This window comes from Desulforhopalus sp., assembly GCA_030247675.1.
In the GTDB taxonomy this organism is placed as follows: Bacteria; Desulfobacterota; Desulfobulbia; order Desulfobulbales; family Desulfocapsaceae; genus Desulforhopalus_A.
In genome coordinates this window covers 1153430-1384115 of the sequence record JAOTRX010000002.1, presented here as the reverse complement: position 1 = coordinate 1384115, position 230686 = coordinate 1153430, and the positions used below count along the sequence as shown (strand labels likewise).

Sequence of the window (230686 nt, the reverse complement as noted above, 5' to 3'; positions counted from 1 at the left end):
TCGCTACCGTGCAGTATTAATACAATCAATTCAACAGGAGGGGAAACGATGGCAACAAAGAAGATTTTAATGTTGGTAGGTGATTTTGTTGAAGATTACGAGGCAATGGTACCGTTCCAGATGCTCCTTATGGTCGGCCACAAAGTCGATAGCGTCTGCCCGGATAAAAAACCGGGTGATACGGTGAAAACTGCTATTCACGATTTTGAAGGTGATCAGACCTATTCCGAGAAGCCTGGTCACAATTTCATGATAACCGCCGATTTCGCTGCTGTTTCCGCTGCCGACTTTGACGCCCTGGTGATCCCCGGCGGCCGCGCCCCCGAATATCTGCGCCTCAATCCGAAGGTTATTGAACTGGTCCAGGGTTTCCACAAGGCCAAAAAACCGATTGCGGCCATCTGCCACGGCCCGCAGATCCTGGTGGCAGCGGGAGTGCTTGCCGGCAAGCAATGTGCTGCCTATCCCGCCTGCGGCCCGGATGTGGCGGTCGCCGGCGGCACCTGGGTCGCCAATAACGACACCTTCTCCAATGCCCATGTGGACGGCAACCTGGTCACCGCCCCCGCCTGGCCTGCCCATCCGGAATGGATCGCCAAATTCCTCAAGGTGCTGGGCACTGAGATAAAGCCTTAAGGCCTATTCTCTAAAACCCGTCTCACCTGCGCATTCACCAAACAGGATTGCAGTTCGGATCTGTCCGGTGAATGCGCAGGATAATGAGGGTCAGAACAAAGTCATTCTACCAATATAAAGGCTCCGCCGACTTACTCGTAGGTCGCTACCGGTTGTCCTTTTTCAAAGGCAAGGGTTACGGTTGAGATCTCGGTAAGCTTCAAACGCGGCCATTCGAGCGAGTCGCCGGCTTGATCAACCACCTTGATGTCCCAATAGGCAGCTTTTTCCTTGCGGCCAAACTGGATCTCCACCTCTTCACCATCAGGCAGGGTATCCACCGTCAGCACATCCTCCCCCCAATCGTCCATCTTCGCAGGACTGACATACAACTCATGGATTTCCACGCCGGTATGATTGACCAGGGTGAAATCCTGATCACCGGCAAAGGCCGAACCTGCCAGCAGTACGGTGAACAACAGGGCCAAAAGAATCTTCTTCATGGATACAAACTCTCCTTGTAAATGGGGAAAAAGATATATGTTCTCAAGGGCTTCAACCAAGAAGTCGCCGGAACTTTTCTGTCTGGGCACTGCATATCAAGGCTCGGGGATTTTTACAAGGCATCAATTTGTAAAGGTTAGCTGAGATAGTTGCCGTGCACAACGCAGAAAGCATTGCCATCCGCCTGTTCGGCGGGCGCCTGACCGCTCTCAGGCATATTTGACAAATTTCTTTTTACGCTTATACGATCTCTTAGCAGAATCTGAAATACGGCCCTTGACAAGCAGTTATTAACGGATAATTATTCTCCATAGAGAAACAATCTTGGTGGTGCGATGGATAGAAAGCGGGAAGAATGGGCGGAACAGCGGATGGCAGCCATGGTGCAGCGTCTCAAGGAAACTGAGTGTCGCATTACTCCACAGCGGCTGGCCATTCTTGAGGTGCTGGTACAAAGCGATGGCCATCCTTCGGCGGAGGATATCTACCGGCAGCTGGTAAAAAGCTATCCGACCATGAGCCCGGCAACAGTCTACAAGACCCTGTCCCTCCTGAAAATTAAAGGGGAGGTGCTAGAGCTTGAGTTCAGCGATCTGGCCAATCGCTATGACGGCAAAAAGCCCTATCCGCATCCGCATGTCATCTGCACCGCGTGCGGACTTATCGTCGACCAGACCCATGACGGCCTCGAAGAGATCATTGGCCGGGTCATGGCCGAGACCGGTTTTACCATATCCACGCATCGGTTGGATTTTTTCGGCATCTGCCCAAACTGCCGGGGCAAATGACCCACAGCAACATCCGGTGCCCACTGTACATCAGGCAGTTGTTCGTAGGATGCATTCCATGCACCTTCATCTCTATGTGCTCATTGGAAATCAACAACCATTAACTTACAGAGGAGACCGACGATGAGTGAAGTCAGTAAATGCCCGGTAACCGGCAAGACCGGCAAAACCACCTCCAGTAAAGGCACCTCCAACCGCGACTGGTGGCCGAACCAGTTGAACCTGAACATCCTCCATCAACACGCCCCGGCCTCAAATCCGCTGGGCGAGGATTTTGATTATGCCAAGGAATTTCAAACCCTTGATCTGGCTGCTGTAAAAAAAGACCTCTACGCCCTGATGACCGACTCGCAGGAGTGGTGGCCGGCCGACTGGGGCCACTACGGCGGCCTGTTCATCCGCATGGCCTGGCACAGCGCCGGCACCTACCGCACCTCCGATGGACGGGGCGGTGGCGGTACCGGCAACCAGCGCTTCGCCCCGGTCAACAGCTGGCCAGACAACGTCAACCTCGACAAGGCGCGGCGCCTGCTCTGGCCGATCAAGAAAAAATACGGCAACAAGATCTCCTGGGCCGACCTCTTTATCCTCACCGGCAACTGCGCCCTGGAGTCGATGGGCTTTAAGACCTTTGGTTTTGGCGGCGGACGAGTCGACATCTGGCAGCCGGAGGAGGATATCTACTGGGGAGCCGAGGCTGAATGGCTCGGCGACAAACGCTATAGCGGCGACCGTGATCTGGAAAACCCCCTGGCCGCCGTGCAGATGGGGCTGATCTATGTCAACCCGGAGGGCCCGAACGGCATGCCCGACGTCCTCGCCTCAGGCCGCGATATCCGCGAAACCTTTGGCCGCATGGGCATGAATGACGAGGAAACCGTGGCGCTTGTAGCCGGCGGCCATACCTTCGGCAAGTGCCATGGCGCCGGTGACCCGAAACTGGTTGGTCCGGAACCTGAGGCCGCCCCCATTGAGGCCATGGGCTTCGGCTGGAAGAATGCTCTCGGCAGCGGCAAGGGCGACGACACGACCAGCAGCGGCATCGAAGGTGCCTGGACGGCGAACCCGACCAAATGGGATAATGGCTATTTCGACCTGCTCTTTGGCTACGACTGGAACCTGGTGAAGAGTCCGGCCGGCGCCTTCCAATGGGTACCGGTAAACCCGGATGCAAAAGACCTTGCCCCGGCAGCCCACGATGCATCGAAGAAAGTGACCACCATCATGACCACCGCCGATCTGGCGATGCGCATGGATCCTGTCTACGGGCCGATCTCCCGCCGATTTCACAAGGACCCCCAGGCCTTCGCCGACGCCTTTGCCCGCGCCTGGTTCAAGCTGACCCACCGCGACATGGGCCCGAAGGCCTGCTATCTCGGTCCCGAGGTTCCGGCTGAGGACCTTATCTGGCAGGACCCGGTTCCCGCCGTCGATCATCCCCTGGTCGACGACGGAGATATCAAGGGTCTGAAAGCCAAGATCCTCGCATCCGGCCTGTCAGTAGCTCAGCTCGTTACCACCGCCTGGGCCTCGGCCGCAACCTTCCGCGGCTCGGACAAACGCGGCGGCGCCAACGGTGCCCGTCTGCGCCTTGCACCGCAAAAGGACTGGCAGGTCAACCAGCCGGAACAGTTGGCCAAGGTGCTCGGCGTACTGACCGGCATCCAACAGGCCTTTAACACGGCGGCAAGCGGCGGCAAGAAGATATCCCTTGCCGACCTTATTGTCCTTGCCGGTTCGGCGGCGGTCGAGGCGGCGGCAAAAGCGGCCGGGCAGACCATCACCGTCCCCTTCACGCCCGGCCGCACCGATGCCAGCCAGGAGCAGACCGATGTCAGGTCCTTTGCCGTGATTGAGCCCGAGGCCGATGGCTTCCGCAATTTCCGGAAGAAGGCCTACTCCGTTTCCCCCGAGGAAATGCTCATTGACCGTGCCCAGCTCTTGACGCTGAGTGCCCCGGAGATGACGGTGCTGCTCGGCGGCCTGCGCGTCCTTGGCGCGGGTTTTGGCGGATCACCCCATGGGGTATTTACCAAGAAGGTGGGAGCGCTCACCAATGACTTTTTCGTCAACCTGCTCGATATGGGCACCGTCTGGCAGGCCGCTGACGAGAAAGGGGATGTCTTTGAGGGGCGGGACCGCAAAAGCGGCGAAGTGAAATGGACGGGAACCCGGGTCGACCTGATCTTCGGCTCCAACTCCCAGCTGCGGGCTCTCGCCGAGGCCTATGCCCAGGATGATGCCAAGGAAAAATTCGCAGGGGAATTCGCCTGCGCCTGGACGAAGGTCATGAATCTTGATCGCTTTGACCTGAAGTAAGCAGTTGAAGGTGCACGGAGTGCACCCTACGTTTAACCCAGAATATCGGTGGCACGTAGGGTGCATTGATAGGTGCTCTGCTGCAGGTGTTTGGACAGCTTTACGGGGTTTGTCTTGCAGGTCCCGTGCACTGTCCCTTCCACTCATCAGCGGAAGATGCTTGTTGGTAATTTTTGGTGCTTCTTGACAATAACGTATATCATGATAATATACAAAGATGATTGATTGGTCACAAATTCTCGGCTTTAACTGGGATGAAGGTAATTCTCGGAAGAATGTCGAAAAACATAGTGTCGGGCAATCTGAGGCCGAGCAAGTTTTCTTTAATCAGCCACTCTTGGTGTTGATGGACGAAAAACACAGCCAACAGGAGCTGCGTTACCACGTCCTTGGTGTAACTGACGATGCCCGGTTGTTGCACATTACCTTTACCTTGCGAGCAGCAGGGACATTGATCCGAGTGATTTCCGCTCGTGATATGCACCGTAAGGAGAAAACATTTTATGAGCAAAGTCAAAAAGGTACCTGACTTTAAAACAGAAGACGAAGAACGTGTTTTTTGGGAAAGTCACGATTCGAGTGACTATGTGGATTGGAATCAGGCACAGCCGGCCTCTTTCTCGAATTTGAAGCCGTCCACCCAAACCATATCGCTTCGCCTGCCAAAAACCTTGCTTGATCGCATCAAGATTGAGGCGAACAAGCGCGATATGCCGTATCAGTCACTCATAAAGGTCTGGCTCGCTGAAGATGTGAAAGGCAGCCGGATGCCTTGATGATCATGCCGGGCATCCCAAGGCTGCCCGGCGGCACTTCTCAATGCTTCTTGTCAACCGACCAGTCGTTGTCCATAAACTGGCTGTGATCGGGCTTTGGCGGCTTCGCCTCGGCAAGGCGCTGGTTCAGCCATTTTTCCACCTTATCGATCTCTGCCTTCATTTCGGCCAAGGCCTTGCCGCGGTGACTGACCCGGTGCTTCTCTTCTGACGACAATTCGGCAAAGGTCTTGCCGAGCTCGGGGAAATAAAACAGCGGGTCGTAGCCGAAGCCGTTATTGCCGCGCTTCTCGTCGATGATCACCCCGTCGCAGCGCCCCTCGTAGGTCAGCGCCGGACCGGAGGGCACGGCAATCGACAAAACGCACTGGAAATGTGCCCGCCGGTCGGTCTTACCGGCCAGTTCCTGTAGTAATTTGGCGCAGTTCTTGTCATCGGTGGCATCCTCGCCAGCGTAGCGGGCGGAATAAACGCCCGGCGCCCCGCCGAGGGCATCGACGACCAGGCCGGAGTCGTCGGCAATCGCCGGCAATCCCAGGATCTTCGCGGTATGCAGGGCCTTCTTGTAGGCGTTGTCGTCAAAGGTCGCACCGTCTTCGATAGCCTCGGGGATCGGGCCGAAGTCATCGAGCGAGCGAACCTCAAGCGTCGTGCCTGCGAGGATCTCCCGGAACTCCCGCAATTTGTTCTTATTTCTCGTCGCCACTACCAGCATTGAAAACATATCATTCATCCTTCTTGTTGTGCTTGCGTAAATATTTGTCGTAACGTTCCTGTTCGTGAGAGATGCAGACGCAGGAGGCCACCGCAATAAGTCGATCCCCACCGCCCCATGCCCCCGTTGTCCAAGTCAATCCTCAATGATTATCAATATTTATACTACAAGGGCATACGTTTCGTTTGAGTAGGCAAGCTACTCAACTCAGCTTTACCTGAAAATTCCCCCAAAAATCCCCCCAAAGATTCCAGCTGTAATGGCACCCGCGATTCCGAGTATGATCATCGCAGGTATGGAAGCTATTGCCCATTTAATCATGAACACAACCATTGACATGAAAGGCATGTTTATATCCGTCACTCTGACACTTGTATCGTCGTCCATAATCTCCCCTTAATCCCAAATTGTTATCGTCTAATCATCAGCCAAAAAACATGCCAGCCCATATCTCGGGTCAGGGCTGTGACTCGCGGCTGAATATTTCACAGGCCATTTCCCAACCAGCCATCACTGATTTCTGATACGTATTTAGTATTTCGTAAAATTGTACTTAGTTGCAATTACAGCCTTTTCTTCTGTTGCAAGTGATGTGAAATACTTCTTCCAACCCGGACAAAAGTTGATATGCCAACGCCAAAATCTCCCCAAAATAGATTTCGGATTATTGTCATATTTTTTCCGGAAACTGCAGTTAAAACAATGAGTTCCAGCCATAACGTTACTCCGCAGCCTGAAGTTTACCCAAATTTAATTAATTCCTGGCCGAAGGGCTTCAATCCCCAAGTGGTGAATCACCAGCGTGGCCAGTGTAATTTTTTTGAAATTACAAAGGTTTCCCAGATATTTCAAGTGCCCCATTAGCCTTATCGAAGTGCATCTCATAAAAAACTGCCCGACGCGCGCTATAAGGTCACGAAGATCGCAGTGCCCGGTTTGATCAATCGGAGAGATCAAGTATCGAGGGCAAGAGCAGGTCGTCCGGTTCCTCGGCAATGGAGCACAACAGGGTAATTGTCAGGTTTTTGCCGCTGAGCGGCTCTCCTCTAAGTGATGGGGGTGACCCGGTAGGTCAGTGTGTAACTGGCATCCCCGACAATACCTGCATCAGCATCAAAGCGATGTTCGAGATCACGCCCAAGATCATCATCGCCCAACGCGTTGGGATGAAGCCAAAAGACTCCCAGATGATCAGAGTTATAGCGATCAGCCTCCCATAGGTCGATCTTCACTGGTTCGCCGACTTCGATGGTTCTGCCCACAAGGACGATGAAAACTGTATCTCCTGTACCCATCCGCATCGACGAAGTAACCACCCGATCATCGACGGTGATATAGACCCCGTCGGTTCGTTCCTGGGCGTCGTTACAGTGAATACGGACAAGATTCAGAGTCCAGCGACGCGGCGCCACATGGTCATCCTGCACATCATAGGTAATACTGTAGCATGTAGCATCACGTCCACCAATCTCCGAAGGGAGATAGGCCGTGAAGGTGCCCCTCGGACTTGCGGCATCTACGCCAAAGCCCCCCAAGTCGTCATCGCGACCGATTCGATCTGCCTCTCGAAGGCGAATATCAACACGGCCACTTGAATAAACAAACGAACGATTGATGGCGGCCGTATCACCGTCACGCATGTGGCCGGCGCTCCATCGACCCAAGGGAGTGCTGCCTTGGGAAAAAAGCAGGTACGGCTCGTCAGTGAGTTCAGCTGTCGTGTTGATACAGGTCATCGCTTTAACTATAAGTCTCATACGCAGTAGCCTCCTTAACCATGGATGTTGTCCTGAGAACATAGGACTTGATTATTCTGGATTTGCATAAAGCTGCAATGCAGACTCTCTTCAACATCAGAAGGAAAAAGATAAAACTCCGTCGTTCCAAATGTTTCGGAAATAAGGAGCAGACTAACAATGAGCCACGAAAAAACCACAATATGCAATTTCCTGTGATCTTCATCACCGATCCATAAATATATATATTTTGGCATATGTCTCAGCATGTGCCCAGCTGACCGATTTGTCAAGACACAGCACCAGCAAACCTATTTCCCGTTCTGCTTCGCCCAGGGGTTAATCGTTTCGAGAAGCTTAAAGGGTGAGGTAATGGTCCGTTTGGCCAGATCGTAGAGACTTGAACCGACCGCGGAGACAGACATAATCGTCACCTGAGGATCATCAAGCGTTCCGGTGATGCTGATCGGGATGGCGATCAGGCTGCCACCCAGGAGATAGTTGACTCCTGGGAGGTATTTAATGATGGTATCGACGGTCTTGAACGGCGCAGCTAACAGTTGAATCTCAAGGGTCTTTTCCGCCAGATCGATTTCGCCCTTGCCTATCAGGTTAAGGGTCTCACCGTCCATAAAATATTTCTGGACCTGAAGTTTGCCGTTTTTGAACTCGCCCTGCAAGGTCATGGTTCTGTAAGCAAAACCAGTGGTACTGAGGTCCGGCAGTCTGCCCTTGACGATCTCGGTGACATTGAGCACCTCGAGTATTCTCGCCACAAATTTATCCTGCTCAATCACGCCATTACGGAGAGTTATCTGCAATGGACCCTTCAGGTTCTTGACCAGCTCAGCCCTTTTCCCCTTGGCGGTGACCCGGCTGGAAAAATCAAGGCGGCCGGTTGCCTTGACCCGGCCCTCGGTCAGGCAGGCGTAACTGGTGGCAACGTCGAGGTCTTTACCGGTCAGGGTCTGGTCGAGTGAGTACTCATCTCCGGCAAAGGAGAACTGGCCCAGTGAATTGATGCCGCACATCTTGGCTTCGTTTATCCCGATATCAACTCTATCGTGCTGGAAGGAGACCGTACCGTTCACGGGCTCCCAGATCAGGTTCTTCCAGGTCAGTCTGCTGATGTCGACCTTGACCTGTGATCCGTCGGCGTTCAGGCTCATCTCTTCAAGGTACGCGAAATCACGCGATGGCAGAATGATCGGCAGCCTTTCGCCGATCAGTTGTCCCTTGGTGGTGGCCTTGGAATCTCCACTCTGCGGGACAGTGACGGCAAAATCCCCCGCCAGTCGGCCACTGCCAGACTGTGGATCGACGAACAGGGTTTGCAGGGTTTCGTGCTGCAGATTGCCGATAAACCGGTAGTCGTGTTGCGCCTCATTGACGGCAAAGACCAGCGTGGCATCCGAATACTGGTCTTTGATATGCAGCCGGTTAACCTGCAGTTGTCCCGGCTGATACTCAACATCGGCATCGATCGCTGGGCCTTTATCTATGGAGATCAGACCTCTAAAGGAGGTCGTGGCATTCGCTTGCCAAGCAAGCTGGGCCTTGTTGATGCTCAGTGGGGCATGGATCGCGTAGGCTTTCGGCACTTTGAGTGTATCCGAAAGCCATTCGACCGACTGCGGCCCCATGCTGCCGTCGAGCGAAAGGTCGATGCGGCCGAGCCGTTGCGGAAAACCATGGATGCTGCCGGAGAGGGTGAGGGCCGCATCTCCGCTCAAAGTTTTGATCTTTTCGAGTGTCAACTTCTGCCTATCGATTGCAAAACCGCCGCTTGCCAAGGTGGTGCTGTTCGGCAGGAGGGTCGTGTCGACCAGGAGGTCTTTGACCATACCGGTCGCGGCGTACTGCCAGCCGGAGGGCCTGGCGACCTCGCCTTGAAAATCTATGGCTGATATTGCCACCAGGCCGGTCACCTGGGTGACTTTCTGCAGTTTATCACGCAGTCCTTCCTGGGAGGCCAGCCAGGGAAAGAACTCCGCCATGGCCAGATCGAAGCGTCCGGAATCGATATTGAGGAAAAGGTCCTTTTCCCAGAGGAACCGACAGGAGAGATCGGCAAACTGCGACTGTCCCAGGGAGCCGCTGAGATTATCAAGACCAAGCATCTGTTTCTCAAAAGTAATCCGCCCCCCGGCAATGGTGATCGGCAACGGCACCCTCTGGTAGTCGGCGGACAGGGTAACCTCGCTGACCTCAACTTTCGCGCCGATGGCGTGCAGGCTGTCGCCGAGGGTCAGTTTTCCGTGGGCGGTGCCCTGCAGCTTGGTAATCTTTACCAATTCGGCGGTGAAGGCCGGGGCACGGACCAGTCGTTGCAGGATCCCTTGAGTCTGCGCCAGATCGGCGCGGACCATCAACTGCAATTGGAACAGATCGTTGTCCCTGGTCAGACCTATCTGCAGTGAACCATCCCGGCCGGTCGATTGATCGAGACGGGCTGAGAGTCCTGTGCCTTGCAGTATGCCCTGACTGATGACTACCTCGCCAAAGACCTCGGTCAGATGAAGATCGATCCGTGGGATCGAAATCTTGCCCTCCTGCAATTGCCCCTTGATCACGATATTGTTCAGCTTGCCCAGATCAGACGGGCTCTTGCCGTGGGAGGTGAAGCTGATTCGTGATACCTTGCCGCCGCGCAGGTAGTCGAAGATCTGTTTGATGGGGGTGGTGTCGCCGGCCAGGGCCAGAGCGGTTTTGCGGATCGCATCGACATCCAGATTGCTGCCGGAGAGATTCAGGGTGATTGCCGGGGTGGCCGGTGGCGCCATGGCCAGATCTCCGGTCAATTCCAGGGCCGGTTCGGTCAGGGCCAGTCGGTCAAGTTGAACCTTGGCCCTGGTGTCGCCGGCAATTTCGACGCTGCCGTTCACAGTGAGGCCTTTTACCGTTTCCTGGCGGTCGTTGACAAAGATGCTCAGTTCGTCAAGGTTCAGCTGCAGGCTGGCCCTGGCAGAGTCGAGAGCGGTCATCGACAGACCGGATCGCAGGTTGAGACCCTTGATGTCGATGAGCTTTTGCTCGCTCCGGGCAATCCCCAGCTGGGCGTTATTGACCTGCAGCTCCAGGCCGGCGATGGCCCGGACCAGGGGGGCAATCGCCAATGACAAGGACTTTCCCGGCTTGGCGGAAGCGTCAGGTTGAGCAGGGGTATCTTCTGGTTTTTTCCCAGGAAGTTGAAGGTTTATCTGCGGCGAATCCAGCTCAAGCCTGGCCAGCTGCAAATCGCCTGTCAGCAAGGAGGCAAGTTTCGGTGCGATACGCAGGGCGGCAACCATGCCCTCCGCCATGCCTGGAATGCTCAGGCTGGCCTGACGCAGTTCGATGGCCGGCCGCGGAAAAAAGGCAAAACCAAGCCCCTGATAGTCCACCTGGCCGCCGGTCTGTTCGGTCACCGCCGCTTGAATTTTCCGTTTGACCGAACCGGAATCAATGAACCGCGGCACGATCAGCGTTGCCACCGCCGGCAGGAGCACGAGTGTTACGATGCCGCCCACCAGCCAACGGCGGATACGGGTGGGCGCAGGTCGCTGCTTTTTCTGTTGATCTGCTTCTGTCATTGGCTGTTTGGGTACGAGGGAGTGGCGAAGGTCGTAGTCAGTTACAGCCGGGGCAAAGCCATTTATGATTCTGCCCCGGCAAAAAAAGGTTCTGGAGGGGGCAGAGGTATCTGCCGCCTGCCCCATTCCAAGCGGTCGATGGCCTTCTACTCTTCGGATATCATGGCAAGTTCCATATCGATCATCTCTTGGGCCCTTTCTTTGGCGCGTTGTTCGTTATCGCCACCCATAGCGATATGTTGCGAGCGACCGGTGGGGTCGGTGATGTCAAAGCTGAAATTTGCACACATATTCTTTTCTGCTTTTACTGAGAGGGTCCAGCCTTTGTAGGTATCGGTGTTTTCGTGTCTCATGATGATATCTCCATTACAGCTCCAATATGTATCTATAAAATCAGCCACATCCCTGCTGGATCGCCTTTTCCATCTCCTCTGGACTGACGTCGCGAATGTGACTGGCAACGGACCAGCGATGGCCAAAGGGATCTTCAAGGATGCCATAACGATCGCCCCAGAACATGTCGGCAACCGGCATGGTAATCGTTGCTCCCGCCTCAACGGCTCTATTGACGAAGCTGTCGACATCTTCGACATACAGATGGAGGGTGACCGGCGTCCCCTTGAGGGTTTTTGGCCCGAATGATCCCCATTCGGGGAATTCGTCGACCAGCATGACTACCGAATCGCCGATGCGGATCATCGCATGCATAAGTTTACCCTGCGGGCCGGCAAGCCGCCCCATATCCACTGCGTTAAAGGCTTTTTTATAAAACTCGATCGCTTCGGTCGCACCGGCACAGACCAAATGCGGTGTTACCGTGTACATCCCATCCGGGATAGGTTTGATTGGTTGGGAGTCCATTTTCATTACTCCTTTTATTGATATTTTTTGAGAAAATTCTTTGCTTGACTACTTTTCTGTACCGGCCCCGATCTTTCTGAAGCGTTCTACCCCTTCGCTTTCGCCGAAATCCTCCAGTTCGAACAACTGTCGGACCTCTATCTCACCGGCTTTGCCATCCCCGGCGGGGTTGGGAAAACGCCTGGTCCATTCGATTGCTTCATCCCGGGACTGCACCTCAATGATCGTATAGCCGGCGATGAGTTCCTTGGCTTCGATGAAGGGGCCATCGACAAAGGTTCGTTCTTTCCCGGAGTATTTGATACGCCAGCCTTTGCCGCTTGACTGCAGTCCTGAAGCGTCGCGCAGTATGCCGGCCTTGGCCAGTTCCTCGTGGTAGGCGGCCATTTCAACAAACAACGCTTCTTCCGGCATGACCCCTGCTTCCGAATCCTTGGTAGCTTTAACGATAATCATAAATCGCATGGTGTGACTCCTTTTGGTATTTATTTCAAGCAGGCTGATGTCTGCTTTGTATTTCAGTCGATCGCGGAAGGGCAATTTCGACATTATAAGTGCTTTTTTTGGCAATGCCGGACCCAGAAGGCCGGCAGGCTGAAGAGGAGGGCAATCCCGGCAAAGAAATCCTCCGTCGCATTCCATCTCCCCGGGATGATGTTTATGTTTCTTTGATGGAAAATAACACCAAAGAAATATTGGCATCGCCAACGGTTGAAGGTCCCACCAACCACCTGCGTGGCCGGGTGGATGAGATCTACCGGGGCCAATCGCGCCGTGTCTTTGCCACCCTCGTCCGCCGTCTCGGAGACTTCGACCTGGCCGAGGAGGCCTTGCATGAGGCCTTCAAGGCTGCCCTTGAGCAGTGGCCACGCGACGGCGAGCCGGCCAATCCCAGGGCCTGGCTGATATCGGTCGGCCGTTTCAAGGCCATCGACCGCATCCGCCGCCGCGCCCGCTTCGAACCGCTGGACGATGATGCCGGGCCGGTTGGCGGTGCTTCCGAGAAGGACTGCGAGGACCTCGAAGACGACCTCCTGCGGCTGATCTTCACCTGCTGCCATCCGGCCTTAGCCCCGGATGCCCGAGTGGCCCTCACCCTGCGCGAAGTGTGCGGCCTTACTACCGAGGAGATCGCCCGGGCGTTTCTCATTCCCCTGCCAACGCTGGCCCAGCGCATTGTCCGCGCCAAGGCGAAAATCCGCGATGCCGGCATTCCCTATCAGGTCCCCGCCCTCTCCGACCTGCCGGAACGCCTCGACGCCGTGCTGCGGGTCATCTATCTTGTCTTCAACGAGGGCTATGCCGCCTCATCGGGCGCAACGCTTACACGACCGGACCTGTCGGGCGAGGCGATTCGTCTCGGGCGGCAGGTCGCCCAGTTGCTGCCCGAACCCGAGACGATCGGATTGCTGGCACTGATGCTGCTGCAGGAGTCGCGGCGTGCCGCCCGCACCTCGCCCACCGGCGATCTAATTTTACTGGAAGACCAGGACCGCTCGCTGTGGAACCGGGAACAGATTGCCGAAGGCCTGGCGCTGGTTGACCAGGCGCTGGCATCGCGGCGGTTCGGCTCCTACACCCTCCAGGCGGCGATTGCCGCGGTGCATGCCGAGGTATCGAGCGTCGCTGTGACCGACTGGGCGAGGATCGTCGGATTATTCGACCTGCTGCTGCAGATCGAACCGTCCCCCGTGGTCGAATTGAACCGGGCGGTGGCGGTGGCCATGCGGGATGGGCCGGAAGCCGGCCTGCTCCTGATCGATGCCATCCTGGCCGGTGGCGAGCTGGCGGACTACCATCTGGCGCACGCGGCGCGGGCCGATCTCTGCCGACGGCTCGGGCGATCATCGCAGGCCCGGGATGCCTATCAGCGCGCCCTCAGCCTGACGCAACAGCCGTCGGAGCGCCGCTTTCTTCTGCGGCGGTTTGAGGAAGTGTCGTCCTGAAGATTTTTTTAAAAACCTCTTGTCGAATTCGGTGGTTTCCGAACGACTACTGAGCAAGTCGACAGGATTTTGGTGGCATCTAAGGCATCGGGCCTTAGCATGAAAGTCACCGAGTGGAGACGCCACCACCTGCAGCTCATTACGAGCGCCTGAAGCACATAATGGGAGGTTTGCCATGGCAAGATATGTAGACGGTTTCGTTATTCCGTTACCAAAAGATAAAGTGGACGAATACCAACGCATCGCAGAAAAAGCAGGGGCCCTCTGGAAAGAGCACGGAGCCTTGGATTTCTGGGAGTGCATAGGCGACGATCTCGATATTAAGGATATGGTTTCGTTCAGAAAAGCGGCCGATGCCGGCGAAGATGATACCGTGGTCTTTTCCTGGATCGTCTTCGAATCGCGCGAACATCGCGACAAAGTCAATGCCGCGGTAATGGCCGATCCGCGAACCAACGAAATATGCACGCTGGATTCCATGCCCTTTGATTGCCGGCGCATGGTTTACGGGGGCTTTAGAAATATCGTCCACAAATGAGGAGGAAGCCATGAAATACATATGTCTCGGTTACATTGAGGAAGGCTGGTGGGAAGGACTGTCGGAAAGCGAACGGGAAGCCCTCATGGACGAGTGCTTTACCTACGATGATGTCCTGCGCCAGGGCGGTCACTTTGCGGGCGGAGAAGCGCTGCAGAGTGCCGGAAACGCCGTTACCCTGCGCTGGCAAAATGGCAAGGTATCGACGACCGATGGCCCCTATGCCGAAGCCAAGGAACAGTTGGGGGGAATCCTCATTCTCGAAGCGAGAGATCTCAATCACGCCATTCAGTTGATGTCGAAACACCCGGGAGTGAAGGCAGGGCCCTTCGAGATCCGGCCGGCCGAGGATTTGTCGGCCATGATAGCGCAGAGTGCGAGGCGACGATCGGCAATCTTAAAGTAAGCAGCTACTTAGCCGTCTCGACAGCCTTCAAATCATCAAGATTGACGGAGGGAAACACCGCCATATAATACCTTTTGTTGTGCTGTTTTGATGAAAAACTGTGTTTTTTCCTTGAATGGGGGCGTTTGTTCTTTGACAAGGGGCCTTTTAATGGGTGACACCGATTGCCGATTGCGTCGACTGTGCCATCGACAAACGCTAGCTCCATCTTATAGTTCTGTCATCAAACTGCCCCTGCGATACAATATTGCCCCCCAACTGACTCATAAAGCTGAGTTGAGTTGTTGTCTGCTCAAACGAAACATATGCCCTTGTGGTATAAACGGGATGGAGGCACGATTGGCAAGCCAACCACAACCCAGAATTGAGGGAGAACGCAATGACAAAATCACTCTTTGAAACAGTACATATAGGCGATCTGGAACTAAAGAACCGCATAGCCATGGCCCCGATGACCCGCGGCCGGGCTGGAGACACACGGGTACCGAACGATATTATGGCCGAGCACTATTTTCAACGGGCCTCAGCCGGCCTCCTCATCACCGAAGCAACCGTCATCAACCAGCAAGGCATTGGCTGGATCGGATCGCCCGGCATCTACACAAGCGAGATGGTTGCCGGCTGGCGCAAGGTAACCGACAAAGTAAGACCCACCGGCACCCAGATTTTCCTGCAGCTTTGGCATTGCGGCCGGGCGTCGCACAGCGATTTCCATGGCGGTGAGCTGCCTGTTTCGGCCTCGGATGTAAAGATTGAAGGAGACGGTATCCATACTCCGTTTGGAAAAAAAGATTATGAAGCACCACGACCTATGACCGTCGCCGAAATCAAGGCCACGGTGGAGGATTATCGTCAGGCAGCTGCCAATGCCAGGGAAGCAGGATTTTCTGGCATTGAAGTGCACGGCGCCAATGGCTATTTACTCAACCAGTTCCTCGATTCTAAGACCAATTTGCGCAGTGACGCTTACGGTGGCAGCCTTCCAAACAAATACCGCTTTCTTGGCGAAGTGCTGGCAGCGGTACTCACGGTCTGGCCAGCCAGTCGTGTCGGGGTTCGCCTCTCACCAAATGGCGTCTTCAACGACATGGGCAGCGCCGATTTCCGCGAGACCTATCTTTATACCATCAAAGAGCTGAGCAAATTGCAGCTGGCTTATGTGCACATCATGGACGGGTTGGCCTTTGGTTTTCACAGCAAAGGAGAACCAATGACCTTAGAAGAGTTCCGAGCCCATTACAGCGGAATTATCATCGGCAACTGTGGCTATAGCAAAGAAGACGCCGAGAAACGGCTTGCCGCCGGAGTCCTTGACATTGCCGCCTTTGGTCGACCCTTCATCACCAACCCCGACCTTGTGGCAAGGCTGCGACACGGCTGGCCGCTGGCACCCAGCAACGACATGTCGAAATGGTATACCCCAGGTCCGGATGGATATATAGATTACCCGGTATATGGTGGCTGACAGGATACCAAGCGGCAGTCTGGCAACAATAAATCATACTGCATTGCCCCTGGGGTATATGGCAATAATCAAAGAGAAGATATGGATTTCTCAGATATTGCCGAAACAAGACGGGGCAATCAGTTTTTTTGATGCGGAGAAAAATTACTCAGAAGAGCTCCTAGGGTAAAGCTGAGTTAAGCAGCTTGTCTGCTCAAACGAAACGTATGCCCTTGCGTTATAAATAATCGAAACCACCTCACATGGTGGATGGTTTTCTTAACTACCGTCCACTGGAACTGTTTCTTCTGAACCTATTGTAAGTCTGGTTTATTGGACAGCCTGTAAGATGGCTAATATTGTAGAGTTGCTCCATCTGCCTCGCCATCATTCGGATTTTTCAGACTGATATCCCCCCAACACCTGGACAGTTGTCTGGTATTTCGTACACACCCCCTGATACCCCTTAGAAAATTGAAGACAGGTCATGTATCCACCTGATCATGCAACGGAAATTATTATCTCTGCGAATGGCATATCATTTGCTTTTCTTCCCGCGAAAAGGCCTGCAGGGCATAGTCCTTGGGCCAAAGAGGCCGTTCATGCCGGAAGATTCAGCCGGAAGGACAAAACTAATTTTCATCAACTCCGTTGAGATGGGTATGCATATGATTGTCAACTTCTGGAATAACCTCTCTTTTTCAGTCAAGACCATTGGATTAGTTGTGGTGCTGGCTTCTTTCACGGCAATAACCGGAGTCAGATACCATCTCCTGGTGCAGAAAATCACTGATTCCAGCGTTGATCAAAGCACGGATATCATGCTCACCGGATACAAAAGCGAACTCAAAGATGTAGTGGATATGATGGCGGTGACACTTGCTTCGGCGGTTAAAGGCATCGACGATGAAAAACAGATATACCAGAAATTCAAGACGCTCGTGCAAGACGCCCGCTTTTTCCCGGACAAATCCGGCTATATTTTTATTTATAAAAAAGGGGGCACGGTTTTCGTACTTCCCCCACAACCTGAAAAGGAAGGGAAAAATCTCATCGATTTTAAAGACCCGAACGGCAAACTGTTGATCAAGGAGCTTGATACGGTGGCGCAGGCTGGCGGAGGTTTTGTCGATTATATGTGGGAAAAACCAAAGAAGGGGCTGCAACCAAAACTTTCCTACGCCCGTATGATGCCTGGCAATCAATTCTGGATAGGCACTGGAGTCTACATCGATGACATTCAGGAGCAGAAGGAAAAAATCTTGACCACAACCAAGCAGTTAACTTCAGACTTTCTTGAGACACTCTACCTTGTACTTGGCACTGCGGTGCTTTTTCTTCTCATGCCCATGACCTGGTTGCTGATCCGAAGCATTGTCAAACCGGTCCGCGACCTGACCGACTTTGCCGATCAATTCAGCAGGGGCAAAATTGACATAGTCATTCCCTACACCACCCGGAAGGACGAGATCGGCAAACTTGCCAATGCCCTGAATCGTCTTGGCATGAGCATCAAAGTCGCCATTACACGCTTAAAAAAATAGCATTATACCACAAGGGCATACGTTTCGTTTGAGCAGACAAGCTGCTCAACTCAGCTTTATCCGTCAGCAGATAGGAACATTTTTTCTGTCGGGCCCAGCCATAGACGAGGACATATTGCGCGAGCGGAAAAACGCTCGCGCAAAAGTCTTTTCAGCCCCCCGCAATCCAGGTGCACTGGATCGATACTGATATCCTCTGAAAGAGAAACTAATTGGGGTCGAACTAATTGGGGTCGGAGTGAATTTAGATTTCACCCCTTTTTGCCAGGACAACGCGTCATTCACCTTACTCTATTTGGAATTTACAACTACCTGTTGTAGGTCAGGTGAAACAGCCTCCAACATGATTCCGTAACCATCTTTTAGACCGGTATTGTATCTAAGCCACTTTGGCTTACTATTCGGGTAAACTGCAAAGGCAATACCACCTGTGGCGGACCTACCTTGATGAATATTTCCTCGCATGTAGTCGCGGGTCTGCTCATTTGAAAATATTTCCCCTTTGTCTGACTCTAAATTAAATTGATATTGGTTTAGTGATAGTTCTCCATTGAACTTGTTATTAGTAATTCTGACTTCAAAGTAAATTAATTCTTTGCCTTGTTCGTGAAATCCAGATAGCTGATGTGCATGCATCTTGGCTTTGGCAACAATTTGGTTTCCAGTAAGTATTTTTAGAATCTCGACTGTTATAGCTCCACGCTGGTCGGAATAAGCCACACCTGTTGGTGTTGAGGAACTCCCCGCTTCTCTTTGTCGCTCTCTTTCTTTGTATTGCTTAAGTTCTGCAGCTTGTTCAGAAACCGTTGCCTTTAACTCTGAAAGTTTTGCAGCTTGTGCTGAAACCGTAGACTCTAACTCTGTTATGCGGGTTTTTAATGGTGCACTATTGTCACATCCTTGGCAATTAATGAGGACAATCAGGAACTAAATGGGGTCGGAGTGAATTTAGATTTCGAAAGTAAATAGATTTTAATTTGACTCTGAACCTTTTTGGGCTTCTGACCCTTTTTGGGCTCCAAATTTTAATTCGTCTCTTACCCCATTAAATTCACGGTGGCTGGCCCTCCTTCCGGGACGGGTTTCCCGCCCGCTTGACTACACGACCTTGCCCGGCCGCACTTTGACTCTGACCCTCTTTTGCCGGTATATACAGTTCCACCCCCAATCTGCATCCAGGTTACAATCAAGCGTCGGCTCAGATTTTAAACATCTTGACCAACTTATCCAGTTGTTCAGATAGTGCCGAGAGGTTCTTGGCGCTTTTTTGTACCTGTCCGGAGCCTTCACCGACATGTTGCGATTGGTTGCTGATGTCGTTCACATTTCTAGCTATATCTGCGACAACAGCAGTACTCTGTGCCACATTCTCATTGACCTCGGCGACCCCCTGTGAAGCCTGGGAAATGTTGCCGGCAATCTCTTTGGTTGCCGCCGACTGTTCTTCCACCGAGCTGGCAATAGTGTTAATAACGGCGCTTATTTCATTGATAACCGAAGATATTTCTTTAATTTCATCGACAGTACTGGATGTCGTCGCCTGGATATCCCCGATTTGATTTTTTATATTGATGGTGGCGGCAGCCGTCTGTCTGGCAAGTTCCTTGATCTCGTTGGCAACAACTGCAAATCCTTTGCCTGCCTCACCGGCGCGCGCCGCTTCGATGGTGGCGTTCAGTGCCAGGAGATTGGTTTGTTCGGAGATTTCGGTAATAGTCTCGGTAACTTTCCCTATTTTATTGGCCGACTCTCCCAGTTCAGTCATCTTCGTCGAGGTGGCCTGAGATTGTCTAACCGCTTTTTCGGCAATCACTCTTGCCTTCTCCGCACCTTCGGCGATTTCCCCGACTGTTGCGGTCATCTCTTCGGTGGAAGAAGCGATGGTGTTGATATTGCTGCTCGATTGCTCCATGGCTGCGGAAACCGATTGGAAGTTTGCGTCCATTTCCTCGGCCGCAGCCGCGACCGACGTCGATTTATCGGCCGTATCCCTGGCGGCCGAGGAGAGTTTCTCGGAAACGCTTACAAGCTCGGCCGAAGATGCAGTGAGGGTATCGACATTTCCGGCAATGCTTTTCATCATCTCTTGGATTTTTCCGACAAATTGATTGAAATAGCCCGACATCTCACCCACTTCATCGGAGCTTGCAACGGTAAGACGGGTGGTGAGATCACCTTCACCTTGCGCGATATCTTTAATCATAACGATCATTTTATGAAGGGGCTGGGTGATGCCGCGAATGATAAAAAACGAAACGCCGATCACTATCAAAGCAAGACCTACCGTGACGGTGAGGATGGCTATGGCGACCTTTTGTTTGGCCGATTCGATCACCTCAAGTGGTTTACCAATGAAGTACATGCCGGAAATTTTGCCATTGGGATCCTTTATCGGCCAATAGGCGGTCTGAAAAGATTTGCCGAGAATGACATTGGTGGATAAAAATATCTCGCCCTTATTCAAAACCTTCTCAATAACTTTTGGATTGTCCATTTTGGTGCCTATTGCCCGTTTGCCTTCCTTGACAATAGTTGTTGAAATTCGCGTCTCTTTTTCAAAAATTGTGTTTTCAAGGTCGGTGAACGCTTTGATTTTATCGACAAAATCCATGTCGGACAAAGAAATCCCCAAGGTGACGACGCCGACAATCTTGCCGTCGACACGGACCGGGCACCCGGCGCGAAGGGAAAATTTCACCACAGTCCCCGGTTCCACACCGACGTTGGTTTCGCCGGCGAGAGCTTTTACGACATTTGCCTGATCAGTCACGCTGTCGCCAACCTTGTCAGAATGCGAACGGGCAATAACCACTCCTTTTTCATCAGACACGGTAATGAAATGCGAGCCGCTGATCTTCATGGCATCGACAATAATAGGTTTCAGTGAAGAGCTATTTTTTGCGGCAACAGCATCAACCACATTTTTATTGGCTGCTACCAGGGCGGCCTCCTGCAGATATTTGTCTTTCAGTCCCTCGATATAGTTGCTGACTACTTTTTGCGCTGAAAAAATGGCAAGATTTGCTTCATTGTCAAATGCCGCATTCGTGTAGTGTCGGGCGGTCAGATAGATGCCGACACTCGTTAAAATCACGGAAAACACAGACATGGCTAAAATCTTTCCAGTTATTTTTAGTTTCATAGCAGCTCCACAGAAAATATATTAAGGGACAAAAAAGTGTCGTTTAGAAAGAGCAAAACAATATGCCACAATCGTTACGCCGGATAGCCTTGGCAAAACACCACTCGGTTTTTACGCGATTTTTGGCACGCATGGCTTTCGGCTGTGATCTCCTCGCTTTCAATATTTGCACGTTCACTAATTTTTATAGTATCAACGGGACCTTGCAGATGTCAAATTGCTGACGCGAAAAAAATGAGGCAATGGAGGATGTATCTGTATTGCAGGAAGGTATAATAACGGAGATTTTTGCAAAAGGATGTTGATTTCTATACTGATCCAATACGCAAAGCACGACTCAGTGTACATATGTGGGGTCAGGCTCACTTTGTGGGCATCTCCCTCCTCTTACCTGGCCCCACATATAAGTCCCAATTCCAAAACTTGCCAATCTCATAATTTCTTAAGGTTTGTCGTAAGTTTCCACATAGGTATCGATAAGCCTGCGGATCATGCGCTGATATTGAGTATGGTGTTTGGTTGCCTCAGCTTTAAAGAACTCAACACTCCTTTTGCTGAGAGCAATGGTAACTTTCACCCCTTCTTCTTTGAAAGCAAGTTCTTCAGGCCGAGGGAGAAAGTCTCGAATGACCTTGGCATCAACAGGTTCATTAGTGTATTTGATTTTCGCGCTCATAAATTGCCTTGCCCTTTCGCCAGTAACCGGCGCCAATGATTCGAATAACACTGCCGCGATAGGTAAACCGGACAGTGAGAACGCCACCCTCGACCTCGCCGAAACAAAAGTAGCGGTTTTCAGTTTCACTATGAGCGAGGTCTTCGGCTATGACACGGCTGGGATCGGCGAAGGCATACTGTGCCAAAGAAAACCGTATTCCATGTTTCTTCTGGTTTTCAGCATCCTTATTTTCGTCCCACTCAAACCGTATTTTCTTCATAAATTGAATTTAGCACAATAAGGTGTATTTTACCATATAATTGTATGGCTTTTTATACACTTTCAGACCAATCACCTGCCTCTTTGTTTGTCCAATTCCCACAGACGGATAACCGCCAGCTCCTTGGCCTTCGCCTCGATATCAACGGGTGAATTCAGATTCAAACCTTATATCTCTAGGACAATGCGTCATTCACCTTACTCTATTTGGAATTTACAACTATTTGTTGTAGGTCAGGTGAAACAGCCTCCAACATGATTCCGTAACCATCTTTTAGACCGGTATTGTATCTAAGCCACTTTGGCTTACTATTCGGGTAAACTGCAAAGGCAATACCACCTGTGGCGGACCTACCTTGATGAATATTTCCTCGCATGTAGTCGCGGGTCTGCTCATTTGAAAATATTTCCCCTTTGTCTGACTCTAAATTAAATTGATATTGGTTTAGTGATAGTTCTCCATTGAACTTGTTATTAGTAATTCTGACTTCAAAGTAAATTAATTCTTTGCCTTGTTCGTGAAATCCAGATAGCTGATGTGCATGCATCTTGGCTTTGGCAACAATTTGGTTTCCAGTAAGTATTTTTAGAATCTCGACTGTTATAGCTCCACGCTGGTCGGAATAAGCCACACCTGTTGGTGTTGAGGAACTCCCCGCTTCTCTTTGTCGCTCTCTTTCTTTGTATTGCTTAAGTTCTGCAGCTTGTTCAGAAACCGTTGCCTTTAACTCTGAAAGTTTTGCAGCTTGTGCTGAAACCGTAGACTCTAACTCTGTTATGCGGGTTTTTAATGGTGCACTATTGTCACATCCTTGGCAATTAATGAGGACAATCAGTGCCATAGTCATAATCACTCTTCTCATGTTTCTTCCTCGATGGTGCAAAAGTGGAGTCTTCCTGCTCAATCTCAATCTTCATGTCATTCTAATTAGATAAGCTCATAAATACCCCCTTTGGTAGTACCCTTGTTGGCATCGTGATACCCGCCAGGGCTAACAAGTGAATATTCAAACCGCCTATCCACACTGCCAACCAAGGCAGTCGGCGTTGTCCAGTCAGTTTTCTTCCCTCCCAATGTTCTTCCAGCTCCAGTGTTTCCTGTCAAGATTTATTTCTCAACACATTAGATTTCCACAAAATTATCACTTCAAGTGATTATCTCATCCCTACACCAATAGATGCCGTATAGAGTTTCAATTGTAAGGACATCCGCCCTAAGGAAGCATCATGATTACACTTCTTGACCGCTCTATTGGTTGAGCTTGCAAGATACCATTAAAGCCTTTGGGATTGTCGGCCTGCTACATTCCACATACCTTAATGGATTTCTTTCTATCGGAATTTTTGCATAAAGTACCAGGAATATCCTTAGTAAGGATATGGCTTTACGGGATTCTATGCCAGGTTCAAAGGGAAACCACAGAACGTAGTACAGACTGAGGCAAAATTAGCGAGGGCTGGGCCTGTTGACCCACCAAGCTCTTCAACTAAGATACAATTCGCGCCCTGCCCGCCTCAGTCAGCCCCTATCTGGCGGCGGACTCGGCAAACTGGCGACGAACTTCCTCCATCCGGCTGCGGTTTTTGCCCAGGTCGGAATAGCCGAGACGAGAGGCGGAGCGGACATGAATCTGCCGCTGCTCCGGATCCACGAAGAATTCACCATCATCGACAAAAAGAGTGGTGCGGAACTCAACGCGCAGATAGCCCGGGTCTTCGGCAATTATGGTGGTATCGGGCCGCCCGGCAAGGGTTTTGCGCAGGCGAGCAAGGGCCTGTTCTGCCGTATCAGTGAAGAGGAGGGGCGTGATGCGGTGCGCCTCGTCCGCCGCCTGGCTCGACACACAGTTTGGCGAGCCGGGACATTCCTTGAATTGGCCGTTTCGTACCCCCAGATCGCCGGGCCTTTCTCCGGCACAGGCCGTTAGGATGCTGCTTAATATGCCCATAACAATGATCCTCCGCAGGTTTTGTCGCATCAATGACTCCCTTGCCCGGCCATTTGCAGCAGACGGATAACCGCCAGCTCCTTGGCCTTCGCCTCGATATCAACAGTCATTTGCCGCCCCTCCCAGCATGACGGGATATCCACCGGATCGATATAATCGGCGTGCGGCTTGGGGTCGCCGCCGCCCCAACCGGCACGCGGCGATGACAGATGGCAATATTGCTCCCGCCCCAACACCTGCCAGGTCGCCCCGGCCAGCCTGGTTGCCTCCTCGATCGTCAATCCGTCAGGATTGCAGCGGTGGTGGTGAACGTCGTACACCAGGGGAATGGCCAGCTGCTGACATACCGGCAGCAGGTCGGCCGGGGTATAGCTGCCGTCGTCGTTTTCGAGAGTCAGTCGGCTGCGGACGCTTTCCGGCAACTCAGCAAATATTCGGCAAAACCGGACAAGGGCTGCCGGTTTGTCGCCGTAGACACCACCGGCATGGAGGTTGATGACATCGGCCCCCACCGCCTCCGCCAGCCAACCCTGATACTCCAGTTCGCGGACGGAATTGCCAACCACCGCCGGATGTGGTGATGACAGGACGACAAACTGATCGGGATGAAAACTCAGGCGAATGTCATGGGTACGGGCAAAATCACGGGTTTCCCGGAGCAGACCACCAATGACCTCGCCACCTGGGAGATCGCCCAGCCCATAGCCGACCTCGGGATGGGTCATCCGCGGAAAGAGCGGTGACATAATGCGAAAGGCGCCGATTCCCAGGCGATGGACAGTCTGCACCGCCAGCAACAGGCTCCGGGCATTGTCGCAGCAGATGGCTGACAGCTTGTCCAGCTGGGCGTCGCGCGGCATCGCCGAAAGAACCTTGGCGGTGGTGGTCCGAAAGGCTATCTTTTCCTCTTTAAACAGGCAGCACAAACCAAAACGCATGGAACCTCTCCTCTTTCTCTCTTTGCACAAGGTACAGCCTTTTTCACAGCGGATTGTGCCTTGACCCTGCTCCAACTTCCCCGCCCAGCCAACGAGCGACAATCTGTGTCCATCTAAAATCTAATCAATTAACACTGTGCCCTAATTCTGTTCATGGTATTGTGTCTGTTGTTTTCTCGGGAAACGGCTACAATCCCATCAATACTTTAACAATAGGCCAAAGCCATGGAAAAAACACCCCTCTACCGCGAAGTTGCCAACAGGATAACCACCCTCGTCGCCGGTGGAACCTTTAAAATCGGTGACCGCCTGCCGTCGATCCGCGAGATGAGCAGGCAGGCCCAGGTCAGTATCAACACGGTCAAGGTGGCCTACAGCTACCTGGAAGACCGGTGCCTGATCGAGGCCCGGCCACAATCGGGCTACTATATTTGCCCAAGGCCCCTGGAGCTGCCCAGGGAACCGACCATCACCCCCGAAGGCATCGAGCCCCAGGAGATCAACTCCGGCACCCTGGTGGCGCGGCTGCTGCAGGATATGGTCGACAGCCGGAAGGTGCAATTCGGCGCGGCGATACCCGATCCGCAGCTCATTCCGGCGCAGAAGCTCGGGCGGATTTTGTCGGTGGCCTGCCGCAATCATCCGGGGGAAAGCGCCGGGTACGCCACCTCACCCGGCCACAAACGGTTGCGCAACCAGATCGCGCGCTGGATGCTCAAGGCGGGTTGCACCCTCAATCCCGACGAGCTGATTATCACCAACGGCGCGGCCGAGGCGGTTTTTTTAGCCCTGCAGGTTCTGTGCAAACCGGGCGATACCGTGGCCATCGGTTCGCCGATCTATTTCAATTTTGTCCAGATGCTCCAGCTCCTGGGTCTCCGGGTCATTGAGATCCCCAACTCGCCCACCGAGGGCCTGCATCTCGAATCCCTGCGCCAGGCCCTGCGCACCAATACCATTGCCTGCTGCATGGTCATCTCCAATTTCGACAACCCCTTGGGAAGCAGCCTGAGCGACGACAAAAAACGGCAGCTGGCGATGATGCTGGCCGAGGCGAGGGTGCCACTGATCGAAGACGATATCAACGGCGATCTCTCTTTCAACGATGAGCGGCCAAGCGTCGCCAAGGCCTGGGACCGGGACGGCAATATCCTCCTCTGCTCATCCTTTTCCAAGACCCTGGCCCCCGGCTACCGGGTTGGCTGGATTGCCCCGGGCAGGTATCTGGAGGCGATCCATCGGCTGAAACTTGTTATCAATATCGCCTGTGTCAGCCCTACCCAACTGGCCATCGCCGACTTTCTGGCCGATGGCGGCTATGCCCACCATCTGCGCCGCATCCGCAAGGCCTATGCCACCAAGCTGGCGCGGATGGCCGACGCCATCGGCAGGTATTTCCCCGCCGGCACCAGAGTCACCAGGCCGGCCGGGGGCTTTGTGCTGTGGCTCGAACTGCCGGGGGAGGTCGATACCGTCGCCCTCTACAGCCGGGCCGAGGCCGAAAAGATCGTTATCGCCCCTGGCCGGATCTTTTCGACAAGGGATAAATACCGCAACTGCCTGCGCCTCAATGGCGCCTTCTGGTCGGAGGAAAACCGCTGGGCGGTCGAGTCGCTGGGGCGGATTGCCGGAGATCTCTGCCGGGAATCGTCCTGAAACAATGCTGTCACATGTATAACCAACCTCATTTAAAAGGAAATATCATGTCTCTTATCGCCTCACAACGTCATCTCTTTGATATCCCCGAGGATATCGCCTATTTCAACAGCGCCTATAACTCGCCGCAACTGAACGAATCCAGGGACCGGCTGATTCTTGGCGTTCGCGGCAAGGGCCATCCCTGGCAACGGACGGTCGCCAGCTTTTTCGAAGATGCCGAGACCATCCGCCGCCTGTCGGCAAGTCTCTTCGGCGGCGATGCCGCAGGCTATGCGATGGTGCCGGCGGCAAGCTATGGCCTCAGCACCGCGGCGCGGGCCATTGAGCCGCATCTCCGGGCGGGTGAGGCGATTCTGGTGGTCGCCGAGGAATTTCCCAGCAACGTCCTGCCCTGGCAAAGGACCGCCGCCGAGACCGGGGCGACGGTTCAGACCGTTCCGACACCCCAACAGGGCGGCTGGACCCAGGCGATCCTCGACCGGATGGTGAAAGGGATACGGGTCGTGGCGGTATCCCCCTGCCACTGGACCAACGGCGCCTTCATTGACCTTTCGGCTATTGGCAGGGCCTGCCGCGAGATAGGGGCAATTTTGGTGGTCGATGCCACCCAGAGTCTCGGGGCGATGCCGCTATCGATGGACGAGGTACGGCCCGACTTCCTGGTGGCAGCGGGCTACAAATGGCTGCTTGGCCCTTACAGTTTCGGCATCCTCTATGTTGACGAAAAGTGGCGGAATGCCCGGCCCCTGGAAGAGTGCTGGCTGGCCCGGGATAATGCCGAGGATTTCACCGCCCTGGTGAACTATTCATCAACCTATATGGCGGGGGCACGCCGCTTTGATATGGGAGAAAAGTGCAACCCGGCCCTGCTGCCGGGGGCCATTGCCGCCCTGGAGCAGATCGGGACATGGGGCGTCGGCAATATTGCCCAGTCCCTTGCCGCAATCAACGCCCGCATTGCCGGGCACCTCGTCGAACTGGGCTTTATCCTGCCGGAGGAATCGGAGCGGTGCCCGCATATGTTCGGCGCCCAGCTTCCCCCTGGCTATAGCGGCAATCTGGTGGGCGAATTGAAACAACGCAATATCTTTATCAGCCAGAGGGGCAGTGCCCTGCGCTTTGCCCCGCATCTCCATATCACCGAGCACGACGAGCAGCGCCTGTACCAGGCCTTGGCTGAGATTATAGGGTGACGGTTGACGGGAATGCAGGCAAGGCATACCGTCTTGGACAGCAGTCCCTCCCTTTTCACCATCGTCCGGCCAATATAGCTGAGTTGAGCAGCTTGTCTGCTCGTACGAAACTTATGCCCTTGCGGTATATAGCTGAGTTGAGCAGCTTGTCTGCTCGCATGAAACTTATGCCCTTGGGGTATAAAAAGCCTTGCGATGGCCGCCGGGGGCAAGGTAGGATTCTACTTCCGGAAAAAACTATGAAGGGACCGCACAACTTGGGGTTTCCTTCGCTTTGCTAACAGCGGTATGCTCTGCAACACGCCAGGCGGTAGAGTTTTACGGTGAATTTGGCCCAGGCACTTCCAACCAATGACCAACCAGAAAACACGCGTTCAGGGCCTGTACGATTCCATCCTTTTCAAGGATGTCGAAACTGCCGAGGTGGAACGGATTATCGCCCTCGGTACAATGCAAACCGTCGAACAAGGTCAATTCGTTTACCGGCAGTGGGACAACCATGGGCATTTCCACCTCATCGCCGATGGCACCTTGGAACTGACGATGAACGTCGTCGGCGGCGGCCGGCATATTATCAGCCACATCGGGCCGGGCGGCCATTTCGGCGAGACCTCGCTGCTTACCGGCAGCCCCAACAGCCTTAACGCCCGTGCCCTGACTCGCCTCAGCCTCCTGAGTTTTGATGCCGAAACCTTCAACTCGGTGCTACTGGCCAACCCGGTCATCCACAAGCTGCTGAGCATCGCCCTTGCCAAGCGGCTGCGGGTTTCCTTCCAGGATCACGCCGATTCCCTGACCAAACTGAGCGCCAGCCCCCCCGGCCTCAGCCGAAACCTCGACTCCGGATTCATCTCGGAAGTGCAGTCCCTGGCGGAGACCGGCAAGCGTCCCGAGTCCGACCGGGAAATCCGCTTTGCCGAATCAACCATCGCCCGGCAGATCAACAAGGCCGTCCGGCGCTTCAGCGACAACCTGGAACCGGTGCTCCTGTCCGGCGAGTCCGGTACCGGGCGGCGGATGATCGCCTCGGAGATCCACCGGGCCAGCGCCAATAAAAACGGCCCCTATGTCGAAATCGACGTTCGCAATATCGATCCGGTACAGCTGGAGGTCGAGCTGTTCGGCTACGAACGGGACACTTCGACAGCATTTTCGCAGATTGCCGAGACCGGTGTCCTTGACCGGATGCAGGGCGGCACGGTCGTCCTTTATAAGGCCGAATATATGGAGCCGGACTGCCAGCGCCAGCTTGCCAGGAAGTTGAAACGGGCCGCCGCCGCTAGGATGGCCGAAGGCGGCGATCCCTCGGTGCGGGCCAGAGTCATCCTAATCTGCAGCGACGAAGCGCAGCTGAAGGATGGCCATAACCGGCTGCTGCCTGAGCTCTTTATCCACTTTGCCAAGCAACATTTCCGGGCGGCACCTCTCAGGGAACACCGGCGGGATATTCCCCGCCTCCTGCAATATTACCTGAAGCGCTACAGCCTGCAATACGGCAAGACCATTTCCGATGTCGACGACCAGACCCTCGGCCGGTTCATGAATTATGACTGGCCGGGCAATCTGACCGAGATGGCCAGCGTCCTGCAACGGGCTGTGCTCGTTGGCAAAAACAACGAGCCGCTCAGCAACCAGATCATCCTCGGGGTGCCGAAATCGGAAGGCAAGTGGGAGTTCAACCTGCTGCGCCTGCAGGGAGTCCGGGCCTTTGTTGCCAGCCGGATCTTCCCGGTACTGCCGAGGATCCTGGTCGGCGCCTTTTTTATCCTGGTCATGATCGCCCTGTTCTTCGGGCCGACGACCGCCGAACATAATATCGGCAACACCCTCAGCTGGGTGGTCGGCTGGCCGCTGCTGCTGTTCTCGTTCTTTTTTCTCGCCCGGACCTGGTGCAGCATCTGCGGCCTGTCGGTGCCCGGCTGGCTCGCCCAATTGGTCCTCAAACCTGAGCGGCCGACGCCACAATTCATCAGGCGCTATTCCGGCTGGCTCATGTCGTTTTTCTGCATCCTCCTGTTTTGGATCGAGACCGCCTGGAATGCCTATCAGTCGCCGCGGATCACCGCTTGGATCGTCTTCTCCATCACCTGCTGCGCATTGTTTTTCAGCATGTTTTTCAAGCGCCGGGTGTGGTGTCGATATCTTTGCCCGCTGGGGGCGATCAACGCCATTTTTTCCATGCCGGCGCTTCTCGAACTGCGCGCCAATACCCATATGTGCATGAACCGCTGCCTCGACCATGTCTGCTTCAACGGCGACGGCAAGGAGGCCGGTTGTCCGATGTTTCGTCATCCCTTTCTGGTGGACAACAACCGCGACTGCATCCTCTGCGGCCAATGCGTCAAGAACTGCAAACTCAACTCGGTGCACCTCAATCTGCGCCTGGCGCCCCAGGAACTGTGGAGCCTCCAGTCGCCGCGCCTGGAAGACAGCTTTTTGGTGGTCAGCCTCGCAGCGATATTTTTTCCGTTTGCCATCAACCAGAAGGACCCCACCGCAATCCCGGGCTGGACGGCACTGGTCCACGCCATCGGCCTGCCCGACAGCCAGCCGCTGGCGACGGCGATACTCTTTTGTATCTGTATCCTCGCCTGTCTGACCGGCTATGCCCTGTATTCCCTGCTCACCGCCCGGCTTACCGGCACAACCATCAAGGAAACGTCGGCGACCCTCGGGTACGGCATGATTCCCCTGGTACTCGGTGCATTCATGTCGGTCCATCTGGAGATCCTGGTGAGCGGTCTGTGGCTGCTGCCGGCCAATATCATGGAAATGGCCGGTATGGAGGTGACCTACAACGCCCAACGGGCCATGAGCCATGACACCACCTTTGTCCTGCAATTCATCACCATTTTCGGTGGGCTGGCGGCGGCACTTTATGCCACCAACCGCATCGTTAAACGGCTGATGAACGGCCGTCGCTACTCGCCCAGGATGATACTGCCCGCAACGATGCTGCTCTGTCTTTCCGCCATCGCCTATCTCGCCCTACTGTGACCATATGATCACGACAATTACCACCGAGAAAAAGCCGATCAAGCTGTGGCTGCCGGCGCTTGACCCCGACACCCTGGAGCAGGCGAAAAACCTCGCCAACCTGCCCTTTACCTTCCATCACGTGGCAATCATGGCCGACGCCCATGTCGGCTATGGCATGCCCATCGGCGGGGTTGCCGCCACCGAAAGTGTTATTATCCCCAACGCCGTTGGCGTCGATATCGGCTGCGGCGTCTGTGCCCTGCAGACCTCCCTGCCCGCCCTGGAAACATCCAGGTTGAAGAAGGTTCTGCAGGCGATACGGCAATCCATTCCGCTGGGCTTTGCCCATCACAAAAGGCCGCAGCCCGGCGGCAAGATGCCGGATTTCTGCAGGGGCAGGACCACTGGGGACCTGCCGGTGGTCGCCCGGGAATACGACAGCGGCGTGCTGCAGCTCGGCACCCTGGGCGGCGGCAACCACTTCATCGAACTGCAGGCAGGCGATGATGGCCGGCTGTGGGTGATGATCCACTCCGGCAGCCGCAATATCGGCTACCAGGTGGCCAAGCACTACAACCAGCTGGCCGCGGCACATAACCAGAAGCACGGAGGGCTCATCCCCGGCAAATGGCAGCTCGATTGCCTGCCGCTTGATTCGGAACAGGGCCAGAGGTATCTGGCGGAGATGGGGTACTGTGTGGCCTTCGCCGCGGCCAACCGGCGGGCGATGATGGACCGGCTGCGGGAGATCTTAGGGGAGATGGAACCGGCGGTGACCTTTGCGACGGCAATCGACGTGGCCCACAACTACGCTGCCCGGGAGACTCATTTCGGCCGCGAGGTCTTCGTCCACCGCAAGGGGGCGACCAGAGCAGGAATTGGCGAGCTTGGCATCATCCCCGGCTCGCAGGGCAGCACCAGCTATCTGGTGCGCGGCCTCGGCAACCCGGAGAGTTTTTCTTCCTGCTCACACGGCGCTGGGAGAAAACTCGGCAGAAAGCAGGCCCAGCGGGAGCTTGACCTGCACACCGAGGTGAAAAACCTCGAACGCCTGGGCATCCTCCACTCCCTCCGTCATAAAAGGGATCTGGAGGAAGCAGCCGGGGCCTATAAGGATATCACCCAGGTTATTGGTAACCAACGCGATCTGGTTGAGGTGGTCACCACCCTGCGGCCGCTGGCGGTGGTCAAAGGGTGACCGGGGACGCCAAGGTCAGGGAGCGAGACGACTGATATTCCACGCGCCGGGGGCTTCGGCCTTGGTATAGAGAAAACGGTCGTGCAGGCGATTCTTGCCCCCCTGCCAAAACTCGATTTCCACCGGTTCGACCCGATAGCCACCCCAAAACGACGGCAGCGGCACCTTGCCCTCGCCGATCTTCGCCTTCATCTCCTGAAATTTTTGCATGAGAATCTGCTTGGAGGTCAGAGGATGACTCTGGCTCGACACCCATGCGGCCATCTGGCTTTCCTTCGGCCGGCTCATGAAATACTTGGCCGATTCGGCCACGGAGATCTTTCTTGCCGTCCCGTTGATCATCACCTGCCGCTCCAGCTCAAGCCAGACGAAGAGGAGGCTGACCTGGGCATTCCCGGCTATTTCCACGGCCTTGCGGCTCTCGAAGTTGGTAAAGAAGACGAAACCCTTTTCATCAAAGTACTTGAGGAGGACGGTGCGCTGGCTCGGCCTGCCGCCACTGCCGACAGTTGCCAGAACCATCGCCGTCGGGTCGGCTATCTCCGTTTCCCTGGCCTGTTCGAACCAGGTTGAAAACTGCAGTACCGGATCGGCATTGAGCTCTTTCCGTGACAGCCCGGCCTTCAAATACTCCCGGCGAAATTGACTTAAATCCACGATGCACTCCTCAGAGCCTTTTGTTACAAAGGCTCCTTATAAAAAAATACCGCCGGCATAAGGAAGGCATACCCTTACGCCGGCGGTAACAGGTAAATAATTAGCTTACTTTAATGCCTTCGAGCTTCCAGTTCTGGGTACCGGTCGGTCTCGCCCAGGTCCATTCCTCTTGGAATTTTACCGGATTGGTCATGCTGCCAGAGATAAGCTCGCCATTCTTGTCATCGACCGTATAGTCGAGAAGATTGGCGGTGAACTGGACGGTGACGAAGTCTTCGCGGCCGTCGCTGCCGGCCTGAACAATCTCTACCCCGCGAACGGCGATGGACTCCAGCTTATTGATATGGCCCTTGCTGCGCATCTCGGCAAACTGCACCTCGTATTCCTGTGCCAATTGATCGCCCAGAAGATGGCGGTAGGAATCGAGATCACGGCGCATCCACCCGGCCTGCACCTGGAAGAAGACATCGGAGGCAACTTCGGTGAAATAGGCGGGATCAAAACCCTTATCGGTTTGACGAATCTGCTCCAGCCCATCTTCCAGGAGATTGCCGCCGATCACCGGCGGTGGTGGCGGTGGCGGCTGGACGGCCGAACCTGCCCCACCGCCAAAAAAATTCGTCGCCTGCCGGGCATAATCAGTGGGTGCCGAAACAGCTCCTCCCTGTCGGTTAGCGGCAAACTTGCGGTACAGGAAATAGGCAATGCCGCCAAGAATCAGAATGGGCAGAATCCCCATGCCGGAGCCGCCGGCCCCGAACATCGAGCCGAACAGCATGCCGCCGATGGCGCCGCCGAGAAGACCGCCCATCAGGCCACGGCTAAAGGAGCTGCCGGTCTTTGGGGCCGGAGCCGCCGAGGGGGCGCTTGCCGGGGCCTTGCTCGGGCTTGAGCTGAAGGATTTCCCCCCCGCCTTGGAACGGGCGTCGGCGTAATCGGTCAACAGCCCCCCTTCAACAAGAGAGAAGGCGATAAGCATCAAAAAAACCGGTGCAAATCTTTTCCATAACGTGTTCATAGTCTTTTCCATTTCCTTATTTGTATATTGATCTTCCCTCGACGAGGACGACATTCAGTTACCCTGCTAAATATAGTACACCTTCATGAAGATGCCAGAAGTAAAAACCATATCCCGGGACAAATTAACCGCATGCTGATCATCCATCCACCGCTCACCAAGGGCTGCGAACCACCGGCCGCCCTCGCTTACCTGTCCGCCGCCCTGACTGCGCATGGCGAACCGTGCACACTCTGCGACATGAATATCGAGGGCCTGGAGTATCTGCTGCACAGCGCCCAGCCGGCCGCCGACACCTGGTCGGCGCGCGCCTTCAATCACCTGGATAGCAACCTTGCCACCCTGCGGAGCCTGCAAGGCTACAGCAACGTTGACCGGTACCGGCGGGCGATTGCCGATATCAACCGGGTCATGGCGATTGCCGGCAACTCTCAAAACCTCCAGCTGTCTCTTGGCAATTATCAGGACAACGGCAGGTCGCCGCTTAGTAGCGCCGACCTTCGCCTGGCGGCGGCGGAATACCGGAAAAACATCTTCTTCCCCTATTTCAGCACAAGAATCGACGAGCTGTGCGACCAGGAAAACCCTAGCCACATCGGTTTTTCCCTCAGCTATCTCAGCCAGGCCCTGTGCACCTTCGCGATGATCGGCTATCTTCGGGCAAGACACCCGCACCGCCGGATCGTCGTCGGTGGCGGCCTGGTCACCACCTGGCTCAGCAATCCCGACTGGTGCAACCCCTTCGCCGATCTGGTTGATTCGTTTTTTGCAGGCCCTGGAGAAGCGCCACTGCTGCAGCTGCTCGGCCTTGCGCAGAAAGCGGAGCACGTCCGGCCGGACTACCGGCAGCTGCACCGCTATCCCTATCTTGCCCCCGGCTTCATCCTGCCCTACACCACCTCTTCCGGCTGCTTCTGGAAAAAATGCAATTTCTGCCCGGAAACCAGCGAAAACAATCGCTATCATCAGGTGCCGGCGGAGTCGGTAGTGGCCGATCTGCAGGGTCTTGTCCGGGAGACCTCGCCGGTGCTCATCCACCTCCTCGACAACGCCATCAGCCCGGGCACCCTCCGCGCCCTCACTGAGCATCCGCCGGGGGCGCCGTGGTACGGTTTTGTCCGCATCGAGGACGTCCTTGCCGACCGCGATTTTTGCCACCGTCTGCGAGCGGCGGGCTGCGTCATGCTGAAACTGGGCCTTGAGTCGGGCGACCAGGATGTCCTTGACAGCATGAACAAAGGCATAGATCTCAACCGGGCGGCAATTGTCCTGGAAAACCTTCGGGCAGCAGGCATCGCCAGCTATGTCTATCTGCTCTTTGGCACCCCGACGGAGACCCTCCCGGCAGCGGAACGGACCCGGCAATTCATTGAGGAGCATCACCAGGCGATAGGCTACCTCAATCTGGCGATCTTCAACCTGCCGATAGGCAGCGAGGCCACGACAAGGCTTGCGATCACCGATTTTTACAGCGGCGATCTGTCCATCTACCGCAGTTTCACACACCCCTTGGGCTGGAACAGGGCGGAGGTGCGGCGCTATCTCGACGCGGTGTTCAAGAGGTCGCCGACGATTGCCGAAATTCTCCGCCGCGATCCGCCATTTTTCACCTCCAACCACGCGCCGTTTATGCAATTAGTGTCGAAGGACGAAGGACAATTCTGAAAAGAAGTGCAAAGACTGCAGGGGAACGTTACTCTGCCTGCTTACCGGTCCGCCACGCTGGATGGGAAAGCTAAGTTGACCAGGCAGGCTGGTCAACTGATTTATATACCACAAGGGCATACGTTTCGTATGAGCAGGCAAGCTGCTCAACTCAGCTGTATCACTGGAAGAAACAATGAATATTGCTGCAATACTGTCCGCCATTCTCGCCGCCCTATTTATGGGGACGATCGGCGTTTTTTCGCGCAAGACCGGACTGGACGCCGAGGTCATCACCTTTTTCCGGCTGTTGTTCGGCGCCGGCTTTTTAGTCATCCTGCTGCTGGTTACCCGGCGGCTGCGCCTGCTGCTGGTCTGGCCGACCTGGCCGGTGCTCATCAACGGCCTGATGCTCGCCGGATTTATCATCTTTTACATCCAGGCAATGAACCTGACGACCATGGCCAACTCGATCATGGTCCTCTACCTCGCCCCGCTCGTGGCGACGATCTTTGCCCATTTCTTCCTCGGCGAAAGGCTGAACGGCACGAGTATTCTGCTCATTTCTACGGCCCTGTTCGGTTTTGCGATGATGATGGAGTTCCGGATAGATTTCTCATCCGGCACTAACCACCTCCTCGGCCTCGGCTTCGCCGGCCTCGGCATGGCCTGCTACGCCACCTTTATCCTCATCAACCGCACCATCGACAGCGCCATCCACAGCTACACCCGGACCTTTTACCAGCTGCTGGTTGGCGCCCTGTGCATGGTGCCGCTACTCATGCGCGGCCTGCCGGTCATCACCGAGAGCCATTGGCTGTGGCTGGCCGGAGTCGGCTTCTTTCCCGGCTTTCTCGGCATCCTCCTGGCCGTCGTCGCCCTGGAACGGCTGCCGGCTGCGACCTACGGCACCCTCTCCTACCTCGAGCCGATCTTCGTGGTCTTCCTCGGCTGGATACTCTTCGCCGAACATCTCAACCCCCTGCAGCTGGCCGGCTGTGCGCTCATCCTCGCAAGCGGCGCGGTCATGGGCTACCTCACCGCCCGCGGGAGCGGTGCAGGAAGCCGCGTTCATACAGTGCCGCTGGATGCTGAGCACTGATCGAAGACCCGCAATTTTTACTCTAGCACTACCTCTCCCTGCCGTGTCTGAAACCTTTTAATACCGGCAGTTATTTTCTATCCGCCGAGATTGCCCTTTGGCCGATGACCCGTCTCGAGCCGTTTTCAATTTCCGGCCAGGGATAAAGACATCTGCCGTAAAAAATTCCTACCACATTCGTCCGCATTTGACCTATACTTGAAACAATAATTTTTCTTACTTGTTTCCGTCCAGCCATCCACCAACAGAAAGCCTTCGGTTCAGTCCTTTCTGTTGGCAGTATCGTGAGAACGCCTTACAGATTATTTTCACTCTTGAAAACAGGGCCAATAATCTGCAAAAGGTACATATCCCCTTGTGCGGGGATAGCACATCAACCCATTTTCAAGGAGGTATTCCAATGAAGTATGCGTTGCGAATGGTGCCATTGTTTCTCATTGCCATGGGCCTGCCGCTCCTGACAGGCGGACAAGCGGCTGCAGCCGGCGGGACTGTCAGCGGCATTGTCAAGGATGTCTCCAAGCAGGCGGTGGCCAAGGCCGAGGTGTACCTGATACCCGCCGCCGATGTGGCCAAGATGGGGAAGACCGCGTTGGAGATCAAGAAAAACGCCACCACCGACGAACCCCTTGAAGACAATCTGGCCGCAAATAAAGACAAATACCCAAAGGCTACCTCCGACGCCCAGGGGAATTTCAGTATTGCCGGTGTCACCGACGGTAGTTATTTCGTCTACGCCGTCCCCGCCGACACAACCTATCTGCCTGGCGGCAACAAGGCCAACAAGGCCCTTTCCGTCAAAGAACTTACCGAAAAAAAGGTTGAGGTTCTCCTTTCCGGCAATGTCCCGGCCGATGCCACCTTCGTCGGCACCTCCAAATGCCTGGAGTGCCATAAAGATTACGCAACAGAGAAGATGACCCTGCACAAACTGGGCATCAGGGTGGCGGGAAAAGACAGCAAACTCCAGGATTCTTCACGCTTTGTCGAAATCGACAACGGCCTGAACATCCTCAAGGCCGGGACCACCTTCTATTTTACCGACTTCGATAAGGAGCGGGGCTTCGACAAATACAAGATTACCAGGCAGATGCCGAAAGATCCGGCAACGGCCAGCCTCAGCGCCACCTTCTCCGCGGACGACAAAGGCAATGTCAAGGTGAAGATGCAAAACCTGAAAGACCCGTCCGATCCGCCGCGGGAATACTCGGTGGAGATGACCTACGGCGGCGGCCTATACAAACAGCGCTATCTCCTGCGCATCGGCAAGAACCTGTTCCCCTTCCTGCAGTACAACGAACACGGCAATGACAGCTATGCCAACAGGACCAGGAAACAGTTCAGGGATTACCATGCCGACTGGTTTTATGACGAGGCCACTAGCAAGCTGAAAAACCCGCCGATTGCCAAATCCTTTGAAAAGGAATGCGCCTCCTGCCATTACACCGGTTATACGCTTACCAAGCTCGAATCCGGGGAATACATCGCCGGTGCGGTCAACGATCCAAACGGTGAATTCGACATTGATGGCGACGGCGTCCCCAATGAGTTAAATATCGGCTGCGAGGCCTGCCATGGTGCCGGCTCGGCCCATGCCAAGGCCACCGACGCCAAAAAGGCCGCGACCATCGTCAGCCCCGGCAAGCTTGCATCGGAGAGGGCCTCGGTGATCTGCGGCCAATGCCATTCCAGGCCGCAGGGCTTCTTGAACAACGACCAGCCGGTCAACAAGGACAACAAGATGTTGACCCCGGGCATCAGCCGCAACGACTACCTGGTCAATCATACCACCCGTGAAGATGCGGCCCCCGGCGACGTCTGGGAATCCCATTCCAAATCGCACCATCAGCAGTATCTGGACTTCATCCGTTCGACCAAGTACCGCAACGGCAGCCAGATTCTCAGCTGTACCACCTGCCATGATCCGCATGGTACCGGAACCTTCAAACATCAGATGCGCCAAGACGCGGTGACACCGGGCAGTACCTTCTGTCAATCCTGCCACGCCGATCAGAAGGATATCGCCAAGCACACCGAAGCAGTCGTCGGCCAGGCGCATGGCCCCGACACCAAGATCACCTGCGTGAACTGCCACCAGTTCAAAACAGCGCAAACCGGCGCCGGTTTCGGCAAAGGTCTGGCGACGGAAGACGGGAAGAATTACTGGGAGAACGATATTACCTCCCATCTGCTCATCGTCCCCCGCAAGGACAGTAAGCATGTCAAAGGGGTGGATCCCGACAAGGCCATGCCAATCCCGTACACCAATTCCTGCGGGATCTCCTGTCACGATCCGAAAAGCCTGAAATAGTATTGCCGCAAAATGATGGAGGGACTCGAAAGAGCCCCTCCATCATTCCCCGCTTCCTGCCGTATCCAACGCCGCTACACCCCGCACCGGCCCTCGCATCACGAGGTCTTTTTCGTTGCCTGGTTGCTCTGCTCCTCCGGCCGGGTGGCGATAAGGACAATAATCTTCTCCGCTGCCACCTTGTTTTGTCTGGCGATCTCCTCAAGGGAAGCATCGACGCTTGCAACGGTGAGACCATTGTCCTCCAGCTTTTTCACCAGCCTATCGGTCCTCTGCCCGTAGAGACCGGCAAGGGTTGAAAGAGGCGCCTTCTTTACCTGGGTAATAACCGATTTTATCGGACTGCCACCTGTATCCGAGGGCGTGGCCACCAAGGAATAGGTCACGGCGGACACCAGCATGAAAGCTATTACCGCTGCCTTCATGCCACCGAGGTATCGCTTCATAAGCCTCCAGTTGGCAACGGCATGCAATATGCCGCAGACAACGAAGATGATCCCCAGCCATTCATGAAGCATCTTGACGTTACCCCCTCCGACATGAAACAGGAGGAGAATTCCGGTCACGGAAATAATCAGAAAAAGGCCAATTGTCGGGGTTGTGGAGAAATTTTTGACAGTCATGGTATCCTCGTTGCGTAATAGTTCTAAGAAAAAATAGCCAATCGCTTATGAGGACCTTCGCAAATACCTTGCCAACCCATGGTGGCCGACTGCATTATTAAAAATTATCTAGTAAATTCTGAATCATATAAATAAAGCATCGGATTTTCTTCAGATGAAGAGAATGGCCCGGCTGGATACTTTCTACCCAGCCCTTGCTCCGGGGATGCGAACAATCGACCCAGTGGGACAGAAGGAAGGAAATGCCGGGATTCGGCCCGAGGAGGGCTTGTGGAGGGCAGCCCCGGAATGCCCTCAGATCTTGGTATTGACGAGGGAATCCGCCCCCGCCATGCTTCTTTTCAGCACCGCGGTCAGGGGATCTTCGCTACTTTGGCTGAAACTGACGCCACGCACGGTGGTGCCGGTCAGAGCGGCCTCCAATTCCTCTTTAAAACCGGCGAGGAAATCGGATACCTCCTTTGACTGGCAGTAAAAACGGATATAGGTATTTTCGCCGCTGGAGAGAAAATCGATCTTCAGGTTGCCGAGAGGCGCCAGTTTCAGGAGCAGAGAAAAGTGCGACGGCATCTCCCTTGCCTGGCCGTCCCCAGCCGATTGATCTTTGTAGTCCTCAACGACCAGATAGCCCTGGTCAAGAAAAGGCAGCGGGATCGGCACCACCAGAGCGTCCTGGCGAATCGTCTGCAGTTGTGCCAACTGGAAAAATTCCAGGCTGCTCAAGGCCTGCTTGCCGCTCTCGGCCAACTCGCCGCGCCCGGTAAAGTTTTGCACCAGCTCCATCAGGGCAAACTTGACGGTCTTCACCGCCTCCTCCTTATTTCCCGCGGCCAGCAGAGTCTCCAGATTCAAGCCGAGCTTGCCCACCAGCTGCTGCAGCTTCTCGCCGCCGCTGGTGGGCAGACCAACCCCTCCACCCTGTGGGAAAAGAATCGCCTCCGCCTGGGCCCGGGTCAGCAGACCACTCTGCAGATCATTGGTAGAAAAAAGCTGCAGCAGGCCTTCCGGCGCCTTGAAAAATGCAGAAAGTTCAGCCAAGCCTGTCTTGAGCGTGGTCAAGGCATTGGCCGCGTCATCGGCAGTGAGCAGACTGCCGGACTGCAGCTGAAATTGCTGAAACAGCTGGTTCAATGCGGCGTCCTTTGCTCCCTGTCCTGCTGTGCTGTTTTGCTGCAGGAAGGAGAAGATCTCAAACAGCTGCCTGGCCGGGGCGCTGAGCTGGTCGAGCTGCGCCGAGGCCGTTGGCGAAAGCTGTCCCTGCCCTTGAAAAAGGAGAGAGAGATCCTGCAGGGCGGTCTTTATCGAGGTAAGAGACGACTGGCCCTGGCCGGCGGCGAACAGGCCCTCCAGCTCAACCCCCAGCTGGGCAAAAATCTGTTGCAGCAGCTTTGGCCCGGAATCGGCTGCCGGTGCTCGGCCGGTCATGGCCGGCTGCCCAGCGGCCGCTTCCGCCCCCGGGACGTTTTGCTGCTGCAAAAGGGCAAATTGCTGCAGGGCATTCAGACTTGAGCTGCTGAGATTCGGCAACTGCGCGGATCCAGTCTGCTGCAACAGGTTGAAGAACTGCGAAAGATCCTGGCTGCCGCCGGTTGACGCCAAAGAACGGCTTAAAAACCGGCCGGTGGCATCGGCGGTTATCTGCAGTTCTATTGTCGGCTCGGTGGACAGCACCTGCAGATTGAGGGATTGTCCGGGGGACAGAGGATTTTTCGATTGCACGACAAAACGGCTGCCTCCGGCCTCCAGGGTAAACTGATTTGCGGCATTCTCGGCAACGACCATGGCCCGAAGCATCTGCCCCGGCGAAAAGGATGGCAACTCGGAACCAGCGGTCACCGGGCTTGGAGCAGGCCCACCTTGTGCTCCACTTACCGGGACAGGGCGGTTAATAATGGTCAATGGCGAAATTGTTTTCATCGTTTGCGGCCCTTACTGGTTGTGCCCCTGCAGTTCACCCTTGACGATATCGACCGCCTGACGCGGCAGGTAGACCTTGTCCAGCTTTTCCGCAAGGGCCACAATCCCCTCCAGTTCAATGGTCTTGCCGTTCACCTGCACTATATTCTTGGAGAGCGGCAGCCGCGCTCGTGCCTGGCCCTCACATACCACCAGCAACGGATTGGCGGGATCGGTTTTGTCGATGGTGGCCGAGAAACCGGCGTCCCGGAAGGCAGCGGAGGCCTCAACAAAGAGGCGCGTATTGATCTCTGGAAAGGTAAAGCCTAAGCTTTCGGCCATAAATCTGCCGATATCGACATTTTCCCAAAGGCCGCTGATCCGCCCGGGGCCGTACGAAAACAAGAAGGGGTCGCCGCCGGTGTGGCCGCCGGTGGTCCAGCCGATCCTGGCCCGTTTCGAGAGCATGCCTGCCAGAACTTTCTGTACGGCCCGGCCCGCTGGCGCAGCGCTCAGGGCGGCGATTTCCTTCTCATCCGCATCGGATATCCCCCAACGGGTGGCAAGGGCCTCCCGGATACTGGCCTCCGACTTGTCCTGGTCAATGACTTTACCCAGAGCCTCGCTGGTGAAACCGGCCCTGCGCATCGGCACCACGACAAAATCATCATCGGTGGTGGAGTACTTGGCATCCTCCCGGACACCGATGGACAGTCCGCCGGTGGCATGATCGGCAACGCTGATAACCAGGGTATTGCCGTCGGCCTTGGCAAAATCAAGGGCAACCTTGACCGCCCTGTCGTAGGCGAGCAGGTCGCTCACCACACCGGCCGGGTCGTTGGCATGGGCGGCCCAGTCGACCTTGGAGCCTTCGACGAAGAGGAAGAAGCCGCGGTCCTTGCCCTTGCTGCCGGAGGATAACACCTCCAGGGCCTTGCCAGTCATCTCGGCAAGGGTCGGTTCGCTTGGCGCAAAGGTCTGGCGGTCGATATCGTAGGCCATGGCCTCCTGGGCGAAGGATCCGAAGATCTTCTGCCCAGTAGCGGCCAGCATCTGTTCGCGGCTGGTCACATAGCTATAGCCCTTCGACTTGAGCACCTCCACCAGGTTTTCCCCGTCGGTGCGGGCCCCGGCGCCGATACCCTTGGGCAGCAGATACTTCTCGCCGCCGCCAAAAACCACGTCGATATTCTGGTAGACCTGTTGTTCACCGATTTCATTGTAATTTTCGCGGTCATGGGTATGAGCGGTAAAATCGGCGGGGGTGGCATGCTGGACATTGGAGCTGGCCACGATGCCGGTGGCGCGGCCCGTCAACCGGGCCCCTTCCAGCACCGTCGCCAGGGGCACAAATTGCTTGGAGGGATCAAAATCGACACCGGCAATGGTCACATTCCAGGGATACACCGAGATGCCCTTGTCGGTCCCCTTCTGGCCGGTGGCATAGCTGGTGGCGCCGGGCGCCGAGTCGGTGATGATCGAGTCGGCGCCGTAGGTTCGTATGGCGCCGCTGAGGATATCGTCGGAGGCAAGGCGTTGGCCTTTGACCCAGCGGGCCAGCGGCCAGGCCTCGTTGGCAGTTCCGTCGCTCAGCATGAAAATGATGTTTTTCACCCGGCCGGCCCTTGCTTCATCAGCCATATTGGCAGGCGGGGAGGATGCGCAGCCATTCAGTGCGGCAGCTGCCAAAATCAAAAGAACTATGCGTTTTTTCATGGATATCACGTTGTCGTCGATGGTCAGTGTTACCCGAAAGAACCACTCTCTCAGGGTTAATCCTTGCCGCGACGGCGAAAACCACCCGGACGGCGGAGGTTGCACCGTGCATCGATGGCCTGCCTGACGGCATTTGCCAGTTCAAATGTCGAAACCGGCTTCATGAGTATGGCATCAATCCCCAGGGAGGACATCTTTTGCGATACTATCCCCGTGGCAAAGCCGGTGCATAGAATTATCGGGATATTTGGGCGAATCTTTCTGATCTCGGTTACCAGTTGCTCGCCATCCATCTGCGGCATGGCGAAGTCGGTAATGATCAAATCGTATTCGCCCGAATGGTAACGAAATACCTCAAGCGCGTCACGGGCATTCTTTTTTGTAGTCACCCTGTAGCCGAGGCTTGTCAGGACTTCCTTGCCGATATCGACGATGAATTGTTCGTCATCGATCAAGAGTATCCGCTCGCTTCCCTCCGGCAACACATGGATCCTTTCTCCGACCGGTGACAAAACATCAGCCGCGACTGGAAACAGGACCTGAAAGGTTGTGCCGGTTCCCAATTCGCTATAGACTTTTATCGAGCCCCCATGGTCTTTGACGATGCCATGGACCGTTGCCAAGCCCATCCCGGTCCCTTCACCAAGGTCCTTGGTTGTGAAATAGGGTTCGAAAATCCGCGGCAGGACCTCAGGGGCGATACCGTGGCCGTTATCAGCTACAACCAACTTCAGGTATTTGCCTGGAGCGATGTCTTGATACTCCGAAGCATTGCCGAAATCGACCACGAAAGGATACAGCTCAACAACAATCTTCCCCCCACCGGACCGCAGAGAATGGGCCGAATTGGTACACAAATTCATAACAACCTGATGAATTTGCGTCTGATTGGCGGCAACCGGCCCGCCGCCAAGGGTGACGGAGTCCTGTATTGCAATGGTGGCAGGAATGGAGGCCCTGAGCAGCTTCAGGGCTTCTTTCACAATAGCGCCGATATCTATTGGATATTTCTCGGAATTACCATGGCGGCTGAAGGCCAGGATCTGCATGACCAACGCCTTTGCCCGTTCGCTGGCGACACACACATTACCAATACATTCCTGAACCTTGGCGATGTCGTCCATCTTCAGCTGGGCAAGCTGGGCATAGCCGTAAATTGCCGACAGAATATTATTGAAATCGTGGGCAATGCCGCCGGCCAGGTTGCCAATCGCCTCCATTTTTTGCGCCTGAAACAAGGCCTGTTCCATGCGTTTGGTTTGACTGATATCCTGAACAAAGGCGATAGAGAATTGCTGGCCTTTATATTCCAGCAGACTTGAGGTGATAAGAACGGGGATTTTTGTTCCATTTTTATGGCGGTGGACCGTCTCAAACCTGTCCCCGCCGCCGTCGAGGAGCCTCTGCCAGATCACGCCCCAATTGTCTTCACGGTTCATGGGGTCGATGTCGAAGATCCGCAAGGAAGTCAGCTCCTCCCTGCTGTAGCCAAGGCTCTTTGCCGCCGCATCGTTTACCCCTATGATCCGGGCATCGGAGCCAACCCGGAAAATCCCAATTGAGGCCTTTTCATATATGAATTGGGTGAGACGCAGGGACTCTTCCAGGCGTCGGCGCTCGGTAATGTCGACATGGGTGCCAATCATCCGGGAAATTTTGCCATCCTGGTCCCTGGCGATCGACTTGCCGCGGGAATGAATCCACCGCCAGTCGCCATCCTTGGTGCGCATGCGAAACTCGATGGAAAAAAGGGTATCCGGATTGGTCAGGAAACGTTGCACGGCCCTTTCCGCATCCACTCTATCCTCGGGATGCAAGAGGTTGGCCCAGGTCTCATAGGCACCAGGAAGCTCTCCCGGCTGATAGCCGAGCATAGTCAGCCAGCGAGGACTGAAGTAGGTCTGCCCGGTGCGCGGATCCAAATCCCAGACCCCATCCTCGGCGGCGTCGATGGCTAACTCCAGGCGTTCGGTTTTTTCCTTGAGAAGCCTTTCGGTATCTTCCAATTGCCGAATCTTCTCAAGCAGCTCCTGATAGGTTGGATCATCAGCCATCATCTCTCCACGGTATCATTCCCGGTCTCCGCTCGTTGACTACTCCTGAACTCTATGCAAAAACCAAAGATTTTACAAGGAAAGGCGGGGCCTTTAGCGTTCATCAAGGGCCTTGCGAATCAGCAAGGCGATTTCCTGCTTGGCCAAGGGTTTCATGGCGAAGCCTTTGATGCCAAACGAACCGGCCTTCTCTTCGGAAATCTGATTGCTGTACCCGGTACACAAAATAATCGGCATGCCGGGTTTGATCTGCAGAATCTTCCGGGCCAGAGTACTGCCGATCATGCCGGGCATGGTCTGGTCGGTAATGACAAGATCAAAAGAATCCGGGTCGCCGGCGAAGGTTGCCAGTGCCTCAATACTGCTCGTTCGCATGGTCACCCGATAGCCGAGCCTTTCAAACATAATTTTGCCCATTTTCGCCAGCGCTTCCTCATCGTCAACAAAGAGTATATGCTCGCTGCCGGGTTTGGCCGGTTCAGGCAATGCCGAACCCTGCAGTTCAGCCTCGGCGGTGACCGGCAGAAACACCCGAAAAATCGAACCCTCTCCAGGTTGACTCTGGCACGTTACAAAACCGCCATAGCCTGTGACAATGCCATGGATGATGGCAAGCCCCATACCGGTACCTTTGCCGACCTCCTTGGTGGTAAAATATGGCTCAAATATCTTTTCTTTAAGCTCCGCTGAAATCCCTGCCCCGGTGTCTTCCACCGACATCTCCAGGAAATCTCCCGGTGGAATATGCGACTCGCCGGGCAAATCACCCTCCTCAAGGGATCTCTTTCGCAAAGATATGGTCAGGGTACCACCCGTTTCTTCCATGGCGTGGAAGGCATTAGTACAGAGATTCATCAAGATCTGGTGAATCTGGGTCGGGTCGGCCTTAATAAACCCCACCTCGCGATCAATATCATGGTGAATGGCAATAGTCGCCGGCAGTGACGAGCGCAGCATCTTAATCGCTTCAAGTATGATGACGGCTGGCTGCACGGGAATCCGTCCGGTATTCGAGTGGCGGCTAAAATCAAGGATCTGTTTGACCAGATCCTTGGCCCTGGTGCTGGCCTTGATAACTTGATCGATGTCGCTGGCAACCATCGATCCTTCCGGGCTGCCATCTTTAGCCATCTCGGCATAACCGAGAATAGCACCGAGAATATTATTAAAATCGTGGGCAATACCTCCCGCCAGGGTACCGATGGCCTCCATCTTCTGGGCCTGCTGGAGCTGTTTCTGGAGCTGTTCGTTCTCATTTTCGACCCGTCTGAGTTCAGTGACATCCTGATTGGCTCCATAGGACTTTACGGTACGGCCATTCTGGTCTTTTACAATGCGAATATGGACGATGATCGTCCGTATCTCGCCGTCGGCGCAAATAATGCGATGCTCCAACTGGCGCGAGTAGTTTGCATCGGTTGTAGTTAGTGCCTTCTCCGTCTCAACACCGACCATATACATCTCATCGGGGTGCAGAAAGGTCTGCGCATAGTGCTTGGAAGACATGGTGTATCCGCCTGCGGCCTCGGCGGTGGTGTGTAGGAGTGCGTAAAATTGATCAGTAAAGGTAAAGAGATCGGAATCGACGTCATATTCCCAATCCCCCAGCCTGGCAATCTCCATGGCCCTTTTCAGATTGTTCTCACTTTTTTGCAAGGCCTCCCGCTGCAGCTGTGTTTGCTCAATGCTTGCCTTCAGCTGTGCGGCAAGCCGGCGATGGTACAAAAAAGAGACGGTAAGAATCGCCAGAAGGGTGAGCAGGCCGGCAATCCCCAGCAAGAGCATGTTCTTTTGGTTTTTTTCCTCAGTATAGCGTTGAATAAGCTCGTCTTCGCGGCTGTCATAATAGGTAATCAACCTATTAACATCGATCCCAGCGAGATAGCGGTCAATAATTGCCGCCAATCGGTCAAAGCCTTCAGTTTTACTCAGATAATAGCTATAGTTCCGCGGCGACTCGACAAGGGTGTGAAATACCTGGAGATCAATAAATCCCAAATTAAAGCGGTCTTCCCGGAAGACATTTTCATTCTGTAAGGCAACATCGATGTCGCCTTTTCTCACCGCCTGGTACATGGCTTCCTGGCTGTCGAATGTTACAATATTGGCCGCAGGCACAAATGGCTGGATGAAGGATAAGATGGCGCTCGCCCTCGTCACCCCAAGCCTGTAGCTGGCGAGGTCATACGAGTTTTTGATGTGTATCGGCTGCGAATTCCTGGCGATTGCGCCGTAATAACTGTCATAAAAACCGGCAGTAAAGATACCGGCCAAAGCCCGAGGAGGCGTGAAACTGACCGGCATCAGCAGGTCGATCTTGCCGCTCTTTAACAACTCCTCCTTATCCGCCCAGGTGAGCTTCGGATCTCGCAAAAACTTATATTGGAGTCCCATTCTCCCGGCGATGTGCTGGAAGAGGTCGACACTTATGCCACGGTAGGCGTTTTGCTTTTCGTCGTAGGTGGAGAGCGGAACGAAATTATCATCAACCATTACCCTGAGTGGCTGCAGGGAGTTGATGAAGAGAACCTCTTCTTCGGTTAGTTCAAAGGCTTGGTTGGGTTCGACCAGCTCCGCCGGACTGGCTGCAGCGCCCTGGCATGGCAACAAGGCAACAGATACAGCCGCCGCCAGCAACCACCGCAGAGCAAACGACCGGGCCGTCTTTTCCCGAATTCTTCTGCTGATGAATACCATGTGTTTACGTAGCCTTACCATGGTTCCCTCACAACCTTGAGAAGCTTTAACCTCGGCCGGCAACCGGCCCCTGGCAGAGGTACTTGCCCTCATCAAGTCTAAAATCCTATCAGATCAGATCAAACAATGTCAAACTCGCCGGGCATTTCAATCCCACCTTGATTTTTCTTGTACCGATCTCAACAATAGCACCAAGAATCAATCCTGCTTTTGTGATAGAATATTTTGAAGAGTATCTGATAAACCCAAATTACTGAAAGAAAACCACTGCCAATGATCACCCCGAGGTGAACCGCCGATGAAAATCAGAACAGGTATAGGCTGCAGCAAGGATCTCAAAGACGCATTTGCGGCCGGCCGTGACGCCGCAACGACAGCGCTAGCCGGTCTTGCCGGGGAAACTGCCGCACTCATCATGGTCTTCACCACTCCCCGCTACGATATGGAGGCGCTGATCAAGGGGATTCGTTCCGTCACCGGGGCAACCCCTCTCGTCGGGGCAACCGGTTCCGGTCAGATTATGCACGGACAGCATATGGGATTCGGCGGTGGTGTCAGCGTCCTTGCCATGACCGCCGGACCATACCGCTTTGGCCTGGCCTCAGCCGAGGGCATCAAGGGCAACCTTGACCAAATCGGCCAGGCCATCGCCCGGGCGAGCAGGGCGGAAGCGGGTCCCAGCCCGCATGCCGCAATTCTTTTACTCGTTGATTGTCTTGCCGGGGATCTTCAGGAACTGGTGCAGGGAGTGTACCGCATCACCGGACCCAAGGTCTCACTTACCGGCGGGGCTGCCGGCGATGAATTGAAATTCAAGGAAACCTTCGTGTTCCACAATGATCAGGTCATTTCCGGAGGAGCAGTAGCCCTGTGGATTGCCAGCGATCGCCCCTTGCCGGTGGTGACCCGGCACGGCTGGCAACCGGTTGGCATCCCCATGCTTGTCACCCGCGCCGAAGGCACAGAGATCATCGAGCTGGGCGGACGTCCGGCCGCCATTGCCTACGAGGAACAACTTGGCATTCCTCCGGGGCAGCTCAGTTATGAAAATTTTTGGGCAACATCCATCAACCATCCCTTCGGCCTTCTCCAGCCGGATGGAAGAACGATCATCCGCGTCGCCCGCTCAAAGAATGAGCAGGGCGCTCTGAGAATCCAGGGTTGTATCCCGCCAGTCGGCAGCGCCGTGCAAGTCATGAGCAGTACCACTGACGACCTGCTTGATGTTGCCAGAGAGGTGGCTGTTGAGGCACTTGCCGGCTACCGGGAAGCGGGTGTCTTACTTATTTTCAGTTGTGCCGCAAGGGCGGTCATCTTTGGTCCCCGGACTGTCGAAGAATGCCGGCGGCTGCAGGCGGCTGCAGGCGAAACACCGACCTTTGGCTTCTATTGCTGCGGTGAATTTGCCCGAACCGCAGGCGTACTGGGGACACACAATGCCACGCTGACCGCTCTTGCCCTCTAATTCCAATGCTATCCCTTTGTGCCTGAGGGTAGAGTCGCCATAATGGACGAAAGATGCAACAAGCCTTTAACGATAATCAGAAAAAGATTCCACCCCCGAGCGATACCGACGGTCTTTGCCAATTGCGCGCCTCCCGGGAAACGGCCCTGCAGGCTGCCCGAGAAGCAGTCCGTGACACTACCCGTCTCACCCGCCTCATCACCATTCTCAATGATTCCGGACCATTACACCTTCTACTTGATCGGTGTCTGTCGACGCTTTCCGAGTTGTTTTTAGCAGATGTCGTTGTTCTTCTCGATCCGGTTGGTACGGGAAGATTTTCCCCCCTGGCGGCGATCGGTTTGCCGGAAGATATCGCCGGCCTGCCTTTTTCCGACGAAGACAGCAGCTTGATCCGGCTCCTGCTGCAAACCGGTTTACCGATCCGAATGGAAATTTTCGACTCAGCCAGGAAAGTGGATAGCCAGCTTCTTGATGTAGGTGCTGAGTCAATTATCGGCCTGCCTGTTCATGGCACCCATTCGGTCCACGGGGCACTGATTCTTGCCCGTTGCCGTCCCGAGCCCTTTTCCGATGCCGATCTTGGGTTATTAAAGACCATGGCCTACCGCATCGGTCGAACCCTTACCGAGGCGCAACGAAGTCTCCAATTCGAGAAACTCGTCCGAAGCAGTCGCGAGATCAACAGGCATCTTGACTTACAGGCAGTTGCCGCCGAGGCGGTAAAAACGTTTCCTGTTATCGTCAGTGCTGATGCCGCCGCAATAATTCTTCGCGATCCCCTTGGTCAATTTTCCTGCGCGGCACAAACCGGCCTCAGCCCATCCTGCGCTACGACAATTGGCCTGCTTGCACGGCAGATGGCCGAATCTTCGCTGTTTTCCGAGAGCGAGATGTACAGCACCGCTGACATGGCTACAACCTTTCGGCAGCTTTCCATGGATCCTCTGAATTTCTCACCATTCAAGGCATTTCAAGCAATTCTGGTGCATTGCAAAGATCGTATTCTGGGAATCCTCTTTGCCTTTCGCTATTCGGCCATTGCCGACAATTCCGACATCTCGCAAATCACCGTGCTCTTTGCCGAGCAGGTTTCTTTGGCCCTTGAGAATGCCGAACTCTACCAGGCCATGCAGAACGAATTGGCAGAGCGGAAGAGACTTGAGGAGGAAAAACGAAAATGGCAATGGCAGCAGCAACAACTACAAAAAGCCAACAGCCTGCACCGCATGGCCGGGGCGATTGCCCATCACTTCAACAACCAGCTCGGCGTCGTCATCGGCAACCTGGAGTTGGCCACTCAGGATGAGCCCCGAGATGAAAACCAGGCTCACTTTATGAGTGCAGCCATGCAGGGCGCCCGTAAGGCGGCTGAAGTAAGCGGCTTGATGCTCACCTATCTCGGCAAGGCCACCGGCAAACTTGTCGCCTTGAACCTCTCTGAAGTCTGCCGGCAAAACTTGCCGCTGCTTGAGGCTGCGGCTACTAAAACTTTCAAGCTGACAGCCGACTTACCGGAAATTGGCCCAATTATTAATGCCGATCACAATCAGATCCAGCAGATTCTCACCAATCTCGTCACCAATGCCAGGGAGGCGGTCGCTGGCAATCATGGGGCTATCGGGATCTCGGTGAAAACCATTTCTCCTGGAGAGATCCCCGTTGTGCAGCGCCTCCCGATAGATTGGCAACCGCAGGATGGCAGTTATGCCTGTTTAGAAGTCTGGGACAGCGGCTGTGGGATTGCTGAAGAGGATATCGAGAAACTTTTTGATCCTTTTTTCTCCCACAAATTCACGGGCCGGGGCCTCGGCCTGGCAGTGGTTCTGGGGATAGTTAAAGCCTATGACGGCGCCGTGGCAGTCGAGAGCAAGATCGGTCAGGGGAGCCGCTTTCGTGTGTTCTTGCCACTTTCAAAGGAAATGATAGCCCAGAAGGAAACACCAACGATTCCGGCTGTTACCCCGCCAGAGGAAACGCAGACAAAAGAGATCAAGGAAGGCGGGGCAGTGCTGCTGGTCGATGACGAGGAGATGATGCGCGACGTAGCCTCGGCCATGCTCAGACGGCTCGGCTTCGAGGTTTATCAGGCAAAGGACGGTGTCGAGGCGGTGGAGATATTCCTCAAGCAAGGGTCGGAAATCAAAATTGTTTTGTCTGACTTGACCATGCCGCGGATGAACGGCTGGGAAACCCTGACCGCCTTGCGGCAAATCCGCCCCAACATCCCGGTGATACTGACCAGCGGTTACGATGAGGCACAGGCGATTGCCGGCGATCACCCTGAGATGCCCCAGGTTTTTCTGCACAAACCCTACAAGGTCGCAACACTCAAGGAGGCCCTGGCAAAAGCGATGGGGGCGTGAGTTGTGCCCTTGACAAGCAGCTGACCAATAGAAGTGCCAGTCAGCTGCAAATGGCTAGCGTCTTTTTATAAGCATCCGTATTTTCTTTATAATCCCAAGAGACGACCAGGCATCAACCAGGGCGCCAAGCGACATCTGCGCCCCCGGAAATCGGGATTTGAGGGCAATCATCACTCCGGAGGCAGCTACCACGCACATCCCCAGAATACTGAGAGAATCGGGCACATGGTCGAAGACCATCCAGCTCAGGAACACCGCAAAGAGCAGTTGCAGATAGGTAATGGGGGCCAACAGGGAGGCCGAGGCATGGCGATAGGCCGCCGTGAACAGAAAGTGGCCGAGTCCTCCGTTTATCCCCGTACTAACGAATAAAATTACCTGCCAGACCGTTGGCGCCTGCCCTTCCCAATACCAGGGCAAGACGACGCCAAAGCAGACCACACCGGCCAGGGCAGAATAAAACAGCAGGGCAACCGTTCGTTCGGTCCTGGCAAGAACCCGCGACAGCAGTTGATAAACGGCCAGGGCGGTCACCATACCCAGGGCACAGACGACACCGAGGGCATCAAGACCACTGCCCGGCCGGACGATCAGCAACACCCCGGCAAAACCACCGATGGCCGCCACCCACCCGAGAACGCCGATCTGTTCGCCGAGTACCCGCCCGGCCACGAGCACCACCAGCATCGGCGCGAGAAAGACGATGGCCGTAGTCTCGGCGAGCGGCATACGCTGCAGGGCCAAGCCGAGAAACAGCGAGGCAAACACCAGACACAAGGCGCGCACCAGCACCAGCCCGGTCCGCTTCGTCTCGATGAGCTGCCTGCTCCGGCTGGGCGCCAGCACCACGATCATCAGCAGACAATGGACAATATAGCGTATCGCCACGACCAGCGGCACATTGTAGCGCATTGCCAAGTACTTGATGGTGCAATCCATGCAGGCGAACAGGACCAGCGCCAGGATACAAAGAAGTACGCCTTTTTGCGGGTGTTGGCTGGAAGCCGTATTCATTTCGTGAACTCTTTCCCGCCTGGCGGAAGGACCTGGAAGGTTATTGCATTGCGGAAGGGGCGATGCTCTTATACGTCTGCCGGGGAGCCCCCCTCACTGGAGATACGAGGTTATGATTGCATCGATCTGCCCGCTGGTAAACATGTCGAGCAGAACCGCCTCGAACTCGGCCTTACGCTGGATGAAGGCCGACTTGTGCGAAAGCACGAACTGCCCGCCGGCGCCCATGTCGACCCGGTAATCGGCGACCTGAATCTTGTCGGCATAGCCGCTTGCCTTGGCGGCATAAAGCAACTGGATATTGCCGCCGATGGCGACATCGTAGCGGCCAAAGAGCAGCATTTTAAAAAGTTCATCGACCGAGTCCGCCTCCACCTTGACGATAGCTGGATCTGAGTCGAAGGGCTCGAAGTGCTTGGTGCCACTGCGCAGGCCGACCTTGAGACCATATAGATCGGCGTATTTTTCCAGGAGCAGGGTGGAACCTTTTTTCATCAGAAAAACTTTCCTGGTTTGTTGATACGCCGGCAGGAGAAAATCGGCAAATGCTTCCCGTTCCGGTTTTTTCTCAAGTCCGCCGGCCATATCGATGTCGCCGGTCCTCAACAGGGCGAGGATACGTTTGAATGGATAGGACGCAAAGCGAACCTCCATGCCGAGTTTCCCGGCAACAATCCTCATGATATCGATATTGATTCCAGTCGCCGCCCCTGCCGTGTTTTTTTCCCAGGGCGGGTAGTCTTCGTCATAACCGTACACAATGGTCTCGCCTGCCGGCACTGATCCAGGCGCGACAAGGGCAGTGAGCAAGAACAGCAACAGAACTTTTTTCATGGCGTCGGTATCATCGATGAGGTGGCATTTTTTCGTTGTCGCCCCTGGATGGGTGGAGCCTTGGGCAGGGGCTTTAACCCCTGCCGATCAAAGCCTAACTTTTCAGGATCAATTTTGCAATTCTTTCTCCACGGAAATTCACCCGCCATGCAACCTGGCACAACCGATACCTTCCCCGCCTATTCCGAGCGGCCCCCTCCTACATCTTCACCAGTTGGTACTCCTGGTTGCCGAAATGCAGCTCTCTGGCATACTCCAGCTGAAACCGGTAGGGGATGTCGTGGGCCATCTGCGACAGGAGCTTGCCGGATCGCCCCTCGACCAGATCCAGAGAAGCGGCATCGAGGGCCACCGGGTCCCGGGAAACCAGGATGCCGATGTCGGGAACAATCTGTTCGAAGGTGTGCCCCATACAGTCGCAATCCTTGGAAATCCTCGTCAAAACATTGATAAAGAGGCTTTTACCTTCAAACAGGGAGCACACCCCCATGGCGTGCTCGACCACCTTTTTCTGCAGATCTTCATAGGTCGCCCCCCAGTTGAATTTCACCGCGTCAAACCGGCACATGGCCAGGCACTCACCGCAACCGATACACTTACGGGCGTTAATGACCGCCGAGGTTTCCTTTACCGTGATCGCCGATGCCGGGCACCAGGTGACGCATGTGCCGCAGGCGGTGCATGCCTTTTTGATGATCTTCGGTTTGGCGGTGGAATGCTGGGCCATCTTGCCTTTTCGGCTGGCACAGCCCATGCCGAGGTTTTTCAGGGTGGCGCCAAAACCTGCCGCCAGATGGCCGGTGAAGTGCGACACCATCACCAGGGCATTGCATTTGGCAAAAAGAGCGGCGAGATGCACCGACGAATAGATCCTGCCTTGCACACCAACAACACACTCCTCGTCGCCAAACAACCCGTCAGCCATGATGATCGGCATGCCGGTGGCGGCATAATCAAAGCCCTGGCTATGGGCGTGGGCAATGTGACTGATCGCCCCGCTGCGGTTGCCCTTGTACAGAGTCGAGGTCTCCGTCAAAAAAGGCACTCCGCCCCGGTCCTTGATCGCCTCGCCGAGCATCTTCAGGTACAGCGGCCGGGCATAGCCAAGTTTTGCCGATTCGCCGAAATGGGTTTTTACCGCCGTGACATCCTGCTCGGCAATGCATTCCAGGAGATTTTCCGCCTGGAGGAGATCTTTCAGCCGTGCACACAGGGACTGATCAGTTTCATTCTCCGCCGCTTCGATACAATATACTTTCTCGCCCATAGCATTTCTCCCTTCAGCTAGCTGTTATCATGCCGCAAGAACATACGTTTCGTTTGAGCAGACCAGCTGCTCAACTCAGCTTCATCCCTTTACCCACTCCAACATCGGCTCGATCCACTGCCGATACGGCTGGTAAATGAGCCCATGGCCGTTATCAAGACCCAAGACTATCGCCTTGAACTGTCCCTTGCCCTCCGACCGCTGGAAATATTTTTCGGGAGTGATGGACAGTTTGTCGGCCCGGTCATGGATCGACAAGACCTTGCCATAGAGTTTGAGGTCCTCATCCACCAGCCATTTTTCAAAGAGCCCGGCCAGCATGACATAGTATATCTCTTTTCCCTGGAGGATTGACGACACATACGAAGCTATGGCGCCACCCTTGGATGCGCCGACGACAATGATATTGCCGGGCGCAACCCCTTTACCAAGAAGCGATTTGATTTGCCCGGCAACAACCTCGGCATAGGCCTGTATCTGCGTGCCTTTTTCCCGTGCCTCACTGATCACGACAAAGCCTTCCCCGGCAAGCTCTTCGAGAATACGCCGGTACTCGTAGTAGCCGTGCTCCTCACTTTTGGGACGAATCCCCGCCTCTTCGACAATCAGGCCGTGGAGATAAAAGAGATAGCGGCTGTTGCTGCCTGGATTCTCCGGCGGATGGGTAAGAATCGTCTTGGTATGGGTGGACATTTTTTCCTCATTCAATGGTTATGCCGATTTCCAAGGGAGGATGGCCGTTCCAGGGACCGGCCGGCCTGTCCCACCTCGGTGTGAAATGGCGGACTATATCTGGTAATCGATCATTCTCCGCTCGCAGGTTCTCGGCCGGACGGTCTTGCCGACCTCCACATGGGCCGGGTGGTGCTGGTAGGCGTGGAGGGCCTCCTTCGACTCGAATTCTGTATAGAGGACGATGTCGCCGGCCGAATCCTTGCCACTGAAATCAAAGCCCAATTCGAGGTGGAGAAGACCGGGGATCCTACCGCGAAGGCCTTCGAGTGCCGCCTTTATCGCCAGCGCATCGGTATTGTCTTCCAAGGGCCTCGTCCTGTTCAGTAATTTCCAGCAGACTATGTGTTTAATCATTTTCGTTTCATCCTTTGTCGTGAGTACGGTCATCAGCAGGCCCGGGCAAACACCGAACCACTCAACGTAACATACTGTTATTTAATATTTTTGACAATATCGACAATATCCCGTTCAACACACTGCAACCACTTCTGCCGCTCCTCCAGGGTACTGTCGGCGACTATTCTAAAAACCCTTCTATGACTTTTTTCAATCCCACAAAAGCCGAAAACACATCTTTGCCAAATTTTCGCCAGCGGATCGGTGAAATAGTCGTTTTCGCGGTTTTCCTCGGTATTAGAGGTATTGAACACCACCCCCACCTTTCCTAGCAATTTGCCGACAGGCAGGCCGCCACCGGAGTCATTCTCCGGAAAATCATAAGCATGCGGCGGACGAATAACCCGATCGATATATCCTTTTAAGATTGCCGGAGGCATTCCCCACCAATTAGGATGGATGAAGATCACCAGGTCCGACTCCATGAGTTCATCGATATATTGATTGACCAGCGAGTCGGTACTCCTTTGTTTGCCGAGTTCCTCAACCGTCAACACCGGATCAAAGCGTTCCCGATACAGATCATGGGCGTAATTTACCACCTGTAATTCCTGCAATGTATGGTGTACCGCAGCAAAGATTGCGTGGTTGAAACTCTTGCTATATGGGTGTGCTAAAATTGTGGTTGCCTTCATCATATCCCCGGCGCCATGCCATATTTCTGAATAAAAATGCCTCTTGCAGCTTGTCTGCGGAACCGAAACCTCCGTTCCTTGCGGTATTGTCTCTCCCTTATCCGCCTCAGCCGGCAAGCCTGATGCCATCATTGTCGATGACGATACGCCGCTTCTTATAGAGGGCGCCAATGGCCTTTTTAAAGACCTTCTTGCTCACCCCGAAAAGGTCGTAGATCTCTTCCGGAGGGCTTTTGTCGGTCAGGGCAAGCGTGCCGCCATGGTCCCTGATTGCCTGGAGGATGGTAGCCGAAATATCGTCAACCTCCCGAAAGCCGGTCTGCTGCAGGCGCAGGTCGATTTTGCGGTCGTCTCGGACTTTCTTGACATAACCCTTCAGCCGCTGGCCGATGGCGAGCCGTTGAAAGACCTCGTTTTCATAGATCATGCCTATATGGGCGCCGTTGACGACGGCACTGTAGCCGAGATTGGTAGCAGCATAAACGAGGAGATCGACCTCCTCACCTTCCCTATATTGCGGCGGCTGCCGGTTGAGAAATTTCTGCAGCTTTGTCGAGGCGGTAATACGCCTGGTTTTATCGCTGACGAAGATATAGACCACGTAGGACCGGCCTTCACGCATGACGCCCTGCTGCTCGCTTTTCGGCACCAGCAGGTCACTTTCCAGGCCCCAGTCGACAAAGGCCCCGGCCTCGCTCGTGGCTACCACTTTAAGGAGGGTAAATTCGCCGACCGTGGCAAGGGGCTTTTTGGCGCTTGCTAGCAGGCGGCCTTCCCGGTCGACATAGACAAAGACATCGATCTCATCGCCCGGCCGGTACATCCCGGAAATATCTGCCCCTCTGAGGAGAATGTCCCCCGACTCGCCGCCATCGAGGTGAATACCGTAGACCTGCCGCCCCTTTACCTTCAGCCTGTTGATTTTGCCGATCTCAACCACCATGTCCTCCCTCAACCCTGTATAAAAGATTTACCCTGGCGCTTCCTGTGCACCAGAACAGGTCCAGGCATGCCCAAAAGGCTCTGCGCCAACAATAGCCGTTTTTTGCCGATGTCGCCGCTACTATAAAAACGCCGCCGCTATCGACTGTTGGCTTATACTTAAAACTATACCTTGATTTTCAGTCCAGCTTCATTTAACAGAAGGTGTTCACGGCCATTTCGGAAGAGCTGCCGAGAGTCACCGCCACAGGTTTTTATCTCAGACATCACTCGAGCCCCATCCCCACTCAACAAGGAGCATATATGCCCAGACGTGACGACATTCACAAGATCCTGATCATTGGTTCCGGTCCCATCGTTATCGGTCAAGCCTGTGAATTTGACTATTCCGGAACCCAGGCTTGCAAGGCACTGCGTTCTCTCGGCTACCAGGTCGTGCTGGTCAATTCCAATCCAGCGACGATCATGACCGATCCGGGCATGGCCGACGCGACCTATATCGAGCCGCTGAATGTCAAGACCCTCGAAAAGATTATCGCTTATGAGCGGCCCGATGCAATTCTGCCGAATCTGGGCGGTCAGTCAGGCCTCAACCTCTCCTCCGAGCTGAATCGTGCGGGAATCCTGGAAAAATACGGCGTCAAGGTCATTGGTGTCAACATCGATGCCATCGAACGCGGCGAAGACCGAATCGCCTTCAAAGAAACCATGAATCGCCTGGGCATCGAAATGCCGCGCAGCACAGCGGTGACCACCCTTGAGGAGGCGGAAAAGGTTGCCGGAGAACTGGGCTATCCGGTGGTCATCCGCCCCGCCTACACCATGGGCGGCACCGGCGGCGGACTGGTGTACAACCTGGAAGAACTGCGCACCATCGTCCCGCGCGGCCTTGCCGCCAGCCTGATTCACCAGGTGCTAGTGGAGGAGTCGGTGCTCGGCTGGGAAGAGCTGGAACTGGAGGTGGTGCGCGATGCCAAAAACCAGATGATCACCGTCTGCTTCATTGAAAACGTCGATGCCATGGGCGTGCACACCGGCGACAGTTATTGCACTGCCCCGATGCTCACCATCGCTGCGCCTCTGCAAAAGAAACTGCAGGACTACTCCTATGCCATCGTCGAGGCCATCGAGGTCATCGGCGGCACCAATGTCCAGTTTGCCCACGACCCGAAAAACGGCCGGGTGGTGGTCATCGAGATCAACCCGCGCACCTCCCGTTCGTCGGCCCTGGCTTCCAAGGCGACCGGCTTTCCCATCGCCCGGGTCTCCTCACTCCTCGCCGGTGGCATGACCATGGATGAGATCCCCTACTGGCGCGACGGCAGCCTGGAAAGATACACCCCCTCCGGCGACTATGTGGTGGTGAAATTTGCCCGCTGGGCCTTTGAGAAATTCTCCGGCATCGAAGACCGCCTCGGTACCCAGATGCGCGCCGTCGGCGAGGCGATGAGTATCGGCAAGAACTATAAGGAGGCCCTGCAAAAGGCCATCCGCAGCCTGGAGATAGGCCGCTACGGTCTGGGCTTTGCCAAGGATTTCAACAAACTGCCTTTAGACACCTTGCTGCAGCGGCTGGTGTATGCCACCAGCGAGCGACAGTTTCTGATGTACGAGGCCCTGCGCAAAGGAGCGACCATCGACCAACTGCACACCATGACCCACATCAAGCACTGGTTCATCCAGCAGATGAAGGAACTGGTGCTTCTTGAAGAAGAGATCCTCAGTCATAAAGGACGGCCCCTGCCGGACGACCTGCTGCGCCGCGCCAAGCAGGACGGCTTTGCCGACCTGTATCTCGCCAGGTTGCTGGGGGTCCCCGAACGCGCCATCCGCGAACAGCGCACCGCCATGGGCGTGGTTGAAGGCTGGCAGCCGGTACCGGTGAGCGGCGTGAAGGATGCCGCCTATTACTACTCAACTTACAATGGCCCCGATCAGGTAGCGGTGAGCAACCGCCGAAAGATCATGGTCCTCGGCGGCGGACCGAACCGCATCGGCCAGGGCATCGAGTTTGACTACTGCTGCGTCCATGCCGCCATGGCCATCCGCGAGGCGGGGCTGGAATCGATTATGGTCAACTGCAATCCGGAAACTGTGTCGACCGATTACGATACCTCCGACAAATTATATTTCGAGCCCCTGACCGTCGAAGATGTCCTGAGCATTTACCGGAAAGAGAAGCCGGAGGGGGTCATCGTCCAATTCGGTGGTCAGACCCCCTTGAACCTCGCCAAACAGCTGGCCGAAGCCGGGGTGACCATTCTCGGGACCTCGCCGGAGGCCATCGATCTGGCGGAAGACCGCGATCGTTTCAATACTATCATGCGCCGTCTGGGCATCCCCCAGCCGGTTTCGGGCATGGCTGCCAGCACCGGCGAGGCCCTGAAGATCGCCGCCGAAATCGGCTATCCGCTGATGGTTCGCCCCTCCTATGTCCTTGGCGGGCGTGGCATGGAGGTCGTTCATGACGGACAGATGCTGCAGCGCTATCTGAGTGTCGCCGTCGCCGAGATCACCCCGGAGCGGCCGGTGCTCATCGACAAGTTTCTCGACAACGCCATCGAGGCCGAGGCCGATGCGATCTCCGACGGCACCAACGCCTTCGTCCCGGCGGTGATGGAACATATCGAGCTTGCCGGCATCCACTCCGGCGATTCGGCCTGCGTCATCCCGCCGATCAGCCTCGCCCCCAAACACATCGATACCATCCGCGAATACACCCGGCGCATCGCCATCGAACTGCAGGTCATCGGCCTGATGAATATCCAGTACGCCATCCAGGACGACACGGTGTACGTGCTGGAGGCCAACCCGCGGGCCTCGCGCACCGTGCCGATCGTCTCCAAGGTCTGTGGCCTTTCCATGGCGCGGATGGCAACCCAGGTCATCCTCGGCAAAACCGTCGCCGAACTGGATCTGCGTGAAATCAACATCCCCTATTTTGCCGTGAAAGAGGCTGTCTTCCCTTTCAATATGTTCCCGGAGGTTGACCCAGTGCTCGGCCCGGAGATGCGCTCGACCGGCGAGGTGCTTGGCATGGCCAGGTCTTTTGGCCGCGCCTTCTTTAAGGCCCAGGAGGCCACCCAGTCGATTTTGCCGCTGCAGGGCACGGTCCTTTTCACCATTGCCGATCGCGACAAATTGGCGGCGGTGGAGCCGGCCCGCCGCTTCCGCGAGCTGGGCTTCACCATCATGGCCACCGAGGGTACACACCGCTTCCTGAAGGAAAAAGGTATCGACACCCAGCCGGTCTTCAAGCTCGGCCTGGGCCGGCCGAACCTGATGGACGCCGTTAAAAGCGGCCAGATCCATCTGCTGGTCAATACCCCGAGCGGCAGAAAAGGCTCGGCGGACAGCTCGGACATCCGCAAGGCGGCCATCAAGTATAAAATCCCCTACATCACCACCACTGCTGCCGCCATTGCCGCCGCCAAAGGCATTGCGGCAGTCGGCGAAGAGGCGACCAATGTCCATTCGCTGCAGGATTATCACGGGGAAATCCGCTGATGCGACAGAAGCAGCATGCTGATCAATGGCTGAATGAACTGAAAACAATCACTTTACAATAGGGGTTACAATGGGCGGTCTCTTTGGAATTGTCTCGCAAACGGATTGTGTGTCGGAACTGTATTACGGCACCGACTACCACTCTCACCTGGGTACCAAGCGAGGAGGCATGGCCGTGCGCAATGAGCACGGCTTCCATCGCGCCATCCATAATATTGAAAATTCGTACTTCCGCTCCAAGTTCGAGGCCGAACTCACCCAATTTCAAGGCCGGCAGGGTATCGGCGTCATCAGCGACACCGATCCGCAGCCCCTTATCATCGACTCGCACCTTGGCACCTTCGGCATCGTCACCGTCGGCCGGATCAAGAATATGGCCGATTTGATCAAGAAGGCCTTTGCCAGAAAGCGCTATTTTTCCAGTACCAGCGACGGCATCACCAACCCGACAGAGGTGGTGGCGATGCTGATCTGCCAGGAGGACAGTTTCGAGGCGGGCATCCGCTATGCCCAGGAAACCGTTCAAGGCTCGTGCTCGCTGCTCCTTCTCACCGACAAAGGTATTTATGCGGCCCGCGATAAACTCGGGCGGACGCCTCTCGTTATCGGGCGGCGGGACGGGGCGACGGCGGTCAGCTTTGAGACCTGCGCCTTCCCCAATCTGGGGTTTGAACCGGCATACTTCCCAGGGCCCGGCGAGGTACTTTTCCTGACGGCCGACGGCTGGGAGCAGCGGCTGCCACCGGGCAAGAAGATGCAGATCTGCTCGTTCTTATGGGTATATTACGGTTATCCCGCCTCAGAATATGAAAGCATCAATGTTGAGGCGGTCCGCTATAAATGCGGTGCCGCACTTGCCCGCCACGACGATGTCGAGGTCGACCTGGTCGCCGGTATCCCCGACTCGGGCATCGGTCACGCCCTCGGGTACGCCAATGAAAAGAAAATCCCCTACGGCCGGCCATTCGTCAAATACACCCCGACCTGGCCGCGCAGCTTCATGCCCCAGAATCAAGCGATGCGCGATCTGGTGGCGAGGATGAAACTGATTCCGGTGCGCAAGCTGATCGAAGGACAGCGGCTGATGTTCTGCGACGACTCAATTGTCCGGGGCACCCAGCTGAAGGATAACGTGCAGGTCCTTTTTGATTGCGGTGCCTGCCAGGTGCACATGCGGCCGGCCTGCCCCACCTTGATCTACCCCTGCGAGTTCCTTAACTTCTCCTCGTCCAGATCGACCCTCGATCTGGCGGGGCGAAAAAGCATCAAGGAGTTGGAAGGGGTGGAAGACAGGGACCTTGACCAGTACGCCCAGGCCGGTTCGGCAAAAAACCTGGCGATGATCGAGAAAATCCGGAGCCAGCTGCGCCTGACCTCCCTCAAATATCAGAGCCTTGACGATCTGGTGGCGGCCATAGGTCTGCCGAAAGAAAAGCTCTGCACCCATTGCTGGGATGGCAGCAGCTATTATTAGACACGGCGGAGCGGGTGCTTGGCTCTCTTTCCCGGCCAAGCCGACGGAATGGCGCCACTTGCCTGGACACAATCCGTATCCAGAACAATAGTGTGAACAATACCGAGATAGCGGAATATGGCTTTACGAGAAAATACTATTCACCCCACCAGACCTTGATGCACAAGCATATTGAAAAAACCTGCCCAAAGTGCGGCCAACAATTGCGCTTTCCAAAAGATATCGGAGGGATGCTTATGGCCTGCCCATCCTGCGGACAGAAGTTTTATTCCGACTTCAAGCTGGATACAGCCGGGCCCAAGGGCCGGCAAGGACTCTTCACCCAGATATTTACCCTGCCCGACACCCTTTTCCAGCGCCTTCTCCGCTATTTCTCCGCTGGAAGATAAGCGTCATCGCCCACCAGCTTGGCCCGAATTTTCCTGGTTCTCACGTCCCTTTCACGGTATTATGGCGGCAATCGTCAAACCCCGGCCGCAGGGCCGTAACCCATCGGAAAAGAAGCCAAAGACTCAATGCGCATCCTCCACGTAGCCAATTTCAACCTCCGCAAATACGGTGCCGACCTCTACGCCACCGACCGGAAGATTTCCGCCGGGCTGATCGGTAACGGCCATTTTGTCTACGATTTCAGCTACCGCGACGTCTGCCGCAATGAATCGATCTTTCGCACGACCAGGCTTGGCAAAGGCCAGGTGAACCGCAAGCTGCTCAAGGCCTGCGCCACTATCGCCCCCCATCTCCTGCTCCTCGGCCACTCGGAACTTATCGAGGCGGCGACCCTTGCCGAGATTAAAAGGCGCCATCCGTCGATGAAAATCGGCTTGTGGTATGTCGATGCCCTCTTCCACCGCGACAAAACCACCCACCTCTTTGAGCGGCTGGCCCATATCGACGTGGTCTTCGCCACCACCGGTGGCGAATATCTCCGGGAATACGCCACGGCAACCACTACCGCCGCCTTTATCCCCAACATCATCGACCCGGCGGTGGAAGTGCACAAGGCCTTTCTGGTCACCGATTATGACTATGATTTCATCTTCTGCGGCCGGGACGAAAACGATCAGGAACGGCAGGACTTCATGACCACCTTAAACCGCGAGGCAAGCAAAACCCTGCGCTGCGCCTTTCGCGGCTGTCTCGGCAATCCGCCGGTTACCGGCGCCGCCTATCTGGATTTTATTGGCCGGTCGAAAATGGCCCTCAACATCAGCCGCCGCAATGACGTGGCCATGTATTCTTCTGACCGCCTCGCGCAGTTGACCGGCAACGGCCTGCTCACCTTCTGCCCGCGGGTACCGGGTATGGAACGTCTGTTCCGGGATGACCAGATCGTCTACTTTGACACTCTTGACGACCTGCTGGAAAAAATTGTTTATTATCACAACCATGATGGGGAATGCCGGACGATTGCCGAGCGGGGCTGGCAACGAGCGCATCGCAGTTTCAACGGGGCACGGGTTTGCCGCTACATGCTGGAACTGCTCTTTGATACCCCTTTTTCGGCAAACTACGAATGGCTGGACGAGGTGTATCCGCGTTCCTGAGCCGCCTTGATACCCCGAAAAGCAACAACCTAAAGAGGTCGTATCCGTGAAAATCCCTCTCAGACTCCTCGATTGGCAAAAGGTAAAGAAAACCGGCCGGGGATATACCAGGCGTGAGCTGACCGTCGTCAACCTCCTGAGGCAACTGGCGGCACAAAAACCCATCACTAGTTTTCTCAATGTCGGTTTTCACGATTACCAGGATATCCGCAATCGCTGGTGGATCGATATCTGCCGGGCCAACAACATCGACTGGCATATCCTGGAGGTTTTCGAACCAAATGTGCGGAACTTTCTCCAGCACGCCCCAGCCGCCGACCGGCAACGGATTAGCCTCGGCAACCTGACGGATATCGACACCCTTTTTACCCGAAAGTTTGACGTGCTGCTGCACTGGCACGGCCCCGAACACCTGGAACGGGGGGTGTTTCTCGACCTCCTGCCGAAGGTCCTCGACAGCACGCGGCGCATGGTCATCCTCGGCTGCCCGAACGGCCCGGAAGAGCAGGGTCAGGCCTACGGCAACCCCTTCGAAGAGCACATTTCCTTTTGGAGTACAAAGGACTTTGCCGAACTCGGCTTTCAGGCCATTACCGTAGCCGACAAAAAACCCGGCCACATCACCGCCTACCGCAACCTCGACAACAAATGAATATTCTTTTGATATCAATCGATTACCCGCCAGTCCCCGGCGGTATATCGGCCCATGTTCACGAACTCGCCCAGGCCTTTACCAAGGCCGGCCACCAGGTGGCGGTGGTGACCCGGCGGCGCGGTGGCGAACCGGCCGAGATCAGCGAAAACGGCTGGCAAGTATATAAAGTGGAGTTGCGATACCTGGCCCTCTTTTACGGGCTGCAAATCAGGAGTTTTGTCCGAAGGCTCCTTCCGGAATTGCAGCCGGACATCATCCATATCCACGGAATGGGACCGCTGGAATGGTACAACATCGACCACATCCCCCTGGCCTACACCAACCACACCTCGGGCTACCTGAAGCGGATTAAAAAGGGCGGATGGCGGCGGATGGCGATGCTAAAAAGGCATTTCTCCAAGGTCGATCTCTTTCTCGCCCCAAGCCGGGAACTCCTCCATGTGCCCTTCCCCATCCGGGCGCCGCAGCGCTTTATCGCCAACGGGGTGGATGCCGCGAAATTCGTCCGCAATCCTGAAAAAGGGGCGGCTATTCGCCGGCAGCTGGGTATCGGCGGAGAAGATATCGTCGCCATCGTCACCAGGCGGCTGGTGGATAAAAACGGCGTTATCCACTTGGCCAGGGCGACGGAATTTCTCGGCAACCCGCGGCTGCGCTTTATCGTTATCGGCGATGGACCGGAGCGGTCGGCGGTGGAAGCGGAATTTTCCAGCCATTGCGGCAACCGCGCCGTTTTTCTCGGCAATAAGAGGCATGAAGAAATCGTCGATTATTATAGCGCCGCCGACTTTTCCATCCTGCCGTCGCTGATGGAGGCCACCAGCATCAGCGGCCTGGAGGCGATGGCCGCCGGCCTGCCGCTGGTCGGCACCAGGGTCGGCGGCATTCCCGAGCTGATCAAAGACGGGGTGAACGGCTACCTGTGCCGACCGGCCGATCCAGAGGATCTCGCCGCCAAGATAACCGCCCTCCTGGCCACGGATTACCGGGAAATGGGTGAAAACTCACGGAAGATGGTCGAAGAACAGTTTGATTGGCAACAGATCGCCGGCAAAACCCTGGAGGCCTACCGGCTGATTCTACCGGGAGGCAGCTGAGCTCGCCGCTTTGTGACAGACTCAAGTGCATGCGATACGGCTTGTTTAGCGAACACCATCAGGGCGAGGCGCAGTCAATCAGCTCAAGTTCGAAGGTAAGTTCTTTGCCGGCGAGCGGCGGGTTGGCATCGAGGGTGATATGGGTTTTGGATATCTCAGTCACCACCACCCGGACGATCTCGCCGTTCATGCCGCCCATCTCCAACCGCAGACCGATTTCCGGCTGCAGATCCGGCGGGACCTGCTCGATCGGCACCTGCATAACCAGTTCCTCCTTCCGTTCCCCGTAGGCCTTGTCGATAGGGATATGGACAACCTTTGACTCACCGATCGTCATTCCCAGCACCGCCTCATCAAAACCGGCGATGACCTGGCCGCTACCCAGGGAAAAACTCAGCGGCTCGCGGCCGCTGGAAGTATCAAAGACGGTACCGTCACTCAGCTTTCCGGTATAATGGACCTTAACGTTATCGCCTCTTCTTGCCTGTGTCATAACTCTCCTTTAAGCCGTAAAGCTTTTGTGCTATTGATTCAGAATCATACATTCCCTTGCCGCTTGTGCGTGGCAACCCCGTAACCGAGGGCTCGGCTTGCAAGAGCCGCTCATACCTCTCCGCGGCCGGTGAAGCCCAAGCATATCTTCGGGAAGGTACTATTAAACATGATCAGCCATTATTCAACGGAAAAACCTTCCTCCTGTCCACAGTACTGGACGGCTTTGGTCTTTTTCTTTTTTTGATAGTCGGGTAGTTTGCATCTGCCCCACCACAAATCCCCGGCGGGAAAAGGCAGGCAGGGCCGGCACGACGTAACCGCTATCTTCCCTTCATCACACAACGCACATATGCAAGCACCTACAACCATTGTCATCGGCGGCGGCGCCGCTGGCCTGCTGGCGGCTGGACGCGCCGCCGAACGGGGCGGGAAAGTCATCCTTCTGGAGAAGATGGAACGGACCGGCCGCAAGATCGGCATCAGCGGCAAGGGCCGGTGCAACCTTGGCAACACAGCGCCTCTCCTGGAATTTCTCGGCCATTTCGGCAAAAACGGCGCCTTCCTCCGCCAGTGCTTTCAGCAATTTTTCACTGCCGAATTGACCGCCTTTTTCGAAAGCAGGAATCTGCCTCTGGTTGTCGAACGTGGCGGCCGGATCTTTCCGGTGAGCGGCCGGGCACTCGACGTGGTCAGGGTTTGCAACCAATGGCTGCAAGAGGTGGGAGTGACCGTGCGCGCCGGAGCAGCGGCAACGGCCATCCTCGTCAAGGACGGCAGGGTCTCCGGAGTACAGTGCAATGGTGAGCTCCTGCCCTGCGACAACGTCATTCTCGCCACCGGCGGCAAATCGTATCCGCGAACCGGTTCAAGCGGTGACGGCTACCGGCTGGCGGAAGAACTCGGCCACCGCATAGTGCCGGTACGCCCAGCCCTTGTGCCGCTGGTCTGTGCCGATCCACGCCTCCACAAGATGGCCGGGCTTGAACTGCGCAACGTCGCGGTACGGCTCACCATTGACGGCAAGCGCAAAGGTCAGGATTTCGGCGAGCTGTCCTTTACCGGCTTTGGCCTCAGCGGCCCGGTGGTTCTCAGCCTGAGTGGTTTGGCCGTCGATGCCCTCGACCGGGGCGAAAAGGTCACCCTGGGCCTTGACCTGAAGCCCGCCCTCGACATCACCAAGCTTGATGCCCGGTTACAGCGCGATTTTGCCTCCCGTGGCGGTGAACCGATTGCCGACATCCTCCGCGGTCTCTTACCCCGGGAGATGATTCCCCTGTGTATGGAACTCTGCAATCTGCCGACGGGTCAGGACACTGCCCATTTCCCCGGCAAAATGCGCAACAGACTAGTGCAGTGGCTGAAGGATTTTCGCATTGACATCAGCGGCTACCGCTCTTTTGATGAGGCGATCATTAGCGCCGGCGGGGTGAGCCTGAAAGAGATCGATCCCCGCACCATGGCCTCAAGGCTGGTGGGGGGTCTGTATATCGTCGGTGAGCTCCTTGACCTCCAGGCCGATACCGGCGGCTACAATCTCCAGGCCGCCTTTTCCACCGGCTGGCTGGCAGGGTCTTCAGTATCCTGAGGCACGGGATATAGAGGCGAGCTAATTCAGCGTGGTCCGAAACTCATCAAAGACCTTGTCGATGGGGATGGCAAAACCTATCCCTTCCGCCCCCTTGAGGACTAAAGTGGTCACGCCGCGCACGAAGCCGTCCTCATCGACAATCGGGCCGCCACTGTTGCCAGGGTTGATGGCCGCATCGGTCTGTAAATAAACCTGGCCCTTTTCCCCGTGCTTGCGCATGCCGGAAAATACCCCGGCGGTGACGGTGTGCCTGAGGCCGACAGGGCTGCCGATGGCGAATACCTTATCACCCTGCTTGAGTCGTGAACCCGCCGGAGGCTTCTCTATGTACGTGCTAGCACCGGAATAGATTGACAACAGAGCGAGGTCATAGGTAGGGCTTACCAGGAGGTAATTAGAGCCATGGGTGCTGCCGTCGGGGAGGATGATCTTGATGTCCGAGGGCAGAAGCTTCCGGCCGATTTTTGCAAGTTTCTTCTCATGCTCCTGCAGCGTCGGCAAATTCTTCCTCAGATCCTCTTCGTGTTGTTCAATGATCATTGCCAGCTGGTTGCGGGCAGGGCCAGTCCGCATCTTCTGATAATCTTGCTTCCAGACATTTATCTTCTGCTGTTCCAGATCAAAAAACCGCCGGTCCTTTTCTATCCTGTCGCGTAGCTCGGCAAGCTTCTTTTCGTCAACTTGCACGACATGACGGTTGGTGACGATATAGTTTTTGTTGATAAAAAAGCCCGATCCCACCCCCATGGGAGTCTCGATCGATACCGTCGCCCTGGCCGCCTGGGAAACACCTCCGCCTGATGGTGTCTGCGTTACCTCAACAATCTGTGGTTCAGACATCGCGACAGGCCTTGGTGTCACCGGAGGTGGTGGAACCACTGCCACGGGAGCCGCTTCCCGCACCGGCTGGGCTGGTGGTGGCGGAGGAGCATTATTACTGCTGGTGAAATAATAGGTGGTGGCGGCAACTACGACCACCAGGAGAAGGACTTGCAGAATTTTCAGGCCGCTCCCCGATTTTTCAGCCGCCAAGGCCTTTAGCGCCTCTTCTTCCTGTCGCCGTTCCTGTATCTTTTTATACTTCGCAAAAATCACGCCACAGGCATCGCATTCCACCATATTTCTTTGTTCGGTATTGCACTTTGGGCAACGCATATCAGGCACCATCTTGTTGTTAAAGCTGAGTTGAGCAGCTTGTCTGCTCGTACGAAACTTATGCCCTTGTGGTATAATCAGGGCTATTTCTCGACATGACCAGTTTATGCGGGTATCATAGCAGGATATCAATCAATATTCAATCACGCGAAAATACGTTCGAATTTTTATACAACTATCGGGAACAGTACCATCATGCCGCTGATCATCAATCGAAAAATCACCATCCCCGACCACGAAATCACCCTTATTGCTATCCGGGCACAGGGCGCCGGAGGGCAAAATGTCAATAAGGTTGCCAGTGCCATCCACCTGCGTTTTGATATACGCGCCTCGTCACTGCCGGACGAATATAAAGAGCGGCTGCTGGCCATGAACGATCAGCGCCTAACCGACGATGGGGTCCTGGTTATTAAAGCCCAACAATACCGGACCCAGGAAAAAAACCGGACGGACGCCCTGGAACGATTAGCGATGATTGTCCGCCGTGCCACCGTCGTCGAGAAAAAGCGGACCCCCACCCGTCCCTCCCTTGCGGCCCGGATAAAACGAGTCGATGGCAAGACCAGACGAGGCAGGATCAAGTGCATGCGCAAGAAAATCGACGAATCCTGAGCCAAATCACCCCCCCAGACCAGTCATCCTCCATTTGCAACGAATAACGCAAAATCGCCCGCATAAAAAGATTGCATATTCTCCTTTAGCCTGGTATTAAAGCGGCTCTTCATTGTGAGTGTCAGACCAGTACATGGAATTCGTACCCAGCTGAAGAAGTCGCGGCCCTTGCCGCGGTCTATCGCTTCTGGGTCGTGTCCCCCAAAAATGTGGGGGATGGGGTTAATTGCGCAAAACTGGACGGACACATGTTAATCGGCCGCGTTGAATCCTTAGGGAATTCTCGCTGGATGTTCGCCGGTTTTTCTTTCCCGGGCAGGCTTTGCACAACAAGTTCTTTCTTGGAATTAACCCTTTTGTACAGGAATTTCTATGTCTTCTCTTTGTGAAACCGAAACACCCTCGCTGTCTTTTACCGATCTGGGTATTACCGGCCTCCTTCTCCAGGCGGTAGGCGACGCCGGCTACGAGATCCCCACTCCGATCCAACGGGAAATGATCCCGCATATGTTGAAAGGAAAGGATGTCGTCGGCCAGGCCCAGACCGGCACCGGTAAAACTGCGGCCTTCGCCCTGCCTTTACTCACCCGCCTCCTGGCCGATAAAGCCAGAAACCCGCAAATCCTCGTCCTTGCCCCAACCCGCGAACTGGCCATCCAGGTGGCAGAGGCCTTCGAGGCCTACGGCAAGCACATGAAGGACCTGCGGGTTTTACCGATCTTCGGCGGCCAGGATTACACCATTCAATTAAAAGCCCTGGCCCGCGGCGTGCAGGTAGTCGTCGGCACCCCCGGCAGGGTTATGGACCATATCCGCCGGGGCACCCTCAAGACCGAGACCATTCATAGCCTGATCCTCGACGAGGCCGATGAGATGCTGAAGATGGGCTTTCTCGAAGATGTCAAATGGATCCTTGAGCAACTACCCGGCAGACAGCAGACTGCGCTGTTTTCCGCCACCATGCCGAAAACCATTCGCGAAATCGCCCAGAAATACCTGAAGGACCCGGTGGAGATCACCATCCGAACCAAGACCGTCACCGCCCAGACCGTCAATCAGCGCTGCCTCATCACCAATGGCCTTGCGGCCAAGCTGCACGCCCTCACCAGGCTTCTTGAGGCGGAGACCTTCGACGGCATACTGGTCTTCGTCCGCACCAAAATCCAGACCATGGAAATCGCCGAACAGCTGGCCGCCCTCGGTTATGCGGCGGCCCCCCTCAACGGCGACATTCAGCAAAGTCAGCGATTGCGCACCATTGATCAGCTGAAGGCGAAAAAGATCGACATCCTCGTCGCTACCGACGTTGCCGCCCGCGGCCTTGACGTCGAACGGATCAGCCATGTCATCAATTACGATATCCCCTTCGATACCGAGGCCTATATTCACCGTATCGGGAGGACAGGCCGGGCCGGGCGGAGCGGCGAAGCCATTCTCTTTATCAATGGCCGGGAGCGCTCGATGCTCAAGTCGATCGAGCAGGCAACGCGGCAGAAAATTCAAATGGTCGACCTGCCCTCAACCGCGGTTATCAACAAAAAGCGGATCGAGATCTTCAAGAACAAGATCACTGCTGCCCTACAGGGCGATATCGCCGTATACCAAAGTCTGGTAAACGAGTACCTGAGCGACAATCAGGTCACCCCCGAGCAACTGGCGGCCGGGCTCGCCTTCCTCGCCCAGGGTGGACGGCCACTGCTTCTTGAGGAAGAAAAATTCGTTGCAACACCTACCCCGGAGCAGCGCTACTCGGCAAATCCCAGACAAAGCCCCCGGACAAATAGCCGCCCCGCGCCCCGAGGCCGTGCCACCAACGTCCAGTTGCCACCGGATGAAGGCATGGAGCGGTTTCGTATTGAGCTAGGCAACGACCATGGCATAAAGCCGGCCAACATAGTCGGCGCCATCGCCAACGAGGCGGATCTCAACAGCCGTCACATCGGGCGGATCTCCATCTACGACACCTATAGCACCGTCGACCTGCCCGTTGGAATGCCGGACGATGTCTTGAGACTCCTGCAAAAGAGCCGGGTCGGCAGCAAGACCCTGAGGATCCAGAGGGTGGGCGAAGCAACCGAAACCCTCCAGTCAGAGACAAGACGCCAAAAACCTGAGCGATTTAAGGGTGGAGCTACGGGTAAGGGCCGAAAAAAATCGCCGCAGACCGGTACTACCGTCTAAAGCGCGGCGATCATGCTGCAACACACCTTCTGCCATATTCCCGGTGTTGGCCGAAAGATCGAAAAACAGCTCTGGGAGGCGGGAATCACCACCTGGGACAGATGGTGCAATCCGCTTCCCGTCCGCCTCTCCGCTCTGGTCCATGCCGAGGCCAACCGCACCCTGAGCGTTTCGGAGACCGCGATTACAGGCGACCCCGGGTTCTTCACAAGCCGCCTCGCCAGTAATGATGTCTGGCGAATCTTCCCCCACTTCCGCGAAAAGACAGCCTACCTGGACATTGAGACCACTGGCCTCGAAGACTCAGCCGAGATCACCACTATTGCCCTGTATGACGGCAGAGAGGTGCTGACCTTTATCAATGGCCGCAATCTCGACGACTTCGTCCATGCCGTCGGCCGCTATCAGGTGCTCGTCACCTACAACGGCAAAGGCTTCGACATCCCCTTTCTTGAGAGATTCTTTCGGATAAAGCTGAACCAGGCACAGATCGATTTGCGCTTTGTTCTTGCGCGTCTTGGCTTTAAAGGTGGGCTAAAAGGATGCGAGAAGATGTTGGGCATAAACCGCGGCGGCTTGGATGGCGTTGATGGCTATTTCGCCGTCCTTCTCTGGCAACGCTACCAAAGATGTAACGATGAACGGGCCCTGCACACCCTCCTTGCCTACAATATCGAGGACACGGTCAACCTCGAACGTCTAGCGGTCGAGGCCTACAACAGGAATGTGGCCAACAGCCCCTTTGCCGCAGAACTGTATCTGCCCTTTCCGGAGCCGCCGCGCATCCCCTATCACGCCGATCTCGAGTGTGTGAATCGAATAAAACGAGCCCTTGCGCCCCGGTAAACTGGCTCTCACAAGCACTCATTTTGCCGACAATGCACTGCTAACACGCCGTAAATATAGAGATAACGGGAAAGAGTAGTTACTGCCTGTCCCGAGACAGCAAGCAGCTACAGATGTATCAACATCCCTTCTTTGGCAAAAAACACCTCGGTTTCTCCGAATTTTCCAGGCTGACAGTAGGTTTTGGCCATCTCGTCGAGGGTGGCATCGGCACGGTCGGGGTCATGATGAAATAGTGCCAGTTTCTTCACCCCGGCCCGATTGGCGGCGGCGATGGCATACTCCACGGCGGTATGCCCCCAATTGACGCGCGCCCCGAACTCGGCGGTGGTGTATTGGGCATCATGGATAAGCAGATCGGCACCAGCGAAAAACCGTTCGACGGCGAGATTTTGTTCAACCGCCACCTCCTCCCCTTCAATGGCCATGGCCTCGTCGTAATCAGGGTGGTTCGGGTCGGTGATAAAGAGGTTACGGAACGGCTCGGTGTCGTAACAGGTACAGACGACCTTGCCGTGGTAATTGAAGCGGTAGCCGAGGGCGGTGATGGGGTGGTTAAGCAGCTTGGTAGTAAGAACAAGGCCCTTGCCAAGATCGATGGCAGGGGTCTCCTTGAGGCGGATATATTCGATCTCTGAGGCCAGCTCACCAAGATTGACTGGGAAGTAGCGGTACTTCATCTGCCCGCCCACCACTTCCTCCAGGGGATCCTCTTCAAAGGACACCGGTCCGTACACCCTGAGTTTTGTCCCGGGGATATAAATCGGGGTAAAAAACGGGTAGCCCATAATGTGGTCCCAATGGGTATGGGAAAGGAAGATATCCGCCTCGATCGGCCCTTTGCGAAGATCGTTGGCCATCAGATAATTCCCCAAAGGGCGAATTCCCGAGCCGGCGTCAACGATAACAAGCCGTTCCTCCTTCCCCACTCGAATCTCTATGCAGGCGGTGTTGCCGCCATACAGCTGAGTCTTCGGGCCAGGACTTGGAATTGACCCCCGCACACCCCAGAAACGTACCTTCATATCGGCTCCCATTTCTTTGCAGCGTAATTTTTACTGAACCCGTGCTTGCTTGAAATCAGAGGTTGAGAAAGACCTCAGCCTTACGGATTTCCTCAACCACCCTGTCGCCGATCATGCAGAATTCATCAGCGGGAAGGCCGACATGCTCTCGGAGATACTCAATACTTTCTTCCCGAGGAAAAGGATCGCCGGCATAGCCGTGATCAAAAATATTGGTGTACATGTTACTCAGGGCAACCAAGGCGACCTTGTTGCCGATCTCCCCTTTCAGCTTGCCGGTTTCGTGGTGTGTGCCTATGCAGGTTGTGATGAACTCGTTGAGCTTCCATTTTTCAGCGATCATCAAGCCGACTTCCTGATGGTTAATACCCATGACATCAAGCTCCACCTCATGAAGGGGCAGCTGTTCGAATTTGGCGATATTCAAGGCCTCAATATAGTCATCACCGAAGGGTACCTTGCCAAGATCGTGCAGCAGCCCGGCTATAAACAATTCCTCCCTTTCCATAACCGGCAGGCCCTTGGCCTCGCCGAGCAGTTTTGCACTGACCCCGGCACCGATCGAATGGGCCCAGAATTTTGTGGTGGGTAAGGCCCTGGATTTTTTAGTGCCGGCAACCGTGCGAATAATCGCCGTACTGAGGGCCATGTTTTTGACGGTATTCATTCCCAACATGGTGATGGCCCGGGTCAATGAGGTAACTTTATTGATGAGGGAATAATATGCTGAATTAATGAGCTTCAAGACCTGGCCGGCGAGAACCGGGTCGAGAGAAATAACTTTATTGAGTTCGTTGGGAGATGCGTCAGTACGGCTGCAGATTTCCATAACCTTGCCAACGGTTGTTGACAGGCTCGGCATCTTGTCAATGAACTTTTCAATATCCCGTCGCTGCTTTTCCTTGTATGACGACATGCATTCCTTGAATATTCGGATGGTTATTAACAGACGCCGGTTCGACTGCTGGTGTGCTATTGTATAGGAAGATCGGTCCGAGGTCAAGGCTCGAACGCGGCGCTGGCACAGTCAATACCTGACTGACATTCCACCCACCCTTTTCCCAACAAATAAACTCGACACAAAAGAAGGTGTTGTGTTCAAAGAGAGGTGGAGTGACAACAATGAGTAGCCATGATCATCAGACCGGCCCCTCTTCCGTGCTCCGGCAAAAAAGCACAGCTTCTTGGTAGCTCAGCGTCGTACCTCCGAAAATATCAAGGGCGCTGCCCGCCGTGCAATCCAACCTGCCCTTGCCCGCTTCCCATATCAGTTGCAAATCCTCAAGATCACGAATCCCGCCGGCATAGGTCGTAGGAATTGGGGTCGAGGCCGCCAATTTTTCAACCAGCGGCTTCTCGATACCTGAACACATGCCCTCAACATCCGCTGCATGGATGAGAAACTCACAGCAACTGCGGGCCAGGTCTTCGAGTACCTCGGGGCAGATAACAACACTGGTGAACTTTTGCCACCTATCGGTAACTATATAATATTGATTTTCTCTCTTCCGACAACTCAGGTCAAGAACCAACCTGTTCCTGCCCACTGCCGCCACCAGCTTACGCAACCGGCCGGTATCAATCATGCCATCGCGAAAGACGTAGGAGGTGACAATAACCTCCGAGGCGCCTTTATCAAGCCAATGCCCGGCATTGTCAGCGGTTATCCCACCGCCCAGCTGCATACCGCCGGGCCATGCGCTGAGAGCCTCCTCGGCCGCTTTATCATTTCCCGGGCCGAGTTTGATGATATGGCCGCCGGTCAGATTGTCTGACCGGTACAATGCGGCATACCAGGCCGGACTGTTATCGGCAACAAAGTTGGTTTTTACCGCCCCCGGATCATTATCGGTGAGGGTCGATCCAACGATCTGTTTAACCACTCCATCATGGAGATCGATGCATGGCCGCAATTTCATATTTCACCTTGCACTATAAACAAAAAGCGGGGTGCCGATGAGGCATCCCGCTTTTTTCAACTCTTCAATATGCCTGAAAAGGCAGCCCGGCGATTACGCTTTTTTAATCAGCATGGTCGAGGGATCAAGCATCAGGGTGGAGCCGGGATCGAGTTTGCAGGAGTCACATTTCAAGATATCGAGTTTCATGAGATCACCAACTGGCTTGATCAGCAGGACGGTCTCAAACAGGCTGTCAACTTCATGACAGGGAGCAGGAACACCATCAAGGCTGACACGCTTATCATCACGATGACTCACCGCTGAGAACCAGATCATTTTCAGGCCGCGCTCGTTCATAAAATTGCGCAACTCTTCCAAGGATTCCTTGTCATTGTTGGCGAAGTCGTAGCCATCGATGATCAGACACTCGGGTTTGTAGATATTCTGCTTCACCAGGTCGTCAAGCCGCTCCTCAAGAAGCGCCTTGCTGAATGAGCTCTCCTTAAAGGTCATGATCATCCGGTTTTTCATGATCTCCGGAATATTGCTGATTTTTTCGCCGTCGGTCAACAGAGACAAAATATCATCGTACCAGGTACGGGTCTTATCCACCCCTTCGCCAATCGCTACATGCAATACGCGATTGCCGAGCAGCATGCAGTCGAGGGCAAATTGTACAAGAATTGCCGTCTTGCCGAGTCCGGCTCTGGCCATAACCAAGCCCATCATGGCTTGCACACCACCTCCCGACTTGTCCTCGAGTCCGAGTGCCCGGAGAGGATTATTCACTATCAACTCGTTATTTTCCATGGCAGTTCACCTTTTTTCGATTCTTTATCCACCCGCAAGATTCACGCAGGCATCAATCCCAAACACTTTGCGCGTCCGGGAATTCTCTTTGTTGTAGTCAAAAACCCACTCAATTTCAAGCGTTCTTTCGCTCTTCCTGATAGGCTTTGACCAACTGCTCGCTCACGCCTTTTGGTACCGGCTTGAAGCTCGCGAACTCCATGGTAAACTCGGCCTTTCCTTGGGTGAGAGAACGAAGAGCAGTTGAATAACCAAACATCTCGGAAAGCGGCACCTCCGCTTCGACAACCGAGTAGGTACCTTCCTCAGTCGTTCCAATGATCATACCGCGGCGTTGATTGATGGAACCCATAACCGTCCCTTGAAACTCAGTCGGTCCTTCCACGGCAACCTTCATGATCGGCTCAAGAATTATCGGCTTGGCCTTCAGATATCCTTCCTTGAAGGCGCCGATAGAGGCGAGCTGGAAGGCTATATCTGAGGAGTCGACCGCATGATACGCACCGTCATTGATAACACAGCGGACCCCGGTAATGGCGGCACCACACAGTGAGCCTTTTTCGAGGCTCTTTTTAAAGCCCTTGTCGCAGGAACCGATGAACTCACGGGGGATAACACCACCGACAATACTGTCGACAAACTCGTAATCACTCTCGGTTATCGGTTCCATATACCCGGCAACCCGGCCATATTGTCCGGAACCACCGGTCTGTTTCTTGTGGGTGTAGTTGAATTCGGCGCGCTGGGAGATGGTCTCACGGTAAGCTACCTGGGGAGCACCTACCTCTACCAGCGCATTGTACTCGCGCTTCATACGCTCAACATAGACTTCAAGATGCAACTCACCCATACCGGAGATGATTGTCTCGCCAGTCTCATGATCAACGTAGGTTTTAAAAGTAGGATCTTCCTTGGTAAAACGATTAAGCGCCTTGGACATATTTATCTGCGCCTTGTTGTCTTTCGGAATAACCGCAAGAGAGATAACCGGCTCGGGAATATGCATGGAGGTCATCGAGCAGCTGATGTCCTCTGAGGTGAAGGTATCGCCTGATGCGCAATCTACACCGAAAAGGGCGACGATGTCACCGGAGCCACATTCTTCAATCTCCTCCATCTCGTTGGAATGCATCCGGCAAAGCCTGCCGATTTTGGTCTTCTTGCCGGTTCTGCTGTTATAAACGGTATCACCTTTGGCCAACTTGCCCTGGTAGGTGCGGGTATAGGTCAACTGCCCATAACGGCCGTCTTCGAGCTTGAATGCCAGCATAATGAGAGGATCGTCGGGATTGTTGGTGACCTCAAATTCCTTCTCGTCGTTTTTCAAATCAAGGGCCATGTTGGTAACATCGGTCGGACACGGGAGAAAGTTCCGTACCGCATCCAGGAGCAGTTGCACACCTTTATTCTTGTAGGCAGAACCCATGAGTACCGGAGTAAACTCTAAAGCCAGGGTGCCTTTGCGGATGGCATCGTAAACGATCTGGGTATCAACCTCTCCACCGTCCAGCAATGCCTCCATAAGCTCTTCTGAAAACATGGAAATCTCTTCGAGAAGTGCGTCCCTCTTTTCCTTTGCCGCCGCTTGATACTCGGCGGGAATTTCCTTCTCGATAATGGTTTCGCCATTCGGTCCTTCGAAATAGACAGCCTTCATGATGATCAAATCAATCATCCCCTGAAGGTCGCTTTCCAGACCAATGGGCATCTGCAGCATGTGGGCGTTGAGATCCAGTTTTTCCCGAAGCTGGCGGGTCACCTTCTCCGGATTGGCACCGGTGCGGTCGCATTTATTGATAAAGGCAACACGGGGAACATTGTACCTGGTCATTTGTCTGTTAACGGTGATAGATTGCGACTGCACCCCACCCACCGAACAGAGAACCAGAATTGCCCCGTCAAGAACGCGCAGTGCCCGCTCAACCTCAACAGTGAAATCAACGTGACCGGGTGTGTCGATGATATTAATATCAACGTCCTTCCATGAGCAATAGGTGGCAGCGGACTGAATGGTGATACCGCGCTCCTTCTCGAGTTCCATGGAGTCCATTTTCGCACCGACACCGTCCTTGCCGCGAACCTCATGAATTGCATGAATTCGTTTGGTGTAAAACAGGATACGTTCGGTCAAGGTGGTTTTTCCCGAATCGATATGGGCGCTGATACCTATATTTCGTACTTTCGATAGATCCTTATTCATGGCTGCTGTCCTCTACAACGTTGCCAACCGGCTGACACCGGCTTCGCTTCTAACAAGCTGTGGGAATAAATAAAAAAGTAAGGAGTCGCAATGATATGCAAGTCCTTACTCAACTAACTCCGAAAAAACGGCACATATTCCTGCGCGGAATTCCTGACTATCAAAAATAAATTCCCCAGGTACTCATTCGGTCGGTGAGATCGATGGAAGTATCCACCAGAAGAGAGTTACAACACGTCTGAGTAACCATTCTTTTTACTCTATGTAAAACATAAATACCACAAAAATTATTCATTATCACCTTTTTCCCCGAAGACTCGTTGTTTTTTTGTCATTTTTCAGAGAAAGCGACTGTCGAATTTGGGAAATGTTTAAACGGCCTGTACTATTTAGAATAGGATCATGTGGATGCCTTGCCCAACAGGAATGTCTAGATCCGAACCCGCTAAATCTTTCATCAAAACCAGTTACTGATGCGAAAATCTCATTGACAGGAAATCTCCATACAATATAATGGGAATCATTATCCTTTAATAACTCTTGTTATATAATCCAATCCCTACCCCAAATCAATCATACTTATCAGGAGGAATTCATGAGCAAAACTGTTGAAAACTTGAAGGCTGCTTTTGCAGGGGAATCTATGGCTCGCAATAAATATACCTTTTTTGCCAAAGTAGCGCGCAAGGAAGGTTACCATTATATTGCCAGGATCTTTGAAGAAACTGCCCTCAACGAGATGCGTCATGCCAATGACCATTTCAAACTTCTGAACGGCATCGGCGACACAGCGGCCAATCTCAAAGAAGCGATGGAAGGTGAAGATTACGAGACCATGAGCATGTATCCGACATTTGCCAAAGAAGCCGAAGCGGAAGGGAATATGGAGGCAGCAATGCTTTTCACCCAGATCGGCAAAATCGAAGCAGCCCACCGCGAAAGATACAAAAAATTGCTCGAAATGGTAAAGAATGGCACAGTTTTCAAACGTGAGAAACCGGTAAAATGGAAGTGTTCCCTATGCGGTTATACATACACCGGCAACGAGCCGCCACCGAAATGCCCATCCTGCAAGCACCCCAAAGAGTATTATGAGCCGTCCGATGTAGAGTTCTTGGAGTAGGCATTCTCGCCGCACCGGCGTACTGCCCAATCGACGAAGCGGTTTCTTCCGCCCCCCTTCACCAGCAGCTCAAAGAGCATTCTGGAACTGCTGGTGAAGGAACAATGGCAAGGAGTGGAGCATGCTCAACCGGTACTTTCGAGTTACAAAGCGCGCGAATCAACCCTTGCCGCTCCTCGTCGTCGTCCTGTGGGCAATCTTTTTAAGTAGTTGCTCACACCAAAGGCCAACATCCCTAAATACTGGCTCAGCTCTCTATCTTCCGCCTACTCTCTTGACGATAAACGATTCTCTTACGCCAGCATTTATCGTCAAAGCCCACGAGGAGCATTTTAATCGAATAGGCTCGCCAGGCGTCCGAACCATCGCCGAGGATACTATCGATATCTTTGTTGATCCCGAGAATCCAGTTCTGTTTTTTGAGTCACAGGAATTCACTACGGCCAAAGATCGCTACACCAATCTCATTTATCGTGTCCACTTTCCCGAGGTTCCTCTTGGCTGGTCGTCAATCAACCTTACTGGGGGGAAAAATCCTGGAATCCTCATTATTTATACCCTGAACAGTGCAGGTAATCTGCTCCTTGTCACCACTGTCCACACCTGTGGTTGCTACCTTGCCTTTTTCCCTACCACCGCCACACCGCATGACGCCCTGCCCAAAGATTGGCCGACAACTTCCCAATTGGTCTACGGCTATACCCTGCCGAGTCGACTGGATTTTCGAAATCAAGATGCCGCAAACCGCATCGCCTTTACCCTGGAGAGTGAAACGCATCGAATAGGGGATGTCGCCGTTATTACCCCAAAAGACCAACACGCCATTCAGCATCAAGTGACCATGCGCCTCAAAGCTATGCTGGATCTTCACGCCCTTCCATACCAAAACAAGACCCTGTCATTTTTCGAATCGGACGGTCCGCGTCGCGGATACGTGAGGAACAACACGAAAATATTAGAAAGACTCTTAATCAGCTGGTGGGCTTTTGATCTCTACGTCGGTGAGGATAAGGCATTTAGCAGCCACGATACAAGCGACACTGTCTTCTATACCAGTCTCAAATTTTGGGCGCGACAGGCATCGAACCTTAAAGATTTCCCCAAATTCCTTGAATACTGGGGCTGGAATCTCTAGCCTCTTGTTCTCCTCAAATCTGAACAAAAAACCATACTATTAAGCCTCTGGCGTCGGGGTGCATTACAGCCGCAATTTTTTTCGGTAACAGTTCAGTGGAATATTTTCCTATACCCCTCTTCCGCTGCCTGAAAACCAAGAGCCGCCTGGAGAGTTATGACAATGCCAGGATTCGCATCCCTATCGTGATCCTCGGGAAAAGATAAACGGGGCGATACTTCCAAAACCAACCAATCGCGAAAAAATCGTTGTCGATACCTTACAACAAACTGTGTGTCAACCAGTTGGTACAGGGGTTCGGTTTCAAAATACACTCCGAAATCGTAGGACACTGCTTGAATGGCACTTAAAACATTATACAGCTTGAACTGCTGAGCATGAGAAACCCCCCGCACCCCTTCCAACAGATTGGCACTGGTTGTAGCACGAAACAGCCAATTACTGCTCGACTGCTTATCCAAGTCGTAGGATGCCCTGTTTTCCAAGCCATCATCGGTATAATAACGCAAGCGATTAGTAAAGCTGCTCCACCAATCTCCTATTCCCCGGCTAACCCGGTAGCGGATTCCGGTGAAGAGATACTGCGAGGAAACTCCAGAATCGATTGAGAGATGATGTTCCTCATCTTCCTTCAAATAATATTGGAGACCAGCGGCAACTTTGTGCTTACCAGATTCATATTGAACGTTTTTCCCGGGAATGGGTTCACTGTCCGAGAAAAACTCTTCATCTTCACTCTCTCCGACCAGCAAATTTACCCGACTGGAAAGCCCAGGCAGCTTGAGACGCAGATCGACACGTGGCTTGACATCAAAACTGTCATTTTTACTGTGCCCAATCGAAAATTTAAGAGTTGCCCGACTCTGGTTTTCCTCGGTGGCAAACCTCCTGTCATCGAAAAACGAGTCAATCCAAAGTGCTGTCGCGGCAAGCATGGCCGACGCCTCGATCTGTGCTGCATCGATTGCTTCCTCCTGTTGATTATCCAGGAGGGGAAAATCATCTCCTTGAGAGACATTCCATTTCTGCGGGTTTTCCAGAAGCGCATCACACCTGCCCTGCTCGCCTAAAACCAGGAGCAATACGAGAACAGCAACACAGGTGAACCCATATTGACTTTTCATATCAATCTTTTTTGTGGAGACACACATACTTTGCAAGCCTTGCCATAAAGCAGGCATCTTCACAAGCCTCATTCTTACACCGCAAGGGCATAAGTTTCGCATGAGCAGACAAGCCACTCAACTCAACTTTAAACCTCGTTTTTTGAATAAGAAGGTACTTTCCAAAGCATTTGAATGGTATTGCCAAACCATATTTTTTGCAAGCTATCCCAACCCGACGAATGAATCGCCAAAACACTACGAGCCGAGAGAAAATTCACTCAATTTTGCCACAATTGTGACGTCCATGAATGTGCTAACCCAAACAACAGATCAGGCACGCAGGCGGCATATCCTATCTATCATCTTGTATTATTGGTAATTTCTAACGTTCAGACCGTCCCATTTCTCTAGAGGGAGCAAATACTAAGCCAACTCCCTAATTATAAAATAATCAGGTGATTGTCCTGTAACATATGTGATTTTACAGCCTTTTGAAGCTAGGAAAAGAGTATATCTTCACCCAACCATGTCACATTTGTGCCACATATTTGTCTCAGGATTCCGGGGAGGGCGTTCCGTGACATATCCAAAACAACCTCATCCAGCAAGGAAAAAGCTTGATGACCGTAGAGATATTTTTCTTTGAATTGAAGGACAACTTTCTTGCTGCCATTTCAATCAAAAGTTGGAAATGGAGGAAAGCTTGTGGAGAAACGACCTATTTTGATGTGGAACAGCAGGGAGCAGAGCAATACAGATGGCATTCAAAATATGTACTGTTGAATTGGGAGACCAAACACAAACAAAAATCACCGCAGGGAAGACCTTTTAAAGCCTCTGCAAAATCCTGCCTTCTCAACCTCTAGCAAGGTAAAATTTTCTAACAGAATACACACTCCACTCACGAATTACCCCAAACGTCATCAGGCTCCGGCTCAAAATTCATTACAAAATCCGTCCAAGCAATAGGACATTGCTCGATTCGCCCACCGACAAGCTTCTGACGACCGGCAACATTTTCCCATTTCGGTTGCACCTTCAATTTAAAATGGCCACCATGACCATTCACAATGACAGTCAACGCCTCTACATGCGAACTCATTTTTGCTGGGATATCGTCAAGTGAGAGACCAAATCTTGAAATGTCGTGAACGGTACCGGTAAAAAAACCTCGCCCGTCAGAAATGTCAGCCACCATACCAGTCAGTGCAATACGTGGATATCTTCGTCTATTCATAGCGGTAACCTCTTTTCAATCTATTGGTCAACCACACCGTGCTCCTGCTTTTTTACAGGAACGCTTTCGACGATCAAAACATGAGAAAAATTCTCATCTATTGCCTTAATGGTAGGAACGATCAGCTAGTCGTCAAGAGAAATTGCAGCCGGTTGGTTATCGATTATTTTCGCGTATACAAAGCGAGAATATTAATCCATGAGGTTTTTCCTCTTACCGGTTGATATTCAGCCATTCAAGGTATGCCTAGCACAATTGACAGCCTGGCATACGATGTTACCCCCCAACCCCATTTCATACGCTCTGCAAAGGGAATAGCCTTGACTTTTTCCATTGATTCTGCGGAAATATTACATTGAAACAGGGACACCAAGCTCGCCAAAGTCCCGCTAACGGCCCGATATACCAAGGCCGATAATAACCACAATGTAATGCCCCAATTTTCCTTATGAAAAACTGGAAAATAACCCGTCTTTCCTGGAGAAGCATGCTGATCACCTTTATGCTGATCGCAGTCGCTGTTCTGGTTCGAATATGGCCGCTCCAATCCCTCCAATCAAATTTGGCATGGCTCACCTTTTATCCAGCAGTGATGATAGCTTCCATATATGGAGGTTTCTGGACCGGCCTTCTCGCCACTCTTTTGGCCTGCCTTACAGTCACAAAATTCTGGTATTTGCTTGTTGCCACGCCATTTATCGAAACCTCCGCCGACTGGCTAGGACTGGTGGTCTTCGTCTTTACCGGGACGATGATATCCTGTGTATCTGAAGCAATGCTCATGGCGAATCGAAAAGCGCATCAGGCACAATTACAGGCGCAAAAGGCAAATGAGGCAAAAAGTGTCTTTCTGGCAAATATGAGTCACGAACTCCGCACGCCCCTCAATGCAATTCTTGGTTTCTCACAATTACTGCAAAGAGATAAGCGTTTGTCATTCGAACATCTCGAATATCTGAATACGATAAATCAAAGTGGCGAACATCTTCTCACTTTAATCAATGAAATCTTGGAAATATCAAAAATTGAGGCAAAAAGAACCTCTATAGAGCTCAGCAAGGTAAGTGTTCGTGGTCTCATTTCAGACCTTACAAAGATGTTTGAACTAAAGACAAAGACCAAGGGTATATTCTTTGAGTTACGAGGCATGGCCGACTTGCCACAGTTCATCGTCACAGACGAAACAAAACTGCGTGTTATTCTGATTAATTTAATCGGTAATGCCATAAAATTTACTAAAAAGGGAGGCGTCCTTGCAGACTTTTCACTTCTCGGCGATTCTTTAGATAATCAGCAATTACAGGTGTCGATCCAAGACACCGGGCCTGGCATTGCCGAACAAGAAAAAAACAATTTATTTAAATATTTTGTTCAGACTGAAAGCGGCAAAAAGGAAAAAACCGGAACGGGACTAGGGCTTGCAATAAGTCAGGACTATGCGAAAATGCTCGGTGGAGAGATTACCGCGAAAAGCACCCTTGGCGAAGGGAGCACATTCCGGGTTACCATAAAGATCGATAAGTGCAGCGATGATCTACAGGTTGAGTCGTGCAATCAACGACAACGGGTCATTGGTTTACAACCAGGGCAGATCCCCCGTATTCTCGTAGCGGAGGATACCACTGCCAACCGGCTGCTCCTTACGACCCTTTTAAAAAGTGTTGGCTTTGATGTCCGCGAGGCAGTCAATGGAGCCGAAGCGGTTGCATTATTTGAAAGCTGGAAACCACACCTCGTCTGGATGGATATCCGTATGCCGGTGATGGACGGCCTTGAAGCAACACGACGAATCAAAGACACCAAAGAAGGCAAGAGAACTGTAATTATTGGCCTCTCCGCTCATGTTCTTTCGGAAGAGCGGCAAGCCATCTTTGCAGCGGGATGCGATGATTTTCTCGGTAAACCATTTCGAGAAGATGACTTGTTCGAAATAATGGCGAGGCATCTTCATCTGCGATACAGGTTCGACGAAGACCTCGCCGACAACAAGCAAGGCCATGCTCGCTTGCCACTTGTCCTCGATTTATCCCATCTATCCGACGAGTTACGAGAACACCTGAGTAAGGCCGCAACCACTACCGACGCTATTCAACTAAGGGAGATTGCAGAAAACATTACAAACGACAACCCTATTTTAGCAAAAGAACTGCGAATTTGTGCTGACAACTTTGATTATGACACCATACTCTCGGCCCTCAGCACCAACATGACAGGACAAGCATGACGACGATGGCAGAGAAAACAGCTGGCACGATCTTAATTGTAGACGATGAAATAGCCGGTTTACAGCTTTTGTCACAGATACTTTCGGCAGGAGGGTATAAAGTTCGCGCCGTAAAAACAGGAAAAGAAGCCCTCACCTCAATTCAGATTGAGCTACCCGATCTGATCTTGTTAGACATCAAACTACCTGATATTAGCGGATATACAGTTTGCGAAACCCTTAAATCGCAAGTGTTTTCAAAAAATGTTCCGGTAATTTTCCTCAGCGCTCTAAACGAAACGTCAGAAAAACTCCATGCATTTTCCTCAGGTGGTGTCGATTACGTCACCAAACCTTTCATCCCAGAAGAGGTGCTGGCAAGGGTTAAGACTCATATAGAAATGTTCTTTTTGCGATCGCAATTAGAAACACAGGCCCGAGAGTTGCTGGAGAAAAACTCCCAACTCCTTTGGGTCGCTGAGCAACACAAACTCAGTGACCAGGCACTCGCAAGGAGTGAGGAAAAATTCCGCAACCTGTTTGAGCTCAGCTCTGCAGTAAAACTCCTCATAGATCCGATTAACGGAGATATCCTTGATGCTAACAACGCCGCCATCGATTTTTATGGTTGGTCAAAAGAACAGCTTAAACAGATGCATATTCAAGACATTAACCGCCTACCGGATTACAAACTGCAAGACTTTTCTGAAAATATCCTCTCAACCGGAAGAGGCAGATACGAATTCCAGCATGGCCGAGCCGATGGTTCAACTCGGGATGTAGAAGTATTTGTTAATACGATTCAATCTGTGGAAAAGGACCTGATCTATTCAATAATACACGATATCACCGATCGGAAAAAAGCCGAAGAAGCGCTGCGGGAAATCGAAGCCAGCAAACGAGAGCAAGCGGCTAAACGGCGAATCGAGGCCCATTATGCCACGACCTTTTCCGCGTTAAACGATGGATTGTGGGAGTGGCACGTCCCGAGCGGGGAGGCGGTCTTCAGTGACGTTTATTATAAGATGCTCGGATACGAGGTTAACGAATTCCCCGCCACATACTCATCCTGGCGGGAGCTTGTCCATCTTGACGATATAAAAAGGTGTGAAGAAGAACTGCAAACCAACAGAGAATCAGGACAAGGTTTCTCCGTCGATCTGAGAATGAGGATGAAATCCGGTGAATGGAAATGGATTTCATTGCGGGGGAAGACCGTTGAATCGGACATCAAACGCAAACCGCTACGCATGGTCGGGACCATCAGCGACATAAGCTCCCGGAAACATGCTGAAAGACAACTAACAGAAAGCCACGACCTTCTCAACAATTTGGCCCGGCTGGTTCCCGGCGTTATCTACCAATACCGCTTATTCCCTGATGGACGCTCCGCTTTTCCCTACGCCAGCCCAGGAATCAATGATATCTACGAAATGCAGCCGGAAGAGGTTCGAGAAGACGCAAGCCCTGTTTTTTCAAGGTTACATCCAGAAGACAGGGCGCGTGTTTCTGAAGCCATTTTCCAATCAGCACGAACACTCGAGACCTTCTTTTGCGAATTCAGGGTCCTTCTGCCACGCCAAGGTTTGCGCTGGCGCTGGTCTCAGGCCCAACCGCAACCAATGGAAGATGGTGGAACCCTCTGGCATGGCATCATTTCAGACATCACCGACCGCAAACGAGCCGAAGAAAAACTTCGGGAATCCAATGAATACCTGGAAAATCTGATCAATTATGCCAATGTACCTATCATCGTCTGGGACATGCACTTCAGAATCACACGGTTCAACCACGCCTTTGAGAAGCTAACCGGAAGATCAGCCTCAGATGTATTAGGGAAATCACTTGAAATCCTCTTTCCCCGCGCGCAAGTCGTCAAATCTATGGCCCTCATCGAGGAAACACTGGCGGGTGAACGCTGGAAGGACATTGAAATAGCTATACAGAAGATAGACGGATCGGTTCGAACTGTTCTGTGGAACTCCGCGACTATTCTCGGGTCAGACAACGAAGCCCCCATTGCGATAATCGCCCAAGGCACCGACATCACAGAACGAAATCTTGCCGAACTGGAAAAGAAACGACTATCCGCCCAACTGCAGCAAGCGCAAAAGATGGAGGCCATCGGCACACTTGCCGGTGGTATTGCTCATGATTTCAACAATATCCTCGGAGCAATTCTGGGATATGCAGAAATGGCAGCAGATGATTGCCCGCCCGGATCTCAGCTTGCCAAGGATATTGAGCAAATTCTCAAGGCCGGAACCAGAGCGAAAGAACTGGTGAAGCAAATTCTTGCCTTCAGCCGGCAGGCAGAAACCGAAAGAGTCCCCTTGCAACCAGCTGTCATCATTAATGAAGCGATCAAGCTCCTGCGTGCCTCACTGCCCACAACCATCGAAATTAAAAAAGATATTTGCCCGGATGCCGGGGTTATTCTGGCAGATCCGACGCAGATCCATCGAATCGTCATGAACCTCTGCACCAATGCATTCCACGCCATGGAAATTGATGGTGGTACGCTGACCATCTCCCTGCAGAGGAAGGAAATTTCTCACGGCAACGCGAGCATATCTCAACTGAGGCCAGGGAGTTACCTCGAGTTGTCCATAGAAGATACCGGAATGGGAATTGCACCAGAGGTTCAAGACAAGATATTCGATCCGTATTTCACTACCAAGGAAGTCGGGAAAGGGACCGGAATGGGACTTGCCACGGTTCATGGCATAGTACAAAGCTACGGTGGATCGATCAGCTATGAAAGCCAGCCAGGAAGGGGCTCTGTTTTCCGGGTTACCTTGCCCACCGTAGATACTTCGAGCCAACAGGAAAATGAATCTGCTGAGTTAATCGCAGTTGGTGGCAGGGAGCACATTCTTCTCATCGACGACGAAATTATACTCGTCGAGATGGGTAAGGCGATGCTTGAGCGCCTTGGGTATAGGGTCACTACCAAAACCAACAGTATTGAAGCCCTGACCACCTTTCAGAATCAGCCGGACACATTCGATCTCATAATCACCGACCAGACCATGCCTGGCATGACCGGTACTGATCTCTCTCGGCGCATGTTACAGATCCGCCCTAATTTGCCAATTATTCTCTGCACCGGCTACAGCAATATTGTTACCGAAGAGCAAACATATTCATTTGGAATAAAGGGTTTTGCCATGAAACCACTCACCAAAAAGAGCATTGCCCAGCTTGCCAGGAAGGTGCTGGACAGCAACAATTAGAGCTTTGTTGAACAGCTTGTTTGAAGTTGTAAATCACCGCGCGCCCCACGGCAAAAACGCCTACCGGTTGGTTTTTCGCTCAATGAATATCGTTTTCACCAATCTAGCTTCGGGATTACGACTGCCTACACGCACGATTGGATCAAATATCCCAACACCATCAGCAATAATCCGAACAATTTCTCCTTTTTCTTCAAGCTTCAGCTTCTCGGTTTCATGGATGGTCTGTAAAAACTCCGGTATATTATAAAGAACATCAATTTTCCGCATCGATTCATGTTTGAGATTATCAACAACGATAAAGAGCACAATGCAACACGCTGCTGCTGAAACCGAAATCTGAGTGAATTTTTCAGGAATGACCTTAACCAATCTGTCAACGATTATAAGCACCGATAAAATCCAGAAAAATTTCCCCAGCAAAAGGTGACAAGGGTATATTGAACCGTACATAATAATCTTTTTGCTAAGCAGCACTGGTGCCATGGAACTGATTATAACCACCATAAACAGTGCCAATATTCGCAAATGGAAGGTCTCACGACGGATGGCATATATTGCTGGGACAAGAATGGCAAGGAGGAGTATCACCTTTTCGATATTCACATGCTCCCGCAAACCCAGCAGAAATATATCGCGTATTACGGCCTCACCCCAAAGCACTTGAATTTGTTTTTCGAAAATATTTCCGAGCATAATTGTTGATCCTGTGGTGGATAGGGCATACGCTATCGTCACAACAAGTGTCCAAAGCATAATCCATGTTTTCCCGCGGAATAACACGATAAACGTTATCGCAAAGGGAACGGCAAGGACAGAATAAGGGCCGGACCATACGAGCAAAGGGATGATGAGGAACAGCATTAAATTTTTTATGGGAGAGTCTGTCTCATCCAACAGCAGGACTGCGAAAAGAGTCAGAACCAGCACATACATCTGAAAGGTAATTGTCAGGTAATAGACAATATGATTGAACCCGGAAAGACCCAGGATAAAAGGTGTCAAAAATATCAAGATCTTATTCTTAATCAACCCACTGCGGGCAAACATTAAGGTGGTAAGCACCGTTGTCATAAAGGCGACTGACTGGTATGCCGCCGCTTGCCAACGAATGTCGATATCCCCCAGTAATTGCGCAACAAAATTATTTAATATATTGTAATAGCCGTTGGGGTTCCGAAAAATATTCTCCCACAGAAAATCGGCGTTATAATTAAGCTTAAAATAGTATGTTGCATCTTCGGCATAGAAGCCCGGATGGGAAAAATTTTCCCAGGAACGGATGAGCAAAACAACAATGAGGCTAGCCAACGCCAACAACAGCACTCCTCTATTTTCCCTTAAAAAGCTCTGACGATCCAAGAAATACAAGGGCCTTTCGCGCAATATCTTCACCAGAATGTTACCTCCAAACTGCATTTCTTCTTCTCCCTTCACTACAGTCAGCAAAAACGTTCTTTGTCGGTCTTTATCAATAAAATCTATGGTAGTACCAAAGCAGGAGCCGTTGTTCAACCCTTGTTCCTTTGTAATCAAAAACAAAAAGGGGTTGCAGTCTTAATGAAGACCACAACCCCTTGAATGTACTGGTGCCGGGACCAGGAATTGAACCAGGGACACACGGATTTTCAGTCCGTTGCTCTACCGACTGAGCTATCCCGGCATTTGTTTTGGAGAGGCATATTTACCCGACTTCGATTTTGGTGTCAACACCTTTTCTCCCTCCTCCAGGCATTTCTCAATACCCATTTTGATAATGGCAGCTATGACATCTTTATCAATAACTTCGCAATGAAAAGGCCTTTTCATCAATGCAGTTAACCGTCTTTGTGAATCGACAAGCCGCCAAGATCAAGATCGAAATTCAAATCCTCATCCATATCCGTTCCACCTTGTTTGGCGGTTGGCTTAGCACTACTTTTCTTCGGCGCTGGTGTCTCGGAAAAATCGATATCATCAAGAGACAGGACCATTTCTTCTTCGGTCTCCATGGCAGCAGGTTCAATCCCAAGATCTCCTAGTCCCAGATCAAAATCCAAATCGTTAGCCCCAGAACTCACCGCCTCTTTCTTCGCCGGTGTCTTCACCTCCGCCTTCTTGTCGCCCCCCGTCTCCCGGGCCGGAGGAGCCAGATCAGAAATATCGGCAAGTTCAGCTGGTAACTCCAGTGAAAAGGTCTGCTCCTCTGGTTTATCTCCAGACTTTACAGCGGCAGCAGCCGGCATTTCAGGTTCCTCGGCATCCTCGAACTGGCTGAGATCCATCTCAATCTCCCGGTTCTCCAAGTCATCGCTTTCAGAAAAATCGCTATCCCCAGTCCCGATCTCCTCATTGCCTTGATCGTCAATCATCACCTCATCTTCAACTAAAACCTCGAGATCCTCATCGACAAAATCATCATCTTCAGTTGTCCTGCCGGAAAATGCATCATTAACCTCCGGCTCAGCTTCTCGCTTATTTATTTGCAGGAAGGAAGGGGCTGCAACATTAAAAACGGTGCCATGCAGGTTATCCGATACCGCCTTGATATCTTTCTTGCATTTCAGGCATATTTCCATGTGATCAAAGGATATGTATCCGCATTTTGGGCAACGCATGGGCTGGTACCTCTTTATAAGAACTACTTGTTAGGATTTGCCAAAGATATTCCAATACACCACGAGTATCGCATATTTCAATCTAACAAATCAAGGAATATTCGCTAAAATCTAGACTTAACTCCGTGTATCAACATCAAGTTTCCAGCCACCAAAGAAACAACATGAGTGCCTTGGAAAAATCTCATTGAACACGGACAATGAATTTCATGGGTTCTGCCGCCTAACGAAGTGGCCCAAGTGCCTTTCGCAGAGTATTGTTCTTGTTTTTATTTACGAAACGTCTTTGCAAGTCACTAAAAAGACCAATCCATCCCTATGTCACAGGATGGTGCCGAGTGGGTTAAGGCACCAATCGAAATGATATCCACACCGCTCCCGGCAATCGCCTCAACGGTCTCAAGACTCACTCCCCCGGAAGCCTCCACCAGGGCGCGGCCACCTATGGTCCGAACAGCCTGTGCCATCGTTTCCGGGCTCATATTGTCAAGCATAATGATATCCACACCGCATTCCAGGCACTCTTCCACCTGCTGCAAGGTATCGGTTTCCACCTCGATTCGGATGGTATGCGGGATCTGCACTCGCACCCTGGATACCGCATCCTTGATCGATCCACAGGCGGCAATATGATTGTCCTTGATCAGTACGCCGTCGGCCAGATTGAAACGGTGATTGGCGCCTCCGCCGACGCGAACTGCATATTTTTCCAGAACACGGAGGCCTGGTGTAGTCTTTCGAGTATCGGTTATCCGTACCGGGTAGTCTTTAACCTTGGCGACAAAAGAAGCGGTGAGGGTGGCGATCCCGGAAAGACGCTGCAGAAGATTGAGCGCCACCCGCTCGGCTTTGAGCAGATCAACCACCGGACCGCTCACCGTCAACAGCACCATATTCCGGTCGGTCCGAGTGCCGTCGGCCAGAGGCGCGATGGTAGTAATCGCCGGATTCTGGACCTTGAACACCTCCGCCGCTACCTGCTCGGCGCCACAGACAACAAATTTCTCCCGGGCGACCAGACAGGCGCTGCCGGTCTGATTGCCCGGAAAAATGGACTCGCTGGTGAGATCACCGCGCCCGACATCCTCACGGAGAAAAGCAGCAATCATGTCATGCAGGAGATTTTTATCCATAGTCAGTCCTGCCTATGCCAATTTTCGCAGACGCTCTTCCGCTTCGACCATTTTGGCGATCGTCGCATCCAGCTGAGCCTTCTTTTCCTGTTCTTTGGCGACCACCTCAGCCTTGGCATTGGCGAGAAATTTCTCGTTGGTCAGCTTGCCGTTGACCTGGGCCAGTTTCACCTCGACTTTTTCTCGCTCCCGCTTTAATTTGGCCAGTTCTCCGGCGACATCAACCAGTCCCTTCAGCGGTACGAATATCTCAAGATCATTACAGATATAGGTTGCAGCGTCGTCAGGTTTGTCGATCTTCGCACCTACCGTAAAGGCACTCAACCTGGTCATATCACGTATAGCTGCGGTGGAGGCGGTAAGAAATGCCGCCTTCTTCACGTCGCTACAGACGACATACGCCTCGATCTTTGCTGACGGATGAACCTCTGCCTCGGAACGGATATTCCTGATACCGGTAATGACCGCCATCAGCAGTTCCATCTTCTCGACCGCTTCCGGATTTTTCCAGTCGTCACGTTTTTTCGGGAAGTCGGATGTCGCCAGCAAAGGCCGGTCGCCAGGGAGAACAGACCAGATTTCCTCCGACACAAAGGGGGTAAGGGGATGGATCAGCTTGAGAATGGTTTCGAGGACAACGAGCAAAACCCCATGCGCCTGGCCTTTGGCGCGGATATCGTCGCTAAACAGATCGGCTTTGATCCATTCCAGGTACCAGTCGCAGAATTCCCGCCAGATAAACTGGTATATTGCCGAGGCAACATCATTAAAGCGGTACTCATCGAGCCCCTGCCTGACTTCATCGATCACCGCCGCGGTACGGCTGAGAATCCACTGATGGACCAAAGGCAACTCCTGCGGGGCTTCGGCCACTTCTTTTACCGATGCCGGGCAGTCGGCCACGTGCATCAGGGCAAAGCGGGCGGCATTCCAAATCTTATTGATAAAATGCCGGTAGCCTTCGATACGTTCTTCATCAAGCCTGATCTCCCTGCCCTGGGCGGCAAAGGCGGTAAGGGTGAAACGCATGGCGTCGGTTCCGTATTCCTTCATAACCACCAGAGGATCGATAACATTGCCGGTCGACTTGGACATCTTCTTGCCGTGTTTATCCCGCACCAGGGCATGCAGATAGACATCCTTAAACGGCACCTCATCCATGAAATGCAGCCCCATCATCATCATCCTGGCGACCCAGAAGAAGAGGATGTCAAAACTGGTAATGAGTACTGAGGTGGGATAAAACAATTCCAGTTCCCTGGTTTTATCGGGCCAGCCCATGGTCGAGAACGGCCACAGCGCCGAGGAAAACCAGGTGTCGAGGACATCCGTTTCCCGGACGATGGCAAGCGACCCGCATTTCGGGCAGGCGGCCGGATCTTCCGAGGCGACAATCAATTCGCCGCAGTCGCTGCAGGTCCAGGCCGGTATGCGATGTCCCCACCAGATCTGCCGGGAGATGCACCAGTCGCGGATGTTATCCATCCAGCTATAGAAGGTATTGTACCAGGTCTTTGGATAGATATTGATGCGGCCGTCGCGAACCGCGGCCACCGCCTTGTCGGCAAGCGGCCGAACCGCCACGAACCACTGCACCGAGGTGGTCGGCTCGCTGACCGTTTTACAGCGGTAGCAATGGCCGACGGCGTGGCTGTACTCTTCGATTTTCTCAAGAAAGCCCTGATTCTCTAGATCCTCGACAATTTTTTTGCGGCAGGCGAAACGATCAAGACCGGCATACTCCCCGGCGGCGGCATTCATCACGCCCTTATCATCCATGACCTTCAAGCGCGGCAGGGAATGGCGCAGGCCAATTTCATAGTCGTTGCGGTCATGGGACGGCGTGACCTTCAAAGCACCGGTGCCGAATTCCCGGTCGACATGGGCATCGAGCACCACCGGAATAATCCGGCCGGTGAGTGGCAAGCGGATACCGATATCAGCCAGATGGGTATACCGCGTATCTTCTGGATGCACCGCCACACCGGTATCACCAAGCATCGTCTCCGGCCTGGTGGTGGCGACGACGACATGGCCGGAGCCATCGGCATAGGGATAGCGTATATGATACAGTTTGCCATCGGTATCTTCGTGATCGACCTCGTCGTCGGCCAGGGCGGTGAGGCAACGGGGGCACCAATTGACGATATAGTCGCCCTTATAAATCAAACCTTCCTTATACAGCCTGACAAAAACCTCACGAACGGCCTTCGACAGCCCCTCGTCCATGGTAAAACGTTCCCGCCGCCAGTCACAAGAGGCACCCAGTTTCTGCAGTTGGTTGATTATCGTCCCACCCTTTTCGCCGCGCCAGGCCCAAACCCTGTCGATAAAAGCGTCTCGGCCGAGGTCATCGCGGGTCTTGCCTTCGGCGGCAAGCTGCCGTTCAACGACGTTTTGGGTGGCAATCCCGGCATGGTCCGTCCCCGGCACCCACAGGGTGTTATAGCCGGCCATGCGGTGATAGCGGGTAAGAATATCCTGTAGGGTATTGTTCAGGGCATGGCCGACGTGCAGGACACCGGTAACGTTAGGCGGTGGAATTACTATTGAAAACGAGGGCTTCTGAGAGTCCATGCCGGCAGTAAAACAACCGGACTGTCGCCAGCGATCAAGCCATTTTTCTTCAACTTCAGCAAACTCGTAGCCCTTACTCAACAGTTTTTCTTCTTTCATATTCATAGGTTGGAAAAAATTAATAAAAGACTAGACCAGCGAATCCCGCGGACGCACAGTTTTCGAAGGTAACTGTGCCGTTGTCATAATTCAACTGTTTTCGACGCTGCATTTTAAAAATGCCTGGAAAATCCAGGGAAAATGGTAGATAGGATAAAGGCGCATTGAGCAATGTATGTGTTCAAACGAAATTTATGTCCTTGCAGTATTAACCTTTTTCAACAATTCGCAAGCGAAGTGTTTCGGTATATTTGCATACCTGCCTGCTACAAGGTATATTCACACCCCAAAAACTGAAATACGTTACCCAAGTATTACCCATTCGCAGATGGCATCCCCCAAACAATCTCCACCCGAGGATATCTTCCCGTGAGAAACCCCATGACCAGAAACTGCCGAACCTTCCTATCTCTCCCCATCTTCGTCGCTCTCTTATCTCTACCCATCGTAAGCCTTGCAGCAGAGCAAACCCCTACCGCCCAAGGTACTGGAGCTGAAGGCAAGGCGGTTTGGGCCTGGGCCGGCCAATCGGGTGGCGAGGATGCAATTTTTATCAGCCGCAAGGTCGGCTCGGCCTGGGAAGAACCACAAAAGGTATCCACCGGCGAGGGTGTCAATATCGTCCCGGCCGTCACCAATCCATCCGCCGACGATCTCATCGTTGTCTGGTCTAATTTTACCGGCAGCCAGGCTCAACTTCGGTATCGCTATCAGCAGGACGGTCAGTGGTCCGAGGAAAAGGAATACTACACCGGACTTTCCTCGAACATGGCCCCCTCCGTCGCTGTTGACCGAACTGGCAAGATCTGGCTGGTGTGGGCAGGGTTTAATGGCGTAAGCGACGAGATCTACTTTGCCACATGGAATGAAACCTCCTTTACCACTGCCCAGGCCCTGACAGCCAATGATATTCCCGACATCCAGCCCATCCTTGGTATTGACGGTACAACCGGGACCCCTTGGGTACAGTGGCAGCAATTTTCGGCAAACGGCTATGTGGACCTCGAATCGACATGGAACGGCTCGGCTTGGAGCGAACCGGTATTGGTGGCTGCCGAGGCCTCCTCCACCGCTGATGAAACCGCAGAAAACCAGCAACCGGCCAGCAAGAAGGCCCAAACCGACGACCAGCTGGAGATCGAGATTCCCTCGTTTATCGTTACCCCGGAATCGGCATCAATACACGTCCCGGGCTATGCGGTTCAATCACTGCCGATCCGCCGTGTCACCCCCATCGAGTAACAACTAAACCACTGGCTTCGGTTCCATACCTGCAAATACCAATAACGAGAAAGATCATGACAACCCGAATAAACGCCCCGGCACAAAGATTTACCACCCTTGTTTTGATTTGCTGCACCACAGCCCTCTGCCTCACCACAGCTGCCCACGCCGCCAACATAACCGCCTTCGGTGATAGCATTACCGCAGGACATTCGAGCCGTTCTGGAGGGTATCCACCAAAACTGTCCAGCCAGCTCAACAGCAATAGCAAGCCCTCCATTGTCGTTAACTATGGTAGATCCGGCGAAAAAACCTCGGAGGGTGTCGGCAGGATTGATTCAGTGCTCAGAGCCTTTCCCGCCAATCTCATCCTGATCATGGAAGGCACCAACGACGTCCGGTCCGGCATCTCGGTGGAAACCACCAAATTCAACCTGCAGACCATGATCAATAAGGCGAAATCAGCGGGTGCCACCCCGGTGCTATCGAACTTGACCCCAAGCGACAGAGGCGGATCGGCGACCCTCATTCCCCAGACCTGGAATCCGATGATCAATGCCCTGGCAAGCAGCAACGGTATTAGATTGGCTGATAATTACGCGGCGGTAGCGGCTAATTGGGCCAGCCTTAACGCCGATGGAATTCACCCGAACGACAGCGGCTATCAGGTTATTGCCAACACCTGGTTTGCAACGATTTCTTCAATGATTTCCTCTTCGGGTGCCGTTGATGAAGGTGGTGGCGGAGGGGGTGACGACAGCTCATGCTTCATTGCAACAGCCGCCTTTGGATCGCCGGTTGAGAAACAGGTTATGATCCTGCGGGAATTTCGCAATGCCTGCTTACTCAGCAACGCGCCCGGCCGGTGGTTGGTCAAGACCTATTACCACTACTCGCCGGCCGCCGCTGATTTCATCCGTCAGCACGATACCGCAAGGCTCATCGCCAGGGTGCTGCTCTATCCCCTGGTTGCCCTCGCCTATCTTCTTGTCAAATTGTCTGCGCCGGTGCAGCTTGCCATTGCCGTTCTAGGCACGGTCGGCTGCCTTGCCCTGGCGGCTTTTGCTGTCCGCAGGCGTCGTCAGTTGACCATTCCTGCTGCTAACTAAGGCGGTGAACAACAACCTGCCCTGGAGCGTCTCATTTCACGCTCCAGGGTTCAGGAAGAAAGATGTGCTTGTAAATGGATAAGGCATACCGGTCGGTCATTCCGGCGATGTAATCACACACCCGGCGGTGCGCCTCTTTTTCATCTGCCCAGTTTTCCTTATCGACACATTCCTCCCAGTGGTCACCTTTCAGGCGAACAATGCCTTTTTCGAGAAAATAAGTATACAGATCGGAGATTATCCTCTGGGCTTTGACGAATTCGTTATGCACCTTGTAATAGGTGTAGACGTTGTCGTACAAAAAGCCGCGAAGCTCGGTGATCGCCTCAAGCATCTTCGGGCTGATATGCAGATTACCGTCTCCCGCGGCCAGAGTCTCGACAATCAAATCCCGCACCATTGAGCCAATCCGCCGGGAATGACGCTCGCCCACCGCCTTTTTTATCTTTGCAGGCAGGTCTGCCTCTTTCAAAATTCCGGCGCGCAATGCATCATCAAGGTCATGATTGACGTAGGCGATGATATCCGCCAACCTGACAACCTGGCCCTCCAGGGTCACGGCAATTTCCGACTTGTCGTTTGGCAAGATATCCGCCCGCCCTTTGGAGTGGCGAACGATGCCGTTGCGCACCTCGAAGGTCAGATTCAGGCCCTTGCCGTCATTTTCGAGAAAATCGACCACCCGCAGGCTATGCACATAATGGCGAAAACCGCCGGGATGGAGCTCATTCAGGGTCGCCTCTCCGGCATGACCGAAGGGGGTATGGCCGAGATCATGGCCCAGGGCGATGGCCTCGGTCAGTGGTTCATTGAGACAGAGGGCCGAGGCGATAGTCCTGGCAATCTGTGAGACCTCAAGAACATGGGTTAAACGGGTACGGTAATGGTCGCCGGTCGGCGAAAGGAAGACCTGGGTTTTATGCTTAAGACGGCGGAAGGTTTTGGAGTGGGTAATGCGATCACGATCCCGCTGAAACGGCAGGCGGATATCGGACATGACCTCCTCTTCCTCAAGGTGGCGGCCGGAGGAGTTCTTATTCAGTGCCGCAAAAGGTGACAGGATTTGCTCTTCCCGATCCTCCAGTTGCTTTTTGATCGATTTGCCGACAACAGGTATAAACGACATAGTAGCTCTCTTTGCCTGCTCCCTGATAAACGAGATCCCCCGTGCCCCTTGCAAGGTGCTATTCTTCCCATAAGCCTGCAAAGGCAATGAGAAGTAAAGAACTGTGTTCAAGGGATTCCCGTGTCAACATGAACCGGACGGCCCATGCCTCCTTTTCCATGACCGCTTCCCGATAAAGATGGCAGGTCACCTCCCTTTAAACCATGCCCTGTACATGATTTCAATACCTTGCCGAATAATTTCCCCGGAGACCAAGGCATTTAGGCCAAAAGATCTGGCGGCAAATGGCAGGAGTTATTTCTTGACGGCCTCTTATTTCGGCGGCAAACTTGACAAATCAGCAAAGAGTAGGAACTGTTATCAGGTAATTACCAACCGCCTGAAGGCCAGTAATTGTCAAAGGTGGAAACTTGCAACAGCAGGATACTTTTCACAGTAAAAGGAGAACGATATGGCAAAGATCACCCTGAAGGGCAATGAAATAGCAACTATCGGCAATCTTCCCCCGGTCGGTTCACAGGCCCCCGAATTCAGTCTGGTAAAGACCGATCTCGGAACCGCCACACTCAAGGAGTATCAAGGCAAGACGATCATTTTGAACATCTTTCCTTCCATAGATACCGGAGTTTGCGCCGCCTCTACCCGCCGTTTCAACAGCGAGGCGGGGAACCGGAAGAATACCGTGGTTTTGTGCGTGTCCGCCGATCTGCCCTTCGCCCATAAACGCTTCTGCGAGACCGAAGGATTACAAAATGTCGTACCCGTGTCGGTATTCCGGTCTGCCGATTTCGGCAAGAACTACGGGCAGACCATCACTACCGGGGTACTGGCCGGGCTGCTCGCCAGGGCGGTTGTGGTCATTGGCTCGGATGGCAAGGTAAAGTACACCGAGCAGGTTCCGGAAATCGGCCAGGAGCCGAATTACCAGGCCGCCCTCGATAGCATCTAGGCCTTGGCCAAAGGTGCAGTGTGGGGCAAAACCGCACTGCACGGCAAATGCGTTTAGCCTCGAAGCGGCAAAACCCGGTAATCATCTTCACGGAGAACTTTAATGAGAATCTGCTGTCACTACGAGAGCCCCATCGGCACAATGTTGCTGGTCGGCAGCAAAGATGGGGTTTTGCAGGAACTGCACCTGCCGGGCGAAATGAGGACCTTTGCCATCCCTAAGGAATGGCAGGAAGACCCAAGGAGTCTCAGCCAGGCACTTCTCCAGCTGAAACAGTATTTTGCCGGGACACGGCAGGACTTTGCCTTAGAACTTGCCCCGCAGGGGACCCCCTTCCAACAGCGGGTATGGCAGGAACTGCGCCGTATCCCCTTCGGCTCAACCACAAGCTACGGGGCAATTGCTGAGCGCATCGGCAAGCCCAAGGCCTGTCGGGCGGTGGGCATGGCCAACAGCCGCAACCCGATCCCGATCATTATCCCCTGTCACCGGGTTATCGGCAAGGACGGTTCCCTCACCGGTTTCTCCGGTGGCCTGGATGTCAAACAGCAGCTTCTTGACCTGGAACGTCGGCTGATCGGCTGATCGTCGCTTAGGGTGCCACCGGGATCTTCTTCCAGCCGCCGCTGCCGGTGAATTCTCGGGCGGCAAAGCACCAGATCACCACCTTTTTGCCGCTGAGATAGTCGGCATCCTGCTTTGCCCTCTGAAAAAACTTGATACGCGCCGGGGTGACCCCTGAACCGCGCACACCGAGGAGATCGACGGCAAAGCCCAGCTCGGCGGACAAATGATCGAAAAGGCCGGCACCCTTTGCATGGAGATCACCGCCGGCCTGGAAGACCAGGGTGTGGCTGTCGCCAAGCAGGACAACCGGGCTGTTCATCGCACCCTCTATCTGCTTGCCGTCATCCTTGCCGCTCACCACCGCCAGTTCGACGGCTTCCTCCGGCCCGGTCCCCCCGGCCATCTGGTTAAGATCACCGTGAATTGTCACCGTTCGTGTGGCTTTCGTGAAAGGCATTTTTTCAACAGCACCATACCAGCTTTCCTTCTTTATTGCCTCGGCGGCAGCACCGGCAAAAAGGGCCAGGCCGGCGCCGGAGAAATGGCTGTCGGTGCGGCAATAAAGAGGCGTCTTGTCGCGGTTTTCAAGAAGTTTCGGCAGCAGGTCGATAACCTTCACCCCACGCGCCGCAAGCTCACCATAAAAGTCCCGGTATAAAGCGAGCTCCTTCACTGAAGCATTGGGTTCGATGGTCACCGCCAGTTTATGGGGATAGATCATGGCCTTCGGCGGCACCGGCATAAGGTAGAGTGTTATCCCCCGCTCGGCGAGAAGCTTGCTGTATTCCTCTATGGCTGGCAGGGGATCGGCGGCATTCTTGTCCTTTGCGCTGGAGGCGGTTGCCGCCTCCTCTCCCCAAAATTTTCCGGCCCCAAGATGCTCCAGCTCTTCCCGTAAAAACATCCAGCCATCAGCACCGGTGACAACGCCGCCCGCGCCGTTCTTTTCAGCATATTCCCGGCAAATCTCCCGAAAAGTCGGGCTTGCCGCAGCGGCTATGGAGGCCACCGCCAAGACCAGTAGAATCAAAATGGTAAAGCGCCTTTTCATCAATAGTATCCCCAGTTTGGTATTTCCAGTTCAAGTGTTTGATCGTCCAGCGGCGTTCGACGATAACTGCCATAATCACCCTCAACCGTTTCCCAGTTCACCAGGGTGAGAGAAACGGTATCGCCGGGCCGGAGGGCGGCAAATGCCGTAAGCTGGTTATCGCGCATCCCCCAGCCGTAGACCAGGGCCTGCCCTGCCGGCAACTCCCGGTCCTCACCGCGCATGTCAATAAGATGCAGGGAGAGGATGTTATCCCGGTACGGTCCCGATCCTGGCCGCGGCGACCTGGCGATCGCCCCGACGGTCCCGGTTACCTTGATCTTTTCGCCGGCGGCTGCCACAAAGAACCTACTCTCCTTTGGCGCCCCGAGGTGCAGAGGTATCTGTCGCCAATCGCCGAAGGCCAATTCCCTCTCGGCAAATTGCCAGATCACCAGCTTCTTGCCAGCCAGGCGGTCACGGCCGCGGGCCAATTCCCCGGCGAGCATTTCCCTGGTAACATAGGCACCGCTGTCGTTTCTGGCAAGCAGATCGATGGGTGATTGGAGAAAATGGCTGAGTTGCTCGGCGAGCCCGGCACTGGCGCCCCAGCCGAGGCCCGCCGTTGAGTAGATATTGGTGAAGGAATCGCCTAAAAGGAGAATCTGTCCGTCCCGGTCGGGCTGCCAGAACTCCTGCTGGCTGGTGAGGATCTGGCGGATTTGCACCTCCTCTTCGGGGTATAACGAGACATTTTCCGGCAAGGTCAGCATCCGGGCTATGTCGCCCTGCCCCCGCACCTGCTGCGACTCGGCCACAAAGGCACCGCTGTCGGAGAGTTCCGGAAAATTTTTACCGATCACCCCGGCAAGTTCGGCGGCAACCGCCTGCATTGCTCCGGGCAGCCAGTGGGTGTCGGTTGCCAGATAAGCATTGCCGTGCTGCAGGGCATACCCGGCAAGAACCGGCCGGGGATCAAAGACCTGTACACCGCTCTTTTCCAGCGCCTGGACAAAGGGCTGATACGACCGGTTGGCAAGGGGCGAAGGCACCGGTCGGCCGGAGATCTTGTCGGGCTGGACCGCCGCCTTTACCGGTACCGGGACGACGAGGAGTTTGATTCCCCTGGCCGCCAGCTCATCTTTAAAGGCGATGATCGCCGTGGGTGGATCCGGTTGCACCGGAGCCTCCCAGAGTTTATGGGAGGTCGCTCGCACCAGCAATTGCTTCGGATGAAGAAAGGGCGGGCCGCTGAGATAGTCAAGGGCCGGGGCGAAATGCAGCCAGCCATCCCGACCGGGAATGGCCTTATCATTGCCTTTGCCGAGAAAGCGCAGCAGGACATATTGCAATGGCGGCAGGAAGACCTTGCGCAGCAGGCTTTCCTCTTCTAGGGTGGTTTCCAGCTTGTTGATAGCCTCTAAGACCCCCTTATTCCGGGCATTGATCAGGGCAAAGGCGGATTGATCCTTTCCTTCAGTCCTAAGGTCTTTAGGGGAAAAGGTAACAGCGGTGCCATGCCGCTTGCTGTACCCATACTGACCGAGCGGCACAGCAAAAATCGCCGCCAGAAAAAAGGCGGAAAGGATTATCGCCATCGACCGGCTGATGGCCGTCGTGCCGATTTCCTGCCAGGCAATTTCTTCTCTATTTGGTCTCTTCATCTCATGCCCTTAAAAATTGAAATAGATGAAGGGATTATAGGACTGCATACTGAGCACGGCAACCGTCCCGGCAAAGACAACAATCACCACGATGGCCTTGCCCGCCCCCAACTGCCGCGTCCAGTCCCAGGTCTGCGGCGCCCGCCAGACTATTAGCGCGGCAAGGGCCATGGCGAGGAGGGAATAGGGGGTATAGAGGAGGCCGTCAAGAAGGAGTGAGGCGTTGGGAACCGCCACCAGACCGAACATCGAACCGAGATAGGCGATTGCCCCGGCAAGGGTTTCCGCCCGGAAAAACACCCAGGCGATCATCACCAGCACAAAGGTTACGGCAACGCGCAGTCCCTTTGGCAGTATGGCATAAAACGGTTTCTTGCCAAACAACCGCTCACTGCCGAGAAGGAGGCCGTGTATCGCTCCCCAGAAGACAAAGTTCCACGAGGCGCCATGCCACAGACCACCAAGGAGCATGACGATGGCCAGGTTTATTGCCGTCCTCCCTGCGCCCTTGCGGTTGCCACCCAAGGGAATATACAGGTACTCGCGCAGCCAGGTGGAAAGTGAGATATGCCAGCGTTGCCAAAATTCGGTGATCGACGCCGAGCGATACGGCGAATCAAAGTTTTTGGCAAAGACAAAGCCGAACATCAGGCCAAGACCAATGGCCATATCGGAATAGCCGCTGAAGTCGAAATAGATCTGAAAACTGTAGGCGACGATACCGAACCAGCTGTCGAGCCAGTGCAAAGACCCGGCGGCAAAGGCGGTATCGGCGATCTTGCCGCAGGAATTGGCGAGCAACACCTTCTTGGCCATGCCGAGGCTGAAAAAGGCTACCCCCCGGGCGAATTTTTCAAAGGTATGCGTCCGGCTCGCCAACTGGTCGGCGACCTCCTGAAAACGGATGATCGGTCCGGCGACGAGTTGCGGAAACATCGACACAAAACAGGCGAAATCGAGAAAGTTGCGAATACAGACGGCGTCACCGCGGTAGACATCGATGCTGTAGCTCATCGACTGAAAGGTATAAAAGCTGATGCCAAGCGGCAGGAGAAAATGCAGTACCGGCACCGGATCAAAGCCATCGATGCCAAGGAGCAGAAAGAGCTGATTGTAGCTCTCCATGGCAAAGCCGGTATATTTGAAAAAAGCCAGCAAAGACAAGTTGCTGCAAATCGCCACCGCAACCCCTGCCTTCTTTCGCCGGATGTTGTCCGCCGGGGCCAAACCGATGATCAGACCACAGCAATAGTCGATCAGGGTGGAGACAAACATTAAAAGGGTAAACAGCGGGTTGGACCAGCCGTAAAAGATATAGCTGATGGCGGTCATCAGGACATTCTTTCCCCTCCTCGGCATGCAATAATAGGCAAGCAAGCTGAGCGGCAGGAAATAAAAGAGAAAAATATGGGAAGAAAAAACCATTCAGGAATGACCGGGCACGTGAAAGGGGTGGAGCACAATGATACTGCGCTGGGGCCGCTAAGATGGCCCTATGGCGCCATCCTCCAGGAGGCGGCAAACGGCCCCTTAGCCTAAACTTTTTCTTTCGGTCCTTCAAGAAAATTTCGCCTCGCCCAAACCTTCACCATCAGTAGCAGGCGCCGTTCGCTGTTTAGCGGTGGGCCTTCCGGGAGGCCAGCTTCAATATCCTGCCCAGTACATCGTGAGATACCTGCTAGAAAATCCTCAACACCCCAAAGACATTGGAAAAATCATCCGTCCACGGCGAGAAATCCGGGTCATGGCCGAGCCTGCGCCACCTCGGTGCGTCGGTAATCTCCGCGGGCAGGGCACTTTCTCTTGCTATCAATGCCACCTGGCTATGGCTGAAGATGCCTGGAATGCGCCCACTTAGTCCAGCGGGCCTGTCGACATCGGTCTGCGAGGCGTAGCATAGCACATAACCGTCTGGCAACACCAAACCCTGCAGCACTCGGACCAAATCAAGGTATCTATTGCTGAGGTGAAAGAGCAACATCCCATCGTCCTTTATTTTCCGCAGATACATCGCCACAGCCTCGGCGGTGAGCAGATGGACGGGTATGGCATCGCTGGCAAAGGCATCGATCAGCAGCAGGTCATAGGAGGCGTCAGCCGATTGCTGCAGCCGCAGCCGGGCATCACCGACGGTAATTCCAATTTTGCCTCGGGCATCGCCCACATAGGTGAAATAGCGTCTATCGCCGGCCATCGCCGCCACCTTTGGGTCAATCTCGTAGAAGGTGGCGGTGTCGCCGTAATCTACGTAGGCAGCCATTGCACCAGCGCCCAGGCCGACAAAGCCCAAGTGCATAGGTCTGGCTAAATGGCTCTTCAGCGCGGTCAGCGCATGGCCGATATTTGCCTGCCGATGAAAATACATCAAAGGCTCCTGATTTACCAAAGGATCGTCGCCAAACCGCTGCAGGTTATGCCTGGTGCTGCCATGAATAAAAAGGTGATACGGCGTTCCATCGCGATCCTTTTTCAACCTCACCTTAAAGGCCCCGTAAAACGTCCGGTCTAACAAGAGATTGCCATGGCCCACGGTAAGAACAAGATAATTACCGATGAGTCCAAAGGTAAATACCAAGAGGGCAAGGCCAATCGTGCTTCCCTTCGGCCTGCGAAAGGCCAGGCCCCCGGCAACGATTATCAAGACGACCGACCCGGCCGCAAAGCCCCGCTGTGTTTCCGGGGTGATAGGGCGCCGCAGCACAACATCGGCCACGACAAAGACGCAGAGCAGCACCAGAAAGACCATTACCATTCCGGCAGGCTGCGGCCCACTCGACGCGGCTGCTTGTCGCGGCCTGCCCACCAATACCTGCGAGGCAATACTGAAAACCGCCAGAACTACAACGAAATACTCATATATCTGACTAAAGATCACCGGTGCCAGCAAGGCGTTAAAAAGCCCGCCCAGCATGCCGCCGAATGCCAGCCACAGATAGTATTCGGTAAGCTGTGCAGGAGGAGGCCGGTTGCTGCTCAAGTAGCCATGCAGCAACCAGGCGGAGGAGAAAAACAAGGTGAGGTGCAGCAGAACGGCAAGTTCGGCTGTACTCAGGGTACGATCGTTACCGGTAAACTTCATACCCAGAAGCACAACAGTGCAAAGGACTATGATTGCCGCCAGCAACCTGTTGGGAACAAAAGTCTTGAATCGCGAGAAGACGAGGACAAAGGAAAGAAGATAGATGGCCAGGGGGAGGACCCAGAACATCGACACCGGGGCAATGTCCACCGTCACATGGCTGGTAAGACCAAGCATCATGCTGGAAGGCAGGAAGGCCAGAAAAATCCAGGAAAGGCGCTGCGTTGCAGATATCTTTCCGGCAGGCAAGACAAGTGCCGCGGCAGATTGATACATCCCCGCGCCGGAGCCCAGCGCCTGGCCGCGCAGGGTGACAAGGCCAGTCACCAGCAGCAGCCAAAACAGGACAAAATAGCCAAATGCCCAGATCATGGTTTGCCGCTCTACCCCAAGGAGCGGTTCAAGGGCGACCGGAAACACGATCAGGGCGGCCATGCTGCCGAGGTTGCTGGCGGCATACAAGAAATAGGGATTCTCACGGTGCCGGTGGCTGGTCCTGGAAAACCAGCGCTGCAGCATCGGTGCCGTCGCCGACACGGCAAAAAAGGGCGGGCCGACGGTGAGCGCCGCCAAAGAGAGGACCCCAAAGGCCGGAAAATCCACGGGAATCAGTGTCCCCGCGCGGTTGCCGTTGATATAAAAAGGCAGAGTACCGCCAGCCGCGAGAAGAAGAACAAGGTGGAGCAGAATCTGCTGACGTACCGCCAGATATCTGCTGCTGCAGTGGGCGTACAGGTACCCGGCAAGCAGACTTAGCTGGAAGAACAGCATGCTGGTTGTCCACACCGCAGCCGCGCCGCCAAGAATCGGTAAAATCATTCTGGCAAAGAGCGGTTGGGACCAAAACAGTAGGAAGGCCGAGAGCAGGATAGCGCAGGTAAATACAGCGGTTTGTAAAAAACCGGGCGGCGGTGGCATCCTGTCATGCTTCATCGTCTTTGTTTCCCTAATCTGTTGACCGGCTGCCATGGTGGCCATTTTTTGTGCAAGGATACCGGGGACTGCAGAAAATCGGCCGCATGTGTTAGCCGCTTAATGCACTGCTGATCAAATCCCTCGCCCCCAAAGAGTTCAAACAGACAGAAGGACGGTTTTGTCGCCGCTGAAAACTCATGGCGATGAAGCTAGCTTTTCCACGGGACTTTGGCAACACCAATCGGCTGCATCAGGCCTTGGGCGATGGGGCTTTGACCTTGTCCTTGTATATCCTTTCTGGTAAAGAGGGACTTTCTCTGCAACCCCAACCGGATCCCTTTCATGAATCTTCTCACAATCCTCGGGATAGCCGTGGCCCTGGCCATGGACGCCTTTGCCGTGGCCATCTCCACCGGCGTCAGTCTCAAGCAGGTAAGCCTGCGGCAGACCTTCCGGTTATCCTGGCATTTCGGTCTTTTCCAGGCCCTTATGCCGATTATCGGTTGGGGCCTTGGCAGCTCGGTGCATGGCTATATGGAGGCCTACGCCCATTGGGTAGCCTTCGTGCTGCTCGCCCTGGTCGGCAGCAATATGTTGAAGGAGGCCATCGAGACCGACGAGGATGAAGAGGAACCAAAGGTGCGGAAGGATTCCACGAAAGGCGTCACCTTGGTCATGTTGTCCGTTGCCACAAGTATCGATGCCCTGGCGGTCGGCCTGTCGATGTCGATGCTCCAGGTGTCGATCATCACCCCGGCAATCCTTATCGGCATCGTTGCCGGCCTCTTCACCATTACCGGACTCCACCTCGGTAAGCAAGTCGCCCGCCTGACCTGGCTGAGCACCTGGGCGGAAATAGCCGGCGGCCTGGTGCTCTGGCTGATTGGCCTGAATATCCTCCGTGAAAACGGGGCATTCGAATTGCTTTTTTAGGAAATTACCGTGCCACCGCCGGACCATGCTCCGCTGAACCGGGGCGAGAAATATATCGCACCGCTCGTTTGCCGAGTATTTGCTGCCGGAGGCTATATGCTTTACACTTGAAAAGATGACATACCAAGAAAAGGTGTCGACAATATCTATCCAGGGTGTTTTTAACGGGAAAATTAACTGTATTGCATATTTTCTATGTTAATATTATATGAGGGTCTATGGAAATGACAAAGAAAACCATGACGGTGGGACGTCCCCCGAAATACGATGAACCGAGCAGCCCAATAACGGTGACGCTGCCTTTTCGCATCCTCTGCGAGCTTGAGAAAGTGGATGGTGACCGGGGCAAGGCGATAGTCAAGTGTGTCGAGGGAATGACCGAGACCAGCCTGCACCACCAGAAACGGGTTGAAATCATAAAAATTTCCAATGATGCCGGGATGATTGTTATTGGTCCCTGTCGATGCCTAGAGAGCGTCCCCTGGTTGCGCCTGGTCGAGATTGCGCCTGCCCGTTTTTTGCTCTCTATTCCGACCGGCACCAGCGTGACATCTCTGGAAGTGGCAATAATGGATTTGATTGAAAATCAGGCCGCAGAAAATGACTACGAAAAAGGTTTACTGGAAGACCTTCGCCAGTGCATTTCCCATCACCGGCGGCAGGAGATCGTAACCAAGGGAGAGGTCCTTTTTGTTGATCTTGACAGTCTTAAAAGAAAACTCCGGAGCTGGTCATTTTTCATTCCCTTGCCGGCTGGGATCGAGTGTTTAAAATTCCTCAATGATTCCACGTGCGAAGGAATGCTTCTCCACTGCTTCTGCTAGCTTTTCCACAACACCCCCCGCAGCCGTTTGCAGTGGTGGAAGCACCATAGCCCCGGAAAACTGGTCGCCAAAGACTGGAGATACCAAAGAAAGCCCAACTATGCGCCAGTTTTGCGAGCGGCTGTCTTTTGACCGTGCGCCCTCCCTTTCAGAGGGAGGGGCAACAGCTGACATCGTCAACAAGAAAGTGTAGCTGACTCCCCTCTCCCAGCAAATCTCAGAAACATATTTTCAGCGGAACCGCCGCACGGTTCTGCCCGGCCTTACACGAGAAAACAACCTTTTAAGGAAGTTGGCGCAATGAAATGCCTCTTTGTGTACAAGACAGCATCCCTGGATATCACCGACCCGATGGGTATCATGTGTCTCATTGCCAATGTCAAGAAACATGGCCATGACGCCGACCTCTTCCTCACCAACCTGGAAAAGAACCTGTTCCGGGCAATTCGTGAATACCAGCCTGATATCATAGGCTTCTCAATTACCAGTGGTTCAGAGAAATACTATCTGGAGCTCATCAAACGGCTTCGCCGCCATTGCCGGTTCATCGCCATCCTCGGCGGACCGCACCCCACCTTTTTCCCGGAAATTATCGAGCAGGAGGACGTCGATATCATTTGCCGAGGAGAGGGCGACGAGGCCTTGGTTGAACTCCTGGACAGATTGCGGGACGGCGGTGATTATACCGGTATCCGGAACCTGTGGGTGAAAAAAGGCGGACAGATTTACCGCAATCCAATGCGGCCGCTGATTCAGGACCTCGACAGCCTGCCCTTCCCCAACCGCTCGGCATTTCTCAAATACTATGCCTACAAACACAGCAGCGTCAAACATTTCCTGGCAAGCCGAGGCTGCCCCTATGATTGCACCTACTGCTTCAACCACATGCTCAAAAGACTGTATCGTGAAGAGGCCGGAGGCGGGCAATACTGCCGCATCCGCAGTGTTGACAACGTGATCCGGGAACTGGAGGAAGTGCGCGCTGAATATCCGTTGAACATCGTGTACTTCCATGACGATCTGTTCATCATGAACAGGGCCTGGCTGAAGGAGTTCTCGGTAGAATACAAAAAGCGCGTCGGCCTGCCGATGATTTGCTACGTCCGGGCCAATCTGATCGATGAAGAGATAGTGCAATGCCTGAAAGAGGCCAATTGCATCACAATCGCCATGGGGGTGGAAAGTGGCAACGAACACCTGCGCAAGACTCTCTTAAAACGCAATATGTCCAACGAACAGATTGTCGGGGCAGCGCGGCTGTTCCACAAATACGACATCTCGATCATGACCCAAAATATGGTCGGCCTCCCCGAGGAGACCATCGACGACGCCTACCAGACCATCGAGGTCAACACCCAAGTCAAGCCTGCTTATGCCTGGGTGTCCATTTTCCAACCCTATCCGCGTACCGAAATGCATACCCTGTGCATTGAAAGGGGCTATCTTGATCCGGCGCATGAGCAGCACGCCTCCTACCAGGTCGAGTCGCCCATCAATACCGGCATGACCAAGCGCGAATTCGAAAACCTGCACAAATTCTTTGCCCTTGCCATTGAATTTCCGTGGATTCGCAAGCTTTCCCGGCATCTGATCAGATGGCCGAACAACTTTCTGTTCAGTGTAATCTACCGGGTGTTCAAAGGCTACACCCACATTTTCCGCCTGCACATGAGCAGCGGGGAGATCGGCTTTCTCCGTTATCTTTGGGACTTATTGGGATATAAAATCCGCCGCCGCCTGGGAACTACCTATTGATGCGGGAGGGGTGCGCGGCCAGGGCGCAAATACTGGAGATCGCACTCCGTAAAGAGCCTGAAAGCTAGGGGCCTTTACTGTTATAAGGCCTCCGGCAACCGGTAGTACATCTCAAGGTCCGGCTCAAAAACGTCCATCATCTGCCGTTCGCCTTCCAGCTGCGGATTATCGGCAAATTTCTCCAGGACGAGCTGTTCCGGCAGGGCGGGAGTTTGGTAGGATTTAATGATTTTACGGTCAAGAATCGCCCATTCAGCGACCAGTATCCGGCTGTCGCTGTATGTCCCCTTGACCACCTTGCTGACCGTGTAGGTATTGACGACCAAGGCCCGCTGGTAGGCACCGATTGCCTCCGGCGAGGGGATTTCCGTCGTGTCCTGCAGGGTGGCTTCGACCACCAGCCTTGCCACCGCCGGGGTCTTGCCCTGCTGCTGGTGGGCCAGGCGGCTGTTGACGGCAATCTCCGCCGGGGTCAGCAGGCGATTATACACGGCAAAATTCGAAAGACGTGCCTGGAGAGCCCCTTTCTCATCGCCAAGGATCACATTGTCGCAAGCGTTGCCGGAAAAATCGAACGGCAAGGCCTTCTTACCCAGGCTCACCCCATCGGCGAACACCTCCAGGTCTTGGCCGCTGATGTTTGCCGTTAGATGCAACGGTTTACCGGCAGCGGGAAATCCCGGCCAGGAGGCCGTGGCGCCGCTGGTGGCCGAACGGGCCTGCAGGGCCGCCCCGTCCTGGTAAAGCTCAAACCGGGATTTCCCGCTGCCGGTAAACGCCAGGATGCTCCCCCGCTGGCCACCTGCGGTATGCAGCATCACTTCGATGCTCGCCTGCCCGCTCCGGGATAAAGCCGTAAAGATCTTCTTTGCCGCCTCCCCGGTTTCTCCAAAACCACCGGCGGTGTTAAGCTGCAGATCTCTGCTAAAAAGCGCCCGGCCACGCAGCTGAATATTACATTGAAAAAAGCCCACGGGACTTTTCTCGTCAAGCTGGTTGGCGGCCTTCATGTTTTCCCAGACGAAGACCAGGTTTTCCCGGCCGGCAGGCCAGCTGGTCGTTAGGCCTGCGCCATCTCCGCTATTCTGGGACGACAGGGCCTCGACCAGCTGCGCCGTTTCTCCGCCCTCGATCCACAGATCCGGATAAAAATCGGCGCGATCATTATCGGTAACCTTCAGCCAATCCTCGACTTTTTTGGCCCCTTCGTCAAAACGGCCGATATGAATCTCCACCTTTTCGCCGCCGCCGCCGATCCTGTTGCCGCCTTCGCCCTTCTCGTAGGGACCGGTGATAACGAAATAGCGGGGATGGTTGCTCCAGCGCGGATGATACACCTCAAACCCGCCAATGCCGGGAGCACCATTGATATTGACCTGCCAATCCTTACCGGCGGCAACATCATAGACCTGGACATTGCGGTGCAGGCCGTCAAAGATCCAGAGCAGTTTCGAGTTATCGGGACTGAGGCTGGTCCAGCAGCCCTTACCAAGGCGCTGCCAGCGCTTGTCCCTGGTCCATAGCACCCCTCCGTCCGGCCAGGGAAAAAGCCCGCCCAGCACCTGACCATCGCGGGAAAGCTGGATGTTATCCCAGGCAAGATTGGACTTGTTCCAGATCAATTCCTTTTTCTTTGGATTATCCAGGGGAAATCGGTACAGAGATTGGGAGGTGCCGTACTTATTCTCCGGCTCCAATCCGACAAAACAATACACCCAGGTGGTGATGCGGCCGAGGAAGCGACTGGGCTTCGGATCGTTCCACACCGCCACGGCAACGCCGTCACCAAGCGCCACGACCTTGCCGGTATCCCAATCAACGAGCTGCATTTGTCGGGTCAGACGATTGCTGACGATGACCTGCTTGCCGTCAGGAGTGAGAATGGGTCGGAAATAATTCGACTTTTCAGGAAGAAGCGGCCGCTCGCCCCGGCCATCACGGGAATCGAGACCGTAGAGCATGAGATTCTTGCCGGTCGCCAGGGTGTCGGAACCGTTGCCGTGGTCCTGCAGCCACACTACGCGGGTATGGCCACCGGTCCAAGCGCCGATCCGGTCCGCCCCCGCTGCAAAGGCAGGCTGCAAACCGGCAATCAATAAAAATATCGCCACCAGGCCATTGGGTATGCGCATCAGCTTTTTAGCCATCACTGTCTTTTTTGCCATCGCGAATCCGAAGAGTCCGTGCCGGTGATCCGACCAGCACCGCATAATCGGGTGCATCCTTGGTCACCACCGCCCCGGCACCGACTATCACTCCTTTGCCGAGCTTGACCCCGTCGAGGATAATGGCTCCAGCACCAATCCAACTGTTTTCACCGACGACAATCTCGCCCCGCGAATACGCCCCCTGATCCATGATCGGCAGATGAAGGCGGTCATGGTGATACCGGCCACCGCCGATATAACAGTTCCCGGCGACAATGGTCGAGGCGCCGATGGTAATGCCACTCACCGAGGCAAAGACACAATTGAAACCGACATCAACCCGTTCGCCAAGTACGATATAACCATTTTTCCCCAAGACAATGCAATTACGCGATAGAACTACCCCATCCCGCAACTGTACCCCGGTTTCACCGCTGCCGCATGCCTCTATAAATACAGCATCATCAACGGCGACATTGGTACCAAAAGACACTCTGCCGGGGTGCCTGACAACCAAACCTCGGCCTAGTATGAGCCCAGGGCCAACCGACTTAAAGAGATATTTTGCCGCCTTCTTGCGCAAGACGTAGCCGAGGGCACCGCCGAGATTGGCCAGAAACATACAGAAACACTCATACAGGCAAAACCGCAGCAAGGACATATCGCCCACGGTCTTGTTTTTATATTTGGTAAATACCGAACCTCCTCCCGTGTGAAGTTGCTCAGCTAAAGGAACCTTATCGACTTTTAAAAATTCTTCCGCCATTTCTCTACTCAAGTATTGATCAAATTACTCCGGTCTCGTTTCCAAAGACCCGGTCTTCGTCGCGTCATATCACCCTTGCCGGCCACGCATCCGCCGCCATACCCCTTACAGGAAAACGATTTTGGGGATGCGCATCAAGGCCTCGAAGATAAATCCGTACACCCCGAGAAGAAACATCGGAGTCAGACAAAGGATTAAAAGCCCACGGTGCACAGCGGCATAATTCAGTCCATACAGGGCACCGAGGATCGGAATGATCGGGAAAAGGTACCTTCCCTGGGGCTGGAAATCCACCGTCCAGGATTGATACAGGGCAGCCAGTATCAAGGCCACCGAAATCCCCAGTCCGGAAACCGCCAGGCCGCTGCCGACCAATCCTCCGCCACGAAAGATCGCCGCAAAGAAAAACAATAGTAAAATCACTCCCGACCAGCGTACCATATCGTAATAGAGCGGCGTCCCGGAGACGGTAAAGTACCCGAACACACCAAAGGTGCTGCGAAATGTCTTTTCAAACCAGCGATCAACAATGATCGCCCGTTCAAAGGTCACCCCGCGCGCCTTGCGGTACAGTGACAGCTGTTTCTTGTGCAATTCGGTGCTCGGTTTAAACAGGTGGTCGGCCATCTCTTCCCGGAGACGCTCTATTTTCTCCTGGCGATCAAAGCCATTGACATAGTAATCAAGACCAACCCGGCTCCCGTAGACGCAAAGCCCAAGACAGGTGATCACCAATAAACGCACAACCACCGTCCGCTTCTCCCAGAAAAATTCGTCGGTGAAAAAAATCTTGATCAAAATGACCATATAGAAAAAGGCCACAAAGGGCAGATAGTTCTTCTTCAGAAGAAAGACTATGCCAAGAAGCAGGCCCAGGCCCAGTGCACCGAAAATCTTGATGCCCCAGCTGTCAGCCTTGAGATAGCGGTGCAGCAGGCTGTCGGGATCGACCAGCTCACAGGCGGCAAGAAAGGCAAAAAACAGGGCAAAACAATCCGAGGCGCAATAGCTGAAAATATACCAGATCTGCGCCGAAATGAGAAAGGGCAGTGCCACCATCCGGGCATAACGGTTACGTATCGTGTATAGGACAATAAGCCCGAAGAGAAGGACGTTGAACATCCGGAAAGACAGATAATTCGGGAAGTTGAACGCCTGAAAAAATTGATGGGCCTTGCCGGAAAAGAGATAATAGATCTCGCCGAAGTTCAACCGCGACACCCCGTAGGCACTGAAGGTATTGCGGATCGCCGGATCTTCAATCACCGGCGGCATCCAATGATCCTGATAGTAGGCGGTTGCCGTGGTATGCACGTACTCGTCGGGGTGAACATTTTCCTTGCTGATGCCGGCCATGACAATAATCAGCATCCAGACGCCAAAGAGCAGCACCGGGACAAAGCGCAGATTGGTGGCGAGCGGCGCGGCGCAGTAGAGGACACAGAGGACGATGGCACTTATCACCGCCAGCCGGACAAGAACCCAGAGAATATTCAAGCCCTGGCGCTCGGCGGCCAGCACCAACTCGAACTGGCCGTCTTTTCCGCTTGTCTGAACGAGGAAGCCGTTATCAGCAAAACGGAAATCGCCAATCTCATGCATGGGCACTAATTTGCCGAACTGTTCGGCAGTTTCGAAAACCAGCGGCGCAAAACCCTCCTGGCGAATAACGAGTCTTTTGAGCGTCGCCTCCCCTTCGTAGGCGTGGGTATCGATGCGCAACCGTTCAATTTTCCCGAGATCGGTAAGGAAAGCGCTATACTGCTTACGTTCCGGATTGACGATAAGCCAGGACATTAGTTTTTCCGAGTAGGGTTTACCGGGTTCTGCGTAATAAATCTTGAAATCGGTCTTTTTCTCAACCGTCAGTTCCACCTCGACATAGGCGGTATTGATATAGAAGTGAAAATACAAGCCACAGGCAAGTAAACAGACGAAAACGGCAAACAGCGCTTTCAGTATGAGAATCTTCCTTTTGCCCGGCTCTGCCGGTGTAAGCTGGTTGTCGACACTCACGAGAGACTCCTGAGGTGTAATGGATGGACTGGGATGCGGAAGGATGTCCCTTCCTGCGAGCTGCGGTCAAAATCCCGGAGAGCGACTGATATGGGGGCGGCAGAAACCCTTCCGCACACCACGCCGAACACTGCGCCTAGTATTTGTCATGAAATATCGACGAAGCCACCGACAATAGTCATCCGGGCAAAACTCGTTTACTACACTTTCCCCCCGGCCAATGCAACTGTTTTATAGTCCCGGAGTCAGGATCCCCATGCCTTCATACTCTACAACCGCCATTGTCAGATGCCGCACCTGGCCTTATATTGGCTGATAAACATCAACCGCCGGCCTGGAATCAGCGGCAGAGATAGTCAACCTTTGCAAAAACTGGGGGTACGCACCATGAAAGACACAATTGCAGCTGTTCGTGGCATGGAGATCCTTGATTCCCGTGGCAATCCGACCGTTCGGGTGTTTGTCGAACTGGAAGACGGCACCTCCAGTTCCGCATCCGTTCCCTCCGGCGCCAGCACCGGTGAAAACGAGGCCATTGAACTGCGCGATGGCGATAAAGACCGCTACCTCGGCAAGGGTGTCCTCAAGGCGGTGGACAACGTCAACACCATCATCGGTCCGGCCCTGCTGGGCATGTCGGCGATCCAGCAGGTGGCAATCGACCAGGCAATGCTCGAACTCGACGGCACCGTCAACAAGTCGAACCTCGGCGCCAATGCCATCCTCGGCGTGTCCATGGCGGTTGCCAGGGCGGCCGCGGCCTCATGCAGACTGCCGCTGTACCGCTATCTCGGCGGCGCCGGGGCCAGAAGGATCCCGGTGCCGGCGATGAATATCATCAACGGCGGTGCCCACGCCGACAACAGCGTCGATATCCAGGAGTTCATGGCAGTGCCGGTCGGTGCCCCGACCTTCCGGGAAGGCCTGCGCTACATCGCCGAAACCTTTCATATCCTGAAAAAGATACTAAAGAGCCGGGGTATGGCGACAAGTGTCGGCGACGAGGGCGGTTTTGCCCCCAATCTCGCCAGCAACGAAGAGGTCATGGATGTCATCATGGAGGCGATCGACAAGGCCGGTTACGTACCCGGCCAGGACATCGCCATCTCCCTCGATAGTGCCGCCAGTTCTTTTTCTACCAATCTCACCAGCGAATACGACCTGAAATGGTCGGGCGGCGGCAAGATGAGCTCCGCCGATCTCATCGAGATGGCGGTAAGGTGGGTGGACAAATACCCCATCGTCTCCTGGGAAGACCCGCTGGCCGAAAACGACTGGGACGGTTTTAAAAAGCTCACCGCCCGGGTCGGCGATGAGATCGACATCGTCGGCGACGATATCTTTGTCACCAATACCCAGTACATCGCCCGGGGCATTGAAGAGGCTACCGCTAATTCAGTGCTGATCAAGCTCAACCAGATCGGCACGGTTTCCGAAAGCATTGACGCGGTGCGGATGTGCCGCGACGCCGGCTGGCGATACTTCATCTCCCACCGCTCGGGAGAAACCGAGGACACCTTCCTTGCCGACTTTGCCGTGGCCATGGATGGCGGGCAACTGAAAACCGGCTCCGCCTCACGCAGCGAACGGATCGCCAAATACAACCGCCTGCTGGAGATCGAGCAGGAATTGGGTGAATCGGCAAGCTATTACTGGTAACCCACGAATGGCCTTACCCTTCCCAGCTTTTGCCACGATCAAGGAGACTAGAAAAGAGCCGGAAGATCATTCCGCGAAAATCCTGTTAAAAGTTACCGGTAGGAGGTAAATTGATTGCCGGCCATTGACAGAATGCGCAATCAAGTCAATTTTTATTTGAACCTTACGGATTAACGGCAAACATTCTCCTGCCGATGGCTGGCTTTTACAGATACATCGCAACAGATCCTGGGGCAAAATCGTTAACGGTTTTATTGAAGCAACACCCTTTCTTAGGAGGACTACATGACTGACAAAAACCCCAAAAATAACCCTACTCCCTGTCCAACCTGCCAAGGAAAAAAGATGATCGAAGGCGTCTGCGAGGTGAATTCGGAATGGCGCGGCAGTGGCGGTGAGCTTTCCAACGACACCCAATGCACCCCCGACCAGGTCTGCCCGACCTGTAAAGGCAAGGGTTACGAGTAAGACTTCCCCGTTCAACCCGCGACATTGCGAATACTGGAGAGGGTCGTTGCCCTCACACCCCTCTCCATCGCACAATTTTTCGTGGAAAGAAATAATTGTCAGCAAGAGTGACAGGCAATGAAGATATGGGTTGACGCCGATGCCTGCCCGGTGGCGATGAAGGAAATTTTATTCAGAGCTGCCGAGCGCACCCGGATACAGTTGACCCTGATCGCCAATCAACCTCTTAAGGTGCCGCCCTCGCCGTGGATAGGTTTTCTTCGAGTAGCGCCCGGATTTGATGTTGCCGACAACGAGATCGTTAAACGACTCACCGCCGGCGACCTTGTTATCACCGGTGACATCCCCCTGGCGGCAGCGGTTCTTGAGAAAGGCGGGCATGCCCTCAATCCCCGGGGTGAGCTTTATCTGCCGGATACTATCAGGGCGCGCCTGCAAATGCGCGACTTCATGGACGCCCTGCGCGCAAGTGGCGTAGATACCGGTGGCCCGGCGGCACAAAGTAAAAGTGACCGGCAAAATTTTGCCAATCAGCTCGATGCCTTTTTATCTCGGCATGGCAGGAAGAGCTGCTGAGGAGTCCCTTTATGGCCTTTGAAATGTGGCTGGCCTTTGTTACCGCCTCGACGATTCTTCTGGTGATACCGGGGCCAACCATCCTGACCGTCATCAGTTATTCGGTGGCTCATGGGCCCAAAGCCAAGCTCCCGCTTGTTGCCGCTGTCGCCTTGGGCGACTCCACCGCCCTGCTGTTTTCCCTGCTCGGACTGGGCGCCCTGCTCGCCGCCTCGGCCCTCTGGTTTACCATTATCAAGCTCGTCGGCGGTCTGTATCTGCTGTATCTCGGTGGCAAGCTGCTACGAGCCGGTACTGTCTCCGCCGCAGGCCGTATCACCCCGGCCCCTCCTTCCTCACCATGGAGGCTCTTTGCCAATACCTACCTGATTACCGCCTTGAATCCCAAAGGCATCATCTTCTTTGTCGCCTTTCTGCCGCAGTTCATTAATCATACCGACAGGGTTGCCACCCAGATCTGGCTCCTTGCGGCAACCTTTGTCATCCTCGCCACAATCAACGCCGCGAGTTATGCAATCTTTGCTGCTGCGGCCCGCCGCCTGCTCGAATCGCCGCGTACCAGGCGACGGTTTAACCTCCTCGGCGGAACGCTCCTTGCCATTGCCGGTGTCTGGTCGCTGCTCGCTAAACGGGTAGCAGTGTAGGAGACTGCCGAACAGGACCGACATTGCCGCCATTGCCCCCCTGCCGGCAAGAAATAATAACAAAATATTCTTCCAACTGCCTTGCCTATCCCATTGTTTTTATGGTATTAGTTAATGTTTCGCTTGAACAGGCGCCGCTCAACTCAACTTTATTCTCACCGTAAGCGCTCAGTCCATCTTCCTCCATGATATTTGGTGCACTATGCGAGCCCATTCATTACAACACGTCCCTTTTGAAGGCCTTGGCAGCATCGCCCCTTGGCTTGATGCCGCCGGCTACAGCCAAACAGCCACAAAGTTTTATCAATCCATCAGCTTGCCGGATCCGCACGATGTGGATCTGCTCATCGTCATGGGCGGTCCGATGAGTGTCAACGACGAGCACGAACTGCCCTGGCTGCGAGACGAAAAGCAGTTTATCAGGCAATGTATCGATGCCAACAAGGCGGTGCTCGGTATCTGCCTCGGCGCCCAGCTTATCGCCAGCGCCATGGGCAGCCCTATTTATAAAAACCGGCACAAAGAGATAGGCTGGCTTACTGTCGAAGGGGTCACAGGGCCTGGCAAAGGCTGTTTTGCCTTTCCACCAGCGATAAAGGTTTTTCACTGGCACGGTGAAACCTTTGACCTGCCGCCCGGCGGGCAGCTTTTAGCGAGAAGTGCCGCCTGCACCAACCAGGCATTTCAGCTTGGCCAATCGGTGATCGGCCTGCAGTTTCACCTGGAGACCACTCCGGAATCGGCCAAAGAATTGGTGTCCCATTGCCGTGAAGAGTTGGTGGAGGCAGAATATATCCAGACAGAGGCAACCATCCTCGGGGCTTCCTCCTCACAGTACCAAGCAGTCAATACTTTGATGGCGACGGTTCTTGCGTACCTGACGGCCCGGTAAAACGCCTAACCGGCAAGGCGTTGTTCTGTTGCTGGGCCGGCCGACGACAGCGGCGATCACTGTCTTGATTTTAACAGGAAGAATCATTACGGTTGTGCACATTGCTGTTGCGGCAAGAAGGTGTCTTTCTCCCTTCAATCCAAGCCGCCAGCTCTTTTCATGCAATGCGGAGGGACCTGCTTATGGAATTAGAAATTTTTTCCGATTATATCTGACCTTGGTGCTATTTCATTACCGGGCGTATTGAAAGACTGCAGCAGGAATTTGCTATTACTGTCCGTTGGCGGGCTTTTCCCCTCCACCCCGAGGTTCCGGAAGAGGGCCAATCCCTTGTCGATCTTTTCCGGACAAGCCCGGAGAAAATTGCCGGGATACTTCAAAACTTACAGGCCAAAGCCACTGAACTCGGCCTGCCCTTCGGGCCGCGAGAAAAAACCTTCAACAGCAGGCTGGCCCAGGAACTGGGGATGTGGGCTGCCGCCAAGGGCCGGGGTGAGACCTTCCATCTGGCCACCTTTAAGGCCTATTTCGCCCATGGTCTGAATATCGGCGACAGCAAGGTGTTGGTGAAAATTGCCAGGGACGTAGGTTTGCCGGAATCGGAAGCGGCACGCGTCCTTGCTGAGCGCCCTTACAAGGAACAGGTTGACAGAGATTGGCAGGAATCCCGGTTAAGAGGCATTACCGCCGTACCGACCTTTGTCATGGGACAGCACCGTCTGGTGGGCGCCCAGAGCTACCAGGACCTCGCTGCAATGGTCCGTCTGAGTGGCGCCGGTAAAAAGACCCCATAGTTCTCAGGAAATAGACCTCGACGCAACAGAGAGAAACGCTATGAAGACAGTAGAAGGAGACCTTATTAGCCTGGCCCTTGATGGGCATTTTGACGTCATTGTCCATGGATGCAACTGTTTCTGCACGATGGGCGGCGGCATAGCCCGGGTAATCCAGGAAGAGTTCCCCGAGGCCTACGCCGCCGATCTGGTCACCGCAAAAGGAGACCGCAACAAACTCGGCAGCTTCAGCTCGGCCACGGTTACCCGCAACAACTGGGAAATCACTATTGTCAACGGCTACAGCCAGTTTCATTTCCACGGCGCCGATGTCCTGGTTGATTACGATGCCGTTCGCCAACTTTTCGCTGGCATAAAAAAAACCTTTGCCGGCAAACGCATCGGCTACCCAAAACTCGGAGCGGGGCTTGCAGGTGGCGACTGGCACATTATCTCGGCTATTATTGATGAGGAACTGGCGGGAGAAGACCATTGCCTGGTGGTCTATGCCCGATGATCTTCTCGGGAAAGACAACTTTTCAAGACAGACGTCGGCAAAGGGATAGCAGATAGTTACCAACGATAAAATACAAACAACCAAAACATACCACCAGGATAAGGGATTGCCGTACGGTCAGGCCACCTTGCAATAGCGCATAGTTTTAAAAAATATTATGGAGAACCAATGGTTACATCGATAATTCTGATGAATGTGGAACGGACAAAGATAAATGAAGTCGCTGAACAGCTGCAGGCTATCCCCGGTATCTCCGAGGTGTACTCGGTGAGCGGCAACTTCGACCTGGTGGCCATAGTCCGAGTTGCCAATAACGATGAGCTGGCCAACCTCGTCACCAAAAAGATGCAGGCCGTTCAAGCGATCAAAAAGACCGAGACGATGCTGGCCTTCAAGGCCTATTCCCAACACGACCTGGAAGCGATGTTCGCGGTGGGAATGTAAAAAACCGCACCTGCCTCCCCGCGTCTGCTGCCTCCCCGGGTGGGGAGGCAGCAGATGGAAGCACTATTTCTGGGCGCAGGCCGGGCAGGTAGTGACAATGAACCGGGGATCGGCGCCATTTTCCAGAACATCGCGAAAACCATGCCAATCCCCATCGTAGGGGCTGAGGATCTTGTGGCAATCACCACAGATCTCGACGCCATTCTCAAGCATCTCCACCTGATTCAGGGCCTCTTTCAGCTCAGCCACCGACTCCGCCAGGGAAGACTGGGTACGCACCAATCGCTCGGCGACTCGTACCCTCGCCCGCAGTTCATTGTCGTTGAAGGGCTTGGTCATGTAGTCGTCGGCACCGGCATCAAAGCCCCTGACAATGTCAATCTTGCTGTCCCGGGAGGTTAACAGGATGATATACGGGGGACTGATCACATCCATTTCCTTCACCCGCCGGCATACTTCAACACCATCAAGCTCGGGCATTTCCCAATCGAGAATGGCGATATGAGGTGCATCCGGTTTTTGCAGTGCGGCCCAAGCATCATTGCCATTAGTCACACTTTCAACCCGGTAGCCCCAGTTTTCAAGGCAGACCTGCACCATCATCCGGGTGGTAAATTCATCTTCGGCAATCAGTATTTTCACGTCCTTCCCCCATAGAAATCAGCCCTCGTCAGAGCTCCCAAGACCATTTCCTTCCCTGCAACTCGCGGGAATCCAAACAAGTTTGTCCACCAAAAAAACAGCCAGGGAACTAACTGCGGCAAATCACAGATATTTTCACCTGCACTCCTTGACTTTTTACCATCGGAATGGCAATACATCAACAAGTAATCAACTTGGCATAAAAAATGCGGAATTCCTGTTCCATACCACACCAACAGCCCCAGGGGTTCATGAAAAATCTATCCCCTTTCGCCCTGAAACATGCCTTTATCGCCGGTGCCGTTCCCCACCTCGGAGCGTCCGCCTGCTGGTTCATCTTCGCCAGAAATAAGCTCCTTGTAGAGCTGACCGACCGGCGACCGCCGGCAATCTCTCCCAGGGGGCCGGAAGAATTTGGTCTAAAACCGGTATTTTCCCGGTATCTTGGCAGCTACGCCGGTGCCGACTGTTTTGTCGCGACCCTCGACAACGAAGCAATCGCCCCGCCGAACATGGAATTCCGCGACCTCCGGAGTCTCTTCGGCGAGCTCGATGAGGATATCTTCTGTCTCGCTGGCCGGGCAATCCAGATCATCCATTGGCACCGGGAGCACCAATTCTGCGGAAAATGCGGTACGCCCATGGTCGACAAGCAAACCGAGCTTGCGCGGCACTGCCCGAACTGCATTTTTGTCAGCTACCCAAGACTTTCCCCCGCCGTGATTATGTCGGTGATCCGTGGCGATCGCATCCTTCTCGCCCGTTCGCCGCGTTTTTCGGCAGGAATGTACAGCACCCTGGCCGGTTTCGTCGAACCTGGAGAGACCCTTGAAGAGGCGGTCTACAGGGAAGTATTTGAGGAGGTCGGTGTCTTTGTCGACAATATTCGCTATGTCGCTAGTCAGCCCTGGCCCTTTCCCCACTCGCTGATGATTGGGTTTGCCACTACCTATAAAAGCGGCGATATCCATGTCGACAACAAAGAAATTGAGGATGCCGGATGGTTCTCAGCGGCCGATTTACCGGTTCTGCCCTCGAAGATCTCCATTTCCCGCCTGCTCATTGACAATTTCCTCAAAGACCAGGGTATCAACTCCATGAGGGAGTGAACCGAGACCTTTCCGGCCGGCAACCGGCAGGGTCTCTCGTTGAACAGACTGTCCTTTTTCTCTCCCAGGTGCACCATGGCAACACATCCCAAAGCCCTCAAAGCCCCGACCGGCCAGACTACCCTCCTCAGTGCCGCCCTGATCGACCAGGTGGTCCAGGCTTCGCGGCTCAGCCCCCGCAAACGCATTCTACTCCCCCTGCATAAGGGCCCGGAGGCTCCCCTGCACCGGATGCTCAACGCCATTCAGCCGCAGAGCTATATTCGCCCCCATCGTCACCTGTATCCGCCAAAGCCGGAAACAATCATTGTTTTGCGGGGTGCGATTTTATGTATTGTTTTCACCCCATCCGGAGAGGTACAAGAGGAACTGACGATCGCCGCAGGCACCGATAATTTTGGATTTGACTGTGAGCCCGGGGTGTATCACACCTTTCTCGCCCTGAGCATCGACACAGTTATTTTCGAGGTAAAACCAGGCCCTTATGAAGTAAGCACCGACAAGGACTTTGCGACCTGGGCACCTCCTGAAGAGAGCCCGGAGGCAGCCAACTATCTAGCCTTCCTCTACAAGCTTCGGGAAGGAGACGAAAGACCAAACCCGCCAGGTCGACCAAAGAGATAACATGACAAACACCCCTCTTGACTTGAAGGACATTGAGCACGCCCTGCAAGAAAGCGCCGAGCGGTACCGCAGCGTCTTCGAAAATACCGGTACCGCCACTATCATCATCGAAAACGACACCACCGTCTCCTTGGCCAATGAACGTTTCGTCGCCCTCACCGGGTACAGCAAGGAGGAGATTGAAGGGAAGATGCAATGGCCGGCCTTTATCGCCAAGGCCGAAGATCTGGACAAGATGCTTCGGTATCACGTAGCTCGTCGGCAAGGAAACTCCAAGGCCCCCATTGAATATGAATTCACCCTGAAAGATAAAGGCGGCGCATTTAAGGATGTGTTTTTACGGGTGAACATGATCTCCGGCTCGGAGGCGAGCGTCGCTTCCCTCCTGGATATCACCTCGCTCAAAAGCACCCGCCGTTTTCTCCTTGAAAGCACCTCCCGCCTCAGCGGCATTCTTGAGGCCTTTGAAGGTTTTCTGTATATCTCCTCCAGCGATCACCGATTGCTGTTCATGAACCGCAAACAAAAGGATTCCGAGGCCTTTCAATCCGAGGAGATGCCTTGCTACAAACGGCTTTACGCCCTCGACAGCCCTTGCACCTGGTGTGACAATACCAAGGTCTTCGACGGACAAACCGTCAAGTATGAATTCCGCAATCCCCGCAATGGACGCTGGTACTACGCGGTCAGCTCACCCGTTTACCAGGAAGAAAATCAAATAGCCCAGAAACAAACGGTCATCATCGATATTCATGAACGAAAGACCGCCGAAGAAGCCCTCAAGGAACGGGAAAGTTATCTGGTGAAAGAGAACCTCCGCCTCCGGGAAACCATTGGCGACCGGTACAGGTTTGGCGCAATCATCGGCAAGAGCCAGGCAATGCAGAAGGTGTACGAACTCATCCTCCGCGCTGCGGCCACCCATGCCAATGTTATTCTCTACGGTGAGTCCGGCACTGGTAAGGAATTGGTAGCCAAAGCCATCCATGAGATGAGCGACCGCGCCAAACAGGCCTTCGTGCCCGTCAATTGCGCAGCCATTCCGGCCGGCCTGATGGAAAGCGAGTTCTTTGGTTACCGGAAAGGCGCGTTTACCGGGGCGGAAAAGGACAAGCCCGGGTTTTTTGATCGTGCCGACCGGGGAACGCTCTTTCTCGATGAGCTCGGTGAGCTGGATGAGGCGATGCAAGTCAAGCTCTTGCGTGTATTGGAGAGCAATGGCTACACCCCTCTTGGTGGCCTGCAGACCCTCCAGGCAGACGTCCGGATCATCGCCGCAACCCATCAGAATCTCAGGGCTTTACTGGAAAGCGGGCGGATGCGGGAAGATTTTTTTTACCGGATCCACATCATCCCGATCACCATCCCGCCTTTACGCAAGCGCCGGGAAGACATCCCCTTGCTTGTCGAACATTTTCTACAAAAGTATTCCCAGGACAGCAGCCCACCTCTCCTGCATGGCCATGCCATTGAAATGCTGGTCAACCATGATTGGCCCGGAAATGTTCGGGAACTTGAAAACACCATCCAGCGCTATGTCAATATGCATATCCTTGAATTTCCAGGCAGGAAGAGCAGTTCCGAAACATCTGACCAAGTTCGGCCATCGCCGGCAAGCGGTGATGGTTCTTTGTCGCTTCGCGAAGAGACCAAACGCTTTGAGCGGGAGCTTCTCCTCCGTCACCTCCAGGCCTGTCGATGGAATCGCACCCGTGTCGCCCAGATCCTTGGTATCGAACGGAAAACTTTATACTTGAAAATGCGCTCTCTCAATCTTCTCAACCAACCAAACGAGTAATATTTTACCCATCTTGAGTATTTTTCAAGATTCTCCTCATTTGTATCGTAATACCAGGACAATAGGACAAACAACCCAATCCTTTTCGAGTCATTTTCGCCCCACCCACCCCCGCCGCCTCACCTAACGTATACCGCCAACCTGCCGACATCGCACCATCTCTTCCATCTGCGCGATTTGGCCCCATTTTTGCTCTACAGTATAGTATTCGGCCCTTGTCGTTGTTTATCAAGCAAACCGAGGAACGCCGGAGAAACCAAGAGTTACCTGTTGCCCGCCCCCTACAATTTTCTCAACCCAAGGAGCATGTCATGAACACCAAGATCCTTCCATCCGCACCAGATGCGTATTCGTACCCACTGCTCATCAAGACCTTGCTCACCACCCCACTGATATACGCACCCGAGCAAAAGATTATCTACCGGGACCAGCGGGAATACACCTACAAACAATTTGGTAAACGGATCTGCCAGCTTGCCCATGCTCTTACCAAGCTCGGAGTACAGGCCGGCGACACGGTTGCGGTTATGGATTGGGATTCAAATCGGTATCTTGAATGCTATTTTGCCGTGCCGATGCTCGGAGCCATTCTCCATACGGTCAACGTCCGGCTGTCCAGCGAACAGTTGCTGTACACAATCAATCACGCCGAAGATGACGTGCTGCTCATCAACTCTGAATTCCTGCCGATGCTTGCGGCCATCAAGGACAACCTGACGACGGTGAAAAAAGTAGTCCTCCTCACCGACAACAATGACCCCTTAAGCGGCCAGGACGCCGAGTACGAGGCCATGCTGCGGGACCAACCGGAGGAATACGCCTTCCCCGACTTTGACGAGAACAGTGTCGCCACAACCTTTTACACCACCGGCACCACCGGCCTGCCTAAGGGCGTTTATTTTACCCACCGCCAGCTGGTGCTCCATACCCATGGCGTTCTCTCGGCTCTTTGCGCCTATGACACCCAAGCCCGCATCTGCTCTTCGGATGTGTATATGCCGATCACCCCGATGTTCCATGTCCATGCCTGGGGCATGCCGTATCTGTCAACCATGCTCGGCTGCAAACAAGTATATCCGGGCCGTTACGAACCTGCCACCCTGTTGAAACTGATCTCCACCCATAAGGTGACATTCTCCCACTGCGTTCCAACCATCCTGCACATGCTGCTGTCAACTCCGGCTGTGGCGGGTTGCGACCTGTCGAACTGGAAGGTGGTTATCGGCGGCTCCGCCCTTTCCAAGGGAATGTGCAAACAAGCTCTGGGCCACGGCATCAATGTCTTTACCGGCTACGGCATGTCGGAAACCTGCCCAATCCTCACCCTGGCCCTCCTCAAACCGGACATGCTCGAAGGCGACGAGAACCAGCAGATCACCATGCGTTGCCGTACTGGATTGCCGATCAGCCATGTCCAGCTTGAACTTTTTGATCCCAATGGCAAAGCAGTGCCCCACGACGGTAAAACCACCGGCGAAGTAGTTGTCCGGACTCCGTGGCTCACCCAAGGCTATTTTAAAGATGAAGAAAAGAGCAAGGAACTCTGGGAAGGCGGCTGGCTGCATACCGGTGACATCGGCTACATCGACACCAAAGGCTATTTGCAGATAACCGACCGGCTGAAAGATGTTATCAAGACCGGCGGAGAGTGGATCTCCTCTCTTGAGCTGGAAGACATCATCAGCCAGCATCCGGGAGTCAGCGAGGTTGCGGTCATCGGTGTTCAGGACCCAAAATGGGGCGAAAGGCCGGTTGCCCTGGTTGTCCCCAAACCCGGTCTGAGCAAGGCTTTGAGCGCAGAAGACATTCTCGCGGTCATCAAAGCCCAGGTTGACAACGGCAGCCTCCCGAAATACGGGATGCCGGAGAAGGTGCTGATCGTCGAACAGATCGCCAAAACAAGCGTCGGCAAGATCAACAAGAAGCAACTCCGCCGCGATTTCACTTTAAACGACCTCCCTGCATAAGGCACCTGTATCCCTTACCGCGTCATGGGACAACGTGTAAAAACACAAATTCCGGGACCTGGCAGTCGCCTCGTCCCGGCATCTCACTGATAGGCGGTATTCCGGATGCACCTCCGCCACACAATACCACTCACAACTCTTCGAAGTTAAGAATGTTTCACCCGGCAGAAGGGAGAGGACTGGCACCGCGGAAGATTTTGCCAGAAGGACAAAAAACGGCACAACCGAATAAATCTGAGAGGGCAGCTTGTCTGCTCAAAGGAAGGTTTGTTCGTGCGATGTAAGGACTACGGATGTTGACCGTCATGCATCTCGGTCACTTTGAAACGGATCGCTCCTCACAGCTATTTCCCCCGAATTCGATCACGGGGGACCCAAAGGTAAATACTCGCCTTCGCAACAATCCGTTTAATCAGGCCTGTCGATTTCTCATCCCTGCGCAGAAGGTCCGGCGGGGATGAGAATATTTTAACGCAATATAGTATTAGCGTTTAACGACATTGGCCGCAGCAGGACCCTTGGCACCCTCGACAACGTCGAAAGTTACCCGCTCTCCCTCTTGGAGAGATTTGAAGCCCTCTGCCTTGATGGCAGTGTGATGAACAAATACATCCTTGCCACCATCTTGCTCAATAAAACCAAAACCTTTTGAATCATTAAACCACTTTACTGTTCCTTCAGCCATTGTAACTACTCCTTGTGCATTATGCGACTGGGTCGCACAGTTTTGAAATTGGTTCCGACAAGGAACCATTGTGAAAAAACTGAATGGATCGCATCGATACATTCAGTAATTGTATTTCGAGTGTCTCTCGACTGCATCGCCACCCGACGCCTTTCCGCCCTTATTCGTAAGATTCCACCTCGTTAGTAACAATTTAAGAACATCTCAGAATTATCTCAGGATTGGGTCAGCGTTCAGTATTACAAGCTGGTTTATCTCCGCCTGGCGCCTTTTTTAACTGGGGGTTTTGCCTCGTTGCAGACCAGCGTACGATGTTTATACTCTTTACCGTTAAGCCCTTCCATTACCTTGTGCCCCTCTGATCGGGTTGCCATCTCGATAAAACCAAATCCCTTGGATTGACCGGAAAATTGATCAATAACTAACTTGGCACTGACAACACTGCCATATTGACCACAAAGTTCGGAGAGCTCAGGTTCAGTGATATTATAAGGCAGGCTACCAATAAAAAGCTTCATGCTGATTTCCTTCTTTTGAAATTTTCAGCAAAAACTTTTTAAGGTATCGAAGCTTATGGAGTCACAACGTAAGATATCAAGAAAAGAGTGTGCTATTTTTAATTTTTACGTTATCGAGCGTACAAGATAACGCCATCTTTTACAAGGAAATATTTTTGCTGGCCTGGTATTGCCTGTCTTCGTATACCACAAAGGCATAAGTTTCGTTTGAGCAGAACAGCTTGCTCAACTCAGCTTTATACTCTGAGGCAACTGCAAACTCCTGCCGCCGCACATTAACAAGATCAGCTATTCGATCCGAGGCATTTCCTCCCGACCACCATATAGGTCAACACGGAAAAAAGAATGAGATACCCGAACATTTGGACATTTTTCGTCTTAATAATAAAGGCAATAACCAAAACCAAAGCGGCGCAGGCAAGAAAAAACATCGGCTTCGGTATCTGTTTGAGAATTACCCGGCCAAAATGGGCAAACCGTACATGGCTGACCATCAAGCCAACGGACAGTATGGCGACAAGCCACAGATAATCCGGCGGCACAACCAGGGCGGCCCCCAGGACAACAAGGGCCCCGGCAGGGCTGGGAAGGCCATTGAAGATACCATAGGGCAGATCAGTGCGCTTCTTGTCAACGGTAACAAAACGAACCAGCCGGTAGGCCACCCCGGCAAAGTAGAGCAGACTTACTCCCCAGGAAATCCATGTCCCGGAGGACAACGCGACAACATAGGCCGGCGAAAGGCCAAAACTGACAAAGTCGGCGATGTCGTCAAGGTAGGGGCCGTACTTGGTACCACCATGCTTCTCAGCCATCCTGCCGTCAAAGAGGTCAAAGAGCTGACCGGCGATTATTGCCAGGATTGCCCAGGCGAAATGGTGGTTATGGGTCAGGATAAGACTAGCCACACCACAGAAGAAATTGAGAGTCGAAAGGATGTCGGCATACAGCCTATTGGGAATAAACTTACAGCCAACCGATGCCACCGACAGGATGATACAGGCAATGACAACCTCATCGCCCATGTCGATAAAACCGGGATTACCATCCAGAAGTGCGCAATAAATAACCAGGGCAAAGCAGATTATAGCTTTGATCTTGCCGAAATTATTGGCCGCCACAGAATAATTGATCATCGACAGAAGGTGCCTGGCGAGAAATTGTCCAGCCAGCTCGACGCCCACCAGAATCCACACCAAATCCGTTGACATAACACCAAGATACGCAAAACCGACCAAGGGCGGCAGATAGGTCAGTTTATCGCATAGGGGATCGAGCCATTCGCCCAGCTTAGTCGTCATATTGCAGCTTCTCGCCACAAGACCATCGACCCCGTCGAGAATTGCCGCATAGGTAAAAATAAAAATAGCGGTTGCCTGATAGCCGGCAAAAAAATACAGGCAAAAACCGAGCATGGCCAGCGCGGCCCGCCAATAGCAAATGGCATTGGGATGCAGAAGCCATTGGTGAGCAACCACATACTCCTGCATTACCGGTCGCCGAATCATCCGGAAAAACCACAGATAAAACCCGGCCCCAAGCGCTGCTGCTATACTAATTACTAATAATCTTTCCATGTTGTTGTATGTTAAGGAGAGTGAAAGGCGGGAAGCGGCAACCTCTTTTCGTCCGAAAAGGCCTACCCGTTTCCCGCCTATTTACCATTTTGCCGGACTACACGCACCAAACTTTGCCCTTCCTCACATCGCAACCGGGAAATTTCCGGGCGCCGCGGCTTTCCCTCAATTTATCAACCGCCTGGGCAATCAAAAGCCACTGACCATGCGAATCAAACGAAAGTGATTGGTAAAAACCGTTCGCATGACCGAGACATAGTTGTACTGCGCACGTGACAGGCTGGTAATCGCGTCAAGCAAATCCGATTCCCGTTGCAGCCCTTCGTCGTATTTGAGTTGGGTTATACGAAGATTCTCCTCGGCCTGTTCGATGGACCGTTTGGCAACCTGGACGTTATCGAGGCTCACCTGCAGGTCAATAAGGAGATTGTCAAGATCGGTAAGGAAACCGTTCTTCACTTCCTGCAGCTCATAGCGCTGAGCGCGTGCCTGCAGCATTGTTTTGGCGATGGTCGCCTCGGTATTGCTGCCCTGGTACAGATTGACCGACATGACCACCTGGGCCCGTAGCTCCTCATCGTCGACGGAACCGTTGCCAGTAAAAAAATCGTCATCATAGCGTTTATAGCTGCCGACCGCATCGACCCTTGGGAAATAGCCGCTCTTGACCCCTTCGACCTGCGCCGAGGTAGCGGCAATGACTGCCTCCAGGGCCTTGATCTCACTTCTCTCCGTCAACATTTTCTCGGCATAAGCGGTCCGGTCGACCAGCGGCGGAAGATTATTGAATTCAGCAAAATCAAGACTTGCCAGATCGATCTCGGCACCTACCTGCCGGGACAGATCGTGGATGCTCTTTTTCAATCCGGCATCGGCGGACTTGAAGGTTATGTCGGCGTTGTCATAATCTACCCGGAACTTCAGCAGTTCGTTTTTACCGATCAAGCCCACCTGGAAACGGCTTTCTCCATCCTTGTATACCTTGCCCAGGGTCTGGAAAGCCGACTCAGCCACCTCGCGGTTGGCCTTGCGCTCAAATACCGCAAGATAGGCAAGGGCAACATTGAGCTGAATGTCTTGGCGAATGCCCTGCAGTTTGTGCTGTTCGACATCCTTGAGCAGCTCGGCTGACTGCACCCCGTATTTATCGCGAAAACCGGCAAAAAGATTGAGGCTTACTCTGCCGAGGGCGACCGAGTTTTCCTTTTGTTCCAACAGGCTGCTTTCATCAAGGGCATTGACGGTATAGGAAAGATCCACCGCCGGATAGTAGCCGCTCCTGGCCCGGATAATCTCCTTTTCGCTTTGTTCGAGGGTGGTCATATACTGCTGAATCACCTCGCGATTCTTGAGGGCCATTGCCTGCATCCCGGCAAGATCAGCGGCTTGGCTGAATGAAGCGCCCAATACCAGGGCTACAACTAGACTCCACAGTTTCATCTGTTCGGCTCCTTTTAAATGTCTATAACAATAGTAAGTAACAAGGGAAAGTTATCAGGGTACTCCGGCAGCAAAAACAACAATCGGTCATTCATGACCTGCCCTTCTCCAAATTATTTCTTTCTGACATCCTCTCGATATTGGCGGTTATCGCCTCAAGCACTGAAAACGCCTCCTGCTGACTTTTATCGCTGATACCACGGATCAGCTCCGCACTCAAGCCTTCAAAAAGGCTCAACACCTCGGTCCGCAACCTATCGCCCTCCGCGGTGAGAAAAACCAGGCTGGAGCGGCGATCCTCCGGGTTCAGGCGGCGAACAATCAGCCCTTTTTTCTGCAGCCGGTCAAGAATTCTGGTGATATTGGCCGGGCTCTTGCTCGACAATGCACAAAGGACATTCTGCGGTCGGCCGGCATCTATTGCCAGTTGCTTGAGCAGCTGCAGCTGTTCAACGGTCAGATCGAAGGTCTTTAACCGCTGATCGGCATAGCTGCGCATGGCCTGGCCGGTAAGGGCGATAAGCCGAAAAAAAGATTCATTGCAGGAACTCATTTATTGCCTCCTTAATATTTAACGAGTCAACAATTTACGCACTTTTCCCGGTTCTGTCAAGCACGGCAAAAATCCGCCATTGGCGGCATTTTATGGACAAATTCCCGAAAAATTACTACCTTGGGGAAGACATATACCAGAACGCTTACCAGGTATTTTCCACTGATCCTTTCCTCCCAAGGAGGCACCATGCGCCACTTCGCCCGACTGATTGTCCTCTTACTCTTCATTCCTCTTTTCGGTGGTTGCGGCTACAACAGCCTGCAGCTTCAAGAAGAGGCGGTATTCAAGGCCTGGGCCGACATCGAAGCGACGCTGCAGCGCCGCGCCGACCTTATCCCCAATCTGGTTGAAACGGTCAAAGGCTATGCCAAACACGAAGCAGGCACCCTGGAAGCGGTGATCAATGCCCGCGCCAAGGCCACATCCATCAAGCTCTCCACCGCCGACCTCGGCAATGCCGCGGTCATGGGCCAATTCCAGGAAGCCCAGGGCGGCCTGAACTCAGCCCTCAGTAAACTCATGGTGGTCGTCGAACAGTATCCTGACCTGAAGGCCAATCAAAATTTCCTCGATCTGCAAAGCCAGCTGGAAGGCACCGAAAACCGCATTAACGTCGCTCGCCAGCGCTACAACAAGGCTGTGGAGGAATTCAACGGGGCAATCCGGGCATTCCCGGCCAGCCTCACTAACAGCATCCTCCTCCACCTCGACCGTAAGGAATATTATAAGGCGGACGAGGCGGCAAAGGTTGCCCCGCAGGTCAAATTTTAGATGGCGGCGCCGAGGTCTTGCGGCAGGCTGCCGGCCTGCCTTGTGCTGATCGTTCTGGGGCTGGCCCTTACCGGCCAGGCAGCCCTGGCAATCGAGGTGCCGAAGCTTATCGCCAGGGTCAATGACTATGCGGCCATCCTGTCGCCTGCGACCAGGCAACAGCTGGAAGACAGCCTCGCCAAGCTGGAACGGGAGGAATCGACCCAGATAGCCGTGCTGACGATCACCTCCCTGCAGGGCGAAGTCCTTGAGGAATTTTCTTTGAAGGTCGCCGAAACCTGGCGCCTCGGGCAAAAGGGCCGCGACAACGGCGCCCTGCTGCTGATCGCCAAAAACGACCGAAAGCTGCGTATCGAGGTTGGCTACGGCCTGGAAGGACGACTTACCGATCTTGCCGCCGGGCGCATTATCCGCGACGTTATTACCCCCCGATTTCGCGAAGGCAATTTTGACCTTGGGGTGAGCGATGGGGTTGCGGCGATGATCTCGGCGGTGCGCGGCGAGTTCAGCTTTTCGACAACCGCCACTACGACCGCCTCGACCTCCATCTCGGCGGATTTTGAGGGCATAGTCGTCTTTCTGGGCTTTGCCTTTTTCGCCCTGGCGCGGATCGCCGGCAAGCACCGCCTGTTTACCGCTTCTCTTGGAGCCATACTGGCCCCGGTTGTCGGCCTGTTCCTTGGTCTTGGCTGGCTGCTGATCCTGGCCTTTATTCCCATAGGCTTCATCGCCGGCTTCCTTGCCAGTTTGTTTTTCAGCAATATGCGTTTTTCCGGCGGCGGCTGGAACTCTTCCTCCGGCGGCTTTTCTTCGGGAGGCGATTCCGGGTTCAGCGGCGGGGGCGGCGGTTTTGGTGGTGGCGGATCCTCAGGGGGATGGTGAGATGGAGAACTTGGCAAAGAATTTTTTAACGAAGGCGGAGCAAGAGCGGGTGAACGCAGCAGTGCGGGAAGTCGAACTGACGACATCCGGGGAAATCGTTCCAATGATCGTTAGCCGCAGCCACGAATATCCCATGGCGGCGATGCTCGGTAGCCTTTTTCTGTCCATCCCAGCCAGCCTCCTCCTCGCCGGGCTGATCGGCCCGTGGCTCTGGCTTGGCCGGGACAGTATGTGGCTGTTTCTTGCGATCTGTCTGGTCAGTTTTACCGCCTGCCATCTCCTGATCAAACGCTCCGGCTGCTTGACCCGCTTTTTTCTTGATCGCCGGGAGGCCGACCGGGAGATACAGGAAGGGGCAATCGCCGCTTTCTACGCCGAAAAACTCCACAAAACCGCCGGTGAAAACGGCATTCTTTTATACATCTCGGTACTGGAACAAAAGGTTTGGATTCTCGCCGATGCCGGCATAAACCAAAAAATCGATCCCAGTCAGTGGCACGGCATAGTCGAAGGTCTCACCGCTGGGATCCGGGATGGAAGGCGTTGCCAGGCCTTATGTGACGCCATCCGCCTGACGGGGCAGATACTGGCAACGCACTTCCCACGGCAGCAAGGCGACCGGGACGAGCTGCACAACCTCATCATCCGCTGAGTACCGGGCGCCTGGCTGCAACCACTATTCCTCGTCGCCGGCCTCCAGGATGTCACGGCTCCAGGAAAGGGCAGCCATAGTTTTGGGAAAGCCGATGGTCGAGATAAGCAGGAGAAGGCTATGGCTGATCTCCTCGGCGGTGGCACCTGCCTTTTGGGCCCTGCGGGTATGGGAATGCACCGAACCTTCCGAGCCTGTCGCCGCGGCGGCCGCCAACTGGATGAGATGGCTGGTCTTTTCGTCAAGGGGACCGGCGCCGCGCACGGTCGTGCCCAGGGCTTCCACCGCCTTTATGACCTTCGGATACTGTTTCTTGATGACATCGTAGGTCTTCTTTCCGGCCTTATTTTTCTTTTTTGCCATTTCACTCTCCTCACTTTTTTATTGTATTCTCCCGGAGTCTCCTTGCAGGAGATTTCCAAGCCTGTGTTTTATTCCTGAAAGACCCACCAGCAGAGGGTCGTCTTTAAAAAAGATACACCATTTTTGCCGAAAAGAAAAAAGGCCCTCTTCGGCTCCCCTCACCTCAGCCCCCTATACCACAAGGGCATAAGTTTCGTATGAGCAGATAAACTGCTCAACTCAGCTTTACACCATCTCCCACAACAGGGCGACCCGGACGTCAAAGATGTCACCGCGACGCGGGCTGATGGTAAAGGTCTCAACCTCGTATTGATCAGGATTATAGGTATCTGCCAGCTCGGCGGCTTTTTGCTCGATCTCGGCGGACAAGGCCTCCAGGGCCTGACGCAATTCCTCTATCTCCTCCTCCGCCCGCTTCACATCGCTCTTCTCCTTGACGACCCGGCCGACGCTGCGCACGCCGGTGGCGGCACGGCCGAGATTGGCGGCGGACAGCGCCTTCCTGCCGAAAAATGCCCCGACCACCGCAACCCCGAAGGAAACCAGCGAATCAGCGGTCTTCGCCTGGACATCAACCTTTTCCTTGTCAAGGCGGTCGAGTGCCCGGTTCAGTTTTTGTTCAAGGCCGGCCTGGCGCACCCGATACTTTTCGCGCAGTTTTTCGACCGCCAGATCCTTCTGCTCGCGCAGATAATCGTTGAAGCGGACCTTGAAATCACCGGGCTTTTCATCCGGTTTCGATTCGAAGTTGCCACCTTTGATCCGGCTCAGCTCCAAGCGGGAGTTCTGGTAGAGATAGTCGCCAAACAACTTGGCGATGGCCTTACCGTCCTTCTGCTGGGCGATGGTTGGCGGCAATGGATAATAGCTGCCGCCACCGGGGGCGTCACTCCGGCAATCATCAAGAGCAAAAGGCATCGGTTCGGCCGCGCCCCAGTCGGTCCGCTGAAAATTCTCATCGAGATACAGACGCAAGCGCGTCTCCCTGACCACATCGATATTCCGGCTGCCGTTAAAAAACCTGATCGATGCCGAGGCAGCCAGCCAGGGCTGAAAGCTTACCTGGTCGGTTACCACATTCTGCAGATGGAAGCGTTGCTCGATGCCCTGGGCAATGATCGGCGGCAAACTGCTCGCGCCAACGCCAACGGAGGCCACTGCGACGGCGGGAATTGCCGGTGCCATCTGGCTTGCCAAGGCCGGCTGGCCTTTCTTTGCTTCCATCAACCTTTTAATATCGTTCTGGGCGATAGGCCCCTTCAGGTAGGACATTGCCCAGCGGGTCTCAAAAAGCAGCGGCTCGTCAAGATGGGCCGAATTGAGAAGGAACTGGCGGCCTTTCATGTCCGACAACAATTTACGCACCTTCTGGACATTGAGCTTGCCGTCGCTTGCCCCGGCGATGCCCTCCACCACCCGGTCCTGGTCCTGACTGGTCTGCAGCCGTCCGACAAACCAGGTGCCGATATTGGCCAGGCCTTTATAGTCAAGATCGACGGGATTCTGGGTGGCGAGAACCACTCCGATGCCATAGGCCCTCGCCTGTTTGAGAAGGAGAAGCATCGGCTTTTTCGACGGCGGATTGGCCGTCGGTGGGAAATAGCCGAAGATCTCGTCCATATACAGGAGGGCCTTCAGCGATGCCGTGCCCTGCTGGCGGCGCATCCAGCCGATGACCTGATTGAGGAGCATGGTGACGAAGAACATCCGCTCGGCATCGCTCAGATGGGCTATGGAGAAGATCGCCGTCCGCGGCGCCCCGTTTTCGCCATAGAGCAGGCGCTGGGCATCAAGCGGCTCACCCTGGGTCCATGCGGCAAAGGTTGGACTGGCCAGGATATTGTTGAGGTTCATGGCCAGGGCCATGCGTTCGGGCTGGGGATAAAAGGTATCAAGGGGGAAGACCCCGACCTTGGTGAACGGCGGGCTGACGATACCGCCGATCAACGTTTCCATGTTCAGGTCCTGGCCCAAGCGCCAAAAGTGTAGAAACAGCGAACTGACCAGGATGTGCTCGCGGCTCTGTAAAGGGTCCCCGGTGATATTGACCAGGGCTAAAAGGCTGGTGGCCGTCGAACTCACCAGGCTGTTGAGGGTATCGATATCGCCCGCCACCTCCGCCGCCGGAGCGGTAAAGCTGCCGAGTACCGACACCGGCACCCCGGCGCTGCTACCGGGGGTGTAGATGGTCAATTCGGTCTTGCTGCGCAGGGCGGCGATGCGCTCCGGGCCCTGGCCCCAGGCGGCAAGTCCGTTCTGCCAGTTCTTGGCGGTTTCGGCGGCATACTGGTCAACACTCATCTCCTTTTTGGCCGCCTCGGCCGGATCGATCCACGGTGCAAAATCGGCGGCGGCGCAGTTCGGAAAAGTCAAGAGTAAGTTCCCCATATCCCCTTTCGGATCGATGACTATCGACGGGATATTGTCCATGATCGCCTCTTCGATCAGGCCGATGCCAAGGCCGGTCTTGCCGCTGCCGGTCATGCCGATGATCACCGCATGGGTGGTCATATCCTTGTTTTTAAAGAGTAAAGGGATCTGCGAGGGCTTACCGCTGCTGAGATCAAGCTCTCGGCCAAGATACAAGAGTCCAAGTTTTTCGTAGGCGAATTGGCCATCCATGGTGTTGACTCCTTTTTGATGATAGCGGGAGGTGCCGGAAGATTTCCGGACCAGCCAGAGCACTGCAAGATCCGGGGCTCCTTAATTATACACTCCTGCCTTGCAACTTGCTTCTAGGAAAATTTCATAAAGGATACCCGGATACTCGGTGAGGCCGAAGAATTCCGGGACAGCATTTTTCATGGAACAGACGACAAACGCTCCCGCTTTCTTGCAGAAAAGAAGAAATCAATATAAAGCTGAGTTGAGCAGTTTGTCTGCTCGTACGAAACGTATGCCCTTGTGGTATAAACACAGGATGAAGGTGAAAGAGCCCATCCCCGGCAAGCGACAAGATCATTACTCATCCCGATGGAGAGCCAGCAAAGCAAATGGTTTATTAATGGAATGATTCAAGGAGATTATATGTTCGGAAAGAAATCAGACAATGGATATACCGAGGTATTGCCCGGCATTAAGATCAAGACCCTGTGCTATGGCAACAGAACCCTGATGACGGAATTTTTGTTGACAAAGGACGCGCTTTTGCCGGAGCATTCCCATGACAATGAACAAATCGGCTACCTGGTAAGTGGCCGGATCAAGCTCTTTATAAACGATGCAGCAAGGGTCGTCCATCCCGGCGACAGTTGGAATGTCCCCGCCAATGCCAAACACCGGGCGGAGATATTGGAGAGTGCCGTTGCCCTGGAGGTTTTCAGCCCGTGTCGCGAGGATTATTTGCAATATGTATTCAAACCGGACATCGAATAGCAGGATGGGCATCGCCAAAGAACCGGATCGAGTGGAGAGGATATTTCTCCTCCTGCTCGCTGCCATCATGTCCGCCATCTGTATTGCCGCATCGCTCGCCCAATCCGCTGAAATCATCTATGTTTTTCCCGTCAGACCCATCGACCGATCGGCTTTTTCTCCTGGCGGTCATGCCTATCCGGGGATAGACATCTTCGGCAAAAAAGACAGTACCTTTGTCGCCCCGGTGTCGGGGGTCATCGAGGACGTGCAAAGGGAGGATGAATGGGATAAAGCTGAGTTGAGCAGCTTGTCTGCTCAAACGAAACGTATGCCCTTGCGGTACAAAAAGGCCGGCGGCCCAGAAATGAAAGGGGGGAGATGGGTCAGCCTCCTCGGGGATGACGGCTTTCGCTATTACGGCAGCCACCTGCAAGGCGTTGCCCACGGTCTGAACATCGGCAGCCGCGTACAAGCGGGAGATGTCCTCGGCTATCTCGGAAACTCGGGAAACGCCAAGGACACGCCGATCCATCTCCATTTCGGCATCTCGTCCGCGTCGACCCCCTACTCGTGGCAAACTCGACGGGGGGAGATTGAACCCTATCCTTTTTTAACATGCATTATCAAAAAAGGCTGCAACCCAGGAAAGATGCTCCACCGCTAGCGGATTGGGATAGAGCCGGATACCGCCCAGTCTCCCGCACGAGCACTTCTTGAATAGAGAGAAATGACCAGGATGAGCCAACAAGACCTCGAGTTAGCGTATCAGCAGCCGGCAGAAAAGGTTCTCGGCAGCCTCGGCACAGATCCGCAAGGCGGCCTCAGCCAGGTGGTGGCACGAAAAAGGCTCGAACAGTACGGCAGAAACGAACTGATCGCCGAAAAACCGATAGCGGAGTGGCGGAAGTTCCTCTCCCAGTTTCAAGACAAGCTTGTTATCCTTCTCCTTGTTGCGACCCTCATCTCAGCCGGGCTGTGGTTCTACGAGCGCGATTCGGCATTGCCCTACGAGGCAATTGCGATCTTTGCCATCGTCCTCCTCAACGCCATCATGGGCTACATTCAGCAATCACGTGCCGAGAAGGCGGTGACGGCTCTGCGAAAAATGGCGGCGGCCCAGGCCAAGGTCATTCGGGGTGGCGCCCGTCTGAGCATCCCGGCGAGCGAGGTTGTCCCCGGCGACCTTCTCCTCGTTGAGGAAGGCGACACCATTGCCGCCGACGCGCGGCTGACCCAATCAATCGCCCTGCAAACGGCCGAGGCGGCTCTGACCGGCGAGAGCCTCCCGGTGTTGAAGGATACCCTGCCGATTGCCGGCGAGGCAGGGCTTGGTGATCGCCACAATATGGTCTTCAGCGGAACGACGGCGACCTACGGGCGCGGCCTGGCCGTGGTTGTGGCCACGGGGATGCAAACCCAGATGGGACGCATTGCCGCGATGCTCAAAGCCGCTCCGGCCGAGGCCACACCGCTGCAAAAAGAACTCGACCGCCTGGGCAGGATCCTCGGCATCATCGTCATGGTCATTGCCCTGGTAATGATCGCCACCATCCTTTTGGTTGAGGAAGTCCATGGTTTCTCGGCGATATTCGACGTCCTCATCTTAGGGGTGGCCCTTGCCGTCGCGGCGGTTCCAGAAGGTCTGCCGGCGGTGGTTACCGCTGTCCTGTCCATAGGTGTCCAGCGCCTGGCCAAGCGCAATTCCATTATCCGGCACCTCGCGGCGGTGGAAACCCTCGGTTCGGCCGATATCATCGCCTCCGACAAAACCGGCACCCTGACCAAGAACGAGATGACCGTGCGCATGATTGCCACCGCTAGCGGACGGATCAGTTTCGGCGGCACCGGTTACCGGCCCGAGGGCGAGGTCCTCGGTGAGGATGGCCAACCACTTGATGCACGACTCCGTTTCGAGCTGCTGCGCGCCCTGGCGGTGGCCGACCGGGCCAATAACGCGGCCCTGCAGGAACACGATGGCCAATGGACGGTGCAGGGCGACCCTACGGAAGGGGCACTATGCGTCGCGGCCCGCAAGGCCGGACTTCTGACGGCCGACCTCGATCACCGGGTACAGCGGATCGGCGAAGTGCCGTTTTCCTCCAATCGCAAACTGATGAGTACCATTCATATCGACACGGCGGAGGACGAGGATGTGCTGGTCTTTACCAAAGGGGCGCCGGACATACTGCTTGCCAGGTGCTCCCGGGAACTTGCCGGTGAAACGCCGAGGCCATTGACGACAGAGCGCCGCGCCGAGATCCTGCGCGTCAATGAGGACCTGGCCGGAGATGCCCTGCGCACCCTCGGGGTCGCCATGCGCTCCTTGCCCCGTGCCGCCTTAACCGGCAAGGAGGTTGACGAGGGTCTCGAAAACGATCTGATCTTCCTCGGTCTGATCGGCATGATCGACCCGCCGCGCGATGAAGCGAAGGACGCCGTTGCCAGGGCAAGAACCGCCGGGATCCGTTCGCTTATGATCACCGGCGACCACCCGAAAACCGCCGCGGTCATTGCCGGGGAACTGGGTATCGCCGCCGATGGCCGGGCCGTCACCGGTGCCGAACTCGACGAGATGAGCGACGAGATCCTTCTGCGAACGCTTCAGGAGGTATCGGTTTACGCACGTGTCAATCCAGAGCATAAACTGCGCATCGTCCAGGCGCTGAAACGCCTTGGCGCAACGGTGGCGATGACGGGGGACGGGGTCAACGACGCCCCCGCCCTGAAGACCGCCCATATCGGCATAGCCATGGGCATAACCGGGACCGATGTGTCGAAAGAAGCCGCCGCCATGATCCTGGCCGACGACAACTTTGCCACCATTGTCGCCGCCGTCGAAGAAGGCCGGGCGATCTTTGCCAACATCCGCAAATTCCTCCGCTATCTGCTGTCGTCGAACATCGGCGAGGTGATAACCATGTTTTTCGGGGTGCTCCTGGCCGGCATCCTCGGTCTGGCTCCGGGCGAAGGCGGGGCAATCGTCCTGCCGCTCCTGGCGACACAGATTCTCTGGGTCAACTTCGTCACCGATGGGGCGCCGGCACTGGCACTCGGCCTTGATCCGGCGGAGGCGAGAGGTATGCGAAAACCACCGCGGCCGCACGATGAGGGGGCAATTACCCATAGCATGTGGGTGGGCATCGTCTTCGTCGGTATGCTGATGGCGGCGGGGACCCTGTTCGTCCTCGATGCCAGCCTGCCCGGCGGCTTGATTGAAGGCTCGGGGACGATGCGCTATGCCCAGACCATGGCCTTTACCACCCTGGTCTTTCAGCAGCTGTTTAACGTTTTCAATGCCCGTTCCGACGAACAGAGCGCCTTTGTCGGGTTGTTTGCCAATAAGCTGTTATGGGCAACGATCCTCCTGTCGGTCTCACTGCAGGTGGCGGTTGTCCATACCCCCTTTCTGCAACAGGCCTTTTCCACCACCAGCCTGAGTCTTGGCGACTGGCTTATCTGCGCGGCGGTTGCCAGCTCGGTGCTGTGGCTGCGCGAGCTGATGAAATTGATTGTCCGCCGGGCTCGCCGGAGATAGCTGGCGTTTACAGGATACAGCTGAGTTGAGCAGCTAGCCTGCTCCAACGAAACCTGCCCCCTATGGGATACGCACCAGCTCTAGCGTAAGGTCCACCGCGGATTTCGTTTTTCCAAAAAGGCTGCTACCCCCTCCTTTGCATCGTCGGTGGTGCAGAGTCGTGCAAAGGCCTCGTTCATAAACTGGAATTGCCTTTGATAGTCCATATCCTCAGACTGATAGAAGGCACTTTTGGCGATTTGTACGGCAAGCGGACTGCGCTGGGCCAAATCTTTCGCCCAATTGAAAGCGACCTCGTCAAGCTCTTCGTGGGCAACGACCTTATTTATCAGCCCAAGCTCCAGTGCTTCCTGGGCCTTCAGAAGATTTCCGTAAAGGAGCAACTCCAGGGCTTTTTTTCGCCCCACACAGCGCGCTACGGGAATGATCGGGCCAACACAATTAAGACCGACATTGATTGCCGTAAGCCCCATCTTTACCCGCTCCGAGGCAATAACCAAATCGGCTGCCGCCGCAAGTCCCATGCCATTGGCGGTGGCAACCCCCTGCAACTGAGCGATGACCGGTTTTTTCATGGTGGACATGACCACCAAGGGATTTTCCATCCACTCAATCCACTCCCGGTACTGTATCGCCGACTTGCCGGCAAGTTCATTGACATCGATCCCGGCGCAGAAGGCCCGTCCGGAGCTTTTCAAGAGGATAACACGGACGCTGTCATTGGCCTCCATGGCCAGAAGTGCCGCATGCAGTTCGCCGGCCATCTGGCTGTTAAAGGTATTGAGCTGCTCCGGACGATTGAGGGTTAGTATTCCCACATGGCTTTCTGTTACTTCCACAAGAACTGTGTCATGCATAATGAAACACCTCCAGAATTATGGGTTAATTGCCTTTCATTATCAAATCACCCTTTACCACTCGGCGTATTGCTAGCCCTGCCATACGCCATACTCAAAAAGACGGTAAAGGCCTCGTCTCCCCACCTTGACAAGCAACTGGCTCTTGGTAAAACCTTACTCAGTTTGACCTGGCAATGGAACTCCTAATCGCCGATCTTGCGGCAAATCTTCCCCTCCTCCGCAGCCGCCAGCCGTTCATCTCTCGTCGTCCGTCAAAGATGGCAACGACGGCGCAAGCAAGCACTGATGCCAGTGTAATGCACCGCAGCTGCGAGCCACAACCCGCCTGCTGCGAGCAACACCTGGTTAAAGAATTGCAATTACTGATTGCGTATTGGCGGTTTGCCGGTAATAATTGCCGAAAAAAGGAGGAATATCAATGCCCAAACAAACCGCACAATTGACTATCGACGGCAAGGTCTACGAACTGCCGATTGTTGAGAGCACCACCGGAGAAAAGGCCCTGGATATCCGGTCATTACTGAAAACAACCGGCTACATCACCCTCGACAGCGGCTACATGAACACCGGTTCCTGTGAATCGCAGATCACCTATCTGGACGGTGACAAGGGCATCCTCAGATACCGCGGCTACGACATCGCCGAGCTGGCCGAGAACTGTGTGTTCATCGAGGTTGCCTACCTGCTGCTGACCGGCGAGCTGCCGACCAAGAAAGAACTTGATCTCTTCAAGTACGACATGACCAGGTACGCCCTGATCCATGAGGACATGATCCATTTTTTCGATCATTTTCCCCCCAACTCCTCGCCGATGTCGATTCTGTCGACGATGGTCGGCTCACTGCACGACTTCTATCCGGAGATGGACAGCGAAGAAGACCCCTACGGCGGCATCACCACCACCACCGCCCGCCTGCTGTCAAAGATCCGCACCATCGCCGCCTTCTCCTACAAGAAGAACATCGGCCACCCCCTCGTCTACCCGCGGCCGGACCTGAGCTACTGCGCAAACTTTTTGAACATGATGTTCGACCGGCCGAATATGCCCTACAACATCGAACCGGTGAACGTCATCGCCCTGAACAAGCTGCTCATCCTCCACGCCGACCACGAACAGAACTGCTCGACCTCGACGGTGCGCCTGGTCGGCAGCGCCGGGGTCCGCCTCTATCCCTCGATTTCCGCGGGCATCAGCGCCCTCTGGGGCCCGCTGCACGGTGGCGCCAACGTCGCGGTCATGAGGATGCTCGAAAAGATCTACCGCGACGGCATGAATTACGATAAGTATATCGCCATGGCCAAGGACCCGAACAATCCGTACCGGCTCACCGGTTTCGGCCATCGTGTTTACAAGACCTACGACCCGCGGGCAACCCTTATCAAGGAGGTCTGCGAGGCCGTCCTCTCCACCCTCAATGTCACCGATCCCCTGCTGGATGTGGCGCGGGAACTGGAGTACCGGGTCAGCAAGGACGACTACTTCGTGTCCCGCAACCTCTATCCGAATGTCGACTTCTACTCCGGCATCATTTACCGGGCCATGGGCATCCCCACCAACATGTTCACCGTCATGTTTGCCCTCGGCCGCCTGCCGGGCTGGATCGCCCAGTGGCAGGAGATGAACTCCAGCAAGGAAAGCAGCCGGATTGGCCGTCCGCGCCAGATCTATAACGGTATTGTAAACCGCCCCTTCCTGAAGATCGACGACCGAGGCTAAAGCTGAGTTGAGCAGCTTGTCTGCTCGTAGGAAACTTATGCCCTTGCGGTATAAAGCTGAGTTAAGCAACTTGTTTGCTCAAACGAAACTTATGCCCTTGCGGTATAAGTCCTGAGTTGTCATTACTCGGCCCAGCAGCCTCTGGGAGAAAGCATTCCCTCGGGGCTGCTGGGTATCGGCAGCATGCCGCAGAACAGCAGATGCGGCGCCCTTGGTCAAGAAAAAGCATAATACCCTGGCTTAGCACCCTGAGATGCTTATAGTGGCACTACGGTGACGCCCGGCATTTCCCGGACCCACTGCTATGTGCCCTTATCCGCCCGGAGGCTTAATGACTGCAGAGCACGGCCTCCGTGTTTTGACAGCCAACTCCCGACAGCCAAAAAGCAAATACCCTCATGGAAAAAAAAGAAGAATACACCAACAAAAAGCTGATGCCTGCTATCTTTTTTGGCCATGGCAATCCAATGAACGCCATCGCCAAGAATAGCTTCACCAAAGGATGGGCGGCGGTTGGAATGTCAATCCCGAGACCCAAGGCGGTGCTCGCTATATCCGCCCACTGGTATTTACCCGGTTGCGCGGTGACCATAAGCCCCAGACCGAAAACCATCCATGATTTTCGCGGTTTCCCTGTGGAACTGCACCAGGAGGAGTACCCGGCGCCCGGCAGCCCCGAGCTCGCCATGCAGGTCAGGGAACTGCTTGCCCCCGTACCGGTGAAACTCGATGAGGGCTGGGGCCTCGACCACGGGACCTGGTCGGTGCTGACCCATGTCTTTCCGGAAGCCGATGTGCCTGTCGTCCAGCTGAGTATAGACTCAACAAAACCACCGGCCTTCCACTACGAGGTGGGGAAAAGGCTGGCAAGTCTGCGCGAGGAAGGTGTTCTCGTCATTGGCAGCGGCAATATCGTCCACAAATTATCCGTCTATGTATGGGGAAATCAGGCCAGCATCGCCTTCGATTGGGGCGTGCGTTTTGAAAACACTATCCGCGGTTTGTTGCAAAAGGGCGACGATGCCCAGATTGTCGCCTATGACGAACTGGGCGATGATGCCATGCAATCGGCGCCGACGCCGGAACATTTTCTGCCCTTGCTGTATATCCTCGCCCTGCGCCGGCCAGGCGAACCGGTGACCTTCCCGGTTGAGGGTTTTGATGGCGGGGCGGTGTCCATGCTGGCGGTGCGGATGGGTTAAGGAAGTCCTATCCAGCGGAGAACTGAAAGACAGATCGTGAAAACCGATGAAGCATAAAGATAGAGGTACTTGGGGGAATAATGAAACCCTGACATACCGGCGGCAGATCCGAGCCAGGGCAGGTCAGCAGGCGCTTGCCGGATCATCGATACCAAGAACAGCTTACTGCACAAGGAGACGATCATGGCCAAAATCTTAGTTGTCTATTACAGCATGTACACCCATATCCATCAAATGGCCGAGGCAATCGCCGCTGGGGTCCGCGAAGTGCCGGGCTGCGAAGTCACTCTCAAGCGGGTACCGGAGACCTTGCCCGCCGACGTCCTCAAGGCGATGGGCGCCGAGGGCGCGCAAAAGAGCATGGAACATATCCCCTTTGCCACCGTTGACGATCTTGCCGCGGCGGATGGAATCATCTTCGGCACCCCGACCCGGTTCGGCAATATGTGCGGCCAAATGCGGCAATTCCTTGATGCCACCGGTGGACTGTGGGCAAAAGGCGCCCTGGTTGGCAAAGTTGGCAGTGTTTTCACCAGCACCGGCACCCAGCACGGTGGCCAGGAATCAACCATCCTCAGCTTCCATACCACCCTTCTCCATCACGGCCTGGTGGTGGTAGGCCTGCCCTATGCCTTTGCCGGCCAGATGGACAACAGTGCCATCACCGGCGGCTCGCCTTATGGGGCCTCGACTATCGCCGGCACCCAAGGGGAGAGGACACCCACCGCCAACGATTTGGCCGGGGCCCGCTATCAAGGCGCGCACGTCGCCAAGATTGCCAAGAAACTCTGCGGGAATTGAGACTGCGGCTCAGCGCAGTGTTCTTGTCGCGGGGACACCTTGTCCCCGCTTCCGGTCCGCAGCGTGCAGCAACCGGCTACGACACCCCGTTAGGCAGGCCTTTTTACCCTAACGGTCACTCTCTCTAAAAACCGCACAAGCCCATTGCTAATTTGACGGCACCCGAGTATACATGTTTTGTGTTTATGCTCATTAGTCTGCTTTGTCATCACTTTCCGCTAACCTCATAACCTTTCCAGGTCACCATGGGCAACGCAGCACCAGCCGGTCCCGGCCAGCCGAATACCCCGCGCCATGCCGGCAAGCTGTTTCTCGCCTTTCTGCGCCTCGGCCTGAGTGCCTTTGGCGGGCCGGCGATGGTGGCCTATATCAAGGACCTGGCAGTTCAAAAGAATGCGTGGGTGAGCGAGGAATCGTTCAAGCAGGGAGTGGCCATCTGCCAGCTTATACCAGGGGCAACGGCGATGCAGGTTGCGGCCTATGTCGGCCTGCGTGCGAGTGGCCCCTTGGGCGCAATCGCCGCCTATGCCGGATTTGCCATCCCGGCCTTTCTGCTCATGGTGGTCCTGACGGCTCTGTACCAGAGGGCCCACGACCTGCCGGCGGTAATTTCGATCTTCCAGGGCCTGCAGGTGATCGTCATTGCCCTGTTGGCCAATGCGACTGTCGGTTTTGGTCAAAGCACCATCAAAAAATGGCAGGATATCATTCTGGGACTTGGGATAACCGCCTACCTCCTCATGCACGGCAGTCCGGTTCTGGCGATCCTCGCTTCGGCAATTTGCGGGCTTTTTCTCTCCAAAAACCAGCAGACCTCTTCCGGAAAGGCCCCGACCCCGGATTCATCTCCCCTCCTGGCGCCTTTGACGACGCCGATACTCCTGACCCTGGCCTATCTTGCCGGCCTGGCACTGTTATATTGCACTAGCCGGCAGCTTTTCGAGCTGTCGCTTGTCATGGCCAAGGTTGACCTTCTCGCCTTTGGCGGCGGATACGGCTCCGTCCCGCTGATGTTTGATGAGGTGGTAGGGGTGCGGCAATGGCTTGCCGGCAAAACCTTTATGGATGGTATCGCCCTCGGTCAGGTCACTCCTGGGCCGATCGTCATTACCGCAACCTTTGTCGGCTACCTCATGGCCTCCCTGCCGGGCGCCCTGGTCGGCACCCTCAGCATCTTCACCCCTTCGCTGATCATGCTGACCGCAGCTGTCCCCTATTTTGACAGGATACGGCACAACGGCCTTTTCCAGCGGGGAATGCACGGTATCCTGGTGTCCTTCGTCGGCCTGCTCCTGTCGGTGACGATCCGCTTCATCCTCACCCTGTCCTGGGGTGTGCCGCAGATACTCCTGGTGACCCTGGCCTTTTTGGCCCTGCGGATGAAGGTCGATATCCTGTGGGTGGTTTTTGCCGGAGGAATACTCTCTTGGTTGTTTCTTTAGGATGGTTCCTTTACCGGAATTGCCGCAAGGATCGCCGACGGTCGCGGCAGGGACCAGCAGCATTGGCCCTGGTCTCTGCCGCCCGGCAAACCTGATTAAATCTTGATTTTCATCTTTTTAATAAAATAGTCAGCGGCAATGCCGACACCAAAGGCCCAGCCCATATTAGGCACGGCCAGGGCGATTCCGGCAATGAGAAGGGCAACAAAATATTCCTCATTGGTCTTCAGGCTCTTCAACAGCGGACACAGCTCCAGGCCGGCAAAAACCAGCAAGACCCCCAATACCGACTGGGGAATAATCGCCAGGAGAGAAAAACCAAGTTCTCCCAGCACCAGGGCGATGATGACAAAAAATATGCCAATCATGATTGGCGCACCGCCGGTTCTCGCGCCGAAACGGAAATGCGCTGCCAAGCCACCGGTACCATGGCACATCGGTACCACCCCGAAGAACCCGGCGGGAAGATTCATCATACCCATGGAAAAGGCGAATTTCCCAGCCTTGGCCTTGGCAAGATGATGATTGCCGGTAAAGAGATTGGTGCAGGTATCAGCAGTTCCGACACAGGCATTACCGATGGTCAGCGGCACCTGCGGCAGGATGAGCATTATCAGGGCGGTCCAGTAATCGCCCATACTGGGGGTGACGAAGCGAATGTCGGTAGGTCCGAGGGACAGCTTCAGCATTTCAAAACCACCCAAAGAAAGTCCGGAAACGATGCCAACCGCAAGGGCGACGAGGGCCGCCGGGAAGCGTTTATTATCAAGAAGCAGCAGCACCAGGCCAAAGGTCACGATGCCGATGATGAGATTCACCGGCAGCCCGGAGAAGCTGCCCTGCGCCCCGGACATGAAGATGTCTTTATGGATGATGAGTTCGATACCCTTTTTCAGAAAAATCAACCCGAGTGTCAGCTGGATGCCGCGGACAACCGCCTGGGAAAAAAGCTTGGCAATCTGGTCGATCATCCCCGATAGGGAGAGCACCAGCAGGAAGGCGCCGAAGATGATCCCCGAGGCGCCGATTACCGATTCGGTAATGACAGCCGGATAGGCGATTGCAATGGCCCCCACCGCCTTCAAAGGCTGGACCGGTATAGGCAGGCGGTAATAATAACCGGCGGCGATGTAGAAGAGTCCGAAGGCCAGAAAAACCGCGGACGAACTCAATTTATTGATAAAGATCATGGCGACGACTATTGGCAACAAGGTACCCAGGTCGCCAAAGGCGCCGGCCAGCTCAACACGGTCGAAGCGAAGCTGCCGGGATTCCGCAGCACCTTTGCCGGCCTCATGTTGCGAGGAGACGTCCTTCCCGTGCGGGTCAAGTTTCTCGTCGGTATGTTTTGTATGCATCACAGACACCTCTCTTTGCCATTAAAGGAGTTCCACCGATCTCAGCCAGCGCAGTCATTAACACGACTATCATATTATTCGTGACACTAATTCATTTAATAACCCCCGTCATCCATTGTCAAGATTTTTGCGATGGACTTTGCAAAAAGCCCGTGATGTGGTAGAAAATTTTGATAGTTATTATCAAAATCCTCTTCTTTTATGGACCCTATGCAGAGCGACAAAATCACCCCTGCCCCGCCCAGCCTTGGGCGGCTTGTTCCGGTGCCGGACGCCGAGAATTGTTTGGACCTCCAACAGCTCCAGGACCTTGAGCAGGCATTTCGCCGTTGGGCAAAGGCCCCCAAGAGGCCGGACCACCGCGATTCCCGCGACCGCATCCTCTTGGTATTTCTCATTATCAGATATACCGGCGCCAGGTTGAACGAGGTGCTCAGCCTCGACCTCGGCAAGGATTTCAACGGCGGCCAAAACACCTTTCGCTTCTGCAAGAGGCAGAGCGGCAAGGAGTCCAGCTGCCGCGAGGTGCAGATTCCCGAAACGATTTCAAAAGACATCCAAGCCTTGACTGCTGATGCGGAATCGCGGTGGCCAGGCGGCTCGATCCTGCGCATCGACCCGGCGCATGTTCGCCGCAAATTTTACGAACAGGCGCTGGCCATTGGCCTGCCGAGCAGTCTGGGGACACCTGAGACCCTCCGGAAATCAAGAGCGGTGGAATTAATGCGCAGCAACATGCCCCTGCAGGTCGTGCAAAAAATCCTGGGACACAGAACCCCTAACCTGGCGGCGTCCTACGTGGAATTTTCCGATGCGGAGATCGGTCAGGTGGCCAGATATTTTGCCGACCGGGAAAACAAACGCAAGACCAGCGCCCGTAACGCCTTCTTTGGCAAGATCAACACCATCGCCAGGGGCGACATCCAGACACTCGTCGAAGTGGTCTCGGCGAGTGGCAATGTTATCACCGCAATCATCACCAGCGACAGCCTTACCCGTATCGGCCTTAATCCCGGCATGCTTATTACCGCGGAGGTGAAGGCGCCTTGGATCCAGCTGAGCAAGGGCCAAAACGCCCCCAGCTGCTCGGCGGAAAATATCTTTCAGGGGACAGTGCGCCGGATCAGCAAAAACCGGACCACCGCCGAGATTGTCGTGCAACTCGCCGACGGCACCGAGCTGTGCGCCATCATCACTGAGAAGATGCGAAAACACCTGAACATTAGCAACCAGGATACCTTATGGGCCTTTTTCGACGCCTTTTCGGTGGTTCTCCACGTCGATTGATGCCGCATTGGCTTGTCTGGTCAAACGAAACTTATGCTCTTGTGGTATAAAACTGAAAAGACAATTCCCTTGCCGCTGCCCATTATTTTTATGTATTCCCTTGAGTTTTTATGCGTTGTGTGCTGCAATCACAAGTTGTATCTTCCCGGATATTGGCGACATTCGGGGCACCTCAACTCAGGCACCTGCTCTTCGCGTTATGATACCAAAAACCCTCTGGTTGTGTCTCTACACTCTCTCCGCAGCAATTTGCATTTTCGCAGCATTTCGGCCAGTTGAGGCCGGCGAAACGGCCCTCGATTTTCTAACAACCACAGAGCGGCAATGGCTTGCCGACCACCCTACCCTGCGCTTGGGGGTCGGCGTTTCCTTTCCTCCCTACCAGTGGGTAAGCCAGGAAGACCAGGGTAAGCATATTTTTAAGGGAGTGGTCTCGGATTATGTGAAAATACTTGAAAATCGGCTGAAAGTTCATATGGATATCGTCTACGACCTGACATTCAAGCAGGCCCTTGATTTAGGCAGAAAGAAGGAAATCGATCTTTTTCCATGTTTGGCCGCAACCCCTGAGCGCTCCCAATTTCTGCTGTTTTCAAAGCCCTATATTTCCTATCCGTCGGTCATCATCACCCGGGTCGATGCGCCCTTTATCGGCAAACTGGAAGATCTGCGCGGCAGAAAGATATCGGCTGTCAAAGATCAGGTCATCCATACAACATTACTGAACAAATACGCACATCTCAATTTGTCGATAGTGGAAACGGAAAATGCCGAAAAGGACCTGGAGGCTGTATCCTTTGGCAGGGTCGATGCCTGCTTGATGGACCTCGGCGTGGCCAGCTACTTCATCGAAAAGCTGCGCCTCACCAATCTCAAGGTTGCGGCACCCACCGAGATCGGCAAGATAGAGCTGGCGATGGGGGTCAGGGAGGACTGGCCGGTCCTGCAGGGTATTCTTGAGAAAACCATGGCCACCATCAGTGCCGAGGAACGGGATGCGATAAACCAGAAATGGATTCGGCTGCAATATGATCCGGGAATTCCCGTGGCGCGGATCTTCCGCTGGGCGATCGTCGCCGGCACTGCTGTGGCCGCCGTTTTGGCACTTTTCTTTTTCTGGAACAAGAGCCTACAACGGGAGATATCGGCCCGGCAAAAAGTCGAGCTGGAGCGTAACGACCTGATCACCAGCCTCAAGCAGGCGTTGTCCGAGGTGAAAACCCTGCAGGGATTTCTGCCGATCTGTTCAAGCTGCAAAAGGATCCGCAACGATACCGGCTACTGGCAACAGATTGAGCACTATATCGAAGACCACACCGACTCGAAATTCTCCCACAGCATCTGCCCTGACTGCATCAACACCCTGTACCCGGAAATGGCCGGGAAAATACTGAGAAAGGCCGAACGCGGCGATAAACCACCGTCAAAGCCGTAGCTGCCTGAACGGTTGCGGATCAGGGTTTCGGCAGCTATGCCGCCTCAATCCTGCATGGCACATAGCGGTGCAGCGGCGTGCCGAGAGAATCCCTATTGCCACCACTGGTGAGTCTGTTAACATTGATGCCGTAGACCTTGCCGTCATACTCTAAACCGAAGCCGTGGGGGATCAGCACCGTACCCTGGCGGACGTCGTCGCCTGCCTCCAGCTCGCCCACTTCGCTGCCGGCCTCGGTGGTCACCCGCACCTGCTGTCCATCCTCAAGCCCCAGTGCCTCGATATCACCGGGATTCATGGCGATGGTACAGGCCCTTTTGCCCTCGTTCCAGGCCGGATTGCGCATCAGGGTGTTGGCATTGTACCGCATATGCCGACCGGCACTGAGGATCAGCGGAAATCCTGCAGGCAGTTGCAGGTCCTGTCTTTCCTGGTCGGCAGTAAGCGCCTGCACCTGCCCTGCCAGCTCCTCGATATACACCTCGATTTTGCCGGAAGGTGTTGCCATACCAGCCATGGGATTGCCGGTATCGGCCTGCCCCACCCACAAGCCCTGCGGCCTGTCGAGGATGGCCTGGAAGATGCGGTCCCCCTGGTCCATTCCCGGATTGAATCCGGCGCGTGCGGCATTTTCCCGAAGCGATTTCGGCGCGGTCATCAGCATCCCCCAAAGGGCCGCCTTGTTGGCGCTGTTCCATTCCTTGCCGAGGGTTTTCGCTAAGATAAAGGGCATCTTGGCACGGATCGCCGGTTCCCGTGCCGCCCAGCCCATGAGCTTCATGCCAAAAAGCAGGCGGCTGCCGCGCGAGGCCTCATACACCTCTTCCGGTATCTCCGGGATGAACCCCAGTTTATCGGCGATGGCGGTAAAGATCTGCGACGCCTCCAGACAATCGCCCGGCGGTTCCACCAGGGGCCGGCGCATCTGGAAATAGACCCCGGGGTAGGTCCAAGGAAAGAAGGTCCCATCCCAGGACTCGTAGGCATTGCGGCAGGGCAGGACATAATGGGCATATCGTGCCGTCTCGCTCATCACCACGTCACACACCACCAGCAGGTCGAGCGCCGCGAAGGCCTTTTCGTAGGCGCCGGTGTCCGGATAGGAGCGCAGCGGATTGCAGCCATTGACATAAACCGCCCGCAGTCGATCCTGGCTGCCGGAGAGGATCTCTTCCGGCAGAACCGCCGGAGGAAAGGAGCCGGCGGCGGCGGGCGGCATATTGGTCGCCACCGTCCGCCAGGTCTTCGGATGGCGTTCGTCGGCATGAAAACCCAGGGGCATGACCATGCCGGGAATGACATTGCCGCCGCGTACCCCGAATCTGCCGCAGATGACGCCGAGAATGTTCATCAGATAGGAGTTGAGGACGCTGTGGCGGCCCATGTAGATCCCCAGGTCCGGGTGCATGCACCAGCGCTTGCTGGTCATGAGACGGCAGAGTTCGACGACCGGCTGCAGATCCAGCCGGCAGACGGCAAGGGCCGCCTCGATATCCACATCGGTAAACCATGGCCTGATGGTGGCAAAACCTTCGACATGGTTTTCCAGATACTGCCTGTTCTCCCAGCCCTCATGGAGGATGATGGCGATCATTGCCTTCATCAGCAGGGCGTCGGTGCCGGGATAGACCGGCAGGTGGATATTGGCGAGCCGTGCCGTCTCGCTGCGCCGTGGGTCGATTATGACCAGCAGTTTATCGGGATTTTTGGCGATCTCGGTCAGCACCCTGGGCGCTTCCGGCATTTGATGGCTCTGCATACCGTTCCAGCCCCAGCCGACGAGCATTTCCGCCTCATGCTCATCGGGGATGGCGAGGTTGTACTGTTTGCCGAGCATCCGGCCGAACACCCACCAGGCGCCGCTGAACTCCTGCCCGGCCGATGAATAGAAATACTGCGAGCCCAGCCCCCGCAGCAGGGACAGGCCAAAGGCCGCCTCAAAATGCCCGCCCTGAGAACTGCCCCCCATATAGGCCAGGCTTTGTGGCCCGCAGGAATCAACGACAGCGTGCAGCTTGGCGGCAATCTCTGTCGTCGCCTGTTCCCAGCTTATCGCCGCGAAACCCTCACCGATCCGTTTGAGCGGGGTGGTCAGGCGGCCTTTGGGGTATTGATAATTAAGAATCTTCAGTCCCTTGCGGCAGGCATATCCTTTGCTGCGCGGATTGTCCTTGTCGGGCCGCACCTTGACCATCCTGCCGTCTTCCACCAGGATCTCCAGGCCGCAGTTCTGGGCGCATAAGATACATCCGGATTTTTGCCAATTTTCCATGGAACACCCCCTGTTGGTTAGTTATTCGCCCTAAGGGACGACTCTTCCCACCTAGTTACCCCTTGCACGAACAAATGAAAAGAGGCATAAATGCCAAAAACCGTGCATAAACGGCCATGAGAAATCAACAACCAAAGAGGAGGGTTGGATGAAGATTACCTTTTTTGCCGCAGACGGCTGCTTCTCATCAGGCATCACCAGCCTGCTCGATATGTTTGCCATTGCCAATATGTGGCAGACATCGCTTACCGGCAACCGACAGCCGCTCTTTGTCACCGAAATTGCCACAGTGGACGGCGCCCCGGCCCTTGGCAGTGGCTGCATCCAGCTGCTCGCCCATCGCCCGCTCGAAGCCGTCGACGACAGCGATTTCATCCTGCTGCCACCCTTCATCCCCCTGCCGGAACCATCGGCCGAGGGGCGCGGTGTGCTAAACGATTGGCTTATCGCCCAACATCAGAAGCGAACGCCCATTGCCGCGATGTGCACCGGGGTATTCCTCCTTGCCGAGACAGGCCTACTCAATGGCAGGAAGGCGACGACAAACTGGCAGTTTGCCCGTAAATTCCGCCGCACCTTTCCCGAGGTCCATCTGCATACCGAACACCTGGTGACCGAGGACGACGGCCTGCTCTGTACCGGTGCCGCCACCGCCAATTTCAACCTCGGCCTCAGGATAATCGCCAGGTACGGCTCCGACGAACTGGCCTCGACCTGCGCCAAGGCCCTGCTCCTCGACCCCAACCGGGAAAGCCAGGCCCCCTATTATATCTTTCGCCGGGAAAGGGAACACGGTGATGCCGAGATAGAAAAGGCCCAGCGCTATCTGGAAGACAATTTCTCCGGAACGATCATGATCGACGAGGTGGCCGGCCATGTGCGGATAAGTCCCCGCCATTTCAAGAGAAGGTTCAAAGAAGCCACGGGCAGCAGCCCCGTTCAATATCTGCAGATGGTGCGTATCGAGGCCGCCAGGAAGAAGCTCGAAACGACCCTTTCCACCATCGACGAGATCACCCGGCAGATCGGCTACGAAGACAGTAGCACCTTCCGCCGTTTATTTAAGCAGCACACCAACCTCTCACCGCGGGAATACCGTGATAAATTTCTCCGGGTGTAGAGCAGCCGGACGCCCGGCAAGCTCTGGCGTATCGGGTCCGGCAGAGCCGCCCCGGCCCGGGGCCCTGACGGGTCTTGCAATGACGGCGAAAGTGGTGCATTGTGTAGCGGGTACAGCCTCCGCTCCTCTTTTATAAGGTGCCTGCCATGGATATCTATAAACTCGCCCTCGATTCGATTTCCGCTCATATCGCCATTATTGACACCACCGGGCAAATTATTGAAACCAACCGGGCATGGCGAGAATACGGCGAGAAAAACGGCATCAGGGTCGAGGCATCCTGCATCGGCCTGAACTATCTTGAAACCTGCGACCGGGCCAGCACCTCCCCCACCGACGACACGGCACGGATCGCCGCCGGCATCCGCCAGGTTTTGGGTGGAGAGATCGAGGAGTTTTTCATCAATTACCCCTGCCACTCACCCACTGAGGAACATTGGTTTGCCCTGCGGGTGGTCAAGTTCCGCGATCCGGGCAGCGGCCGGGCGGTCATGTCGCACGAGGACATCACACCGCTCATGCATATCCACCGCGACCTGGCGAAAAAGGAGGAAAACCTTCGCGAACAGGCCGGCAAGCTGGAGGAAAGCAACATCGCCCTGAAGGTCCTCCTCGACCATCGCCAGAAGGACCGCGTCCAGCTCGAAGAAAACATGCTGGCCAACATCCGCACCCTGATATTGCCCTACGTCCATCAGCTCATGAACAGCCCTCTGCCGAAACGGGAGCGGACCATTCTCGAAATCCTCGAAGAGCGCCTGAACGAGATCGCCTCGCCCTTCCTCAACCGCCTCGGCAGCCTCAACACCATCCTCACCCCCCAGGAAATTAAGGTGGCGACCATGGTCCGGGAGGGCCGGAGCAGTGCTGACATTGCCGAGATCATGGCGATCACCACCGCCGCCGTCGATTTTCACCGCAAGCATATCAGGAGGAAACTGGGCTTGAGCAAGAGCGGCAGCAACCTGCGCTCCTATCTACTGGGCTTGCAATAAGGCCACCCCATGGCGGGGCATTGTCCCTTCTCCGTCTCGCCACCCGGTGCTGCTTTGTCGCAAGGCCGGACCTCACTGATAGCTCTCACTATCAGTACGCTACCAAATGTCCCACTTTGCCTTAGGGAATTTTCGTCTTAATGTGTCAGGTACAAACAGCTGTGGTCTTGCCTGCCGGACCGGCCCGCAGGTACACTGACCATCACCATTATCCTCAGGCTTTTTTCAGGTACGCCATGCCCCAGACCAAAAAGACCGTTCTCATCACCGGCGCAACCGGCTATATCGGCAGACGCCTCACCCACCACCTCCTCGACCAGAACCGCCATACGGTGCGGCTTCTCGTCCGCAACCGCCGGAAAGTCCAGGTGGCCGTTGCCGATCGCGTGGAGATCATGGAAGGCTCGACCTTCGACCGGCCGTCCCTCGACCGTGCCTTAAGCGGGGTGGACACGGCCTTCTATCTCATTCATTCGATGGGTGAAAAAGATGACTATCGGCGGCTGGACAGCACCAGCGCCGAGAATTTCGTACAGGCGGCCATCGCCGCGGGTGTCCGCCGCATCATCTATCTCGGCGGACTCGGCGTCAAGGATACCGCCAGCAAGCACCTGCTCAGTCGCCTGGAAACCGGGGAAATCCTGGCGGCGCAGCCCGAGCAAATTCAGACCCTGTGGCTACGGGCGGGGGTCATCATCGGCTCGGGCAGTGCCAGCTATGAAATTATCCGCAATCTGGCGCAAAAGCTGCCGTTCATGCTCACCCCGAAATGGGTGCGCACCGTTTCCCAGCCAATCGCCATCGGCGATGTCCTCAACTACCTCGAAGCGGCGATCGACGTACCGGCAACAGGCAACCTGGTAGTCGATATCGGCGCGGAGAAAATCAGCTTCCAGGAAATGGTGTCGCAAGCCGCAAAAACCATGGGTTTGCGACGGTGGATTGTGCCGGTACCGGTGTTGTCGCCAAAGCTTGCCTCCTACTGGCTGGTCCTCTTCACTCCCGTCCCGTATAAAATTGCCGCTGCTCTGGTGGAGGGCCTGAAAAGTGAGACCGTGCAGCAAAACGACAATGCCACCCTCACCTTCCCGCAGATCCAGCCCATGCCGTTTACTCAGGCGGTGGCCGAGGCCGAACGTGACTTGACCCGCAACCAGGTACTCAGCCGGTGGTGCGACAGCAGCGGCCTGCGCGCCTGCGATATCGGCGATTTCAACGACCCCGCCGGGGCGGTGCTGCGCGATGTGCGGCGCATACCTTTCAACAAAGGAGAAAAACCGGAAAAGGTCTTTGCCAGCGCCTGCCGGCTGGGCGGTGGCCACGGCTGGTCACGCTATACCTTCCTTTGGCAGCTACGGGGCCTGATGGACAAAATTGCCGGCGGCTATGGCCTCAATCGGGGCCGCAGGCTGCCGGACAGCCTGCGGCTGGGTGACGCCATAGATTTCTGGAAGGTGGCGGATATTAGGCCAAACCAGCGCCTGCTGTTATATGCCCAGATGAAACTGCCCGGCGAGGCCTGGCTGGAGTTCGACATTAAGGAAGATTGCCTGGTGCAGACCGCCCATTTCCTGCCCAAAGGGCTAATAGGCAGGGCCTATTGGTATGCGGTAATGCCCTTTCACAATCTGGTCTTTGACGATCTCGCCAGGTCGGTGGTTGACGGGGCGGCGGACTAAAGGATGGACAACCGATAGGAAAGGGAGCCCCGCTCACCCTTCGCCGACGGCGACAGAATAGCAGGCCTCGGGCATGGCGCAAACTAGGGACACCAGCTCCGCATCGAGCTGACCGCTTTCCGCCCCGCGGCGAAGCAGATCGACAATGGTGTTAACCGGCTGCGACGAACGGTACGGCCGGTCCTGGGCCATGGCCTGGAAGATATCGGCGATGATGATGATCCGCGATTCAATGTCCAGTTCACTGGCGGTCCTGCGGAAGGGGTAGCCGCTGCCGTCGAGTTTTTCGTGGTGATCGGCGGCCCAGCGGGCGATATCCTCGAAGCCCTTGATGCGCCGGAGAATCTGATAGGTGACATAGCTGTGATGGCGCATGGCGAACAGGCCGTCCTGATCCAGCTGCCCATCGAAATCAAGTATGATGTCGGGGACTTGAAGTTTACCAAGGTCGTGCAGAAGGCCCGCCGCCTCGATCCGGTCACAGGTTGCCGGTGCCAGACCGCTGTGCTCGGCAAGGAATCGCGAAAGACTTGCCACCCCGCGGGAATGTTCGGCGGTGTACCGGCTTTTAGCATCGACAATCTGCCCGAACAGGGAGGCGACATGCAGCAGGTCGTGACCATCCAGGTCGATGGGGCTCGGGTTGCCGGCGGTGCTGTGGGTGGCCATGAAGCCTTCAATGTGCACCGGTTCCATGCCCAGCCAGAAGGCATCGTTTGCCGACACCAGCATGAGGATCTCGACCAGCTCCGGATCAAAATAGCTCTCCCCCAGGCTGTTGAGTGTCCGAAGGATCGACTCCTTGGCCACCAGATGATTGGCCGACGGGTGCAGGCCGGCTAAAGCATCGACCCGGTCGAGGAGGAAGATGAGATTGGCGTAGCGCCGGGTTCTCGCCGGCAGGGGTATGTCCTGTAACTCCGGCCAGCGGGTGTGATGGTAGCGGATGATATCGCTCAAGGGGGCAAGGGGAGCAAAAAGACGCAGCCGTTCGGCACCCAGCCGGCAATGCAGGTCGGAGCCGTTCCAGTCGAGCTCGTCGACCAGCTGTTTGTGGACCTTGGTCGATGATACCCCGCAATCGTGAAGCAGCCCGGCACGAAAAAGCAGCAGCCGCTCGTCGTCATTAAGATTCAAGGAGGCGGCACAGCAGTCGGCCATATAGGCAACCCGCTTGCCATGGTAGAGTTCATCGACCCCGACCAGGTCGATGGTATTGGACAAGGCGCCAATAAGGTGGTTGAGATCCAGTTGCATCGGTTTTCCTCGCCAGGCTTGCAGGATAGCGGCGTTTCTACCTGACCGGAAAGGCGTCTGATCGCCATGGGCCAGGCTTAGGTTTTATCGGGGAGAAGCGTCACCAGTCCCGTTTCCACCGGGTGGCCGCTCTTTGAAGAGTATATGCCCTTCATTTGTCTCCCGTCAACCACAGGCGGACGATTAGCCGATCAGAAATCCGGTTTTTATAGCTGAGTTGAGCCGCTTGTCTGCGCATACGAAATCATGTCCTTGCAGTATGTAGTTGAGTAGAGCAGCCCATCCGCTCATATAAAACCAACGCCCTTACGGTGTAAGACGCCCTGAGAAAACGATTTCTTATCACCTCACCATCATCTCTCCCGCCGCCACGTTGAATTACAAATTGATACTGTACGCGCTATCCTGTTTGATATTCAATCTCACAAACTTTCCACCTCATCAATTTAAAGGTAAGACCTCAATAAGGCTGGATTTTTTCCATACGGTCATCGCCGATTGCAAAACAAGTGCAGGAAGATTTTATGGTATCGTTTGATTGAGCAGACGATCTACTCAACGCAGCTTTACGAGGCGAGTTCCTGCCGGTGATGCAGCCATGCTCCTTGCAACAGATGGCCGTGACGGGAATGTCATAGACTGAGGAAATCAGGGCTCTGCCACTACCGCCAGAAAGACATCGACTACCTTCGGGTCGAAGTGGCTGCCCGCACCTTCGATGATCAGCTTTTTGGCGCGATCATGGATCCATCCCTGGCGGTAGGGTCTGTCGGAGACCACCGCATCCCAGACGTCGGCAACCGACATGATCCGAGCACGCAGGTCAATTTCCTCACCGCGTAAGCCTTGCGGATAGCCGCTCCCATCAAACTTTTCATGATGCTGGGCAATCATGGGCAGGATGTCCTGATAGGCGGTGATCGGTTCAAGAATTCGCGCACCGATCGCCGGATGCTCACAGACAGCGGCATACTCTTTTTCATCAAGGTGACCCGGTTTGTCGAGGATCGCCATGGGAATACCTATCTTGCCGATATCGTGGAGTAAGCCACCTCTTTTCAAGCTTTCAATTTCCTTCTCCGTAAGTCCCATATGCCTGCCAATGGTCGCCGATATCTCAGCAACCCGTTCCGAATGGCCGGAAGTCCACTTTGATTTTGCGTCCACCGTCCTTGCCAGGGCTTCGATGGTTCCCATGGCGAGTTTTTCTAGATCATCAACGAGTTGCGAATTGGTTAAGGCAACTGCCAGCTGGTTGGCGATCTGCTTGGCCTGGGCCATGGCATCTTCATCAAGATGCGGTGGTTCTTTCCAGCCGAAGATGAGCAGACGATCGGAGGAATGTGCGAAGGCTACCGGCAAACGAAGAAAAAATCGACACTCAGCCGACAGGGAGGTGAATAGCGGCGGGATGTCATCTCCACGGAACAAACGCGCTGGTTCTGTACCAAACAGCAGACGCAGGTCCTCCTCGCTTGAGGCAGAATAACTAACGACTGGGTCTTCCTGCCGCCGCCCCAACATCTTATAGACCTTGAGGTGTCCTGGAGATTGTTTTGAGTGTTTGACGAAGATGGTTGTGGTGCATGCGAAGAATTTCTTGGTGCGCAGCAGGGTGGTGGCGAGTACTTTTTTGCGATCAAGGGAGGAGAGAATCGCTCTGTCGATTTCGGCTAAAAGTTGCAAGGCGGCAAACTGTTTGTCTAATTGGCCGGTCATCTCGTTGAAGGCGCGGCCAAGGTCCTCGAATTCGTCATTGCTGGTTATTTTCACGCGGTTGGTGAAATCACGGTCGGCAACCCGCTTGGTACCCTCAATTAACATTTTTAACGGCTTGAGGTTTTTGCGGATAAAACTCATCGAAAGAAAGAGGATCAAGAGCAGCAGGAAGAGGACTATCAACGGGAAGGTCCGGCGAAAACTATCCATAGCCGCCATGGCATCGCTCTTTGCCTGGCTGAGCAGGATAAGCCAGCCTGTTCGCTGGAAGCGTGATTCAAAAAAGACATTCACCGCCGAGGCAAAAAAAGTTTCCCCGCCAAGCTTATAACTAAAGACCCTGGCGTCATTTTCGTGCTGGTGTCGTTTGAGCTCAGCGTACTCTCCGTTGGGGCTGTTTTCGGTTGCCATAATGGCTTGGCCGGTCCGGTCATAGGTGGTGAGTTCAGTGAGCGGCGGCAGCAGAGGACTTGCGCCGACTCCCCAGAGATAGTCAATTCTGGCCGCACCGATTACCACAAATTTCTCGCCACGATCGTTTCTGTTGCTAACCCCGAAAAACACCTGGCCGGGATGAGGACCATCACTGAGAGTTACCACGAAGGGTTTGTCATCACTAAGATCGGCATCTCCGATGACCCGCTGAAGATCAGTCGCATCAATCTTGCCCATGATCGGTTGCACATCTTCACCCAGATGGAAAACCGCTATGCCAGTAAAAAGGGGTTCCAGTCCAACGGATTTGGCTGAATCTAGATGAGTAACCGGGGCGCTGCTGAACAGCCCACCTATATTGGCCAACTCATTGTCGAGCCGAATCATCCGATCGAGAAGCCCCATCCCATAGGCATTGGCTTCGTGCTTCAAGCGGCGAAGACTTTGCTGCTCAAGTTCGTTTGATACCTTCTGGTAGGTTATGGCGATCAAAACCATCGTCGGCACAAAGGCACAGAGGAGAAAAAGCAGACTAAACCGCCTGGCTACCCTGCTATTGAGAAAGTCCAACCCAGCATCCATAACACCTCCGCTCGTATCTAATAGTCGGATACCCGACCAAAATAACCACCATCGTTTGCGCGGACGATATCATCAAGGCTCGCCCGGGCGGAAAAAGGCTTTTGGGACACCCCATCGGGTCCCTTGCTGTAGAGGTCATAGTCGGTGTTGACCGGAACCATGTTGCGGTTTTTGCGCATTTGTCCTGTTTTTGGCTTGTCATCGGCGATGTTGAGGTATTCGTAGGTGTTTCCCCAGGGGTCTCGAAGATTGCCAAGGCCGATTTCATTAAGATTTGCCGGGAAACGATTGTTGACTACTTGAAATGCCGTGCACTCACGACTGATCATCTGCATGTTGCTGATCACAACGCGGTACTGGGTTATGCGGATATAGTTCTGGTACATTGGGATGGCAATCGCCGCCAGAACGCCGATGATCGCAACGACGACCATCAACTCTAGCAGGGTAAGTCCTTTCTGATTGTGGTGGATTTTCATGTTTTGCTCCACAAAAACCAATTTTTGTGGGAGGATGATAAGTATTTGCTTTCTTTTGGATTCTCCAAAAAACCCTTTACAACAGAGTGCCATCCAATCTCATGCATAAAAGCTGTCTTTTACCAACATGTAAAGCAAATACTTTTACACTGAAACCAATACTCGCTATTACACCAAGCTCTCCAGGATCTTTTCCGAAAAAAATAGACAACAGTATCCCGCCACAGACGATTATCATGCCTGCACCTCGATGAAAGTCTCTCCATATTCTGGCCAGCCATCATCGAAAAGTTCAACAAGCCCTTAAGTAGAAAACCTGCTGCCAATAAAGCCCAAGGAGGGTCTTAGATCAACCACAGGCGGGCAATTAGCGGGCAGAGGGCCGGCTTTTAAAGGCGAGTCGGTCAGCCGGCCTGCGCAAACGAACCATTTGTCCGTGCGGTATACGCCATCACCTTCAAATAGAAATTGACACTGCAGGCACTATCCTGTTTGATAGTCAATCTCACAAATCTTCGCCCTCGGCACATTAACGGCAAGACTTCAATAAGGCTGAGATTTTTCTGTTGCGGCGTAGTGGCGGATTGCCAAGCAGGTGTAAAAAAAATATGAAAGCTAAGGTAGTTCCACACGATCAAGGCACGCAACAGTCTTCGGCGTGGCGACGGCGGAACTGAAAACTATCCCAACGACTTTTCTTCCCATAGGCATTCGTCACCCTTAATGGACGCTCTTATCCCCTTTCCCCATAGTCAATCGGCGCACTGCGAAAGCGGCGTAACCGCCAACCTGCTGCGCTTTCACCACATAGAATGTTCCGAGGCCCTGGCCTTTGGGATCGGCGAGGGGCTTTTCTTCGGCTATATGCCATTTATTAAGATCAATGGCCTCCCTCTCACTACCTTTCGCGGCAATGTCGGCAGCATTTTCAGCAAGGTCAACAAGCGTCTCGGCGTGACCGTGCGGCGCCGTAAGTTCCGTTCCGAGGAAGAGGCTATGCAGGTCCTCGATGCCAAACTTGCCGAGGGCGTTCCCGTCGGCTGTCAGACCGGCGCTTATTGGCTGCCCTACTTTCCGCCGGCCTTTCGTTTTCACTTCAACATGCACAATCTGGTGGTTTTCGGCCGGCAGGGGGATGAGTACCTGATCAGCGATCCAGTCTTTGAGCAGGTGGTCCGCTGCAAACGCCAGGACCTGCAGCGCGCCCGCTTCGCCAAAGGGACTCTGGCGCCAAAGGGGGCCATGTATTACCTCGAAGCGGTCCCCCAGGCACCGGACATGGCGGCAGCAGCATGGCAGGGCCTGGTGCGGGTATCCACGACCATGCTTCGTGTCCCCATTCCCTTTCTCGGGGTGCGGGGCATTACCTTTCTTGCCGACCGGCTGGAAAAATGGCCGAAGAAATTAGGCGACAAGAAGGCCCTGCTGTATCTCGGGCATTTGATCAGAATGCAGGAGGAAATTGGCACCGGTGGTGGCGGCTTTCGCTTTATATATGCGGCATTTTTGCAGGAAGCAGCCGAACTCTTACACCTTGACCCGCTCTTTCCTCTCGCCGAGCGGATGACCAAGATCGGCGACACCTGGCGCCGCTTCGCCGGTTCCGGGGCACGGATGTGCAAGGACAGGGGCAAGGTCTCCGACACCTATGAGAATCTTGCCGAAATCCTCCGCCAATGCGGGCAAAGCGAGCAAGCCCTGTATACCGACATCCTCCGTGTCTGCAATGACCGGAAAAGAGGGGCAAGTTGAACGATAACGCGCCACTCCTCTATAGCCGGAATCTCTATCTCACCTACGCCGGCAATCAGACCCCGGCATTGAATGGTGTTTCCCTGTCCCTGACCAAAGGGGAGCTGTGCGGTCTCATTGGCCCGAATGGCGCGGGGAAGACCAGCCTGATCTCGGTTTTCACCACGCTGCTTCGTCCGGACCAGGGATCGCTGATGGTCGCCGGAATTGACGCCCTAAAAAATCCGGCAGCGGTGCGCGGTAAAATCGGCTTTGTGCCCCAGGACCTCGCCCTCTACGACAAGCTTACGGGCCTTGAAAACCTCAGCTATTTTGGCCGGATGTATGGCCTCAAACGGGCACTGCTGCAGGAAAAGGCCAAATATTATCTGGAGATGTTCGGCCTCTATGACAAGCGCCACCGCCAGGTGGCAACCTATTCCGGCGGCATGAAACGCCGCATCAACCTCATCGTCGGTATCATCCATGACCCGCAATTATTGTTTCTCGATGAACCGACGGTGGGTATTGACGCCCAGTCGCGGCACCTGATACTGGAAAAGCTTGCCTCCCTCAACCACCGGAACATGGCGATGATCTATACCTCCCACTATCTCGAAGAAGTACAGCGTTTGTGCCGGCGGATCGCCATTATCGATGCCGGCCGGATCATTGCCGAGGGAACACCGCAAAGCCTTCTCGCCGAGGCCGAGGGCTGCGGTGATCTCGCTGCCCTGTTTCTCCAGAAAACCGGCGAACATCTGCGGGAGTAAACGGTTATGGCCCTGACAAAACTCTTTGTATCAATTGCCAAGGAATTGCTCCTGCTCCTTCGCGACCGGCTGGGGATGGTCCTTCTTTTCATTATGCCGGCCTTCCTGGTAATCGTCATAACCCTCATTCAGGACAAGGTTACCACGACCCATGTCGAGGTCCTCTTTATCGATCATGACCACGGCATAATCGGCAAGGAGATTCGCGGCATGTTCGGCGGGATGGATACCATCCGCCTCGTCGAAACCCTGAACGGCGAGGCGTTGACGGTGGATACGGCCAATGCCCTGGTGGCGGCCTCGAAATACCAGTTTGCGGTGATTCTTCCCCTCGGCCTCAGCAGCGCTGCGATCGAGGCGGCACAGATGACGGCTGCCAAGAACCTCTTTCCCGAGCGCGTGGTTGCACCAGCCCAAGCGATTCCGGAGATCCTGGTGCGTTTTGATCCGACGGTGCATGGCAGTTTTCGTTCGGCGGTGCGTTCAGCCCTGGGGCAGGTCATCATGGCGGTGGAGACCCGGCTGCTGGTTGAAAAAAGCCTGGCCATGCTTCCGGAAAAGATCGGCGCCAATCTGCCGCCGGCAATGCGTACGGCTATGCCCCTGCCGGAGTTAAACGCCAAGGACCTGCTGCCGCAGCTCTTTATGGGCAGCAGCCTGATACCGGTGCAGGAACACTTCAGCTCGGCGATGGGCTTTATCAAGCAACCTACCGCCGTGCAGCAGAATGTCCCCGCCTGGGCCATTTTCGGCATTTTTTTTATTGCCGTGCCGCTGGCCGGCTCACTGATCAAGGAAAGGGAGTCCGGCACCCTGCTGCGGTTGAAGGTCCTGCCGGTCAGCTACCTGACCTTTATTTCGGGGAAAATCATAGCCTATATGATCGTCAGCCTGGTTCAGTTCATCTTTATCGTCATGGCCGGCATCTATATTCTGCCGCTGTTTGGCCTTGCCGCCTTTGAACCGGGGAGTCAACCCCTGCTGTTTTTCATCATGATGGTCTGCGTCATCGCCGCCGCTTGTGGTTATGGCATCCTCCTCGGGACGATAGGCCGGACCTACGAGCAGATTGCCGTCTTTGCCCCGGTATCGATAGTCATCGGCGCCGCCTTGGGCGGGATCATGGTGCCGATTTATGCCCTGCCCGATTTCATGCGGCCGATCTGCCTGTTTTCCCCCCTGTATTGGGGGCAGAGCGGATTTTACGACATCCTTCTCCGGGGCGGCGATCTGCGCGCCATCCTTCCCGAGGCCTCAGCCCTTCTGGCCTTTTGTTGTGCGACCATGCTGGCCGCTTCCCTGTATGCCCGAAGCCGCAAGAAATGCCCCTGAAAATCCCTGGCACCTGCGGCCGTTAGAACACCTGTCTTTCAATACCTTTGACAGGCAACACAGCTGTATTGGCCTCTTGTGTCGCAATTGATGTGCAGCAGCCGGGCCTTGCTGGAGGTTTTGAGAAAATGGCCGACGGCAAAGGCCGAGGAGGTCTCGTAATAGCCAAACCTAGTGATGTAATCAAGTTCCTCATGATTGCCGCATTGTTTGCGGAACAGCTCCTTGTCAGGCGGCGTCATGAGGATGCCGAAAGCCAGCACGGTATGACCGGAGGCTGCGCTGCTCGCCCAGGCAAGCGCCTGCTCGCGGTCCCGGAAGGTGGCGACATCGAGGATTTCACCTATCGCCCCTGCCTTCCGGGCAGTACAGTACAGCCAGCTGCTGCCCTCGACGAGCTTTACGGAATGATAGGAGGCATGATATTTCTCGGTAAATTTTTTCCTTGAGAAAAGTGCTTCATCAACCCCGCCGATCAAGGCCTCTTGTATATGCTGCAAGGCAAAATCGACCCGCGCCAGCTCCAGGCCCCGCTCGAAGGCCACGTTTTTACTCGACACGGTTATGCTGCGTCCTAGGGTCTGCAGGCTCTGCGCCACATAAAAGGAGGCGGTATTGCTCATGGTGTTGATAAAATTGAGCGGCTTGGGAAAGGAATTTTCCCGAAAGATCTGATGCAGAACATTTTCCGTGTCGCCCAGATTGCCGTTTTCGGTGGACAGGTACACGGCGGTGGCAGGATCTATCGTTCTGCCGTGCACACACTGGTGCACGCCCATAAGCGACAGCATGATGAATTTATTGACCCTGCGGAAAAAATAGTCGGTGTACTTTTTCAGCTCGGCTTTCAGCGGGGCGATATCATCAACAGGATCGCAAACAAACGCCGATGCGTTGTGGATATACATGACTGTCAGTCCTTATTGGTGACGATGAACGATGTACAGTTGCCGCCGAATCCGAAGAAATTCAGCATGAAATTGCCGTGCTTGATCATGAGGTTTTCCGTGAGTGGCCGGGCGTTGATGGCCTCATCGACATCCTTGAATCCAGCCGTTGCCGGGAAAAAGCCCCTGGCCACCGCCCCCGTGATAAGTATCAGTTCAATGACTCCCGATGCGCCGACGGTGTGCCCGACATAGGGCTTAATGCCGGTAAAGGGAGGCATTTCGTCACCAAAGACGATCTTCATGCCGTTAAATTCCGTGACGTCATTGACGGGACTCCCCGTGGCGTGGGCCTTGATCGCGTCAATATCGCAGGGGCTGAGTCTGCAATTTCTCAAGGCATCACTGATCACCGCGGCGATGTCCCGGCCGCTGGCATTATGGGTGGTGACATTGAAGGTGTCGCAGCCATTCGCCCCGCCGAGAAAGCGGAAGTTGTCAGGTGTCCGGCGTTTGCCTTCAAGAACAACCGCGCCGCAACCCTCGCCCATGATGACCCCGACCCGGTTCTTATCAAAAGGCTTATACCCGCTCGACTCGATCAGCTTCAGCGATTCAAAGCCAAGCAGCCCGACATCGATATACAGATCATAGCCGACAACGATTGCCCGTTCGATCTGCCCGGCCTGTATCAGGGAAGCGGCGTACAGCAGGCAATTAGCACTTGATGTGCAGGCGGTAGCAAAGGTGTAGCATGGGCCATAGACCCCAAATTGTTCGGCGACCCGGTTGATGATCATGCCATAGCCGGGGGTCTCTTCGGAGATTTGCCTCGATCCTGATTGCCCGGCGGTTTTATAGCCCCATTCGGCCATCGGCATATCTATTGATGTCGATCCGAAAAATAGCGCGCAGCCTGCAAGCTCGGCCTCGGTCAGCCCGGCATCCTTTATGGCCCGGCCGACCGTGTCGAAAAGCATCCGGTAGAATTGCTGGTCAAGGTCTGCAAGGTTGTCCTGCGCCGCGCCGGGAATCCGATAGTGGGGCCGGGTGTAGTCAAGGCCGGCAACCTTGATCGGCATGTCGGTTGTCTTGCAGACCTTATTACGTATGCTCTCGACTATTGCATCAAGACTCTCGCCGAGAGAACAGAGAATGGCATTGCCGGTAATGTAGACATTTTCCATGCGGCCTCACTCCGGCCGGATATAGTCGGCAAAGGAAGCAAATGAAGTCATGACCTGCCGCAACTCCTTGCTGTCGGTAATCACCACGCCGTACTTGTTCTGGATGGCGATTGATATCTGCAGCGCGTCGATCGAATCAAGCCCGACCAAGGAAGACTCGCCAAACAGAGGGTCATCGTCGGGGATATCTTCCGGGCCGATGTCCAGATCGCATTCCTCAATAATCAACTGTTTCAGTTCCGTTTTAAATTTTTCGTCCAGTGAACCCTTCATAAACCCTTCCCGATTGTTGTTTATTTGCCGCTTTTTCCAAAGGCCAGATAATATACACCAAAACCCGGCAAATTAGCTCAGCCATTTGCCGGACAAGGCCTAAAATCTCTACACCCCGAGGGCCTGCGGCCGATTCCCATTAGACATGGAAGATTGCCCAGAAGTTGCTGAGTTCAGTAAGCAGGACAACAACCCAGAGAAGTATGGAGATACCTGTCGCCGCGGCGGATATGTCCTTTATTATCTTAATTTTCTCGTTTTCATTGGTCTCGATGAAGTCGCAAAGAGCCTCGATGGCGCTGTTGAACAATTCAGCAATGAGCACCAGGCCGGTGGCGGCCATGATGACAAGAAAATCGACCCATTGGCGGAGAAAAAAGCAGGTCAGGAGCATAAACAGGGAAAGGTAGAACTTGTAAGCGACGCTGAAATCATAGCGAATGGCATAGCGCAAACCGGATAGGCAGACCATGATCTTGCGTATCGGGTGATAGCCCTCTTCCCCTTGGCCGAGAAATTTATTTCGCACGGTTTAAACTCCCCTCTAAAGAATGCAATGTGTTGTCAGTAAAGCCAGCTATTTCCCCTGTAGCCAAGGCAGAAGAGGAACGAGCAACCTCACCCCTGAAACAATGAGAACGGCCAAAGCCATCCCTGCCAAAACATCGGAAAGGTAGTGCACCTGGAGGTAGATGCGCGAATATCCGACAAGGCCGATGACCAGCAGACTGAGAAGGGCTACAAGAGTCGCCCAGAGTGTCGGCAAGACCTGAAAGGCAATCAAGGTCACCGACAGGAAGAAGGCGGCAGCCTGGGCCGTATGGGCACTGGGAAATGACCAGTCGGCGGGCATCGCCACAAGGAGGTCGGGCGAGGACGGTCGCGGCCGGCGAAACAACAGTTTAGCCGCATGGACGGAGATGATGGTGATCACCATCCCCAGACTGATCGAAATTGCCTGCCCGGATTTGCCGTACCAGAGCAACAGCAGGCAGAGCAGTACCGTCAGCGGCAAAAGAAGATACAGGGAACCGAGCCAGGTGACAGCGACAAAAAAGAAGTCCATAAGCGGGCAACCCTCTGAGGTTAACTATACGGGTGTTCTAGCAAGCATGATTTACAAGGCTTGCAAGCCTTACAAACTGTAGCGAAGAATCTCTCTTTGCGCCTTAGCGAACACAAAAAAGACAGGGGCAGCCAGTAACCCTGGCCGCCTCTGTCTTTTTCGTTGCACTGTATAGTAAAATTTCCGTTTGGGAAAGTAAACCTGCCGCAGTTCCAATTATAATTGTTTACTCTGGCTGAACCCCTGGCCCAGCCAGCCGGCTGCTACCACCGATCGGTTGCGATAAAATCATTGACGTTGTTGCAGGTCGAGCGCTCACCCTCACTGAGACTCTCATAATTCGTCACCGTATCCTGCCGATCGATAACACATACATACTCGTGGCCTTCTTTATCATTCACCCAAGTCAGGGAACCAAAATCGCTATTCATATTCTTACCTCATTGGTTGTTTTTCATCGGTTATAGGGAAGAGCTTTCTCTCTTCCTTGTCATGCCTTAACAATAGGGTCAAACAACACTACTTCAATAGGAGAAAAATATGGGACTAATGATAGTAAACACTCCCATCTGCAGCTCGTCTCTTTATGCTGGCTGGTTCTTTAAGCCTTCAGGTGAGTACACTGTATCGTTTGGTTTCGTGAGGGCATCCTGAAGGGGCTATCATAAAGACAAGCCCCTGACCCTTGTTGAGACAGGATATGTAAATTAATTGGTATATCTTGGCCCATGCGATATTATACCGCGAGGACATACCTTTGGTTTGTCTGGCTAGGCCCCACAACTCAGCTATTATCAAACAAAGCTGCGTCGGTAGTTGCGATTGCAATCAGGTGATTCGTATGCCCTTTCCTCAACGGTCCTTTTCCCCGTCAATCCTTGACAGCCTTTGTTTAGAAGAACCTCATGGCGGACATGCCTGCAAGTCGCCTTCATGGAGGAATTTAGCCAACAATGACCACCTCTGAAATATACCCTGATATCTTGCTGGAACTCTGCTGCAAGCAGCCCTTGGCCGTTCTCGCCACGGCTGCCGGCTCGGCTCCTTATGCCAATCTGGTTGCCGTTGCCTGCACCCCCGACCTGCGGCACTTTTTTTTTGCCACCTCCCGCGCCACCAGGAAATGGCACAATCTCTCGACCAACCCGCGGGTTTCCTTACTCATGGATAATCGCAGCAATCAGGTGAAGGATTTCACCCAGGCCGCCGCGGCAACCATTCTCGGCACAACCAAGGAGCTGACCGGACTGGCACGCGAGGAAAAGCAGGTTCTCTTTTTATCCAAACACCCGCATCTTACCGATTTCTTAGCTGCACCGGATTGTGCATTTTTTCAGGTCACGACCAAGCATATTTATCTGGTGACGCACTTTCAGAAAGTCATGAAATTCGATTTCCAAGCATGATATGCTGGGTGCCCGTAATTGCCGGACAAAAAACTCCTTCTTGATCAGAAAAGAGGTATGTTTATGAAGGCCTTAACCCTTGTTGCAGTCTCCCTCTTTCTGGCCGCGTGTTCTCTCTCCACAACGAGTATTGCCCCGGAAAAACCGCTACAGACCGTCGCCCATGTCGACCTCGATCGCTATCTTGGCCTGTGGTATGAAATCGGCCGATACCCGAACAGCTTTCAAAAAGGCTGCCAGAACAGCACGGCACAATATACCGCTCGCCCGGATGGCGAGATAGATGTGCTGAATAGTTGCCGGGACGAGCAAGATGGCAGCCTGCGGCAGGCCAAGGGACGGGCCTGGGTCGTCGACAAGGCCAGCAACGCCCGCCTTAAGGTCTCTTTTTTCTGGCCTTTCCGGGGAGACTATTGGATCATCGACTTGGAACAGGAATACGAGTACGCCGTCGTTGGAACCCCCGACAGAAGATATCTCTGGATACTCAGCCGTACCCCAAGAATGCAACCAGAAATTCTGGCAAAGGTTCTAGAGAATGTCGAGAAAATGGGATTCATCCGAGACAAGGTGCTGCTCCATTAACGGTGGTGTTGCCTCTAACCGTCCTTTTCTGGTTAAAGCCCTACCTGCGCACCCTTGAATTTTTGCGTCATTGACATGATCTGGCTGGGTCACGCGGCGGGACAGAAGGCAAGTGACTCCCGACCTCAAAGAATCACTCGCAGGTGGCCCGCACGGATTACTGCCCATCGCCCTCGGCCGGGGGCTGAAAATCCATGGTGACGAAAAATCCGCCGCTCAGATTGGGGGCCAATTTGGCATGGGGATAACGCTTGGCGAAGACGTTGAACATCGCCTGGTTCTCGTCCAGGACCGTGGCGACAAAGCCGATGAATTTGTTTTCCTTGGCGATTTGCTCCAAAAATCCCAGCATCTGGCTGGCCAGGCCCTGCCCCTGGAAGTCGTCGTGGACGACGAAGGCCACCTCGGCATAGCCGTATTCCTCCCGGTAGTACGAGCCGATGGCCACGACCTCCTGGTGATCGCCCTTTCGCACCCGGGCAATGAGCGACATATTGTCGTGGTAGTCAACCTCCGCCCATTGCTGCTGCGCCACCTCGTGCGAGAAAAGGCGCATTTTATAGAAAAATCGCTTATATATGGTCTCCTCTTTCAAGGAGTAGAAAAAGTTACGATAATCGAATTCGTCGGAGGGGTACAGCGGCCGGATCGACACGTTCTGGCCGTTCTTCATGGTGATCCGCCAGTTGTATTTTTCCAGAAAAATGAGATCACGCTCCATCGGCGGCAGCTGGTCGGCGAAGATATAATGGTGCTTCTTGGCGGCCTCTATCAGTTGCGCGCGGAACTTGGGATGGGCGATCTGCGCCAGCTCGATGACCCTTTGGTAGATGCCCTTGCCCTGCAATTCGGCGCAACCGTATTCAGTCACCACGAAATTGACGTCGCCTCTGGTGGTGGCAACGCCGGCGCCCTCCGACAGATGTGAGACAATCCGGGAAACCGTGCCATTTTGCGCCGTGGACGGCAGGGCGATGATCGAGAAGCCGCCCTTGGACATGGCCGCCCCCCGCAGAAAATCCACCTGGTCGCCGATGCCGCTGTAGAAACGGTAGCCGAGAGAGTCGGAACAGACCTGGCCGGTGAGATCCACCTCCAGGGCCGAGCTGATGGACACGAGATTATCGTTGCGGGCAATCACCAGGGGATCGCTGACGAACTCCGACGAGCGGAAATCAAACAGCGGGTTGTCATTGACGTAGTTATACAGCTTTTCCGAACCCATGCACAACGAGGCCACGACCCGCCGCGGCAGCAGGGTCTTCAATTTATTGGTGATGACCTTTTTTTCAAAGAGCGGCAGCATGGCATCGGTAATGAGCTGGGTGTGCAGGCCCAGGTCCTTTTTGTCGACGAGGTGCTTGAGGATGGCATTGGGCAACGAGCCAAAACCGATCTGCAGGGTGTCGCCATCGCGAATCAGCTGGGAGATAAAATGGCCGATGCGGCGGCTTATATGATCGCCCAGGAAATTGAGATCATAGGTCACCAAGGGCTCTTCATGGGGAACAAAATAGTCGATAGCGTCGATATGCACAAAGCTGTCGCCCCAGGCCCGCGGCATGCAGGGATTGACCTGGGCAATCACCAGCTCGGCATTCTCCAGGGCGGAACGGGTGATATCGACGGAAACCCCAAGGCTGCAGTAGCCGAATTCATCGGGGGGGCTGACCTGAACCAGGGCGATATCGAGACCGATGCGATGGCTCTTGAATAATCTCGGAATCTGCGAAAGATAGGTGGGCAGATAATCGATCTTGCCTTCAAACACCGCCTTGCGCATCGGTTCGCTGATAAAAAACAGCTTGAGGGAAAAACGCTCGGTAAAATCCGGATTATCGACATACTGCGCCAGGGTGTGGGAAAACATCTGATAGATGACGATGTCCTGGTTGTCGCCGCCCGCGACCAGGGCGTGGATGAGGTGCTGCGGCTCGCCGCAGCCGGTACCAATAAAGACGCGGCAGCCATTGTGAATCGACTCCAGGGCCACTTGCGCCGTGACGATTTTCGCTGCAGGCAGTTGTTCCTGCCACTGTGGCAATGACATAGGATCTCCGCTTATAAAGGAATCTTGCTATATGCTCTACTTGGCGCACCATCAACATAGATGCCTGCCAGGTAGGAGAGCTTTCTCGGTAGTTGTTGCACTGCGCCCCTGGTGATCAAAAACGTTGTCCGCCGCCCGACGGCAAGCTGCCCCAAGCCCTCCATACCGAAGAACCTCGCACCGTTTTCCGAGGCGCAGCGGATGGTTTCGGGGAGGGAATAGCCGGCCTTAATAAAGAGTTTCATCTCTTCAAGCATCGACTCGCCATGGAGTATGCCGGTGCTGCCGGCTCCGGTTCCAAGGGCCATAGCCACTCCCGCATTTCTGGCAAAACGCAATTGCCGGAGCTGTTCGGCGAGCACCTTCTGCCAAAATGCCTCGGCGCCCGGCACCGCCTGGCCCGGGGCCACATAGCGCTGGGAGAAACGGCAGCATACGTCGCCGCCGGACCCCGCACCATCCAGGGCATTCTTGGCCCGCAGCACGCTGGGAATCCACAAAACACCCTTCTCCGCCATTTTGCGGAGGTTGTCCTCGCCCATGCCGTAGCCCTGTTCGATGGCATCGCAGCCAGCAGCAAGGGCCTCCGCTACCTGCCGGGCACCATTGGCCACCACGATTGCCTTCTTGCCGCCTCTGCCCTGAAGAATGCCGCACAGGTCATTATAATCAAGTCGGGGAGACGAATCATCGCCGTCGTCGATACTTGCGGAATAGCTAATCCTAATAAAGTTGCCTTCAGTAGCTCCGCCTGCGGCACAACCCTTTTCGCTCAAGCAGCCATTGCCGGAGATCCGAATGTCAATCATTCCGCCCAACTCCACCCCCTGCCAACAGCGTTCGATCAGATCGGATATCTCGTCGTTTTCAGCCACTCCCAGCACTCCGTGGGCATGACAGTAGCGAATATGCCGCCCCACCATGGCTGCCTTTTCGGCAAGGCCTGCCTGAGAAGAGGCGATCTGCACATCTCTTGCCACCGATGGCGACCGCGACAGGGCCACACTGCAGTCAACCAAGGGCGGCAGAATGGTGCAGTGTGAGAGATCAGCTATGGCCGCTCCGTCCACGCGGGGAAGGTGTGCCACGGAATCAATGGCGGTTATGATTCCCTCCTGCACCGCCAGAAAGACATCCTTTCGCACACCAGCCCCGCTGCCGTCGATCAGACTTCCCGCCACTATGAATGAGGTATTGTCCATGAATGTTTTCCAGAACCCACCAAGCGGATTAAACGCCTTGGGCATGACCAAACCTGTTATTGCAAGATGAAACCAAATGCTTCTTGTTTTAATAATTTATGAACTCGCATCTTACCACAAAAACTGCCCATTTGCTGACAGAGTTTATGCAACTTTGCGATGACATATAGGCCGGGAAATTGTTGACTGCAGATGGTCCATTCACCAATATTGAATGGCAGCATGACGAGATGCTCGGCAAAATGGCTGATCTTTTGGAGAGTATTATGCGAGCTCTCCAGAAAAATGCGAAGGGTCTACGACAAGACACCAGGCAAGACCAAAAACTTGCGCAACGAGTCTTGCGAGAAAGCTATTAGACCAGCAGAAGAGAGCACCTGCATCACTTTAATTTGATATACTGTCCCCCGAATTTAAATCTCGGCAAGGCAAATGCGCGCATCGCGTATTCCTCGTTCGATCTCGTCAATGGGAATGCTTGCTCCTGGGTCCTGATCAACGCGGTACGCATCAAGCCTAGCAGCTTCAATCGCAGGCTTGAATATTTCATCGTAGCGACGATCGAAGGTCGAACCGTCGAATGGCTGCATCACGAAACAAGTTTCCATAAGCACCTTTTCATTATTCTGAATCTCTCATGTCCAACTTTCAAGCTCAGGGGCTTGCGGAATTTGACCATTGATCAATGGGTTACCTGTGAGTTTGACAGCAAGACTGGACTTCGAAAAAACGGGTTGCTTGCTAGTCCCTTGCAGCGTTATGTTTGGCGTTTATTTGCCTGATTTTCTAGACAATACCGCAGAAATAATCTCACCCTCTCCCCCCTTTGCAACAATATTACAATCAACAGTTAATGAAGACTTGTCTGTTGATATTTTGGAATTACATTTTGCCATCACTCTAGTATTAGCATCCTTTTCAGTTTCAGAATTTAACGTATACAAATAGCTGTTATTTTCCAACTTACCTTCGACTTCAAACTGAACTTCATTGCTCATAAGATCATTTATTGGAACATACAAAATTAGAGTTCCATCTAGTCCCTTCCCGATTTTCAGAGAAATTTTCGAAATATCTTTTTTGGTTTTGCCATCTTTTCTCATATCATACCGGCCTTCCCATTCCCCGTAAAAATCCTCTTCTTTTAGTTGATTGGAACTGCAAGAACAGATCATTAATGTGGCAAGTAGTAAATAACTGATCTTTTTCATAATGTCCTCTTAGTGAAATTTTAATCGAATAGATTTTGGTTGCCCAACGCTCCGGGTAACTTACCGGGCGCGTCGTTTTGCCCGGTCAATGTTCACCCGGTTGTTGGGCATTTTCAATTAATTGACTGAATGCTGTGTGGTAGGCACGCTCATAACCTCGGTCAACCTCAATATTTATTATTTGAACGCCGATTGATTCGAGGATAGAGAGCTTTCCGAGTGTTAGTTTTGATAACGGTTCTTCGTAAATATTGTAAAACCACGTAGCACCAAAGGCAGGAAGGCTTGTGTATTTTCGAGCCTTTAACTTCTGTTTTTCCTTAAATATCAGAAGCCACCAAAGGTCTATTTCGCTATAGTCCAACCCAAAACCAAAAATATGAATGTCATCTCTAAGAAATACATCAACCCACGAATGTGACATATCTTCATGATGATCGAAGTCTATTTGTTTTTGCATGAAAGGGGAGTGCCTTTCAGCAAAATCTTGACTGATGTTTTTGCGCTCCCAAACCAAATATTCTTTAATTTTTTGTAAATATCCTACGTAATGGTCATGCCCCAAGGTAATAGTTCGAGGCTTATCAATTTCACCATGAATATGCCATACTGTCGTATTTGAAACCTGACGTCTTCTAAAAAGGTTGTAACGGTTCTCTTCTCGAATGTTTGCAGGTGTGACTGTCTCGTTAGCAGCCGTTTCAAGGCAATAGTCATAATTTGTGGTCATAATATGCTTGAAACCAGCGTTAGCAATACGCCCATGTATGCCATTAGGAGCCATCTCTTTCATTAGGATAGCAACACGCTTTTTCAAATCACTTTCCATCTTTCCATTACGAACACAACGAACCGCAAGCTCCTCATATAGTAATGGAAATGGTTTTATTTCTGAGTTTTTCAGTACTGATTTGCTATTGCTGAACAAAGCTAGTTGCTGAAGGACTTGGTGCCAAGAAACACCTGAATCGTTTGACCGATTAGGACCATTTCCAAGCAGTAGTGATATATTCTTCCGTTTAACTTTCATGTGTGTCCATCATGCCCAACGGTCCGGCTCAACGGACCCGCGCTGTTTGCGGGGTCCGAGTGGAGACGTTGGTTGTGCTAAATTTATTCTTTATATTAGCTGGATGGGCTATTTAGATCTCTCCAAATTTCCATAGAATTTGCTGTTCGATATTCAACATGCCTCCTTAGCGTTTTTTCGAGAGCAAAGTTGAAAGGGGTTGCCAATTGTAATGCCAAGTCTCTTGGTTTGCCTGATAATATCTCATCTTGAGTGAACTGTATTTTCCTTGAATGTGCTATTTGAAGTAACAACAATCCCACATGGTAAATATCAATTCGTGAGTCAATAGGCCCAAACTCTTTTGGATTTAACACTTCAGGGGGCAGCATCCATTGTGCTCTCGTGTTCTCTAAATCTATTTCATTAATAAGTTTTGAAACCCCAAGATCGCCTAATTTAAATTGAATAACAGCATCTTTTGTTGTTACCATGTCATCTTTAACAAATGCTGCGAAAACATTGCCTTCGTGAATATCCTGATGAACATAATTGTTCAGATGCAAATAATTGATTGCTTGGAGCAAATGTCTAGCCAGAGGCATTATCCATAACATCCCATTAAAATCAGGTATCTCGAATATTTCTGAAATGGAACCGTGGCATCTTTCGGTGATAATATAGAAAGTATCTCTAAATTCAAATGCATCGTATACAAAGGTAATATATGGATGTCTTAATTGGAATAATTTTATAAACTCTGCCTCGGCGGATGCTTTAACTTTTTCATAGGTTCCTTTCGGTTTTAAGACTTTAACAGCAAGAGTATTATTCCAAACGTCGGTGCATTCATAAACAATCCCAAAGTTACCTTCACCAATTTTTTTACCGATTGTATATGTATTATTGGTGGTCAAACATGTAATAGACTCACCAAAAATCGGTTCTGTGAAAGTTCTAGAGGACTCTATAGCCGTATTTGATGTAGTAGTCATATTTTCCCATGCACAACGTGAAGTTCTGCGGGCCCGCGCTGTCTGCGGGTCCGCAGAAACGCTTTGTTGTGTAATTATTTTCTTTGTTTTTTGGTTTTTATTTTTCTGTTGTTATGCTGTTAATGCAGTTTTCTGACTGGCTTAAGAATCGAACTATTTCTATTAGGTTCTCCGCTATAGAATGGATACGTTTTTGATCTTATAAACGAACTCCTCCTCGTCATTGGTGTATTGCATGGCCCTGTCCCACAAAGGATTCGTTTTATCTGAAAGATTTTTTGCAAGAGCTTTTATCTCTGGTGGTGCGTCATCTCGGAAATATCCATTCCCATATCGATTTTTGGGGTAGCTCACCCCTGTTATTTTGAATTTTGTCATCGACACATTTTCTGACTTCTGCTGCTCTATATCATTGTGTGCGGTTTCCCAGGTTATCGCTCGTGTCATCAAGTAATAACTGCGTTCGTCAAATTTGCCATTAATGGTATATTTGGATTTGGATGGATACTGCGGTCGCACTTTCCTCTTGTACAAACCGCCAAGGACGAAACGGAAATGCAAATTATCCGGAGACATTTCGTATCGCTTGCTATCTATGATGTCTATCCAGTGCCCTTTTGCTTGAGCTAGATATTTCTTCACAAAGAGAACTGCAAAGGCCTCTTCGGTGCTAGCATATGCAAGGTATTTCTCAAGTAATTTATCGTCCATAAATAATTGTCAGGGAATTCTTGTTTGTTACACAACGTTCCGGCTCACCGGACCCGCGCTGTTTGCGGGTTCCGAGTGAAGACGGTGGTTATGCAATTATTTATTGAATTTATTATTTCACATTCTTTTGTTCATAATGGGACGTTTATTATCAGACTTGAAAACCAAACTTAAACCTACTTTTTCATAAAGTATTGAATATTCTGGTTTGGATGGAATTATTCCATAAACGCTAGACAAGAGAACGTTTCCATGATCTCCATTTTCAACCTTTTCTATTCTTTTGAAAATACGATGTCCAATTGAGTTTTGCTGAGACATGCCTATATAAAGAATATTATCTTGATTGTCAGTTATCATATAAACTCCTTTAGCGTGTCTAAAGGGTCCTTGAGCATTTTCAAAATTTTTTCCCTCTAAACTTGCAGGGCCGACTAGTTCAATACTTACACCAAATAGATCTTCTGTAGTAATCGCAAAATTTTTGTAATATTCTATAAGATTTTTGGCTTTCATTTTTCACCATTTATAATTTGGTTGTAGCATAACGTGGAGTTCTGCTGAAGCCGCGCTCTTTGCGGCTTCAGCAGAAACGATTTGTTAACTCAAATAATTTCTTTTAATTTCTGTTGCTTTTAATGCTGTTATTTCTTTTGCTTTTATGCAGTTTTGTTTTTTGTTTTTCTTTTATGACTTTATCGTTTTAATTTTCTTTCATGCCGAAGGCATTCATCAAAAGAGTTAACGTTTAATAGCCTGCAGCGGCTTTTCTGGAGAAATTGGGCCGGAGGAACGGCTTTTCAACCTGCGGTTAAAGGCCGTTCCTCGTTGGCATATCCTCATTCTTTCTTCAAAAAGAATTCTCACCTTCTTCGTATCTAATAGAAATGTAAGATTGTTCTGGCATGATAGACCAGAATCTCCCCGTTGACAACAAAATTGCTGTTAGGATCTTCTGTGCGGCTTTTTGGGGTTCTGCTCCTGTTAGTTTGCTGCAGCATAACTGGAAGATTTTTTCGTAAGCATCGTCATTTTGCTGAAAAAATTGGCGGTTGAAGGGGTGTTTTGTGCAGCTTTTTGGGAAATATCGCCTGTTAGGCCGCTGCGGCACCAAGTATTATATAACTTGGATATACTAAAAAAAATGTATGATTTCGGTGAGTTTAAGAGCACGGATTTTGGTATGTTTCTTCTGATAAACCGATTGGCATAGAAAGAGTAGTTACTGCCTGGTTTGATTCGTGGACATTCTGAAAGGTTTCCAACCATCCATAAATCAAGCCTGGCACCATCTCATACTTAATAGCCATCTACATGACAAACAAACTCTGTTGTATTATTTCCTTTATCAACCAAATATCCGACACCACTTAAATCAACTCCACCTGCCGGTAACTTGGTGTTCCTTATCTTTTCTCCCGAGTGCATTTCTATGCCAGGTAAAAATCCTGTCGCTAAATGCAGTTTCTTTTGTACTGTCGATGCATTAACGGGTATCACTACTCTGTAGCTAGATCCACTACAACATTCAACGCCACCTTCAGGATGATATAAGTCGATCCACAGTTCAGAAGCTGGCAATCCATAAAATTCCTCATTTATCTTGAAGATAGCCGCGGCAATCGGAGATCGATTTAAGTGAGCTGGTTGATAGCCTAAATCTTCTAAAAGGCGGGTGCTGGTTTGCCCAGTTGCTGTCTCAAAATTTAACCCTGCAATTGGTGAACAATCTTCGATCTTGGGAAAGAGTCGATTAAGCCAGTCTTTTACTATAATTTTTCCTTTTCTTAACGACTGGTTTTCTATGGAGGTCAACACCCAATCATTTCTTCTCTCAAACTCGTATGAATAAATTTCATCTAAATTTTGCAAGATTATTAAGAAACGAAAATATGGCTGAAAACTGGATGGAATGCATTGTGGTTTAAATCGCAAATCTAATCTAATCTTATGCTCTTTTCTTTCATTCTTATTTGGCACTAATGGAAAAGAGAGTTGTTCAATCGACAGCATTTGAGTGATTTTTTTAGGGTATGGTTTTGCATTCCAATCAATCTCCACTTTTTTAGAGGCAAAGTGAGGTTCTTTTTTTGAAGGTTGATATCTTCGGAATACTCTTTAAATACCTCTAAAAGTTCATTAGCATATTTATTTATTAGATTCTCATCAGCGCATTCTGTGGGAAATACCTCATCGCTATAACTGTTTTTAACCGTGCCCAGTATTTGCAGCATTATTGCTGTAACAACAATTGCACAAAACAACAAATTTCTTAAGACAGGTTTCATTGCTTATTCCTTGCAAATAGAGGGCCATCCTAAAGGATTGGAGATTAATGTCCGACTTGACTTATGGACATCTTTAAAGGCCTTGAAAACGTCCATAAGCCAAGCCTGGCACCAGACCATTCACTTCTTCAGGTCGCGCAAATATCCAACCAACTGATGCATCTTGGTAGAGGGGTTGTCACTTCCCGACTCCTCTGCATGTTTCTCTAACCGACTGGCGTTTGCCATAGCATCTGGCAGTCTTTCCTTGAGGAGAGAGAAAAGGCCGCCTGTGCCCTTGTCGTAGCCGGAAATGTGTTTTTTTAGAGTTTTGATGACCGAGACACAAACCGAGCCAGACGAATCTTTCGAACCGAACGCCTTGGTGGTATAGCCGAAATGCAAAAGGATCCAGACCTCAAAACAAGGTACCGACGTAACAGCATGAATTGAATCACCCTTGCCCATTCTTACCGTCCGGATTCGTTCCAGTGCCTCATAATAGGTGGGATGCCGGTCTTTATCGAAAACGCAAAAGACCCGATTGTACCTTCTTTCTTTCCGGTACTCGGTTAAGGCATAATCCACAACACTGCGTGGCGATGAGCCGCATTCGTCACCGACAATTCTGATATTGGCAGTGCTCAGCTTGAAGGCGTCGCAAAGTTCCTGCAAGTATTTCGGCTCTGTCTTGCCCCCTTCGCAAACGATCAACACTAGATCATAGGGCTCACGCTTTTGTGCCTCCCGGCGTAGGGCTTCTGCTTTTTTGGCCTTTCTCCGATGAAAGAGTTGGTCGGCCATCAGAGGTTGGCCTCTCTGGTATAAGGCAAGGCTCCGTAACGGCCACTCAAATATCCCTTCTGCAAGGCTTCTCCGGCTCTCGGCTTAAAATCGGTAAGCGGATAGAGATTACTGGCGTTGGACCTATCTTTTTCGATAAACCAGACCTGATCGCGCCGGACAAAATCCTGATCCAAGAGAGAAGTATCATGGGTAGTGAAGATTAGCTGCCCGTTTGCAGGGTTGGTACTATCGCTATGAAACATGGCAAGCAGATATCGCATAATCTTTGGGTGAAGACTGTTATCGAGTTCATCGGCAATGATGATTCGGCCTTTGGAAAGCATATCAAGCCATGGGCCGGCATAGGCAAAGAGTTTTCTAGTGCCGTCCGACTCATCATCAAGCGAAAGACTGACTTGAGAATCTCCACCATCAACGGGATGTAGAAAACTCACCCTCGTCATTTTTTTACCATTCAGCCTGAGACGGATATCCTCCTTAATTTCTTCAGGCAGATCTGAAGGCAGATCTTCGGACGAGAAGTCTTTGGTTTCCATCTGGATATCGGAGATGCTGATATCCGCTTCATTCATGAATGCAAGGATTTGCTTTTTCCTTTCATCGTCATAGCACGCATTCACACTGGAAATAGGGTGAAGCAAGGTGTCGTGGCTGATGACGAAAAGCCTCTGAAACCAGGTAAAGACCGGTTTAAGCTGTTCGCTGTTCCATTGAATGGCGGTAGATAGGAACAGGGCGTTGCTTCTAGTCATCTCCTGCCATTGCTTCTTACGGCCGATGAAACGGCTGCCGAAATACCATTGGTAGTTATTGCTTTCCGACTGGAAGGTCCTTTCAAACCAACGCTGGGCTCTACCTTCCGGATAGGCGATCAACCACTCATTAGTTACCCTTTTCTTGGAGACAGCAAAACCATACTGATAGCGGACGCCTTCCTGAATAAACTGCACCTCGAATTCACTGGGCTGGATTGGGCCAAGTTGATTGAACAGAAAGGGGGTGAACGCGATCTCTTCCCCTTCTTGAAGTTCTTTAGCAGAAGAGATGACAAACTTCTTCACAAAGCCGATGGCTCGGATAAAGTTGCTTTTGCCCCCAGCATTGGGTCCGTAAACAACCGCTGAACGTAGGAGCCGAGGCAAACCGGAAACCGGACTCACGAAAGTGTTGTTCTCAAGCAGGTCTTTCTGAGGAGTCGCGGTCAAGGATAGTTTTTGGGGTTCCCAAAAGGACCGGAAATTAGCAACGCTGAACTCGATAAGCATGACAGTAGTCCTTAAAAATGAAGGGTAAAAGACATTATCCGGCGAATCACCGGGTGTCACTTCATCTAGTCATACTCTTACTTTACAACTTTTCAAGATATAAATGCAGAAAATATGCAAAATATGCTCTCAAATTGGTAAATGATTCTATTTTGCTGCTAACCGATGGGATACTTCAACCCAATCCCCCAGCCCGACACCCGCACTCTATCCGAAACTAAGGCCACAGTTTTTTCCTGCACCAAAGCCGAGATCCGCCACGTGTATTCTATCCAACCTCTAAACCTATATCTCTAATTGAGATGAAGGAAATTTTGTATACCGGTAAAAATGATCTGCGCTGCAATGGCAGAGACAAAAAGGCCTGTTACCTTGGGCAGAATTATCAAACCCTGCTGGCCGATGAGCCGCTTGACTCTGGAGGAGAGGTAGAGGATGAGGCCCAAACTGAGGGCCGCGAATAGGAGGGCGATTCCAATAATAATTTTGTCCGTCAGCGTTTCAGCTTCGGCACCGGTGACGAGGAGCATGCCGATAACACCCGGCCCGACAGCCATCGGTATGGCGAGAGGAACAATCGCAATGTCGCGGTCGCCAGCCTGATTTTTTGTGGCACTCTTCTCCGCCAGCATGGAAAGGGAGGAAAGAAAAAGAATGGTGCCGGCGCCTATCCTGAAGGCATCCAGTGTAATTCCAAAGAGTTGGAAGATATACTTGCCGAAAAGAAAGAAGAGAAAGGAGCTGAGCAGGACTCCTACGGTAACCTTCACGGCTGTGCGCCGCTTTTCAGATTCGTCAAAATCTTTGGTCAGGGAAATGAACGCCGAAAGCACGAAAAATGGTGTCAGGATGAAGAATATTTTCAGATAAAAATTAATAAATGTCTGCACTAGCATTGCAGCTCCATTGCTCAAATTATCGGTAGCGCTTCTATAACAAACTCAGGGGATTCAAGAGGAACAGGCACAAGGCGCGCAGCATACATAAATCACTTTCACATACATGACAAGATACGATTCACCAAGGCCGACCCCGCATCGATATAATTTTATTGAGATTAATTGTTAAAAACGCCGGCTTGCTGCCCCACCGCACGATCACAGGCTGGCTGCAATCGTGCAGTGAGACTCACCCCCTCATTCCCAGATACTTCCTGCAGCGCCAATCACCAGCCATCCCGGTGAATGCGCTCCGCCTTAAATCTCTCGGCGGTCTGAAACTCACCAATCGGCCAACCCAGGGGAATAAGCGAGAATGGATACACATGGTCGGGGATGGCAAGCAGATTGCGAAACCCGGTCATCCGCTCGGCCACCGGATATATCCCCGCCCAAACCGAGCCCAAGCCCAAATCCCTGGCGGCCAGGAGGGCATTCTCGGTAGCGGCGCTGCAATCCTGCACCCAAAAATCCGGCCAGGGGGTACCGGTTGGATCGCCGCAGATCAGAATGGCAACCGGTGCCTGCAGGACCATTTTGCTATGGGGATGAAATGTCGGAATCGCGTCCAGTTTCGCCCGGTCGGAAATTACTATGAAGTGCCAGGGCTGCTGATTGCCGGCCGAGGGGGCCAGCATCGCCGCCTCGATAATGGCAGTGACCTGGTCCTCGCCAACCGGCAGATTCTGAAACTGGCGAATGCTCCTGCGGGTTCGGATCGCCTCAATAAGGTCCATAGCTGCACCTCCCAGGGTTCTATTTACCTGACAAAATTCATCCAGACCTTTTTCTCCGGCTCAGGCGGGGTGATTGCCCCTTTGCCATGTTCGACCAGCTTCAGCAACCACGCCATATTTTTACCGAGAGTACGCATGATCTGGTTGCCCTCTTCATCCTTGACGACCTCGCCCGGCGCCGCGCCATGGATGACATTCCAATAATTGGAAGTCGGCAGCAACATCTCGGCATAACACAAGAAATTATTGAGCTGATTAAAGGTGGGCAGACCGCCGGAACGCCTGACGGCCACCACCGAGGCCCCCACTTTATGGCGGAGCATCGAGTTGTTGACGCCGGTAACATAGAAGGCCCGGTCGAGAAAGGATTTCATGGTGCCGGCAATGGCGGAAAAATGTACCGGCGAACCGAGGAGGATGCCATCGGCCCCCTTCATCAGCTGAATCCACTCGTTGACCGGATCCTCCGTCTGAATGCATTGCTCATTCTTCTTCTTGAAACACTGGCCACAGGCCAGGCAGCCGCGCACCGCCTGGTTGCCGACATGGATGATATCGGTGCTAATCCCTTCTTTTTCCAGTTCGTCGGTCACCATTTTCAGGGCGTGCCAGGTGTTGCCGTCTTTCTTGGGACTGCCATTGAATGCCACTACTTTCATAATTGCTTCCTTGTGGTTGAATGGATGTGCTCAGTGAATTTCCTGAGGGGGCGCAGGCTGCCAGTCGAGAATCCGCCCCTGGCCCATGGAAACCCTAATAATATATTCGGCGAAGGCGTAGTCAAGGTCGCCGTCGGGCGGGCCGCTATAGGTGGCCAGAAACATCTCGACCATGGTCATGATGATATCCCGGCAAGGGCCGGTGACAACCATATTGTCGATGACATGCTCACCAAGGGTATGGACGGTGAATCTCACCATGGGAATTCCTCTTACTCGCTGGACTTGTTTGTGAAAACCGAGCACCAGTTGCCTCGGCTCATAATTCTACACAAATTCAGTATAACAGTTCACACTCGGAAAGATTCAGGAGAAAGATACCTCTGGGGCAATAATAAAGTAATCTGATCGTATACGAGCCAATACCACGGGAAAATTATTGGTTGAACGGGTACATTCTACAGCTACAACAATGTGTCATTCCGGGATGTTATTCCAGTATTCCAAGGTATTTACAAGCCCTGCCCTTTTCGATCACGGGGAATACACGGCGCGACAGCGGACATCGTCATTAATCGACACCTTCTCGATCACCCTTCTCAACGCATACAATCACCCGTTCATCTGGAACATTTCTGTAGCGGCGCATGGGGCGACTCGTTGTTTTATCTCCCCGATATCACGTTGTCATAGATATGGACAATTCCTGGTTTCCCTGTCAGGGAAGGTTTACCCGGGACTATCTTTCTGGTATTATTGACGCATTGATAAGCAGATAAGGCCGGGCGGTTCCGCTGCCCGCAAGATCACCATATCAGACAAAGGGGGAAACAACCGTGAGGCAAACAAGCTTTTTTCGAGTTGGCCAGAGTTTGGTGGGGTTGGCGCTGCTGGTGTTGCTGCTGCCAATCGTCGGGCACGCCTTCGATTTCGGCTCGGTGGTCGACGATGTCGGCAAGGCCGTGAAAAGCGGGGCGGCGGCGGTTGAGGATGGGGTGCGCAAGGTCATTCCCGGCGACGAGGGCAAGAAGGCGGGTGACGGGGAGACTGCCAAGCCTACCGCGCCCGCTGGGGAGAAGGCGGTCAAGAAAAGCCCTGAACCGGCCCGCAAGGCCACCGCCAAGAGCTCTGTTTTCGAGGAGAACAAAGAATCCACGGCGGCTGGCGGCAAGGTATCTGATCAGGCCCAAAAAACAACTGGCACCACTGCCGCCAAGACCGGGGTCACTGCCGATTCGCCCGCTGAAACCGCCTCCTCAGCTCCAGTGGCCGCGTCGGCAGTACCGGCCGCGGCCACCAACGCCAAGACCAATAAGGGCGGCACCATCTTTGCCAAGGAGCCGATCAATCCGGCCTCACCGCCTCCGGGCGTCGCCGCCTTTGCCGCCGGGGACCGCATCTACGGCATGCTCAAGGCGGCCAAGCCGTGGAAAAGCCTGCTTGGCTCCAGTGACTATCTGATCGTTTACATCATGATCGATGGGCAACAGAAAACCTCTCGGACCATCGGCCTGAAACGGCCGGACCTGCTTGCCGTCGACTACTTCATCCTTGATATCGCCCCGGATCCGGCGGCGATGAGCAACTATTCCGATCGCGATATCATCTTTCCGGAAAAGGACGGCCTCAAATTCGGTCCGGAGCTGTTCACCAAATACCTCAGCGAGTTGTCCCCGGGAAAGCATACCTTTCGCGTCGAGGTCAAGGCCTATGGCGACATCTATGCCTCCGGCGAGTTCACTATCGCCGGTGACAACTTTGCCTCCTATGCCGCTCTGCTGGGCGAGATCAAAAACAGCAGCGGCAAGCAGCAGAAGATGCCGAAACCGGGGATGACCGACCTCGCCCTGGAGAAGGAGATGCTCGCTCTGCTTAAAAACGGCGGCTGGCCGGATGTCCGCCGTCTGGTCATCGTTGATAAGGATTGGTGGATCGATCGGGTCTCCGGTGGCGACAGTCCGGTGGCTTCGCGGCATATCGAGGCGGCTGCCGCCGCCAAGGACAGCGACGGCAGCTATTACTATCGTCATGTCACCTTTCACCAGCCAATGCTCATCACCGGCGCCTGGGGCAAGTTGCAGCTCACCGACACCGGCAAGAAAAAGCCTATTCCGGAAGAAAACATCAATTTGTAGTCGGAAGAGGCGATCGACAGGCCGTGGGCTGGGAGGGACAGCAAGGAGTTGCCCCTCCCAGCAAAACTGCCTTTCCCAGACAGCTTTGGTATGAGTTAGAGCCTTTTCTCAACCTGCGGGCCGGATGGCTTGGAGGTGACAAGACTGGCCACCACCGACACCAGGAGAATCAGGCCGACGACGCCCAAGGCGATGCCGATGGGAATCTTGTAGATATCGAGCAGCAGCATCTTTGTGCCGATGAACAGGAGGATTACCGCCAAGCCATACTTGAGCAGGTGAAAGCGCTCCGCCATATCAGACAGCAGAAAGTACATCGCCCGCAAGCCCAGAATAGCAAAGATGTTGGAGGTAAAGACGATGAACGGGTCGCTGGTTACGGCGAAGATGGCCGGGATGGAATCGACCGCGAAGATGAGGTCGGTGGCCTCGACCAGCACCAGCACCACGAACATCGGCGTGGCGTAACGCACCCCTCCTTTGTCGACGAAAAATTTTTCATCGTGGTACTCGCTGGTGATTTTCATGTGCCGGCGCATCCAGCGGAGCAGAGGGTTTTTCTCCAGATCGGGATCGTGCGAGGAGAACACCAGCATCTTGACGCCGGTTACCAAAAGAAAGAGGCCGAAAACATAGAGTATCCAATGGAACTTGGCCAGCAGCAGGGCGCCGACATAGATGAGTACGGCCCGCATGACGATGGCGCCGAGCACGCCATAGAGCAGGACGCGCTTCTGGAAGGCGGCAGGCACGGCAAAAAAGCCAAACAGGGTGATCCACACGAAGACGTTGTCAACCGCCAGCGATTTCTCGATTAGATAGCCGGAGAGATATTCCAGGGCCTTTTCGTTGGCGAACTCCCGCCCGAACAGCCCATCGAGGTACCACCAGAACCAGGCGCAGAAGACAAGGGAGATAGCGATCCACACCACCGACCACCAGGCCGCCTCCTTGGCGCTGACCCGGTGGTTGCCCTGGGTCTTCAGCACGGCAAAGTCAACCGCCAGGAGAACAATGACGAGCAGTGTAAACCCCAGGTAGATGGGCAGCGTGCCGATAGATTGAATCATGCGGTTTCCTTCGAAGATTGTGGATCGCCAGTGTTTCGGCAGGTGCACTTTAGGCGGCAACCTGCCGCGATTTCATTCATGACCATGATAATGCCGGACGGCATTCAGTCAACGGACCTCGTTCATTGTTCCGGCTTATGAAACACCGGCAGGTGTAAATTCCAGCGTATGGCTACCAGCCGCAACACGACGACCACGGCCATGCCGCTGTAAAATGCTATCGCCTGCGAGATACCGATGGCCTGCATGGCCAGATATGCCACGACGCCGGCGATGGCTGCCGTGGCGTAGACCTCCTGCCGCAGGATCAGCGGGATCTTGGCGGTGATGACGTCTCGGATAATGCCACCGGTCACGCCGGTCATTGTACCCATCAGCACCACGATAAGCGCTGGGCACTGGGCCGCTTCGGCATATTGGGCGCCGGATATGGCAAAAAGGCCCAAACCAAAGGCATCGGCGACGAGGAGTGAGGTCCCCGGCGGCGGCCATCGCCGCACATAGGCCACGGTCAAGAGGGCGGCGGTGATGATGACGATCAAATACCAGGAATCGGTAACCCAAAAAATCGGATGCCGATTGAGGAGGAGGTCGCGAAGAGTGCCACCGCCGATAGCGGTAATCGCCGCCACCACGATGACACCGAGGAAATCCAGGTCGCGATCGCGTGCCGCCAGCACACCGCTGACCGCAAACACCGCCACGCCAAGAAGATCTAAATAATACAACAACACAAGGCCACCATTAAAACTGGAGTAATCCGCACAGTAAGCAGGAATGTTGCAGACAAGACAACTACCGTCAAGTAGGTAATTATTGTAACAGAATCGACAAGAAACAACATCACCAAGTGTTGGTGAAGGCCGGCATGGGGGGAGATTTCCGCGGTGAAACCAGGCACCATTGAGGCAATGGGCCGTTTCCCGTGAAAATTTGCCGGATTGATCTCCGGTTACAATACGTTTTTTCGCTAATACATCCCCCCACGGCTGCAACCAATAGTTCCCGATAGGCAAGCGTATTATTATAAGCTACCCTGGAAACGTCCCGTCATGATGATATGGACAAACGGTATCAATCTTTTCCATCTTTCAAAGGAGGATTCAAATGACCCAGGCACTTCTTGTCTACTCAACTCGCAACGGTGAAACCATGAAGATTGCCGAGCTTATTGCCGAAGGATTGCGATTCTCAGGTGCGACCGTCACCCTGAAAGACGTTGGCGAGATCAAGCAGGCAACGGACCTTGCCGGTTTCGATATCTACGCCTTCGGCTCGTCGACCTACCACGGCGAGATGATGCAGAGGATGAAAACCTTCCTGTTTCTCGCTGAAAAAGCCGATCTCAGGGATAAGGTCGGCGGGGCCTTTGGCGCCTTTGGCTGGAGTGGCGAAGCGGCGGAACGGATCTTCGACACGATGAAAAACATCTACAGCATGAATATGGTCAGCACCCCGCTGATGCTAAAAGGCAGTGAAATCGATGGTGGTATCAAAGTCGCCCACGCCTACGGCAAAGAACTCGCTGCCAAGGTTGCATAACATAAAGCTGCGTTGAGCAGCTTGTCTGCTCAAACAAAACCGGCCCTTGTGGTATACGAAAAATATCCGGGAGCTTTGCGGGCATTGATCTACCCAGCAGACAGCTGTTTTTCGTAGAGGCCGACAAGCCCTGGAAAAGGTTCGAGGGCCCGTGGCAACAACCCATGCGCCCAGGCAAGGAAGAGGCCATAGTTGAGAACTGGAATCCTGTTTCTGCGAAAAACCTCCAGTCGCGCCTCCATGGCCCTCTGGGTGATCATGCAGCCCCCGCAATGAATGACCAGATCCCAGCTTGCCGGGTCTTCCGGCAATTGCCTGCTATGGTGGAATTCCACCCTCGACCCCACCATCTGCCGGAAGAGTCTAGGGATCTTCACCCTGCCGATATCCTCCGCCTGGCAATGATGCGAGCAGGATTCCATTACCAGGACCCGACCGTTCTCCGGAAATTTCCTGAGAATCGCAAGGCTCTTTATAAACCAGGCCGGATCGCCCTTTTTCCTGGCGAACAGCAGGGAAAAGGAGGTAAGGGGCTGGTCCTCCGGCAGATCGGCGGCAACCTTGTGGAAGGCCTGACTATCGGTAATCACCAGGGAGGGCCGGATTCCCAAGCGCTGGTAAAAAAAGGCTAATTCCCGCTCTTTTACAATGAGCGCGGCACAATCCCGGTCGAGAAGATCGCGGATGGTTTCCACCTGGGGGAGGATCAACCGGCCGGCCGGGGCCGACAAATCAATGGGGGTAACCAACAAGACCAGGTCCTGTTCCTGCACCAGACCTTCAACCGGGGTTATCTCCCTGGTTATTTTGTCTTGTAGCTGCTCCATGCCGGCAACCAATTTCAGGGCGCTTTCCGGCTGGAAATTATCCTGGGGAATACAGGTATGACCGGCAAAGAATTCCCTCTTATCGGGGTGGCCGGGCAGATCGGCAAAGGTCGTCACAGCCAGCCAGGGAATCCCCTGACCCCCGAGCCACTGCAAAAACTCCACCTCGCAGGGCTGCGGCGGCAGGTTGCCGGGGGATACAAAGAGGAGCAAATCGGCCGCCATCACCCTTTCCTTCGCCTTTGCAATGCGCTGTTCCCCGAGTCCTCCCCTATCATCCAGCCCGGCGGTATCGGTTACCGCGCACATGCCCAATTTCCCCAGTTCTATCTTCCTGGTCACCGGATCGGTGGTCGTTCCGGGGGTGTCCGAGACAATGGCCACATTCTTTCTAAAAAGATTGTTCATCAACGATGATTTGCCGGCGTTGCGGATCCCGGCGAGGACGATTGTCGTCAATTCGGCAAGAGGGGTGGTGGTACTCATCGGATTTTTCCCGTGTCGATATTGGTGAGATGGCGGGGATCTGCCCAGGCATCGAGAAATGCTTTCTTAAGTTCGGTATTTTTTTCCAGCCACAGGGCAAGCTCCCGGCGGTTCTGCGGTGCCGCCTCCTCAATGAGAGGCAGCAAGGACTTCAAGCGTGAATAGCCCAAGGCATCCTTCAGGGTGTTCAACAGGGCCGGGCTGACCGCCAGGCGCGCCTCCATAACAGCCCTGTCGGGTTGCAGCGCCTCTAGTAGCCGTCCGGCCGTGCAGTCCAGGGCCTTTTCCAGGCGGCTGGAGAGGCGGAGCATCTGTTCGGCGATAAAGGGCATATTGGCGTTCAGTTGCAGCTGTCCCCCCCGGCAAAACTGGCCCACCAGACCGGCGACGGCAGAACACTCCATGGCCAGACCGCGGATCCACTCCAGGAGGACCGGGTTGGATTTATCCGGCATGATACTGGAACCGAATTGCACCTCCGCATGGCGCATCTCCCGGCAAAGTGATGAGCTGTAGAGGAGGAGATCCGAGGACATTTTGTAGAGATTATCGGCGCACAGGCCCATGGCATTGGCGCATTCCGCCAGGCTGTCGGTGTGGGCAACCTGGTCGCAGAGGTTCTGGCTGCGACAAAGAGGCAGGCCGGTGATGCGCCGGAGGTGTTTTTCAACCGCAAACACATAGGCAAGCGGCGCCGAGAAGCCGGTCCCGAGAGCCGTCCCGCCGAGCGGAATGATCCTGAGGCGTTCTTTCACCTTATGCAGACGCCAGCGGTCTCTTTCCACAGGCCCGGCCCAGGCGCCGAAGACCTGACCGAGGGTAATGGGCAGGGCGTCCTGGAGTTCGGTGCGGCCGCACATCAGCCAGTTGCCGTATAATCCTTCTCGTTCGACCAGACCCTCCTGCAGACGGACGACCTGCTTTTCGATCCGTTCGAGAAAGCGGTAGGTCATGAGGATAACGGCGGTTGGCAAGGTATCGTTGGTCGATTGAAACCTGGCCAGATGGTCCAAGGGATGGGCGCGAAAATCTCCTGTATAGCGGCTATTGGCCAGGTTGGCCAGGACCTCGCAGATATTCATATGCAGGCTGGTTCCGGCCCCACCCTGGGAAAGAGGCAGGGGGAACTGGCCGTCCCATTGCCCGTCGATTATCTCACCCGCGGTATCTTTCAGCAGTGGAAAATAATCCTCAGGATACAGGGCGGCAGTTTCCTGCTGGGCGCATATCGCCGCCAGTTTCACCTGGCCATAGGCCTGGATGAGCTGCCGTGGCGTCTGGTCTTTCCCTAGCCAGGTCAAGGCCTTGGCCGTTTCTTCGCCATAGTAGATCATCAATTCTTCCTGGCAATGCGCAGGGCATCGCCCCGGGCAAAACTGAGTTTGCGATCGAGGGGCAATAGCTGCCCGGCGAGACCGGCCAGATCCTCGACACCCTTTTCCAGCAGACAGACCTTGTTGGGATACAGCAGATAGTTCTCTTTAAAAATCATCGGGGTCAGATTGGGCATCAACACATTGGCCCCGGCGGCCAGCATCTGTTCCCGGCCATCGGCGACCAGACTGCCGGCTGCGGTGGTTGCCGGAAGATGGGCCTCGGGCAGGGCCAGGCGCAGCAGGGCAAGGCCGCGGATGACCGCTTCAAGCGGCTGCTGCCCGGCGCCGCCCAAGGGGGTGTCCGGATGGGGGATGAAGGGGCCGACACCGATCATATCCAGCTGTAAGCTTTGGCAGAGCAGAATATTCTCCAATTGGATTTCCGGAGTTTCTCCTGGCAGACCGAGCATATAGCCACTGCCTACCTGCAAACCGGCATCCCGGATGCCATCCAAGGCCTCCAGCCGATCCGCCAGGGTGCGTCTGCGCAGGGAAAAGTGCAGCCGCGGGTCGGCCGTCTCAAAACGCAAAAGATAGCGGTCGACACCGGCCTGGGCCATCGCCTGGTATTCGTTCCGGCGGCGCATGCCGCAGCTCAGGGTGACCGCCGCATCTTCCCGGCCCTGGCCCTTAATCATCCCCACCAGTCGACAGATCCTCCCTGTCGTGTAGTCAGGATCCTCGCCGCCCTGGAGGACAAAGGAGCGAAAGCCCCGGTTATAGCCTTCCTCCACGACGGCAAGAATGGCTGATTCCTCCATGCGATAGCGCTTCACCCGGCGGTTGCCATGCCGGATTCCACAGTAAAGGCAATCGCAGCTGCAGACATTGCTGTACTCGATCAGGCCGCGCAGCAGGACATCCCGGCCATGCACCCGCCGGCAGGTGGCGTTAGCCATGGCAACCAGTTCTTCAGTCGCCGCATGGCAAAAGAGGCCGGTGATTTCCGCCGGACTGAGGGGGACTACCTGGTTGCCGGCCACCTGTTGCAAACCCTCAGCCGGGATGTGAACTGCCATTGCCATACCTAGAGATAGATGTCCCTTTCCCCGCCGGCAATCCGCACCAGCGATTCGCGGACCACCGTTTGAATTGCCAGATTGTCCTCCTCGTCCACCATCTTGTCGATCAAGTCAAAGCCTTGCCGCCGGGTGTCGTCCCCGGCAAAATCGGTGAGGTATTCGGCAAAGGAAACCAGACCGTTGGGATGGCAAAAGGACTTAATCAGTCCGGGTTTAGCCAGATCCATAAAGTCCTTGCCCACCCGGCCCTTCCGGTAGCACCCGGTACAAAAGGACGGGATGAAGCCCATGTCCACCAATTCGCGTATCACCTCCTCCATGGGACGCTGGTCGCCCAGGGAAAACTGCCCCTCCTCTGCCTGATCTTCGCTATAGCCGCCGATGGCAGTCCTTGATCCGGCGGAAATCTGGCTTACGCCGTAGCGAAACAGTTCGTGGCGCAGAGCGGCATTCTCCCGGGTGGAGAGGATGATGCCGGTGTACGGCAAGGACAGGCGCAGGACGGCAATAATGGTGCGGAAGGCATCGTCATCCACCGGGAAAGGCACCTCCGTCGACACCGGCGCCCCGTGGGCCGGTTCAATACGGGGAACGCTCACCGTATGCGGGCCGCAGCCGAAGATCCGTTCCAGTTCCTCGGCGTGCCTGAGAAGGGCGAGGGTCTCGAACCGGTGATCCGCCAGGCCGAAAAGGGCGCCGATTCCGACATCGTCGATCCCCGCCTCCATGGCCCGGTGCATGACGAACAAACGGTTTTTATAATCGGCCTTCGGGCCCGAGCGATGGTATCTGCTATACAACCCCTGATCGTAGGTCTCCTGGAAGCAGATATAGGTGCCGATATTGCAGGTCTTCAACTGGCGAAACTGGGCGGTCGACAGCGGGGCTATCTCGACGTTTATCCGCCGGATCCCCTGGCCGTTTTCCCGTACCTGGTAAATGGCCTGCAAGGTCTCCTTTAAACCGGCGAGACCTTTACCCCCTGTCTCGCCGGAGAGAACAAGGAGCCGCTTGTGCCCCTCCTTCAAGAGGACCCTGGTTTCGGCACAGATCTCTTCGATACTGAGCCTGCGTCTGGTCAAGTCCTTGTTGTCCTTTCTGAAACCACAATACAGGCAGTTATTGACGCAATAATTGCTGGTATACAAGGGGGCGAACATGACCATCCGTCGGCCGTAAATTGCCAGCTTTACCTGTTCGGCCGCGGCCATAATCAACCGGATATGCTTCGGTTGGCGGACCGACAGCAAGGCCGCCGCATCGTATATATTCAAACCCTTGAGCTCGGCGGCGCGGGACAGGATCTCGAAAATCTCCCCCTCCCCTGCCTCCGGACGCAAGGCCAGCTTGCTCAAGGCGGAATGATCGATAAAGTCCGGGTAGTCATCTTCGGCCAACGATTCCCTATGACTAGAGCTCACCATCGGGTCCGATCCTTCTCTATCTATTTTTACCATTTGCGATTCCTTCTTTTCCCTTAACTCGCTTTTGCACTCAAGATGGCTTTGTTTTTCGTAGGATGCACTCTGTGCACCAACAAAACCAGAGATGGTGCACGGAGTGCACCCTCCTTCCGAGCCAACTTGCAAGCTCATTGAAATAAGATGCAGCATCCATTCCCAAATTTACGGCCGATCACGTCCCGATGGAACACCAGTCGCCCTCCCGCCACCGGCGACCATCGGGACGGATCATAGCGACGCTTCCTGATCAGCTCCGCTCTTCAATCTCCTGCCAAATCTCCATCATGGTATGCTTGATGTTCTGCTTCCTGTCGCGGTAGGTCGTGTGCAGCAGGTGATGGCTTTTTTCACCGAGGGGTTTTTCCAGAAAGTCCTCGTAGAGTCTGGCAATCATTGGATTATTATGGGATTGGCGGATCGGCCGGTTTGTATCGATGGCGTATAGGCCTTGTTTGCGTTCCCGGCTCGAGCCCTGATAGGAGTGCTTACTTCTCGGCTGTCCGCCACCTCCGGCGCATCCTCCTGGGCAGGCCATCACCTCGACAAAGTCATAGGAACGCTCCTTGCTTTTAATCGCCTCCATGATGGCGCGCGCCTCTTTCAGGGTGTGGACAACCGCCAGCCGGACCGGACCTATCTCCGCGCCGAGATCAACCGTGGCCTGCCGGGAGGTGCCGTCGCCGCGCAGGGGTGTATACTCGACCTGTTCCAGTTCCTTGCCGGTCACCACCTTATGAACGGTCCTGACCGCCGCCTCCATGACGCCACCGGTATTGCCGAAGATAACCGCGGCACCCGAGTAGTCGGTCATCCAGGGGTTGTCGAAGCCGCTATCCTCCAGGAGGGCCAGATCAATCCCTTCTCGTTTCAGAAGCCTGGCGAACTCGCGGGTTGTCAGGACGACATCGACATCGGCGGAGCCGTCTCCGGCAAACTCGGTCCGCTTCGCCTCGCCCTTCTTGGCCGTGCAGGGCATGAGGGAGATGACCCGGATACGGCTGGGATCAAGGTCCATTTTCCCGGCGAGATAGGTCTTGGCCATTGAGCCCAGACACTGCTGGGGCGAACGGACGGTTGACAGATGTCCGGTCATTTCCGGGTAATATTTCTCAACGAAATTCACCCAGCCGGGGCAACAGGAGGTGAACATGGGAAGGGTCCCCTTGTTCAGCACCCGATCCAGCAATTCGTTGCCTTCCTCCATGATAACCAGGTCGGCGGTAAAATTGGTATCGAGGACGACATTGGCACCAAGCCGTTTGAGGGCTGTGATGATCTTGCCCTCGACATTCTCACCCTTGGCCATATTGAACTCCTCGCCGATTGCCGTGCGCACCGCCGGAGCAAACTGCACCACCGTAAAGATATCGGGGTCGGAGAACAGGTTCTGGGCAGCCTCTATGTCATTCTTCTCGGCCAGGGCGCCAACCGGGCAGACGAGAATGCACTGGCCGCAGGACACACAGTTCGACTGATCAAGGGGCAGATGGTCGCGGACGCTGATCTCCGTTTCCAGTCCTTTCTCAGTGATAACCAGGGCATCGATACCCTGAATATCCCGGCAGACCTTGACGCAGCGGAAGCAGCGGATGCACTTGCTCATATCCCGGACAACCGCCGGCGATGATTTGTCCTTGCTGCGCCGCTGGTAAAACTGCGGGTAGGTATAGCGGGTCTGTTCAAGTCCGACAAATTGGGCGACATCCTGCAGTTCGCAGTTGCCATGGCGAATGCAGGAGGCGCAATCCTGGTTATGGTCTGCGATGAGCAGCTCCACCTGCAGCCGCTGCATCTGCCGCACCTTCGGGGTGCGGGTCAGAACAGTCATCCCCTCCTCCATCGGCGTAGTGCATGAGGTGACGATACGGTGTTCTGAATCATCCTTTTTCTGTATGTCAACCAGGCATACTCTGCAGGTGCCCGGTGTGTGCTCAAGGTCGGCCATCTCACAAAGAGTCGGAATGAAGTGATTGTTGGCCTTCGCAACACTCAGTATGGTCTGATTTTTGCTAAATTCGACCTGCTTGCCGTTAATTGTTCCTATCATTATCGGGTTCCCCCCTTATTGCTCAGTAATTACAGAATAGACACGGTAGCAGCGCATGCAGCGCTGCGCTTCCGAGTATGCTTCGTCGACGGAAATGGGCTTTTCAACCTCTTCGAAGATCTTCTTGCGCATCAAGGGATCAAGCTCTTTGATCTTTACCCGGTACTCGTGGCGTATCGGGATATTGATGCCCTTGGCGATCATCGGCTGCACATCGGCTACCAGCTGGGCCATCCTTTCTTTCGGCTGGAAGCGGATCCGGCCGAGAGTCAGGTAGTCATCGATGCTTCTCGCCGCCTTCTCACCATGGGCCATGGCCTGTACCAGGGTGGCCGGCCCGCTGACGCAGTCGCCGCCGGCAAATACGCCCTTGCGGGTGGTCATCAGCGAGGCGGGATTGACCTTGATGGTGCCCCAGGGATGGAGTTCGACACCATCCTTCGGGCTGACGAAGCCGAGTTCCACCTGCTGGCCGATGGCCGGGATGACATGGTTGGTGTCGATTACAAATTCACTCTCGGCAACAGGGACAACGCTGCACCTGCCACTTTCATCCGGCTCGCTCAAGGCCATTTTAATCACCTCGACGCCGCGGACCCGGCCGTTCTGCACCAGGATCTTGGTCGGATTGGTGAGGAAATGAAAAATGACCCCCTCTTTCTTTGCCGCCTCGATCTCTTCATGGTCGGCGGGCATCTCCTTTTCGCTGCGCCGGTACACCAGATGGACCTCCTTGACGTTCATTCTGAGGGCCGATCGGGCGCAATCCATGGCGACGTTGCCACCACCCACCACCACCATTTTCTCGCCGAGTTGCATGGGGACTCCCCGGTCGATATAATCGTGGTTGATGCGCAGAAGAAAATCGACACCAAAGTCGTAGCCAAGAATTTCCGGGTCTTCATAGGCCACCTGCATGGTTTTGCCTTTGTGGGTACCGATACCGAGGAATACCGCCGAGTATCCCCTTTCCATCAGATCACTGAGGGTGAAATCCCTGCCCATTTTCTGGTTGTAATGGATCTGTCCCCCTAAGGCCTCGATGATGGAAATCTCCTTGCCGAGCACCGCCTTTGGCAGCCGGTACTCGGGAATGCCGGTGGCCGCCATGCCGCCGGGAATCGATTTGCCCTCAAAGATATCGACCGGGTAGCCCTTGAGGAGCAGATGGTAGGCGGCGGCAATGCCGGCAGGGCCGGTACCAACAACCGCCACCTTCAGGCGTTTGTCTTTTGCTTCCGGGGGTGTGTAGGAAGAGAACCACTCGTTAATCACTGCCCGCTCGTGGTCGGCAACAAAGCGTTTTAGCACTTTAATGCCAACCGCCTCGTCCACCTGGGTGCGCCGGCAGGCCATCTCGCAGAAACGGACGCATACCCGGCCACAGGTGGCGGCCATGGGGTATTTCTGCAGAATGACGCCAAGGGAATGGGTGAACTTACCGTCCTTGACATAGTCGATGTATTTGGGAACGTCGACCTTTGAGGGGCAGGCCTCGATACAGGGTGCGGACACATAGGTTTCACAGGGTTGGGGCCGGGGTGCCGGACTGTCCAGTTCCGCAAGGAGTGCCTCGCGAAAATACCGGAACATCGCCAGAAGAGCGACGCTTGCCGTCTGCCCCAAGCCGCACAGGGAGGTGCTCCGCACCTGTTCGGCAATACCCTCAATTTCATCGAGATCCTTGGCCGTGCCCCGGCGGTTCACCAGGTCCTCGAGTTTGCGCTGCATAATCTGCGTGCCGACCCTGCACGGCGTGCATTTGCCGCAGGATTCCCTGGCAACCCGTTCCATATAGTGGAAAAGGGCATCCAGCAGATTCACATCCTTTTCAAAGATGAAAAAGCCGTGGCCTCCGAAAAAGGCCTTGATGGGATTGCCGGTGTTGAATTCATCAAAGTCGCTGAATTCAGGGTGTTCTTCGATTTCGAAAATCTGCCGGTTGCGATTATCGATAACCTTGCCATCCCATGCTCCAAAAATTATTTTCGCCATGAATACCTTTCCTTTTTTTCAAAGTGGTTCTATGAGGGTGAAGTGCTCCACCCAGAGACAATTTGCCGATTTCTTTGCAACCCTCAGGTGACGCTGCAGATCAAATTGGAATACAATATTGGTGCCACTCTCTGAAAACAATTTTTATCACCAATATTTTCAGTCTGTTACAAGCAAGAAAAGGGACAAATGTGGTAGTACCACAGGAGTACGTGTCCAATATGCTCTGTGTGGGATTGGTAACAATTTTTGCAGGAAGGCCACCATCTCGCTGGTTTGCTGTCGTTATCCCTCTGTGCCCGGAAGGTTACAAACCGCACGCCCCCTGCCCCTCTTTGTGTAGCGCCAGTGACACCCTTTACCGTTTTTTCTTTGCATATTGCCCGGGTCGTGATCAAATACAGCCGGTCAGCGGCGGAAATAGATCAGGGATCAGCAGCCGTCTATTCACTCAACCAAGCAGGAATCCCATATGAAATTCATGATTTGCGGTAAAGGCGGCTGCGGCAAGAGCACCCTCACCGTCCTCCTCGCCAGAGCACTGGCAAAAACCGGCAAGAAGGTGCTGGTGGTCGACGCGGATGAATCAAACCTCTGCCTGCACCGCCTCCTCGGCGCCCGTCAACCGGAGATCATGATGGACGCCATGGGCGGGCGTAAAGGCACCAAGGAGGTGCTGAAGCAGGCCGCAGACCATAATCATGAGGATGAATTCTTCAAGCAGATTTTGACCTTTGACAGCCTGCCGGTGGAATGCCTGGCCGAGACGGACGGCATCAAGCTGCTGGTCGCTGGGAAAATCAAGGAATTCGGCGAAGGCTGCGCCTGCATGATCGGCGGCATTTCCAGGGCGGTACTTTCGCGATTGCAGGAAAAAGACGATGAAATCGTGCTCGTCGACGCCGAGGCCGGACTGGAACACTTCGGCCGGCAGATAGACAAGAACTGCGATCTGGTGCTCTGCATTGTCGACCCAAGTTACGAATCGATCGAGATGGCCGATCGCGCCCGACAGATCGCCAGGGGCGCAGGCGTCGAGACCTATTTCATCCTCAACAAAGTCGATGACGAGGTGCGCCCAGTCATGACCCAAGGTCTCGACCGGCAACGAATTATCGCCGAAATCCCCCGTAACGGCGAGATATTTCACCAGAACCTGACAGGGCAGCCGCTTACTGCCGGTATACCGCAGATCGACACCGCCTGCGCCTTCATCAACCGCTTTCGCAAACCGCTGTCCCTGAATATGAAGCTGTGAGCTCTCCAGCCTGGCGGATATAGCTGAGTTGAGCAGCTGGTCTGCTCAAACGAAACTCATGCCCTTGCGGTATATAGCTGAGTTGAGCAGCGGGTCTGCTCATACGAAACTCATGCCCTTGTGGTATAAAAATCACCTGCCGTCCTTTCATTTTCCTGGGGTTCATTATACGATAGAGAATCCTTTCCATATTTCTCAACAGCAGAACAGAGAGTGCCCATCACCCGGCAAGAAAGCCAAGGATTCACCGACGATGAGTACGACGAAACATGCTCCCCATCCCAAAATCGCCGCACTTCTTGTCTTCTGCATCGTGGTCTGCCTGTTCATCGGCCTGGAGGTCCTTGAACGGCAACGCTTCCGGGAGACCCTGCAAACCAGGACCATAAACACCCTCAGCCAGATTCGCGCCGGTCTTGAGGCCCAGATAAACGCCAATTTCTATCTCACCCGGGGGCTCATCGCCTTTATTTCAATTCATCCGCAAATGGATGACTTGACCTTCCAGCAACTTGCCCGGCAGATCCTCGATAACCGTAACTATATTCGCAACATCGCCCTGGCTCCCGACAATGTCGTCCGCTTCGTTTACCCTCTCCAGGGCAATGAACGGGCGGTTGGTCTGAGGTATCAGGACAATGCCGAGCAATGGCCATCCGTCGCCAGGATAATTGCCTCGCGCAAGGCGGTGATCGCCGGCCCGGTAAACCTCGTTCAGGGAGGACTTGCCTTTGTCAGCAGGACCCCGATATATCTCGCCGATGACCCCGACGGGCAGAAGGAAGACAAATATTGGGGGCTGGCGAGCATCGTCATCGAAAAGGAAAACCTCTTCAAGGCATCCGGTCTTTATGACGATAATCTTGACATCCGCGTCGCCCTCAGGGGCAAGGACGGCCTGGGAGCGGAGGGCGATATGATTGAAGGCGATCCGGCGATATTTCAGGATAATCCGGTGCTGCTGCCGGTCAATCTCCCGGAGGGGAGCTGGCTGCTCGCCGGAACCCCCAAAAACGGCTGGCTGGCATCCTCTCCCTATCTCTATCCCCTGCGAATATCCGCCCTGGTCCTTGCCGCACTGCTCGGACTGGCCGCCTATACCTGGCTACAGCGCCAGGAAGAAAATCGCCGCAGCCTTGAACGCGCCTGGCAAGAGGCAAAAAAGGCCCAGGCAGATCTTCGTCTTAACGAGGAATTCCTCAACACGGTAATTGATAATATTCCAGCGATGGTCTTCGTCAAAGACCCGCAAGAGCTTCGCTTTATCCGTTTCAACAAAACCGGGGCCGAGATGCTTGGCTATGAGGTTACCGATTTCATAGGCAAAAATGACTTTGATTTCTTTCCGGAGAACGAGGCGAGATTTTTCATCAACAAAGACCGTGAGGTCCTCAACAAGGGCACCCTCATTGATATCCCCGAGGAATTGATCGAGACCAGAGAGCATACCAAGATGGTCCTCCATACCCGCAAAATCCCCATTTTCGATGCTGCCGGCAACCCACTATATCTGCTTGGGATTGCCGAAGACATCACCCAGCAACAGAAGGTCAAGGCGGAAAAGGAACATCTTGAGAAACTGCTGCACCGCTCCCAGAAGCTTGAGACCATAGGCAAGATGGCAGGAGGAGTGGCCCATGATCTCAACAATATACTCTCGGGAATAATCAATTACCCGGAAATCCTCCTCCTCCAGCTGCCGCCCGATAGCCCGCTGCGCAAGCCCCTCACCCGGATCCATGATTCCGGCAAACGGGCGGCGAAGGTGGTCGCCGACCTCCTGACCATCGCCCGGGGCGTTGCAGCGGTAAAGGAAAATATCTGCCTCAACACCCTGGTTTCCGAGTACCTGGATTCACCCGAGCACCAGAGGCTCGCCTCGGCATTTCCAGCGCTTTCCTTTGTCACCAGATTCGCGGAAGAACTGTGGATAAGTTCTTGTTCCCCGGTGCATCTACAAAAATGCCTGATGAATCTTATCAACAATAGTGCCGAGGCGATCCCGGCAGACACCCCGGGGGTGATTACCATTTCCAGCCGCAATGAGATATTGGCGCAGGCCCCGCCCGGATTCCCGGACCTTGCTCTTGGCAGATACGTGGTCCTGAGCGTCACCGACAGCGGCACGGGGATCAATCCAGCCGATCTCGAACACATTTTTGAACCGTTTTATACAAGAAAGGCCATGGGACGAAGCGGTACGGGGCTTGGCCTGACGGTGGTATGGAATACCATGGAGGATCATCATGGAGCGGTAACAGTGGAGAGTTCCACCGAGGCCGGAACGACCTTTTCGTTATATCTGCCGGCAACCGACGAAAACACCACCATCTCGCAAACGCCTGCCACGCTGGCTGACCTGTATGGCCAAGGCCAGCACGTCCTGGTAGTCGACGATGACCCCCAACAAAGAGATATTGCAGTACAAATACTCCAGGAGCTGCACTATTCGGCGGAGGCTGTCGCCTCCGGCGAGGAGGCGATACAGTATCTTCACAACCACCATGCCGACCTGGTGATCCTCGATATGCTCATGGAACCAGGCCTTAATGGCCGGCAAACCTATGAAAACATTATCCTTATTAAACCAGGACAGAAAGCGATAATCGTCAGCGGCTTTGCCGATAGCGACGATATCAGCCAGCTCAAGACCATCGGCGCCGGGATCTTTATTAAAAAACCATACAGTATCGAAGAATTAGGTGTCGCCTTGCGATCAGCCCTCCAATGATGTATCTGTATGCATAACCCCACATTGAAAACCTTATCATCTGTTGCCAATCATAAATAGCTCCTATAATATCAATAACATGACCACCCCCCCGGCTGCCAAGCCTGCCCTCCTGTGGATATTGGCCACCTCGCTTAGTCTTCTTGTCAGCTGCGCTCCGGCCCCCTACATCACCAACCATCAGGCCAGGAGCCAGGAAAGCCGCGTGCAGGCGGTGGTCCTGCACTTCACCAGGGAGGATTTTTCCTCCTCCCTGAAGACCCTCACCGAGGGCGAGGTCAGCAGCCATTATCTGGTGCGGGACGAACCAGTGGAGATCTATCAGCTGGTGGATGAATCGCAACGTGCCTATCACGCCGGCATCAGCAGCTGGAGAGGCAGGACCTTCCTCAACGCCTCGTCCATCGGTATTGAAATCGTCAACGCCGGGGACTATGTGGGAGTCGACGGGGTCGCCTATCACGACTATCCCGGGCCGCAGGTCGATGCCGTCATCGCCCTCCTCAAGGACATCGTCGCCCGGCATACGATCCGGCCGGAATTTATCCTCGGCCACAGCGACATCGCCCCGCACCGGAAAACCGACCCCGGCCCGAAATTCCCCTGGACGCGCCTCGCCGACGCAGGTCTGATCCCCTGGCCCGACCGGGCGGTGGTGGCCGCCCGCCAAGAGGTGTACCAGGACAGCCTCCCAGACCTCCTGTGGTTCCAGAACAAGCTCATCGAACATGGCTTTACCCTGACTCCAACGGGCGAGCTGGACAAAAAAACCCGGGAAGTCCTCGCTGCATTGCAGATGAAATACCGCCCCGAGCGCTATGATGGCCAAGCGGACGCGGAAACCGCGGCCCTGCTTGATGTGTTGACCAGCTCGCAGGCCAATAAAGAAATGTAAGCCTAGACAGTTACAGAAGATAAGCGCCGGCAAGATGGCAGCTGCCCAGAGGTGCCGGCAAAAAGAGACCAGCCGGGCAAGAGTTCCCAGCTACAAACCAAGACAAACGAAGACCTGCTTCGACCATGGAAGAGCATTGGTAAACCGTGGCAGGCAGGGTGGGTTCCGAGCAAGATTTTTTTCCATGGAAAGGGCAATAATGCCGGTAATAGAGGCACTTGCCAGAGAGGTGCCGTCAACAAAATTATAGCTGTTGCCGGGTGCTGTGACGAAAAGATGGGTTGCCGGAGCCACGGCATCGGCCTTCGCTGCCAGTTTTTTATTGGGCAGTGGATTGCCCAGTTCATCAAAACCGGCGACACTGACGACCTTGCTGTGGGAAGCAGGAAAGGCGATGTTCTCCGCCGCAGGATCATTGCCCACCGGGGCGGCAAACACGATCCCCTTGTCGTGCCCGCTGTCGATCATCATGCTTAAAAGGCTATCGTTGACGTAGGCCCCAAGGCTCAGATTGACCACATGCACTTTGGCGGAGATAGCGGCGTCGAGGGAGCGCATCAGGGAGGTCGAGAAGCATTCCCCGGCGGACGAGGTCTTACTGACCTGGCGGCAGGCCCGCAATGCCAGCAAAGATACGTCCGGGGCAATACCGACGATGCCGCAGTCATTTTTGCCGGCACCGATGATTCCGGCGACGGCGGTACCGTGAATCTCCCCCTGATAGCCACTGCCCGATATGAAGTTCTGATGGCCAACGACACGGGCACGCAGGTCCTCGTGCTCTACCTCGACACCGGTGTCGACCACCGCCACGGTGATATGCTTGCCGCTGACCGTGTTGTGCACCTCCGGCAAATCGAGCATCGAGACCAGATTCTGCATGGAACTCATCGGATCTTGCCCGGCCATCGTGGCAAAGACATAATTGGGCTGGGCATTATAGACGCCGGATTCACTTTTCAGTGCCTCGGCAACCGCCGCCGCGTCCTTGGCCGTGGAAGACACCACCATGATCCGGTTAAGCGATTTCAGGACGTTTTTCTCAGTGACGGTAAGTCCGTGCTTTTTCGCTGCCCGGTCGAGATTGGCAAGACCGGCCTTGTTGTTATCAATGAGAAAAACCACCTGGCCGGGTACGTAGTGAGCAGCCTTCCTGTCCTTAGCATCCATGACCATTTTTTTGCCGGCAGAGGCCGGCGTCCTGCCCTCTTCCTGTCCCATGCCACCAGTATCCGCATGCCAAACGTTTTGCGGCATAGTGGCAGCGGAGCCGCTTCCGGGTTGTCCCCCATCAACGACAATGGATGCTTGACTTGCTTCACTGCGGTAGCCGGCGGCAGCATTGACGGCGTTATCGCCGGTAGCGGTATTGGCAAGCGCACCACCCACCTGTCCGCCCCCGACGACGATTGCCGCCTGGGATGCCGAATTACCTTTACCGGCGGCCATATTGGCGCTTTTCTGCAGCGTCACAGTGTTGGTCACCGCACCACGAATCCGGCTGTTGTCGATGCGCACGGCGCCCTGATCGGCCTTGTTGTCGGTCCCTGCCGCCAGATTGGCCGTCGATTTGACCGCGACACTGTTGACGACGGAGCCCTCGACCGTCCCCTGGGAGACTGCAACAGAGCCCTGACTGGCGACGTTTCTCTTGCCGGTGGCGAGGTTAACGGCGGTTTTACTTTGCGTGCTGTTGACAAGGGTGCCGCTCATTCTGGAATTTTTCAGAGAAACGGACGACTGTGCGGCGCTGTTTTCACTGCCTTCGGCGATATTGCTGCTGTCTTCAAGTTTTGCCGGGGCATTAATGACCTTGCCCTGGACAATGGACTCAGCATGTGCCGGCAGGGGCGAGGTGAGGATGAGGAACAGGATAATCCATAGTTTTGCCGCGTTACTGACTAGTCTCGGTCGGAAGTGATTGGTCATGGGCATTACCAGGTTACATGCCCCCCACAAGGAGGAATGGTGCTTCACGAAATGTGTTTCTGCAAAACCGCAATTACCTGCCGAAGGCCCTAGCGGACCGCCTCCACAAATAATACTATATTCGACTGTTTGAGCACCTGTACAGTCTTATCGAGGTCGCCCGGGTCGCTGATGCCGACCACATAGCGCCCTTCCCTGCTCGGACCGCTGCGCACCGACCCGCGGATGCCGTGCAACAGGTTGCGGATATCCGATTCCAGGGCGTTCGGTTGAAACACCACATTAATACCAGCCTTACCAGCAGTTGCCGCCATGTCGGTGGCACTCAAGGTCCTGTAGGTGTTGTCCTGGGGAGAGGGCACCAGGAGTAAGACGATTGCCACCGCCTGCGCTGCGGCAAGCATCCACGGCACGGCGATGGATTGCCGGAGCCGCTGCCAAAAAGAGCCCAGCAACTCCATCACAGTACCAGCCTCGACAGGTGCCTTGCCGGCAAACTTGCGCTCGGTCCGAATATTGCCGGATATCTTCTTAAAAATTGCATCGGACGGTGACGGCTCGGCAGGGTCGATCTGCCGGTACAATTTCTGAAAACCGCGAAACTCATTATACTCATCGAGGAGCTCCGGATCTTCCATCAGACGACGTTCAAAGTCGGCTTTCCCCTGTGCGTCCAAGCGGTTATTGCAGTAGTCGGGGATCAACTCCGCCATATCTTTATCTTTATTGGTCATAGTTGTTTATATCCTGTTTTTCCAGCACGTCCTTGAGCGCCTGTTTTGCATGAAAGACTCTTGTTTTTACGGTGTTAACCGGTATTCCAACCAGCTCCGACACCTCCCCGTAACTGAGGTCCTGGTAAAAGACCAATTCAAGAATCTCTCGATGATTCACCTTTAAGCTCTGCAGGGCCGCTTTCAGGGCCGCGTTGGTCGATTCGATCTCCACCCTGAACTGACTTTTCGTTTCCGCGGCGCTGTACTCCTCTTCAAAAGGTACGTACTTTTTGCTCTTTCGAAACTCCCTGAACATAATGTTTCGGGCAATGCCGATCAACCAGGTGGTGATTCTGCCGTTGCCCCTGAAGGTGTCACTCTTTTGCCACGCCACCGTGTATGTCTGGGCGACGATATCATCGGCCAGACCGTAATCGCCCGCCACCTTTTGCACATACCGGGCAACCTTGCCATAGGACAGGTCGTAGAGCTGCCGGAAGGCGTCCGCATCACCTGCCGTCACCCGTTCTATCAGATGCGCTTCTTCAAAGAATTCACTGCCCTCGTTCATATGTCTCTCGACAGCCTGAAAAGGTTCAAAACAGAATTGATAAATATTACGAACATTCCGCCGGTATCTCCATGCATTGGCGGTGGTGATATCGACAGAGCCTTACCCAATTCTTCTTTTGTTTTTATGACAACTTTTCCATGCTAAGGCACTAATTAAATAGTTACAGCAAGTATTCAATTGCTTTCGCGCCGGAAAATCCAGAGAAATACCTCGGCCCAGGTTGCTATTTTCGAATTTTCAAAAAAAATTTGAACCTTTCCCAGGCTGCCTGGAACTAATGGACAAAGGCAAGCTCACTGAGCAAGAACGGTCCCGCTTCCGGGATGAAGACAAAAAAAATCATATGAGGAAACTGTTATGAAAAAGACATTGATAGTAAGCGCACTTGGATTAGCTGTAGCAATGGGTTTCTCAACCGTTTGGGCCGCTTCAACGATTGACGGCAAGGTAACCAATGACAGCCAGGTGGAACAAGCTGCTAATATCGCCATTGGTGAAAACAACAAGGCGGCAATGGGCTCGGTCAGTATCAAGGATTCCACCGTCGGCAAAACCGGTGTCATCACCAATAAGTCGGAGGTCAAACAGGCCGCAAATATCGCCATCGGCAAAGGCAATGAGGCCAATATGGGATCAGTCAGCGTTAAAAACGCCAAGGTTGACGGCAGGCTGACCAATGATTCAAAAGTGGAACAAGCCGCCAACATCGCCATCGGCGAGAATAACAAGGCCAATATGGGCTCGGTCAACATGGAAGGCGGCTCCATCGGTAAAACCGGCGTCGTCACCAACAAGTCGGAGGTCAAACAGGCCGCCAACATCGCCATCGGCAAAGGCAATGAGGCCAACATGGGCTCGATCAACATGAAAAACGCCAAGGTTGACGGCAAGTTGACCAATACCTCCGATGTCAAACAGGCCGCCAACATCGCCATCGGTGAGAACAACAAGGCCAATATGGGCTCGGTCAATATGGAAGGCGGCTCCATCGGTAAAACCGGTACCGTCACCAACAAATCGAAGGTTGAGCAGGCTGCCAACATCGCCATCGGCAAGGGCAACGAGGCCAACATGGGTTCCATCAACATGAAAAACGCCAAGGTTGACGGCAAGTTGACCAATGACTCGACAGTCAAACAGGCCGCCAACATCGCCATTGGCGAGAACAACAAGGCCAATATGGGCTCAGTGAACATGGAAGGCGGCTCCATCGGCAAGACCGGCACCGTCACTAACAAATCGACGGTCGAACAAGCTGCCAACATCGCCATCGGCAAGGGCAATACCGCCAATATGGGCTCCATCAACATGAAGGACTCCAAGGTTGACGGCCGGGTAACCAACACCTCGACGGTCAAGCAGGCTGCCAACATCGCCATCGGTGAGAACAACACCGCCAATATGGGTTCGGTGAACCTGAAGAACGCCACCGTCGGTAAAACCGGCGTCATCACCAACACCTCCGACGTCAAACAGGCTGCCAATATCGCCATCGGCAAGGGCAATGAGGCGAGCATGGGATCAGTGCAGGTTGAATAGTTGCACAGGTTGAAAAACCACGAATCTCCGCCACCCGGTACCAGACATGGGGTCGGGTGACCGGAGATTCCCAGTAGAAACAACCGAGGAAGGCACATCCAAACACATTCTTTTACAATCGGATAGTTGATATGAAACTCAACAATATTGCGACAGATCTTTGTGGAGTATCTTCTTTAAAAGCCAAGAACGCCGCGCGTTTTCTCTTGTTGAGCATGGCGCTTGGGTTCCTTTCATCCTGCGGCGACATGAACCCCAAGAATGTCGACATCCAGTTGGAAAAGAGCGCTCCTGTTGAGAAGACAACCTCCTACACTCAGGCACTCTCCGATCTCGGACTGATGTCGCAGATTTATGATACCGGCCTGATGAAGGTGCAGAGCCAGGATATCGCCGATGAAACCGGTACCTCGGTCACCAGCGGCGGTGAGATTCAAAGGAACATTACCGAAATAATGAAGAGCACCTTGAACTCCATCGGCGGCAATGTGCGCTTTATCGAGTACAATCCATCCTATATTCAGAATCAGATGGTATCCGGCTATAGCAGCTTCGACAATAAGGCGATCCCGGATGTCGTCATCACCGGCGGCATCACCGAATTTGATCGTGGCCTGGAGACCCGCGGCGATGGCACCAATGCCGACGCCGAGGTCGATTTCCGGGGCTTGCCGAACTGGCTGCCCTCAAAAACCGTCGGCGCCAGCTATGGCGACAACACCAAAACCGGTAAGGCCCGCATTACCCTCGATTTCAATCTCAAGGATTTCCAGAGCCTGGCCAGTATCCCCAGGATGTCGACCACCAACAGCATGGAAGTCTATAAGGGCATGCGTGAGGAAGAGGTCGGCATCACCCTGTTCGGGCCGACTTTTGGCCTGAAGGGCTCAATTAAAAAAGTCCAGGGCCGGCATGAGGCGGTGCGGGTTCTGGTACAGGTCAGCATGATCCAAATGATCGGCAAATACCTTGCCCTGCCCTATTGGCGACTCATGGGCGATGATGTCCAACCGGATAGGGTAGTTCTCGACTCCATCTCCGAGACCTTCCATAAGATGAGCCGGGAAGACCGCATCGGGGCGGCGCAACAGTGGCTGACCCTGCACGGCTACGATGTCGCCGTCAATAATCGACTCGACAGCAAAACCGTCGCGGCCCTGCAAAAATTCGATGCGGCCCTGGCGGCGGGAAGCCAGGGCAGTATAAGCGAGGCGCTGTTCAGCAAATTGTATCTGTCCATACCCATTAACCGGGAAGCATTTTCCAGGCGGCAACAGCTCAATCAATACTTTGCCAAGATGCAGAAAGGACAGGCCATAGAAGAGCGGAAGACAGCAGTGAAACAAGAGAAAAAACCGGCAACTGCCGGTGGGCATGGCCAGATTGACCAACCAGCGCAGCAGGTCGTCCAGGCCCAGCAACCCAAGGCACAGCAGGCCCAGGTTGCGGCAGTTGCCCAGAACCCCGCACCACAGAACGAAGTGGTGCAGGCGGCTGCCCCGCCAGTGGCGCAACCTGCCGCGACTGCTGCCAAGCCAAAGAAATTCGGCCGGCAGCTCACCGCCGAAGATTGGTAAAAGGCCCCGGCGATCAGGGATAGCGCAGTCAATAACCCAGAACTGAAAAAGGAAGGTCAACCATGTTATCGAAAAACACAATACTTGCCGGGCTGCTGATTGTCATTATGACCAGTGCCGGTGCTGTCTGGGCCGGCAACAAGAAAATTATGTCTACCAGGGCGGCACGGGTGCTTGCCGAGCGGGCGATCGTCGAATCGGTCTACGGCCTGAAGATCAGATCCACGGAAGAGGTCATCGACATGATTGCCGCCACCTTTGTCGGCAAGACCGAATCGAAAACCAGCGCTGAGATGCAGGGCATCAAGATAGACGAGGTCATCTACGACGAAGAGAAAGACATTGCCCAGGCCACCGCCTCGATTAGTCTCGACGAAATCACCAATATCGATGGCCAGGTTCTCAACCTCAATGGCAAGACCTTCAAGAGAGTTGCCTTCGCCACCTCAACTCCGGCCAATGCCGGACCGATCAAGGCGCTGCGGGCGGCCGAGCTGGATGGCTACAAGAACCTGGTGAAATCGGTGGTTGGATTTACCCTGGAGAGCCAGACCACGGTTGAGAATTACATGCTGACCTCCGATGTGGTGAAGGTCAAGGTCATGGCTACGACCTACCTCGCCGACTTGAAAGATTACGGCTGGGACCAGGAAGGCAATGCCTACGTCAAGTTCCGGGTAAATATCAAGGATATCGAAGAGCTGCTCGGTGCCAAGATCCCCGGAGCGGCGGAATATGTCGAGGTTGAGGGGCATGGCGCCGCCACCGATGATTTCTCCGAGGCGAAAAAGCAGGTGTCGAGCGATACGGCGACTCCCCCTCCGGCCAATAAAGCCATGTAAGAAGCCTGCAAACCCAGTGAATGCAGAGCTTGGGAGGCCCGGCCATCCAGAACCTACAGTGGCTCTGGATGGCCGGGCCTCCCTTTATTTTTTCCTGACAGCCACGGCGGTATGGCTAGCGGTTGTGCTGCCCCTGGCGAAGAGCGGCTATCCTGGCAAGGATGGGCGGGTGGCTGTAATGGAGAAAGACGGCGAACGGATGCGGGGTGAGATTGGCGAGGTTACTGACCGTGAGTTTTTTCAAACCGCTGATCAGGGACTCGGCGTCGGCGCAGGTCCCAACGGCATACTGGTCGGCCTGGTACTCATTGCGCCGGGAAAAGGCGTTGAAACCAATGGCCACCAAGGTGGAGATGGGGCTGTACAAAAATCCGAAGAAAATGAGACTGGCATAGATGGACAGGTTTTCCATGGCAAACGCGTCGAACAATTCCGGATTATTAAGAAAGAGCGAGAGGATGAAAAACATCAAGCCCATCTGCACAATGGAAATCGCCATCATGCTCAAGGTGTGCTTGAGCTTGTAGTGACCCATCTCATGTGCCAGAACAGCGACGATTTCCTCGGTTGACAATTTTTCCATCAGGGTATCGAAAAAAACAATGCGCCGGAAGCGGCCAAATCCAGTGAAGAAGGCGTTGGCCCGGGTGGATCGTTTCGATCCGTCCATGGTATAAATGCCCTGGATCGCAAACTTTTGCGCTGCGGCATACCTGGCAATGGCGTCCTTCAGGTCCCCCTCGGCCAAGGGGACAAATTTATTGAAAAGCGGCATGATCAGCACCGGGGCAAGGAACTGGACAACCAGAACAAAGACCACTGCAGCGACCCAGCAATACAGCCAGGCAAGCGGGCCGCTGGCCTCGAAAAACCACAGGACTCCCGCCAGCAGTGGCCCGCCCAGCGCCACCGCCAGCACTATGCCTTTGAGGATATCGGTGATAAATGTGGCGACGGTGGTGGTGTTGAAGCCGAAGCGCTGCTCGATGACAAAGGTCGAATAGACCGAAAACGGCAGGCTGACCAGCGACGACAGCAGTGCCAGCAGCCCGCAGAAGATAAGGCCGGTGGGGATGGAGGAAAATCCGAAGCCGCGCCCCACCGCATCGACCAGATTAAACCCGCCGGCCAGGACAAAGATCAGGGTCACCAGCAAATCCACCGTCGCCTGGATCTGCGAGAATATGGTGTTGGCCCTGATATACTCCCGGGAACGGCCGTACTCCTCAGCAGTATAAAAATCAGCGCACTCGGCGGGCAATTCCGGCCGGAGCGCCCGCAGATTGAGGGTGGCCACCACAAGTTCGAGCACATAGCTGAGCAGGAGAATGGCCAGAATAAAGATCAGATAGCTGTTCATAATTGTCTGGATTGCCTCACATAATCATTCAATTGACCGGGGGAGCGGGCAGCCGCCCGGGCCGCGGCGAAGCTGTCATCGCAGCTCCCCCTCCGGGAAAATCGCTACCATACAATACCCGGATACAGAGGGACAGCATTAAAGCTGCGCTGGAAAGCATGCCAACTGAAGTCAATGCCCCTACTGGTGATCTTCTACCTTGATTCGACTTGAGACGCAGCCATGGCATGAACCGGACCGGCCACGGGCCGCATCCGTGAGGGAAAGGACACCGACAAGGTCCTGGCTGTTGCCTTCGTGGACGAACAATCTATGGATATCCGAAACGATCATTTGCTTTATCGCCTCTTCCAGAAAGAGTGGGCGTCGCAGGTATGCACGGGCGTACTCATAACCTTCGCGGCACTTTCGCCGGTACTGATGCCCCTTTTATAGGCGAGAGCCAGATCGGTTTTGGAAATCACTCCGCAGGGCAAACCACTTTCATCGGTTATCAGCATGGCGCCAAACCGGTAGGCTGAAAGTGACTCCATGACCGTACTCAAAGTCTCCTGCGCGGCAAGGCTTTTTACCCCAGCGGTCATAAGCTCCTTCACCTTGAAGCGGCGCAGGGATTCCGATTCGCCGCTATGTTTTTTGCGATTGAGATGGCTGTATTCACACTGGCGACAGTATTGGTACAGCATCCCGACAATATCGGGGTAGGCCAGAGCCCCCACGAGCTCCTCCCCTTGATCACCAGCGACATACAGCCGATACACTCTATGGCTGCGCATCTGCTCAAGCGCGGTTTCCAGGGAATCGGCGGCTTTGCAAAAAAGCGGAGGCGACACCATGATATCTTCAAGGGGCGAATCGATCGGCAGACCGGCATAATAGGCCCCCATGATATCGGTCTTCGACACTACGCCGATGGGCTGCTGCTGGGAGTCAACAACGAGAAGGGCATTGACCTTGTGCTTGATGATGATATTGATTCCGTGGCCGATGGATTTGTCCTGCTCAAGGCAAATGACCTGCCGGCGCATGGCCCGGCTTACGCTCAGATTGCGGAGGGTGTTGGCGGTTGGTGTCATAATTTCTCCACTTTGCCCGTGCATGGAGCAAAAAGAGTACGCCGCCGGGCAACCATTGCCTGACGGGGGTTGCAGGGATGAAGCTGGCCTTGTTCAGTCGCCGATGCGCTCCAACAAATGATTGAACAGGTCGGAAATATAGACAATCCCGACGATGCACTGGTCCTCCACCACCGGCAGCCGGCGGACGTGTTTTTTGATCATGATATCGAGGACCATGAGCAGGTCGGTCTGCGGACCGACGGTTATGACCTCAGGGGTCATAATGTCCCCGACCAGGATCGATTTGAGCCGACTGCCTGCCGCCTCGATCAATCCGGCGACATCGATGTCCTCCATGGCACCCCAGACCTGGATGTGTTTTGGCCGCACATACAGGAGGATATCGTACATCGAAAGCATTCCGGCCAGACGTCGATTCTTATCGGTGACAATGATGCCAAATAGCCGCCGCCCATGTTCCCGCGACGACCCACGAAAAACCCGAATGGCATCGGTAAGCGGTGTTTCAGGAAAAAGTGTCGGAAACTCTGTCGTCATGATGCTGGCCGCAGTGGTTTTCATCGCCTCACTCCCAAGCCGTAAATGTGTAATTTTAGCACTTTCCACAACAGAACGATGTCGCCCGGAACCAAACCTTTAGTGTAAGTTATTCAATCCGCTGTATCAACACAATATTTTTACGCTATAGAAGGAGTAAGATGGCAACCAAGGCAAAAAACATCCTGGTGATTTACCACTCCCAGAGCGGCACAATGGAAGGCATGGCAAAGAGCTTTGCCAAGGGCGCGGCAAAGGAACAAGGGGTGGAGATCATATTAAAAAAGGCACAGGATGCCGACATTAACGACCTGTTACGCTGCGACGGACTGGCCATCGGCTCTCCCGAATATTTTGGCACAATGGCCGGCATGATCAAGGATTTTTTTGACCGCACGTTTAAGGATGCCCAGGAAAGAACCATCGGCAAGCCTTTCGTCGTTTTTGTCTGTGCCGGAAATGACGGCCGCGGTGCCCTGATGCAGATCGAACGCATTGCCGCCGGGTACAAATGGAAGAAGGTACAGGAACACATCAGGATTGTCGGAATCCCTACCCCAAAAGACCTGCTGGCGCTGGAGGAATTGGGACAGACCTTGGCCGCAGGCATCGATTTCGGGATTTTCTAAAGACAGTCGCCATATTATACCGCTTGGGCATAAGTTACGTTTGAGCAGACAAGCTGCTCAACGCAGCTTTATACCGTCATTTTCTCATTCTTCAAAAGACCTGACAAATTTGGGTGTTACATTTCAATCTCAGCAAAGCTATTTGAACAATTGCAGGTAGTCATGAAACACATACATCTTACCCCGCTTGCCGCCGGTGATTTCTTTCAGAATCCCGAATTGTTCCAAGTCGGCAATCAATTTGTAGGCCGAAGCCGGAGAAATGCCCGCCACCTCTCCGACCTTGGCGGCGTCAATCATCGGCCGTTGATACAAATAATGGACAACCTTCTGGGCGTTTGCTGCTCTGCTCCCAAGAGTCTGGATCTGGGCCTCCACATTTCTTTGCAGATTGAGGATATTGTCAAAAGTCGTGATCCCGCTTTTCGCGGTTTCGATAATACCTACAAGAAAAAACTTGAACCATTGCAGCAGGTCATTCTTCTCTCGCACCCGCATAAGATTATCGTAATAAAGGCTGCGATTGCGCTCGAAAAAATCCGACATATACAACACCGGCTGCTTCAATATTCCCTTGCTGAACAGGTACAAAGTAATCAATAATCGCCCTACCCGGCCATTACCATCCAGGAACGGATGGATGGTCTCAAACTGGTAATGCACCAAAGCGATCTTCAACAGCTCCGGGAAATAATGACTATCGTTATGTAAAAACTTCTCAATATCACTAATAAGGTCGCTGACTGAAGTATGAACCGGTGGCACAAAGACCGCATCGTTGATCGTTGCTCCGCCAATCCAGTTCTGGCTGTGTCGGAAATCCCCCGGTTGCTTGTGGGTGCCGCGCACGCCTTGCAACAAGGTCTTGTGGGCCTCCCTGATTAATCGCGCCGAAAAGGGCAAGGTCTGCAACTTGGCAATCGTTTCATGCATCGCCGCCACATAGTTTTGCACCTCTTCCCAGTCATCCCGTTTGTCCAAGGCCACGTCCTCCTTTTCGAGAAGGGCCTCTTCCATATTGGTCTGGGTGCCTTCAATCTTACTTGATTGGGTGGCCTCCTTCAGCACATGCATCTTGATGAACAGGTCGATATTGGGAATATAGTCCGAATACATATCCAGCCGCCCCAATTCCCGATCTGCTTGACCAAGCAACTGAATCAACTCCATATTGTCAAGATTCCAAGCGCGATTGATCGGAGATGGCTGGAAGCTTTTATAATGTCCTTGCTGAATATAACGACCGGATTGAAAGGTTTTCATCAGAGTGAACTCATCGTGAAAGTAAAATAAGCCTGGCCTTTATTTTAGATTTTACGCCAAATCTAAAATAACACAGAGCGTTATTTTAGTCAAACATAGAAACCCGTGGCTTAGTCCACGGGCTTCTATGTTTGAACAAATAGTGCCTGAACTTTGATTGGATGCATTCCGGTTTCGTAACAATCACCATGAACCTGAGCCTCGTTTATTCTTTGGCGAGGATTAAGCTGAGTTGAACAGCTTGTCTGCTCAACTGAAACCTATGCCCTTGCGGTATAAGAACTTATCCACTCGATCACGGAGTTCCGCCGCAATGCTGCCGATCACATTAGCAGCAACAGCTTCCATAGATGGCCTGGAGGTTGGAGTGCTTGACCCGGTAGTTCTTGCCGTCTGATCTGTTTGACCGTTTCCGGAAAGTTTTTGGGTTGGCGGATCATGGCCATCGGACATCTCCCGCTGATTGGACGAGGCGCAGCAAGCCGGGCGCGACGTTCCACTGATGGCCTTCGTCGGTGGTGACGCTGATGGTCTTCTTGTTGAGGCGCAGCACCATGCCTTCCAGCATCCGGCCGTCCGGGGCCTGGAAACCGACCCGGTCACCCCTGGTGAAACTGGTCATCAGCGTGGTGGCACGGGCCTGGGAAATGAGCTTGAGCCGTTCGACGATCAGCCGGTTGAGAAAGAGCAAATCCTCTTCGTTTAGTCGTTTGATCGCCTCGATGGCGGAGATGCGGTCGACGATCTTGACGCTGCCGGGTTTCATGGCTGCTCCACGTCTTTCAGTGCGTTGAACATCAGCAGCAGTTCGGGTACATCATCCCGGATGATGCTCCACAGGGTGTCGTAGTCGATGCCGAGGTAGCCATGAATGAGGCGGTTGCGGGTGGCGATGATCATCCGCCAGGGGATTTCCGGATGGGCGGCGCGGACTTGGTCTGGGATATGGGTGGCGGCCTCGCCGATCAGCTCCAGATTGCGCAAGGTAGCGTCGCAGGTCAGGCCGCTGGCTGCGAAACCGGTCTGGTAGAGGCCGTCGGTGTAAGCGAGCACCTTTCCGGCAAAGTTGATCATGTCGTCGAGATAGAAGCGCCATTGCGCCGGCTGGCATCAGACATTGACCCGCTCCTGTTCGATGTAAGGCAGCAATTCCGGCCGCAGGGCCTTTTCGGTGACCAGGTCGACCGGACAGCCGAACAGGTCCTCCAGGTAAAACTGCACGCCAAAATAACGCTTGGAGGTGGCCGGGCCATCAAAGGCCACCAGTACATCGACATCGCTGCCGCTGCTCGCTGTATCGCGAGCGGTGGATCCGAACAGGGCCAGCCGGGTCACGCCGAAACGGGCCTGCAACTCCGTCTTGCTACGGCTCAGCAGATCAAGGGCACGTTGTTTGTTCATCGCTCAGCCTCCAAAAGCAGATTCATTTCGTGGTTTTTCACGTACCCGTGACCTCCGGGCGCACGAAATCCAGTCAAAACTACTCGACAACATAACATCTGCTATGTGGCGTGCAACTCAAAATTCGAATGAGTTCCGGCAGATTTGAAACCGCTCTACTATGTGAGACGCATGGGAACAGACACAAAAAATCGGCCCCCCCGACACGTTGATTCGCCCCATCCCTGACGCTCACCTCCGGGCATCCTGACGGACGTCCAAATCCACTGTCCTGCGGATTTGTCTCCGTTATAGATTGTACTTAACCATGAAATGGGATATGCCCTTGACTCAAGAAGAGCTGCTGCGATTCTTCTGATTGGCGGGAATAAAGCCGGCGATAAAAATTGGCATCAAACGCGCATGCCAATAGCCGATAGATTATTTACAGAACATTTGGATGGATTAAAACAGAGGGAGGAATAAACAATGACTCAATCATTCAATATGTTAAAAGAAAGACTCCCAGCCGAAAGTAAAAACAAAATAGAAGAGCGGCTCAATGTCGCTCTACAAGAAATGCTTCTGGCCGAACTTCGCCAAGCTGGCAAATTCACTCAGCGGCAGTTAGCCAAATCGCTCAAAATCAAGCAAGCATCCGTCTCAAGGATGGAGAGCCAGACTGACATGTACCTTTCCACAATTCGGAAATACATTGAGGCAATGGGTGGAGAATTTGAAATTGTGGCCAAATTCCCGGAAGGCAGTATCAGAGTTGGCAAATTTAAAGAACTAAACACCTCGCCGACAATTCCGGACGAGCAATCAATACAACAGACATTGATATGAGCGGCAATGAACCGTAAAGACATAGCAATTGCCCTCCTGGTGGTGACAATCTGGGGAGCAAACTTCACAGTAATCCGGCTCGGCCTTGACGGGATCCCGCCGATGCTTCTGGTATCTCTTCGTTTTCTCCTGGCGGCATTTCCAGCTGTTTTTTTTGTGAAAATGCCGGCAGTAAATTTCCGTTACTTGCTGGCTTACGGCATGTCCGTGGGGGTTGGACAGTTTGGCTGTCTTTTTTACGCGATGCACATCGGCATGCCTGCGGGGATAGCCTCGGTTGTTTTGCAGGCACAGGCTTTTTTCACCCTTCTCTTTGCAGTGACGCTACTCAGAGAATCGGTTACCCTCAGGCAGCTCGCCGGACTTGCACTTGCAGCAGCCGGCCTGTATCTGGTGGGAGGTGTCTCCGGCAAGGCAAGCGTAATAACTCCGGGGGCACTCATCTTGACACTAGCTGCTGCCGCATGTTGGGGGATGTCAAATATCGTTGTACGGAAAGCATCGGCATTTTGTACCTCACAAGGGAAGAAACTCGATATGCTCAGTCTCGTGGTTTGGTCGGCGCTGGTTCCACCGGCCCCTCTCCTTGTCCTTTCCTACCTGATCGAGACCCCGGACAGAATTGTTCGCGCTTTTACCCAGCTGAATGGTGTTTCACTGTTTTCAGTGGCCTATCTTGCCTTCGGCGCCACCATCTTTGGCTACGGTGCATGGAGTTACCTGCTTTCCCGGCATCCCGCCAATCGCGTTGCACCCTGGTCGCTCCTGGTGCCCGTGGCTGGGTTGATCACCGCGCGCATAGTCCTTGATGAACGATTATCGGCCATACAATGGACCGGCTGTCTCCTGGTTGTGGCCGGTCTGCTGGTGGCCTTTTCCAGCTTTGTTCCATGGAAGTCTGCCGGCCGTTCGCTTTAGGCGAAATCTATATCTTCTTAAAATATTGAACAATATTTTTTTAGAAGTGGTGAAAACCGGACATCATCTGCTAGCCAGCCAATTGCGGCCCTTGTCGGTGAGTCGGTATCTCTGCAGACGGCTGTTTGGTTTGTCGGGAACAGTCATTTCAATCAAACCATCCGCCAGGGCCGGTTTGAGGTAGCGTTCACGGAAGGACTTGCGGTCTTGCAGGCCAAGGGCCGTTTGCAGCGTTTCGCGGCTCGCCTCTCCCTGGATCGCTAAAAGGAGTTCGCCGACTTGGGGGGTAACTTGGGGGGTAACTTGGGGGGCGACAGTGGTCACTGCCTGCAGGATCATCCGAAGCATGAAGGTGATAAACGGGGCGGAATCAGCCAGGTTGCTACTCTCCTGCAAGGCCTTGTAGTAGGCCGCCTGGTGTTCGAAAACCAGGCTTTCCACCGGGATCTCCGCGAACAGGGGATTCCAGGTGGCGAGAATCAGACTCTGCCACAATCGCCCCATACGGCCGTTACCGTCGGCAAAAGGATGGATGAACTCGAATTCGTAATGAAATACCGCACCGGCGATCAAGGGATGATCTTCGGTAGTAGACAACCAGTGAAACAGGTCGTCCATGAGTGCCGGAACCCGGTCCGCCGGAGGAGCTATATGGACGACCTGACTGCCTGCCATTACCCCAACACTGCCAGGCCGGTAAAGACCGGCCTCGGCAATCAGGCCGGACATCAATAGGCGATGAGCCTCAAGCAGATCCTTTTCGACCTCCGGCCGCCAAACACCAAAACGATCATACGCGGCCAATGCATTGTGGACTTCCTGCACCTCGCGGGGCGGAGCAAGCACCCGTTTGCCGTCAAGAATTGCCGTGATCTGTGCTTCACTCAGGGTATTGCCTTCGATGGCCAACGAGCCCTGAATGGTACGGATACGATTGATCCGCCGCAACCGCAACGATTTGGATAGGTCGGAAAATGCCGTCAGCTTTCCAATGGTCTCACAGACCTGGGCGACCAGATTGAGGATAACAGAAGTGATGGTATAGGGGGGCTGATATTGGGATAGATTGCTCAAACCGTTTCCCTGAAATTGTGCAATCGGGGCAGTCCCGAACAGATAAAGAAAAATAAACCCGTCAAAATCCTCAAAGGACTCTGGCGGGTTCGTTTTTTACTACATTGGTGGAGCGGCGTCCGTCACATATATCAATCAACATATTGTAATTTATATATTTATTTTGTTGGAATTATTCAATATACCGCCATAAATACCGTCGTTTTCTTTCTTAAAGAATACTCTGAATCAACCCTTGCTACTTTAATGTCAAAAGCGCTCCTTGTCTGCAGAAAGTTTTTTTCGTTTTTTGGTTCTTCGAAATTTTGGCATGAGTTTTTTCCAATGCAGAATCAATTTGTCTCATTCATACCCATGGACCTGGAGAGGTCCAGCGCACAGGCTTGGGATTCCCTTGAGAAATTGAGAAGGTTAGCGGAGCAAGAAATAATTCCACTGCCGATACGATATCGTGGAATGAGTTAGGAACATGATCTTGCTGGAGCCTTTTCCAAAAAGCTGACCACTGTATCTGCTTGGCCCTGATGAAAGCTTTATCGAACGCCTCTACCTCAGTTGGCAGTATCGTGCCGCGCCTCTCGAAAGTTAGCCGAATCGCCTCGGCGAGCCTTGTCCCATCAAAATCGAACTGACGGGAGAGTAGCCAGATGTCGTAAAAATCTTTCATACGGCTGTTCAATGCACCGAGTTTTACCATTGCTTCAAACTTCTCGGCAATTGCGCTTTCCCGACTGTAACACAGAAGCCTCGGCGCGGGAGAATCCAGCATAGTCGGCAGATCCGATTCTTCTGGACCCGGATAGACTATATCGCCAAATCCGACATCGATTTGCATACTGACTCGGGCTGAGTCCAACGATCCACGAAACCGAATTCTCATCCCTTGGTAATCCGCATCTTCGGTGATCCGTTCAACTTGAATCGAATCAGGATCAAATGTAAGTCCGTCCGGATCGACAACCACTGCCATAATATCCTTAACTTGCTCTACGATACTGGATTCCTCGTTGCTCGTTCTTCCCAGCATGTCGATATCCATGGTCGACCGAAATCCTGGAGAACGCCAAACTCTCAACATCAACGCTCCCTTGAGAATGAATCGGTCCGCATGAGCGGATCGGGACAGGCGGTACAGAAATCGCTCCATGGCGTAATACTGAAGCAGCTCATTAAACGGCCTCTTGTCACTCTTGGCCCGATTGAGGAGTCGTTGCCGGATTGATGCCCGTACATTGCTTTTGGATTTCATATGCTTGTTTCCAGGTAGGGGCTCATTACCTTTTCTACCCGGCAGATTTTTGCGTAGTTCAACAGAGCTCCAAGATTAAATCTTTTCCGTGCTCTATAGAATTTCAGCGCCTCCAGTACTACGTCCATGCCGATTTTGTTGCGAAACTTAAAACAGTCAACGATTGTTTTTTCGGGATTGTAGATCTTAACAGGTACGCCGTCGATTTGATGTTCCTCTATTCCAGCACGATATGCCTGATCGGAGAATCGGTGAACAATGAGAGGTGGATACTCAAGATATGGCATCCGTGACTCCCTGGAAACTGCAACTGAAACACTATGGGGGATCTGGGTTGTGATCTCGTGGAAGGCCAGGGCTGAGACAAGGCAGATAACGGCGTTTGGAAATCGCAGGCCGACCGTCACCAGATCAGGGCTACCGATAGGTGGCAGCTCCACCAGCCGGTATATTCCTCTGCTTATCTGCTCAATCGCTCCTCTGTCCCTGAGTGAATAAAGCATATAGCGCGTGATCCCGCGCTGAATGGCATCGCTCATTCGCAGCTTGCCACCGCATGAGCGGAAAATATCTTCTGGTTTCTCTTTCACCCCACACTCCAGACAAAACGACTCCACTTATTTACAAATGGTAACAATATGTCTGATTTATGTCTAGAAATCAAGGACGAAATCAATAAGACCTTTGTGGAAATGCAGTCCTAGCGGAACCAGAGGAATCCGTAATGTTATGTTCGCATACCCCATGGACCTGATCTTTCCACAAAATATTACTGTGCCTATTGTGGGTGTTTGAACCCGGAAATGACACAGTATATTGTCCGATCCCGGTGTGTTATTTCTAAGTGTCCGAGATAAGATGCTTTCCAGTTTGACAAACAATAGATTCCATTCTACTATCCTCAGCACCGGAGGTATGTGCATGAAAGGTGGAATCTATTCGGAACAGAAGTGCCCTCTTTGCGTGAGTCCGTTGAAAGATGACAATCGGAAAAAGGTCTGCTGCCCTTCTCATCCAGATCAAATTGCAACCAGTTTCCGTGTCCATTTTGACAAGGTAAAGCGTCGGTTCAGCAGCTACGAGGAAGCGCTCCGTTTCCTCACCGGATTACGATACAAAACAGACGAGCATACCTTTGATGAACGAGACTGCGCAAAGGACAAACCTTTGTCTTTCACCAATCTTGCCAGCAAGTGGCTAGAAGTAAAAAAAGAGACTGTAAAATCTAGTTCCTACCGAAATCTTCACAACTACATGATGAAGGCATGTGATGCCTGGGGAAATACAAGTATCAAATCAATCGGTTTTGGAGAGATTGAAGATTTTCTTCTTGTTCATGGCAAGCTTCTTTCGAGTAAGACAATCGCCAACATGAGATCAGGCTTACATGATTTCTTCGACTGGCTCTTGCGCCGCGACATAATCGAGAAAGCGCCAAGATTTCCTGAAGTCCGGGTCAAGCTCTCCTACAGACAGACTATAGGCAAAGAGATCCAAAAGGCAATATTGGCTGAAATTGCTCGTATCGCCCCCTATAAAGCATGGCTTGGAATAAAATGGCTGTGCACCTATATTTCGATTCGCCCGGGCGAACTGGTGCAGATCCGCGAGCAGGATATCGACACCGAGAATCGCTATATCTACATTCACCATTCAAAGACCGGCGACACAAAGCCTGTGCCGATGCTTGATGAAGATGTCGCTCTTTACAAGAAAATCAAGCCTGGTTTTCCAAGGTCGCACTTCTTTCTTCACGAATTCACCAAAAGTGGCGTAAAGAAAGGTCAAAAATATGGGGAAAAATATTTTTACAAATGGTGGAAAAGGGCTTGCGAGAATCTTGGAATAGCTGATGTGGATCTTTACGGGGGAACTCGGCACAGCTCAGCAGTTGCTTTGAGAGAACACTTCTCTCCTGAACAGATTAAGCAAGGAACCATGCATCAAACGAATAAAGCGTTTGAAAGATACTTCCGGATTGGTGCTGATGACATTCGGAAAATCTATAAAGAAGCCTCAAATAGCAACAATAACAACATTTTCACCATAAAATTAAGCAAATTGTAGAGAAACTAATAGATCTATCACCTTTTGACTTAAACCAATCATTGCTTAGTATTCTTCCTAGTGATAAGGTGAATTAGAAAAAAGACCTCACTTCAAGACAATCAAATCACAACAAATTATACACATGGTATTCTTTACCAGATAGCTTGTTCTTAAAGATCCCTACATATATTACACAACATGTCTAAACTTAATAAAGCCCCACTCATAGAAGTGATATTTGAAATGAAATGGGGACAAACCATGCAAAAAGAGAATGAGTTCTATATTCAGTTTTCTCAAGAAGAACAGGCACTAATGCCAGGTAAATTTCAATTACATGCTGAAGGTGTTGGGTTTGGCACTATTGAAGTCCTTAAAGACCAGCCACCTCTGCCACATTTAATCAAATATCGCTACAGGAAAAAACCAAACGGCTATCCGTTATTCCAGCTTGGCGATGGCATTTTCGCAATAAATCAAACCGATATAGATGGCTATGAATATGATTGGGATGTCTTCATAAACGATTTAAAAATTGGCATTGAGTTGTTTGCGAAATCCTACCCATTTCATATAACTAGTTTGCCACTCATCGACATTCAGCTCCGTTACAGAGATGCTATACTAGCCGACGAAAATGAGTCCATAATTTCATTTATCAATAACAAATTAAACATTGGAAATATTGCATTACCTCAAAAACTAATAAATGACGCCAATATTGACACTACATGTCCTTCCGGATCATTTGCATTTAAAGTAGGTTGTACCAAACCAAACGGGCAAATCGTTTGTCAAATAAACCAAGGGATTAGCGATGGGAAAAAGGCTTATATAATTGATTTTATAGTTATATCAAAAGTTAATGTATTTAACGAAATCTCTACTGAAAAGATAATTGAATGGTGTAAAGATGCTCACAATCACCATAGGATCATATTCGAAGCAGTAATTAGCGATTCTTTGATGAGGAGTTTCAAAGATGAAATCAATATTACTTGATAATAACACAGAACGATATTCAACAATTAGTAACTCTGAGCAGCCAAAGAAATTATTAGAAAATATCAATTGTTTTCGTTTAGATACTACTAATGCTTCAATATTTGAAGCATCAAACAGTGTATCCAGCGTAAAAATGGAAAGGCTTGAAAACAATGCGGCAAATAAAAAAATTTCTTACGACATTATTGCGCTAGAAAGATTAATCTATCGACTGATAAGTGAAGGCAATATTTCTGAAACAAGAAATACACTTGAAAAATATTGCGGTTATTCCTCTTCGCTTCTAGATAAATGGAGAAAAGCTTTCTCGAAACCTCCTGCAAGGGGAAAAGCTAAAGCTACTCTCGAAAAGAATGAAATTAGTAACGATGCAAAGGTTATAAATAACTTACGAAGTCAGTATGCAGCACAATGGATAGCAATCAAATCAGGAGAGATAATTGCTTCCAATCAAGATCTTAGGGAATTAAAAAAGGAATTAGAACATTATAATAAAAGCGATCAGCTTACCTTTCTTAAATTATGACATTTCTTTATAAGAGAAGTGCTGATGCATACCTTCAATGGAGTTCTGGCTCTACAAGTTTATTAACTGACATGAATGACAGAGGACACAAATTGATTGTAAGCATCAAGTGCTCCTTTGGCGATCGTCCTGAAAAGCATTACGCCTTATTTGATACTGGCGCTAGGTGGTCAGTTATTCCACAGTCAATCGCTGAGAGTTATCCTGATTGTTTTTTTTCACTAGACACAGAAATTTCGCAAGTGTCGAGACATGGTAAAAATACTGGTGTACTTCATTTATGCAATATAAGATTCCTGGCAGATGACGGAGAGGATATTATTTTTGAATCTAATGTACTGGTCATCCCTGACTGGAATGGCCCTATCGTGATAGGTTTCACAGCAATGCTTGATAAGATAAGATGGGCTTGCGATCCAACAATTGACCATCAAGGCAGATTATATTTTGGAATAGATTAAGCAATGGCTAGCAATAAACTGGGAAAGAAAATAGCCGAAACCAAAGAGATATAATCTCAATAATTTCGGCTATTTATCTGGTGGAGGCGGCGTCCATCAAACAGTTTTCATAACTTATTGTTATTTAAACGTTTTATTTATAGTAAATAGAAAAATACCGCCATAAATACCGTCAGTTTCCTATTCTTGCTCAAAATTTTAAGATCTGTGGATACAGAAACTTATAGTAGCAACACCTCCTGCTCCAGACCAACGCCATACCGATCTATCAGTTCCACAACCCGACGAACCTCTTGGTCTTCAGTTTTTCTGAGCCGGACCAGAATTTCAGCATTGCTACCTGATAGAAGATCTTTTTTACCGTATCGTGACATGAGATCCTCCAAGCTGGATGGCAGATAGAGTTTTGCGCGGTCAGCACAAGCGATTCTCAAACGCAGATATTCATCAAGTCCGACCGGATCATAATCCCCGCAATGAATAATCAGTGCATGAGCCATCGCCGGAGAGGAAAGCCAGTTCAGGATCCTACCGCTCAATCGCCCTTGCGCATAAACTGCCAGCTGAGCACCTGTTTCGAGCTTTTCGAAATTCCAGAAAACCTCCAGATTTTCAACTATAGCCATTACTCCGGTAAACTCCCATTGCCTGCCATCGAGGCACAAGGCGGCAACTCCGGCAAGTTCTGTCCAGTGTGCCACCGCCAACAAATCTTCACCGGCACGAAGTTCGCAATTGTTAAAGCCTCGGAGTAACACTGTGAGCGGACCAGTCTCTCGGGCCTTCTTTGAATCCCGTAGTTCAGAAACAGCTCGGCTCCTCGGCGGGAGGCTTTCACTGCTTCCTTGCAAACCGGAAGGATAGCTTCGCAGCACAAACGCATCAAGAACATCCTGGTTTTTCACTACCACCTTTTTTCCGGCACCCCCTCGCTCCATCGCCAAGACTCTGGTATCAAAAAGAGACTGCAGACGGGTGCGATCCCTGTCAGTCAAACGGCTTGCGGCGAGACTGCCTTCCGCAACCAGCAATAGAAGTTTATCTGCCAGAGCGTCAACCGCCATCGCCCACACTCCTTTCAATGCGCAATAGCGACGTTTTCGGATCGAGCATGATCCGGCCACCCTTTTCCCGCAGGAAATAGAGGGAATCGGCGGCCTCCATTGCCTCGGGGCTGGCTAGAACCGCGACGAAGCCCATTTTTCGGGCCTCCTGGACGATCGCCGCCAAGTTCTCTCGATCAAGGCTTGAAGCTTCATCGAGATAGAATGGGATGGAGACCTCCTTGTCGCCAAGCAATCCTTTCAGCAGGATGAGATTGATCAACACCTTTATAGTGATGGTAGTCCCGTTCGATTCGATGGAATCGAGATGCGGATAATGCCGGGTCTGACCATCGGCGCTGGTAACCTCGAAATGTAAATCGAAGAGATCGCTGAGTTCCACTCGCCGGTGTTGCTTAAGCAATTCACCAAGCTGGTTTTGCGCTTCGCTGACGACACTTCGGTCGAAGAACAAAGGCATGGCTTCCACCTCAACCACAGTTTTGATCCTTCGGGTCCATTCGGCATGCTCTCGAAGAATCAGTCGTAACCGTGACAGATTGGAGATAGAAACGCGGCTAAGGCGACGATTGAGTTCATCGATGCGCATATGCAGAGTTTGTAGATCCCGATTCAATCCCTTGAAAGCGCTCTGCAGGCCGGCGGCTAGACTCTTCCAGAGTTCCTGTACCGCCATTTCCCGTTCGTCCAGCGCCTCCATTTCCGCCTGCAGATTGGCGAGTGTCTCGGCCTCGCCCTCACCTAAATATTTACCATAGGTTCGCTGCTCTATCCGGCGCAATTCCTCATCGAATCGGCGGGCGAAATCGCCATGTTCTGCAAATTTTCGTTCATAGAGTTCGAGCAGGGCGTCAAGATTCCCATCCTCCGCAGCAAATGGCTCCATAGGCCAGGAGGCGTCGGGGCGGGTAAGTTTCTGCAATCTCCTCAGCAATCTTTCCCGACGTGAGTCCAGCTCCCGTCCTTGATCTGCAGCCCCTCGTTTCTCATCGGTTATCGCCAGACGCCTTTGATCGAGGCTCGCCAACTGCTTCTCCAGTTGTTCCTTTCGTTTATCGAGGATGCTCTTCTCTTTGGTGCGCAGAGCAATGGCGGGCAACCGCTCCTGGTACTCGAAATAACGACGCAGCCGGTCGGCGATTCGATTAAATTCCTGCTGCAACTGGGCTTTTTCGTGGCGGATCTTCTCGCTGTTTTCCGCTGCTGCCAGAATCCGCCGCTCCCTCTTAAGCAGCCCCTCCTGTTCGGCTATACGCCGATCGAGAGTCTCGGCATCACGATAGGCCCCCAAATCGGGTGCACTTAAGCCCGCAAGCAGAACCCGCGTCAGCTCGTCTTCATATACCCCTTCGACAATACGCCCGACGAAACGGGCAAGTGTCCCGGCAAATTTTTCCTCGTCCTTGATTGAAAAGCCATTCTCTTCCCGCGCGAGCCCGAGAATCTCCGGATTTATCAAGCGGAAGAGCTGATCTGCCTCGATTTGCGACAGCCGGGGAAGCAAATCGGCAGCAACATTGCGGGAAAACTGCTCGAGTCGGCGCCGCAGACCGGTCAGTTCCCGCTCCATCCGCCTCACCTGAGCCTGCGCCTGCTCCACGGAAACGTCAACAGCCTGGCCAAGGGATGCGCTCAACCGCTCTATCTTCATATCCAGATCATTTTCCCGGCTTTTTTCGAAATCGACCAGGAAGTCCTTAAACTCCTCCCTCTCCTTCTCATGAATTTCAATTTCTCTGGAAATTTTGCCAAGCTCCCGCAGCAGGCCGTCACATTCTTCCCGGCAGCTCTTTATACTCTCGGCAAGGCCGCCTTCCTCTTCGGCCAATCGGACAAGATGCTCGGCTATTTTCTGTCGGTGCTGCAGTATTTCCGACTCGATTTTCCCGTACTGGGTCCGCACCGCCTGCCAGAGCCCAGGAAGCAGCCGCCGTAAGCCGTCTCGTTCGGCCGCGAGCCCCAAAACACGACGGACATCTTCGACAATTGCCCTAAGCTCACGTAAACCTTCGGCCTCGCCGCGGACCTTTCGGTACTGGCTCGAATAGCCGGTCTCCAGGTCTATGGTGCGTTGCTGGAATTCTCCCTGGTTAATTTCGAGCAAGAACTGCTTTAGTTCGTCCTGACGCAGATGCGCCAGGCGAAGCAGATTGCCGAAGACCGCCCGGAAACGTTCGTAGTGATCCCGCTGCCGGATCGGTACGAGCCCCAGATTCACCCCGCGGTTGTCGCCGATGCCGGTCAGGGAGGCCCGGAGCTGGCGTGGTTCAAGCAGGTGAAAATCCTTGGCGGCCAAACGAAGGCGCACCTCCTCCGACGTTCGAATGCGTCGATCCTCATCAAGGTAATCGTCCTGATCATATTGCCCCTGATAGGCAAAACGCTGAAACTCATAACTGCGAATGGGACCAAGGCCCTGCACGCCGACGACGTAATAACCGCCCGGCGTCAGACACTCGAACAGGATGTAGCTGTTCTGATCGGGGAAGTAATATTTTCTGGTCTCCGCCATCTCCCGAGAGAAATGCATGTTGCGCTGGTCGTCGATGTAGAGAAACTGCAGCACGGCAATGAGCGAGGTCTTGCCGATATTATTGGGCCCCACCAGATGCAGCGGATTAATCAGCTCGACTTCGCCATAATCATATTTCCCTGCGCGCAGCAGAACCATGCGTGACGGACCGACGATATTCATGACGTCTGCTCCTCTGCAGGCGGGGCTTCATCCCGGTTGAGGATCTCGATACAGACGTCGAAGAAGCGATAGGCCGGGGTCCGAAAGGTGAAGCTGTCCTCGGTGTGGCGCTGGATAAAGCCGAATCGCTCGAGTTGCCGGACAATCCCGCGCAGTTCGTCTTCGTCGGAGGCACCCGCCTCCTTCAAATAGGCGCGATAGCGGGCGCCTTTCAGATGGGGCAAATCCGGAATGGAAAACGTCCTGGTCATGAGGGTGTCGACCACCGGTTCGCCCTGGTCGGCCAGTGACTCGATGAGGATGAATACGAAAACCGCCATGCGTGAAGCCTGGGGACTGAGGCTGTCTTTGCCGCGAAAATAGAAAAAATCCCGCTGATGCACCACCAAGCGGAAGCCGAGATGATGAAAGAGGTCCTGATAATTATCGATATTCTCCCGCAAAGCCCAATAGAGCTGGCCGTCCGCAGGACATAGGTGGCGACCGCGCCGGAGGACGTCGAAGATTTCACCGAGATGCGGCAGATGGAAGGGGCTGATGTCAGTCATGAAATTCTCTCTAGTCGCATGGGCCGGGCAACCAAGGTCGCCTCAGGCAGGGAATAACGACGTTCTTCCTCACCAAAATGCACCGAGCCCAGATCACGCATAAAAACTCGTCCATAGGCCCGTACCAGTTCGCCAAGCCCAATCTTAGGGTAGTGTTCCAGCAGCCAGGCGAGTAGGTCGTCAACCGGCAGGGCCGCTTCCAACCGGGTATACAATTCGGACGGAAGGATGAATTCAGGTCTGGTTATTTTCCCGGTCTCAGTAAGAGGAGCGGAGATCCCCGGTTGGTAGCCTTTGATCCCGTGGAGATACGCTTCAAGAGAGGTATCAGAAAAAGTACCTTCGATCCGCCAGACAGGTATCGCCATCATTTCCTGGAGATGCAGACCGGCAAGCCCTGATCGGTCCAACTGTTCCAGGGCAAGAGAGGCGCCACGGACCAACTCGCTCTCCTTCTTTAAGGAGATATAGAGCGGTTCCACCTCGCGCATCGACTCATAAAAATCCTCGGTCATCTCACGTCGCAGACGAAGCAGCCGGGCCTTGCAGCGTGAAAACTCGCGGGCCAGCGCTCCATCAAGGGCGAATGTCCTGCCATTTACGGTCAGGCTGCGGTCTAAATCATCGAGACTTGCATCCATCGCTTTTTTCACATCGATAAGATCGCGCAGCGGCTCCAGATAACGACTCCACAAGTGGTTAATTATGGCAAACCGTTCTCGGGTAGTACGCCGATCACGGTTGGACTTCAGCTTGATCACCTCACCGATAATCGCTTCACGGTTGCTATGCGAGTCTTGACGAATCCGCTCAATCAGCTGCGAGATGTCGTTCAGCGCCCGGGCAGCCTGATGCCCGAGATTCTGACGGGCGGCGCCATCGAGCTCCTCACGCAGTTCCCCCAGATCAGTCAGGTAGACTTGGAGTACCTTGGTGGACGTGAGGCGGTGCTCGCGCAGGAGAAAGGAGAGAAGATTCTGAACCGGCGCGGTAAGCTCAAAGGTGGCAGTAGCATCAGG

The 230686-nt window shown here is 53.8% G+C and carries 198 protein-coding genes, 1 tRNA gene and 2 pseudogenes (1 of these 201 only partly in view); 88 read left to right on the top strand and 113 right to left on the bottom strand.

Annotated features, from left to right (window positions below; all coding sequences use genetic code 11):
* Positions 1-48 precede the first annotated feature (48 nt).
* Positions 49-636, top strand: a complete 588-nt coding sequence (locus OEL83_06035) for a DJ-1/PfpI family protein (GenBank protein ID MDK9706592.1) — start codon at positions 49-51, stop codon at positions 634-636.
* 131 nt (positions 637-767) lie between these two features.
* Here OEL83_06035 and OEL83_06030 read toward each other — a convergent pair whose 3' ends face one another.
* Entirely contained in the window at positions 768-1118 is a 351-nt protein-coding gene (locus OEL83_06030; protein ID MDK9706591.1) for a hypothetical protein, read from the bottom strand.
* Between the two features lie 336 nt (positions 1119-1454).
* On the opposite strand from OEL83_06030, the gene OEL83_06025 reads away from it, so the two are divergent.
* From OEL83_06025 to OEL83_06010, 4 genes are all read left to right on the top strand, one after another.
* Positions 1455-1907 carry a transcriptional repressor gene (locus OEL83_06025; GenBank protein MDK9706590.1) on the top strand — a complete coding sequence of 151 codons (453 nt, stop codon included), beginning with the start codon at positions 1455-1457 and terminating at the stop codon, positions 1905-1907.
* Between the two features lie 123 nt (positions 1908-2030).
* Positions 2031-4226 carry a catalase/peroxidase HPI gene (gene katG, locus OEL83_06020; protein ID MDK9706589.1) on the top strand — a complete coding sequence of 732 codons (2196 nt, stop codon included), beginning with the start codon at positions 2031-2033 and terminating at the stop codon, positions 4224-4226.
* 217 nt (positions 4227-4443) lie between these two features.
* Positions 4444-4755, top strand: coding sequence for a BrnT family toxin (locus OEL83_06015; GenBank protein ID MDK9706588.1), 312 nt, complete (start codon positions 4444-4446; stop codon positions 4753-4755).
* Positions 4730-5002 carry a BrnA antitoxin family protein gene (locus tag OEL83_06010; GenBank protein MDK9706587.1) on the top strand — a complete coding sequence of 91 codons (273 nt, stop codon included), beginning with the start codon at positions 4730-4732 and terminating at the stop codon, positions 5000-5002. Before OEL83_06015 ends, OEL83_06010 begins: the two co-directional genes overlap by 26 nt.
* Before the next feature lie 40 nt (positions 5003-5042).
* Here OEL83_06010 and OEL83_06005 read toward each other — a convergent pair whose 3' ends face one another.
* The 7 genes from OEL83_06005 to OEL83_05975 all read right to left on the bottom strand — a co-directional run bounded on the left by OEL83_06005 (position 5043) and on the right by OEL83_05975 (position 12351).
* Positions 5043-5726: an XTP/dITP diphosphatase gene (locus OEL83_06005; GenBank protein ID MDK9706586.1), complete on the bottom strand. Its 684-nt coding sequence runs from the start codon at positions 5724-5726 to the stop codon at positions 5043-5045.
* Between the two features lie 204 nt (positions 5727-5930).
* Positions 5931-6104, bottom strand: a complete 174-nt coding sequence (locus OEL83_06000) for a hypothetical protein (protein ID MDK9706585.1) — start codon at positions 6102-6104, stop codon at positions 5931-5933.
* 659 nt (positions 6105-6763) lie between these two features.
* Positions 6764-7474, bottom strand: coding sequence for a hypothetical protein (locus tag OEL83_05995; protein ID MDK9706584.1), 711 nt, complete (start codon positions 7472-7474; stop codon positions 6764-6766).
* A 290-nt stretch (positions 7475-7764) separates the two neighbouring features.
* Positions 7765-11025, bottom strand: a complete 3261-nt coding sequence (locus tag OEL83_05990; GenBank protein MDK9706583.1) for an AsmA-like C-terminal domain-containing protein — start codon at positions 11023-11025, stop codon at positions 7765-7767.
* Between the two features lie 146 nt (positions 11026-11171).
* Positions 11172-11378 carry a hypothetical protein gene (locus OEL83_05985; GenBank protein ID MDK9706582.1) on the bottom strand — a complete coding sequence of 69 codons (207 nt, stop codon included), beginning with the start codon at positions 11376-11378 and terminating at the stop codon, positions 11172-11174.
* Between the two features lie 40 nt (positions 11379-11418).
* A complete protein-coding gene (locus OEL83_05980) occupies positions 11419-11886 on the bottom strand; it encodes a VOC family protein (GenBank protein MDK9706581.1) in 468 nt (155 codons plus the stop codon).
* A gap of 48 nt (positions 11887-11934) precedes the next feature.
* On the bottom strand, positions 11935-12351 hold the full coding sequence (locus OEL83_05975) for a YciI family protein (GenBank protein MDK9706580.1): 417 nt from the start codon (positions 12349-12351) through the stop codon (positions 11935-11937).
* A gap of 104 nt (positions 12352-12455) precedes the next feature.
* Between OEL83_05975 and OEL83_05970 the strand changes: the two genes are divergently transcribed.
* From OEL83_05970 to OEL83_05950, 5 genes are all read left to right on the top strand, one after another.
* Positions 12456-13832, top strand: coding sequence for an RNA polymerase sigma factor (locus tag OEL83_05970; protein ID MDK9706579.1), 1377 nt, complete (start codon positions 12456-12458; stop codon positions 13830-13832).
* A gap of 175 nt (positions 13833-14007) precedes the next feature.
* Positions 14008-14370, top strand: coding sequence for a DUF1428 domain-containing protein (locus OEL83_05965; GenBank protein MDK9706578.1), 363 nt, complete (start codon positions 14008-14010; stop codon positions 14368-14370).
* 10 nt (positions 14371-14380) lie between these two features.
* Complete coding sequence (locus OEL83_05960; GenBank protein MDK9706577.1) at positions 14381-14776, top strand: YciI family protein; 396 nt, start codon at positions 14381-14383, stop codon at positions 14774-14776.
* 379 nt (positions 14777-15155) lie between these two features.
* Positions 15156-16241: an alkene reductase gene (locus OEL83_05955; GenBank protein MDK9706576.1), complete on the top strand. Its 1086-nt coding sequence runs from the start codon at positions 15156-15158 to the stop codon at positions 16239-16241.
* A 581-nt stretch (positions 16242-16822) separates the two neighbouring features.
* Positions 16823-17764 (top strand): cache domain-containing protein, encoded by a 942-nt coding sequence (locus OEL83_05950; protein MDK9706575.1) that lies wholly within the window; start codon positions 16823-16825, stop codon positions 17762-17764.
* A gap of 291 nt (positions 17765-18055) precedes the next feature.
* On the opposite strand, the gene OEL83_05945 is transcribed toward OEL83_05950, so the two are convergent.
* From OEL83_05945 to uvsE, 7 genes are all read right to left on the bottom strand, one after another.
* Positions 18056-18484, bottom strand: coding sequence for a DUF4352 domain-containing protein (locus OEL83_05945; protein ID MDK9706574.1), 429 nt, complete (start codon positions 18482-18484; stop codon positions 18056-18058).
* Positions 18485-18962: 478 nt separating this feature from the next.
* Entirely contained in the window at positions 18963-20906 is a 1944-nt protein-coding gene (locus OEL83_05940) for a methyl-accepting chemotaxis protein (protein ID MDK9706573.1), read from the bottom strand.
* 442 nt (positions 20907-21348) lie between these two features.
* Entirely contained in the window at positions 21349-21582 is a 234-nt protein-coding gene (locus OEL83_05935; protein ID MDK9706572.1) for a CopG family transcriptional regulator, read from the bottom strand.
* The gene (locus OEL83_05930) at positions 21557-21844 is read right to left on the bottom strand and encodes a BrnT family toxin (protein MDK9706571.1); all 288 of its coding nucleotides are present in this window, start codon (positions 21842-21844) and stop codon (positions 21557-21559) included. Before OEL83_05930 ends, OEL83_05935 begins: the two co-directional genes overlap by 26 nt.
* A 202-nt stretch (positions 21845-22046) precedes the next feature.
* Positions 22047-22706: a DUF4352 domain-containing protein gene (locus OEL83_05925; protein ID MDK9706570.1), complete on the bottom strand. Its 660-nt coding sequence runs from the start codon at positions 22704-22706 to the stop codon at positions 22047-22049.
* A 663-nt stretch (positions 22707-23369) separates the two neighbouring features.
* On the bottom strand, positions 23370-23792 hold the full coding sequence (locus OEL83_05920; protein MDK9706569.1) for a DUF1499 domain-containing protein: 423 nt from the start codon (positions 23790-23792) through the stop codon (positions 23370-23372).
* A 29-nt stretch (positions 23793-23821) separates the two neighbouring features.
* Positions 23822-24730, bottom strand: coding sequence for a UV DNA damage repair endonuclease UvsE (gene uvsE, locus OEL83_05915; GenBank protein ID MDK9706568.1), 909 nt, complete (start codon positions 24728-24730; stop codon positions 23822-23824).
* 225 nt (positions 24731-24955) lie between these two features.
* On the opposite strand from uvsE, the gene OEL83_05910 reads away from it, so the two are divergent.
* From OEL83_05910 to OEL83_05895, 4 genes are all read left to right on the top strand, one after another.
* Positions 24956-26386, top strand: coding sequence for a PLP-dependent aminotransferase family protein (locus OEL83_05910; protein ID MDK9706567.1), 1431 nt, complete (start codon positions 24956-24958; stop codon positions 26384-26386).
* Positions 26387-26433: 47 nt separating this feature from the next.
* On the top strand, positions 26434-27582 hold the full coding sequence (locus tag OEL83_05905) for an aminotransferase class V-fold PLP-dependent enzyme (protein ID MDK9706566.1): 1149 nt from the start codon (positions 26434-26436) through the stop codon (positions 27580-27582).
* Positions 27583-27933: 351 nt separating this feature from the next.
* Positions 27934-30579, top strand: coding sequence for a sigma 54-interacting transcriptional regulator (locus OEL83_05900; GenBank protein ID MDK9706565.1), 2646 nt, complete (start codon positions 27934-27936; stop codon positions 30577-30579).
* A gap of 4 nt (positions 30580-30583) precedes the next feature.
* A complete protein-coding gene (locus OEL83_05895) occupies positions 30584-31759 on the top strand; it encodes an RtcB family protein (protein ID MDK9706564.1) in 1176 nt (391 codons plus the stop codon).
* A gap of 15 nt (positions 31760-31774) precedes the next feature.
* Here the strand turns inward: OEL83_05895 and pdxH are convergent, their stop codons facing one another.
* Together pdxH and OEL83_05885 are read right to left on the bottom strand one after the other, a co-directional pair.
* A complete protein-coding gene (gene pdxH, locus OEL83_05890; protein MDK9706563.1) occupies positions 31775-32416 on the bottom strand; it encodes a pyridoxamine 5'-phosphate oxidase in 642 nt (213 codons plus the stop codon).
* A gap of 100 nt (positions 32417-32516) precedes the next feature.
* Positions 32517-33434 (bottom strand): Tim44 domain-containing protein, encoded by a 918-nt coding sequence (locus OEL83_05885; protein MDK9706562.1) that lies wholly within the window; start codon positions 33432-33434, stop codon positions 32517-32519.
* Positions 33435-33566: 132 nt separating this feature from the next.
* Here OEL83_05885 and OEL83_05880 point away from each other — a divergent pair, with 132 nt between their 5' ends.
* From OEL83_05880 to OEL83_05870, 3 genes are all read left to right on the top strand, one after another.
* Positions 33567-35099, top strand: coding sequence for a radical SAM protein (locus tag OEL83_05880; GenBank protein MDK9706561.1), 1533 nt, complete (start codon positions 33567-33569; stop codon positions 35097-35099).
* A gap of 175 nt (positions 35100-35274) precedes the next feature.
* Positions 35275-36180: a DMT family transporter gene (locus tag OEL83_05875; GenBank protein ID MDK9706560.1), complete on the top strand. Its 906-nt coding sequence runs from the start codon at positions 35275-35277 to the stop codon at positions 36178-36180.
* 400 nt (positions 36181-36580) lie between these two features.
* Complete coding sequence (locus OEL83_05870) at positions 36581-38491, top strand: hypothetical protein (protein MDK9706559.1); 1911 nt, start codon at positions 36581-36583, stop codon at positions 38489-38491.
* Positions 38492-38589: 98 nt separating this feature from the next.
* Here OEL83_05870 and OEL83_05865 read toward each other — a convergent pair whose 3' ends face one another.
* From OEL83_05865 to OEL83_05845, 5 genes are all read right to left on the bottom strand, one after another.
* On the bottom strand, positions 38590-39114 hold the full coding sequence (locus OEL83_05865) for a DUF4405 domain-containing protein (protein ID MDK9706558.1): 525 nt from the start codon (positions 39112-39114) through the stop codon (positions 38590-38592).
* A gap of 294 nt (positions 39115-39408) precedes the next feature.
* Complete coding sequence (locus tag OEL83_05860; GenBank protein ID MDK9706557.1) at positions 39409-41031, bottom strand: hypothetical protein; 1623 nt, start codon at positions 41029-41031, stop codon at positions 39409-39411.
* Positions 41032-41043: 12 nt separating this feature from the next.
* Positions 41044-42726 (bottom strand): alkaline phosphatase, encoded by a 1683-nt coding sequence (locus OEL83_05855; protein MDK9706556.1) that lies wholly within the window; start codon positions 42724-42726, stop codon positions 41044-41046.
* A 56-nt stretch (positions 42727-42782) separates the two neighbouring features.
* Positions 42783-44780: a PAS domain S-box protein gene (locus OEL83_05850; protein ID MDK9706555.1), complete on the bottom strand. Its 1998-nt coding sequence runs from the start codon at positions 44778-44780 to the stop codon at positions 42783-42785.
* Between the two features lie 93 nt (positions 44781-44873).
* Complete coding sequence (locus tag OEL83_05845) at positions 44874-47498, bottom strand: transporter substrate-binding domain-containing protein (GenBank protein ID MDK9706554.1); 2625 nt, start codon at positions 47496-47498, stop codon at positions 44874-44876.
* Between the two features lie 277 nt (positions 47499-47775).
* Between OEL83_05845 and OEL83_05840 the strand changes: the two genes are divergently transcribed.
* Together OEL83_05840 and OEL83_05835 are read left to right on the top strand one after the other, a co-directional pair.
* Positions 47776-48942: an FIST C-terminal domain-containing protein gene (locus OEL83_05840; GenBank protein ID MDK9706553.1), complete on the top strand. Its 1167-nt coding sequence runs from the start codon at positions 47776-47778 to the stop codon at positions 48940-48942.
* Between the two features lie 53 nt (positions 48943-48995).
* A complete protein-coding gene (locus tag OEL83_05835; protein MDK9706552.1) occupies positions 48996-51308 on the top strand; it encodes an ATP-binding protein in 2313 nt (770 codons plus the stop codon).
* A 54-nt stretch (positions 51309-51362) separates the two neighbouring features.
* Here the strand turns inward: OEL83_05835 and OEL83_05830 are convergent, their stop codons facing one another.
* The 7 genes from OEL83_05830 to OEL83_05800 all read right to left on the bottom strand — a co-directional run bounded on the left by OEL83_05830 (position 51363) and on the right by OEL83_05800 (position 57132).
* Positions 51363-52322 (bottom strand): DMT family transporter, encoded by a 960-nt coding sequence (locus OEL83_05830; GenBank protein ID MDK9706551.1) that lies wholly within the window; start codon positions 52320-52322, stop codon positions 51363-51365.
* Between the two features lie 93 nt (positions 52323-52415).
* Positions 52416-53156: a transporter substrate-binding domain-containing protein gene (locus OEL83_05825; protein ID MDK9706550.1), complete on the bottom strand. Its 741-nt coding sequence runs from the start codon at positions 53154-53156 to the stop codon at positions 52416-52418.
* A gap of 199 nt (positions 53157-53355) precedes the next feature.
* Positions 53356-54423: a DUF362 domain-containing protein gene (locus OEL83_05820; protein MDK9706549.1), complete on the bottom strand. Its 1068-nt coding sequence runs from the start codon at positions 54421-54423 to the stop codon at positions 53356-53358.
* 81 nt (positions 54424-54504) lie between these two features.
* Positions 54505-55116 (bottom strand): hypothetical protein, encoded by a 612-nt coding sequence (locus tag OEL83_05815; GenBank protein ID MDK9706548.1) that lies wholly within the window; start codon positions 55114-55116, stop codon positions 54505-54507.
* Positions 55117-55209: 93 nt separating this feature from the next.
* Positions 55210-55512 carry a Dabb family protein gene (locus OEL83_05810; GenBank protein MDK9706547.1) on the bottom strand — a complete coding sequence of 101 codons (303 nt, stop codon included), beginning with the start codon at positions 55510-55512 and terminating at the stop codon, positions 55210-55212.
* A 77-nt stretch (positions 55513-55589) separates the two neighbouring features.
* Positions 55590-56192 (bottom strand): NAD(P)H-dependent oxidoreductase, encoded by a 603-nt coding sequence (locus tag OEL83_05805; protein ID MDK9706546.1) that lies wholly within the window; start codon positions 56190-56192, stop codon positions 55590-55592.
* 103 nt (positions 56193-56295) lie between these two features.
* Positions 56296-57132, bottom strand: a complete 837-nt coding sequence (locus OEL83_05800; protein MDK9706545.1) for a S1-like domain-containing RNA-binding protein — start codon at positions 57130-57132, stop codon at positions 56296-56298.
* Positions 57133-57434: 302 nt separating this feature from the next.
* Between OEL83_05800 and carB the strand changes: the two genes are divergently transcribed.
* The 6 genes from carB to OEL83_05770 all read left to right on the top strand — a co-directional run bounded on the left by carB (position 57435) and on the right by OEL83_05770 (position 65411).
* Positions 57435-60638 carry a carbamoyl-phosphate synthase large subunit gene (gene carB, locus OEL83_05795; GenBank protein MDK9706544.1) on the top strand — a complete coding sequence of 1068 codons (3204 nt, stop codon included), beginning with the start codon at positions 57435-57437 and terminating at the stop codon, positions 60636-60638.
* Positions 60639-60708: 70 nt separating this feature from the next.
* Entirely contained in the window at positions 60709-62112 is a 1404-nt protein-coding gene (locus tag OEL83_05790; protein MDK9706543.1) for an amidophosphoribosyltransferase, read from the top strand.
* Positions 62113-62204: 92 nt separating this feature from the next.
* The gene (locus tag OEL83_05785) at positions 62205-62501 is read left to right on the top strand and encodes a hypothetical protein (protein ID MDK9706542.1); all 297 of its coding nucleotides are present in this window, start codon (positions 62205-62207) and stop codon (positions 62499-62501) included.
* Positions 62502-62627: 126 nt separating this feature from the next.
* On the top strand, positions 62628-63659 hold the full coding sequence (locus tag OEL83_05780) for a glycosyltransferase (protein ID MDK9706541.1): 1032 nt from the start codon (positions 62628-62630) through the stop codon (positions 63657-63659).
* Positions 63660-63705: 46 nt separating this feature from the next.
* Positions 63706-64311 carry a hypothetical protein gene (locus tag OEL83_05775; GenBank protein MDK9706540.1) on the top strand — a complete coding sequence of 202 codons (606 nt, stop codon included), beginning with the start codon at positions 63706-63708 and terminating at the stop codon, positions 64309-64311.
* Entirely contained in the window at positions 64308-65411 is a 1104-nt protein-coding gene (locus OEL83_05770) for a glycosyltransferase family 4 protein (GenBank protein ID MDK9706539.1), read from the top strand. The genes OEL83_05775 and OEL83_05770 overlap by 4 nt, the downstream gene beginning before the upstream one ends.
* 58 nt (positions 65412-65469) lie before the next feature.
* Here the strand turns inward: OEL83_05770 and OEL83_05765 are convergent, their stop codons facing one another.
* Positions 65470-65904: a peptidylprolyl isomerase gene (locus OEL83_05765; GenBank protein MDK9706538.1), complete on the bottom strand. Its 435-nt coding sequence runs from the start codon at positions 65902-65904 to the stop codon at positions 65470-65472.
* 351 nt (positions 65905-66255) lie between these two features.
* Here OEL83_05765 and OEL83_05760 point away from each other — a divergent pair, with 351 nt between their 5' ends.
* Positions 66256-67491: an NAD(P)/FAD-dependent oxidoreductase gene (locus OEL83_05760; protein MDK9706537.1), complete on the top strand. Its 1236-nt coding sequence runs from the start codon at positions 66256-66258 to the stop codon at positions 67489-67491.
* Between the two features lie 21 nt (positions 67492-67512).
* Here OEL83_05760 and OEL83_05755 read toward each other — a convergent pair whose 3' ends face one another.
* Complete coding sequence (locus OEL83_05755; GenBank protein ID MDK9706536.1) at positions 67513-68649, bottom strand: trypsin-like peptidase domain-containing protein; 1137 nt, start codon at positions 68647-68649, stop codon at positions 67513-67515.
* Positions 68650-68844: 195 nt separating this feature from the next.
* Between OEL83_05755 and arfB the strand changes: the two genes are divergently transcribed.
* From arfB to OEL83_05740, 3 genes are all read left to right on the top strand, one after another.
* Positions 68845-69264, top strand: coding sequence for an alternative ribosome rescue aminoacyl-tRNA hydrolase ArfB (gene arfB / locus OEL83_05750; protein MDK9706535.1), 420 nt, complete (start codon positions 68845-68847; stop codon positions 69262-69264).
* Between the two features lie 372 nt (positions 69265-69636).
* Positions 69637-71445, top strand: a complete 1809-nt coding sequence (locus OEL83_05745) for a DEAD/DEAH box helicase (protein ID MDK9706534.1) — start codon at positions 69637-69639, stop codon at positions 71443-71445.
* A 12-nt stretch (positions 71446-71457) separates the two neighbouring features.
* A complete protein-coding gene (locus OEL83_05740; protein ID MDK9706533.1) occupies positions 71458-72291 on the top strand; it encodes a ribonuclease H-like domain-containing protein in 834 nt (277 codons plus the stop codon).
* 107 nt (positions 72292-72398) lie between these two features.
* On the opposite strand, the gene OEL83_05735 is transcribed toward OEL83_05740, so the two are convergent.
* From OEL83_05735 to fusA, 5 genes are all read right to left on the bottom strand, one after another.
* Positions 72399-73316: an MBL fold metallo-hydrolase gene (locus tag OEL83_05735; protein ID MDK9706532.1), complete on the bottom strand. Its 918-nt coding sequence runs from the start codon at positions 73314-73316 to the stop codon at positions 72399-72401.
* A 55-nt stretch (positions 73317-73371) separates the two neighbouring features.
* The gene (locus OEL83_05730; protein MDK9706531.1) at positions 73372-74232 is read right to left on the bottom strand and encodes an HDOD domain-containing protein; all 861 of its coding nucleotides are present in this window, start codon (positions 74230-74232) and stop codon (positions 73372-73374) included.
* A gap of 223 nt (positions 74233-74455) precedes the next feature.
* Positions 74456-75235, bottom strand: coding sequence for a phosphoribosylformimino-5-aminoimidazole carboxamide ribotide isomerase (gene hisA, locus OEL83_05725; protein ID MDK9706530.1), 780 nt, complete (start codon positions 75233-75235; stop codon positions 74456-74458).
* A gap of 93 nt (positions 75236-75328) precedes the next feature.
* Positions 75329-76027, bottom strand: a complete 699-nt coding sequence (locus OEL83_05720) for an AAA family ATPase (protein MDK9706529.1) — start codon at positions 76025-76027, stop codon at positions 75329-75331.
* Between the two features lie 115 nt (positions 76028-76142).
* The gene (fusA, locus tag OEL83_05715) at positions 76143-78227 is read right to left on the bottom strand and encodes an elongation factor G (protein MDK9706528.1); all 2085 of its coding nucleotides are present in this window, start codon (positions 78225-78227) and stop codon (positions 76143-76145) included.
* 595 nt (positions 78228-78822) lie between these two features.
* Between fusA and OEL83_05710 the strand changes: the two genes are divergently transcribed.
* Together OEL83_05710 and OEL83_05705 are read left to right on the top strand one after the other, a co-directional pair.
* Positions 78823-79350 (top strand): rubrerythrin family protein, encoded by a 528-nt coding sequence (locus OEL83_05710; protein MDK9706527.1) that lies wholly within the window; start codon positions 78823-78825, stop codon positions 79348-79350.
* Between the two features lie 274 nt (positions 79351-79624).
* Complete coding sequence (locus OEL83_05705; GenBank protein MDK9706526.1) at positions 79625-80485, top strand: hypothetical protein; 861 nt, start codon at positions 79625-79627, stop codon at positions 80483-80485.
* A gap of 92 nt (positions 80486-80577) precedes the next feature.
* On the opposite strand, the gene OEL83_05700 is transcribed toward OEL83_05705, so the two are convergent.
* On the bottom strand, positions 80578-81681 hold the full coding sequence (locus tag OEL83_05700; GenBank protein ID MDK9706525.1) for a hypothetical protein: 1104 nt from the start codon (positions 81679-81681) through the stop codon (positions 80578-80580).
* Between the two features lie 530 nt (positions 81682-82211).
* Between OEL83_05700 and OEL83_05695 the strand changes: the two genes are divergently transcribed.
* Positions 82212-82457 (top strand): hypothetical protein, encoded by a 246-nt coding sequence (locus OEL83_05695; protein MDK9706524.1) that lies wholly within the window; start codon positions 82212-82214, stop codon positions 82455-82457.
* A 35-nt stretch (positions 82458-82492) separates the two neighbouring features.
* Here OEL83_05695 and OEL83_05690 read toward each other — a convergent pair whose 3' ends face one another.
* Positions 82493-82828 carry a hypothetical protein gene (locus OEL83_05690; GenBank protein ID MDK9706523.1) on the bottom strand — a complete coding sequence of 112 codons (336 nt, stop codon included), beginning with the start codon at positions 82826-82828 and terminating at the stop codon, positions 82493-82495.
* Between the two features lie 487 nt (positions 82829-83315).
* On the opposite strand from OEL83_05690, the gene OEL83_05685 reads away from it, so the two are divergent.
* Positions 83316-85052, top strand: a complete 1737-nt coding sequence (locus OEL83_05685; protein ID MDK9706522.1) for a response regulator — start codon at positions 83316-83318, stop codon at positions 85050-85052.
* Positions 85049-88267 carry a PAS domain S-box protein gene (locus tag OEL83_05680; GenBank protein ID MDK9706521.1) on the top strand — a complete coding sequence of 1073 codons (3219 nt, stop codon included), beginning with the start codon at positions 85049-85051 and terminating at the stop codon, positions 88265-88267. The genes OEL83_05685 and OEL83_05680 overlap by 4 nt, the downstream gene beginning before the upstream one ends.
* A gap of 60 nt (positions 88268-88327) precedes the next feature.
* On the opposite strand, the gene OEL83_05675 is transcribed toward OEL83_05680, so the two are convergent.
* The 5 genes from OEL83_05675 to OEL83_05655 all read right to left on the bottom strand — a co-directional run bounded on the left by OEL83_05675 (position 88328) and on the right by OEL83_05655 (position 94673).
* Positions 88328-89782, bottom strand: a complete 1455-nt coding sequence (locus OEL83_05675; protein MDK9706520.1) for a hypothetical protein — start codon at positions 89780-89782, stop codon at positions 88328-88330.
* Between the two features lie 72 nt (positions 89783-89854).
* Positions 89855-89930 (bottom strand) — tRNA-Phe (locus tag OEL83_05670).
* 154 nt (positions 89931-90084) lie between these two features.
* Positions 90085-90864, bottom strand: coding sequence for a hypothetical protein (locus tag OEL83_05665; protein MDK9706519.1), 780 nt, complete (start codon positions 90862-90864; stop codon positions 90085-90087).
* A gap of 296 nt (positions 90865-91160) precedes the next feature.
* On the bottom strand, positions 91161-91997 hold the full coding sequence (nadC, locus tag OEL83_05660; GenBank protein ID MDK9706518.1) for a carboxylating nicotinate-nucleotide diphosphorylase: 837 nt from the start codon (positions 91995-91997) through the stop codon (positions 91161-91163).
* A gap of 12 nt (positions 91998-92009) precedes the next feature.
* Positions 92010-94673: a valine--tRNA ligase gene (locus OEL83_05655; GenBank protein ID MDK9706517.1), complete on the bottom strand. Its 2664-nt coding sequence runs from the start codon at positions 94671-94673 to the stop codon at positions 92010-92012.
* Between the two features lie 381 nt (positions 94674-95054).
* On the opposite strand from OEL83_05655, the gene OEL83_05650 reads away from it, so the two are divergent.
* Positions 95055-95915 (top strand): hypothetical protein, encoded by an 861-nt coding sequence (locus OEL83_05650; GenBank protein ID MDK9706516.1) that lies wholly within the window; start codon positions 95055-95057, stop codon positions 95913-95915.
* A 56-nt stretch (positions 95916-95971) separates the two neighbouring features.
* The gene (locus tag OEL83_05645) at positions 95972-97006 is read left to right on the top strand and encodes a GDSL-type esterase/lipase family protein (protein ID MDK9706515.1); all 1035 of its coding nucleotides are present in this window, start codon (positions 95972-95974) and stop codon (positions 97004-97006) included.
* A gap of 31 nt (positions 97007-97037) precedes the next feature.
* Here the strand turns inward: OEL83_05645 and OEL83_05640 are convergent, their stop codons facing one another.
* Complete coding sequence (locus tag OEL83_05640; GenBank protein MDK9706514.1) at positions 97038-98132, bottom strand: deoxyguanosinetriphosphate triphosphohydrolase; 1095 nt, start codon at positions 98130-98132, stop codon at positions 97038-97040.
* A gap of 451 nt (positions 98133-98583) precedes the next feature.
* On the opposite strand from OEL83_05640, the gene tpx reads away from it, so the two are divergent.
* Together tpx and OEL83_05630 are read left to right on the top strand one after the other, a co-directional pair.
* The gene (tpx, locus tag OEL83_05635) at positions 98584-99081 is read left to right on the top strand and encodes a thiol peroxidase (protein ID MDK9706513.1); all 498 of its coding nucleotides are present in this window, start codon (positions 98584-98586) and stop codon (positions 99079-99081) included.
* 324 nt (positions 99082-99405) lie between these two features.
* Positions 99406-99666: pseudogene (locus OEL83_05630) on the top strand (methylated-DNA--[protein]-cysteine S-methyltransferase).
* A 7-nt stretch (positions 99667-99673) separates the two neighbouring features.
* Here the strand turns inward: OEL83_05630 and OEL83_05625 are convergent.
* The 4 genes from OEL83_05625 to OEL83_05610 all read right to left on the bottom strand — a co-directional run bounded on the left by OEL83_05625 (position 99674) and on the right by OEL83_05610 (position 106354).
* Positions 99674-100699, bottom strand: coding sequence for a hypothetical protein (locus tag OEL83_05625; protein ID MDK9706512.1), 1026 nt, complete (start codon positions 100697-100699; stop codon positions 99674-99676).
* Positions 100699-102342 carry a hypothetical protein gene (locus tag OEL83_05620; protein ID MDK9706511.1) on the bottom strand — a complete coding sequence of 548 codons (1644 nt, stop codon included), beginning with the start codon at positions 102340-102342 and terminating at the stop codon, positions 100699-100701. The genes OEL83_05625 and OEL83_05620 overlap by 1 nt, the downstream gene beginning before the upstream one ends.
* Positions 102343-102351: 9 nt before the next feature.
* On the bottom strand, positions 102352-103767 hold the full coding sequence (locus OEL83_05615) for an MBOAT family protein (GenBank protein MDK9706510.1): 1416 nt from the start codon (positions 103765-103767) through the stop codon (positions 102352-102354).
* Positions 103768-104020: 253 nt separating this feature from the next.
* Entirely contained in the window at positions 104021-106354 is a 2334-nt protein-coding gene (locus OEL83_05610; GenBank protein ID MDK9706509.1) for a fused MFS/spermidine synthase, read from the bottom strand.
* 324 nt (positions 106355-106678) lie between these two features.
* Here OEL83_05610 and OEL83_05605 point away from each other — a divergent pair, with 324 nt between their 5' ends.
* The 3 genes from OEL83_05605 to OEL83_05595 all read left to right on the top strand — a co-directional run bounded on the left by OEL83_05605 (position 106679) and on the right by OEL83_05595 (position 109848).
* Positions 106679-107269 (top strand): manganese efflux pump MntP family protein, encoded by a 591-nt coding sequence (locus tag OEL83_05605; protein MDK9706508.1) that lies wholly within the window; start codon positions 106679-106681, stop codon positions 107267-107269.
* A 218-nt stretch (positions 107270-107487) separates the two neighbouring features.
* On the top strand, positions 107488-108093 hold the full coding sequence (locus tag OEL83_05600; GenBank protein ID MDK9706507.1) for a hypothetical protein: 606 nt from the start codon (positions 107488-107490) through the stop codon (positions 108091-108093).
* 300 nt (positions 108094-108393) lie between these two features.
* Positions 108394-109848, top strand: coding sequence for a B12-binding domain-containing radical SAM protein (locus tag OEL83_05595; GenBank protein MDK9706506.1), 1455 nt, complete (start codon positions 108394-108396; stop codon positions 109846-109848).
* An 80-nt stretch (positions 109849-109928) separates the two neighbouring features.
* Here the strand turns inward: OEL83_05595 and OEL83_05590 are convergent, their stop codons facing one another.
* From OEL83_05590 to OEL83_05580, 3 genes are all read right to left on the bottom strand, one after another.
* The gene (locus tag OEL83_05590; GenBank protein MDK9706505.1) at positions 109929-112013 is read right to left on the bottom strand and encodes a LamG domain-containing protein; all 2085 of its coding nucleotides are present in this window, start codon (positions 112011-112013) and stop codon (positions 109929-109931) included.
* Positions 111988-112761, bottom strand: coding sequence for an acyltransferase (locus OEL83_05585; GenBank protein MDK9706504.1), 774 nt, complete (start codon positions 112759-112761; stop codon positions 111988-111990). The genes OEL83_05590 and OEL83_05585 overlap by 26 nt, the downstream gene beginning before the upstream one ends.
* 105 nt (positions 112762-112866) lie before the next feature.
* Positions 112867-114777 carry a hypothetical protein gene (locus OEL83_05580; protein MDK9706503.1) on the bottom strand — a complete coding sequence of 637 codons (1911 nt, stop codon included), beginning with the start codon at positions 114775-114777 and terminating at the stop codon, positions 112867-112869.
* Between the two features lie 387 nt (positions 114778-115164).
* Here OEL83_05580 and eno point away from each other — a divergent pair, with 387 nt between their 5' ends.
* The 8 genes from eno to OEL83_05540 all read left to right on the top strand — a co-directional run bounded on the left by eno (position 115165) and on the right by OEL83_05540 (position 120750).
* Complete coding sequence (gene eno / locus OEL83_05575; protein ID MDK9706502.1) at positions 115165-116436, top strand: phosphopyruvate hydratase; 1272 nt, start codon at positions 115165-115167, stop codon at positions 116434-116436.
* Positions 116437-116721: 285 nt separating this feature from the next.
* Positions 116722-116904 carry an ankyrin gene (locus OEL83_05570; GenBank protein ID MDK9706501.1) on the top strand — a complete coding sequence of 61 codons (183 nt, stop codon included), beginning with the start codon at positions 116722-116724 and terminating at the stop codon, positions 116902-116904.
* 117 nt (positions 116905-117021) lie between these two features.
* Positions 117022-117480 (top strand): YaiI/YqxD family protein, encoded by a 459-nt coding sequence (locus tag OEL83_05565; protein MDK9706500.1) that lies wholly within the window; start codon positions 117022-117024, stop codon positions 117478-117480.
* 11 nt (positions 117481-117491) lie between these two features.
* Positions 117492-118124 carry a LysE family translocator gene (locus tag OEL83_05560; protein MDK9706499.1) on the top strand — a complete coding sequence of 211 codons (633 nt, stop codon included), beginning with the start codon at positions 117492-117494 and terminating at the stop codon, positions 118122-118124.
* Between the two features lie 202 nt (positions 118125-118326).
* Positions 118327-119016 (top strand): gamma-glutamyl-gamma-aminobutyrate hydrolase family protein, encoded by a 690-nt coding sequence (locus tag OEL83_05555; protein MDK9706498.1) that lies wholly within the window; start codon positions 118327-118329, stop codon positions 119014-119016.
* Between the two features lie 230 nt (positions 119017-119246).
* Positions 119247-119810, top strand: a complete 564-nt coding sequence (locus OEL83_05550) for a DsbA family oxidoreductase (protein MDK9706497.1) — start codon at positions 119247-119249, stop codon at positions 119808-119810.
* A gap of 40 nt (positions 119811-119850) precedes the next feature.
* On the top strand, positions 119851-120306 hold the full coding sequence (locus OEL83_05545; protein ID MDK9706496.1) for a macro domain-containing protein: 456 nt from the start codon (positions 119851-119853) through the stop codon (positions 120304-120306).
* Between the two features lie 168 nt (positions 120307-120474).
* Positions 120475-120750, top strand: a complete 276-nt coding sequence (locus OEL83_05540; GenBank protein MDK9706495.1) for an Lrp/AsnC ligand binding domain-containing protein — start codon at positions 120475-120477, stop codon at positions 120748-120750.
* Between the two features lie 63 nt (positions 120751-120813).
* On the opposite strand, the gene OEL83_05535 is transcribed toward OEL83_05540, so the two are convergent.
* On the bottom strand, positions 120814-121392 hold the full coding sequence (locus tag OEL83_05535) for a response regulator transcription factor (GenBank protein MDK9706494.1): 579 nt from the start codon (positions 121390-121392) through the stop codon (positions 120814-120816).
* Positions 121393-121643: 251 nt separating this feature from the next.
* Here OEL83_05535 and nudC point away from each other — a divergent pair, with 251 nt between their 5' ends.
* From nudC to OEL83_05515, 4 genes are all read left to right on the top strand, one after another.
* Positions 121644-122501 carry an NAD(+) diphosphatase gene (gene nudC, locus OEL83_05530; GenBank protein MDK9706493.1) on the top strand — a complete coding sequence of 286 codons (858 nt, stop codon included), beginning with the start codon at positions 121644-121646 and terminating at the stop codon, positions 122499-122501.
* A gap of 75 nt (positions 122502-122576) precedes the next feature.
* Entirely contained in the window at positions 122577-123125 is a 549-nt protein-coding gene (locus OEL83_05525; GenBank protein ID MDK9706492.1) for a WbuC family cupin fold metalloprotein, read from the top strand.
* 1 nt (position 123126) lies between these two features.
* Entirely contained in the window at positions 123127-124923 is a 1797-nt protein-coding gene (locus tag OEL83_05520; GenBank protein MDK9706491.1) for a sigma 54-interacting transcriptional regulator, read from the top strand.
* Positions 124924-125234: 311 nt separating this feature from the next.
* On the top strand, positions 125235-126890 hold the full coding sequence (locus OEL83_05515; protein ID MDK9706490.1) for a fatty acid--CoA ligase: 1656 nt from the start codon (positions 125235-125237) through the stop codon (positions 126888-126890).
* 484 nt (positions 126891-127374) lie between these two features.
* On the opposite strand, the gene OEL83_05510 is transcribed toward OEL83_05515, so the two are convergent.
* The 5 genes from OEL83_05510 to OEL83_05490 all read right to left on the bottom strand — a co-directional run bounded on the left by OEL83_05510 (position 127375) and on the right by OEL83_05490 (position 131663).
* Entirely contained in the window at positions 127375-127575 is a 201-nt protein-coding gene (locus tag OEL83_05510; protein MDK9706489.1) for a cold-shock protein, read from the bottom strand.
* Positions 127576-127826: 251 nt separating this feature from the next.
* Positions 127827-128093 (bottom strand): RNA-binding protein, encoded by a 267-nt coding sequence (locus tag OEL83_05505; GenBank protein MDK9706488.1) that lies wholly within the window; start codon positions 128091-128093, stop codon positions 127827-127829.
* A gap of 284 nt (positions 128094-128377) precedes the next feature.
* A complete protein-coding gene (locus OEL83_05500; GenBank protein MDK9706487.1) occupies positions 128378-129670 on the bottom strand; it encodes a CDP-alcohol phosphatidyltransferase family protein in 1293 nt (430 codons plus the stop codon).
* A 189-nt stretch (positions 129671-129859) separates the two neighbouring features.
* Positions 129860-131110, bottom strand: coding sequence for a TolC family protein (locus OEL83_05495; protein MDK9706486.1), 1251 nt, complete (start codon positions 131108-131110; stop codon positions 129860-129862).
* A gap of 91 nt (positions 131111-131201) precedes the next feature.
* Positions 131202-131663: a MarR family winged helix-turn-helix transcriptional regulator gene (locus tag OEL83_05490; GenBank protein ID MDK9706485.1), complete on the bottom strand. Its 462-nt coding sequence runs from the start codon at positions 131661-131663 to the stop codon at positions 131202-131204.
* Positions 131664-131852: 189 nt separating this feature from the next.
* On the opposite strand from OEL83_05490, the gene OEL83_05485 reads away from it, so the two are divergent.
* The 3 genes from OEL83_05485 to OEL83_05475 are packed head-to-tail and all read left to right on the top strand — an operon-like array spanning position 131853 to position 133971.
* Entirely contained in the window at positions 131853-132437 is a 585-nt protein-coding gene (locus OEL83_05485; protein ID MDK9706484.1) for a LemA family protein, read from the top strand.
* The gene (locus OEL83_05480; protein ID MDK9706483.1) at positions 132438-133319 is read left to right on the top strand and encodes a TPM domain-containing protein; all 882 of its coding nucleotides are present in this window, start codon (positions 132438-132440) and stop codon (positions 133317-133319) included. It begins immediately after the preceding gene.
* A 1-nt stretch (position 133320) separates the two neighbouring features.
* The gene (locus tag OEL83_05475) at positions 133321-133971 is read left to right on the top strand and encodes a TPM domain-containing protein (GenBank protein ID MDK9706482.1); all 651 of its coding nucleotides are present in this window, start codon (positions 133321-133323) and stop codon (positions 133969-133971) included.
* A gap of 24 nt (positions 133972-133995) precedes the next feature.
* On the opposite strand, the gene OEL83_05470 is transcribed toward OEL83_05475, so the two are convergent.
* Entirely contained in the window at positions 133996-134334 is a 339-nt protein-coding gene (locus OEL83_05470; GenBank protein ID MDK9706481.1) for a carboxymuconolactone decarboxylase family protein, read from the bottom strand.
* 225 nt (positions 134335-134559) lie between these two features.
* A complete protein-coding gene (locus OEL83_05465; GenBank protein MDK9706480.1) occupies positions 134560-136956 on the bottom strand; it encodes a DUF87 domain-containing protein in 2397 nt (798 codons plus the stop codon).
* Positions 136957-137361: 405 nt separating this feature from the next.
* Here OEL83_05465 and OEL83_05460 point away from each other — a divergent pair, with 405 nt between their 5' ends.
* The 3 genes from OEL83_05460 to OEL83_05450 all read left to right on the top strand — a co-directional run bounded on the left by OEL83_05460 (position 137362) and on the right by OEL83_05450 (position 141226).
* Positions 137362-137709 carry a cupin domain-containing protein gene (locus OEL83_05460; GenBank protein MDK9706479.1) on the top strand — a complete coding sequence of 116 codons (348 nt, stop codon included), beginning with the start codon at positions 137362-137364 and terminating at the stop codon, positions 137707-137709.
* A gap of 4 nt (positions 137710-137713) precedes the next feature.
* Positions 137714-138355, top strand: coding sequence for a M23 family metallopeptidase (locus OEL83_05455; protein ID MDK9706478.1), 642 nt, complete (start codon positions 137714-137716; stop codon positions 138353-138355).
* A 72-nt stretch (positions 138356-138427) separates the two neighbouring features.
* Positions 138428-141226, top strand: a complete 2799-nt coding sequence (locus tag OEL83_05450) for a cation-translocating P-type ATPase (GenBank protein ID MDK9706477.1) — start codon at positions 138428-138430, stop codon at positions 141224-141226.
* An 80-nt stretch (positions 141227-141306) separates the two neighbouring features.
* Here the strand turns inward: OEL83_05450 and OEL83_05445 are convergent, their stop codons facing one another.
* Entirely contained in the window at positions 141307-142083 is a 777-nt protein-coding gene (locus OEL83_05445; GenBank protein MDK9706476.1) for an enoyl-CoA hydratase/isomerase family protein, read from the bottom strand.
* A 421-nt stretch (positions 142084-142504) separates the two neighbouring features.
* Between OEL83_05445 and OEL83_05440 the strand changes: the two genes are divergently transcribed.
* The 4 genes from OEL83_05440 to chrA all read left to right on the top strand — a co-directional run bounded on the left by OEL83_05440 (position 142505) and on the right by chrA (position 147248).
* Positions 142505-143803 carry a citrate synthase gene (locus tag OEL83_05440; GenBank protein MDK9706475.1) on the top strand — a complete coding sequence of 433 codons (1299 nt, stop codon included), beginning with the start codon at positions 142505-142507 and terminating at the stop codon, positions 143801-143803.
* Between the two features lie 398 nt (positions 143804-144201).
* A complete protein-coding gene (ygiD, locus tag OEL83_05435) occupies positions 144202-145005 on the top strand; it encodes a 4,5-DOPA dioxygenase extradiol (GenBank protein MDK9706474.1) in 804 nt (267 codons plus the stop codon).
* Between the two features lie 183 nt (positions 145006-145188).
* A complete protein-coding gene (wrbA, locus tag OEL83_05430) occupies positions 145189-145806 on the top strand; it encodes an NAD(P)H:quinone oxidoreductase (GenBank protein ID MDK9706473.1) in 618 nt (205 codons plus the stop codon).
* Between the two features lie 245 nt (positions 145807-146051).
* Entirely contained in the window at positions 146052-147248 is a 1197-nt protein-coding gene (chrA, locus tag OEL83_05425) for a chromate efflux transporter (protein MDK9706472.1), read from the top strand.
* Between the two features lie 95 nt (positions 147249-147343).
* Here the strand turns inward: chrA and OEL83_05420 are convergent, their stop codons facing one another.
* The gene (locus tag OEL83_05420) at positions 147344-148606 is read right to left on the bottom strand and encodes a putative sulfate/molybdate transporter (GenBank protein ID MDK9706471.1); all 1263 of its coding nucleotides are present in this window, start codon (positions 148604-148606) and stop codon (positions 147344-147346) included.
* Positions 148607-148816: 210 nt separating this feature from the next.
* Between OEL83_05420 and OEL83_05415 the strand changes: the two genes are divergently transcribed.
* Both OEL83_05415 and OEL83_05410 read left to right on the top strand, forming a co-directional pair.
* Positions 148817-149893, top strand: coding sequence for a TOBE domain-containing protein (locus OEL83_05415; GenBank protein ID MDK9706470.1), 1077 nt, complete (start codon positions 148817-148819; stop codon positions 149891-149893).
* A 199-nt stretch (positions 149894-150092) separates the two neighbouring features.
* Positions 150093-151328 (top strand): transporter substrate-binding domain-containing protein, encoded by a 1236-nt coding sequence (locus OEL83_05410; GenBank protein MDK9706469.1) that lies wholly within the window; start codon positions 150093-150095, stop codon positions 151326-151328.
* A 34-nt stretch (positions 151329-151362) separates the two neighbouring features.
* Here OEL83_05410 and OEL83_05405 read toward each other — a convergent pair whose 3' ends face one another.
* Complete coding sequence (locus OEL83_05405; GenBank protein MDK9706468.1) at positions 151363-153600, bottom strand: molybdopterin-dependent oxidoreductase; 2238 nt, start codon at positions 153598-153600, stop codon at positions 151363-151365.
* Between the two features lie 148 nt (positions 153601-153748).
* On the opposite strand from OEL83_05405, the gene OEL83_05400 reads away from it, so the two are divergent.
* The 3 genes from OEL83_05400 (at position 153749) to OEL83_05390 (ending at position 157394) form a co-directional block, all read left to right on the top strand.
* Positions 153749-154720, top strand: coding sequence for a helix-turn-helix domain-containing protein (locus tag OEL83_05400; protein MDK9706467.1), 972 nt, complete (start codon positions 153749-153751; stop codon positions 154718-154720).
* A gap of 146 nt (positions 154721-154866) precedes the next feature.
* Entirely contained in the window at positions 154867-155715 is an 849-nt protein-coding gene (locus OEL83_05395) for a helix-turn-helix transcriptional regulator (GenBank protein ID MDK9706466.1), read from the top strand.
* A 236-nt stretch (positions 155716-155951) separates the two neighbouring features.
* Positions 155952-157394, top strand: a complete 1443-nt coding sequence (locus tag OEL83_05390) for an SDR family oxidoreductase (protein MDK9706465.1) — start codon at positions 155952-155954, stop codon at positions 157392-157394.
* Between the two features lie 33 nt (positions 157395-157427).
* On the opposite strand, the gene OEL83_05385 is transcribed toward OEL83_05390, so the two are convergent.
* From OEL83_05385 to OEL83_05375, 3 genes and pseudogenes are all read right to left on the bottom strand, one after another.
* Complete coding sequence (locus OEL83_05385) at positions 157428-158651, bottom strand: HD domain-containing protein (protein MDK9706464.1); 1224 nt, start codon at positions 158649-158651, stop codon at positions 157428-157430.
* A 648-nt stretch (positions 158652-159299) separates the two neighbouring features.
* Positions 159300-161387 carry an HD domain-containing protein gene (locus OEL83_05380; GenBank protein MDK9706463.1) on the bottom strand — a complete coding sequence of 696 codons (2088 nt, stop codon included), beginning with the start codon at positions 161385-161387 and terminating at the stop codon, positions 159300-159302.
* A 368-nt stretch (positions 161388-161755) separates the two neighbouring features.
* Positions 161756-161866: pseudogene (locus OEL83_05375) on the bottom strand (prepilin-type N-terminal cleavage/methylation domain-containing protein).
* Between the two features lie 723 nt (positions 161867-162589).
* Here OEL83_05375 and OEL83_05370 point away from each other — a divergent pair.
* From OEL83_05370 to OEL83_05360, 3 genes are read left to right on the top strand one after another with little or no spacing between them, the layout of a single operon-like run.
* On the top strand, positions 162590-163618 hold the full coding sequence (locus tag OEL83_05370; protein ID MDK9706462.1) for a BtrH N-terminal domain-containing protein: 1029 nt from the start codon (positions 162590-162592) through the stop codon (positions 163616-163618).
* Positions 163615-164370 carry an ABC transporter ATP-binding protein gene (locus tag OEL83_05365; protein ID MDK9706461.1) on the top strand — a complete coding sequence of 252 codons (756 nt, stop codon included), beginning with the start codon at positions 163615-163617 and terminating at the stop codon, positions 164368-164370. The genes OEL83_05370 and OEL83_05365 overlap by 4 nt, the downstream gene beginning before the upstream one ends.
* A gap of 6 nt (positions 164371-164376) precedes the next feature.
* On the top strand, positions 164377-165702 hold the full coding sequence (locus OEL83_05360) for an ABC transporter permease (GenBank protein ID MDK9706460.1): 1326 nt from the start codon (positions 164377-164379) through the stop codon (positions 165700-165702).
* 38 nt (positions 165703-165740) lie between these two features.
* On the opposite strand, the gene OEL83_05355 is transcribed toward OEL83_05360, so the two are convergent.
* The 6 genes from OEL83_05355 to OEL83_05330 form a co-directional block, all read right to left on the bottom strand.
* Positions 165741-166610 (bottom strand): hypothetical protein, encoded by an 870-nt coding sequence (locus OEL83_05355; protein ID MDK9706459.1) that lies wholly within the window; start codon positions 166608-166610, stop codon positions 165741-165743.
* Between the two features lie 5 nt (positions 166611-166615).
* Complete coding sequence (locus OEL83_05350; GenBank protein MDK9706458.1) at positions 166616-167776, bottom strand: hypothetical protein; 1161 nt, start codon at positions 167774-167776, stop codon at positions 166616-166618.
* A gap of 6 nt (positions 167777-167782) precedes the next feature.
* The gene (locus OEL83_05345; protein MDK9706457.1) at positions 167783-168049 is read right to left on the bottom strand and encodes a phosphopantetheine-binding protein; all 267 of its coding nucleotides are present in this window, start codon (positions 168047-168049) and stop codon (positions 167783-167785) included.
* Positions 168050-168188: 139 nt separating this feature from the next.
* The gene (locus OEL83_05340; GenBank protein MDK9706456.1) at positions 168189-168578 is read right to left on the bottom strand and encodes a diacylglycerol kinase; all 390 of its coding nucleotides are present in this window, start codon (positions 168576-168578) and stop codon (positions 168189-168191) included.
* A gap of 48 nt (positions 168579-168626) precedes the next feature.
* Positions 168627-169115 (bottom strand): phosphatase PAP2 family protein, encoded by a 489-nt coding sequence (locus tag OEL83_05335; protein MDK9706455.1) that lies wholly within the window; start codon positions 169113-169115, stop codon positions 168627-168629.
* Positions 169116-169378: 263 nt separating this feature from the next.
* The gene (locus tag OEL83_05330; protein ID MDK9706454.1) at positions 169379-169546 is read right to left on the bottom strand and encodes a hypothetical protein; all 168 of its coding nucleotides are present in this window, start codon (positions 169544-169546) and stop codon (positions 169379-169381) included.
* 522 nt (positions 169547-170068) lie between these two features.
* Here OEL83_05330 and OEL83_05325 point away from each other — a divergent pair.
* Together OEL83_05325 and OEL83_05320 are read left to right on the top strand one after the other, a co-directional pair.
* Entirely contained in the window at positions 170069-170521 is a 453-nt protein-coding gene (locus OEL83_05325; protein ID MDK9706453.1) for a pyridoxamine 5'-phosphate oxidase family protein, read from the top strand.
* A 63-nt stretch (positions 170522-170584) separates the two neighbouring features.
* A complete protein-coding gene (locus OEL83_05320) occupies positions 170585-171106 on the top strand; it encodes a lipocalin family protein (protein MDK9706452.1) in 522 nt (173 codons plus the stop codon).
* Between the two features lie 157 nt (positions 171107-171263).
* Here the strand turns inward: OEL83_05320 and OEL83_05315 are convergent, their stop codons facing one another.
* The 16 genes from OEL83_05315 to OEL83_05240 all read right to left on the bottom strand — a co-directional run bounded on the left by OEL83_05315 (position 171264) and on the right by OEL83_05240 (position 185218).
* A complete protein-coding gene (locus tag OEL83_05315; protein ID MDK9706451.1) occupies positions 171264-173156 on the bottom strand; it encodes a GNAT family N-acetyltransferase in 1893 nt (630 codons plus the stop codon).
* An 11-nt stretch (positions 173157-173167) separates the two neighbouring features.
* A complete protein-coding gene (locus OEL83_05310; protein MDK9706450.1) occupies positions 173168-174358 on the bottom strand; it encodes an amidohydrolase family protein in 1191 nt (396 codons plus the stop codon).
* Positions 174359-174771: 413 nt separating this feature from the next.
* Positions 174772-174948: a hypothetical protein gene (locus OEL83_05305; GenBank protein ID MDK9706449.1), complete on the bottom strand. Its 177-nt coding sequence runs from the start codon at positions 174946-174948 to the stop codon at positions 174772-174774.
* A gap of 180 nt (positions 174949-175128) precedes the next feature.
* Positions 175129-175569: a hypothetical protein gene (locus OEL83_05300; GenBank protein ID MDK9706448.1), complete on the bottom strand. Its 441-nt coding sequence runs from the start codon at positions 175567-175569 to the stop codon at positions 175129-175131.
* Between the two features lie 85 nt (positions 175570-175654).
* Complete coding sequence (locus tag OEL83_05295; protein ID MDK9706447.1) at positions 175655-176599, bottom strand: SIR2 family protein; 945 nt, start codon at positions 176597-176599, stop codon at positions 175655-175657.
* A gap of 95 nt (positions 176600-176694) precedes the next feature.
* Entirely contained in the window at positions 176695-177573 is an 879-nt protein-coding gene (locus OEL83_05290) for a protein kinase (GenBank protein MDK9706446.1), read from the bottom strand.
* A 174-nt stretch (positions 177574-177747) separates the two neighbouring features.
* The gene (locus OEL83_05285; protein MDK9706445.1) at positions 177748-178284 is read right to left on the bottom strand and encodes a hypothetical protein; all 537 of its coding nucleotides are present in this window, start codon (positions 178282-178284) and stop codon (positions 177748-177750) included.
* A gap of 117 nt (positions 178285-178401) precedes the next feature.
* The gene (locus tag OEL83_05280; GenBank protein MDK9706444.1) at positions 178402-178800 is read right to left on the bottom strand and encodes a hypothetical protein; all 399 of its coding nucleotides are present in this window, start codon (positions 178798-178800) and stop codon (positions 178402-178404) included.
* Between the two features lie 783 nt (positions 178801-179583).
* Positions 179584-180297: a hypothetical protein gene (locus tag OEL83_05275; protein MDK9706443.1), complete on the bottom strand. Its 714-nt coding sequence runs from the start codon at positions 180295-180297 to the stop codon at positions 179584-179586.
* The gene (locus OEL83_05270; GenBank protein MDK9706442.1) at positions 180264-180572 is read right to left on the bottom strand and encodes a hypothetical protein; all 309 of its coding nucleotides are present in this window, start codon (positions 180570-180572) and stop codon (positions 180264-180266) included. The genes OEL83_05275 and OEL83_05270 overlap by 34 nt, the downstream gene beginning before the upstream one ends.
* Positions 180573-180692: 120 nt before the next feature.
* A complete protein-coding gene (locus OEL83_05265; protein MDK9706441.1) occupies positions 180693-181355 on the bottom strand; it encodes an RloB family protein in 663 nt (220 codons plus the stop codon).
* Positions 181355-182623, bottom strand: a complete 1269-nt coding sequence (locus OEL83_05260) for an ATP-binding protein (GenBank protein MDK9706440.1) — start codon at positions 182621-182623, stop codon at positions 181355-181357. Before OEL83_05260 ends, OEL83_05265 begins: the two co-directional genes overlap by 1 nt.
* Positions 182624-182916: 293 nt before the next feature.
* Entirely contained in the window at positions 182917-183519 is a 603-nt protein-coding gene (locus OEL83_05255) for a MarC family protein (GenBank protein ID MDK9706439.1), read from the bottom strand.
* A 269-nt stretch (positions 183520-183788) separates the two neighbouring features.
* Positions 183789-184298: a nitroreductase family protein gene (locus OEL83_05250; GenBank protein ID MDK9706438.1), complete on the bottom strand. Its 510-nt coding sequence runs from the start codon at positions 184296-184298 to the stop codon at positions 183789-183791.
* A 23-nt stretch (positions 184299-184321) separates the two neighbouring features.
* Positions 184322-184957: a flavodoxin family protein gene (locus tag OEL83_05245; protein ID MDK9706437.1), complete on the bottom strand. Its 636-nt coding sequence runs from the start codon at positions 184955-184957 to the stop codon at positions 184322-184324.
* 30 nt (positions 184958-184987) lie between these two features.
* On the bottom strand, positions 184988-185218 hold the full coding sequence (locus OEL83_05240) for a hypothetical protein (GenBank protein MDK9706436.1): 231 nt from the start codon (positions 185216-185218) through the stop codon (positions 184988-184990).
* 575 nt (positions 185219-185793) lie between these two features.
* Between OEL83_05240 and OEL83_05235 the strand changes: the two genes are divergently transcribed.
* Positions 185794-187092 (top strand): hypothetical protein, encoded by a 1299-nt coding sequence (locus OEL83_05235; protein MDK9706435.1) that lies wholly within the window; start codon positions 185794-185796, stop codon positions 187090-187092.
* Positions 187093-187187: 95 nt separating this feature from the next.
* Here the strand turns inward: OEL83_05235 and OEL83_05230 are convergent, their stop codons facing one another.
* Positions 187188-188162 (bottom strand): TerC family protein, encoded by a 975-nt coding sequence (locus OEL83_05230; protein MDK9706434.1) that lies wholly within the window; start codon positions 188160-188162, stop codon positions 187188-187190.
* A gap of 122 nt (positions 188163-188284) precedes the next feature.
* Positions 188285-188893, bottom strand: coding sequence for a trimeric intracellular cation channel family protein (locus tag OEL83_05225; protein MDK9706433.1), 609 nt, complete (start codon positions 188891-188893; stop codon positions 188285-188287).
* 376 nt (positions 188894-189269) lie between these two features.
* On the opposite strand from OEL83_05225, the gene OEL83_05220 reads away from it, so the two are divergent.
* The gene (locus OEL83_05220) at positions 189270-189704 is read left to right on the top strand and encodes a flavodoxin domain-containing protein (protein MDK9706432.1); all 435 of its coding nucleotides are present in this window, start codon (positions 189270-189272) and stop codon (positions 189702-189704) included.
* 89 nt (positions 189705-189793) lie between these two features.
* Here OEL83_05220 and hydF read toward each other — a convergent pair whose 3' ends face one another.
* The 6 genes from hydF to OEL83_05190 form a co-directional block, all read right to left on the bottom strand.
* On the bottom strand, positions 189794-191017 hold the full coding sequence (gene hydF, locus OEL83_05215; GenBank protein ID MDK9706431.1) for a [FeFe] hydrogenase H-cluster maturation GTPase HydF: 1224 nt from the start codon (positions 191015-191017) through the stop codon (positions 189794-189796).
* Positions 191014-192351 (bottom strand): lyase family protein, encoded by a 1338-nt coding sequence (locus OEL83_05210; protein MDK9706430.1) that lies wholly within the window; start codon positions 192349-192351, stop codon positions 191014-191016. The genes hydF and OEL83_05210 overlap by 4 nt, the downstream gene beginning before the upstream one ends.
* Entirely contained in the window at positions 192351-193412 is a 1062-nt protein-coding gene (gene hydE, locus OEL83_05205; GenBank protein ID MDK9706429.1) for a [FeFe] hydrogenase H-cluster radical SAM maturase HydE, read from the bottom strand. Before hydE ends, OEL83_05210 begins: the two co-directional genes overlap by 1 nt.
* An 8-nt stretch (positions 193413-193420) precedes the next feature.
* Positions 193421-194872 carry a [FeFe] hydrogenase H-cluster radical SAM maturase HydG gene (hydG, locus tag OEL83_05200; GenBank protein MDK9706428.1) on the bottom strand — a complete coding sequence of 484 codons (1452 nt, stop codon included), beginning with the start codon at positions 194870-194872 and terminating at the stop codon, positions 193421-193423.
* 253 nt (positions 194873-195125) lie between these two features.
* The gene (locus OEL83_05195) at positions 195126-196925 is read right to left on the bottom strand and encodes a [FeFe] hydrogenase, group A (GenBank protein ID MDK9706427.1); all 1800 of its coding nucleotides are present in this window, start codon (positions 196923-196925) and stop codon (positions 195126-195128) included.
* Between the two features lie 15 nt (positions 196926-196940).
* Positions 196941-198920 carry an FAD-dependent oxidoreductase gene (locus tag OEL83_05190; GenBank protein ID MDK9706426.1) on the bottom strand — a complete coding sequence of 660 codons (1980 nt, stop codon included), beginning with the start codon at positions 198918-198920 and terminating at the stop codon, positions 196941-196943.
* 472 nt (positions 198921-199392) lie between these two features.
* On the opposite strand from OEL83_05190, the gene OEL83_05185 reads away from it, so the two are divergent.
* The 3 genes from OEL83_05185 (at position 199393) to OEL83_05175 (ending at position 203804) form a co-directional block, all read left to right on the top strand.
* On the top strand, positions 199393-200178 hold the full coding sequence (locus OEL83_05185; protein ID MDK9706425.1) for an AAA family ATPase: 786 nt from the start codon (positions 199393-199395) through the stop codon (positions 200176-200178).
* Positions 200179-200431: 253 nt separating this feature from the next.
* On the top strand, positions 200432-202909 hold the full coding sequence (locus OEL83_05180) for a response regulator (protein ID MDK9706424.1): 2478 nt from the start codon (positions 200432-200434) through the stop codon (positions 202907-202909).
* A 79-nt stretch (positions 202910-202988) separates the two neighbouring features.
* Positions 202989-203804, top strand: coding sequence for an N-acetylmuramoyl-L-alanine amidase (locus OEL83_05175; protein MDK9706423.1), 816 nt, complete (start codon positions 202989-202991; stop codon positions 203802-203804).
* A 90-nt stretch (positions 203805-203894) separates the two neighbouring features.
* Here the strand turns inward: OEL83_05175 and OEL83_05170 are convergent, their stop codons facing one another.
* The 3 genes from OEL83_05170 to OEL83_05160 form a co-directional block, all read right to left on the bottom strand.
* Positions 203895-205733 (bottom strand): S8 family serine peptidase, encoded by a 1839-nt coding sequence (locus tag OEL83_05170; GenBank protein ID MDK9706422.1) that lies wholly within the window; start codon positions 205731-205733, stop codon positions 203895-203897.
* Positions 205734-205822: 89 nt separating this feature from the next.
* On the bottom strand, positions 205823-206467 hold the full coding sequence (locus OEL83_05165; protein MDK9706421.1) for a hypothetical protein: 645 nt from the start codon (positions 206465-206467) through the stop codon (positions 205823-205825).
* The gene (locus OEL83_05160; GenBank protein ID MDK9706420.1) at positions 206457-207020 is read right to left on the bottom strand and encodes a sigma-70 family RNA polymerase sigma factor; all 564 of its coding nucleotides are present in this window, start codon (positions 207018-207020) and stop codon (positions 206457-206459) included. The genes OEL83_05165 and OEL83_05160 overlap by 11 nt, the downstream gene beginning before the upstream one ends.
* Positions 207021-207380: 360 nt before the next feature.
* Between OEL83_05160 and OEL83_05155 the strand changes: the two genes are divergently transcribed.
* From OEL83_05155 to OEL83_05145, 3 genes are all read left to right on the top strand, one after another.
* Entirely contained in the window at positions 207381-208562 is a 1182-nt protein-coding gene (locus OEL83_05155) for a hypothetical protein (GenBank protein ID MDK9706419.1), read from the top strand.
* A gap of 131 nt (positions 208563-208693) precedes the next feature.
* Positions 208694-210139: a hypothetical protein gene (locus OEL83_05150; GenBank protein MDK9706418.1), complete on the top strand. Its 1446-nt coding sequence runs from the start codon at positions 208694-208696 to the stop codon at positions 210137-210139.
* A gap of 62 nt (positions 210140-210201) precedes the next feature.
* Positions 210202-210981, top strand: coding sequence for a hypothetical protein (locus OEL83_05145; GenBank protein MDK9706417.1), 780 nt, complete (start codon positions 210202-210204; stop codon positions 210979-210981).
* A 115-nt stretch (positions 210982-211096) separates the two neighbouring features.
* Here OEL83_05145 and OEL83_05140 read toward each other — a convergent pair whose 3' ends face one another.
* From OEL83_05140 to OEL83_05125, 4 genes are all read right to left on the bottom strand, one after another.
* Complete coding sequence (locus tag OEL83_05140) at positions 211097-212341, bottom strand: M48 family metallopeptidase (GenBank protein ID MDK9706416.1); 1245 nt, start codon at positions 212339-212341, stop codon at positions 211097-211099.
* Positions 212342-212521: 180 nt separating this feature from the next.
* Positions 212522-212674: a hypothetical protein gene (locus OEL83_05135; GenBank protein ID MDK9706415.1), complete on the bottom strand. Its 153-nt coding sequence runs from the start codon at positions 212672-212674 to the stop codon at positions 212522-212524.
* A 5-nt stretch (positions 212675-212679) separates the two neighbouring features.
* A complete protein-coding gene (locus tag OEL83_05130) occupies positions 212680-213417 on the bottom strand; it encodes a CBS domain-containing protein (protein ID MDK9706414.1) in 738 nt (245 codons plus the stop codon).
* Positions 213418-213510: 93 nt separating this feature from the next.
* A complete protein-coding gene (locus OEL83_05125; GenBank protein MDK9706413.1) occupies positions 213511-213981 on the bottom strand; it encodes a CBS domain-containing protein in 471 nt (156 codons plus the stop codon).
* A 137-nt stretch (positions 213982-214118) separates the two neighbouring features.
* On the opposite strand from OEL83_05125, the gene OEL83_05120 reads away from it, so the two are divergent.
* Positions 214119-214586: an NAD(P)H-dependent oxidoreductase gene (locus tag OEL83_05120; protein MDK9706412.1), complete on the top strand. Its 468-nt coding sequence runs from the start codon at positions 214119-214121 to the stop codon at positions 214584-214586.
* Positions 214587-214724: 138 nt separating this feature from the next.
* On the opposite strand, the gene OEL83_05115 is transcribed toward OEL83_05120, so the two are convergent.
* From OEL83_05115 to OEL83_05100, 4 genes are all read right to left on the bottom strand, one after another.
* On the bottom strand, positions 214725-215849 hold the full coding sequence (locus OEL83_05115) for a Fic family protein (protein ID MDK9706411.1): 1125 nt from the start codon (positions 215847-215849) through the stop codon (positions 214725-214727).
* A gap of 436 nt (positions 215850-216285) precedes the next feature.
* Positions 216286-216615 (bottom strand): hypothetical protein, encoded by a 330-nt coding sequence (locus OEL83_05110; protein MDK9706410.1) that lies wholly within the window; start codon positions 216613-216615, stop codon positions 216286-216288.
* Positions 216612-216923 (bottom strand): DUF86 domain-containing protein, encoded by a 312-nt coding sequence (locus OEL83_05105; protein ID MDK9706409.1) that lies wholly within the window; start codon positions 216921-216923, stop codon positions 216612-216614. The genes OEL83_05110 and OEL83_05105 overlap by 4 nt, the downstream gene beginning before the upstream one ends.
* A 36-nt stretch (positions 216924-216959) precedes the next feature.
* On the bottom strand, positions 216960-217250 hold the full coding sequence (locus OEL83_05100) for a nucleotidyltransferase family protein (GenBank protein ID MDK9706408.1): 291 nt from the start codon (positions 217248-217250) through the stop codon (positions 216960-216962).
* Positions 217251-217718: 468 nt separating this feature from the next.
* On the opposite strand from OEL83_05100, the gene OEL83_05095 reads away from it, so the two are divergent.
* Both OEL83_05095 and OEL83_05090 read left to right on the top strand, forming a co-directional pair.
* Entirely contained in the window at positions 217719-218078 is a 360-nt protein-coding gene (locus tag OEL83_05095) for a helix-turn-helix domain-containing protein (protein MDK9706407.1), read from the top strand.
* A gap of 6 nt (positions 218079-218084) precedes the next feature.
* Positions 218085-218996: an EamA family transporter gene (locus tag OEL83_05090; GenBank protein MDK9706406.1), complete on the top strand. Its 912-nt coding sequence runs from the start codon at positions 218085-218087 to the stop codon at positions 218994-218996.
* Positions 218997-219059: 63 nt separating this feature from the next.
* On the opposite strand, the gene OEL83_05085 is transcribed toward OEL83_05090, so the two are convergent.
* The 3 genes from OEL83_05085 to OEL83_05075 all read right to left on the bottom strand — a co-directional run bounded on the left by OEL83_05085 (position 219060) and on the right by OEL83_05075 (position 221909).
* Entirely contained in the window at positions 219060-220070 is a 1011-nt protein-coding gene (locus OEL83_05085; protein ID MDK9706405.1) for a Fic family protein, read from the bottom strand.
* Positions 220071-220416: 346 nt separating this feature from the next.
* Entirely contained in the window at positions 220417-221217 is an 801-nt protein-coding gene (locus OEL83_05080) for a nucleotidyl transferase AbiEii/AbiGii toxin family protein (GenBank protein ID MDK9706404.1), read from the bottom strand.
* A gap of 98 nt (positions 221218-221315) precedes the next feature.
* On the bottom strand, positions 221316-221909 hold the full coding sequence (locus OEL83_05075; GenBank protein MDK9706403.1) for a type IV toxin-antitoxin system AbiEi family antitoxin domain-containing protein: 594 nt from the start codon (positions 221907-221909) through the stop codon (positions 221316-221318).
* A 331-nt stretch (positions 221910-222240) separates the two neighbouring features.
* On the opposite strand from OEL83_05075, the gene OEL83_05070 reads away from it, so the two are divergent.
* From OEL83_05070 to OEL83_05055, 4 genes are all read left to right on the top strand, one after another.
* Positions 222241-223386, top strand: coding sequence for a tyrosine-type recombinase/integrase (locus OEL83_05070; GenBank protein MDK9706402.1), 1146 nt, complete (start codon positions 222241-222243; stop codon positions 223384-223386).
* A 180-nt stretch (positions 223387-223566) separates the two neighbouring features.
* Entirely contained in the window at positions 223567-224370 is an 804-nt protein-coding gene (locus OEL83_05065) for a TIGR04255 family protein (GenBank protein MDK9706401.1), read from the top strand.
* On the top strand, positions 224351-224899 hold the full coding sequence (locus OEL83_05060; protein ID MDK9706400.1) for a DUF5678 domain-containing protein: 549 nt from the start codon (positions 224351-224353) through the stop codon (positions 224897-224899). Before OEL83_05065 ends, OEL83_05060 begins: the two co-directional genes overlap by 20 nt.
* A gap of 92 nt (positions 224900-224991) precedes the next feature.
* Complete coding sequence (locus OEL83_05055; protein ID MDK9706399.1) at positions 224992-225360, top strand: hypothetical protein; 369 nt, start codon at positions 224992-224994, stop codon at positions 225358-225360.
* 221 nt (positions 225361-225581) lie between these two features.
* On the opposite strand, the gene OEL83_05050 is transcribed toward OEL83_05055, so the two are convergent.
* From OEL83_05050 to OEL83_05035, 4 genes are all read right to left on the bottom strand, one after another.
* Positions 225582-226265 carry a DUF2220 family protein gene (locus tag OEL83_05050; GenBank protein MDK9706398.1) on the bottom strand — a complete coding sequence of 228 codons (684 nt, stop codon included), beginning with the start codon at positions 226263-226265 and terminating at the stop codon, positions 225582-225584.
* A gap of 148 nt (positions 226266-226413) precedes the next feature.
* The gene (locus OEL83_05045; protein ID MDK9706397.1) at positions 226414-229119 is read right to left on the bottom strand and encodes a hypothetical protein; all 2706 of its coding nucleotides are present in this window, start codon (positions 229117-229119) and stop codon (positions 226414-226416) included.
* Positions 229116-229667: a hypothetical protein gene (locus tag OEL83_05040; protein ID MDK9706396.1), complete on the bottom strand. Its 552-nt coding sequence runs from the start codon at positions 229665-229667 to the stop codon at positions 229116-229118. The genes OEL83_05045 and OEL83_05040 overlap by 4 nt, the downstream gene beginning before the upstream one ends.
* Positions 229664-230686, bottom strand: the 3' portion of a protein-coding gene (locus OEL83_05035; GenBank protein MDK9706395.1) for a hypothetical protein. The gene runs 195 nt beyond the window's last position; the window shows 1023 of its 1218 coding nt (coding positions 196-1218); the start codon falls outside the window, past its right edge; it ends in the stop codon at positions 229664-229666. The genes OEL83_05040 and OEL83_05035 overlap by 4 nt, the downstream gene beginning before the upstream one ends.

What these genes read in the sequence shown, in the direction of transcription:
- OEL83_05275 (MDK9706443.1), bottom strand. Translation starts at nt 180,297, where the DNA reads ATGCTGTCGATTGAACAACTCTCTTTTCCATTAGTGCCAAATAAGAAT.
- OEL83_05555 (MDK9706498.1), top strand. Translation starts at nt 118,327, where the DNA reads ATGCGAGCCCATTCATTACAACACGTCCCTTTTGAAGGCCTTGGCAGC.
- OEL83_05315 (MDK9706451.1), bottom strand. Translation starts at nt 173,156, where the DNA reads ATGTCATTGCCACAGTGGCAGGAACAACTGCCTGCAGCGAAAATCGTC.
- OEL83_05885 (MDK9706562.1), bottom strand. Translation starts at nt 33,434, where the DNA reads ATGAACACGTTATGGAAAAGATTTGCACCGGTTTTTTTGATGCTTATC.
- OEL83_05480 (MDK9706483.1), top strand. Translation starts at nt 132,438, where the DNA reads ATGGCGGCGCCGAGGTCTTGCGGCAGGCTGCCGGCCTGCCTTGTGCTG.
- OEL83_05840 (MDK9706553.1), top strand. Translation starts at nt 47,776, where the DNA reads ATGAAAATCAGAACAGGTATAGGCTGCAGCAAGGATCTCAAAGACGCA.
- OEL83_06010 (MDK9706587.1), top strand. Translation starts at nt 4,730, where the DNA reads ATGAGCAAAGTCAAAAAGGTACCTGACTTTAAAACAGAAGACGAAGAA.
- OEL83_05170 (MDK9706422.1), bottom strand. Translation starts at nt 205,733, where the DNA reads ATGACCAATCACTTCCGACCGAGACTAGTCAGTAACGCGGCAAAACTA.
- OEL83_05455 (MDK9706478.1), top strand. Translation starts at nt 137,714, where the DNA reads ATGGGCATCGCCAAAGAACCGGATCGAGTGGAGAGGATATTTCTCCTC.
- OEL83_05040 (MDK9706396.1), bottom strand. Translation starts at nt 229,667, where the DNA reads ATGACTGACATCAGCCCCTTCCATCTGCCGCATCTCGGTGAAATCTTC.
- uvsE (MDK9706568.1), bottom strand. Translation starts at nt 24,730, where the DNA reads ATGCGTTTTGGTTTGTGCTGCCTGTTTAAAGAGGAAAAGATAGCCTTT.
- OEL83_05900 (MDK9706565.1), top strand. Translation starts at nt 27,934, where the DNA reads ATGACCAACCAGAAAACACGCGTTCAGGGCCTGTACGATTCCATCCTT.
- OEL83_05680 (MDK9706521.1), top strand. Translation starts at nt 85,049, where the DNA reads ATGACGACGATGGCAGAGAAAACAGCTGGCACGATCTTAATTGTAGAC.
- OEL83_05695 (MDK9706524.1), top strand. Translation starts at nt 82,212, where the DNA reads ATGACCGTAGAGATATTTTTCTTTGAATTGAAGGACAACTTTCTTGCT.
- OEL83_05975 (MDK9706580.1), bottom strand. Translation starts at nt 12,351, where the DNA reads ATGCGATTTATGATTATCGTTAAAGCTACCAAGGATTCGGAAGCAGGG.
- OEL83_05700 (MDK9706525.1), bottom strand. Translation starts at nt 81,681, where the DNA reads ATGAGGCTTGTGAAGATGCCTGCTTTATGGCAAGGCTTGCAAAGTATG.
- OEL83_05960 (MDK9706577.1), top strand. Translation starts at nt 14,381, where the DNA reads ATGAAATACATATGTCTCGGTTACATTGAGGAAGGCTGGTGGGAAGGA.
- OEL83_05370 (MDK9706462.1), top strand. Translation starts at nt 162,590, where the DNA reads ATGGACGCTCTTATCCCCTTTCCCCATAGTCAATCGGCGCACTGCGAA.
- OEL83_05445 (MDK9706476.1), bottom strand. Translation starts at nt 142,083, where the DNA reads ATGCATGACACAGTTCTTGTGGAAGTAACAGAAAGCCATGTGGGAATA.
- OEL83_05995 (MDK9706584.1), bottom strand. Translation starts at nt 7,474, where the DNA reads ATGAGACTTATAGTTAAAGCGATGACCTGTATCAACACGACAGCTGAA.
- OEL83_05105 (MDK9706409.1), bottom strand. Translation starts at nt 216,923, where the DNA reads ATGATCAACTTTGCCGGAAAGGTGCTCGCTTACACCGACGGCCTCTAC.
- OEL83_06000 (MDK9706585.1), bottom strand. Translation starts at nt 6,104, where the DNA reads ATGGACGACGATACAAGTGTCAGAGTGACGGATATAAACATGCCTTTC.
- OEL83_05175 (MDK9706423.1), top strand. Translation starts at nt 202,989, where the DNA reads ATGACCACCCCCCCGGCTGCCAAGCCTGCCCTCCTGTGGATATTGGCC.
- ygiD (MDK9706474.1), top strand. Translation starts at nt 144,202, where the DNA reads ATGGAAAAAAAAGAAGAATACACCAACAAAAAGCTGATGCCTGCTATC.
- OEL83_05265 (MDK9706441.1), bottom strand. Translation starts at nt 181,355, where the DNA reads ATGGCCGACCAACTCTTTCATCGGAGAAAGGCCAAAAAAGCAGAAGCC.
- OEL83_05835 (MDK9706552.1), top strand. Translation starts at nt 48,996, where the DNA reads ATGCAACAAGCCTTTAACGATAATCAGAAAAAGATTCCACCCCCGAGC.
- OEL83_05820 (MDK9706549.1), bottom strand. Translation starts at nt 54,423, where the DNA reads ATGGGCGAGAAAGTATATTGTATCGAAGCGGCGGAGAATGAAACTGAT.
- OEL83_05665 (MDK9706519.1), bottom strand. Translation starts at nt 90,864, where the DNA reads ATGCGTTGCCCAAAATGCGGATACATATCCTTTGATCACATGGAAATA.
- OEL83_05245 (MDK9706437.1), bottom strand. Translation starts at nt 184,957, where the DNA reads ATGAAAGTAGTGGCATTCAATGGCAGTCCCAAGAAAGACGGCAACACC.
- OEL83_05590 (MDK9706505.1), bottom strand. Translation starts at nt 112,013, where the DNA reads ATGGCAAAAAAGACAGTGATGGCTAAAAAGCTGATGCGCATACCCAAT.
- OEL83_05060 (MDK9706400.1), top strand. Translation starts at nt 224,351, where the DNA reads ATGAAATCAATATTACTTGATAATAACACAGAACGATATTCAACAATT.
- OEL83_05400 (MDK9706467.1), top strand. Translation starts at nt 153,749, where the DNA reads ATGAAGATTACCTTTTTTGCCGCAGACGGCTGCTTCTCATCAGGCATC.
- OEL83_05360 (MDK9706460.1), top strand. Translation starts at nt 164,377, where the DNA reads ATGGCCCTGACAAAACTCTTTGTATCAATTGCCAAGGAATTGCTCCTG.
- OEL83_05865 (MDK9706558.1), bottom strand. Translation starts at nt 39,114, where the DNA reads ATGACTGTCAAAAATTTCTCCACAACCCCGACAATTGGCCTTTTTCTG.
- OEL83_05490 (MDK9706485.1), bottom strand. Translation starts at nt 131,663, where the DNA reads ATGAGTTCCTGCAATGAATCTTTTTTTCGGCTTATCGCCCTTACCGGC.
- OEL83_05710 (MDK9706527.1), top strand. Translation starts at nt 78,823, where the DNA reads ATGAGCAAAACTGTTGAAAACTTGAAGGCTGCTTTTGCAGGGGAATCT.
- OEL83_05515 (MDK9706490.1), top strand. Translation starts at nt 125,235, where the DNA reads ATGAACACCAAGATCCTTCCATCCGCACCAGATGCGTATTCGTACCCA.
- OEL83_05585 (MDK9706504.1), bottom strand. Translation starts at nt 112,761, where the DNA reads ATGGCGGAAGAATTTTTAAAAGTCGATAAGGTTCCTTTAGCTGAGCAA.
- OEL83_05860 (MDK9706557.1), bottom strand. Translation starts at nt 41,031, where the DNA reads ATGAAAACAATTTCGCCATTGACCATTATTAACCGCCCTGTCCCGGTA.
- OEL83_05335 (MDK9706455.1), bottom strand. Translation starts at nt 169,115, where the DNA reads ATGGACTTCTTTTTTGTCGCTGTCACCTGGCTCGGTTCCCTGTATCTT.
- OEL83_05755 (MDK9706536.1), bottom strand. Translation starts at nt 68,649, where the DNA reads ATGCGTTGCCCAAAGTGCAATACCGAACAAAGAAATATGGTGGAATGC.
- OEL83_05895 (MDK9706564.1), top strand. Translation starts at nt 30,584, where the DNA reads ATGATCACGACAATTACCACCGAGAAAAAGCCGATCAAGCTGTGGCTG.
- tpx (MDK9706513.1), top strand. Translation starts at nt 98,584, where the DNA reads ATGGCAAAGATCACCCTGAAGGGCAATGAAATAGCAACTATCGGCAAT.
- OEL83_05080 (MDK9706404.1), bottom strand. Translation starts at nt 221,217, where the DNA reads ATGGAGCGATTTCTGTACCGCCTGTCCCGATCCGCTCATGCGGACCGA.
- OEL83_05190 (MDK9706426.1), bottom strand. Translation starts at nt 198,920, where the DNA reads ATGGCGAAAATAATTTTTGGAGCATGGGATGGCAAGGTTATCGATAAT.
- OEL83_05470 (MDK9706481.1), bottom strand. Translation starts at nt 134,334, where the DNA reads ATGGCAAAAAAGAAAAATAAGGCCGGAAAGAAGACCTACGATGTCATC.
- OEL83_05600 (MDK9706507.1), top strand. Translation starts at nt 107,488, where the DNA reads ATGGAAATGACAAAGAAAACCATGACGGTGGGACGTCCCCCGAAATAC.
- OEL83_05285 (MDK9706445.1), bottom strand. Translation starts at nt 178,284, where the DNA reads ATGGACGATAAATTACTTGAGAAATACCTTGCATATGCTAGCACCGAA.
- OEL83_05090 (MDK9706406.1), top strand. Translation starts at nt 218,085, where the DNA reads ATGAACCGTAAAGACATAGCAATTGCCCTCCTGGTGGTGACAATCTGG.
- OEL83_05095 (MDK9706407.1), top strand. Translation starts at nt 217,719, where the DNA reads ATGACTCAATCATTCAATATGTTAAAAGAAAGACTCCCAGCCGAAAGT.
- OEL83_05970 (MDK9706579.1), top strand. Translation starts at nt 12,456, where the DNA reads ATGCCGGACCCAGAAGGCCGGCAGGCTGAAGAGGAGGGCAATCCCGGC.
- hydG (MDK9706428.1), bottom strand. Translation starts at nt 194,872, where the DNA reads ATGGTAAAAATAGATAGAGAAGGATCGGACCCGATGGTGAGCTCTAGT.
- OEL83_05120 (MDK9706412.1), top strand. Translation starts at nt 214,119, where the DNA reads ATGGCAACCAAGGCAAAAAACATCCTGGTGATTTACCACTCCCAGAGC.
- OEL83_05810 (MDK9706547.1), bottom strand. Translation starts at nt 55,512, where the DNA reads ATGATTAAACACATAGTCTGCTGGAAATTACTGAACAGGACGAGGCCC.
- OEL83_05255 (MDK9706439.1), bottom strand. Translation starts at nt 183,519, where the DNA reads ATGCTAGTGCAGACATTTATTAATTTTTATCTGAAAATATTCTTCATC.
- OEL83_05220 (MDK9706432.1), top strand. Translation starts at nt 189,270, where the DNA reads ATGACCCAGGCACTTCTTGTCTACTCAACTCGCAACGGTGAAACCATG.
- OEL83_05195 (MDK9706427.1), bottom strand. Translation starts at nt 196,925, where the DNA reads ATGATAGGAACAATTAACGGCAAGCAGGTCGAATTTAGCAAAAATCAG.
- OEL83_05270 (MDK9706442.1), bottom strand. Translation starts at nt 180,572, where the DNA reads ATGAAACCTGTCTTAAGAAATTTGTTGTTTTGTGCAATTGTTGTTACA.
- OEL83_05410 (MDK9706469.1), top strand. Translation starts at nt 150,093, where the DNA reads ATGATACCAAAAACCCTCTGGTTGTGTCTCTACACTCTCTCCGCAGCA.
- OEL83_05765 (MDK9706538.1), bottom strand. Translation starts at nt 65,904, where the DNA reads ATGACACAGGCAAGAAGAGGCGATAACGTTAAGGTCCATTATACCGGA.
- OEL83_05440 (MDK9706475.1), top strand. Translation starts at nt 142,505, where the DNA reads ATGCCCAAACAAACCGCACAATTGACTATCGACGGCAAGGTCTACGAA.
- OEL83_05910 (MDK9706567.1), top strand. Translation starts at nt 24,956, where the DNA reads ATGGAAAAAACACCCCTCTACCGCGAAGTTGCCAACAGGATAACCACC.
- chrA (MDK9706472.1), top strand. Translation starts at nt 146,052, where the DNA reads ATGGGCAACGCAGCACCAGCCGGTCCCGGCCAGCCGAATACCCCGCGC.
- OEL83_05345 (MDK9706457.1), bottom strand. Translation starts at nt 168,049, where the DNA reads ATGAAGGGTTCACTGGACGAAAAATTTAAAACGGAACTGAAACAGTTG.
- nudC (MDK9706493.1), top strand. Translation starts at nt 121,644, where the DNA reads ATGAAAAATCTATCCCCTTTCGCCCTGAAACATGCCTTTATCGCCGGT.
- OEL83_05465 (MDK9706480.1), bottom strand. Translation starts at nt 136,956, where the DNA reads ATGGATGGCCAATTCGCCTACGAAAAACTTGGACTCTTGTATCTTGGC.
- OEL83_05155 (MDK9706419.1), top strand. Translation starts at nt 207,381, where the DNA reads ATGAAAAAGACATTGATAGTAAGCGCACTTGGATTAGCTGTAGCAATG.
- OEL83_05415 (MDK9706470.1), top strand. Translation starts at nt 148,817, where the DNA reads ATGCAGAGCGACAAAATCACCCCTGCCCCGCCCAGCCTTGGGCGGCTT.
- OEL83_05495 (MDK9706486.1), bottom strand. Translation starts at nt 131,110, where the DNA reads ATGAAACTGTGGAGTCTAGTTGTAGCCCTGGTATTGGGCGCTTCATTC.
- OEL83_05460 (MDK9706479.1), top strand. Translation starts at nt 137,362, where the DNA reads ATGTTCGGAAAGAAATCAGACAATGGATATACCGAGGTATTGCCCGGC.
- OEL83_05110 (MDK9706410.1), bottom strand. Translation starts at nt 216,615, where the DNA reads ATGAAACCCGGCAGCGTCAAGATCGTCGACCGCATCTCCGCCATCGAG.
- OEL83_05390 (MDK9706465.1), top strand. Translation starts at nt 155,952, where the DNA reads ATGCCCCAGACCAAAAAGACCGTTCTCATCACCGGCGCAACCGGCTAT.
- OEL83_05540 (MDK9706495.1), top strand. Translation starts at nt 120,475, where the DNA reads ATGGTTACATCGATAATTCTGATGAATGTGGAACGGACAAAGATAAAT.
- OEL83_05520 (MDK9706491.1), top strand. Translation starts at nt 123,127, where the DNA reads ATGACAAACACCCCTCTTGACTTGAAGGACATTGAGCACGCCCTGCAA.
- OEL83_05140 (MDK9706416.1), bottom strand. Translation starts at nt 212,341, where the DNA reads ATGAACAGCTATCTGATCTTTATTCTGGCCATTCTCCTGCTCAGCTAT.
- OEL83_05905 (MDK9706566.1), top strand. Translation starts at nt 26,434, where the DNA reads ATGTCTCTTATCGCCTCACAACGTCATCTCTTTGATATCCCCGAGGAT.
- OEL83_05145 (MDK9706417.1), top strand. Translation starts at nt 210,202, where the DNA reads ATGTTATCGAAAAACACAATACTTGCCGGGCTGCTGATTGTCATTATG.
- OEL83_05565 (MDK9706500.1), top strand. Translation starts at nt 117,022, where the DNA reads ATGAAGATATGGGTTGACGCCGATGCCTGCCCGGTGGCGATGAAGGAA.
- OEL83_05780 (MDK9706541.1), top strand. Translation starts at nt 62,628, where the DNA reads ATGCGCATCCTCCACGTAGCCAATTTCAACCTCCGCAAATACGGTGCC.
- OEL83_05610 (MDK9706509.1), bottom strand. Translation starts at nt 106,354, where the DNA reads ATGAAGCATGACAGGATGCCACCGCCGCCCGGTTTTTTACAAACCGCT.
- OEL83_05280 (MDK9706444.1), bottom strand. Translation starts at nt 178,800, where the DNA reads ATGAAAGCCAAAAATCTTATAGAATATTACAAAAATTTTGCGATTACT.
- OEL83_05510 (MDK9706489.1), bottom strand. Translation starts at nt 127,575, where the DNA reads ATGGCTGAAGGAACAGTAAAGTGGTTTAATGATTCAAAAGGTTTTGGT.
- hydF (MDK9706431.1), bottom strand. Translation starts at nt 191,017, where the DNA reads ATGAGTACCACCACCCCTCTTGCCGAATTGACGACAATCGTCCTCGCC.
- OEL83_06015 (MDK9706588.1), top strand. Translation starts at nt 4,444, where the DNA reads ATGATTGATTGGTCACAAATTCTCGGCTTTAACTGGGATGAAGGTAAT.
- OEL83_05760 (MDK9706537.1), top strand. Translation starts at nt 66,256, where the DNA reads ATGCAAGCACCTACAACCATTGTCATCGGCGGCGGCGCCGCTGGCCTG.
- OEL83_05065 (MDK9706401.1), top strand. Translation starts at nt 223,567, where the DNA reads ATGTCTAAACTTAATAAAGCCCCACTCATAGAAGTGATATTTGAAATG.
- OEL83_05935 (MDK9706572.1), bottom strand. Translation starts at nt 21,582, where the DNA reads ATGAGCGCGAAAATCAAATACACTAATGAACCTGTTGATGCCAAGGTC.
- OEL83_05290 (MDK9706446.1), bottom strand. Translation starts at nt 177,573, where the DNA reads ATGACTACTACATCAAATACGGCTATAGAGTCCTCTAGAACTTTCACA.
- OEL83_05405 (MDK9706468.1), bottom strand. Translation starts at nt 153,600, where the DNA reads ATGGAAAATTGGCAAAAATCCGGATGTATCTTATGCGCCCAGAACTGC.
- OEL83_05740 (MDK9706533.1), top strand. Translation starts at nt 71,458, where the DNA reads ATGCTGCAACACACCTTCTGCCATATTCCCGGTGTTGGCCGAAAGATC.
- OEL83_05770 (MDK9706539.1), top strand. Translation starts at nt 64,308, where the DNA reads ATGAATATTCTTTTGATATCAATCGATTACCCGCCAGTCCCCGGCGGT.
- OEL83_05150 (MDK9706418.1), top strand. Translation starts at nt 208,694, where the DNA reads ATGAAACTCAACAATATTGCGACAGATCTTTGTGGAGTATCTTCTTTA.
- nadC (MDK9706518.1), bottom strand. Translation starts at nt 91,997, where the DNA reads ATGGATAAAAATCTCCTGCATGACATGATTGCTGCTTTTCTCCGTGAG.
- OEL83_05560 (MDK9706499.1), top strand. Translation starts at nt 117,492, where the DNA reads ATGGCCTTTGAAATGTGGCTGGCCTTTGTTACCGCCTCGACGATTCTT.
- OEL83_05920 (MDK9706569.1), bottom strand. Translation starts at nt 23,792, where the DNA reads ATGGGCATATTAAGCAGCATCCTAACGGCCTGTGCCGGAGAAAGGCCC.
- OEL83_05925 (MDK9706570.1), bottom strand. Translation starts at nt 22,706, where the DNA reads ATGAGAAGAGTGATTATGACTATGGCACTGATTGTCCTCATTAATTGC.
- OEL83_05385 (MDK9706464.1), bottom strand. Translation starts at nt 158,651, where the DNA reads ATGCAACTGGATCTCAACCACCTTATTGGCGCCTTGTCCAATACCATC.
- hydE (MDK9706429.1), bottom strand. Translation starts at nt 193,412, where the DNA reads ATGGCAGTTCACATCCCGGCTGAGGGTTTGCAACAGGTGGCCGGCAAC.
- OEL83_05320 (MDK9706452.1), top strand. Translation starts at nt 170,585, where the DNA reads ATGAAGGCCTTAACCCTTGTTGCAGTCTCCCTCTTTCTGGCCGCGTGT.
- OEL83_05965 (MDK9706578.1), top strand. Translation starts at nt 14,008, where the DNA reads ATGGCAAGATATGTAGACGGTTTCGTTATTCCGTTACCAAAAGATAAA.
- OEL83_05135 (MDK9706415.1), bottom strand. Translation starts at nt 212,674, where the DNA reads ATGATCGTTTCGGATATCCATAGATTGTTCGTCCACGAAGGCAACAGC.
- OEL83_05130 (MDK9706414.1), bottom strand. Translation starts at nt 213,417, where the DNA reads ATGACACCAACCGCCAACACCCTCCGCAATCTGAGCGTAAGCCGGGCC.
- OEL83_05230 (MDK9706434.1), bottom strand. Translation starts at nt 188,162, where the DNA reads ATGATTCAATCTATCGGCACGCTGCCCATCTACCTGGGGTTTACACTG.
- OEL83_05615 (MDK9706510.1), bottom strand. Translation starts at nt 103,767, where the DNA reads ATGGTTTTTTCTTCCCATATTTTTCTCTTTTATTTCCTGCCGCTCAGC.
- OEL83_05790 (MDK9706543.1), top strand. Translation starts at nt 60,709, where the DNA reads ATGGGCGGTCTCTTTGGAATTGTCTCGCAAACGGATTGTGTGTCGGAA.
- OEL83_05955 (MDK9706576.1), top strand. Translation starts at nt 15,156, where the DNA reads ATGACAAAATCACTCTTTGAAACAGTACATATAGGCGATCTGGAACTA.
- OEL83_05640 (MDK9706514.1), bottom strand. Translation starts at nt 98,132, where the DNA reads ATGTCGTTTATACCTGTTGTCGGCAAATCGATCAAAAAGCAACTGGAG.
- OEL83_05745 (MDK9706534.1), top strand. Translation starts at nt 69,637, where the DNA reads ATGTCTTCTCTTTGTGAAACCGAAACACCCTCGCTGTCTTTTACCGAT.
- OEL83_05240 (MDK9706436.1), bottom strand. Translation starts at nt 185,218, where the DNA reads ATGGTGAGATTCACCGTCCATACCCTTGGTGAGCATGTCATCGACAAT.
- OEL83_05305 (MDK9706449.1), bottom strand. Translation starts at nt 174,948, where the DNA reads ATGCAGCCATTCGACGGTTCGACCTTCGATCGTCGCTACGATGAAATA.
- OEL83_05625 (MDK9706512.1), bottom strand. Translation starts at nt 100,699, where the DNA reads ATGAAAAGGCGCTTTACCATTTTGATTCTACTGGTCTTGGCGGTGGCC.
- OEL83_05330 (MDK9706454.1), bottom strand. Translation starts at nt 169,546, where the DNA reads ATGAATAGCGATTTTGGTTCCCTGACTTGGGTGAATGATAAAGAAGGC.
- OEL83_05115 (MDK9706411.1), bottom strand. Translation starts at nt 215,849, where the DNA reads ATGAAAACCTTTCAATCCGGTCGTTATATTCAGCAAGGACATTATAAA.
- OEL83_06025 (MDK9706590.1), top strand. Translation starts at nt 1,455, where the DNA reads ATGGATAGAAAGCGGGAAGAATGGGCGGAACAGCGGATGGCAGCCATG.
- OEL83_05350 (MDK9706458.1), bottom strand. Translation starts at nt 167,776, where the DNA reads ATGGAAAATGTCTACATTACCGGCAATGCCATTCTCTGTTCTCTCGGC.
- wrbA (MDK9706473.1), top strand. Translation starts at nt 145,189, where the DNA reads ATGGCCAAAATCTTAGTTGTCTATTACAGCATGTACACCCATATCCAT.
- arfB (MDK9706535.1), top strand. Translation starts at nt 68,845, where the DNA reads ATGCCGCTGATCATCAATCGAAAAATCACCATCCCCGACCACGAAATC.
- fusA (MDK9706528.1), bottom strand. Translation starts at nt 78,227, where the DNA reads ATGAATAAGGATCTATCGAAAGTACGAAATATAGGTATCAGCGCCCAT.
- OEL83_05545 (MDK9706496.1), top strand. Translation starts at nt 119,851, where the DNA reads ATGAAGACAGTAGAAGGAGACCTTATTAGCCTGGCCCTTGATGGGCAT.
- OEL83_05690 (MDK9706523.1), bottom strand. Translation starts at nt 82,828, where the DNA reads ATGAATAGACGAAGATATCCACGTATTGCACTGACTGGTATGGTGGCT.
- OEL83_05395 (MDK9706466.1), top strand. Translation starts at nt 154,867, where the DNA reads ATGGATATCTATAAACTCGCCCTCGATTCGATTTCCGCTCATATCGCC.
- OEL83_05505 (MDK9706488.1), bottom strand. Translation starts at nt 128,093, where the DNA reads ATGAAGCTTTTTATTGGTAGCCTGCCTTATAATATCACTGAACCTGAG.
- OEL83_05500 (MDK9706487.1), bottom strand. Translation starts at nt 129,670, where the DNA reads ATGGAAAGATTATTAGTAATTAGTATAGCAGCAGCGCTTGGGGCCGGG.
- OEL83_05735 (MDK9706532.1), bottom strand. Translation starts at nt 73,316, where the DNA reads ATGAAGGTACGTTTCTGGGGTGTGCGGGGGTCAATTCCAAGTCCTGGC.
- OEL83_05870 (MDK9706559.1), top strand. Translation starts at nt 36,581, where the DNA reads ATGAAGTATGCGTTGCGAATGGTGCCATTGTTTCTCATTGCCATGGGC.
- OEL83_05730 (MDK9706531.1), bottom strand. Translation starts at nt 74,232, where the DNA reads ATGTCGTCATACAAGGAAAAGCAGCGACGGGATATTGAAAAGTTCATT.
- OEL83_05185 (MDK9706425.1), top strand. Translation starts at nt 199,393, where the DNA reads ATGAAATTCATGATTTGCGGTAAAGGCGGCTGCGGCAAGAGCACCCTC.
- OEL83_05980 (MDK9706581.1), bottom strand. Translation starts at nt 11,886, where the DNA reads ATGGACTCCCAACCAATCAAACCTATCCCGGATGGGATGTACACGGTA.
- hisA (MDK9706530.1), bottom strand. Translation starts at nt 75,235, where the DNA reads ATGAAATTGCGGCCATGCATCGATCTCCATGATGGAGTGGTTAAACAG.
- OEL83_05855 (MDK9706556.1), bottom strand. Translation starts at nt 42,726, where the DNA reads ATGAAAAAACGCATAGTTCTTTTGATTTTGGCAGCTGCCGCACTGAAT.
- OEL83_05250 (MDK9706438.1), bottom strand. Translation starts at nt 184,298, where the DNA reads ATGGACCTTATTGAGGCGATCCGAACCCGCAGGAGCATTCGCCAGTTT.
- OEL83_05685 (MDK9706522.1), top strand. Translation starts at nt 83,316, where the DNA reads ATGCTGATCACCTTTATGCTGATCGCAGTCGCTGTTCTGGTTCGAATA.
- OEL83_05355 (MDK9706459.1), bottom strand. Translation starts at nt 166,610, where the DNA reads ATGTATATCCACAACGCATCGGCGTTTGTTTGCGATCCTGTTGATGAT.
- OEL83_05595 (MDK9706506.1), top strand. Translation starts at nt 108,394, where the DNA reads ATGAAATGCCTCTTTGTGTACAAGACAGCATCCCTGGATATCACCGAC.
- OEL83_06005 (MDK9706586.1), bottom strand. Translation starts at nt 5,726, where the DNA reads ATGTTTTCAATGCTGGTAGTGGCGACGAGAAATAAGAACAAATTGCGG.
- OEL83_05805 (MDK9706546.1), bottom strand. Translation starts at nt 56,192, where the DNA reads ATGATGAAGGCAACCACAATTTTAGCACACCCATATAGCAAGAGTTTC.
- OEL83_05450 (MDK9706477.1), top strand. Translation starts at nt 138,428, where the DNA reads ATGAGCCAACAAGACCTCGAGTTAGCGTATCAGCAGCCGGCAGAAAAG.
- OEL83_05125 (MDK9706413.1), bottom strand. Translation starts at nt 213,981, where the DNA reads ATGAAAACCACTGCGGCCAGCATCATGACGACAGAGTTTCCGACACTT.
- OEL83_05475 (MDK9706482.1), top strand. Translation starts at nt 133,321, where the DNA reads ATGGAGAACTTGGCAAAGAATTTTTTAACGAAGGCGGAGCAAGAGCGG.
- OEL83_05310 (MDK9706450.1), bottom strand. Translation starts at nt 174,358, where the DNA reads ATGGACAATACCTCATTCATAGTGGCGGGAAGTCTGATCGACGGCAGC.
- OEL83_05875 (MDK9706560.1), top strand. Translation starts at nt 35,275, where the DNA reads ATGAATATTGCTGCAATACTGTCCGCCATTCTCGCCGCCCTATTTATG.
- OEL83_05655 (MDK9706517.1), bottom strand. Translation starts at nt 94,673, where the DNA reads ATGAAAGAAGAAAAACTGTTGAGTAAGGGCTACGAGTTTGCTGAAGTT.
- OEL83_05260 (MDK9706440.1), bottom strand. Translation starts at nt 182,623, where the DNA reads ATGCTTATCGAGTTCAGCGTTGCTAATTTCCGGTCCTTTTGGGAACCC.
- OEL83_05940 (MDK9706573.1), bottom strand. Translation starts at nt 20,906, where the DNA reads ATGAAACTAAAAATAACTGGAAAGATTTTAGCCATGTCTGTGTTTTCC.
- OEL83_05570 (MDK9706501.1), top strand. Translation starts at nt 116,722, where the DNA reads ATGACTGACAAAAACCCCAAAAATAACCCTACTCCCTGTCCAACCTGC.
- OEL83_05380 (MDK9706463.1), bottom strand. Translation starts at nt 161,387, where the DNA reads ATGGATGCTGGGTTGGACTTTCTCAATAGCAGGGTAGCCAGGCGGTTT.
- OEL83_05070 (MDK9706402.1), top strand. Translation starts at nt 222,241, where the DNA reads ATGAAAGGTGGAATCTATTCGGAACAGAAGTGCCCTCTTTGCGTGAGT.
- OEL83_05845 (MDK9706554.1), bottom strand. Translation starts at nt 47,498, where the DNA reads ATGGTAAGGCTACGTAAACACATGGTATTCATCAGCAGAAGAATTCGG.
- OEL83_05990 (MDK9706583.1), bottom strand. Translation starts at nt 11,025, where the DNA reads ATGACAGAAGCAGATCAACAGAAAAAGCAGCGACCTGCGCCCACCCGT.
- OEL83_05325 (MDK9706453.1), top strand. Translation starts at nt 170,069, where the DNA reads ATGACCACCTCTGAAATATACCCTGATATCTTGCTGGAACTCTGCTGC.
- OEL83_06030 (MDK9706591.1), bottom strand. Translation starts at nt 1,118, where the DNA reads ATGAAGAAGATTCTTTTGGCCCTGTTGTTCACCGTACTGCTGGCAGGT.
- eno (MDK9706502.1), top strand. Translation starts at nt 115,165, where the DNA reads ATGAAAGACACAATTGCAGCTGTTCGTGGCATGGAGATCCTTGATTCC.
- OEL83_05950 (MDK9706575.1), top strand. Translation starts at nt 16,823, where the DNA reads ATGCCGGAAGATTCAGCCGGAAGGACAAAACTAATTTTCATCAACTCC.
- OEL83_05605 (MDK9706508.1), top strand. Translation starts at nt 106,679, where the DNA reads ATGAATCTTCTCACAATCCTCGGGATAGCCGTGGCCCTGGCCATGGAC.
- OEL83_05295 (MDK9706447.1), bottom strand. Translation starts at nt 176,599, where the DNA reads ATGAAAGTTAAACGGAAGAATATATCACTACTGCTTGGAAATGGTCCT.
- OEL83_05830 (MDK9706551.1), bottom strand. Translation starts at nt 52,322, where the DNA reads ATGAATACGGCTTCCAGCCAACACCCGCAAAAAGGCGTACTTCTTTGT.
- OEL83_05045 (MDK9706397.1), bottom strand. Translation starts at nt 229,119, where the DNA reads ATGAATATCGTCGGTCCGTCACGCATGGTTCTGCTGCGCGCAGGGAAA.
- OEL83_05525 (MDK9706492.1), top strand. Translation starts at nt 122,577, where the DNA reads ATGGCAACACATCCCAAAGCCCTCAAAGCCCCGACCGGCCAGACTACC.
- OEL83_05100 (MDK9706408.1), bottom strand. Translation starts at nt 217,250, where the DNA reads ATGAACAAACAACGTGCCCTTGATCTGCTGAGCCGTAGCAAGACGGAG.
- OEL83_05985 (MDK9706582.1), bottom strand. Translation starts at nt 11,378, where the DNA reads ATGAGACACGAAAACACCGATACCTACAAAGGCTGGACCCTCTCAGTA.
- OEL83_06035 (MDK9706592.1), top strand. Translation starts at nt 49, where the DNA reads ATGGCAACAAAGAAGATTTTAATGTTGGTAGGTGATTTTGTTGAAGAT.
- OEL83_05160 (MDK9706420.1), bottom strand. Translation starts at nt 207,020, where the DNA reads ATGAACGAGGGCAGTGAATTCTTTGAAGAAGCGCATCTGATAGAACGG.
- OEL83_05420 (MDK9706471.1), bottom strand. Translation starts at nt 148,606, where the DNA reads ATGCATACAAAACATACCGACGAGAAACTTGACCCGCACGGGAAGGAC.
- OEL83_05650 (MDK9706516.1), top strand. Translation starts at nt 95,055, where the DNA reads ATGACCAGAAACTGCCGAACCTTCCTATCTCTCCCCATCTTCGTCGCT.
- carB (MDK9706544.1), top strand. Translation starts at nt 57,435, where the DNA reads ATGCCCAGACGTGACGACATTCACAAGATCCTGATCATTGGTTCCGGT.
- OEL83_05800 (MDK9706545.1), bottom strand. Translation starts at nt 57,132, where the DNA reads ATGGTGGTTGAGATCGGCAAAATCAACAGGCTGAAGGTAAAGGGGCGG.
- OEL83_05180 (MDK9706424.1), top strand. Translation starts at nt 200,432, where the DNA reads ATGAGTACGACGAAACATGCTCCCCATCCCAAAATCGCCGCACTTCTT.
- OEL83_05815 (MDK9706548.1), bottom strand. Translation starts at nt 55,116, where the DNA reads ATGTCCACCCATACCAAGACGATTCTTACCCATCCGCCGGAGAATCCA.
- OEL83_05620 (MDK9706511.1), bottom strand. Translation starts at nt 102,342, where the DNA reads ATGAAGAGACCAAATAGAGAAGAAATTGCCTGGCAGGAAATCGGCACG.
- OEL83_05210 (MDK9706430.1), bottom strand. Translation starts at nt 192,351, where the DNA reads ATGATCTACTATGGCGAAGAAACGGCCAAGGCCTTGACCTGGCTAGGG.
- OEL83_05720 (MDK9706529.1), bottom strand. Translation starts at nt 76,027, where the DNA reads ATGGAAAATAACGAGTTGATAGTGAATAATCCTCTCCGGGCACTCGGA.
- OEL83_05850 (MDK9706555.1), bottom strand. Translation starts at nt 44,780, where the DNA reads ATGGCTGATGATCCAACCTATCAGGAGCTGCTTGAGAAGATTCGGCAA.
- OEL83_05645 (MDK9706515.1), top strand. Translation starts at nt 95,972, where the DNA reads ATGACAACCCGAATAAACGCCCCGGCACAAAGATTTACCACCCTTGTT.
- OEL83_05485 (MDK9706484.1), top strand. Translation starts at nt 131,853, where the DNA reads ATGCGCCACTTCGCCCGACTGATTGTCCTCTTACTCTTCATTCCTCTT.
- OEL83_05825 (MDK9706550.1), bottom strand. Translation starts at nt 53,156, where the DNA reads ATGAAAAAAGTTCTGTTGCTGTTCTTGCTCACTGCCCTTGTCGCGCCT.
- katG (MDK9706589.1), top strand. Translation starts at nt 2,031, where the DNA reads ATGAGTGAAGTCAGTAAATGCCCGGTAACCGGCAAGACCGGCAAAACC.
- OEL83_05880 (MDK9706561.1), top strand. Translation starts at nt 33,567, where the DNA reads ATGCTGATCATCCATCCACCGCTCACCAAGGGCTGCGAACCACCGGCC.
- OEL83_05165 (MDK9706421.1), bottom strand. Translation starts at nt 206,467, where the DNA reads ATGACCAATAAAGATAAAGATATGGCGGAGTTGATCCCCGACTACTGC.
- OEL83_05930 (MDK9706571.1), bottom strand. Translation starts at nt 21,844, where the DNA reads ATGAAGAAAATACGGTTTGAGTGGGACGAAAATAAGGATGCTGAAAAC.
- OEL83_05300 (MDK9706448.1), bottom strand. Translation starts at nt 175,569, where the DNA reads ATGAAAAAGATCAGTTATTTACTACTTGCCACATTAATGATCTGTTCT.